Source organism: Kangiella japonica (assembly GCF_039523535.1).
GTDB lineage: Bacteria > Pseudomonadota > Gammaproteobacteria > Enterobacterales > Kangiellaceae > Kangiella > Kangiella japonica.
Genome location: NZ_BAAAFM010000003.1, coordinates 634,133 through 864,818, shown reverse-complemented (window position 1 = coordinate 864,818; position 230,686 = coordinate 634,133). Strand labels below are relative to the sequence as shown.

The 230,686-nt window shown below is 43.9% G+C and carries 216 protein-coding genes, 1 other RNA gene, 1 pseudogene and 2 riboswitches (2 of these 220 cut by a window edge); of the genes and pseudogenes, 115 read left to right on the top strand and 103 right to left on the bottom strand.

All coding sequences use genetic code 11. From position 1 onward, the window contains the following. The 18 genes from ABD128_RS07475 to mnmG all read right to left on the bottom strand — a co-directional run. Positions 1-853, bottom strand: partial view of a lysophospholipid acyltransferase family protein gene (locus tag ABD128_RS07475; protein WP_343988776.1) — the 5' portion only. The gene continues 74 nt to the left of window position 1, outside the view; the window shows 853 of its 927 coding nt (coding positions 1-853); its start codon is at positions 851-853; its stop codon lies off the left edge, out of view. Positions 854-982: 129 nt separating this feature from the next. Continuing rightward, positions 983-1,585 (bottom strand): thiol:disulfide interchange protein DsbA/DsbL, encoded by a 603-nt coding sequence (locus ABD128_RS07470; RefSeq protein ID WP_343988774.1) that lies wholly within the window; start codon positions 1,583-1,585, stop codon positions 983-985. Between the two features lie 26 nt (positions 1,586-1,611). Beyond that, positions 1,612-2,307: a thiol:disulfide interchange protein DsbA/DsbL gene (locus tag ABD128_RS07465; RefSeq protein WP_343988772.1), complete on the bottom strand. Its 696-nt coding sequence runs from the start codon at positions 2,305-2,307 to the stop codon at positions 1,612-1,614. 13 nt (positions 2,308-2,320) lie between these two features. Continuing rightward, a complete protein-coding gene (gene glmS, locus ABD128_RS07460; RefSeq protein WP_343988770.1) occupies positions 2,321-4,150 on the bottom strand; it encodes a glutamine--fructose-6-phosphate transaminase (isomerizing) in 1,830 nt (609 codons plus the stop codon). A gap of 5 nt (positions 4,151-4,155) precedes the next feature. Continuing rightward, positions 4,156-5,553 carry a bifunctional UDP-N-acetylglucosamine diphosphorylase/glucosamine-1-phosphate N-acetyltransferase GlmU gene (gene glmU, locus ABD128_RS07455; protein ID WP_343988768.1) on the bottom strand — a complete coding sequence of 466 codons (1,398 nt, stop codon included), beginning with the start codon at positions 5,551-5,553 and terminating at the stop codon, positions 4,156-4,158. 235 nt (positions 5,554-5,788) lie between these two features. Then, positions 5,789-6,214 carry a F0F1 ATP synthase subunit epsilon gene (locus tag ABD128_RS07450; protein ID WP_110200242.1) on the bottom strand — a complete coding sequence of 142 codons (426 nt, stop codon included), beginning with the start codon at positions 6,212-6,214 and terminating at the stop codon, positions 5,789-5,791. 49 nt (positions 6,215-6,263) lie between these two features. Next, positions 6,264-7,640 (bottom strand): F0F1 ATP synthase subunit beta, encoded by a 1,377-nt coding sequence (gene atpD / locus ABD128_RS07445; protein ID WP_110200240.1) that lies wholly within the window; start codon positions 7,638-7,640, stop codon positions 6,264-6,266. 77 nt (positions 7,641-7,717) lie between these two features. Next, positions 7,718-8,578 carry a F0F1 ATP synthase subunit gamma gene (gene atpG, locus ABD128_RS07440; RefSeq protein ID WP_343988764.1) on the bottom strand — a complete coding sequence of 287 codons (861 nt, stop codon included), beginning with the start codon at positions 8,576-8,578 and terminating at the stop codon, positions 7,718-7,720. 72 nt (positions 8,579-8,650) lie between these two features. After that, positions 8,651-10,198 carry a F0F1 ATP synthase subunit alpha gene (gene atpA / locus ABD128_RS07435; RefSeq protein WP_343988762.1) on the bottom strand — a complete coding sequence of 516 codons (1,548 nt, stop codon included), beginning with the start codon at positions 10,196-10,198 and terminating at the stop codon, positions 8,651-8,653. 12 nt (positions 10,199-10,210) lie between these two features. Beyond that, positions 10,211-10,747 (bottom strand): F0F1 ATP synthase subunit delta, encoded by a 537-nt coding sequence (locus tag ABD128_RS07430; RefSeq protein ID WP_343988760.1) that lies wholly within the window; start codon positions 10,745-10,747, stop codon positions 10,211-10,213. Between the two features lie 9 nt (positions 10,748-10,756). Next, a complete protein-coding gene (locus ABD128_RS07425) occupies positions 10,757-11,227 on the bottom strand; it encodes a F0F1 ATP synthase subunit B (protein ID WP_343988758.1) in 471 nt (156 codons plus the stop codon). Between the two features lie 62 nt (positions 11,228-11,289). Continuing rightward, complete coding sequence (gene atpE / locus ABD128_RS07420) at positions 11,290-11,559, bottom strand: F0F1 ATP synthase subunit C (protein ID WP_110200230.1); 270 nt, start codon at positions 11,557-11,559, stop codon at positions 11,290-11,292. Positions 11,560-11,676: 117 nt separating this feature from the next. Continuing rightward, positions 11,677-12,552 carry a F0F1 ATP synthase subunit A gene (gene atpB / locus ABD128_RS07415; RefSeq protein ID WP_343988755.1) on the bottom strand — a complete coding sequence of 292 codons (876 nt, stop codon included), beginning with the start codon at positions 12,550-12,552 and terminating at the stop codon, positions 11,677-11,679. A 69-nt stretch (positions 12,553-12,621) separates the two neighbouring features. Further along, complete coding sequence (locus tag ABD128_RS07410; protein WP_343988753.1) at positions 12,622-13,002, bottom strand: ATP synthase subunit I; 381 nt, start codon at positions 13,000-13,002, stop codon at positions 12,622-12,624. 140 nt (positions 13,003-13,142) lie between these two features. After that, positions 13,143-14,048: a ParB/RepB/Spo0J family partition protein gene (locus tag ABD128_RS07405; RefSeq protein ID WP_343988751.1), complete on the bottom strand. Its 906-nt coding sequence runs from the start codon at positions 14,046-14,048 to the stop codon at positions 13,143-13,145. Positions 14,049-14,077: 29 nt separating this feature from the next. Beyond that, entirely contained in the window at positions 14,078-14,848 is a 771-nt protein-coding gene (locus ABD128_RS07400) for a ParA family protein (protein ID WP_343988748.1), read from the bottom strand. A gap of 120 nt (positions 14,849-14,968) precedes the next feature. Beyond that, complete coding sequence (gene rsmG / locus ABD128_RS07395; protein ID WP_343988745.1) at positions 14,969-15,613, bottom strand: 16S rRNA (guanine(527)-N(7))-methyltransferase RsmG; 645 nt, start codon at positions 15,611-15,613, stop codon at positions 14,969-14,971. Positions 15,614-15,818: 205 nt separating this feature from the next. Continuing rightward, on the bottom strand, positions 15,819-17,729 hold the full coding sequence (mnmG, locus tag ABD128_RS07390; RefSeq protein WP_343988743.1) for a tRNA uridine-5-carboxymethylaminomethyl(34) synthesis enzyme MnmG: 1,911 nt from the start codon (positions 17,727-17,729) through the stop codon (positions 15,819-15,821). A 175-nt stretch (positions 17,730-17,904) separates the two neighbouring features. Between mnmG and ABD128_RS07385 the strand changes: the two genes are divergently transcribed. The 4 genes from ABD128_RS07385 (at position 17,905) to ABD128_RS07370 (ending at position 23,741) form a co-directional block, all read left to right on the top strand. After that, entirely contained in the window at positions 17,905-18,618 is a 714-nt protein-coding gene (locus ABD128_RS07385; RefSeq protein WP_343988740.1) for a CPBP family intramembrane glutamic endopeptidase, read from the top strand. A gap of 45 nt (positions 18,619-18,663) precedes the next feature. After that, complete coding sequence (locus ABD128_RS07380) at positions 18,664-19,968, top strand: hypothetical protein (protein WP_343988738.1); 1,305 nt, start codon at positions 18,664-18,666, stop codon at positions 19,966-19,968. 177 nt (positions 19,969-20,145) lie between these two features. Continuing rightward, positions 20,146-20,997, top strand: a complete 852-nt coding sequence (gene ypfJ, locus ABD128_RS07375) for a KPN_02809 family neutral zinc metallopeptidase (protein WP_343988736.1) — start codon at positions 20,146-20,148, stop codon at positions 20,995-20,997. A gap of 164 nt (positions 20,998-21,161) precedes the next feature. Continuing rightward, complete coding sequence (locus ABD128_RS07370; RefSeq protein WP_343988733.1) at positions 21,162-23,741, top strand: EAL domain-containing protein; 2,580 nt, start codon at positions 21,162-21,164, stop codon at positions 23,739-23,741. Positions 23,742-23,933: 192 nt separating this feature from the next. Here ABD128_RS07370 and ABD128_RS07365 read toward each other — a convergent pair whose 3' ends face one another. The 8 genes from ABD128_RS07365 to rpmH all read right to left on the bottom strand — a co-directional run bounded on the left by ABD128_RS07365 (position 23,934) and on the right by rpmH (position 30,116). Further along, on the bottom strand, positions 23,934-24,899 hold the full coding sequence (locus ABD128_RS07365) for a calcium/sodium antiporter (RefSeq protein WP_343988730.1): 966 nt from the start codon (positions 24,897-24,899) through the stop codon (positions 23,934-23,936). 83 nt (positions 24,900-24,982) lie between these two features. Further along, a complete protein-coding gene (locus tag ABD128_RS07360; protein ID WP_343988727.1) occupies positions 24,983-25,495 on the bottom strand; it encodes a demethoxyubiquinone hydroxylase family protein in 513 nt (170 codons plus the stop codon). Between the two features lie 217 nt (positions 25,496-25,712). Continuing rightward, the gene (locus tag ABD128_RS07355) at positions 25,713-25,991 is read right to left on the bottom strand and encodes a hypothetical protein (RefSeq protein WP_343988724.1); all 279 of its coding nucleotides are present in this window, start codon (positions 25,989-25,991) and stop codon (positions 25,713-25,715) included. 324 nt (positions 25,992-26,315) lie between these two features. Continuing rightward, complete coding sequence (gene mnmE, locus ABD128_RS07350) at positions 26,316-27,683, bottom strand: tRNA uridine-5-carboxymethylaminomethyl(34) synthesis GTPase MnmE (RefSeq protein ID WP_343988721.1); 1,368 nt, start codon at positions 27,681-27,683, stop codon at positions 26,316-26,318. 20 nt (positions 27,684-27,703) lie between these two features. Beyond that, positions 27,704-29,329, bottom strand: coding sequence for a membrane protein insertase YidC (gene yidC / locus ABD128_RS07345; RefSeq protein ID WP_343988718.1), 1,626 nt, complete (start codon positions 29,327-29,329; stop codon positions 27,704-27,706). Between the two features lie 3 nt (positions 29,330-29,332). Continuing rightward, positions 29,333-29,581, bottom strand: coding sequence for a membrane protein insertion efficiency factor YidD (yidD, locus tag ABD128_RS07340; RefSeq protein ID WP_343988715.1), 249 nt, complete (start codon positions 29,579-29,581; stop codon positions 29,333-29,335). Further along, positions 29,563-29,955, bottom strand: coding sequence for a ribonuclease P protein component (gene rnpA, locus ABD128_RS07335; RefSeq protein ID WP_343988712.1), 393 nt, complete (start codon positions 29,953-29,955; stop codon positions 29,563-29,565). The genes yidD and rnpA overlap by 19 nt, the downstream gene beginning before the upstream one ends. A 26-nt stretch (positions 29,956-29,981) precedes the next feature. Continuing rightward, positions 29,982-30,116, bottom strand: coding sequence for a 50S ribosomal protein L34 (gene rpmH / locus ABD128_RS07330; RefSeq protein ID WP_110200198.1), 135 nt, complete (start codon positions 30,114-30,116; stop codon positions 29,982-29,984). 900 nt (positions 30,117-31,016) lie between these two features. On the opposite strand from rpmH, the gene dnaA reads away from it, so the two are divergent. The 4 genes from dnaA to gyrB are packed head-to-tail and all read left to right on the top strand — an operon-like array spanning position 31,017 to position 37,209. Further along, positions 31,017-32,435: a chromosomal replication initiator protein DnaA gene (dnaA, locus tag ABD128_RS07325; protein ID WP_343988707.1), complete on the top strand. Its 1,419-nt coding sequence runs from the start codon at positions 31,017-31,019 to the stop codon at positions 32,433-32,435. A 35-nt stretch (positions 32,436-32,470) separates the two neighbouring features. Further along, a complete protein-coding gene (gene dnaN, locus ABD128_RS07320; protein WP_343988704.1) occupies positions 32,471-33,574 on the top strand; it encodes a DNA polymerase III subunit beta in 1,104 nt (367 codons plus the stop codon). 60 nt (positions 33,575-33,634) lie between these two features. Then, positions 33,635-34,762 carry a DNA replication/repair protein RecF gene (gene recF / locus ABD128_RS07315; protein ID WP_343988702.1) on the top strand — a complete coding sequence of 376 codons (1,128 nt, stop codon included), beginning with the start codon at positions 33,635-33,637 and terminating at the stop codon, positions 34,760-34,762. A 20-nt stretch (positions 34,763-34,782) separates the two neighbouring features. Beyond that, a complete protein-coding gene (gene gyrB, locus ABD128_RS07310) occupies positions 34,783-37,209 on the top strand; it encodes a DNA topoisomerase (ATP-hydrolyzing) subunit B (RefSeq protein WP_343988699.1) in 2,427 nt (808 codons plus the stop codon). A 63-nt stretch (positions 37,210-37,272) separates the two neighbouring features. Here the strand turns inward: gyrB and ABD128_RS07305 are convergent, their stop codons facing one another. Then, positions 37,273-38,151, bottom strand: a complete 879-nt coding sequence (locus tag ABD128_RS07305) for a PPK2 family polyphosphate kinase (protein WP_343988696.1) — start codon at positions 38,149-38,151, stop codon at positions 37,273-37,275. Positions 38,152-38,265: 114 nt separating this feature from the next. On the opposite strand from ABD128_RS07305, the gene ABD128_RS07300 reads away from it, so the two are divergent. Then, a complete protein-coding gene (locus ABD128_RS07300; protein ID WP_110200186.1) occupies positions 38,266-38,469 on the top strand; it encodes a dodecin family protein in 204 nt (67 codons plus the stop codon). A gap of 73 nt (positions 38,470-38,542) precedes the next feature. On the opposite strand, the gene ABD128_RS07295 is transcribed toward ABD128_RS07300, so the two are convergent. Further along, positions 38,543-40,042 (bottom strand): helicase HerA-like domain-containing protein, encoded by a 1,500-nt coding sequence (locus ABD128_RS07295; RefSeq protein ID WP_343988690.1) that lies wholly within the window; start codon positions 40,040-40,042, stop codon positions 38,543-38,545. Between the two features lie 303 nt (positions 40,043-40,345). Between ABD128_RS07295 and ABD128_RS07290 the strand changes: the two genes are divergently transcribed. Then, positions 40,346-40,903, top strand: a complete 558-nt coding sequence (locus ABD128_RS07290) for a hypothetical protein (RefSeq protein ID WP_343988687.1) — start codon at positions 40,346-40,348, stop codon at positions 40,901-40,903. 72 nt (positions 40,904-40,975) lie between these two features. Here the strand turns inward: ABD128_RS07290 and ubiK are convergent, their stop codons facing one another. Genes ubiK through pepQ form a run of 4 tightly spaced genes read right to left on the bottom strand, consistent with a single transcriptional unit; the run spans position 40,976 to position 43,566 of the window. Beyond that, positions 40,976-41,215, bottom strand: a complete 240-nt coding sequence (ubiK, locus tag ABD128_RS07285; RefSeq protein ID WP_343988684.1) for a ubiquinone biosynthesis accessory factor UbiK — start codon at positions 41,213-41,215, stop codon at positions 40,976-40,978. Between the two features lie 21 nt (positions 41,216-41,236). Next, entirely contained in the window at positions 41,237-41,599 is a 363-nt protein-coding gene (locus ABD128_RS07280; RefSeq protein ID WP_343988681.1) for a SirB2 family protein, read from the bottom strand. Beyond that, a complete protein-coding gene (locus ABD128_RS07275; protein WP_343988678.1) occupies positions 41,586-42,233 on the bottom strand; it encodes a YigZ family protein in 648 nt (215 codons plus the stop codon). Before ABD128_RS07275 ends, ABD128_RS07280 begins: the two co-directional genes overlap by 14 nt. Positions 42,234-42,243: 10 nt before the next feature. Next, on the bottom strand, positions 42,244-43,566 hold the full coding sequence (pepQ, locus tag ABD128_RS07270; RefSeq protein WP_343988675.1) for a Xaa-Pro dipeptidase: 1,323 nt from the start codon (positions 43,564-43,566) through the stop codon (positions 42,244-42,246). A gap of 299 nt (positions 43,567-43,865) precedes the next feature. Between pepQ and fadB the strand changes: the two genes are divergently transcribed. Then, complete coding sequence (fadB, locus tag ABD128_RS07265; RefSeq protein WP_343988672.1) at positions 43,866-46,031, top strand: fatty acid oxidation complex subunit alpha FadB; 2,166 nt, start codon at positions 43,866-43,868, stop codon at positions 46,029-46,031. A 21-nt stretch (positions 46,032-46,052) separates the two neighbouring features. Beyond that, a complete protein-coding gene (gene fadA / locus ABD128_RS07260) occupies positions 46,053-47,219 on the top strand; it encodes an acetyl-CoA C-acyltransferase FadA (RefSeq protein ID WP_343988669.1) in 1,167 nt (388 codons plus the stop codon). A 335-nt stretch (positions 47,220-47,554) separates the two neighbouring features. On the opposite strand, the gene rep is transcribed toward fadA, so the two are convergent. Both rep and ABD128_RS07250 read right to left on the bottom strand, forming a co-directional pair. Further along, complete coding sequence (rep, locus tag ABD128_RS07255) at positions 47,555-49,579, bottom strand: DNA helicase Rep (protein WP_343988666.1); 2,025 nt, start codon at positions 49,577-49,579, stop codon at positions 47,555-47,557. A gap of 69 nt (positions 49,580-49,648) precedes the next feature. Beyond that, positions 49,649-50,527: an MBL fold metallo-hydrolase gene (locus ABD128_RS07250; RefSeq protein WP_343988663.1), complete on the bottom strand. Its 879-nt coding sequence runs from the start codon at positions 50,525-50,527 to the stop codon at positions 49,649-49,651. A 72-nt stretch (positions 50,528-50,599) separates the two neighbouring features. Here ABD128_RS07250 and ABD128_RS07245 point away from each other — a divergent pair, with 72 nt between their 5' ends. Beyond that, complete coding sequence (locus tag ABD128_RS07245) at positions 50,600-51,019, top strand: YeeE/YedE family protein (RefSeq protein WP_343988660.1); 420 nt, start codon at positions 50,600-50,602, stop codon at positions 51,017-51,019. Then, on the top strand, positions 51,016-51,429 hold the full coding sequence (locus ABD128_RS07240) for a DUF6691 family protein (RefSeq protein ID WP_343988657.1): 414 nt from the start codon (positions 51,016-51,018) through the stop codon (positions 51,427-51,429). Before ABD128_RS07245 ends, ABD128_RS07240 begins: the two co-directional genes overlap by 4 nt. A gap of 94 nt (positions 51,430-51,523) precedes the next feature. On the opposite strand, the gene ABD128_RS07235 is transcribed toward ABD128_RS07240, so the two are convergent. The 6 genes from ABD128_RS07235 to ABD128_RS07210 all read right to left on the bottom strand — a co-directional run bounded on the left by ABD128_RS07235 (position 51,524) and on the right by ABD128_RS07210 (position 55,518). Next, on the bottom strand, positions 51,524-51,904 hold the full coding sequence (locus ABD128_RS07235; protein WP_343988655.1) for a rhodanese-like domain-containing protein: 381 nt from the start codon (positions 51,902-51,904) through the stop codon (positions 51,524-51,526). After that, the gene (locus tag ABD128_RS07230) at positions 51,901-52,221 is read right to left on the bottom strand and encodes an ArsR/SmtB family transcription factor (protein WP_425545677.1); all 321 of its coding nucleotides are present in this window, start codon (positions 52,219-52,221) and stop codon (positions 51,901-51,903) included. The genes ABD128_RS07235 and ABD128_RS07230 overlap by 4 nt, the downstream gene beginning before the upstream one ends. A gap of 59 nt (positions 52,222-52,280) precedes the next feature. Beyond that, a complete protein-coding gene (locus ABD128_RS07225; RefSeq protein ID WP_343988652.1) occupies positions 52,281-53,744 on the bottom strand; it encodes an aminotransferase class V-fold PLP-dependent enzyme in 1,464 nt (487 codons plus the stop codon). 105 nt (positions 53,745-53,849) lie between these two features. Then, a complete protein-coding gene (locus tag ABD128_RS07220) occupies positions 53,850-54,308 on the bottom strand; it encodes a CC0125/CC1285 family lipoprotein (protein ID WP_343988649.1) in 459 nt (152 codons plus the stop codon). 8 nt (positions 54,309-54,316) lie between these two features. After that, positions 54,317-55,033 carry an anti-sigma factor family protein gene (locus tag ABD128_RS07215; protein WP_343988646.1) on the bottom strand — a complete coding sequence of 239 codons (717 nt, stop codon included), beginning with the start codon at positions 55,031-55,033 and terminating at the stop codon, positions 54,317-54,319. Continuing rightward, entirely contained in the window at positions 55,030-55,518 is a 489-nt protein-coding gene (locus ABD128_RS07210) for an RNA polymerase sigma factor (protein WP_343988644.1), read from the bottom strand. The genes ABD128_RS07215 and ABD128_RS07210 overlap by 4 nt, the downstream gene beginning before the upstream one ends. A gap of 155 nt (positions 55,519-55,673) precedes the next feature. Here ABD128_RS07210 and ABD128_RS07205 point away from each other — a divergent pair, with 155 nt between their 5' ends. After that, positions 55,674-57,029: a S8 family serine peptidase gene (locus ABD128_RS07205; protein WP_343988642.1), complete on the top strand. Its 1,356-nt coding sequence runs from the start codon at positions 55,674-55,676 to the stop codon at positions 57,027-57,029. 62 nt (positions 57,030-57,091) lie between these two features. Here ABD128_RS07205 and ABD128_RS07200 read toward each other — a convergent pair whose 3' ends face one another. The 4 genes from ABD128_RS07200 to ABD128_RS07185 all read right to left on the bottom strand — a co-directional run bounded on the left by ABD128_RS07200 (position 57,092) and on the right by ABD128_RS07185 (position 60,661). After that, entirely contained in the window at positions 57,092-57,988 is an 897-nt protein-coding gene (locus tag ABD128_RS07200; protein ID WP_343988639.1) for a hypothetical protein, read from the bottom strand. A 52-nt stretch (positions 57,989-58,040) separates the two neighbouring features. Continuing rightward, positions 58,041-58,868 (bottom strand): hypothetical protein, encoded by an 828-nt coding sequence (locus tag ABD128_RS07195; RefSeq protein WP_343988636.1) that lies wholly within the window; start codon positions 58,866-58,868, stop codon positions 58,041-58,043. Positions 58,869-58,966: 98 nt separating this feature from the next. Beyond that, positions 58,967-60,487 carry a YifB family Mg chelatase-like AAA ATPase gene (locus ABD128_RS07190; protein WP_343988633.1) on the bottom strand — a complete coding sequence of 507 codons (1,521 nt, stop codon included), beginning with the start codon at positions 60,485-60,487 and terminating at the stop codon, positions 58,967-58,969. A 39-nt stretch (positions 60,488-60,526) separates the two neighbouring features. After that, complete coding sequence (locus ABD128_RS07185) at positions 60,527-60,661, bottom strand: hypothetical protein (RefSeq protein ID WP_343988630.1); 135 nt, start codon at positions 60,659-60,661, stop codon at positions 60,527-60,529. A 278-nt stretch (positions 60,662-60,939) separates the two neighbouring features. On the opposite strand from ABD128_RS07185, the gene ABD128_RS07180 reads away from it, so the two are divergent. The 5 genes from ABD128_RS07180 to ABD128_RS07160 all read left to right on the top strand — a co-directional run bounded on the left by ABD128_RS07180 (position 60,940) and on the right by ABD128_RS07160 (position 65,836). Next, positions 60,940-61,395 carry a hypothetical protein gene (locus ABD128_RS07180; RefSeq protein WP_343988627.1) on the top strand — a complete coding sequence of 152 codons (456 nt, stop codon included), beginning with the start codon at positions 60,940-60,942 and terminating at the stop codon, positions 61,393-61,395. Positions 61,396-61,594: 199 nt separating this feature from the next. Beyond that, positions 61,595-61,724, top strand: a riboswitch (TPP riboswitch). A gap of 182 nt (positions 61,725-61,906) precedes the next feature. After that, positions 61,907-64,099 carry a TonB-dependent receptor gene (locus ABD128_RS07175; RefSeq protein ID WP_343988624.1) on the top strand — a complete coding sequence of 731 codons (2,193 nt, stop codon included), beginning with the start codon at positions 61,907-61,909 and terminating at the stop codon, positions 64,097-64,099. A 15-nt stretch (positions 64,100-64,114) separates the two neighbouring features. Next, positions 64,115-64,369, top strand: coding sequence for a hypothetical protein (locus tag ABD128_RS07170; protein ID WP_343988621.1), 255 nt, complete (start codon positions 64,115-64,117; stop codon positions 64,367-64,369). Between the two features lie 17 nt (positions 64,370-64,386). Next, positions 64,387-64,998, top strand: coding sequence for a nicotinamide riboside transporter PnuC (pnuC, locus tag ABD128_RS07165; RefSeq protein WP_343988618.1), 612 nt, complete (start codon positions 64,387-64,389; stop codon positions 64,996-64,998). Further along, the gene (locus ABD128_RS07160; protein ID WP_343988615.1) at positions 64,976-65,836 is read left to right on the top strand and encodes a phosphotransferase; all 861 of its coding nucleotides are present in this window, start codon (positions 64,976-64,978) and stop codon (positions 65,834-65,836) included. Before pnuC ends, ABD128_RS07160 begins: the two co-directional genes overlap by 23 nt. A gap of 409 nt (positions 65,837-66,245) precedes the next feature. Here ABD128_RS07160 and ABD128_RS07155 read toward each other — a convergent pair whose 3' ends face one another. Continuing rightward, positions 66,246-67,424, bottom strand: coding sequence for an MFS transporter (locus tag ABD128_RS07155; RefSeq protein WP_343988612.1), 1,179 nt, complete (start codon positions 67,422-67,424; stop codon positions 66,246-66,248). Between the two features lie 282 nt (positions 67,425-67,706). On the opposite strand from ABD128_RS07155, the gene ABD128_RS07150 reads away from it, so the two are divergent. The 22 genes from ABD128_RS07150 to glpE all read left to right on the top strand — a co-directional run bounded on the left by ABD128_RS07150 (position 67,707) and on the right by glpE (position 88,546). Further along, positions 67,707-69,311, top strand: coding sequence for a GMC family oxidoreductase (locus tag ABD128_RS07150; RefSeq protein ID WP_343988609.1), 1,605 nt, complete (start codon positions 67,707-67,709; stop codon positions 69,309-69,311). A 72-nt stretch (positions 69,312-69,383) separates the two neighbouring features. After that, complete coding sequence (locus ABD128_RS07145; protein ID WP_343988607.1) at positions 69,384-69,764, top strand: MliC family protein; 381 nt, start codon at positions 69,384-69,386, stop codon at positions 69,762-69,764. A 111-nt stretch (positions 69,765-69,875) separates the two neighbouring features. Then, complete coding sequence (locus ABD128_RS07140) at positions 69,876-70,916, top strand: cysteine synthase A (RefSeq protein WP_343988604.1); 1,041 nt, start codon at positions 69,876-69,878, stop codon at positions 70,914-70,916. A 30-nt stretch (positions 70,917-70,946) separates the two neighbouring features. Further along, positions 70,947-71,300 (top strand): DUF488 domain-containing protein, encoded by a 354-nt coding sequence (locus ABD128_RS07135; RefSeq protein WP_343989381.1) that lies wholly within the window; start codon positions 70,947-70,949, stop codon positions 71,298-71,300. A gap of 353 nt (positions 71,301-71,653) precedes the next feature. Beyond that, entirely contained in the window at positions 71,654-72,046 is a 393-nt protein-coding gene (locus ABD128_RS07130; RefSeq protein WP_343988601.1) for a DUF6632 domain-containing protein, read from the top strand. Positions 72,047-72,207: 161 nt separating this feature from the next. Then, on the top strand, positions 72,208-73,593 hold the full coding sequence (mgtE, locus tag ABD128_RS07125) for a magnesium transporter (RefSeq protein WP_343988598.1): 1,386 nt from the start codon (positions 72,208-72,210) through the stop codon (positions 73,591-73,593). 111 nt (positions 73,594-73,704) lie between these two features. Then, positions 73,705-74,805, top strand: coding sequence for a hemolysin family protein (locus ABD128_RS07120; protein ID WP_343988595.1), 1,101 nt, complete (start codon positions 73,705-73,707; stop codon positions 74,803-74,805). A gap of 480 nt (positions 74,806-75,285) precedes the next feature. Further along, a complete protein-coding gene (locus ABD128_RS07115; protein ID WP_343988593.1) occupies positions 75,286-75,792 on the top strand; it encodes a DUF4870 domain-containing protein in 507 nt (168 codons plus the stop codon). A gap of 95 nt (positions 75,793-75,887) precedes the next feature. Beyond that, positions 75,888-76,478 carry a hypothetical protein gene (locus ABD128_RS07110; protein WP_343988590.1) on the top strand — a complete coding sequence of 197 codons (591 nt, stop codon included), beginning with the start codon at positions 75,888-75,890 and terminating at the stop codon, positions 76,476-76,478. Between the two features lie 31 nt (positions 76,479-76,509). Continuing rightward, positions 76,510-76,663, top strand: a riboswitch (TPP riboswitch). Positions 76,664-76,748: 85 nt separating this feature from the next. Further along, on the top strand, positions 76,749-78,599 hold the full coding sequence (gene thiC / locus ABD128_RS07105; protein ID WP_343988587.1) for a phosphomethylpyrimidine synthase ThiC: 1,851 nt from the start codon (positions 76,749-76,751) through the stop codon (positions 78,597-78,599). A 6-nt stretch (positions 78,600-78,605) separates the two neighbouring features. Then, entirely contained in the window at positions 78,606-79,685 is a 1,080-nt protein-coding gene (locus ABD128_RS07100; RefSeq protein ID WP_343988584.1) for an FAD-dependent oxidoreductase, read from the top strand. After that, positions 79,675-79,872, top strand: coding sequence for a sulfur carrier protein ThiS (gene thiS / locus ABD128_RS07095; RefSeq protein WP_343988579.1), 198 nt, complete (start codon positions 79,675-79,677; stop codon positions 79,870-79,872). The genes ABD128_RS07100 and thiS overlap by 11 nt, the downstream gene beginning before the upstream one ends. A gap of 63 nt (positions 79,873-79,935) precedes the next feature. Then, positions 79,936-80,718: a thiazole synthase gene (locus ABD128_RS07090; protein ID WP_343988576.1), complete on the top strand. Its 783-nt coding sequence runs from the start codon at positions 79,936-79,938 to the stop codon at positions 80,716-80,718. Beyond that, the gene (thiE, locus tag ABD128_RS07085) at positions 80,718-82,235 is read left to right on the top strand and encodes a thiamine phosphate synthase (RefSeq protein WP_343988573.1); all 1,518 of its coding nucleotides are present in this window, start codon (positions 80,718-80,720) and stop codon (positions 82,233-82,235) included. The genes ABD128_RS07090 and thiE overlap by 1 nt, the downstream gene beginning before the upstream one ends. Then, complete coding sequence (locus ABD128_RS07080; protein ID WP_343988570.1) at positions 82,232-82,573, top strand: rhodanese-like domain-containing protein; 342 nt, start codon at positions 82,232-82,234, stop codon at positions 82,571-82,573. The genes thiE and ABD128_RS07080 overlap by 4 nt, the downstream gene beginning before the upstream one ends. Before the next feature lie 91 nt (positions 82,574-82,664). Beyond that, positions 82,665-83,156 (top strand): PH domain-containing protein, encoded by a 492-nt coding sequence (locus ABD128_RS07075; protein WP_343988567.1) that lies wholly within the window; start codon positions 82,665-82,667, stop codon positions 83,154-83,156. Further along, positions 83,134-84,672, top strand: a complete 1,539-nt coding sequence (locus ABD128_RS07070; RefSeq protein ID WP_343988564.1) for a PH domain-containing protein — start codon at positions 83,134-83,136, stop codon at positions 84,670-84,672. The genes ABD128_RS07075 and ABD128_RS07070 overlap by 23 nt, the downstream gene beginning before the upstream one ends. A gap of 143 nt (positions 84,673-84,815) precedes the next feature. After that, on the top strand, positions 84,816-86,012 hold the full coding sequence (locus tag ABD128_RS07065; RefSeq protein WP_343988561.1) for a glycine C-acetyltransferase: 1,197 nt from the start codon (positions 84,816-84,818) through the stop codon (positions 86,010-86,012). Positions 86,013-86,085: 73 nt separating this feature from the next. Next, on the top strand, positions 86,086-87,111 hold the full coding sequence (gene tdh, locus ABD128_RS07060; protein ID WP_343988558.1) for an L-threonine 3-dehydrogenase: 1,026 nt from the start codon (positions 86,086-86,088) through the stop codon (positions 87,109-87,111). An 11-nt stretch (positions 87,112-87,122) separates the two neighbouring features. After that, the gene (locus tag ABD128_RS07055; RefSeq protein ID WP_343988555.1) at positions 87,123-87,587 is read left to right on the top strand and encodes a GNAT family N-acetyltransferase; all 465 of its coding nucleotides are present in this window, start codon (positions 87,123-87,125) and stop codon (positions 87,585-87,587) included. A gap of 3 nt (positions 87,588-87,590) precedes the next feature. Further along, positions 87,591-88,208: a rhomboid family intramembrane serine protease gene (locus ABD128_RS07050; protein WP_343988552.1), complete on the top strand. Its 618-nt coding sequence runs from the start codon at positions 87,591-87,593 to the stop codon at positions 88,206-88,208. A gap of 26 nt (positions 88,209-88,234) precedes the next feature. Then, complete coding sequence (gene glpE / locus ABD128_RS07045; protein ID WP_343988549.1) at positions 88,235-88,546, top strand: thiosulfate sulfurtransferase GlpE; 312 nt, start codon at positions 88,235-88,237, stop codon at positions 88,544-88,546. Here glpE and ABD128_RS07040 read toward each other — a convergent pair. Beyond that, positions 88,543-88,776, bottom strand: a complete 234-nt coding sequence (locus tag ABD128_RS07040) for a putative signal transducing protein (protein ID WP_343988546.1) — start codon at positions 88,774-88,776, stop codon at positions 88,543-88,545. The genes glpE and ABD128_RS07040 overlap by 4 nt on opposite strands. A gap of 162 nt (positions 88,777-88,938) precedes the next feature. Here ABD128_RS07040 and ABD128_RS07035 point away from each other — a divergent pair, with 162 nt between their 5' ends. Both ABD128_RS07035 and ubiA read left to right on the top strand, forming a co-directional pair. Beyond that, positions 88,939-89,493, top strand: a complete 555-nt coding sequence (locus ABD128_RS07035; RefSeq protein WP_343988543.1) for a chorismate--pyruvate lyase family protein — start codon at positions 88,939-88,941, stop codon at positions 89,491-89,493. Positions 89,494-89,546: 53 nt separating this feature from the next. After that, the gene (gene ubiA, locus ABD128_RS07030; RefSeq protein ID WP_343988539.1) at positions 89,547-90,419 is read left to right on the top strand and encodes a 4-hydroxybenzoate octaprenyltransferase; all 873 of its coding nucleotides are present in this window, start codon (positions 89,547-89,549) and stop codon (positions 90,417-90,419) included. Here the strand turns inward: ubiA and plsB are convergent. From plsB to ABD128_RS07015, 3 genes are read right to left on the bottom strand one after another with little or no spacing between them, the layout of a single operon-like run. Continuing rightward, entirely contained in the window at positions 90,381-92,900 is a 2,520-nt protein-coding gene (gene plsB, locus ABD128_RS07025; protein WP_343988536.1) for a glycerol-3-phosphate 1-O-acyltransferase PlsB, read from the bottom strand. The genes ubiA and plsB overlap by 39 nt on opposite strands. 16 nt (positions 92,901-92,916) lie before the next feature. Then, positions 92,917-94,143, bottom strand: coding sequence for a pyridoxal-dependent decarboxylase, exosortase A system-associated (locus ABD128_RS07020; RefSeq protein WP_343988533.1), 1,227 nt, complete (start codon positions 94,141-94,143; stop codon positions 92,917-92,919). Between the two features lie 34 nt (positions 94,144-94,177). Next, positions 94,178-95,758 (bottom strand): acyl-CoA ligase (AMP-forming), exosortase A system-associated, encoded by a 1,581-nt coding sequence (locus ABD128_RS07015; protein ID WP_343988530.1) that lies wholly within the window; start codon positions 95,756-95,758, stop codon positions 94,178-94,180. Between the two features lie 135 nt (positions 95,759-95,893). Here ABD128_RS07015 and ABD128_RS07010 point away from each other — a divergent pair, with 135 nt between their 5' ends. Next, a complete protein-coding gene (locus ABD128_RS07010; protein WP_343988527.1) occupies positions 95,894-97,027 on the top strand; it encodes a VanZ family protein in 1,134 nt (377 codons plus the stop codon). A 26-nt stretch (positions 97,028-97,053) separates the two neighbouring features. On the opposite strand, the gene ABD128_RS07005 is transcribed toward ABD128_RS07010, so the two are convergent. After that, complete coding sequence (locus tag ABD128_RS07005) at positions 97,054-97,578, bottom strand: hemerythrin domain-containing protein (protein ID WP_343988524.1); 525 nt, start codon at positions 97,576-97,578, stop codon at positions 97,054-97,056. 359 nt (positions 97,579-97,937) lie between these two features. Here ABD128_RS07005 and ABD128_RS07000 point away from each other — a divergent pair, with 359 nt between their 5' ends. The 4 genes from ABD128_RS07000 (at position 97,938) to ABD128_RS06985 (ending at position 101,059) form a co-directional block, all read left to right on the top strand. Continuing rightward, positions 97,938-98,678, top strand: coding sequence for a DUF3050 domain-containing protein (locus tag ABD128_RS07000; RefSeq protein ID WP_343988521.1), 741 nt, complete (start codon positions 97,938-97,940; stop codon positions 98,676-98,678). Positions 98,679-98,811: 133 nt separating this feature from the next. Further along, a complete protein-coding gene (gene rpe / locus ABD128_RS06995) occupies positions 98,812-99,489 on the top strand; it encodes a ribulose-phosphate 3-epimerase (protein WP_110200075.1) in 678 nt (225 codons plus the stop codon). Between the two features lie 2 nt (positions 99,490-99,491). Then, positions 99,492-100,181 carry a phosphoglycolate phosphatase gene (gph, locus tag ABD128_RS06990; RefSeq protein ID WP_343988517.1) on the top strand — a complete coding sequence of 230 codons (690 nt, stop codon included), beginning with the start codon at positions 99,492-99,494 and terminating at the stop codon, positions 100,179-100,181. Between the two features lie 296 nt (positions 100,182-100,477). Then, entirely contained in the window at positions 100,478-101,059 is a 582-nt protein-coding gene (locus ABD128_RS06985) for an anthranilate synthase component II (RefSeq protein WP_343989379.1), read from the top strand. Positions 101,060-101,108: 49 nt separating this feature from the next. On the opposite strand, the gene crp is transcribed toward ABD128_RS06985, so the two are convergent. Further along, positions 101,109-101,744, bottom strand: a complete 636-nt coding sequence (gene crp / locus ABD128_RS06980; protein ID WP_110200069.1) for a cAMP-activated global transcriptional regulator CRP — start codon at positions 101,742-101,744, stop codon at positions 101,109-101,111. Between the two features lie 128 nt (positions 101,745-101,872). On the opposite strand from crp, the gene ABD128_RS06975 reads away from it, so the two are divergent. Together ABD128_RS06975 and ABD128_RS06970 are read left to right on the top strand one after the other, a co-directional pair. Further along, positions 101,873-102,271 carry an OsmC family protein gene (locus ABD128_RS06975; protein ID WP_343988513.1) on the top strand — a complete coding sequence of 133 codons (399 nt, stop codon included), beginning with the start codon at positions 101,873-101,875 and terminating at the stop codon, positions 102,269-102,271. A 9-nt stretch (positions 102,272-102,280) separates the two neighbouring features. After that, on the top strand, positions 102,281-102,685 hold the full coding sequence (locus ABD128_RS06970; RefSeq protein WP_343988510.1) for a VOC family protein: 405 nt from the start codon (positions 102,281-102,283) through the stop codon (positions 102,683-102,685). A gap of 331 nt (positions 102,686-103,016) precedes the next feature. Here ABD128_RS06970 and ABD128_RS06965 read toward each other — a convergent pair whose 3' ends face one another. The 3 genes from ABD128_RS06965 to ABD128_RS06955 all read right to left on the bottom strand — a co-directional run bounded on the left by ABD128_RS06965 (position 103,017) and on the right by ABD128_RS06955 (position 105,958). Then, complete coding sequence (locus tag ABD128_RS06965; RefSeq protein WP_343988507.1) at positions 103,017-103,403, bottom strand: hypothetical protein; 387 nt, start codon at positions 103,401-103,403, stop codon at positions 103,017-103,019. A 381-nt stretch (positions 103,404-103,784) separates the two neighbouring features. Continuing rightward, the gene (gene aroE / locus ABD128_RS06960; protein WP_343988505.1) at positions 103,785-104,573 is read right to left on the bottom strand and encodes a shikimate dehydrogenase; all 789 of its coding nucleotides are present in this window, start codon (positions 104,571-104,573) and stop codon (positions 103,785-103,787) included. A gap of 26 nt (positions 104,574-104,599) precedes the next feature. Next, complete coding sequence (locus ABD128_RS06955) at positions 104,600-105,958, bottom strand: Na+/H+ antiporter NhaC family protein (RefSeq protein WP_343988502.1); 1,359 nt, start codon at positions 105,956-105,958, stop codon at positions 104,600-104,602. Between the two features lie 93 nt (positions 105,959-106,051). Here ABD128_RS06955 and ABD128_RS06950 point away from each other — a divergent pair, with 93 nt between their 5' ends. The 3 genes from ABD128_RS06950 (at position 106,052) to ABD128_RS06940 (ending at position 107,304) form a co-directional block, all read left to right on the top strand. Beyond that, positions 106,052-106,249, top strand: coding sequence for a YheV family putative zinc ribbon protein (locus ABD128_RS06950; RefSeq protein ID WP_343988499.1), 198 nt, complete (start codon positions 106,052-106,054; stop codon positions 106,247-106,249). Positions 106,250-106,332: 83 nt separating this feature from the next. Beyond that, a complete protein-coding gene (locus ABD128_RS06945) occupies positions 106,333-106,590 on the top strand; it encodes a hypothetical protein (RefSeq protein ID WP_343988496.1) in 258 nt (85 codons plus the stop codon). Further along, positions 106,591-107,304: a multidrug resistance efflux transporter family protein gene (locus ABD128_RS06940; protein WP_343988493.1), complete on the top strand. Its 714-nt coding sequence runs from the start codon at positions 106,591-106,593 to the stop codon at positions 107,302-107,304. A gap of 111 nt (positions 107,305-107,415) precedes the next feature. Here ABD128_RS06940 and ABD128_RS06935 read toward each other — a convergent pair whose 3' ends face one another. The 6 genes from ABD128_RS06935 to ABD128_RS06910 form a co-directional block, all read right to left on the bottom strand. Next, a complete protein-coding gene (locus ABD128_RS06935; protein WP_343988490.1) occupies positions 107,416-108,639 on the bottom strand; it encodes a heme biosynthesis protein HemY in 1,224 nt (407 codons plus the stop codon). Further along, entirely contained in the window at positions 108,636-109,973 is a 1,338-nt protein-coding gene (locus ABD128_RS06930; RefSeq protein WP_343988487.1) for a uroporphyrinogen-III C-methyltransferase, read from the bottom strand. The genes ABD128_RS06935 and ABD128_RS06930 overlap by 4 nt, the downstream gene beginning before the upstream one ends. A 64-nt stretch (positions 109,974-110,037) precedes the next feature. Continuing rightward, entirely contained in the window at positions 110,038-110,778 is a 741-nt protein-coding gene (locus ABD128_RS06925; RefSeq protein WP_343988484.1) for a uroporphyrinogen-III synthase, read from the bottom strand. A gap of 17 nt (positions 110,779-110,795) precedes the next feature. Further along, positions 110,796-111,725 (bottom strand): hydroxymethylbilane synthase, encoded by a 930-nt coding sequence (gene hemC / locus ABD128_RS06920; RefSeq protein ID WP_343988481.1) that lies wholly within the window; start codon positions 111,723-111,725, stop codon positions 110,796-110,798. Between the two features lie 94 nt (positions 111,726-111,819). Next, entirely contained in the window at positions 111,820-112,515 is a 696-nt protein-coding gene (locus ABD128_RS06915) for a LytR/AlgR family response regulator transcription factor (protein ID WP_343988478.1), read from the bottom strand. 56 nt (positions 112,516-112,571) lie between these two features. Continuing rightward, on the bottom strand, positions 112,572-113,609 hold the full coding sequence (locus ABD128_RS06910) for a sensor histidine kinase (RefSeq protein ID WP_343988475.1): 1,038 nt from the start codon (positions 113,607-113,609) through the stop codon (positions 112,572-112,574). Positions 113,610-113,803: 194 nt separating this feature from the next. Between ABD128_RS06910 and ABD128_RS06905 the strand changes: the two genes are divergently transcribed. Then, a complete protein-coding gene (locus ABD128_RS06905; protein ID WP_343988472.1) occupies positions 113,804-115,468 on the top strand; it encodes a putative bifunctional diguanylate cyclase/phosphodiesterase in 1,665 nt (554 codons plus the stop codon). A 92-nt stretch (positions 115,469-115,560) separates the two neighbouring features. On the opposite strand, the gene ABD128_RS06900 is transcribed toward ABD128_RS06905, so the two are convergent. Together ABD128_RS06900 and cyaY are read right to left on the bottom strand one after the other, a co-directional pair. Beyond that, positions 115,561-116,250 (bottom strand): alpha/beta hydrolase, encoded by a 690-nt coding sequence (locus ABD128_RS06900; protein WP_343988469.1) that lies wholly within the window; start codon positions 116,248-116,250, stop codon positions 115,561-115,563. 38 nt (positions 116,251-116,288) lie between these two features. Further along, the gene (gene cyaY / locus ABD128_RS06895; RefSeq protein WP_343988466.1) at positions 116,289-116,624 is read right to left on the bottom strand and encodes an iron donor protein CyaY; all 336 of its coding nucleotides are present in this window, start codon (positions 116,622-116,624) and stop codon (positions 116,289-116,291) included. A gap of 125 nt (positions 116,625-116,749) precedes the next feature. Here cyaY and lptM point away from each other — a divergent pair, with 125 nt between their 5' ends. The 5 genes from lptM to ABD128_RS06870 are packed head-to-tail and all read left to right on the top strand — an operon-like array spanning position 116,750 to position 120,076. After that, entirely contained in the window at positions 116,750-116,920 is a 171-nt protein-coding gene (gene lptM, locus ABD128_RS06890) for an LPS translocon maturation chaperone LptM (protein ID WP_343988463.1), read from the top strand. Next, positions 116,917-117,747, top strand: a complete 831-nt coding sequence (gene dapF, locus ABD128_RS06885) for a diaminopimelate epimerase (protein WP_343988460.1) — start codon at positions 116,917-116,919, stop codon at positions 117,745-117,747. Before lptM ends, dapF begins: the two co-directional genes overlap by 4 nt. Before the next feature lie 38 nt (positions 117,748-117,785). Next, on the top strand, positions 117,786-118,448 hold the full coding sequence (locus ABD128_RS06880; RefSeq protein WP_343988457.1) for a DUF484 family protein: 663 nt from the start codon (positions 117,786-117,788) through the stop codon (positions 118,446-118,448). Between the two features lie 13 nt (positions 118,449-118,461). Further along, positions 118,462-119,388, top strand: coding sequence for a tyrosine recombinase XerC (xerC, locus tag ABD128_RS06875; protein WP_343988454.1), 927 nt, complete (start codon positions 118,462-118,464; stop codon positions 119,386-119,388). Between the two features lie 7 nt (positions 119,389-119,395). Next, complete coding sequence (locus ABD128_RS06870) at positions 119,396-120,076, top strand: HAD-IA family hydrolase (protein WP_343988451.1); 681 nt, start codon at positions 119,396-119,398, stop codon at positions 120,074-120,076. Positions 120,077-120,089: 13 nt separating this feature from the next. Here the strand turns inward: ABD128_RS06870 and ABD128_RS06865 are convergent, their stop codons facing one another. Continuing rightward, positions 120,090-121,046, bottom strand: a complete 957-nt coding sequence (locus tag ABD128_RS06865) for a D-2-hydroxyacid dehydrogenase (protein ID WP_343988448.1) — start codon at positions 121,044-121,046, stop codon at positions 120,090-120,092. Between the two features lie 70 nt (positions 121,047-121,116). Further along, positions 121,117-121,905, bottom strand: coding sequence for a 2-keto-4-pentenoate hydratase (locus ABD128_RS06860; protein WP_343988445.1), 789 nt, complete (start codon positions 121,903-121,905; stop codon positions 121,117-121,119). Between the two features lie 40 nt (positions 121,906-121,945). Here ABD128_RS06860 and uvrD point away from each other — a divergent pair, with 40 nt between their 5' ends. From uvrD to ABD128_RS06840, 4 genes are all read left to right on the top strand, one after another. Continuing rightward, positions 121,946-124,120, top strand: a complete 2,175-nt coding sequence (gene uvrD, locus ABD128_RS06855; RefSeq protein WP_343988442.1) for a DNA helicase II — start codon at positions 121,946-121,948, stop codon at positions 124,118-124,120. Between the two features lie 248 nt (positions 124,121-124,368). Next, a complete protein-coding gene (locus ABD128_RS06850; protein ID WP_343988439.1) occupies positions 124,369-126,660 on the top strand; it encodes a S8 family serine peptidase in 2,292 nt (763 codons plus the stop codon). A 283-nt stretch (positions 126,661-126,943) separates the two neighbouring features. Next, complete coding sequence (locus ABD128_RS06845) at positions 126,944-128,575, top strand: S8 family serine peptidase (protein WP_343988436.1); 1,632 nt, start codon at positions 126,944-126,946, stop codon at positions 128,573-128,575. 269 nt (positions 128,576-128,844) lie between these two features. After that, positions 128,845-129,978 (top strand): S8 family serine peptidase, encoded by a 1,134-nt coding sequence (locus ABD128_RS06840; protein WP_343988433.1) that lies wholly within the window; start codon positions 128,845-128,847, stop codon positions 129,976-129,978. 131 nt (positions 129,979-130,109) lie between these two features. On the opposite strand, the gene ABD128_RS06835 is transcribed toward ABD128_RS06840, so the two are convergent. Then, the gene (locus ABD128_RS06835; protein ID WP_343988430.1) at positions 130,110-130,829 is read right to left on the bottom strand and encodes a 2OG-Fe(II) oxygenase; all 720 of its coding nucleotides are present in this window, start codon (positions 130,827-130,829) and stop codon (positions 130,110-130,112) included. Positions 130,830-130,996: 167 nt separating this feature from the next. On the opposite strand from ABD128_RS06835, the gene ABD128_RS06830 reads away from it, so the two are divergent. Then, on the top strand, positions 130,997-132,100 hold the full coding sequence (locus tag ABD128_RS06830) for a TRAP transporter substrate-binding protein (protein WP_343988427.1): 1,104 nt from the start codon (positions 130,997-130,999) through the stop codon (positions 132,098-132,100). Between the two features lie 944 nt (positions 132,101-133,044). Here ABD128_RS06830 and murI read toward each other — a convergent pair. From murI to ABD128_RS06815, 3 genes are read right to left on the bottom strand one after another with little or no spacing between them, the layout of a single operon-like run. Beyond that, positions 133,045-133,830, bottom strand: a complete 786-nt coding sequence (murI, locus tag ABD128_RS06825; RefSeq protein WP_343988424.1) for a glutamate racemase — start codon at positions 133,828-133,830, stop codon at positions 133,045-133,047. 14 nt (positions 133,831-133,844) lie between these two features. Then, complete coding sequence (locus tag ABD128_RS06820; protein ID WP_343988421.1) at positions 133,845-135,215, bottom strand: TRAP transporter large permease; 1,371 nt, start codon at positions 135,213-135,215, stop codon at positions 133,845-133,847. Continuing rightward, positions 135,208-135,774, bottom strand: a complete 567-nt coding sequence (locus tag ABD128_RS06815) for a TRAP transporter small permease subunit (protein ID WP_343988418.1) — start codon at positions 135,772-135,774, stop codon at positions 135,208-135,210. Before ABD128_RS06815 ends, ABD128_RS06820 begins: the two co-directional genes overlap by 8 nt. Positions 135,775-136,230: 456 nt before the next feature. Between ABD128_RS06815 and ABD128_RS06810 the strand changes: the two genes are divergently transcribed. The 4 genes from ABD128_RS06810 to polA all read left to right on the top strand — a co-directional run bounded on the left by ABD128_RS06810 (position 136,231) and on the right by polA (position 144,191). After that, on the top strand, positions 136,231-137,934 hold the full coding sequence (locus ABD128_RS06810; RefSeq protein WP_343988416.1) for a serine hydrolase domain-containing protein: 1,704 nt from the start codon (positions 136,231-136,233) through the stop codon (positions 137,932-137,934). A gap of 282 nt (positions 137,935-138,216) precedes the next feature. Further along, positions 138,217-138,789, top strand: a complete 573-nt coding sequence (locus tag ABD128_RS06805) for a hypothetical protein (protein WP_343988414.1) — start codon at positions 138,217-138,219, stop codon at positions 138,787-138,789. Between the two features lie 37 nt (positions 138,790-138,826). Beyond that, positions 138,827-141,289 carry a GlyGly-CTERM sorting domain-containing protein gene (locus ABD128_RS06800; protein WP_343988411.1) on the top strand — a complete coding sequence of 821 codons (2,463 nt, stop codon included), beginning with the start codon at positions 138,827-138,829 and terminating at the stop codon, positions 141,287-141,289. Positions 141,290-141,464: 175 nt separating this feature from the next. Continuing rightward, on the top strand, positions 141,465-144,191 hold the full coding sequence (polA, locus tag ABD128_RS06795) for a DNA polymerase I (RefSeq protein ID WP_343988409.1): 2,727 nt from the start codon (positions 141,465-141,467) through the stop codon (positions 144,189-144,191). Between the two features lie 438 nt (positions 144,192-144,629). Here polA and ABD128_RS06790 read toward each other — a convergent pair whose 3' ends face one another. Then, entirely contained in the window at positions 144,630-145,502 is an 873-nt protein-coding gene (locus tag ABD128_RS06790) for a tetratricopeptide repeat protein (RefSeq protein ID WP_343988407.1), read from the bottom strand. Next, entirely contained in the window at positions 145,495-146,124 is a 630-nt protein-coding gene (gene yihA, locus ABD128_RS06785; RefSeq protein ID WP_343988404.1) for a ribosome biogenesis GTP-binding protein YihA/YsxC, read from the bottom strand. The genes ABD128_RS06790 and yihA overlap by 8 nt, the downstream gene beginning before the upstream one ends. A 132-nt stretch (positions 146,125-146,256) precedes the next feature. Between yihA and ABD128_RS06780 the strand changes: the two genes are divergently transcribed. After that, on the top strand, positions 146,257-146,874 hold the full coding sequence (locus tag ABD128_RS06780) for a c-type cytochrome (RefSeq protein ID WP_343988401.1): 618 nt from the start codon (positions 146,257-146,259) through the stop codon (positions 146,872-146,874). 123 nt (positions 146,875-146,997) lie between these two features. Further along, positions 146,998-147,588 (top strand): DsbA family protein, encoded by a 591-nt coding sequence (locus ABD128_RS06775; protein WP_343988398.1) that lies wholly within the window; start codon positions 146,998-147,000, stop codon positions 147,586-147,588. Here ABD128_RS06775 and ABD128_RS06770 read toward each other — a convergent pair. Continuing rightward, on the bottom strand, positions 147,583-148,311 hold the full coding sequence (locus tag ABD128_RS06770) for a DUF599 domain-containing protein (protein WP_343988395.1): 729 nt from the start codon (positions 148,309-148,311) through the stop codon (positions 147,583-147,585). The genes ABD128_RS06775 and ABD128_RS06770 overlap by 6 nt on opposite strands. Before the next feature lie 270 nt (positions 148,312-148,581). Here ABD128_RS06770 and ABD128_RS06765 point away from each other — a divergent pair, with 270 nt between their 5' ends. Beyond that, positions 148,582-150,675, top strand: a complete 2,094-nt coding sequence (locus ABD128_RS06765; RefSeq protein ID WP_343988392.1) for a thioredoxin domain-containing protein — start codon at positions 148,582-148,584, stop codon at positions 150,673-150,675. A gap of 8 nt (positions 150,676-150,683) precedes the next feature. Here ABD128_RS06765 and elbB read toward each other — a convergent pair whose 3' ends face one another. After that, positions 150,684-151,340: an isoprenoid biosynthesis glyoxalase ElbB gene (elbB, locus tag ABD128_RS06760; protein ID WP_343988389.1), complete on the bottom strand. Its 657-nt coding sequence runs from the start codon at positions 151,338-151,340 to the stop codon at positions 150,684-150,686. Positions 151,341-151,484: 144 nt separating this feature from the next. On the opposite strand from elbB, the gene ABD128_RS06755 reads away from it, so the two are divergent. The 6 genes from ABD128_RS06755 to ABD128_RS06730 all read left to right on the top strand — a co-directional run bounded on the left by ABD128_RS06755 (position 151,485) and on the right by ABD128_RS06730 (position 163,451). Further along, entirely contained in the window at positions 151,485-156,041 is a 4,557-nt protein-coding gene (locus ABD128_RS06755) for an EAL domain-containing protein (RefSeq protein ID WP_343988387.1), read from the top strand. Between the two features lie 162 nt (positions 156,042-156,203). Beyond that, on the top strand, positions 156,204-158,240 hold the full coding sequence (gene tkt / locus ABD128_RS06750; RefSeq protein ID WP_343988385.1) for a transketolase: 2,037 nt from the start codon (positions 156,204-156,206) through the stop codon (positions 158,238-158,240). Between the two features lie 102 nt (positions 158,241-158,342). Then, positions 158,343-159,344: a type I glyceraldehyde-3-phosphate dehydrogenase gene (gap, locus tag ABD128_RS06745; protein WP_343989377.1), complete on the top strand. Its 1,002-nt coding sequence runs from the start codon at positions 158,343-158,345 to the stop codon at positions 159,342-159,344. 255 nt (positions 159,345-159,599) lie between these two features. After that, complete coding sequence (locus tag ABD128_RS06740; RefSeq protein WP_343988383.1) at positions 159,600-160,775, top strand: phosphoglycerate kinase; 1,176 nt, start codon at positions 159,600-159,602, stop codon at positions 160,773-160,775. Positions 160,776-160,855: 80 nt separating this feature from the next. Continuing rightward, positions 160,856-161,920: a class II fructose-bisphosphate aldolase gene (gene fba, locus ABD128_RS06735; protein WP_343988380.1), complete on the top strand. Its 1,065-nt coding sequence runs from the start codon at positions 160,856-160,858 to the stop codon at positions 161,918-161,920. Between the two features lie 220 nt (positions 161,921-162,140). Then, entirely contained in the window at positions 162,141-163,451 is a 1,311-nt protein-coding gene (locus tag ABD128_RS06730) for a response regulator (RefSeq protein WP_343988376.1), read from the top strand. 49 nt (positions 163,452-163,500) lie between these two features. Here the strand turns inward: ABD128_RS06730 and serA are convergent, their stop codons facing one another. After that, positions 163,501-164,733 carry a phosphoglycerate dehydrogenase gene (serA, locus tag ABD128_RS06725; RefSeq protein WP_343988373.1) on the bottom strand — a complete coding sequence of 411 codons (1,233 nt, stop codon included), beginning with the start codon at positions 164,731-164,733 and terminating at the stop codon, positions 163,501-163,503. A 215-nt stretch (positions 164,734-164,948) separates the two neighbouring features. Between serA and ABD128_RS06720 the strand changes: the two genes are divergently transcribed. The 3 genes from ABD128_RS06720 to prsR all read left to right on the top strand — a co-directional run bounded on the left by ABD128_RS06720 (position 164,949) and on the right by prsR (position 168,665). After that, positions 164,949-165,212 carry an acyl carrier protein gene (locus ABD128_RS06720; RefSeq protein ID WP_110199936.1) on the top strand — a complete coding sequence of 88 codons (264 nt, stop codon included), beginning with the start codon at positions 164,949-164,951 and terminating at the stop codon, positions 165,210-165,212. Between the two features lie 107 nt (positions 165,213-165,319). Further along, positions 165,320-167,326 carry an XrtA/PEP-CTERM system histidine kinase PrsK gene (gene prsK / locus ABD128_RS06715; RefSeq protein WP_343988370.1) on the top strand — a complete coding sequence of 669 codons (2,007 nt, stop codon included), beginning with the start codon at positions 165,320-165,322 and terminating at the stop codon, positions 167,324-167,326. Continuing rightward, positions 167,313-168,665: a PEP-CTERM-box response regulator transcription factor gene (gene prsR, locus ABD128_RS06710; protein WP_343988367.1), complete on the top strand. Its 1,353-nt coding sequence runs from the start codon at positions 167,313-167,315 to the stop codon at positions 168,663-168,665. Before prsK ends, prsR begins: the two co-directional genes overlap by 14 nt. A 338-nt stretch (positions 168,666-169,003) precedes the next feature. Here the strand turns inward: prsR and rpiA are convergent, their stop codons facing one another. The 6 genes from rpiA to zapB form a co-directional block, all read right to left on the bottom strand. Further along, positions 169,004-169,663 (bottom strand): ribose-5-phosphate isomerase RpiA, encoded by a 660-nt coding sequence (rpiA, locus tag ABD128_RS06705; RefSeq protein WP_343988364.1) that lies wholly within the window; start codon positions 169,661-169,663, stop codon positions 169,004-169,006. Beyond that, positions 169,660-170,130, bottom strand: coding sequence for an EVE domain-containing protein (locus ABD128_RS06700; protein ID WP_343988361.1), 471 nt, complete (start codon positions 170,128-170,130; stop codon positions 169,660-169,662). Before ABD128_RS06700 ends, rpiA begins: the two co-directional genes overlap by 4 nt. Positions 170,131-170,223: 93 nt before the next feature. Continuing rightward, the gene (locus ABD128_RS06695; protein WP_343988358.1) at positions 170,224-170,820 is read right to left on the bottom strand and encodes a 5-formyltetrahydrofolate cyclo-ligase; all 597 of its coding nucleotides are present in this window, start codon (positions 170,818-170,820) and stop codon (positions 170,224-170,226) included. Continuing rightward, positions 170,820-171,000, bottom strand: a non-coding RNA gene (gene ssrS / locus ABD128_RS06690) — 6S RNA. Before ssrS ends, ABD128_RS06695 begins: the two co-directional genes overlap by 1 nt. Positions 171,001-171,014: 14 nt before the next feature. Next, positions 171,015-171,344: a cell division protein ZapA gene (locus tag ABD128_RS06685; protein ID WP_343988355.1), complete on the bottom strand. Its 330-nt coding sequence runs from the start codon at positions 171,342-171,344 to the stop codon at positions 171,015-171,017. 108 nt (positions 171,345-171,452) lie between these two features. After that, positions 171,453-171,650 (bottom strand): cell division protein ZapB, encoded by a 198-nt coding sequence (gene zapB / locus ABD128_RS06680; protein WP_343988352.1) that lies wholly within the window; start codon positions 171,648-171,650, stop codon positions 171,453-171,455. A gap of 185 nt (positions 171,651-171,835) precedes the next feature. Between zapB and ABD128_RS06675 the strand changes: the two genes are divergently transcribed. The 14 genes from ABD128_RS06675 to ABD128_RS06610 all read left to right on the top strand — a co-directional run bounded on the left by ABD128_RS06675 (position 171,836) and on the right by ABD128_RS06610 (position 188,516). Continuing rightward, positions 171,836-172,396: a UPF0149 family protein gene (locus tag ABD128_RS06675; protein ID WP_343988349.1), complete on the top strand. Its 561-nt coding sequence runs from the start codon at positions 171,836-171,838 to the stop codon at positions 172,394-172,396. A gap of 27 nt (positions 172,397-172,423) precedes the next feature. Further along, positions 172,424-173,749: a Xaa-Pro aminopeptidase gene (pepP, locus tag ABD128_RS06670; protein ID WP_343988346.1), complete on the top strand. Its 1,326-nt coding sequence runs from the start codon at positions 172,424-172,426 to the stop codon at positions 173,747-173,749. 5 nt (positions 173,750-173,754) lie between these two features. Next, the gene (gene ubiH, locus ABD128_RS06665) at positions 173,755-174,972 is read left to right on the top strand and encodes a 2-octaprenyl-6-methoxyphenyl hydroxylase (protein ID WP_343988343.1); all 1,218 of its coding nucleotides are present in this window, start codon (positions 173,755-173,757) and stop codon (positions 174,970-174,972) included. Next, positions 174,962-175,903 carry a hypothetical protein gene (locus tag ABD128_RS06660; protein ID WP_343988340.1) on the top strand — a complete coding sequence of 314 codons (942 nt, stop codon included), beginning with the start codon at positions 174,962-174,964 and terminating at the stop codon, positions 175,901-175,903. Before ubiH ends, ABD128_RS06660 begins: the two co-directional genes overlap by 11 nt. Continuing rightward, the gene (locus ABD128_RS06655) at positions 175,887-177,095 is read left to right on the top strand and encodes a UbiH/UbiF/VisC/COQ6 family ubiquinone biosynthesis hydroxylase (protein WP_343988337.1); all 1,209 of its coding nucleotides are present in this window, start codon (positions 175,887-175,889) and stop codon (positions 177,093-177,095) included. The genes ABD128_RS06660 and ABD128_RS06655 overlap by 17 nt, the downstream gene beginning before the upstream one ends. Before the next feature lie 112 nt (positions 177,096-177,207). Further along, positions 177,208-178,290: a Fe(3+) ABC transporter substrate-binding protein gene (locus ABD128_RS06650; RefSeq protein WP_343988334.1), complete on the top strand. Its 1,083-nt coding sequence runs from the start codon at positions 177,208-177,210 to the stop codon at positions 178,288-178,290. 12 nt (positions 178,291-178,302) lie between these two features. Continuing rightward, positions 178,303-179,955 carry an ABC transporter permease gene (locus tag ABD128_RS06645; protein WP_343988331.1) on the top strand — a complete coding sequence of 551 codons (1,653 nt, stop codon included), beginning with the start codon at positions 178,303-178,305 and terminating at the stop codon, positions 179,953-179,955. A 433-nt stretch (positions 179,956-180,388) separates the two neighbouring features. Next, positions 180,389-181,477 carry a glycine cleavage system aminomethyltransferase GcvT gene (gene gcvT / locus ABD128_RS06640; protein ID WP_343988327.1) on the top strand — a complete coding sequence of 363 codons (1,089 nt, stop codon included), beginning with the start codon at positions 180,389-180,391 and terminating at the stop codon, positions 181,475-181,477. Between the two features lie 192 nt (positions 181,478-181,669). Continuing rightward, a complete protein-coding gene (gcvH, locus tag ABD128_RS06635) occupies positions 181,670-182,059 on the top strand; it encodes a glycine cleavage system protein GcvH (protein ID WP_110199909.1) in 390 nt (129 codons plus the stop codon). A 191-nt stretch (positions 182,060-182,250) separates the two neighbouring features. After that, positions 182,251-185,115, top strand: a complete 2,865-nt coding sequence (gcvP, locus tag ABD128_RS06630; protein ID WP_343988323.1) for an aminomethyl-transferring glycine dehydrogenase — start codon at positions 182,251-182,253, stop codon at positions 185,113-185,115. 124 nt (positions 185,116-185,239) lie between these two features. After that, complete coding sequence (locus tag ABD128_RS06625) at positions 185,240-185,458, top strand: hypothetical protein (RefSeq protein WP_343988320.1); 219 nt, start codon at positions 185,240-185,242, stop codon at positions 185,456-185,458. 2 nt (positions 185,459-185,460) lie between these two features. Further along, complete coding sequence (locus tag ABD128_RS06620) at positions 185,461-186,258, top strand: SAM-dependent methyltransferase (protein ID WP_343988317.1); 798 nt, start codon at positions 185,461-185,463, stop codon at positions 186,256-186,258. 42 nt (positions 186,259-186,300) lie between these two features. Further along, entirely contained in the window at positions 186,301-187,233 is a 933-nt protein-coding gene (locus ABD128_RS06615) for a hypothetical protein (protein WP_343988314.1), read from the top strand. Positions 187,234-187,457: 224 nt separating this feature from the next. Continuing rightward, the gene (locus ABD128_RS06610; protein WP_343988311.1) at positions 187,458-188,516 is read left to right on the top strand and encodes a tetratricopeptide repeat protein; all 1,059 of its coding nucleotides are present in this window, start codon (positions 187,458-187,460) and stop codon (positions 188,514-188,516) included. On the opposite strand, the gene mutH is transcribed toward ABD128_RS06610, so the two are convergent. Beyond that, entirely contained in the window at positions 188,513-189,172 is a 660-nt protein-coding gene (gene mutH, locus ABD128_RS06605) for a DNA mismatch repair endonuclease MutH (protein ID WP_343988308.1), read from the bottom strand. The two genes, ABD128_RS06610 and mutH, sit on opposite strands and share 4 nt — an antisense overlap. A 70-nt stretch (positions 189,173-189,242) precedes the next feature. Between mutH and rppH the strand changes: the two are divergent. After that, positions 189,243-189,743: pseudogene (rppH, locus tag ABD128_RS06600) on the top strand (RNA pyrophosphohydrolase); the annotation flags it as partial. A 622-nt stretch (positions 189,744-190,365) separates the two neighbouring features. On the opposite strand, the gene ABD128_RS06595 reads toward rppH, so the two are convergent. Beyond that, positions 190,366-190,965 carry a DUF938 domain-containing protein gene (locus ABD128_RS06595; RefSeq protein WP_343988303.1) on the bottom strand — a complete coding sequence of 200 codons (600 nt, stop codon included), beginning with the start codon at positions 190,963-190,965 and terminating at the stop codon, positions 190,366-190,368. Between the two features lie 178 nt (positions 190,966-191,143). On the opposite strand from ABD128_RS06595, the gene ABD128_RS06590 reads away from it, so the two are divergent. The 7 genes from ABD128_RS06590 (at position 191,144) to ABD128_RS06560 (ending at position 196,213) form a co-directional block, all read left to right on the top strand. Beyond that, positions 191,144-191,950 (top strand): sulfite exporter TauE/SafE family protein, encoded by an 807-nt coding sequence (locus tag ABD128_RS06590; RefSeq protein WP_343988300.1) that lies wholly within the window; start codon positions 191,144-191,146, stop codon positions 191,948-191,950. A gap of 41 nt (positions 191,951-191,991) precedes the next feature. Next, entirely contained in the window at positions 191,992-192,774 is a 783-nt protein-coding gene (gene lgt / locus ABD128_RS06585; protein ID WP_343988297.1) for a prolipoprotein diacylglyceryl transferase, read from the top strand. 115 nt (positions 192,775-192,889) lie between these two features. Then, positions 192,890-193,684 (top strand): thymidylate synthase, encoded by a 795-nt coding sequence (gene thyA, locus ABD128_RS06580; protein ID WP_343988294.1) that lies wholly within the window; start codon positions 192,890-192,892, stop codon positions 193,682-193,684. A gap of 1 nt (position 193,685) precedes the next feature. Next, positions 193,686-194,219, top strand: a complete 534-nt coding sequence (gene folA / locus ABD128_RS06575) for a type 3 dihydrofolate reductase (protein ID WP_343988291.1) — start codon at positions 193,686-193,688, stop codon at positions 194,217-194,219. Positions 194,220-194,493: 274 nt separating this feature from the next. Continuing rightward, the gene (locus ABD128_RS06570; protein ID WP_343988289.1) at positions 194,494-195,258 is read left to right on the top strand and encodes a lysozyme inhibitor LprI family protein; all 765 of its coding nucleotides are present in this window, start codon (positions 194,494-194,496) and stop codon (positions 195,256-195,258) included. A gap of 90 nt (positions 195,259-195,348) precedes the next feature. Next, a complete protein-coding gene (locus tag ABD128_RS06565; RefSeq protein ID WP_343988286.1) occupies positions 195,349-195,774 on the top strand; it encodes a hotdog fold thioesterase in 426 nt (141 codons plus the stop codon). A gap of 52 nt (positions 195,775-195,826) precedes the next feature. Then, on the top strand, positions 195,827-196,213 hold the full coding sequence (locus ABD128_RS06560) for a hypothetical protein (RefSeq protein WP_343988283.1): 387 nt from the start codon (positions 195,827-195,829) through the stop codon (positions 196,211-196,213). 68 nt (positions 196,214-196,281) lie between these two features. Here the strand turns inward: ABD128_RS06560 and ABD128_RS06555 are convergent, their stop codons facing one another. From ABD128_RS06555 to ABD128_RS06525, 7 genes are all read right to left on the bottom strand, one after another. Beyond that, on the bottom strand, positions 196,282-196,683 hold the full coding sequence (locus ABD128_RS06555) for a YccF domain-containing protein (protein WP_343988280.1): 402 nt from the start codon (positions 196,681-196,683) through the stop codon (positions 196,282-196,284). Between the two features lie 137 nt (positions 196,684-196,820). Continuing rightward, complete coding sequence (locus tag ABD128_RS06550) at positions 196,821-197,330, bottom strand: GNAT family N-acetyltransferase (RefSeq protein WP_343988276.1); 510 nt, start codon at positions 197,328-197,330, stop codon at positions 196,821-196,823. Positions 197,331-197,397: 67 nt separating this feature from the next. Continuing rightward, on the bottom strand, positions 197,398-198,375 hold the full coding sequence (locus tag ABD128_RS06545) for a malate dehydrogenase (protein ID WP_343988273.1): 978 nt from the start codon (positions 198,373-198,375) through the stop codon (positions 197,398-197,400). 335 nt (positions 198,376-198,710) lie between these two features. Then, positions 198,711-200,813 carry an ATP-dependent DNA helicase RecG gene (gene recG / locus ABD128_RS06540; RefSeq protein ID WP_343988270.1) on the bottom strand — a complete coding sequence of 701 codons (2,103 nt, stop codon included), beginning with the start codon at positions 200,811-200,813 and terminating at the stop codon, positions 198,711-198,713. After that, positions 200,813-201,730, bottom strand: a complete 918-nt coding sequence (locus ABD128_RS06535; protein WP_343988267.1) for a hydrogen peroxide-inducible genes activator — start codon at positions 201,728-201,730, stop codon at positions 200,813-200,815. The genes recG and ABD128_RS06535 overlap by 1 nt, the downstream gene beginning before the upstream one ends. Before the next feature lie 55 nt (positions 201,731-201,785). Continuing rightward, positions 201,786-202,616, bottom strand: a complete 831-nt coding sequence (locus ABD128_RS06530; protein WP_343988264.1) for a methyltransferase domain-containing protein — start codon at positions 202,614-202,616, stop codon at positions 201,786-201,788. Further along, positions 202,616-203,848, bottom strand: coding sequence for a DUF418 domain-containing protein (locus ABD128_RS06525; RefSeq protein WP_343988261.1), 1,233 nt, complete (start codon positions 203,846-203,848; stop codon positions 202,616-202,618). The genes ABD128_RS06530 and ABD128_RS06525 overlap by 1 nt, the downstream gene beginning before the upstream one ends. 194 nt (positions 203,849-204,042) lie before the next feature. On the opposite strand from ABD128_RS06525, the gene ABD128_RS06520 reads away from it, so the two are divergent. After that, entirely contained in the window at positions 204,043-205,008 is a 966-nt protein-coding gene (locus ABD128_RS06520; RefSeq protein WP_343988258.1) for a GlxA family transcriptional regulator, read from the top strand. A 9-nt stretch (positions 205,009-205,017) separates the two neighbouring features. Then, positions 205,018-205,932, top strand: coding sequence for a hypothetical protein (locus ABD128_RS06515; protein WP_343988254.1), 915 nt, complete (start codon positions 205,018-205,020; stop codon positions 205,930-205,932). Between the two features lie 59 nt (positions 205,933-205,991). Here the strand turns inward: ABD128_RS06515 and trmH are convergent, their stop codons facing one another. The 5 genes from trmH to gmk all read right to left on the bottom strand — a co-directional run bounded on the left by trmH (position 205,992) and on the right by gmk (position 210,263). After that, a complete protein-coding gene (gene trmH / locus ABD128_RS06510) occupies positions 205,992-206,678 on the bottom strand; it encodes a tRNA (guanosine(18)-2'-O)-methyltransferase TrmH (RefSeq protein ID WP_343989375.1) in 687 nt (228 codons plus the stop codon). A gap of 18 nt (positions 206,679-206,696) precedes the next feature. Continuing rightward, positions 206,697-207,080, bottom strand: coding sequence for a RidA family protein (locus ABD128_RS06505; protein ID WP_343988251.1), 384 nt, complete (start codon positions 207,078-207,080; stop codon positions 206,697-206,699). Beyond that, complete coding sequence (spoT, locus tag ABD128_RS06500; RefSeq protein WP_343988248.1) at positions 207,061-209,217, bottom strand: bifunctional GTP diphosphokinase/guanosine-3',5'-bis pyrophosphate 3'-pyrophosphohydrolase; 2,157 nt, start codon at positions 209,215-209,217, stop codon at positions 207,061-207,063. Before spoT ends, ABD128_RS06505 begins: the two co-directional genes overlap by 20 nt. A 23-nt stretch (positions 209,218-209,240) precedes the next feature. Then, positions 209,241-209,489 (bottom strand): DNA-directed RNA polymerase subunit omega, encoded by a 249-nt coding sequence (gene rpoZ / locus ABD128_RS06495; protein ID WP_110199860.1) that lies wholly within the window; start codon positions 209,487-209,489, stop codon positions 209,241-209,243. A 120-nt stretch (positions 209,490-209,609) separates the two neighbouring features. Continuing rightward, a complete protein-coding gene (gene gmk, locus ABD128_RS06490; protein WP_343989373.1) occupies positions 209,610-210,263 on the bottom strand; it encodes a guanylate kinase in 654 nt (217 codons plus the stop codon). Between the two features lie 288 nt (positions 210,264-210,551). Between gmk and ABD128_RS06485 the strand changes: the two genes are divergently transcribed. Next, positions 210,552-213,713 (top strand): DUF3427 domain-containing protein, encoded by a 3,162-nt coding sequence (locus ABD128_RS06485; RefSeq protein ID WP_343988244.1) that lies wholly within the window; start codon positions 210,552-210,554, stop codon positions 213,711-213,713. Between the two features lie 13 nt (positions 213,714-213,726). Beyond that, on the top strand, positions 213,727-214,053 hold the full coding sequence (locus ABD128_RS06480) for a HigA family addiction module antitoxin (protein ID WP_343988241.1): 327 nt from the start codon (positions 213,727-213,729) through the stop codon (positions 214,051-214,053). An 88-nt stretch (positions 214,054-214,141) separates the two neighbouring features. Here the strand turns inward: ABD128_RS06480 and ABD128_RS06475 are convergent, their stop codons facing one another. The 3 genes from ABD128_RS06475 to apaG all read right to left on the bottom strand — a co-directional run bounded on the left by ABD128_RS06475 (position 214,142) and on the right by apaG (position 216,733). Then, entirely contained in the window at positions 214,142-215,008 is an 867-nt protein-coding gene (locus ABD128_RS06475; protein WP_110199846.1) for a YicC/YloC family endoribonuclease, read from the bottom strand. Positions 215,009-215,530: 522 nt separating this feature from the next. Next, positions 215,531-216,352: a symmetrical bis(5'-nucleosyl)-tetraphosphatase gene (locus ABD128_RS06470; RefSeq protein ID WP_343988238.1), complete on the bottom strand. Its 822-nt coding sequence runs from the start codon at positions 216,350-216,352 to the stop codon at positions 215,531-215,533. 3 nt (positions 216,353-216,355) lie between these two features. Next, positions 216,356-216,733 carry a Co2+/Mg2+ efflux protein ApaG gene (gene apaG / locus ABD128_RS06465; RefSeq protein ID WP_343988236.1) on the bottom strand — a complete coding sequence of 126 codons (378 nt, stop codon included), beginning with the start codon at positions 216,731-216,733 and terminating at the stop codon, positions 216,356-216,358. Between the two features lie 135 nt (positions 216,734-216,868). Between apaG and ABD128_RS06460 the strand changes: the two genes are divergently transcribed. The 3 genes from ABD128_RS06460 to ABD128_RS06450 are packed head-to-tail and all read left to right on the top strand — an operon-like array spanning position 216,869 to position 218,590. Next, a complete protein-coding gene (locus ABD128_RS06460) occupies positions 216,869-217,654 on the top strand; it encodes an SDR family oxidoreductase (RefSeq protein WP_343988234.1) in 786 nt (261 codons plus the stop codon). 18 nt (positions 217,655-217,672) lie between these two features. After that, positions 217,673-218,095: an MAPEG family protein gene (locus tag ABD128_RS06455; protein WP_343988232.1), complete on the top strand. Its 423-nt coding sequence runs from the start codon at positions 217,673-217,675 to the stop codon at positions 218,093-218,095. A 12-nt stretch (positions 218,096-218,107) separates the two neighbouring features. After that, entirely contained in the window at positions 218,108-218,590 is a 483-nt protein-coding gene (locus tag ABD128_RS06450) for an FKBP-type peptidyl-prolyl cis-trans isomerase (protein ID WP_343988230.1), read from the top strand. Positions 218,591-218,657: 67 nt separating this feature from the next. Here ABD128_RS06450 and ABD128_RS06445 read toward each other — a convergent pair whose 3' ends face one another. Further along, positions 218,658-219,338: an alpha/beta fold hydrolase gene (locus tag ABD128_RS06445; RefSeq protein ID WP_343988228.1), complete on the bottom strand. Its 681-nt coding sequence runs from the start codon at positions 219,336-219,338 to the stop codon at positions 218,658-218,660. Positions 219,339-219,446: 108 nt separating this feature from the next. After that, a complete protein-coding gene (rph, locus tag ABD128_RS06440; RefSeq protein ID WP_343988226.1) occupies positions 219,447-220,163 on the bottom strand; it encodes a ribonuclease PH in 717 nt (238 codons plus the stop codon). Positions 220,164-220,433: 270 nt separating this feature from the next. Between rph and ABD128_RS06435 the strand changes: the two genes are divergently transcribed. Together ABD128_RS06435 and ABD128_RS06430 are read left to right on the top strand one after the other, a co-directional pair. After that, a complete protein-coding gene (locus tag ABD128_RS06435; protein ID WP_343988224.1) occupies positions 220,434-221,411 on the top strand; it encodes a hypothetical protein in 978 nt (325 codons plus the stop codon). Further along, entirely contained in the window at positions 221,411-222,376 is a 966-nt protein-coding gene (locus ABD128_RS06430; RefSeq protein ID WP_343988221.1) for a hypothetical protein, read from the top strand. The genes ABD128_RS06435 and ABD128_RS06430 overlap by 1 nt, the downstream gene beginning before the upstream one ends. 7 nt (positions 222,377-222,383) lie before the next feature. On the opposite strand, the gene ABD128_RS06425 is transcribed toward ABD128_RS06430, so the two are convergent. Together ABD128_RS06425 and ABD128_RS06420 are read right to left on the bottom strand one after the other, a co-directional pair. Then, positions 222,384-223,223: a hypothetical protein gene (locus ABD128_RS06425; protein ID WP_343988218.1), complete on the bottom strand. Its 840-nt coding sequence runs from the start codon at positions 223,221-223,223 to the stop codon at positions 222,384-222,386. 19 nt (positions 223,224-223,242) lie between these two features. Beyond that, the gene (locus ABD128_RS06420; protein ID WP_343988215.1) at positions 223,243-225,039 is read right to left on the bottom strand and encodes a choice-of-anchor B family protein; all 1,797 of its coding nucleotides are present in this window, start codon (positions 225,037-225,039) and stop codon (positions 223,243-223,245) included. Between the two features lie 198 nt (positions 225,040-225,237). Here ABD128_RS06420 and ABD128_RS06415 point away from each other — a divergent pair, with 198 nt between their 5' ends. Continuing rightward, entirely contained in the window at positions 225,238-226,308 is a 1,071-nt protein-coding gene (locus ABD128_RS06415) for an alpha/beta fold hydrolase (RefSeq protein WP_343988212.1), read from the top strand. Between the two features lie 14 nt (positions 226,309-226,322). Here ABD128_RS06415 and ABD128_RS06410 read toward each other — a convergent pair whose 3' ends face one another. The 3 genes from ABD128_RS06410 to ABD128_RS06400 form a co-directional block, all read right to left on the bottom strand. After that, complete coding sequence (locus ABD128_RS06410; RefSeq protein ID WP_343988209.1) at positions 226,323-227,516, bottom strand: NAD(P)-dependent malic enzyme; 1,194 nt, start codon at positions 227,514-227,516, stop codon at positions 226,323-226,325. Positions 227,517-227,678: 162 nt separating this feature from the next. Further along, complete coding sequence (locus ABD128_RS06405; protein ID WP_343988206.1) at positions 227,679-228,257, bottom strand: HvfX family Cu-binding RiPP maturation protein; 579 nt, start codon at positions 228,255-228,257, stop codon at positions 227,679-227,681. A gap of 46 nt (positions 228,258-228,303) precedes the next feature. Next, positions 228,304-229,821 carry an FMN-binding glutamate synthase family protein gene (locus tag ABD128_RS06400; protein WP_343988204.1) on the bottom strand — a complete coding sequence of 506 codons (1,518 nt, stop codon included), beginning with the start codon at positions 229,819-229,821 and terminating at the stop codon, positions 228,304-228,306. Positions 229,822-229,980: 159 nt separating this feature from the next. On the opposite strand from ABD128_RS06400, the gene ABD128_RS06395 reads away from it, so the two are divergent. Then, on the top strand, positions 229,981-230,595 hold the full coding sequence (locus tag ABD128_RS06395; RefSeq protein ID WP_343988201.1) for an RNA polymerase sigma factor: 615 nt from the start codon (positions 229,981-229,983) through the stop codon (positions 230,593-230,595). After that, positions 230,589-230,686 carry the beginning of a zf-HC2 domain-containing protein gene (locus ABD128_RS06390; protein WP_343988199.1) on the top strand. Its footprint extends 139 nt past the window's final position, so the window shows 98 of its 237 coding nt (coding positions 1-98); the start codon lies at positions 230,589-230,591; the stop codon falls past the right edge of the window. The genes ABD128_RS06395 and ABD128_RS06390 overlap by 7 nt, the downstream gene beginning before the upstream one ends.

The following is a 230,686-nucleotide window of genomic DNA, read 5'->3' as shown; positions in this document are numbered from 1 at the left end:
AGCGTCTGATGGTTTGCTCTAAATGCTTGTTTACCTCAGTCGCATACTCAAATTCATCTATGTCCTGAACTATTTTTACCGGTTTTAAGTGAATGTCATACAGTCCTTCAGCATTCTTTATAGCTGCAACCTCAAATAGCTCGGCACCACTTTTTTGTTGTATTTTTTGCACCAACGTCATGGTTAATGCATTTTTCCCACAAAAAGGGACAAACACTCCAGCACCACGGCCCGGCTCCTGATCACTTAGTACAGCGGCAACTTCACCGGCTTTTAATATTTTAATTAAATGCATCACACCACGGCTATCACCTCGTACCATAGCCGTACTGTTTTGACAGCGCCCACCGCTAATTACTTCGTCCATCTCTTGCTGACGAGGCGGGCGATACATACAGTGGAACTTATAATTGCTACCCAAGTAATAGAGCGCTACCTCCCAGTTACCGATGTGCGAACCTGTAAACAACACACCTTTACCTTGGGCTAGGCATGCTTTAACGGCTTCATCACCAAAGACGTTATCGATATAACGCTCACCTTGACACTTACGCCAAATTTTAGAAGCCTCAAAAAAAAGACGTCCAGTGTGCTTTAAGCTTTTAATGGCTAAGACCTTTCGTTGCTTTAGTTCAAGCTCAGGTAAACAGATTTCGAGATTGGTTAGGGAAGTGCGGTAGCCTCTGGTTTTAAAGAGTTTTGAGCTTTGTGCGAAAAGCCAGGCAAACAGCCTACCGATAAAGTCAGGCAAATTGGCAAAGAGCTCGATGATTGCACATATGATCTTTACCTTTACAGGCTTCGACTCTACAACCTTGCCTTTGCTTTGTTTCTTATCAGTGGGACTTGTCATACTTCGGTACACAACTATTAAGTGAGATAATGTTAAATCTTTTTAGCGCTTATTATTTTTATTAAGCATAGTATACCCATAAAAAATGCCAGTGAACACTGGCATTTTTTAGATACGAAAGCACTTGTATTATTTGGTATTTTCTAGAGCAAAAGTACCCAGTAATTCATTCAAATTATTGTAACTGGTTACTTCGTACTTTTTATTGACGATAACCGTTGGCGTTTTAATAATTTTTAAATCACGTGCTAACTTTTTAGCATATTGAACCTTGCTGTTAACACCAAACGACGTATAAGCTTTTTCAAACTCTTCTTCACTAACTCCGGCTTTTTTAAAAATTGGAATCAATGAAGCTTTTGTCGATAGTATATTCTTTTCAGCATGCCATTCATGAAAAATTGCAGGGTGCACTTTATCACTGACGTCTAACGCTTCTGCTACATAAAAAGCATAAGTTAGGTGAGGCACTCGACTCATGTATAAAGGTACCTGTTCAAACTTTACACCTTCTGGTCGATCGTTCTTTTTCCATTTTTGAATCATTGGTTCGAATGAGTAACATGCACCACAGTGATACGAGAAAAACTCATGAACGATAGGCTTTGAAGTTGCCTCTGCGCCACTAAGAACTTTATAGTCTTGACCTTCTTTTACTGCCGCGCCAACTGATGTGGCGCCTAATGCCAAGACTGATGCTAGAGCTAGCATTAAAATATATTTTACCTTCATATACATCCTCTCTAAATGCTTCTAAATTAAGACTTCTTCGTATTTGTAATTGCAAAGCTACCCAACAACTGCTGAAGGTTGTCGTAAGAATTTACTTTGTACTTTTCGTTAATTATCAATAATGGAAAACTTGTAACTTGGAATTTCCCAATCAAGGCTTTTGCTTCTTCGACTTTCTTCTCAACGTCTTCCGAAGCGTATACTTCCTCAAACTTTTCTTTGCTTACACCAATGCTCTCAAATAAAGGAACTAATCCAGCTTTATCAATGATTCGGTTATTATTTTCATGCCACTCAGCAAACATACTTAAATGATACTCTTCCAGAACACCCAGTTCTTCAGCAGTATAAAAACCATAGGTTAGGTGAGGGACTTGAGGTAAAAACACTGGAATTTGCTTAAATTTTACTTCTTCAGCTTTATAATTACGCTTCCATTCAATCATTATAGGCTCAAGGTTATAGCAGTGAGGGCAGGTGTACGAGAAAAACTCATAAACCAACGGTTCTTCGCTCGCCTCTAAGTTCGCATACTCAATGTAATCAACACCTTCTTTAAGCTCAATCTTTACCGGCTCGTTTACTTTTGCTTCTTCTTTCTTTGTAACGACTGTTTCTTGTGTAGCTTGAGATTTAGTTTCTTTTGCACCGTCTTCGCTACACGCTGTTAACGCTAACAATGCAAATGCCACAAGACTGACTGTAATTGCTTTCAAATTCATTAAAAACTCCTGGTTACTCGACCGTTACTGATTTTGCTAGGTTTCTTGGCTGATCCACATCCGTTCCTTTAATCACAGCTACATAATAAGATAACAGTTGTAAAGGAATGGTATATACAATCGGTGCCGTTACGTTATAGCTACTATCCACAGGAAACACCGTTATACCGTCTGAACCCTGAATCTTAGCTGACTTATCTGCAAAAACAAATAAACTACCGCCTCTCGAGCGGACTTCCTCAATATTCGACTTTAGTTTTTCTAACAGGTTATCGTTTGGTGCGACAACCACTGTCGGCATATCTTTATCAATCAAGGCTAAAGGACCATGCTTTAACTCGCCCGCGGCATACGCTTCGGCGTGAATATAAGACACTTCTTTTAGCTTTAACGCCGCTTCCATAGCTATTGGATATTGCTGCCCACGACCAAGGAATAGGGTATGGTGCTTTTCTGCAAAAGCCTCTGATAACTTATCAATATCACCAGCTTGATCTAACGCTTTTTGGATCTCACTCGGCAAATGTTCCAACGCTTTTACGATATTGTGTTCAGTTTCTTTATCTAAGCCTTTAGCTTTACCGATTGATATTGTAAGTAACAACAATGATACTAGTTGGGCGGTAAACGCCTTGGTTGAAGCGACACCAATCTCAGTGCCAGCTCGAGTAAGCAATGTAAAGTCAGACTCACGAACCATCGACGAAGCAGGGGAGTTACATACCGTCAAGCTCGCTAAATAACCTTCGCCTTTTGCTTTACTTAATGCCGCTAATGTATCGGCTGTTTCACCAGACTGTGAAATGGTGATGAATAAGCTGTTCGGGATTGTGGCTGTTTTTCTATAGCGGTACTCACTCGCTATTTCTACTAAGCACGGAATATTGAGGTAATGCTCAACCCAGTATTTAGCTACTAAAGCTGCATTATAACTAGTACCGCAAGCTATGATCTGTAGTGCTTCGGTTTGCTCAAAGACTTTCGCTGCATTGTCACCAAGAGTTTCAATATACACTTGGTTATCCACAATACGACCTTCTAAAGTGTCCGCCACCACAGAAGGCTGCTCAAAAATTTCTTTAAGCATAAAGTGACGGAAGTTGCCTTTATCAACAGCATCGTGCTGAATATTTGATGTTTCAAACTCACGCTCTACTTGCTCACCATTACTGTTGAGTAGTGTTATGCCATCACGTCTAACTTCAGCTACTTCACCTTCTTCTAAATATAAGAAGTCACGAGTTACTGGTAGCAATGCTAATTGATCTGAGGCTACAAAGTATTCTCCAATACCCTTACCTATAACGAGCGGGCTGCCAGAGCGTGCCACAACCATTTTGTCAGGCTGGTGTGCGTCAATAGCGACGGTTCCATAAGCACCTTTAAGTTTTTTAGTGGTCGCTTGTAAAGCAGCCAATAAAGTATCGTGACTTTTTAGTTCTTCATGCAAGCAATGCGCGATCACTTCAGTATCCGTATCTGATTTAAATACGTAACCTTTCGACTTTAATTCTTCGCGCAACTCTTCATGGTTTTCAATAATACCGTTATGCACTAGTGCGATGTTGTCTTTCGACATATGTGGGTGAGCGTTTTTCTCGTTTGGCTCACCGTGGGTCGCCCAGCGCGTATGTGCGATACCAAGTCCGCCCACTATAGGGCTATTAGCTAACGCTTCTTTTAGCTCTGATACTTTTCCTGCACGACGGATACGCTCAACCTGTCCATCATGATAAATGGCGACACCAGCAGAGTCATAACCTCGGTACTCAAGTCGTTTTAATCCTTCAACTAAAATATCGCTAACGTCACGCTGCGCAATAGCACCAACAATTCCACACATTTTCTTTATTCCTCGTTCTTTTTGCTTTTATTCGTGTTTTTTACTGGCCTTTGCCAACCCGAAATACTTTTTTGGGCTACACGACTTATACATAATTCTTCAGCCGCAACATCTTTGGTTACGGTAGTACCGGCTCCAACTGTGGCATTTTTACCAATTGTCACAGGAGCTACAAGTTGACTGTCTGAACCAATAAAAGCACCATCTTCTATGGTGGTTATAAACTTGTTAGCGCCATCATAGTTACAGGTAATTACACCGGCTCCAACATTAACTCCTTCACCAATATTAGCGTCGCCAAGATAGGTTAGGTGACTGGCTTTGCTACCTTTGCCGAGCGTTGTTTTCTTGGTTTCAACAAAGTTGCCTATAAACGTTTCGTCTTCTAGCAGAGTGCCGGGTCTTATCCTAGCAAAAGGGCCTACTTGGCAACTCTTGCCGATAGTTGCGCCTTCTATCATGCTATTAGGCTTAACCTTGGAATTTTCACCAATCGTACAGTCGCTCAAAATGACGTTAGCGCCAATTGTCGCACCGCTTTCGATAGTGACATTACCTTCAATAATCACATTAACATCAATCAAGACATCGCTAGCACAGTTAAGTTCACCGCGAATGTCTAATCGAGCTGGGTCAATTAGGGTTACGCCTTGCTCTAATAGATCTTGCGCCTTGGCTTCTTGGTAGCGTCTTTCAAGTTGTGCTAACTGAACACGACTATTTACACCCTCTACTTCAATCGCTGATTCTGGATGGCATGCGACAACACCGCTCGCTTCTAATGCTGATTCTGCCGCCATAGCAATACAGTCTGTTAAGTAATACTCCCCTTGGGCGTTATTATTGTCTATGTTAGACAACCATTCTTTTAGCTGCCCACCCTTTGCACAAAGGATACCTGTATTCACTTCGTTAACTTTGAGCTGTTCATCGTTGGCATCTTTTTGTTCAACGATTGCTACCACGCTACCCTCATTGTCTCGGATTATGCGTCCATAGCCCATAGGATTATCAAGCTTTACAGTCAATAAACCTATACCATTTTCTGGTTGTCCCTGTGTTAGTGCTTTTAATGTCTCGGCCTTAATCAATGGCACATCACCATACAGTACTAATACTTGATCCTTGTCCTCGATCACTGGTAACGCTTGATCTACGGCGTGACCGGTACCTAGTTGCTGCGCTTGCTCCACAATGGTTACCGGTATATCTTTTAGTTGTTTTTCGACTTGATCGATACCATGACCAGCCACGACAACAATTTTGTGGGGTTGTAACTCTTGGGCTGTACTTATCACATGCTCCAACATAGAGCGACCAGCAATAGGGTGCAATACCTTAGGTAGGTTAGAGCGCATGCGAGTTCCTTTTCCCGCAGCTAAAATGACTACACTGAGTGCCATAATTATTCTAATTCGTGGAAGTTAAGCGCTTATTTTAACACTTAGTGTTTCTTTTTGCTTTCTTTGCCTATCAAATTTCCGATCACTTTGCTTTTTTTACATTTGAACTGGTTTTTTAGTTTTAAAAATAAACAGAGCTAGTTTTTAAGTATATCCTTTGCAACTTACATTTCTTATAGCTATTAAAAAAGGTGGCCTAAGCCACCTTTTTTAAATCACTCTGCATTAAAAAGAATTACTTACCGGCTTTCTTTTTAATGGCACGTAATGTGCGTAACTGAGCAACCGCTTCTGCTAATTCAGCAGCAGCTTTTGAGTACTCAATTTCAGAACTTTGATCAGCCAAAGCTTCACGCGCATCTTTTTCTGCTTCTAAAGCTTTCGCTTCGTCGACATCTTCCGCACGTACCGCTGTATCAGCTAAAACCGTTACCATGTGCGGTTGAACTTCTAACATTCCACCTGAAACGAAGAACAGTTCAACCTCTCCACCTGGCAAAGTCACTTTAACTGGGCCTGGGTTTAGGGACGTTAGCAGGGGAGCGTGGCCAGGTTCAATACCTAGCTCACCCAAATCACCTGTCGCAACTAAACGCTCAACAATTCCAGAGAAAATTGAGCTTTCTGCGCTAACGATATCCAAATGTACAGTCATTGCCATTGGGTCTCCCCCCTCTTAACAATTAGTCTTTACAATTAAGCAGGGCTGGTTAAAGGTTTTTCGCTTTCTCAACCGCTTCTTCGATCGAGCCAACCATGTAGAACGCTTGCTCAGGCAGGTGATCATACTCACCGTTAAGAATGCCTTTAAAGCCAGAAATAGTATCTTTCAAGGATACATATTTACCAGGAGCACCAGTAAATACTTCTGCTACGAAGAATGGCTGTGATAAGAAACGTTGGATTTTACGCGCACGAGATACAGTTTGCTTATCTTCTTCAGAAAGCTCATCCATACCAAGAATCGCGATAATATCTTTAAGCTCTTTATAACGCTGCAACACACCTTGAACGCCACGTGCTACGTCATAATGCTCGTTACCGATCACTAATGGATCAAGCTGACGTGACGTTGAGTCAAGTGGGTCAACCGCAGGGTAAATACCTAGCTCGGCAATTTGACGAGAAAGTACAACCGTTGCATCTAAGTGTGCGAACGTCGTTGCTGGGGATGGGTCAGTTAAGTCATCCGCAGGTACGTATACCGCCTGAATCGAAGTAATCGAACCAGTCTTTGTTGAAGTAATACGTTCCTGAAGAACACCCATTTCTTCAGCAAGAGTAGGCTGGTAACCTACCGCAGAAGGCATACGACCTAGAAGTGCCGATACCTCAGTACCTGCTAGTGTATAACGATAGATATTATCAACGAACAATAGTACGTCACGACCTTCATCACGGAATTTTTCCGCCATCGTCAAACCCGTCAACGCAACACGTAAACGGTTACCTGGTGGTTCATTCATCTGACCGTATACTAGCGATACTTTGTCGATTACGTTTGAGTCAGTCATTTCGTGGTAGAAGTCGTTACCCTCACGAGTACGCTCACCAACACCAGCGAATACTGAGAAACCTGAGTGCTCAATCGCGATGTTACGGATAAGTTCCATCATGTTTACGGTTTTACCTACACCAGCACCACCGAACAGACCAACTTTACCACCCTTCGCAAATGGGCAAACCAAGTCAATAACTTTAATACCTGTCTCAAGAAGTTCGTTAGCTGGCGCTAACTCTTCAATTGAAGGCGCTTTACGGTGAATAGACATACGCTCTTTTTCACCGATAGGGCCTTTTTCGTCGATTGGGTTACCAAGCACGTCCATGATACGGCCTAGGGTTTCAGTACCCACAGGAACCTGGATTGGCGCGCCAGTATTAGTTGTTTCAAGCCCACGACGTAAACCATCTGAAGCTCCCATCGCGATACAACGTACAACACCGTCACCTAACTGCTGCTGAACTTCTAAAGTTAAGCCAGTATCGGTTACTGTAAGTGCATCATAAACTTTAGGAACACTATCACGCGGGAACTCAACGTCGATAACCGCGCCGATAATTTCTACAATGTTACCTGTGCTCATATTGATTTCCTCAATCTTAAGCTTCTAAAAACTTATCTTTCTACTTTACGCAAACGGATTCGCGCAAAAGCAATGGATTAAACCGCAGCTGCACCAGCACTAATTTCAGCCAATTCTTGAGTAATGGCTGCCTGACGTGCTTTGTTGTAAACAAGCTCAAGGTCATCAATAAGATCACCTGCGTTATCCGAAGCAGCTTTCATCGCTACCATTCGTGCGGCTTGCTCACAGGCGATGTTTTCAACAACTGCCTGATAAACTTGTGACTCAATAAAGCGAACCATCAATTTGTCCAGTAGCGGCTTCGCTTCTGGCTCATATAGATAATCCCAATGGTGACGCAATTCATCATCTTGTCCTACTGGAAGAGGCAATAACTGCTCAACTTTAGGCTCTTGCGTCATCGAGTTCACAAACTCGTTAGTTACGATAAATAAACGATCGATGCGACCTTCATCGTAGGCTTTCAACATCACTTTTACTGCGCCAATTAGATCTTCAATTTCAGGTGTATCACCTAAACCTGAAGTCTTAGCAACTACTGAACCACCGACTCTTTTAAAGAAACCTGTAGCCTTGCTGCCGATTAGACACATATCAACTTCGATGTCCTGATCAGACCATTCTTTCATGCTGTTTAGGGCTTTTTTAAACAAGTTAATGTTTAAGCCACCACATAAACCGCGATCCGTTGATATTACGATATAACCCACACGTCTGACGTCACGTTCAGTAATGTATGCGTGGTGATACTCTGGAGTACCCTGTGCAATATGCTTAATTACTGTACGGATTTTATCAGCGTAAGGACGTGATGATGCCATACGATCTTGCGCTTTACGCATTTTACTTGCTGCAACCATTTCCATCGCAGAAGTAATTTTTTGCGTATTCTTAATCGATCCAATTTTTGTACGAATCTCTTTAGCGCCTGACATACTCTATTTCCAGTCTAAAATTAGTGTTTGGTAAGTAGCAAAGGGCGCATTGAGCACCCTTCATTACAATTCTCACCAAGTTTGCGTAGACTTAAACTTAGTAACAGCTTCTTCAAGCTTAGCTTTGACTTCGTCGTTGTAATCACATTTTTCATTGATTTCATTCAACAAGTCGCTTTGCTGGTTCTTGAAGTAGTCTAGCAATGCATCTTCAAAGTCACCGATTTTGTTGATTTCAACATCTTTTAAGTGACCTTCTTCAGCGGCGTATAACGATACAGCCATCTCAGCTACTGATAGCGGAGCATATTGCTTCTGCTTCATTAATTCAGTAACACGCTGACCGTGCTCTAGCTGTGCACGTGTCGCGTCATCAAGATCAGATGCGAACTGAGCGAAAGCCGCAAGTTCGCGATACTGAGCTAATGCTAGACGAACACCACCACCAAGCTTCTTAATAATCTTAGTCTGTGCCGCACCACCTACACGCGATACCGATAGACCCGCGTTTACCGCAGGACGGATACCAGCGTTGAACAAGTCAGTTTCAAGGAAAATCTGACCGTCAGTAATCGAAATTACGTTAGTTGGTACGAAAGCAGATACGTCACCCGCTTGAGTTTCGATGATTGGTAATGCAGTTAATGAACCTGTCTTACCTTTAACTTCACCATTTGTAATCTTCTCTACGTGATCCGCATTTACTCGTGCTGCACGCTCTAGTAAGCGCGAGTGCAAGTAGAATACGTCACCAGGATATGCTTCACGACCTGGAGGGCGACGAAGTAGCAATGAGATCTGACGATATGCCCAAGCTTGCTTAGTCAAATCATCATATACGATTAAGCTATCTTCACCGCGGTCACGGAAGTATTCACCCATCGAACAACCTGAGAAAGGAGCGATGAACTGCAATGCAGCTGCATCAGCGGCTGTTGCTGCTACCACGATTGTGTGGTCCATAGCGCCGTGCTCTTCAAGCTTGCGAACGATGTTGTTTACTGTTGATGCTTTTTGGCCAACCGCTACGTATACACAAGTAACGCCTGTGCCTTTTTGGTTGATAATAGCATCTACTGCAATTGCTGTTTTACCAGTCTGACGGTCACCAATAATCAACTCACGCTGACCACGACCAACTGGGATCATTGCATCGATAGATTTCATACCAGTTTGTACTGGCTGATCAACTGATTGACGCTCAATTACACCAGGTGCAATCTTCTCGATTGGAGAGAAGCCGTCATTTTCGATTGGACCTTTACCATCGATTGGGTTACCAAGGGCGTCAACAACACGACCTAATAAACCACGACCAACTGGAACTTCTAGAATACGACCCGTACATTTAGCAGTCATACCTTCAACGATGTCTGTGTAGTCACCTAGTACTACCGCACCGACTGAATCACGCTCTAGGTTCAAAGCCATACCATATTTGCCGCCAGGGAGTTCAATCATCTCTCCAGCCATGACTTCTTCTAGACCATGAATTCGTAAAATACCGTCAGATACACTAACGATTGTACCTTCATTACGAGCTTCGCTCACGACTTCAAAAGAATCGATGCGCTTTTTAATTAGCTCGCTAATTTCAGATGGATTCAGTTGCACACTCATGCTTCTTCCTCACTAAGCTCTTAGCGTTTCGGAAAGCTTGTTGAGCTTACCGCGTATTGATCCGTCAATAACCATGTCTCCGGCTCTGATAACCAGTCCACCAATCATTGAAGAATCTACTTGTGTTTCAATGTTAACCTTACGACCAAGTTTTGTCGTCAACTTGTCTGTTAGTCGTTGCAATTGATCGTCGCTTAACGCCATTGCTGATGTAACTTCTACATCAACAGTTTTTTCATAATTCGCTTTTAGTACGTCGAAACGTTGGCGAATAGCTGGCAATGCTTCTAAGCGATTATTTCTTGCAAGCAGTTTAATAAAGTTTTGAACTTTATCGACTAAGTGGCCTTCACCAACTTTTAACACTACATCACCTTTCTGTTCAGAAGAAAGGGCAGGGTTAGTAATTAATGCTGCAACTTTGTCATTGCTAACGGCTTGAGCGACAAAATCTAACATGCTTGCCCACTCAGATACAGTCTGAGCATCAAGAGCATATTCGAATGCTGCTTTTGCGTATGGTCTTGCAATAGTAGATAGCTCTGCCATAGTTAACCCTTATAAATCTTCGACTAGCTTATCGAACATATCATTGTTCGCTGCTTCATCGATGTTGCGCTCGATAACCTTCTCAGCACCAGCAACTGCAAGAGTTGCCACTTTTGAGCGAAGCTGTTCGCGCGCACGGTTAACTTCTTGCTCGATTTCCGCTTGTGCACCTGACTTAATTTTCTCAGCTTCGGCACGTGCATCATCTTTTGCAGAATCAACGATTTCAGTGTGACGCTTTTTCGCAGAATCTACTAACTCAGCAGATTGGCTCTTAGCTTCACGTAAAATCTCAGCTGCTTTTTCTTGAGCAAGCTCTAAATCTTTTTGACTTCTTTCAGAAGCCGCAAGACCTTCGGCAATTTTATTCTGACGTTCTTCGATTGCACCCGTAATAAACGGCCACACAAACTTCATGCAGAACCAGACGAAGGCTGCGAAGAAAATCATGTTGATAATTAGGGTCAAGTTTACATTCACTTTGATTCCCCCTCTCTAGTAGTTAGTCATGGTTTTGGTATAAATACCAGCGTGCAAACTTATTAACCTGCTACTAAAGTCTGCAATTGACCAACGTATGGGCTTGCGAATGTGAACCACATGCCGATACCGATACCGATCATGGTTACCGCATCCAAAAGACCAGCTACTAGGAACATTTTAGTTTGTAGCATAGGAGCTAATTCAGGTTGACGAGCTGAAGCTTCTAGGAATTTACCACCTAGTAGACCGAAGCCAATCGCAGTACCTAAAGCACCAAGACCTAATACTAACAACACACCTAATGCTGTGAACGCGAACAAAGTTTCCATTGTTTTCCTCCAATCGAGAAATGGTTAAATGTTAAAAACTAAAAATAAAAAACTAAACTTTAAAACTTAAAACTCTTTACTAATCGTTGTCTCAATAACTTTTTAATAGACCTTTGATTAGTGATCTTCGTGTGCCTGACTTAAGTAAACAATCGTCAGCATCATGAAGATAAATGCTTGTAGCGGAATTACTAGGATGTGGAAAATTGCCCAACCCATGTAACTTATAAAGCCACCAACAAAACCTCCAATCCCGGTCGACATCAAGATAGCGATCAAGATGAATAGCAGCTCGGCTGCATACAAGTTTCCGAATAAACGTAGGCCTAGAGAAATCGGTTTCGCGATAAGACCAATAGTTTCCATCAACAAGTTAACTGGGATTAGTAATACCTGCACAAATTTGTTCTTACTGGAGAACGGGTGCAAGGTTAGCTCACCGACAAAACCACCAATGCCTTTAATTTTAATGCTATAGAAAAGGATTAGTAAGAATACGCCTATTGATAAGCTAAAGGTGATATTGATATCAGCCGTCGGCAAGAATTTTAAGTATGATGTATGAGCCTCGTTGCCTAATACATGAACGTTAGTCTGCTCTGCGACCCAAGGCAGAAGGTCTACCGGGATCCAATCCATCATATTCATCAGGATAACCCACATAAAGATGGTTAACGCTAATGGAGCTATTAATGGGTTCTTGCCGTGGAAGGTGTCTTTAACCGCTTTGTCGACAAATTCAACAATCATTTCAACGATTGACTGCCACTTGCCTGGGTTTTCTATTTTTGCATTTTTTGCCACACGCCAGAAGCTAAAGCAAAATAAGGCACCTAATATGAATGCAAAGAACAAGCTATCGACGTTGATTGCCCAAAAACCAGCGTCTTGACACTGGTTCCATACCCAACCGTCATCAGTTTTACACACCTGCAGGTTTTGCAAGTGGTGCTTGATATAACCAACGCTATCTAGATTTTCTGAAGATGCCATTGCTTCTTAAACCCTATACTTTTTAATCAAGTAAAACGCTTTACTTTGTACCTTATGTAAAGCGTCTCTTCAATCACTTTTAATAATTAACGGTGCAAACCACTGTGATAACACTATGATTGAGTAGCCAATCAAAAGTGGAGCGCCTTCCACCGGTAATACTATAAATGCAAATGCCATTAGCGCTGCAGCTAGCATTAATTTTAAGCTTTCACCCAAATTTAGTGCTTTTTTAATATCTAAAGCCGCTTGTGCGCCTGCTTTGCGAAATACGATTGTGGCAAAAATAAAGTTCACCACAACTACAATTAGACTTCCAACCCCTAGCGAAAGGCTGACCGTTCCTGAGATCATCAAGCCAATCAGGAACAAGATAAAACTGATGATTAGTTGCACGAGAACCATTTTATAGGCTTGCATACGGCCTTTCCGAGCTAATGATTGATTCATGCCATTTATACCAGTTTCACCACAATTCGGGCGGCAAGTATAAAGATTTACCCGCCTTTTATCAACAAAACGACTATCACAAAGTTGTTTTTTTTTTCGCCAATAGTCAGTAACTTAGAGCAATACCCATACCTTGTGTTTTACTCTGACTCAATACCCAAATGTTGTAATATGCCGTCTAACTCATCTAGGCTGTGATAATTTATCACCAAATTGCCTTTACCTTTCGCGCCGTGGTTGATGGCCACTGTAGCACCGATTTTATCTGCCAATTGTTGCTCAAGGCTCACGATATGGTGATCTTTCGCTTCTTTTTTAGGTTTCGGCTTGGGATCATTTATATTTCGTATGAGCTTTTCCGTCTCACGAACGGTTAACCCTTTCTGCACCACAGTTTTAGCAGTTTCTGCTTGTTTATCTCCCTCAAGAGCGAGCAGAGCTCTTGCATGGCCCATTTCGAGGTCACCACGCTCCAGTAGTGTCTTACAAGCGTCTGTTAGCTGCATTAAGCGAAGTAAGTTGGTCACCGTAGTACGACTTTTACCCACCGCGTCTGCGGTTTGCTGATGCGATAAGTTAAACTCTTCTTTCAGGCGGTGTAGGGCATTGGCCTCTTCCATAGCGTTTAAGTCTTCGCGCTGGATATTCTCAATCAGCGCCATCGCTATGGCAGCTTCATCAGGGACTTCTTTGATGATTACCGGTACTTGATGTAGTTCGGCACGTTGTGCCGCACGCCAGCGACGCTCACCTGCAATAATTTCGTACTTATCTTTAGAAATAGGGCGGACAACGATCGGTTGGATCATTCCTTGAGCACGGATTGAGTCTGTTAACTCCTCAAGACCTTCCTCGGTCATAACTCGACGTGGCTGATATTGACCCGGCTGAATGAACTCGACCGGCATTTCTTTTAAAACACCGTCTTGATTTAGAATTGATTCTGAGTCAGCGTTTGAACCTGCTTCTTTCGTTGCATTTTTTGATTTACTGGTGCTATTGCCCAGTAATGCATCCAATCCTTTGCCCAAACCACGTTTACTCATAAGATATCCTCTATACTTATATTCTTTGCTTATGCTGCGTTTCGGCGTTTAATAATTTCGCCCGCTAATGCTAGGTAGGCTTTGGAGCCACTGGAACTGCGATCGTAGAACAAGACTGGCACGCCATGACTTGGTGCTTCCGCTAAGCGAACATTTCTTGGAATGACGGTGCGATAGACTTTATCCGAGAAATGACTGAATAATTGCCTTGATACTTCTAATGACAGTCGATTACGCGGATCGTACATGGTGCGCAAAATGCCTTCGATCACTAAATCTTGGTTAACATGCTCTTGTACCTGTCGAATGGTATTTAACAGCGCTGATAACCCTTCTAATGCATAATACTCACACTGCATTGGAATAATCACAGAGTTCGATGCTACTAGCGAATTCAAGGTAAGCATGTTCAATGATGGCGGACAGTCGATTAAGATATAGTCGTACAGGTCGTCGACCAACTTTAAAGCCTGCTTGAGCCGTTTTTCTTTGTCACTAAATTCGAGTAAGTGAACTTCAGCAGCGGTTAAGTCACCGTTCGAAGGTAACACATCGTAGCCAGCCACATCCGAGCTCACAATATGACTTTTAATTTCTTCAGGCTCCATCAGAGAGTCGTAAGTAGACAGTTCTAACTCAGACTTTTCAACTCCCGAGCCCATGGTGGCGTTACCTTGAGGATCCATATCAATCATCAGCACACGTTGTTTTTCTTGAACCAACGAAGCTGCAAGATTCACACTGGTGGTCGTTTTGCCAACGCCGCCTTTCTGATTGGTAATGGCGATAATATAAGCCACAAGTCACCTCAAGTTGTTGTTATTTCAGGATCATAATAAGTGCTGGTAAATTTATTATTAATAACTTTTGATGTCCAGCGAGACTCGTCGATTGTGCTGGCTGTTTTTACAAAAGCTTTGTCACCCTGCTTTTTGTAGATAAATAAAATACCGTGTTGCGTCCAAATTGGGAACCTTTACTTGCTTGGAATCGACTAATTTTAGCGATTCGTCTAATTCCTCAATCTCATCCTGCGGATATAACCCCTTCATTGCCAGCCATTGCCCCTCTGGCGCGATAAGGTGCTGTGTCCAGTCCGTCATATCTTTTAAGGACGCAAAAGCACGCGAAAGTATGCAAGCATACCCTGATTCATGGTTGAAGTCTTGCACCCGTTTATTGACCACAGTGACATTCTCAAGGCCTAATTCATACACCACTTGCTTTAAAAAGCGTGTTTTTTTGCTATTCGTATCGAGCAGTGTAAATGACTTTTCTGGGTTTAGTATTGCCAATGGAATACCCGGCAAACCGCCGCCTGTCCCCACATCGAGACAGCTCTCAAACTCCGCAACCGCTGGCGATACCACAACAGAATCTAACAGATGAAGGTATAATCCTTCCTTCGGATCACGAATCGCGGTCAGGTTAAATGCTTTGTTCCACTTTAGCAGCGACGACAAATAGGTTAGCAATTGCTCACTTTGCTCGTCAGTTACCGTGATTCCAAGCTTTTCACACTCTTGGTTAAATTCTGGTTGAAGTTGTTTTAATTGAGGGTTCACACTTTTCTCTTTTTTAAATTTTTGCCGTCATTGCGAGGAAGTGTTAATGAGCAAAGCAATCTCAATAAAGTAAGCCCCACAGGAGCCTTCTAGAGGTTGCCGCGCTCCCCAAAGGCTTCCTTTGGACGCCTTGGCTAGCTCGCAATGACTATCTTTTTATTTACACTCCACCATTCGCCAAAATGGAATAGGGCTTGATTAGGCTTTACGCTGACTTTAAGTGCTTGCGCTTTTTCAAATACACCAGCAACAATGAAATGGCGGCTGGTGTTACGCCTGAAATACGGCTGGCTTGGCCAATGGTTTCAGGTTTTAAGTTTTGCAGTTTCTGCGCTACTTCGTTAGATAAGCCTTTGACCTGGGTGTAATCAATGTCGTTTGGTAATTCAGTATGCTCATTACGCAAGTTACGTTCGATCTCGTCTTTTTGACGCTCGATATAACCTGAGTACTTGGTTTGGATCTGAACTTGATCAGCGACTTTGACGTCCTCGACCTTTGGCCCTAGTTCCGGCTGTGACATCAATAAGTCATAACTAACGTCTGGGCGGCGCAGTAATTCTTGCGCTTTATATGCACGACCCAGCGGCTTTTCTAACACTTTATTAAGCTCTGTAGCCGCTTCGCTTTCAGGAGTGATGACCAGTTTCGAGATACGCTTTAATTCGCTATCAATCGCTTCACGTTTTTGGTTAAAAGCAATCCAGCGCGCTTCGTTGACCAGCCCAAGTTGGCGACCACGCTCGGTGAGACGTAAATCGGCATTGTCTTCGCGTAATATCAGTCGATATTCGGCGCGTGATGTAAACATTCGGTAAGGTTCTTGCGTACCACGAGTAATTAAGTCATCGATGAGTACGCCGATATAAGCTTCATCACGACGTGGCGACCAGCTGTCTTTGCCCTGAACTTGAAGTGCCGCGTTCATCCCAGCAATCAAACCTTGAGCGCCAGCTTCTTCATAGCCAGTGGTGCCGTTGATTTGTCCGGCAAAGTATAAGCCTTGAATAAACTTAGTTTCCAACGAGGCTTTCAAGTCACGCGGATCGAAGAAATCATACTCGATGGCATAGCCTGGGCGCGTAATATGCGCATTTTCGAAGCCTTTGATCGAGCGAACCAAATTCATTTGCACATCAAACGGTAAACTGGTGGAAATACCGTTAGGGTATAACTCATGGGTGTTAAGGCCTTCCGGCTCGACAAAGATCTGGTGACTGTTTTTATCGCTAAAGCGCATCACCTTGTCTTCAATCGATGGGCAATAGCGCGGGCCAATCCCTTCAATTTCGCCTGAGTACATTGGCGAGCGATCGAGTCCGCCACGAATAATATCATGGGTCTTCTCGCTAGTATGCGTTATCCAACAAGGCACTTGCTCCGGATGCTGCGACACATCGCCCATAAACGAGAAGGTCGGCACAGGGTTATCGCCTGGCTGTTGTTCTAGCTGTGAAAAATCGACAGATTTAGCGTCAATACGTGGCGGTGTGCCCGTTTTTAGACGATCGACGCGGAAGGGCAATTCACGCAAACGCTCGGCGAGCGCCACTGATGGCGGATCGCCAGCGCGACCACCTGAGTGGTTTTGTAGTCCGATATGAATCTTACCGCCTAAGAAAGTACCTACGGTTAAGACCACAGCATCGGCATAAAAGTCTAAGCCCATCTGCGTTTTTACGCCGATGACTTTTTGATCGGCAAGCCCAGCGCCTGTTTCATTGTCGACGATCAAGTCAACCACGGCATTTTGGAAAATATCCAAGTTTTCCTGATTTTCCAAGGTTTCACGAATCGCTGCTTTATAGAGCGCTCTATCCGCTTGGGCTCGAGTCGCTCGAACCGCTGGACCTTTACTGGCATTAAGCGTGCGAAATTGTATACCCGCGCGATCGATGGCCTGCGCCATTGCGCCGCCCAAGGCATCGATTTCTTTAACCAAATGACCTTTGCCGATACCACCAATCGCTGGGTTACAGGACATTTGCCCTAAAGTATCAATATTATGCGTCAATAATAGTGTCTTCACGCCCATACGCGCAGAGGCTAAAGCAGCTTCTGTTCCCGCGTGGCCGCCGCCAATAATAATGACTGAGTAGTTTTCTGGATAACGCATAAATCGAACTCTTACCTAAATTGTTTCAAATAACTAAAGGGGTATTGTAAACCCTCTAGGGATAGGGGGCGAGATCATACTCTTATTTGTATAACTTTTGAACAGCTTTTGACTATCTTTTCTCGTCTGTTAACCTTAAAATCAATGCTTTAAAGGAATTAAAGAATAATACCCAGTGATAAAAGATAAAAAACAGCCACACAATAGCAGTGTCCACGTTATTTACAGTTTATGGCTGGCACTTTCAACGTTATTGATTTTATCATTGACTACAAGTTTAGCGTTATTTCTCGTTGAAACCTTAAACTCTCAGTCGCTCAATGATAGCCCTGGGCAGCAGTCAGGCTTAACTTTGATAGCAGCCCTTATCATATCCATCCTATTTTCCTATGGTTTATTGTTTTTTTTAACCAAGGAATACCTTTATAAGGTTGTGCACCAACTGTTTTCCACCTCTATAAACTGGTTCTTGGTTTCTTTAGTTATCGGAATAGGTGTGGCCGTTGTAACTCTCCAGCTGAGTCAAATATACCCTCCTGAAATGGGTCGTAGCAGTACTTTCGACATTATCAAAAATGGTGGCTTTTATGCACAAGCCTTGCTGATAATTGGCACAGTGATACTGGCCCCATTTTTTGAAGAATACCTTTTCCGCGGCCTTATTTACGATTCTATGCACGCCAGGTTTGGTGTATATTTGGCAATATTCCTATCCGCAGTTGTATTTATGGCTTTCCACCTAATAGAATATTACAACTACTGGGTAGGTTTAGCCGCTATTTTTGTATTGGGGATCTGTTTAGCGGCAATCCGAGAACGCAGTGGTTCAATCCTCAACCCTATTATATGCCACGCCAGTTATAACCTCAGTATTCTGATGTTGGTATGATTTTTTAAAGCGAACGCTTGTTGACACTATAAGAAGGAGTGGCTGGTGAAATTTTTTACACGATTAGTGATCATTATCTTGATATTGGCAGGGATGGCCTACGGTTACATTTGGTATAAAAACAAACAGATGATCGACGATGCATTTTCGATGATAAAAATGCAAACCTCGGCGAGTTATGACTCCACCTACGTCAGCCTGGACGGTAAATCAGTCACTACAGGCATCGAAATCACCATGCCAGGCTCCGCCCAAAAGATTACCGTAAAAGAGTTTCGTTTTGGCACAGGTAGTTTGCTCGACTCCTTCAAGATGGTGCGCGGCATCGAAACGGGTCAATATTTCGGCACAGCCGATACTGTAAGCGCTGAATTGGTTCAATTACAGTTCCCATTAACGTCTAGCATGGATTCTTCGTCTGACTTTAAAACCGAACCTGATATCTTCACACAGATCACATTAGCCGGCTGCGATAATAAAGATAACCTTGAGGTGAGTGATTTGATGGACATGGGTTATAAGCAAGTGACCCTCGATTTTTCAACCGAATTCAGTTACGACAAGCATATCAACCAAGCAAATTGGAATATGTACTTAAATGCTGGTGACTTAGGTAGTTTTAACATCGACTTTCTGCTCGATCAGATCAATCCAAACGCCCTGGTACAAAACCCTAAACTAAAATCCATTACCATGGAAAGTTTAAATCCGGTTTTCACGGAGCGACTGTTTGAACACTGTGCAAAGCTCGAAGGTTTAGAGCTAGAGCAGTATTATTCGCGTCACATGGACTATCTGCGCCACGTGCTTTACAACAACAATTTACACTTTAGCGACGAGTTTTATAGTAGCTACCAAGAGTACATCCGTCAGCCACGCAGCATTCGACTTGATACCTACCCATCCGAATCGATTAACACTATGGATATGATGGGAATGTCGGCGCAACGCTTGGTTCATGCCTTAAGTTTAAGCATTTTCCTTAACGATAAACGCATTAACCAATTGTTTGGTAACCCACCTTCGCGTTCCGAGTTACCGCCGTTGGATACAGTGGTTGAAGTTGAAGACGATAATTTGACCCTTGTGCAAGGGTTGACCCTTCAACAAACCGATCCCAGAAATTTAGGTTCTTACATTGGTTACGATGCGCGTTTCAGTTACCGCGGCAAAGATTATAGAGGTCGCATTAATTCTGTAAGCGGCTCTACGGTTAGAGTTAATACTACTATTTCTTCGGGTAACTACCTCGAAATGCCATTTAGAATCAACGAAATTCAAAACTTGCAAGTGCGTCGTGAAGTCCAGTCTGAGGCTGTAAAGCGCGCCGAACTTGAGTCCAAAGAATAACGATTAGTTACCATCCAATAAAAGCCATAAAGGGTTCACGCTTCCTTTTATGGCTTTTTTAGTTTCTCTTTTATTGATTCCATTCATTGTAATATTGCTTCATAAGTTGCGCTAATTCTTGCCTTGTTTTCTACATTTCGTCTATTCTTAAGGCACCTGTTTAAAAAAGGAATTCGAATGAAGTGGAGAAATCGTAGACGCAGTAGCAACCTTGATGATCGTCGCGGGCAACGCATGAAGTCGGGTGCAAAACTGAGTATTGGCGGCATTATCATGGCGCTGATTGCTATATTTGTCTTTAAACAAGATCCAATGCAGGTTGTTTCTGGCGTGCTTGGGGGGCAATCATCGAGCTCGACACAGCAAACTAACTATCAAGCAACCGCTGAAGAACAAGAGATTTATGATTTCGTTAGCGTCGTGCTATCGGATACCGAAGATACATGGAGCGCCCTTTTTAAACAATCAAACTCCAATTATCCAGAGCCAATCTTAGTTATTTATCGCGATAGAACGCCTACCGCTTGTGGCACTGGTCAAGCTGCATCAGGGCCTTTTTATTGTCCCGCCGATAAAAAAATCTACCTCGACTTAAGTTTTTTGGGTGAGTTACAACGCATGGGAGCGAGCGGTGATTTCGCTGTAGCTTATGTTCTAGCGCATGAGGTTGGCCACCATATTCAAACCGTGACCGGTATTTCCAGTAAAGTTCGCCAAGCACAGCGCCAGACAAACAAAGTCGGGCAGAATGCGCTACAAGTAAAAATGGAGTTACAGGCAGACTGTCTAGCTGGTGTTTGGGCAAATCATACACAGAAGCGTACTCAATTTTTAGAGTCTGGTGATTTAGAAGAAGCGCTATCGGCTGCCGAAGCCGTCGGTGATGACACCATCATGAAACGAGCGGGTGTTCCACCACGCCGCGAAAACTTCACTCACGGCTCAGCTCAAGAGCGCATGGATTGGTTTAATCGTGGCGCTAATACTGGTAGTTTTTCGAGCTGCGATACTTTTCAAGGCTCTATCTAGTTACCACTTATAATAAGCTCTCTAAATACTGGCGCCATAGGATAGGCGATACTAACGACTCAAGGTAACCTTGCTAGCCAAGCAATTTAATATAAATTGTTGATAATAGCTTTATAAAAGCATAAGTTATAAGAAGCAACGGATTGGTAGCATGGAGTATTCATTTGACCAACAGACTGTCGTATTTAGAGGCGCAACAGGCCATACTCGAACAGATAGCCCAGCATCAGCCGTTGCCTGAAACTCTAAACACCATCGCTAAGTGGGTAGGGCGGATGATACCGGATGCGCTAATTTCCATCATGCGTTTTGATCCAGAGTCCGAAACCCTAAGTCTGGTTCCCAATGACTATTTCTCAACTAAATACGTCTCTTTGATGCAGGACCAACCGATTGGCCCGAATATTGGCACCTGTGGAAGTGCCGCTTTTCACAAGCAGCTGGTTATTACTGAAGATATTCACCAGGATTCGAATTGGGAGCCATTCCTTGAAGTCGCAGATCAAGAAAACCTCAGAGCCTGCTGGTCTTTACCTATCACTAGCGGAGATTCTGAGTTACTCGGTACCTTTGCGACTTACTATCGAACTCCAACCCGCCCCTCTGAAGAAGATATCTACAACATAGAATGCGCAGCAAACTTGGCAGCTCTAGCCTTACTGCGTCACCGTGATATCAGCACACATACAGTCCTTTCTGAATGGCACCGCGCTTTATTCGAAAATCACCCCGAAGCTGTATTTACATTTGACTTGGAGGGGATTTTTCAAAGCTGTAATCCAGCTGTCGAACGAATCAGTGGTTATCATCCAGATCAGCTAACAGGGATTCACTTTAATGATGTTGTAGCACCTGAGCACCAGCATGTAACTCAGTTTTATTTTGATAGAGCCTGTGCCGGTGAGTCTTACACCTATGAGGCCAGCGCCATACATGCTGAGGGTTATCACTATTATGTGGAAATTACTAATTTCCCTGTAATTATTGAAGATAAGATTGTCGGCGTATACGGCGTTTGCCGAGAAATTACTGAGCAAAAAAAGCAAAATGAAGAGCTTAAGCTACTTAAGCGAAGTATCGAATCAAGCCCTAGCGGCTTCCTTTTGGCTGATGCACAATCTCCTGATTTACCAGTGGTCTACGCCAATCCTGCATTTACAGCCATGACCGGCTACCAGCAGGATGAAATTATTGGTCATAATTGCCGTATTTTGCAAGGGCCTAACACCGATCCCGCTACTATAAAAAAAATCCGCGACGGCATCAAAGCACACACTGATGTGAATGTCGTCCTGCTTAATTATCGCAAGGATGGCCAACCATTTTGGAACCAGCTACGAATCAGCCCTGTTTTTGATAGCCAAGGAAGCTGCAGCCATTTTACCGGTAGCCTGCAAGATATTACTTGGCAAAAGGAACAAGAAGAAAAGATAAATCATCAGACAAAACACGACCTTCTTACCGATTTGCCGAACCAAGGTGTGTTCGTAGAGCAACTATTTGAACAGTTTGAGCATGCTGACAACGATAAGCTTGTTGTCGTGCTCAGCCTAAACCTTGATGGCTTCAAACCCATCAATGACGATCTCGGTCTTAAGGTTGGGGACGAGGTTTTAAAAACTATTGCCAAGCGCTTGAACTCTGTCGTTCCCGCTGAAGCTTTAATCGCACGTCTGGTCGGTGATGAGTTCGGTATTCTTTGGAGTACTTGCGAGAGTAAGTCGCAAATAATGCAGCTAGCTGATCGGATTCTTGAAAGCTTATCCCAGCCGATAACAGTGATGGACAATAATATTCAGCTCAGCACCAGTATTGGTATTGCTACGAATAAGGCTTCAATTGATGTCCCCTACGAGCTTATGCAGCACGCCGATGAGGCTCTTCAACAAGCAAAAAGCCAAGGACGCAACACCTGGCAATGGTATCAAGATATTTCAAAAAATACCTCCAAACTGCAAAGTGTGACTTTGCGCCATGATCTGCACCACGCTTTGAACGAAGATCAGCTAGAGCTTTATTACCAACCTCAAGTGGATGCCATTACTGGCCACATAACAAGTGTTGAAGCCCTAGTTCGTTGGGACCATCCGACACGAGGATTTGTATCGCCTATAGATTTTATTCCTTTGGCTGAGCAGACAGGTTTGATCGTCCCTCTCGGTCGCTGGGTGCTCAAGCAAGCCTGTCAAGAAATTGTCAGTTTCAACACAAACAGAGATCAAGCGATTCCAGTCGCAGTGAATATCTCTTCCCTACAGTTCCGTCGAGACGGCTTCTTAGAAGAAGTACAGCAAGCCCTTACCGAAACTGGTTTGCCACCACAGTTTCTCGAGCTTGAGATAACAGAAAGCGTATTACTCGATGGCTCTAGGCAGGTCATAGAACTATTGGAAGACTTAAAGAAAATGGGGGTACAAGTAGCTCTGGATGATTTTGGTACTGGCTACTCTAGCCTCAGTTACTTACGCGACCTACCAACCCACAAAGTTAAACTGGATCGTAGTTTTATTAAGGATATTGGTAACGACCACCGTATCGCAGCCATCGTTCAAGGGATTATCACCATGGCGCATCATATGGATATGTGCGTTGTAGCCGAAGGTATCGAAACACCTGCGCAGTTAAAAGACCTTAGCCGCTATCAATGTGATTTATTACAGGGCTTTTACTTTGCTCGCCCCATGCCTCTAGACACCTTACGCAGTTTACCCAAAACACTTCCGGAAACAAAAGAGTCCACCTAGCTTTTACTTCAGAAGCCGTAGGTGATGATACCATTATGAAAAGATCGGCGTACCCTACGCTGTAAAAACTTCACATATGACATGCCACAGATCAAGAGTTCATGTAATGATTTAATCGTATAGCCGATACAGGTAATGCCGCACTCTGCGGAAAATTTGTCTGACAGCAGCGCCATGTTAGGACTATTTACCTCAGTCACCGTACACCGAAAAGCTCAACCATACATACGCACAATAACAAATTAATAGTATCCCCCCTTCGGGTCTACTCAAACGCCGCCCTGTATAGAGGAATAAGAGAAGCAGTACTGACGTTGCAAGCATGACCCATTGATCAAATTGGATGATTCTTGAAGGTATGGGGAGAGGCTGAAGAAATGCCGATAACGCGAGTATACCGAGCAGGTTGAATATGTTGCTACCAAGAATATTGCCCACAGCCACATCAGAGTGACGCCGAATGGCAGCAATAACCGATATAGCCAGCTCAGGAAGGGAAGTACCTACTGCTACTAACGTTAAGCCAATTACCGCCTCAGGCACCCCGAAGTGATGTGCTATGCCAGTTCCACCGAGTAAAAAAACTTGTGAGCCACCTATTAAAAGCAACAAACCGAGAATCGAAAAAAAGGCTGCAGACATAGCCGACTTAGGAAGGGCAGTAATTTCTTCAGATTCTGATTTGTGCAATTCTGCCGAGGGGGCGGAGCGGAAGCTTTCACTCCAGTATGCCCATCCCAGATACGCAAGCAAGGCTCCAACTAATAGTACCGAGTCCAAGCGACCAAGCGCACCCCCTCCAGCAAGCACCAAGAACAATATGCTCGCAGCTACAACTGTGGCGGCATCTCTTTGCAAAGCCAAATGCCTTACTGTTAAAGGAGTAATTAATGCGCATAGACCGAGGATTAGTAAGATATTTCCAATATTACTCCCTACCACATTTCCAATTGCGATATCAGGTTGTCCATCAATAGCAGCATTCACTGAAACCACTAATTCAGGCGCTGATGTTCCAAAGCCCACTATCACCATTCCGCTCAACAATGGCGATATACCGAGGCGATGCGCGGAAGCAAGCGCGCCACGAATCAATGCTTCACCACCAAAAGTGAGCAAAGCTAATCCAATACAGAAATACATTATGTTGAGTGTCATTTAATTTCTCGGTTGTCAATACGGAGGCCTAACTCTTAAGTAAAGTGCACCGCCAGGCGTTACTTTGACTTTTTGTTAGGCAATCATAGCTTTGTAGACAACCAAATAGCAAAAGCCGTCGAAACACTAACCAATCCAAATATAGGCTTATTGAGGAAACTTGGCTTTTGACTACTAGCACCATGCCTTTGATGGCTCTCTTCATCAGTTTTTATACTTAAAACAGCTTCGTGAGCCTCTTTATCCACCGACTTAAGGAACTCCAATTGATGCTTTAAGTGATTTAACACTGTTGTTTCAATAGCGTTTGTGCACACCCAAATAGAATTTTTACCAAGCAACGCTGTAATGAAACCAAGCAGCATGCCTCCGAGGGCCCATAACCCAAGCGCGTAGCAATGCCTGATACCTCGTTTCTTTAGGAGTGCGTCAAATGTTTTAAAGTGTTCGGACTCATGCGCAAGCATTTCACTCAGAGTCGGAACAATTTCAGGGTATAAGATGCGAGAGACCGCTATTTGTGCTTTGTATATCTGAATAGCACCAGTTTCCCCGGCATGATCGACTCTCAATATTCTATGAACTTCCTCTTCCATCTCGATCTTCCGTAAGCCCTAACATTTTATTATACGAATCAGTCCGTAACACCTTATTGTTACTACTTTTTTTTTGCAAGTGTCGACTTTATGGTTATTTCCGGGAGATTAATGTACTCTGACCCCATTAATTACTGACCCCATTAATTATTTCCGGGAGATTAATGTACTCTGCCCCCGTTAATTTGAGTTAATTAGCGTCGGCTGGCTTTGCTTGTTATGTTTTAAATGCATAAAAATACACCGCAAATAGTAACGGCAAGTATAAGAGGCAGCTAAAAGCAGCAAAGATGCGCATTCTTCTTTTACCTAACACCTCAGTTGCATAAGCCAACTTAGCTGACCAGAAAATGGGTAATATTGACCATGCAACTGCAATTAATAACCAAACTTGCCAGAAAATTTGGGCGAAAAATAATTGCGTATTAATAAAACCGTATAAGCCTAGCAATCCAATAGCAATAAAGAGTGCAAAAGCCATTTCTTCAACTTTCATAAGTAGAGGGCTTTTATCTTTTCCAGTGGCATACTCAAAGAGCTTAAATGGAAGCGGTACTAATGTGAGAGCCACCAATAACCAGAAATATACTTGCCAAATCAACGTCTAACTCCTTTTAAAACATAACATTTTATTATACGAATTCGGTCATAACACTCTATTATCCTTGATGTTTTTTTACAAGTGTCACAAAAGTAGCTATTTTTAGGGTTAGCGGACTCCAAGACCGCTATATCTGGTATATTTCAGACAATGTCGGTACCTTTCCTTACTAGATTCCAGCGCTTTTTCTAAATAATAATATTTTGTATTGGTAAGCGCTTACTTTCCAATGCAGAAACTACTAAAAATTCGTCCAAGCAAATCGTCGGCGGTAAATTCACCGGTGATTTCTGATAGAGAGTTTTGTGCCTGACGCAATTCGTCGGCTAACAGTTCGCCCGCATTAAAATCGACCAGTTGGTCTTTTCCTTGATAACAATATGCTAGGGCACGTTCGATAGCGTCGAGGTGACGGCGGCGGGCGAGGAAGGCGCCTTCTGTGTCCTGTTGATAACCGACGATTTCCTTTAGCTCGGCTTTTAACTGCTCAATGCCCGTGCCGTCTTTAGCGCTAATCGCAATGGTTTTATAATCTGAGTCTAGGGTATGGTTATCGAGCTTCGATACATCGATTTTATTGGCGACGATTAATAGCTTGTCTTTAAACGGCTCGAAGCGCTCGAAGGCAGGATCGATGGCATGGGGTGTAAACTCTTGAGTTTCACTCGAGTCAGCGACTAAGATAATTTGATCCGCTTGCTCAATTTCTTTCCAAGCTCGCTCTATACCTATCTGCTCGACTTTGTCATCGGATTCGCGCAATCCAGCGGTATCAATGATATGGATTGGCAATCCATCGATATGTATGTGCTCTCTAAGAACGTCTCGCGTCGTTCCCGGAATATCGGTAACGATGGCGGAGTCTTTCCCTGCTAATGCATTAAGTAAGCTAGATTTGCCGGCATTCGGTTTACCCGCAATTACGACGGTCATGCCTTCGCGCAAAATCGATCCTTGCTGCGCTTGGCTTTGCAGTTTTGTAATATCTTCGATGATCTTATTTAGATCTGCCAGTACTTTGCCGTCTGATAAGAAATCGATCTCTTCTTCAGGGAAATCAATCGCTGCCTCAACATATATCCTAAGATGAATTAACTCTTCAACTAAACCGTGCACTTTTTGCGAGAACTCACCCTGAAGCGAACGAACCGCAGAGCGGGCGGCATGCTCCGAGGTCGATTCAATTAAGTCAGCGATAGCTTCGGCTTGTGCTAAATCGAGCTTGTCATTCAAAAAAGCGCGCTCTGAAAACTCACCTGGTCGCGCTAAGCGCACTCCAAGATTGAGTACTTCTTTCAACATTAAGTCTAAAATCACAGGGCCACCATGACCTTGTAGCTCTAGCACATCTTCTCCTGTAAAGGAGTTTGGAGCTTTAAATAGAATGGCGATTCCCTCATCAAGAACGTCACCGCTTCGATCAAGGAAGGGTAGGTAAGTGGCTTCTCGAACCTTGAGAGATTTTTGAGCTATTTTTTCTGCGACAGTCTCAGCTAGCTTGCCAGAAACTCGAATAATACCAACGCCTCCACGACCGGGAGGCGTTGCAATTGCAGCGATAGTGTCCTGTGTACTATTGGTTGACACTCAAGTTTCCTGTCTTAAAGCTATTTTCTAAGCGCTTTTTTCGGCTTGTCAGGCGCGTTTTCAACTTTCTTGGTGATGTACTGTTGTTGCGCCACCGAAATTAAGTTGTTGCATAACCAGTATAGGACCAGACCGGCTGGGAAGAACAGCATGAATACCGTAAATACGATCGGTAGGTAACTCATGATCTTCTGTTGCATTTGATCCATGGTTGGCGATTTTGGCTGTAAGCGTTGCATCAACCACATGCTACCGCCCATTAGGATTGGCAATACGAAATACGGATCCGCTACCGATAAATCCTGAATCCAACCAAAGAAGGGCGCGTGACGTAATTCCACAGCTTCGAACAACACATAATAAAGTGCGATAAAGATCGGGAACTGAAGCAACATCGGTAAACAACCACCAAATGGGTTAGCGCCTTCTTCTTTATACATTTTCATCATTTCTTGCTGCATGCGCTGCTTGTCATCGCCATAGCGCTCTTTTAAGCGCTGCATTTTTGGCTGAAGTTTACGCATATTCGCCATCGAGCGGTACTGCGCTGCTGATAGCGGGTACAACAATGTTTTAATAACGATGGTGACTAAGATAATGGCCAAGCCCCAGTTTCCTAAGAAACTGAAGAAGAACTGCATTAATTTGTATAGCGGTAGACCTATCCACCAAACCCAACTTAAATCGAGCGACTTATCAAGTCCAGGCGCAGCGGCTTCTAATTGCTCTAAATCTTTAGGGCCAACGTAGAGGTCAGCTAGGATAACTTTCTCTTCTCCAGCTAACACTGATATTGAAGGCTGAACAAATCGAATCGTTGTGTCTTTATTCGGCTTAACAGAGCTAGTGATAGTTACTTGCTCAGTCTGCTGTGGTATCCATGCCGATATAAAATAATGCTGTAAGAAGCCAACCCAGCCCCCTTGGCGTGAGGTTTTAATAGGTTCTTCTTCTAAATCTTCAAAATCAACTTTTTCATACTTTTTCTCTTCTGGAGAGTAAGCAACCCCCATGAAGGGCTTCATACCGAAAGATGATTTTTCTTCTAAACCGGTTGGCTTTTGATCGCGAGCAAGTTCCGCAACAAAATTATAAGTTCTATCGTTAGCCGATTGGTTATTAATACGGTATTCCATATTTACCAAGTATTGGCCACGAGTGAAACTGAAGATCTTTGTGAAGCTGACACCGTTATCGTTTGTCCACGTTAATGGAACCGATAACTGTTCTGCTCCATCCGCTAATACATATTTTTGCTGAGTGGTCTGATAGTTTGCACGAGGAAGCTGGTTATCCGGTGCCCCCTGACCTAATAAAGCACTTTTTGCTTGATACATCCGATTACGATAATCGAATAAAACGACTTTTTTATTATCTTCGTCTAATTCAACGTTATAATTTTTCAGCTCGGCATAGACTAAATCGCCACCCACTGGGTCTATCCGATAACTGATCAGATCCGTTTCGACGGTGATCAGCTGATCACTGGTCGCTGCATTGTTACCAGAAGATACAGATACATCGTTTTGTTCAACCGTAGCCTGCTGTTGTGCAGGTTGTGGGCCATAGTCTTTTTGCCATGCTTGATACAATAAGAATGTACAGACCGCTAGGCCCAGAATAAAAAATCCGCGCATTGATTCCATAATTTACTCTTTTACAGCTTTCGATTGTTTTACTGAATTATTATGAGGGACAGGATCGAGTCCGCCTTCACATCCCGGATGGCACCGGCCAAGTCTTTTTACCGTCAACCAAGTTCCACGAATGGCACCGTGTTGCTCTAATGCTTCAATGGCATAGTGTGAACATGTCGGCGCAAAGCGGCATTGATTCCCCATGACAGGGCTTAACACCAACTGATACAAGCGGACCAATTTTATGAGTAACCACTGCATTTCTTTTGAACTCGCGACCACAGCCGATTGAGGTGTTCGAATAATACCGTATTAGTCATATCACTACTACCGCGACGCGCTAATAAAACGATATCCACGGCAGGCAGGTCATGTTGAGCCAAACGAAAAGATTGACGGCATAATCGTTTTAGTCGATTACGTTTAACCGCAGACTTAACATTTTTTTTAGCAACAATTAATCCCAAACGAGATTGTTCGGACTGATTCGGTATAACTAATAATGTAAACGGAGGGCAAACCAATTTAATCGGTTTGTTATCAAAGACTTGCTTGTAGTCCTTTGCTGTGAGCAAACGACGACTTCTTGGAAAACCATAATTTTGGTTTACGCTCGAGACCGCCTTATTGCTCACATCAAGGAATTCAATTTCTAACGCTATTAGGCGCTTAGACGCTTACGGCCTTTTGCACGGCGGTTAGCTAAAATTTTACGGCCATTTTTAGTTGCCATACGAGCACGGAAACCGTGTGTACGCTTACGCTTAATGACGCTTGGTTGAAATGTTCTTTTCATCTGCTTAACCCATCAACAGTTAATTAATTCGTATAATAACTATTTATTACACGACTCTAAGGACAAGGACGCGGAATTTTATAGTAATTGCCCAGTGATTGCAATGCTCTAAGCCTTGTTTTTTAAAGGGTTGGAGCGTTTTTTTGTTCTTTCCTGATATTTAGTATTAAAAGTTCGAGAAGACCACTACATCTAGTATTTAACCCACAAAGAACAAACTGTTGTGTGGATAACTTTATATCACCTTGTGTTCTTGATATCTACTAAAAGTTTGATTTTTGCCTAAATAATTCATTTACAGTCAAAAGTTATACTTTTTCACACTTTTGTTGCTTGTCTTGGCTCTGTTATGGAAAGTTAGCCACTAATAATTATAAATAAGTATTTAAAGATCTTATTGTTATTATTAGTGGAGCTGTTTACTGTGTGTAACCCTATATTGTGTATTTTATTCAATGAGTTAGATTAAGTGTAACCGCGTTAACAAGTTGTTTCTAACAGGGTGTTGTAAAATTGGATAAGTTAACATTGGGGTGGTTTTTAGGGCTTATTCACAGTTTGGTTATCTTTTTATACCTTATTTAGACACAACTTATCCTTTTTGTGTGTTTTTAATCTTGATTTGTGCAAAAGCTCCCCACTTAATCTTTTTTGAGTTATTCAGTTTTTATGAGTTTATTTAACTATTTTTGTGGATATTTCTTTTGGATGGATCTACACTAGCCTCTGTTGTGAATAACTTACGTCTCCACCTCGTAAAAGTGATAAATGTTATTCCAGAAGTGATCATTAACACTTAACAGAAAATAATAGAGATAATTTAAAGTTACCTGTTAACTGACATTACTAACGATAAGTAAAAAACAACTAATAACAGGTATGGATTTGGGAATTACTACTATGTCTAGCAGCTTGTGGCGTGACTGCCTACAGCGACTACAATCGGAACTTTCAGTTACTGAATTTAATACCTGGATAAAACCCTTACAGGTACGTGAAACCGATAAAGAAATGGCTTTGTTTGCACCAAACCCATTTTTCGTGGACTGGATCCGTCAACAATATCTTGATCGCATCACAGAGTTTGTCTCATCCAAAGACAATAACCGTAATTTACACATATCACTGCACGTTGGTCATGCTGAAATTTCTTCACAGTCCGCATCAAACAATTCTACAGCGGAAAACTCAAATGTAGCCGTCGGCGCGCCTCAAGCCAATCGTGTTGCGCCGAGCCCAGTTAATAGAGGTTTCAGCCAGCCAGGATATAACGCACACTCAGGTTCTTCCGCATTTCCACAAAATAACTTGAACACTAAGTTTACTTTTAACAACTTTGTGGAAGGTAAATCTAACCAGCTGGCTCGTGCAGCTGCTGAACAGGTTGCAGAAAACCCAGGCGTCTCTTATAACCCTTTGTTGATTTATGGCGGGGTCGGTCTTGGTAAAACCCACTTAATGCACTCTGTGGGTAATTTAATTTTAAAAGATAAGCCTGATTCTAAAATCGTATATCTACATTCTGAACGCTTTATGGCCAACATGGTGAAAGCACTTCAAAACAATAGTATGGATGCCTTTAAAAATTATTATCGTTCAGTAGACGCGCTTTTGATTGATGATATTCAGTTTTTTGCCAATAAAGGTCGGACTCAAGAGGAGTTTTTCCATACCTTTAATAACCTTATTGAGAAGAATAAACAGGTTATTATTACTTGTGATCGCTACCCTAAGGAAATTGAGGGGCTTGAAGAGCGTTTAAAATCACGTTTTGGCTGGGGGTTAACTGTTGCCATCGAGCCACCAGATCTTGAAACCCGAGTTGCGATTTTAATGAGTAAGTCTAATCAGTCGAATGTAGAGTTGCCACATGAAGTTGCTTTCTTTATCGCTAAACGTATTCGCTCTAACGTACGTGAGCTTGAAGGTGCATTAAAGCGGGTGATTGCTAATGCGCAATTTACAGGGCGCTCTATCACCCTTGATTTTGTTAAAGATGCACTGAAAGATCTTATTGCGGCTCAGGATAAATTAATTTCTATCGATAATATCCAAAAAACTGTCGCTAGCTATTACAAGATCAAGGTTTCTGATCTATTATCTAAGAGACGCAGTCGTTCGATTACACGGCCGCGGCAAATGGCAATGTCCTTAGCTAAAAAGCTGACGAACCACAGTTTGCCAGAAATTGGGGATGCCTTTGGTGGTCGCGATCACACCACGGTGTTGCATGCCTGTCGAAAAATTGAAGAATTAAAAAACGAAAGTGTTGATATTGAAGAAGATTACTCTAATCTATTAAGAACTTTATCAACATAAAGTAATAATATTAGGAATTCAATAAGGGTACTTATATGCGATTTACCATGACTCGCGATCAGTTATTATCGCCACTACAACTGGTTAGTGGGGCGGTTGAAAAAAGACAAACCTTGCCAATACTATCCAATGTTTTAATGGTTGTTGATGATAGTAAGCTCTCACTAACTGCAACCGACCTTGAGATCGAGTTAAAAGCCCAAGTGGAGCTTGAAGGCGAATTTGAACCTGGTGAAATTACAGTACCCGCTCGTAAGCTACTCGATATTATTAAAAGTCTAGGCGATGGTGAAAACGTTAAGCTAGAGATGGGCGAAAATCGTCTTCGCGTTTCCACTCCAGGTAGTCGTTTTAATTTATCAACCATGCCCGCTAGTGAATTCCCAAGTTTAGAAGAAACCGCAAGCCTTGCGTCCCTCAATGTTTCTCAACATACGCTGAAAGAGCTCATTGAAAAGACGCAGTTCGCTATGGCTCAACAGGATGTCCGTTATTATCTCAATGGTATGTTATTTGAATTTGATGAAGACTCTTTAACATCGGTTGCAACCGATGGTCACCGCCTAGCACTTTCACGTGAGTCAGTTAAGCTTGAATTGAATGAAAGGGTCAATGCCATTATTCCGCGCAAAGGCGTGTCAGAGCTTGGGCGCTTACTCGATCATAGTGATGAGGAACTAACACTAAGCTTAGGTTCCAATCATATTAAGATTCACAATGGAGACTACTCATTTACGTCTAAATTAGTCGATGGTCGTTTCCCAGAATATGAAAAAGTTTTACCGCGCAACGGCGATAAGATCGTTATCGCTGATCGTGAAGTTTTAAAAGAGTCTTTATCTCGTGCATCTATTTTGTGTAATGAAAAGTTCCGTGGTGTTCGTTTCATGCTCTCTGATGGCCAAGTCCGTTTACACGCCAACAACCCTGAACAAGAAGAAGCTGAAGTTGAGTTTAGCGTTGACTACAATGGCTCAGACCTAGAAATAGGTTTTAATGTTAGCTATATGATTGACGTTATGAATACGATAAAAACGGAACAAGTAAAGCTAACTTTTATTGACGCTAACAGCAGCACCTTGATTGAAGAAGTTGATGGCGGTCAAAGCATGTATGTTGTCATGCCAATGAGGCTATAGTTATCACCAGGGAAGCTTTACCTTCGGTTTACGCCATTGGCATTGAGTCACACTTAACAAATGCGTGTTAACCAATTAACCATAACTCAGGTGAGAAATTTACAGAATCCATCTTTAAATTTCTCACCTCGTCTAAACATTTTCTTCGGCCCCAATGCTGCTGGAAAAAGCAGTATTTTAGAATCACTATATATATTGGGGAACGGTCGTTCTTTTCGCACGACTAAGCACAATAACGTTATCACAGAGAATAATCACGACTTTACGTTGTTCGCCAAAGTGGAATCATCTGATATTAATCATCAACTTGGTTTCAACCGCCAACGTAATGGTGACACTACCATCAAGCTAAACTCAGAGCCTGTTAACCGATTATCCACTTTGGCTAAACTGTGTCCAGTTCAGATCCTTTCTCCAGAACAGTATGATCTCTTAGTGAAAGGCCCCGGTGCTCGAAGAAAGCAATTAGATTGGGGAGTGTTCCACGTGGAACATTCTGTTCTTGAGGTTTGGCAGAAGACAAATAAAATCCTCCAACACCGCAATAAACTGTTAAAACAAAAGTCTGGATACTCCGACGTATCTGTTTGGGACAATCAATTAGTGAGTTTATCCGAACAAGTTACTCAACTTAGACAGGCTTATTGTGATAAAATAAACCCTTTGTTTTCACAGCTGTGCCAACAATTCCTTGGGCAGCTCGATATCAAAATTAATCTTTTTCCTGGGTGGACAGATAAACACTCAATTGGACTAAGCGCGATATACCGCGAGCAGTTTGAAAAAGATAAAAAACTAGGTTTTACTCAGTCGAGCATCCAAAAAGCTGACTTAAAGTTTTTGATAGACGGTACTAAGTCTGCCGGTGATTATCTGTCACGTGGTCAACAAAAACTATTAATTACTGCTTTTAAGCTAGCTCAACTGAAAGTCATGCAAGCCTATGGGCAGCAAGCCCCGGTATTTTTGCTTGATGATATTGGTGCTGAACTTGATGAAAGACATCAAAATCAGCTCCTTGATTTATTGGCTTCACAGCCAAATAATCAACAAATATTTATTACTTGTGTTCACCTTGAACCTCTAAAGCCCTTAATTAGTCATTGTGATGATTTGAAATTGTTCCACGTGGAACATGGAGTGGTTAAAGAGGTAGCAAAAGATGAGATAGAAGTATATGAGGCATGAACAATCTAAAAGGAAACCCTATGTCGGAAAATAACAATTACGATTCCTCCAGTATTAAAGTACTTAAAGGGCTTGATGCTGTACGCAAACGTCCTGGCATGTATATTGGTGATACCGATGATGGCACAGGTTTACATCATATGGTCTTTGAGGTCGTTGATAACTCTATTGATGAGGCTTTGGCTGGCCACTGTTCAGAGATTAATGTAACTATACACGATGATAACTCGGTTTCTGTAAGTGATGACGGTCGTGGTATTCCGACGGAAATCCATGAAGAGGAAGGGGTGTCGGCTGCTGAGGTTATCCTAACGGTACTTCATGCAGGAGGTAAATTCGATGATAACTCCTATAAAGTATCTGGTGGTTTGCACGGTGTAGGTGTTTCTGTTGTAAACGCTTTATCCGAGTTGCTAACCTTAACCATCCGTCGTGGCGGTAAGCGCTACGAGCAAACCTATAAGTTCGGTGTGCCTGTGGAGCCTTTAAAGGCAGTGGGAGATACCGAGAAAACGGGTACAGAATTACGGTTTAAACCAAGTGCAGAAACCTTTACTAATATTGAGTTTAAGTACGATATCTTAGCGAAAAGACTTAGAGAGCTTTCGTTTTTGAACTCAGGTGTTAGCATTAAGTTGAACGATGAGCGCAGTGGTAAAGCGGATCACTTTAAGTATGAAGGCGGGATTCAAGCCTTCGTTGAGTACTTGAACCAAAACAAAACACCTGTGCATGAAAACGTTTTCCACTTTACTTCAGAGCGCGAAGAAGACGGTATAACCGTCGAAGTAGCAATGCAATGGAATGATGGTTTCCAAGAAAGTATTTTCTGTTTTACAAACAATATCCCGCAACGCGATGGTGGTACTCACCTTGCCGGTTTCCGTTCTGCATTAACTAGGGGCCTAAACAGCTTCATGGATGCCGAAGGTTACAATAAGAAGGGCAAGGTAGGCACTACTGGTGATGACGCCAGAGAAGGGCTTACAGCCGTTGTATCGGTCAAAGTTCCAGACCCTAAATTCAGCTCGCAGACTAAAGACAAACTAGTTTCAAGCGAAGTTAAAACTGCCGTTGAACAAGCTATGGGCGAACATTTAAAAGACTTCCTGCTAGAAAACCCTAACGAGGCAAAAGCCGTCATCAATAAAATGATTGATGCAGCTAGAGCTCGTGAAGCTGCTCGTAAAGCTCGTGAAATGACACGACGTAAAGGCGCATTAGATATTGCCGGTTTACCGGGCAAACTAGCGGACTGCCAAGAAAAAGACCCTGCATTATCCGAACTCTACATTGTGGAGGGTGACTCGGCGGGTGGCTCTGCTAAACAAGGGCGTGATAGAAAGAATCAGGCGATATTACCGCTTAAGGGTAAAATTCTTAACGTAGAAAAAGCTCGTTTCGATAAGATGCTATCATCACAAGAAGTGGGTACTTTAATTACGGCTCTTGGTTGCGGTATTGGCCGTGAGGAATTCGACGCAGACAAAACACGTTATCACAGTATTATCATTATGACGGATGCTGATGTGGATGGTGCGCACATTCGTACACTGCTGTTAACCTTCTTCTACCGCCAGGTGCCTGAGTTGATTGAGCGTGGTTATATTTATATTGCGCAACCACCGTTGTACAAAGTTAAAAAGGGCAAGCAAGAAACTTACCTTAAAGATGATGATGCGTTAGAAGCATTCTTAACGGCGTTGGCCCTTAATAATACTCAGTTATTTACCAGTAAAGATGCGCCACCAATCACTGGCGAAAGACTGGAAACTTTGGTTAATGAATACCGTGAAGTAAAGAAAACCATTAATCGAGTAGCAAGACGCCTCCCTCGAGAAATGCTTGATAACATGATTTATCACAAGACCTTAACCGCTGAAGATTTAGAAAAAGAATCTGAAGTTAAAACTTGGATGGAAAACCTTGAAGAAAAACTCAATAAAGATCGTAAGAGTGGTTCACACCGATACGAATTTAAAATCCGTAAGGATAATGAGTTGAATATCTTCCTACCGCACTTAACTATGTACCATCACGGTGTTGAGAGTGAGTACTTACTTTCGAAGGAATTCTTTGTCTCAGAGGACTATAAGAAAATTAGTACGCTAGGCGAGCAGCTGGAAAGCTTAATCGAACCAGGCGCTTTCGTGAAGCGTGGCGAGAAGATTGAGGAAGTAGAAACATTCAGTGAAGTACTCGACTGGTTAATGATGGAAGCGCGCAGAGGTCAATCAATCCAGCGGTATAAAGGTCTTGGTGAGATGAACCCAGAGCAGTTATGGGAAACTACCATGGATCCTGAAACGCGTCGTATGTTGCAAGTAAAAATTGAGGATGCAGTAGCTGCCGATCAGTTATTTACAACATTAATGGGCGATCATGTTGAACCTAGACGCGAATTCATCGAAAGTAATGCACTAGCAGTGTCAAACTTGGATATTTAAGATTGATAACCTAGGTTTTTTGTCGTTATAGATTAAAGGGGCTGATAGCCCCTTTTTTTGTATTCATACAATCAGTTGATTTTTATAGGAGTCTAAATTTTGCTGAACCTCTATATCTAGAGAAGGGTAGCTCAAACTTAAGCTCTTAAGTGACTCAAGAATGATATCAGAGACGGCTGCCCGCATCGCAGGCTTGTTATCAGCTGGAATACAGTACCAAGGCGCCCATGACGTGGATGTGTTGTTAAGGCATCCTTCATAGGCGTCCATATATTGATCCCATAACTCACTCTCGCGCAAATCACCAGGAGAGAACTTCCAGTTTTTACCAGAAACTTCAATGCGTTTTTTAAATCGTTTATGTTGTTCCTCGCGTGAGACATTAAGAAAAAACTTACGGATAATAGTGCCGTTATTTGCAAGATGATGCTCATGTTCATTAATAGAACGGTAGCGGTTTAACCAGAAACTGGCGGAATTCTGAGAATATGCATTTATTTCAGGAAGCTGTTGGGCTGTAAGGTAGTGAGGATGTACTTTGACGACCAAGACTTCTTCATAATAGCTTCGATTAAAAACACCGATGCGACCTCGCTCAGGTAATTGTTTTACGGTTCGCCATAAAAAATCATGATCAAGCTCGCGCTTAGAAGGTTGTTTAAAGCTAGAAACCTGGAAACCGGCTGGATTAACACCGCGAAAAACGTGACGAATGGTACTGTCCTTACCAGCAGCGTCCATAGCTTGGAAAATTAACAATAAAGAATACTTATTATCAGCATAAAGCTTTTGCTGTTCTTTATAGAGTTTCTTGCGGTTACCCTTATATCGCTTTTTGTAATAAGAGGTCTTATGTAAATTATCAACAGTTGTAGGGCGTGTTGCTAAGCTAAAAGATTGATCAAAAGGGACAAGATAGGGGCTTTCTGTGACGTTTAGCATAATATTCCTTTAAAGATAATTTACAAAACTTATGTTTTAGTTCCTTGTTTATACAATAAATATAAGTAATATGAAAAGGGTTGTTCTGAAATTAAAACTTATAAAGGGGAATGTATGTCAATTGCAAAAGTAACGGAAATTATTGTTGAGTCTGAAAAAAGCTTTGAAGATGCAGTAGTCCAAGGGGTACGAAGAGCCAACAGAACTTTAGATCAGGTAAAAGCGGCTTGGGTCAAGGATCAACAAGCTGTGATTGAAAATGGCGAAGTTGTGGGATTCCGCGTGACCTTGAAAGTTACATTTATCCTAAAAGACTAAACTAAAGAAAAAAAGATTAAGGTGTTCCATGGGGACACCTTAATTATTTAATAACCTAAACTGCAATAAGCTTCTATTTACTGCCGGTTAATGAACCCAGAATTCCACGCAATAATTTCTTACCGAGATTTGAACCCAAAGTACGAGCGATGGTTTTTAGGAAGGTCTCACCAATTCCTTGGCGATTAGACTTTCTGGATGACTTCTTAGCGGCTTGTGTTTTAGCAGCCTTGGCTTTTTCTTCTTTTTCACGAAGCTTTTTCGCCTCCTTCATTTCTTTTTCTTGGCGCTCTAGAAGTTTTTTCTCTTTAGCTAATAGGATTTCATAGGCTGACTCACGATCGACCGCAGTGTCATAAACGCCATGCACAGGAGAGGCTTTAAAAATTGTATCTCGCTCTTTGGGCTTAAGCGGGCCAATACGTGACTCAGGTGGACAGATTAAGGTCTGCTCAACGATACCAGGACGGCCTTTTTCATCCAAAACAGACACTAAAGCTTCACCAACGCCAAGCTGAGTAATTAAAGATTCGGTATCAAGCTCTGGGTTAGGACGAAAGGTTTCAGCAGCTGTTTTGACAGCCTTGAAATCACGTGGCGTAAAAGCACGCAAAGCGTGTTGAATTCGGTTGCCAAGCTGTCCAAGTACATCATCCGGAATATCAGTAGGGTGTTGCGTAACAAAGAAAATACCAACACCTTTTGAGCGTATAAGGCGAACAACTTGCTCAATGCGTTGGAGCAAGGCCTTAGGCGCATGCTCAAACAATAAATGCGCCTCATCGAAGAAAAAGACCAGGCGGGGTTTATCTGGATCGCCAACTTCGTCAAGCTCTTCAAACAGTTCAGACAGCATCCACAATAAGAAGGTCGAATAAATGCGAGGATTGAGCATCAACTCTTTACTGTGGAGAATGTTAATCATGCCGCGACCACTGGTATCAGTACGCATCATGTCTTGAATATTAAGCGCAGGCTCACCGAAAAACTGATCACCTCCTGAATTCTCTAGAACCAACAAACGGCGGACAATAGCGGCGACACTTTGCGAAGAAACGTTGCCATACTCGCGCATAATCTCATTGCGATTATCACTTAGCCAATTAAGCATGGATCGCAAGTCTTTGATATCTAACAATAAAAGACCTTGTTCATCGGCTATATCAAAAGCAATATGTAGGACACCTTCTTGGGTATCATTAAGCTCTAAAAGGTTTGCTAAAAGAATCGGTCCCATCTCCGAAATAGTAGTACGAACAGGGTGACCATGTTTACCAAAAACATCCCAGAAGATAACGGGGTTGTTGTGAGGCTGGTAATCTTTAATGCCTATTTTCTCAATACGCTCAGTAATCTTGGGATGTGAGCCAGCGGCTATGGCAACGCCGGAAAGATCACCTTTAACATCGGCAGTAAAAACTGGAACCCCCATCTTAGAAAAGCCTTCCGCGAGAATTTGCAGGGTCACGGTTTTACCGGTACCGGTAGCACCGGCTACTAAACCATGACGATTAGCCATTTTAGGATCGAGCTGGATATGCTTTTGTTGTGGGTTGCCGCCGATTAGTAACATATTGGTTATTTTGTTGTGTTCCTTATCAACAGATTATACAAACCCTGTTAAAAGGCAAGGGACAGAAGCTCTAGTAGGGAGATAAAATTGTAAAAATAACGTATGACTGAGTTCGGTTGCGTTGTAAAGGAAAGAAGAGTTTACAAAAGGAAAGTTGAGATAGGATTTGTCACGTGAATTAAAAGTAGGACATCACCGAAACCATTAGGAGGCTTAAACTTTGAGGGAGTTAGTTGAACTTCTAGTAGAATCAATTATGATGACGGCTGGAACAGATAATTAAAAAATATATTTAGAGGCATTATGAAAAAAATACTACTAGTATTAGCAAGCTTACTCACCATAGGCATTTCAGGCTGTAAAGACGATGACAATAAGGCTAACCTTAAAGCAACATTCAGCCTAAAGGGTTACGAAATAGTAAACGGCCAAATCGAACTTGGAGAGGTTAAAAATACTTTTGTAGAACAAGAACCGATAGCTTTCGATATGGTTCTTACCAATGATGGGATACCGACAGCGCACATTGAATATGCTAGTTGTGGTTTTGATATTATTGAAATAGGTGATGATTCAGGGGATAGAGTTTTTAGCTCAGAAGTAACAACAACAGGTTGTAGCGGACAGTGGAATATAAAAATAGTTTACACCGGTGAATCCATAGGTACGCCAACGCTTTGGGATCAGGAGATTTATCAGGAAGATCCTAATACGGGCGAAATTATAGCAACCGGCGACTATTTAGCACCAGGTCAGTACACCGTTCAAGCTAGAGCGAAATACAAGTTAGACTCTGCGGAAGCTGATTGGAGCGAAATAAGCTTTAGTAACCAAAGCTTAACTATCGAAGCTGCTCAATAGAGCTTTTCAATGGAGCCGCTTAATAGATAAGTGAGGGCAGCTTGAGTCTTTGCGACAAACTCTGCCCTTTTACTACTTACCTTCCAGCTCGCTGAGCTTTTTTTCTAATTCTTCAATTTTTTGTCGAGTTCTGAGTAAAACCTGTGTTTGGGTATCAAATTCATCACGTGAAACAAGATCAAGTTTACCTAATTGTGTTTGTAGGACTTGTTTAAATTGTTTACCCATCTCATCTTTAGCAGACTTAACCCGATCGGGTACTGCGTCTGAAAGCTTTTTGGCGATGTCGTCTAACTTTTTTGGATCAATCATAAAATACCTGCTGGAGTCTAATTACCAAGGCAACATTTTTGTTCTGGCTACATAAAGTATGGTGGCAAAACTGATGATTGCAAGGGCAAAAGCCACACTGCGTAAGGCTTTGCCTTGGGCTTTAAAGGTAATAATTCCAAAGGCAATGTAAGCTACAATCATTAGAATCTTAAAGTTAAGCCATGGCATTGAAACCGCACCATACCAGGTAAGCCATAGAGTGATACCGGATGCTAATAAAAGAGTATCAATAATATGGGGGGTAATTTTAAGCCATTTTTTTTGCAGCGCTGGACTTTGTTTCAATAACAAAACACTGCGGAATAAAAAGCCAAGGATGGTAATTATGGCTAAGGTCATATGAATATGTTTAAGCGCTTGCATGGTCTACCTTAATTGTAAGTTGTTGTTTGTTTTGATAGGCCTCAACTGATGATACAAAAGAGTCCAGTTTGCCATCAGGGATATCGGCTATTATAACCACTTTATCGGTGAAGTGTTCATTAATGTTCTGGGCTTGGTGCTCTTCTAAAAGATAACGAACTTGGTTCTGTAGTTCGTAATTAGTAGAGATTTCGATAGGTGTAGTATAAATTTTGATGTGAGTGCTCACACACTCTAAAGAGCCTTTCACACCAGCGCTGTAAGCGCGAGCCAAGCCACCGGTTCCAAGCTTTGTGCCACCATAGTAGCGAGTAACCACTACCGTTACGTCACCTAGCCCAGAGTGCTGTAGAACGTTCAACATAGGCATTCCAGCAGTACCGCTTGGCTCTCCATCATCGGAGCAAGCGATTAGAGTTGTGCTGTCAGGATTGCCAACGATATAAGCCCAACAGTGGTGAGTAGCGTCGGGTTCTTGGGTATTCAGTAGCTTTATATAGGATTTGGCGTCTTCTACGCTAGGACTATAGATCAGTCGAGTAATGAAGCGGCTACCCTTAATCATTTCTTCGAAGGTACAAGGCTCGCTTACCGTATGATTAGGAACACGGTAAGCGGCCGTAGATTTACTCATGGCTAACTGTTTATTTCAAATAAGCACGAGTAAGGTTGCGATGACCTGTCTCAGTAACCGCGATATCGTCTTCGATACGAATGCCGCCATAAGGACGGAATTCTTCTATGCGATTCCAGTTAATGCTTGAGCTGTGCTCGCTGTCTTTAAGATCTGCTAACAGTGACTTAATGAAATACAAACCTGGCTCAATGGTTAAAATTTGATTTTGCTCAATCGGGCGCGTATTACGCAAGAACGGATGCTCTTGTGGCGGTGGCGCTGGATCGCCATCGGCGTTCGACTGGTGACCACCCACGTCGTGAACCTGTAGACCAATCTGATGACCTAGGCCATGTGGGAAGAAGGTGCGAGTGACTCCATTTTCCACCATAGACTCAGGACTCATGCTAGAAATCTTGAACTGATTCAATACCTTAGCAATCTCTAAATGGGTATCGATATGTAAGTCAACGTAGGATTGACCTGGCTTAACGCGATCGACGACACTTAAGTGCAGCTTTTCCATGGTGTCGATAAGTTCGGCAAACTCGTTGTTTTTATCGAAAGAGTATGTACGAGTAATATCTGCGTCGTAGCTGTTATAGCGCGCTCCTGCGTCAATCAGGAAAGTACGGTGCTCGCTTGGACGCTCGGCATCGTAATGCATATAGTGCAAAATCGAAGCATTTTCATTAAGTGCAACAATACTGTTATAAGGAAGTTGCGCTTCGTGATGACCGCTGGCTAATAAATAGGCTAAATGGATTTCAAGCTCAGAGCCTTTATTGTAGAACATATCGCGAGCAGCCATGTGACCCATAGCGGCGCGCTTGTTAGCTAAAGCAGAGCACTCGATTTCATAAGCGGTTTTAGTCGCACGGTGCCAGTTAATTTCGTTGATCAAGTTACCAGGGTTAATGGCGTCGAAGTCTTCGTCCATAAACGGATAAGTCATTTCACCAATAAAGGCGATAGAGCCGTTAGATGGCATAAAGGCACGAACTTCGTCCTTTTTACGCAGCATTTTGATGTCGAAATGTTCGACCCAGAAACCATCCGGATCACCGGCAACCTTGTGCCAAAAATCAACCGGCTGGTAGTAGCAAAGGGTGCGATCGCCTTTAGCTGAGATAAGTACCGTGCTGTCGTGAAGATCGTCGTGCGGTATAAAGCTGTTGAAATGAAAGTTCGACTTAAACGGGTACGACATGTCGTCAAGGAAAATGCCGTGTAATGAGCCCGCAGGAATTAAAAGATGGTCGAAGCCGTGGCGTTGCATCGCGTTCTGGTAACGCTTCGTAATAGTATCAATATGCTCAGAGTATAAAGGTTTCAGCTCTGCGTCAGTCATAAAATTACCATAATATTCAATAAACAATGGCAACCATTATTTCAGATAGGGGCTGGGTTCAGCAAGGAAAGAATCCTTTTGCAGCAAAAGGTAGGAATAAACACAAAGAAAGCATGAGAACTTTTGTTTGGGAACAAAGTTAGTTATTATTGGTCAGACCAGATAAGCCGTAGATATGTGGTTGAGACTAGAAGGTCGGTTGAAGTACACTGGGGAATGAACAAAAATCCCAATCTATACTTTAATCGGATCTGTCTGAAGTATAACTCCATCATCTGAAACCAACACGGAGAAACAGAATGATTTTCGAAGGTCAGTCGATTCAATGCAGACTGCGTGACAAAGGTGTCGCGGAAGTATGTTTTGATAATAAAAACGAGTCGGTAAACAAATTCGACCGTGCCACTTTAAACGAATGGCGACAAGTCAACGAGTTGTTGAAAGATCATAAAGAAGTCAAAGCCGTTATGGCGACCAGCGCCAAACCAGTATTTATCGTTGGTGCTGACATTACAGAATTTAATGAGTTATTTGCTTCTAGCCGAGAAGAGTTGCTGGGCTGGTTAGTTGAAGCGAATGAAGTCTTTAGTGGTTTTGAAGATTTGCCATATCCTACAGCTGTAGCGATTGATGGTATGGCGCTAGGTGGCGGCCTAGAAATGTGCTTAACCTGTGACTTCCGTGTCGCTAGTCCGAAAGCACAAGTAGGTTTGCCAGAATCAAAGCTGGGATTAGTTCCAGGGTTTGGTGGAAGCGTGCGACTTGCCAGAATTATTGGTGCGGATAATGCGTTTGAGTGGTTATCGACTGGTAAAGCCTATAAGCCTGAAAAAGCATTGGCTGTAGGTGTGTTAGACGCAGTGGTAGATTCTGAGCACTTAGTCGACAGCACAGAGCAAATGCTATTAGACGCGGTAGAAGGTAAGCTTGATTGGAAAGCGCGCCGCGCCGAAAAGAAAGCACCATTACAGCTGAATAAAACTGAAGCCACTATGTCGTTTATGACCTCAAAAGGCTATATAGCAAGCCAAGCAGGCCCTCATTACCCAGCACGGGTTCGTGGCGTGCAGTTAATCGAAGACAGCGCAACTATGGTGCTGGAAGATGCGATTAAAGCTGAGCATGAAGCGTTTGCGGATATGGCACAAACTGAACAAGCGTCGTCATTGATTCAGCTGTTCTTAAATGATCAGGTGTTAAAAAAGAAAGCAAAGATTGCAGCCAAAACAGCGAATGTTGACGTTAAGAACGCTACAGTTTTAGGCGCGGGCATTATGGGTGGCGGCATCGCTTACCAGTCAGCGTCGCGCGGTGTCCCTGCAATCATGAAAGATATTAATCCTGAAGCTCTAGAGCAGGGTATGGATGAAGCGATTAAGCTTTTTGGTAAAGGCTTAAAGTACGGCAAAATCTCAACCGAGAAAATGGCTAAAGGTATTGCCAGCATTAAACCAACCTTAAGCTACGATGAAATTAAGCACACCGATATCGTGGTAGAAGCGGTTGTTGAGAATCCGAAAGTGAAAGAGTCGGTACTAAAAGAAGTCGAAAGCTTAATGCCGGAAGACGCCATTATTTGCTCAAACACTTCAACCATCTCGATTGATCGTTTGGCTAAGTCGCTACAGCGTCCAGAAAAGTTCTGTGGCATGCACTTCTTTAACCCAGTGCACAAAATGCCGTTGGTAGAAATTATCCGTGGTGAAAAAACCTCTGATGAGACTATTGCCAGCGTTGTTGCTTATGCCAGCAAGATGGGCAAATCGCCTGTGGTTGTGAATGACTGCCCGGGCTTTTTCGTAAACCGCGTGTTATTCCCTTACTTCGGCGGTTTCACCAAACTGGTTCGTGATGGTGCAGACTTCCAGCAAGTCGATAAAGTCATGAGCAAGAAGTTTGGCTGGCCGATGGGGCCGGCGTATTTGCTTGATGTGGTGGGCATGGATACAGGCCGTCATGCCGCAGAAGTGATGGCGGAAGGCTTCCCAGATCGTATGAGCAAAGACGAGAAAGATGCTATCGATGTAATGTTTGAAAACGACCGATACGGTCAGAAAACAGGTAGTGGTTTTTACGTCTACGGTAAAGACAAGAAAGGGCGCACCACTAAAGAAGCCGATCCAAAGGCTTATGAGTTGCTTAAAGAAATTGCCACTGAAAGCAAAGACTTTAGTGATGACGAGATTATCGCACGCACTATGTTGCCAATGATTATCGAGACTATTCGCTGTTTAGAAGAAGGCATTATTGATAGTCCGGCGGAAGGCGATATGGCGCTAATTTATGGCCTAGGATTCCCGCCATTCCGTGGTGGCGTATTTAAGTACGTCGATAGCCAAGGAATTGACACCATCGTTGAGCTAGCTAAAAAATACCAACACCTAGGTAAGGCTTATGAACCGACAGCTGGCATGTTGGATATGGCTAAAGATGGCAAGAAATTTTATCAATCGGACTTATCTTAAGAGAGCCTCTGGGAGCTAACGATGAAAGAAGTAGTTATTGTAGACGCCATTCGTACCCCAATGGGTCGCTCGAAAGGCGGAATGTTTAGAAATACACGAGCAGAAGAATTATCGGCTCGATTAATGCAAGGTTTATTGGATCGTAATGACAAGTTAGATCCTGCTGACGTTGAAGACGTTATCTGGGGTTGTGTACAGCAAACACTAGAGCAGGGCTTCAACATTGCGCGTAACGCTATGTTAAAAACCGACTTACCGCATCATGTCGCTGGTCAAACGGTAAACCGCTTGTGCGGCTCTTCTATGGAAGCGTTACACACAGCAACACGCTCGATTATGGTCGGTGATGGTGATGTCTTTATTATAGGCGGCGTTGAGCACATGGGGCATGTGCCGATGAACCATGGTATCGACTTTGATCCAGAGTTGGCGAAATACACAGCTAAAGCCGCTGGCATGATGGGCTTAACTGCTGAAATGCTCGCCAATATGTATAAAGTATCACGCCAAGAGCAGGATGAGTTCGGTTACCGCTCGCACCAGCTAGCGCATAAAGCGACCGTTGAAGGTCGATTTGCTAAAGAAATATTCGCGATGGAAGGCCATGATGAAAAAGGTCAGTTGAAACTGTTTGATTATGACGAAGTGATTCGTCCTGAGTCGACAGTTGAAGACTTGGCTAAGTTGCGTCCTGTATTCGATCCAAGAAATGGTTCGGTGACAGCGGCCACATCATCCGCAATCTCAGACGGTGCTTCTGCGATGCTCGTGATGTCGAAAGAGAAAGCAGAAAGTTTAGGTCTAACACCTATCGCTAAAATTGTATCCATGGGGGTCGCCGGTTGTGATCCTTCGATCATGGGCTTCGGACCAGTTCCAGCGGTGAAAAAAGCATTAGCACGAGCAAACATGAAGATAGAAGATATCGACTTGTTCGAGCTGAATGAAGCATTTGCCGCACAGTCGATTGCCGTACTAGATGGTCTTGGTTTACGTGGTAACTTTGAAGATAAGGTTAACCTAAATGGTGGCGCAATTGCTTTAGGTCACCCGTTAGGTTGTTCAGGTTCACGTATATCAACAACCTTGTTGCGCTTAATGGAAGATAAGGATAAGGAGTTTGGTATCGCGACTATGTGTATCGGTCTAGGTCAAGGTATCGCAACCGTGTTCCAGAGACTGAATTAAGCCCTAGGCACAGTAAATAAAAAAGGCTTCTTCGGAAGTCTTTTTTATTGCTCCTCAGAAAAATTTTTGTGTAATTAGTTACTGTTTTCTACTGTGATTATCGTTATCTTCTTTAAAGGAAAAGATTGACCGACCTGTAACCCCAGCATACCCAATCAAAAAAACGAGTAGACAAGCAATACTAATAATAACCCACTCTAAAAATGACATTTACCACCTCCTGTGCAATGTGTCTAATAGCATTATTTGCAAAACCATAGAGTATTTGCAAGTTCTAGAATGTAAGAAAGTTAAAAAAGGTGAATGCTGTAATATTTATGGAACAGTATTTAGGCTTAATCGTTAAAAAGGGACTTTAGCATCGAGAAATTACTATCCGCGAGTTCTTCTTGCTCCGTTTCCGATAATGGTTCTCTTTTAATATCCCAGTCTAAATCCTCGGCCGGGATCTCTTCTAAGAAGCGGCTAGGCTCACAGTTAATAACCTCGCCAAATTTATTACGCTTTTTACACAGAGTGAAAACTAAAGTTTTTTGTGCGCGTGTGATACCAACGTAAGCGAGTCTTCGTTCTTCTTCAATATCATCATTTTCGATACTCGATTTATGCGGTAAAAACTCTTCCTCCATGCCCACTAAATAAACATGGTTAAATTCGAGACCCTTAGCCGCGTGCAAAGTCATTAATTGCACTTGATTCGAGTCCTCTTCTTCCTCTTCGTTTCTATCTAGCATGTCGCGAAGCATGAGATTAGCGACTGCGGCCGCGAATGGGTTATCTTCGTGTTCGTTTTCGTCCACGTACTTTTCAACCCAACCTAGGAGTTCTTGGATATTATTCCAGCGGAATTCTGCGGCTTTAGGTGTACTGGATGTTTCGTGTAGCCATGAGTGGTAACCAATTTTAGCAATTAGGTCGTGTATTACACCAAGACTATCGCCGCGCTTAACATTGTCAGCCGCGCGAGAAATAGTGTCGGTAAATCGGCGCACCGAATCTAACCCTTTGCCCGTTAAATATTGTTCAAGGCCCATCTCAAAACTCGCCGCATACAAACTGATATGACGTTTCTGCGCATAGGTGCCGAGCTGCTCTAAAGTCGTCGGCCCTATTGAGCGCCTTGGCGTGTTGGCAATCCGTAAAAAAGCATTATCGTCATCTTCGTTAGTCAGCAGACGAAGATAAGCCATAATGTCTTTAATTTCAGAGCGACCAAAAAAGGAGGTGCTGCCAGAAATTTTATAAGGAACTTTATTGGCGATTAAAGCCTTTTCAAATAACTTGGCTTGGTGATTTCCGCGGTAAAGAATAGCGAAGTCGGAATACTTGCCATTTTTTGTGCGGACTTTACGTGAAATAATTTCGGTTACTACTTTTAACGCTTCGTCATCTTCATTGGCACAAGTAACAACACGTAATGGATCGCCATAAGGTTTGTCTGACCAAAGCTTCTTTTCAAAAACGTGAGGGTTATTGTCGATGAGGACGTTTGCAGCTTTTAAAATTCGACCATAAGAACGGTAGTTTTGCTCAAGCTTGGTAACTTGAAGGTTTGGGAAGTCTTTGGCTAACTGATCAAGGTTTTCTGGTCGCGCACCGCGCCAAGAATATATCGACTGATCGTCATCACCAACCACAGTAAAGTTACCGAACTGTCCGACTAAATGCTTGATCAGCTCATATTGGCTGGTGTTGGTATCTTGATACTCATCGACGAGCAAATACTTAATTTTACTCTGCCACTTTTCGCGGATTTCAATATTATCGCGGAGTAGCAGAGTCGGAATAAGAATCAGATCGTCGAAATCAACCGCGTTATAAGCCTTCATGCTGCGCGCGTACTTTTCGTAAACCTTGGCGAATACCAAAAGCTCTTGTGTATTAGCTTCAGCGATTGCTTGCTCTGGAAGGATCAAATCATTCTTCCATTGCGAAATTTGGTTTTGCAGCTGTGATAATAACGCTTTATCACTTTCTGCTTCTTTAAAGCCTAAGTCTTTAAGGAGTGCTAGACTGTCTTGATCGTCGAAAATCGTAAAGTTAGACTTCATCTGCAAGGTTTTATATTCGCGACGAATAAAGTTAAGACCAAAGTTGTGGAAGGTCGAAACTGTTAAACCTTTGGTCGCGTTCTGACCTGCAATCTTGCCCACACGTTGCTTCATTTCGCGCGCGGCTTTATTGGTAAAAGTTACCGCGACAATATTGCGCGCAGGGATTTTTCGCTCTTTAATGAGGTAGACGATTTTGCGTGTAATTACACTTGTTTTACCACTGCCGGCACCGGCTAGCACTAAAAGTGGGCCCGATGTGTTAAGGAGTGCTTGTTGTTGACGTTGATTGAGCTGAGGTAAGGACAAGGCTACACAATTTGGTAATTGAAGTTGGCGGCAAGTTTAGCAACTCACCGCCAAAGGGCGCAACGAAAATCAGCTTTTCTTGATGGAAAGAGGCATTTTCAAATACTTACGACCATTCGTTTCATCGTCGGGGAATTGCCCTGCGCGAATATTGACCTGTAAGGATGGAAAAATAAGTCGTGGCACGCTCAGAGTGCTGTCACGCTCTGTTCGAATTTTGGTATACACCTCAGGATCGCCACCAGACTTTTTGAAGTGAACATTGTTCTTTTGCTCGGCTACTGTAGTACACGCCACGGCTTCGCGATCTTCAGGGTAATCGTGGCATAGCCATAGTTTATAATCGTCTGGGAAAGAAAGTAAAAACTCAAGGCTTTTGAAAAGCTTAGCCGCGCTACCACCTGGAAAATCACAGCGAGCAGTGCCTAGATCGGGGTGGAAGAAAGTGTCACCAATAAAGAGATTACCTTCGATTTCATAGCTCATACTATCGTTAGTGTGCCCAGGAGTAGGGTGTGCCTTAAAGTGTGATTCACCAAGAGGTAAGGTTTCGCCCTCACGCATTAATAGATCGAACTGGCTACCATCGGCTTTGACATCAAGATTTAGCTTGTCGACAAAGTGCTTTTGAACCTCACGAATGCCTTCGCCAATAACGATTTTGCCGCCAAGTTTTTCTTTAATATAAGGTGCTGCCGTTAAATGATCGGCGTGAGCATGGGTTTCTAAGACCCATTGGAACTGCAAGTTATTGTTTTTAACAAAATGCACCAGTTCATCCGCAGATTCATAGCTGGCTTCTCCTGAGGGTAGATCAAAATCCAACACTGGATCGACGATAGCCGTAATACTGGTCGCTTTGTCTGTCACAACATAGCTCCAAGTCCCTGTATCTTCATGATAGAAAGGGGTGATACTGATTTTGTCGTTATTTATGTCAGACATCATTCGATAAAGATTGAAAAAGTGATGTAAGAATAATATATTAGAAAACTCTAATAATCAAATTGTGGTGTAACTTTGGACATTCAGTGGCAAGCGTTGATTGGTGGCATGATGATTGGTGTCGCCTCAATAGTTTTCTTCATTAGTATGCGCAAGATCGCTGGTATCAGCGGTATGGTTAAACGTCTTATCACGTCGAGTAAAAGCTCTATCGGCGACTGGTGGCCGTTATTATTTTTAATTGGTTTAATGCTTGGAACATTAATATATAGCTATTTCTTTAATGTAGAGCCAGCGCTCAGACAAGGCTACCCTAAAGAATTATTGGTAGCGTCTGGCTTACTAGTCGGGCTTGGTACTTACATCGGAAACGGCTGTACCAGTGGTCATGGTGTGTGTGGTATCGGGCGATTATCAAAACGCTCGATTGTCGCTACTGTGACGTTTATGGCGACGGCAGTGATTACCGTCGCTGTAATGGGGGTGCTATCATGAAAAATACCGCCACTAGAAAAATGATCATCGCACTATTTTGTGGAACATTGTTTGGCTTTGGTTTAGCCATGTCGCAAATGATTAATCCCGATAAGGTACAAGGCTTTCTGGATATATTCGGTGAGTGGGACCCAACCCTAGCCTGGGTGATGGGCGGAGCTTTATTAGTGTCGATCCCAGGCTTTAGTTTATTGCTAACAAAAGAAGAACGCGCACAAATTAAGCAGGGTGTTATCGACTCGAAGTTACTCATCGGCAGTGCTCTTTTTGGGATAGGTTGGGGATTGAGTGGCTACTGCCCTGGTCCTGCTATTAGTGTATCGCCACTAATCATAGCCGAACTCATGTGGTTTTTAGTGCCATTAGTAACCGGTATGATTATTGCTAGATTAATGTTGCGAAAAGAATAGCTTATAAAAAGTAACTAAAATAAGAAGAGTCTAATAAAAAAGGTCACTGCAAAAAATGTAGCAGAGACCTTTTGGAAGTTGTACTAATTGAATGTTACTTAGTAACTTCGCCACCAGACTTGGTCCATTCCTGATAACCACCAGCAACAGAAGCGACTTGCTTAAAGCCTAAGTTTTGAAGCGTCAGCGCAGCGCAGGCCGAGCGACCGCCAGAGGCACAATAAACATAAATAGGTTTATTCTGAGCTTCTTCTTCCGACAAGTCTTTTAACTCGGGTAAGTCGAAAAGTTTAAATTCAAGAACGCCGCGCGGTAATGGCGTAGCGTTCGGGATCATACCCTGTTGATGCTCCTGAGGTTCGCGAACATCGAGAATAAGTGCATCGGCAAGTTCTGATTGCTTTAATTGCTCAACATTAACTTCATTAATTTGAGACTTTACTGATTTAAGGTATTCAGCAACACAAGGTTTCATGAGCATTCTTCCTTACAAAATAATGTGTGTAATAAATGTATGATTTGTGCGGCTTCGTTAGACGACAGTCGATAGTAAATTGTTTGTGAGTCGCGACGAGTCGTCACCAAGCCTTCCTTACGTAACAGCGCTAAATGCTGTGATAGTGCTGACTGGCTGAGCTTAGGTAGCATCTCGTTCAGCTGACCTACGGACAACTCTTGTTCATGCAAAATACATAAAATAAGCAGACGTTGCTCGTTAGAAATATTCTTTAAAAAACGAGCAGCTTGCGCAGAGTGTTTTTGCATCTGATCAGTAATGTTTATAATGTCCATCCTAATACCAGTCTTTTCTAATCTATTAAAATTGTGCCTTATGACACCAAGATGCGCAATTATAGCGCACTAAAGTCTGCTAAAGAGCGCAGGGGCTTTTGTTTATGTTTCGGGCGGAACTCACCAGAACTTTGATCAAAGTCGTAGTCCTTAGACCAAGCTTCGGCATTGGTAATAACTTGGTGAATAGACTCCACTAAAAAGCGAGCTTCTTCATCGGTGTTGGTCGGGTGTAACGAAATGCGTACCCAACCAGGTTTATCAGTCAAGTCACCTTGATCGATGCGGTTGGTGATTTCATGGCTTTGCAACTGATCAACACCAAGTAACAGGTGGCCATAAGTACCGGCACAAGAGCAACCACCACGACTTTGAATGCCGAAGCGATCGTTTAATAAACGCACTAACAAATTGTGGTGAATACCCAATACATAAAACGAAACGATGCAAAGTCGATCGTTTTGCTGATCTTCTAAAATCCGCACGTCAGGGTGTTGGCGTAAGCCCTCTAATAAAATTTTCACTAACTGCTCTTCACGCTGCTTAATTTTATCCACTTGCATCGCATCTTTAAGCTTAATCGCTAAAGCCGCCTTAATGGTTTGTAAAAAAGCAGGTGTGCCACCATCTTCACGCGCCTCAATATTGTCGAAGAAACGGTGCTCACCCCAAGGGTTGGTCCAAGAAACAGTACCGCCGCCGGGTTGATCAGGGACTTTACAGTTATAAAGCTTTTCATCAAAAATCAAAATACCGCTACTACCTGGACCACCTAAAAATTTGTGGGGCGACATAAAGATAGCATCGAGTCTTTGCGCAGGGTTTTCAGGATGCATATTAATATCAACATATGGCGCTGAAGCTGCGAAATCGACAAAACACAAACCATCGTATTCATGCATGATTTCCGCCATCTTATGATACGGCGTGGTAATGCCGGTAACGTTGCTACAAGCCGTAAAAGAGCCGATTTTGACTAGTCGGTCTTTGTACTGCTCTAGCAGTTCACGCATGTGACTCAAGTCAGGACGGCCATCTTGATCAGAGCGAATAATCTCTAAGGTAACCTCACACTCGTGCCAAGTGGTTTGATTGGAATGGTGTTCCATGTGCGTAACCAAAACCAACGGCTTTTCGTGTTCCGCGATATCCAAACGCTCGCGCCACTTCTCTGGAACGCGCAAGCCCAACATACGCTGAAATTTGTTGATAACGAGCGTCATACCAGAGCCGGCGGCGATTAACACGTCGCTCGGGTATGCATTCACATGCCTTTTTATGATTTTTTGCGCATCATGGTAAGCTTCGGTCATGGTCGTGCCAGTGAGCGTCGTTTCGGTATGAGTATTGGCCACATAAGGCCCTAACTCATTGATTATAAAGTCTTCAATGGGACGATAAAGACGGCCACTGGCGGTCCAATCCGCATACAAGATGTCACGGTTATGGCTCGACTCTGAATAGTCATGACCTTCACCAATAATGTGCTGTCTAAAACGCGAAAAGTGCTCTGTAAGACTCATAGGGGGTATTAGAAATTTATAATATTAATAGTTTCTAATATAACTTATTAGCAGGGCGCATAGCAAGCGAAACTGGTACTTGTTAGTTTTAGTTTTCGTTATGTTTTAGTAGGCACTGTAGCTTTTCTTAACTGCGGGCTGGATGCCTCGACCCATACGTATGACTACTATGACCTCAGTGGTGACTGGTTTATCCGAAGCAGTAAATTGTTGTTTGAAATGTGGGTTTGAATATGTGCTTTGATGGCATTCATTTTCGTTGCAAGTAATGCGTAGAACCTCGTTAGCTTCCAAGCTCTCTAACTGTTCAGTAATAACTTGTTCTTTTAGCACAATAAACCAGTCTAAATTCTGATTTGAAGTTAGGTATTTCGCATGCTTTAGCGCTTGCAGACGTGTGGTTTCTTTATTGGAACCAAGAGTCTTAAAGTGTACCCGGTACAAATTTTGGCCAATAGAGGCGTGATAGGGGCCAATACCTATGTTTTGTAGGGGGTTATACCTATATTGAGAGGCGCAAGCTGCCAATAGTAGGGTTAAAACCAAGATAAATAAGTGCTTCATCGCTAAACCTATTGATTCTTCCATTGACGATTGATGGCTTTTTGTTCTTGAGCCTGGTTCAGGAAACTACCCTTTATGGTTGAATCAATGAGTTGATTAATTTTTGGATCTACCGATGCGGTTTGGTAGTCTTCAGCCTGTGTTGGCTCAAATGGAATTCTAGAGTGTAGCTGCCAAGTGTCTTGCTGTCGGCATGCGATATTCATATGAGCTGAGGTGTTTGATTGCAGCGAAAATAATCGGCAATAATTCTCATCAGTATTAATAAAGCTGGTTTTTAAGTGCATTTTCCAGCCCTCGCCTAAACTAACAGACTGATCACTCAATCTAGTACTAAGTTCATGGTTAACCGAAGACCAGTCCAGAGCATTGCTCGAGTCTGTGTTGAAATAAGTGCCAACTGTAACACCAATAGCTAAAACGAACACCGCAGCAATAGCGACGTGTTCACGCAGAGTTTGAGCAACTTTGCGCATTGCTGGGAACTTAATGACATTTGATGCAGAAGGTTGCTCAGTTTCGAACAGTTGATGCACAGAGTCGGGCAAGGGTTTGTCATCAATCGCATGCAGTGTGGTGCGCACAGCGTGGTCAACAATACTTAGCTGAGCGATACGATCAACCAATGTTTCATCAGTAGCAATCTGATCGCGAATAGCATCCATTTCTTCTGCAGGAAGCTCGTTATCTATAAAAGCGCCCAATTTTTCGTCAGTTACTATCATGCGAGAATCCTCATATCGTGATCGTTAAACCAATCCACCATGGATTGTCGCGCTCGTGAAAGTCTACTCATTACAGTACCAATGGGGATATCCAACGTTTGCGAGACTTCTTTATAGCTAAGCCCCTCTGACACGACGAGCGTGAGGATGGAACGTTGATCTTCCGGTAGGTGATTCATGGCGCGTTGAACTTGCTCTAATGTGATATGGTCGGCAATCGTTTTGGTACCATCGATAACAGACTCCTGTAATTCAGGGTTTTCAGTAGCAGCTTGCCTTACTTTACGTGAACGGTATTCGTCGATCCACAAATTACGACACACACGGAATGCCCATTTCATCAGATCCGCATCATCAGGAACGCCCTTTTGCAAGATGCGCTCTAAAGTGTTTTGCAGTAAATCATCAGCATCGTGATCTGAGCCCGTTAGAGAAAAGGCAAAACGACGAATCACCGGGATGAGCTCTCGTAACTTTGTATTCATTTCGGAATCACTATTCATAAATGTATGACAATATTAGTACCCTATATCATGTTAACGATTCAAAACTAGCTTTTATTCCCAAAAAGTGGGAATTTTTATAATGTATCAAACGTCATTGTTATATAAAGTAAGAGAAGTTTCGATGAGGAATTTTCATGAAAAGACAACTAAGTGTGATTGTGCTTTTAACAGTGGCGAGTCTACAGGCACAGAGTGCGGCTTACATAACGGATCGGGCATTAAGAGATATCGCTAGTAAATTGCCGAATGTCCCAGTAGTCGATAAAAGGGTTAAAGACATTGAGCAAAGAATACCAGGAGTCCCAGCAGAAGCTATCCAGCAGATAAAACAAAACATAAAGCAACTGGATGATTCTGTAAAAAGCTCACTTGACCCCTTGGCGGAACTAAACGCTAGATTAGAAATTAACAGTTCTTTAGGAAAAGTACTATTGGTTGAAGAGGCCGTAGAAGACGGTTGGCGAGCAGTTGAAAGAGAGTGGATTGTGATTGCTAGCGAAAGTGATATTGCATTACTAGAAGATCTACATCTGCAGATATTAGACTATAAAAAGCTAAAAGACATAGGAATGTCTGTCGTCCGCTTTAAAACTCCAGAAGGTTACACCAAAGCTAACCTTGAGCAAAAGTTACCTAGCCGACTAAGCACGCAGCTAGGAAGAAATCATATTTATGAAGCAAGTGCTGAAGCTACCTCCAAGCAATCCACAGCAGTGGAAATCAGCGGAATTAGCAAGGTAGGAAAAAGCGCCTGCGCTGAGGTGATAAAAGTAGGAATGATTGATACTTCCATCAATGAGTCTCACACTGCTTTTTCCAGTGCGACTATTAGGCAAAGAGATTTTTTGGTGGAAGATTTTAAAACACCCAAAAACCACGGAACAGCGGTGGCGGGCTTGCTAGTCGGAAAAGGTGAGCTAACGCCCTTATTGCCTCAAGCAGAGCTCTATGCGGCCTCAGTGTTTTATACACGAAACAAATATTCTCAAGGCGCAACATTAATGCGTCTTTTAGAGGCTATCAATTGGTTAGTGGAAAAGCAGGTACCTGTTATAAACATGAGTCTAACTGGGCCACCAAATCCAATTTTAGAACAAGCGATAAATGGAGCCAGAAAAAAAAATAGAACAATCGTTGCGGCGGCTGGTAATGAAGGGCCGGCAGCTTCGCCGAGATATCCTGCTGCTTATAGTCAGGTCATTGCTGTTACCGCAGTTGATAACGAGAAAGTCGTCTACCGATGGGCAAACCAAGGAGATTATATCGACTTCGCGGCGCTTGGGGTTGCTATAAAAACTGCGAGAAGCGATAACAGTTTTGGTCCAGAAAGTGGAACATCTATGGCGTCGCCCATCGTTGCCGCACATCTTGCTTGCCAATTAAAAAAAACAATTAGCCAAGACTTGTCAATCGAACAGTTAAAGGAAAGGGCATTAGATTTAGGCGAGTCTGGTAAAGACCCTGTATTCGGCTATGGGTTAATAGAATAAGAGTAGAAAAAAAAGAGAAAGAAAAAAGCATCCTTGCTAAAAGGGGTATGGGTATTGCTTTTCTATAGCTCTAATCTGAACAAAAGGTTGACCTCGTTAGAGGTATAATCCGCTGGCTCAAAATTAGACTCAGATTCGTTTCTTTGTAGTTCTGTTGCCATGGCTACACTTTTAGTGAAGTAGTAATCCCAAGCTAACTTGTAGGTATGTCGCGAGTCATTACGTGCAATATTAATTTCGGGATAAATATCGTTATAGTCACGATTGAAGTAGCGCCACTGAGCTTGAATACGATGTTTATCATCATTACCAAACTTAGTTGAATAAGTAGCGCGATAACTATCGCCGTCATAACTGTACTGCGAAGCGTTAGCGGTCTCTTCATCAGAGGAGTACCCTAGTGAAAAGAAGCTTTTGGCCTGATTAAAAAAGAAATAGGTATCAATACCGAGCGACTCGTTGTTTGCATCACGCTCAGGATTCGTTTCAAAACTCTTGTCGGTATCGACCAGTTCAGCTCTGATAAAAACACTATCGTTAAACAGTTTCGATAGATAGAGACCATTACGGCTCATGTCTAAAAAAGACTTGCCATTAAGTTTAGCGTCAATTTCGTGCTGGTTAGCGCCAATAGTAAAAGCAGAAAAGTCATATGAGACATCGCCATAAAAGCGCTGAATATTTAGATCAAAATCATCGCTGTCTTGATAATCGGTATCGGAAACGTTGTAGCCTGCATCCACATTTAAATTGTCGAATAGAGTCCAGTTCGCATTAAGGTCTAGAGATAAGTAACGTGCAGTATCACCACTGCCGCTATATTGATCAATTTCTTCGACAACAAGCTCTGAGTTGTGACTTGCACCAGCTTCTAAAGTCATCGAGTAATCCGAACTATTTTTAGCAAAAACAGCTGTGCTGGTCGCGACTAGAGCTAGCGGTGTTAAAAAATATTTCATAACAACTCCTATTAAAAGCGTCAGGCCAGTTAACCTGGCCCGACATCATTAATTATCTGTCTAGTGGTAAACGGTTTTTAATAGTGTCAGTAATATTTTGATCTACGGCAGCTTTGACCGAGCCTTTAATATCACTACTAATAGCGGCATTAACGTCATCATCAACTGAGCCAGAAACACTAGTAGACACTTCTGCGTTGACGTCAGCGTTTGCATTAACGTCTGTGCTTGAAACGACATCCGTAGCAGTGCCTTGTGCCTCAGTTACCGTGCTAGAAGTTGCATCCAACGCAACATTGGCTGACTGCTCTGCGCTTTGAGAGACGTTATTTGCGGTCGTTGTAGAGGCTGATACACCACTTTCTATATTTCCACTCAATTCACCCTGTGCAGAGGTTGTGTCTTCTACCGGCTCTTGTTCAACCGAAGTCTCTTCAGAAGACTCAGCTTCAGCATCAACGCCTTGTTCAGCGTTTGCGTTACCCGTTGATGCATCGCTTAGTGCGCTTAGACTTAGTGAGCTGGTGGCACTTGCAGACGATTGATTTGCCGCTTGAGTCGCGACAGAAGAGGCAGAGTCAGAATGGCCTTCAGCAGAAGCGGCTGCGGAACCAGTAGCTTCTTGTGACTGCGATTGAGTGCTTTGTAAAGTTGATTGTGCTTTAACCTTGGCATCTGCCGTGGCTTGTGAGCTAGCAGTCGCTGCTTGTTCTGAGGTTTGCTCAGTGGATTCGATAGCGGCGTCTGTAGTAGACGATGTGTCAGCAGACACTGAAGCGCTTGCCTTAACATCAGCGTCAGCTTTAGTTTCAACAGAAATTGCTGCATGACTAGAAAGCGTAAGAGCTAAAAATAGAGCTGAATATTTAAAGTTTTTCATAATAATTTCCTCATAAATCATCAAAGTTCATTAAGGTGACGGATGAGGAAACCGTTTTATTCAAAAAAAATCAAAAAAATTCTGTTTAGAATAAAAAGCTATGGCAACTGAGCTATATAACGCTCCATTTTTCGGTAATTTAAGGTTTCGCTGATGTGTTTGGGTTCTATTAGCTCGGATTGCTCTAGATCGGCAATGGTGCGCGAGACTTTTAAAATTCGATGATATGAGCGAGCGGAAAGGTTGAGTTGGTTTAACGCTTTCGTTAATAAATCTTTGGAGCCTTTGCCTAGCGTACAAAACTGCTCGATATCGGCGGACTCTAATTGTCCGTTGAGTTTTCCTTGGCGCTTAAACTGTCGTTTTTGGCTGGATTCGACTGCTTGGCGTATTTCGGCGCTGGATATTTGTTTACGTTGGCGACCGTTGAGTAAGTCATCTTGCGAAATTAACGGAACTTCGACCTGCATATCGATGCGATCGAGCAGTGGCCCCGAAATCTTACTTAAATAACGACGTATATTGTCGGGCGTACAGCGGCAATGTTGTTTCTGATTACCGAAATGTCCACAAGGGCAAGGGTTAGTTGCGGCCAAAAGCAAGAAATCGGCGGGATATTCGGCCTGATGGGCGGCGCGGGAAATAGTCACGCGACCGGTTTCGAGTGGTTCGCGTAAATTATCCAACACCTGCCGAGAAAACTCGGTTAACTCATCTAAAAATAATACTCCTTTATGCGCCAAGCTAATTTCGCCAGGCTTTGGCTGACTACCGCCGCCAATTAAGGCAGGGGCCGAGCAGGAATGGTGTGGATCGCGGTATTTACGAGAGAAATAGGTGGTCGCGTCGAAACCAAGGTGGCTCACTGAGTAAATCGAGGCTGATTCTTTCGCTTCTTGTTCAGACATTGGGGTTAATATCGTCGGCATACGAGAGGCCAACATACTTTTACCAGTCCCAGGAGGGCCGATAAACATCAAGTGATGCTTGCCACTCGCAGCAATCGTCATGGCGCGTTTAGCCGATTCCTGCGCGATAACGTCAGACATATCGGTGCCAAAGCTGTAGTGGTTAAGTGAAGTATTAGAAACGCACTCGGGCAAAGGTTGGTTGTGAGCAAGGCTTTGGCAAACCTCTAACAAGTGCTCGGCGAATAAGGAATTATTGGAAGGAACCAACCCTGCTTCTTCTGCGTTATCCTTCGGTACAACCAAGGTTCGCTTAGCTTCAGTACAAGACAAAGCCACTGGCAAAGTCCCTTTAATGGGGCGTAACTCACCAGTAAGCGCTAATTCACCAATGAACTCATAAGCTGACAAGCGCTCAGCAGGGATCTGCTCCGAGGCCGCTAAAATCCCTAAAGCAATCGGCAAATCAAACCGACCGCCATCCTTAGGAAGATCCGCAGGCGCTAGATTGATCGTGATACGACGCGCAGGGAACTCGAAGTTAGAGTTAATAATCGCACTGCGCACACGATCCTTGCTTTCCTTAACCGCCGCCTCCGGTAAACCCACAATATTTAAACTCGGTAAACCATGAGACAGATGAACTTCAACCGTAACTAACGGAGCTTCGATCCCCATTCCAGCGCGGGAAAACACAACAGCAAGTGACATAAATATCCTTATAAATTATCGAGAGGGCTTTTTACCGCATTAGCCCCTTTGTTCATTGCTATGAAAACGAATGGAGCCCTTGCTCCAGTAGATGTAGGCTTTTTCGGTTTGGTAACTGTAATGGTTTAATCGAAGGTTTTCACGAATGCTTGTAATAAATCGAGATTTAGCCATAAACAATCCTTGTTAAATTAACTGAGATGGTAAGTGAATACTTACAAAGGGTAAATATCGATATTCTTAAAAGACGGTGAGTAATAGCTGAAAAAGCTACTGGTTATGTCTTAAATATACTGGATATAGCGGTTTGGGAGTCCGCTGATCCCAAAATACGACCAAAGGAAGTGCCTTGGCGCAACGAAATCGACACTTGTAAAAATACATTAAGGATAATAGGGTGTTACGAACGAATTCGTATAATAAAATGTTAACTGTATAAGCGAGTATTAGTAATGACAGATGCAACGTGGTCGGCGATAAGTGCTATTAGTGCAGCAGTTGCTGCCATTATCGCACTCATTACAATAGGTATTTCTTTATATAACGACTCTAAAAGAAGACAGCAAAACGAATTAAAAGAAAGTATGGCTTTATACGCTAGTCTTTTATTAGTCGATCGAACTATGGATTACGTTATTCGAAATCCCAGCAAAGATGCAATCTCTAAAGTCGAGGCATCTCTAGTCGATTTACTTAGTGTAATTGCGTCGAGTAATACTGTTGTTAGTATTGCGTCGAGTTTACCTACCGATGCTGAAAAATGTCTCAGCTGGATCGACGAACTCGACTTCAACAACTTCAACGACTTCAAAGAGTCAATTAAGCAAAAGCAATTTTCAGACTATGAACTTAAGTTTAGAAAAATAAAAAATGAGCTGGAAGATAAACTCAATATTACACACAGTTAACAAGCGGTTGGTGTCGCGACAGTTCACTCGCGACCTCGTTCACTGCCGCACAACCGAGCGTTAAGTGAAAAATAGCAAATTAATGGGGTCAGAGTACATTAATCCACGACGCACCCTACATATGAGTTACATACTAAGCTCCCGCAACATCCTACTATCTTTCTATTCGCTGTTTATTTTTAAGACGTGTATAATGCGGACCATTCCCGAGGGGCGGCTTTTGCCTGAGAATTGGCTCAATGCGTTTGTTGTTAATGACTGATTGAGCGCCAGACCCTTAGAACCTGATCTGGGTTATTCCGGCGTAGGGACAGGGAGTGCAGATGATTTGCTTTGCCGCTTATGGAATGACCTTTGGCTTGTTTGTTTTTAATTCGTTATAGGTCGATTGTTTTACAGGGATTGGTTGGCCTTATAAGCTCGTATCTTTGCCCTTTCTGCTGTTACTCCGCAGCCCGTAGTTAATAAATTGCATTATTGCTTAATACTTAATGTATTGTGGAGTTGTCTTTTGAAACACGCTGTTCGTTCTTTTAAACCCTTTGTTTTGACCAGTCTGTTTGTGGTGTCGCTTGGTGCGCTTGCTGAGGAACAGTTGGATGACGGGGTGGAAACTTTGGTGGTTACTGCCGAGCACCTGTCCGGAAGTCCTTTGACCTTACCGTCGAGTGTGACCGTCGTCGATAGCGAGACGGCTCGTAAGAACAATGCTCAACATCTTGATGATATTTTTAATCTGGCGCCGAATGTGAATTTCGCTACCGGCGCATCGCGTGGTCGTTTCATTCAGATCCGTGGCGTAGGCGAGCGTAGCGAGTTTGTTGAGCCGGTCAATTATTCGGTCGGCTTGATTGTTGATGGTATTGATATGACGGGGATTGCTGGCGGAGCCTTGATGCTGGATACACAGCAGGTTGAGATTCTTCGTGGACCACAGGGAACATTGTATGGCGCTAACGCTTTGGCCGGTTTGGTCAATATGGTGTCAGCTGCTCCGAAAGCTGATTTATTGAAGGTTTCCGCATCGTTTGAATCGTACAATGGGCGCAGCGCTTCTTTAATCAGCAGCGATAAATTGTCGGATGCCTGGGGCTATCGTTTTGCGGTGGGCCAGTATCGCAGTGATGGTTATACCGATAATATCTTCCTTGGGCGCGAGGATACGCAGAACTTTGATGAGTCGAGCATCAAAGGCCGTCTGGTTTATCAACCGGATGATAGCTTTTCATTGACTACTAATTTGATTCTTGTGGACGCGGACAATGGTTACGATGCCTTTAGTCTAGACAATACACGCCAGACCTATTCTGATGAACCGGGTCATGATCGGCAGGAAACCATTGGCGCTTCCTTAATCGCGGAATGGGCATGGGATTCCACCAAGCTGCAAAGCACCTTGTCTTTTGCGGATAGCGAATTGGACTATGCGTATGACGAAGACTGGAGCCATACCGGGATTTGTGAGGGTACGCCGTGCGATAGTGATGACTGGGGGTTTGATTGGTGGTATTCGTCGTTTGATCGTTTCTTAAGAGACAACCGCAACCTGAGTTTAGACGTGAAACTGATTGGTGGGCAGGGCGCTTTATCTGAGTCATCATCTGAAACCTTATCGAATCAATGGGTGGTCGGCGCTTATTTCCGTGACCAGTCGGTTGATCTGTTACGTCAATACACTTTTAACCCTGTGCATTTCACTAACCAATACGACACGCGAAATGCTGCGCTTTATGGCCAGCTGGATATTCCATTGAATGAAGCCTGGACTTTAGCAAGCGGTCTTCGCTATGAACGTCAGGCAGCTGATTACAGCGACAACCAGCCGTTTGTCGATGATCGTTCTGAGAATTTCTGGGGCGGTAAGGTTTCGCTTGAATATCAGGCCAATGAGCAGACCATGCTTTATGCCCTGCTGTCGCGCGGCTACAAAGCCGGGGGCTTTAATACTGCGCAAGAACTACCAGAGTCGCAGCGCGAGTATGACTCAGAATATATGCTTAATCATGAGTTGGGTGTTAAAGGAATGTGGCCAGATGCTGGGGTAACGTTGCAGGCGTCTGTGTTTTATCAAAACCGCGATGATATACAGTCCAAACAATCTTACGTCACTTCACAGGCCGATGGCCGGACTTTGCAAGAAGGCGGCGAGTGCCCCTGTAATTTCACCGATTACAACATTAATGCCGGCGGCGCCAACAGCTACGGTGCGGAAGTTGAATGGAACTGGAGTTCGTTGGATTGGGTTCACCTCTATGGTTCATTCGGTGTGCTTAAAACTGAGTTTGAAGACTTACAGAGCTTGACCCATGTTGAGGCCGACTTGACCGCTAATCCGCCGGTGGCTTTTGATTTGAGTGGGCGAGAGCTGGCGCATTCACCGCAGTTGCAGTGGATGGCTGGGGCAGATTTTTACTTGAGCGACTACTGGAGTCTGAATCTGCAGACCGAATTCAAAGACGAGTTTTATTTGTCGGATCGTCATCAGGTTAAAGCCGATGATTATCAGTTGTGGCACCTGGCGTTGATCTATGAGGATGCTGATTGGTTAGTTGAGGTGTATGGTCGTAATCTTACCGATGAAAAGATTGTGACGCGTGGTTTTGGTAGCTTCGGTAATGACCCACGTAATTTTTATGAAACTGAGCCTTATTTCCAATATGGCACACCAAGAATCGTTGGTGTTCGTGCGGCATACCAATTTTAATAAATAGAAGGAAGCATGATGAGAATTTCAGTCGAATTAAGTTTGTATCCGCTAGACGATAAGTTCCTGCCGATTATTCAGGACATTGTTGAGCGTATAACGGGCGATAAGCGCGTTGAAGCTATCGTTAATACCATGAGCACGCAGATTTTTGGTGACTCTGAATCGGTCATGGCGGTGGTCTATGAAACCGTTGAGTATTCGTTTAAGACCTATGGTAAGCAGGTGTTTGTCGCTAAGTTTTTAAACAGTGACCTTAAGCCGGAATAAAAGCAATAAGGAACAGAATGAGCAATTTCTTTGAAACATTTGGTCAGCAGATAGCGGCTACTTCCGTTTGGGAATGGTTGGCGGTTGCGTTGGCCGTTGCTTATCTTCTATTAGCGATTAAAGAAAACATCTGGTGTTGGGTAGCTGCTTTTTTTAGTACAGCGATTTACACCGTATTGTTCTTTGACGTTAATCTGTTCATGGAGTCGTTGCTTAATATTTATTATTTATTGATGGCGGTTTATGGCTTTTATCTATGGCGCTTTACAGGGCGTAAAGGCGATGACAAACCGATTAGTCGCTGGTCATTTAAAACGCACTTGTGGTGGATTATTGGGTTGTCAGTTATTGTAATTGTCAGCGGCTATCTACTCGATAAATACACCACACAAGACTTTGCATACATTGATTCGTTCACCACCTGGTTTGCGGTATTTACTACCTATTTATTGGCGCAGAAAGTTCTGGATAACTGGCTGTATTGGGTTGTGATAGATTTTGTCTCTGTGTTTTTGTATTGGGAAAAAGGCTTATTAATTACCGCCATTCTATTCGCGGTATATACCCTAATGGCAATTGTTGGTTGGCTGGGGTGGAAAAAACACTATGAACAGCAAACAACAGCCTGATTGGTGGCGCTATTCAGCAACAAGTTGGCAGCAGTTGCTTGAATTGCTGTCTGAATTGGAGCCCACTACAGTCGGCCAATGCGCCAATAAAGCTAGCTGGCAGTTGCTTGGAGTCGGTGATACCAATACTAACTTTAAATTGAGCCTTGCCCATCAGGACTACTTTGTCCAGTTGGTCGATCAGGCAAAACTCGAACAGCTTCCAAGTGGAGAGTATGCTTCACAGACTCGTTTGGTCAGCGAGAATCCGGCTTTATCAAAGTGGTTACCAAAATGTTTGTTAGACACGGAAGTGATGCGTGTCTCGACTTGGCTTGATGCCAAACCGACAATAAATCAAGACTTCAATAATCCTGATCTGGTTGGTGAGTTGATTCGTTTATTAAGCGAGCTTCATCATTCGGAATTATCGTTGCCAGAGCTTGATATAAAAAAGCATCTAGCAAAATATTATGAAATCGCACGAGCCAATAAAAACGCAGATCCCTTGCGTTTAGAAGCTCTCTATGAACAAGGACAAAAGTTGACTGGTTATTTTGTGGCATCCCATAGCTGCCACAATGATATTTCGCCAGGCAATTTGCTTTCGGGGCATCAAATATTTTTGGTGGACTGGGAGTATGCAGCTAAAAGCGATCCGCTATTTGAGCTGGCGGGAATTATTTTTAACTTCGATCTTTCCGACCAACAGGAAAAGGAGTTGGTTACAGAATACCGTAAACAGTCAGGAATAAAGGTCGATCTAGACAAGCTTGAAGCGATGAAAGACTTGTACCGCATAATCTCTGAGCTTTGGTATACGGAGAACGAGCAGAGCTGTAGAAATTTAGGAAAGTAAAAATCCACTCTGACCCCATTAATACCGTTAAAGTAACTGAGATAGTAAGTAAATACTTACAAAAGGCAAATATCGATATTCTATAAAAGCGGTGAAAGATAGCTGAAAAGCTACCGATATTATCTTGAATATACGGGATATAGCGGTCAACAGGTCCGCTGATCCTCAAAATAGCAATAAAATCGACACTTGCATAAAAATAGTAGCAATAATAGAGTGTTACGAACGAATTCGTATAATAAAATGTTAAGCATCCTATGAAAATGAGCCGCGAAAAAGAAATAATGGGGTCAGAGTAAATTAATCTGATTAACCTTTGACCTTTTAGTCAGAGTAATTAATATTTTTGAATTAAAGCCTCAAGTTGTCACTTGGGGCTTTTTTTATGGGATTGTTAGTGAGTAATCTCCTATTCAGTTCCCAATGTCTTTTTGGCGAAAAATGAAATTAATATGCCTGGAATCGATAAGGCGATGGCTAGGTAGGCTAAGCTCATTGGTGAGAAACTTGCGAGTAGCACGCCACCTATTGAAGATGCGATCATAATCGAAAGGTTGAAAACAGAAGACTGTACCGAAGTGGCGATGTCTTTGGCGTGTTTTACCTGTCGGCTGACTGCTGCTTGAAATAGAGTTACTAATGGTCCAAACGACAACCCCCATAAAAAGAAGGCGAAATGTCCTGCGCCAGGTAATGTGTTTAAGAATCGTAATATCAGCATGGAAAGAACTAATAATAAAAACATGCCGATGGTCAGGCTTCTTGGGTGTTTGTCGGTGAGCTTGATTGCTAGTAGCACTGAAATTAAAGAGCCAATACCAAAGAATAATAAGGCGCTTTCAATGCCACCGGATAAGTTAATGTCTTTCACCAAGCTGGTGATATAAACATACACCACGTAGTGTGCGACGACGCCAAGCAGAGTCAGTAGCATCACAATCAGCACCGCTGGTATTTTTAAGACAGCGAAAGGCGATGTGTTTTTGGTGAGCTTTTCGCCTGGCGCCGAAGGCAGCACAAAAAAGCTCAGTAGAGCAATAAAAGCAATAAAACACCCTAGGGCAACAAACTCAAACCTCCAGCCGAAGTCGTTACCGATAGCTGTCATGACTGGCATACCAATACTGATGCCGAGAGTAGAGCCGGCCATAATCACGGCTATGGCTTTTCCGTGATGTTCTTTAGCGACTAAGCGCATGCCGTAGGCTGCAATCATGGGCCACATGATGCCGGTACAGATACCGCCTATTACTCTTAGACTTACCATAATGCTGTAATTATCGACTAAGCCGGAAAGGATATTCGAAACGGCAAAACCGCTGAGTAACCCTAGCAGCAAATATTTGCGATTGTAGTGTATGGTTAATGCGATCAGTGGAATAGCAAAGATAGCTGAGGCGACGGCATAGTAGCCGACAAGGTTGCCAGCCCGAATTTCGCTAATATTTAAGTCAGCCATAATCAATGGCAAAACTCCTGAGGGGAGCAATTCTGATAATAAACCAACAAAAGTGACGGAAGACATTAATATCATGGCCAACCAAGGAAAGGCTTGCTGTGTTTGTGCGGAATTCTTTTGTGTGCTCATGATCTTTTCGCTCGTGATGGTTTTACCAATTTTTGTAAGGTTTTGCTCTAACCCGAGCATTGAAAGTTGTTCTGTGTGTGAGGGTATCATAAGCCGTAAAAATAGTCTGTGTAGTTGGCAAGCGTGTGTGTTATTAAGAATTAAACTAATAACCCACTGACATACTGTGTGATTTAAGAATATGCGTTGGTATAGGAATACAAACTTATAGTAAGGTAAGGCAATTAAAATGTTACGCGGAGTTAGGAATGGGGAAGAACAGGTTGGAAGGATGCGGATTTTATGATGTATGACTTTATTATTATCGGCGCTGGTTCGGCTGGGTGCGTTCTTGCCAATCGATTGAGCTCGAATCCGGAACATAAGGTTTGCTTGATTGAAGCGGGTGGAAGCGATCGCAAGTATGTGGTGCGTAAAACCAACCCGTTAAACATGCTGATGCTGATGAATAGCAAGCGTTATAACTGGGGTTACCACTGTGAGCCCGATTCGAATACAGGGAACCGTCCTTTTTTCTGGCCACGAGGTAAAGGACTCGGCGGCTGTAGCTCGATTAACGCGATGATTTATACGCGAGGTCATCGCTGGGATTTTGACCATTGGGCTGAGCTTGGCAATGAGGGCTGGGGTTATGAGGATGTGTTGCCTTGGTTTAAAAAGTCTGAACGCTGGTCGAGAGGATCGAACGATTACCATTCTGACAAAGGCACTATGGATGTGGTCGATACGAATTTTCGCTTCCCCATCAGCGAAGCATTTGTTGAAGCGTCTGGCCAAGCTGGGTACAAAATTAACGATGACTTTAATGGTGCCGAGCAAGAAGGTTGTGGTTTTTATCAGGTCACTCAAACACCCTTTGGACAAAGGGCCAATGCGGCTTATGCGTTTTTAGATGAGGTGCTCGAGCGACCCAACTTAACGGTGATGACCAATACTCATGTCACCAAAATTTTGTTTGAAGACAAAAAAGCGGTGGGCGTGGAAATTAGTCGAGAGGGCAAAGAGGGTAAACGTGAGCAATTAGTCGCCAACAAAGAGGTCATATTAAGTTCAGGGGTTATTAATAGCCCGCAAATTTTAAAGCTTTCTGGTGTTGGGCCTGCGGTAGAGTTAAAGGCTCACGATATACCATTGGTACATGACTTGCCTGGCGTTGGTGAAAACCTACAAGATCATCCAGATCTCATAGTGCGTTATTCGAGTAAAGCCGGTGGTTCCTTAACGCTACTACCAACTTGGGAAAGCATTAAGTTCTTTTGCAAAGTGCTGTTTAAGAAAAACTTCATTTCGACCCCCACCGATGTGGGCGGCTTTATAAAATCCAGTCCTGACCAGCCTATTCCTGATTTGCAGATTCAGTTTGCTTCAGTGCGCATGGAGCCACATGGGCGAGGATTGTTTACGCCACTTAAGAGCGGCTATGTGATGCACATTTGTCACTTACGTCCCGAAAGTCGTGGTAGCGTTAAGTTAGCCAGCAATGATCCTTTTGATGCGCCTAAGATCGAAGCCAATTATTTTGAAAAAGACAAAGAACTAAATGCTTTAGTCAACGGCATACGTCTGTGTCGAGACATTGCCAGTCAGCCTGCGTTGGCGGCTTTCAATGATGAAGAAGAACGCCCGGGTAAAGAGATACAAAGCGATGAACAATTAAAAGAGTGGATCAAACAGCACGTTGAGTCGGTTTACCACACCGCCGGCGGTTGCAAGATGGGGCGTGATGGCATGGCGGTGGTCGACTCGGATCTGAAAGTTCACGGCTTAACCGGCTTAAGAGTGATTGATGCGTCGATTATGCCAACCATTACCGGCAGTAATATACACGCGCCAACCGTCATGATCGCCGAAAAAGGTGCGGACAAAATCTTGAAAGAATGGGACTGAGGCCATAGGGTGTTGTTATAGATGACCGCACCAAGAGGGTGTTGGTTAACGAAAACGAAGTAGGAGAACCTCATGAAGAAATTAATTCAAATCGCCATGATTAGTATGCTTGTATTGGCCGCCTGTAACGACAACGCAGAGAATTCGAACGAAGAATCGCGCGATGACACACAGCAAATGGCGACACAAGTGACGCAATATGAATGCGACAGTGGTGAAGCCATTGATGTGAGTTATACTTCAAATGAAACAGCTAAGGTTACTTATCAAGGCCAAGATTACGCGATGAAGATTGCGGTTTCAGGCAGTGGTGCGAGTTACGTTGGCGGGAAGTACGAGTGGTGGGTAAAAGGCGATGGCCCGGATGCTGAAGGTACCCTGTTTGAGCATAATGATGATGACACTACGGGCGATATAGTTGAACGTTGCAATGGCGCCAAAGCTACCGTCTAGCCTTAGTTTGGTCAAGCAATAAACTAGCCCTTGTTTTATGGGGGTTAGGACCAATCTAAGGGGTATTGATTCACGGGCTTAATAGTCAGTAACCCAGATTAGGAACTAATAATGTCTAAGATTAAAAGTAATGTCACCGAGCTTATTGGAAATACCGACTTAGTAAAGCTTGAGTCAGTGTCCAAACTAACGGGGAGTAATATTTACGTTAAGTGTGAGTTCCAGAACCCTGGCGGTTCGGTTAAAGATCGGGCGGCGTTACAGATTGTCTTAGACGCCATAGAACGCGGCGACCTAAAGCCGGGAATGACGATTGTCGAGGGAACTGCAGGAAATACAGGGATTGGCTTAGCTTTGGTGGCGAAGGCGCTCGGTTTTAAAATGCTTACCGTAATGCCGAAAGGGCAAACCCCAGAAAAAGAACGCATGATTTCGCTGCATGGTGCCGAGTTAAAGCTGGTCGATCCGTGTCCTTTTGCTAATGAAAATCACTTTTATCATACCGCTCGTCGAATCGCCGAAGAAAATAGCGATTACTGGTGGGCGAATCAGTTTGAAAACTTGAGTAACTACAAAGCACATTTCGAGCAAACCGGGCCAGAGATCTGGCAACAAACGGCAGGCCAGGTTGATGCACTGGTGTCCGTATGTGGTACGGGCGGCACCATCGCTGGAAGCTCAGATTATCTGAAGCAACAAAATAGGGATATTGATGTTTGGCTAGTCGATCCGGAAGGTTCGGGCATCGTGAATTACTTGAAAAATAGAGAGTATAAGGCTGAGGGCGGTTCTTTTACAGAGGGTATCGGTATTATGCGTTTAGTCGAAAACTTTAAAAAGGCCAAAATTGATCATGCCGTTACGCTACCCGATCAAGATTTAGTGACGATTTCTCGATTTGTCCGCGACCTTGATGGTTTAGTGTTAGGAAGCAGTTCGGCGCTAAACGTTGCAGGTGCGGTTATGGCGGCGGTTCAGGGCCCTAAAGGTAGAAATATCGTGACCTTCGCTTGTGACTTAGGCGAGCGATCCTTCTCAAAACTTTACAACCAAGAATTCCTAAAAGAAAAAGGGGTGAGTGAGAATTTTGAGACCGCACAAGAGTTAGCACAAAGGTACGCGAAGATGTCTGATAAGGTGGTTAAGGTATAAAAAGCGGTTACCAGTCGTGTTTCAAGGGATATAACAATCGATATTATCATCCACAGAATTTATGACGAAAAGCAACCCAAGGGCCATCGCGTTCTGGTCGACAGACTATGGCCTCGTGGAATTTCGAAAGAGGATGCTGACTTAGACGACCATTGGAAAGACATAGCGCCGAGCGATGAGTTACGAAAATGGTTTAATCACGATTCTGAGAAATGGGCCGGTTTTAGGGCAAAGTACTTAAAGGAGCTCAGCAAGCATAAAGAGGGCATTAAAGAGCGTTTGCAAGAACTTGATAAGGATACGTTAGTTCTGCTCTATGCGGCAAAAGATAATGAATATAATAATGCTGTGCTGCTGAAAGAGTATATCAACGGATTAGGATAAAAATAGCGTAGGTAAAGTTACTTTTTTATCTAGAAAGTGTAGCTAAATTTCGCTAAATTCAAATAAATAACGTTAAAACGTATTAAATGTGCTAAAACCCAAGAATAATAAGTGTTTATCCTTTAAATAAAAAGTTTCACCCCCATTAAGTGAGTAATCTAGTCTTTTAAATGCCCCTTTGCAAAAAAGAGGGAAGTCGGCACGACCGAATTTTTTAAGTTCTTATGGCATAAAGGGAAAAGATAGAGAGTAAAGAGCCTTAACCCCTAAAGTAGCTTTTCGGGGTTAAGGGTGAAGCTAGTGAGTGATGCATTTTCACCTCAGGAAATAGTTAGTTATAGTGAGGATATGTCATGAATAGAGAGAAAAAGCTCAAGTATTTACGAGTTGCGCTTTGTGTTTTTGGTGTAGTTTTCATGGCGGGTATACCAGCGATGATGCAGATCTGGCCTTCTGGCTGGGGATTGTCGCCGGCTCAACCAGAATATGAACAAGTCTTAATGGGAATGTACATCACCTTAGGTGCATTTTTGTTATACGCTGCGAAGAACCCCATGAATCATAAGAGTCTAATTTGGTTTACTGTTGTATCGAGTTTAGTACACGGTGGAGTAACGCTGGTTCAGGCGATTATAGATGAGGCTGAGCACGCAAACATTTTTGGTGATATTCCGGCGTTCTTTGTGGTGGCATTCGTCTTATGGACGTTAATGCCAAAAAATCTAGAACCGAAAAAGAGTCATTAAAAAGAGCTAAGTTTATCAGCTAAGATTCTAGTCAGAATAAGAAGGAGAGTGATGTCACTCTCCTTTTTTATGTCTATCCTGCAACTAGCAATATCCATCGAATGATTTAAACTGTTTAAACCATCTGCCCCAATCTTGCTAAGCGAATAAAGGTTATAACAATGTCAAATCTAGAACCTAAAGCGGATATTCAAAAACTCATCAAGAAAAAACAGTTCGCAGCGATAAACCAAGAATTAGAGCAAGTAGAGCCGACGGAAGCGGCGACTATGATGGTGGCGCTTTCGGAAAGTGATCAACAAGCCGTATTTAAAGCAATTTCAAGCGACATCATTTCCAAAACATTTAAACACTTTCCACATCACATTCAGCTGAATCTTGTACGCAGCCTTGAAATCGATAAGAAAAAGATGGCTGAGGTTCTGAATAAACTGACGCCAGATGATCGTACTGCTTTCTTTATTGAGCTACCGGAAAGTACGCGTGAAGACTATCTATCGCTTTTGGCCCCGAAGGAGCTAGAAAGTGCCAAACAACTACTCAGTTTCCCCGAGGAAAGTGTGGGGCGACTGGCGACTACGGATTATGTGGCGATACGCAAGAGCTGGACGGTAGAGCAAGCGCTACGACATATTCGCCGCTTTGGACGCGATAGTGAAACGATTAATGTCATCTATATTGTTGATGAAAACTGGAAACTGTTAGACGACATACGCTTGCGAGAGCTGTTATTGGCCGAGCCTGAGCGGGATATCGAGTCATTAATGGACCATCGCTTTGTCGCGTTGGACGCCAGCGAAGACCAAGAAAATTCGATACGGATTTTCCGTGAATATGACCGCGCTGCGCTCCCTGTAATCGAAACGGATGGCACCCTAATTGGCATCATCACAAGTGACGATATTCTCGACGTGGTTGAAGAAGAAGCTACCGAGGATATTCAAAAGCTTGGTGGTGTGGAAGCGTTAGACGACTCTTATATTGAAACTCCTTTATCAACCTTAATTAAAAAACGCTCTCGTTGGTTGGCGGTATTATTTATAGGCGAAATGTTTACAGCTACCGCAATGGGTTACTTTGAGTCGGAAATCGCGAAAGCTGTGGTGTTAGCATTATTTGTGCCATTAGTGATTTCATCGGGCGGTAACTCTGGAAGCCAAGCGGCGACCTTGATAATCCGTTCTTTAGCGGTCAACGAAATCACTCTAAAAGACTGGTGGCGGGTGATGCGCCGTGAGGTGATCTCAGGACTAGTACTAGGTGGAATACTTGGTCTCATGGGGTTTTTACGCGTGGTAGTTTGGGCATCGGCTTTTGGCTTATACGGCGAACATTGGATGTTGCTTGGCGCCACTATTGGCATAGCATTAGTTGGTGTTGTTTTGTGGGGAACAATCGCTGGCTCCATGTTGCCTTTTATCATGAAACGACTAGGCGCCGATCCCGCGGTTTCCTCGGCCCCCTTTGTCGCGACATTGGTCGACGTCACCGGCTTAGTGATTTACTTTAGTGTTGCGTCAGTGGTTCTGGCTGGGACTTTATTATAACTTCGTTTCTAAAATATAGGTTGCGTTAAGGGCTGCCCAATAGATGCGTATAGGGCTCTGTGGTAACGTTATGGTTAACACGCCCCCTATTTGAACATTGCGAGGAATTTTGTGGAACAATGGGATCTCATACTGCTATTCGTTTATGTCTTCATAGCATTATTCTTTTCTTTTGTGTGCTCAATTGCTGAGGCAGTGTTATTAAGCATTACGCCTTCCTATATAGAGCGCCTGCAAGGCAGTCGACCTAGAAGCGCTAAATTGCTGAACAATTTGCGTTTGAAAAATATCGATCGGTCACTCGCTGCGATTTTGACCTTAAACACTATTGCGCATACCGTTGGCGCAATTGTTGCTGGGGCGAAAGCTGCGGTGGTGTTTGGCGAAACATGGATCGGCATCTTTTCAGCAATCATGACGCTTGCCATACTCTTTTTCTCAGAAATCATTCCTAAAACCATCGGAGCCGTTTATTGGGAAAAACTAGCGGTGGTTACGGCTGTGTTTGTCATGTGGTTGACCAAAATACTGTATCCTTTGATTTGGGTCTCGGAAAGACTAACGAAATTTATCTCGAAGGGTAAACAACAGCACATTTTTAGTCGCGAAGAGTTCTTGGCAATGGCGGGGCTGGGCAAAAAGACCGGCGACATCGATGAACATGAGTCCCGAATTATCGATAACTTGTTTCGTCTTGGCTCTTTAAAAGCTAAAGACATTATGACCCCGCGACGTGTGATTCATTACTTACAAGAAAACGACAGGATTAATGATGTTTTTGATCATGTGGTAAAAACCAAGTTCTCAAGAATCCCAATTTACAGCCAAGATATTGATGATATAACCGCTTTTGTACTGAAGGATGACGTTTTGATGGCACAAGCACAGGGTCAGGAAGATTGGCAGTTAAAGCAAATTCAGCGTGAAATGGTATGTGTGTTGGATGAAATGAAGCTGCCTAATTTATTAGAAACCTTGCTCGATCAGCGCCAACACATCGCTTTAGTGGTGGATGAATACGGCGATACGCGCGGTCTCGTAACCTTGGAAGATTTAGTTGAAACACTTCTTGGACTCGAAATCATGGATGAGGTGGATGAAGTTAGAGATATGCAAAAATTAGCTCGTGAGCAGTGGCTACACAGAGCTAAGAAGCGCGGCTTGATGGTTGACGAACTCGAAGAAAAGGTCGATCCCGAGCAAGAGCAATAAATTTTATTAAAAATCTCATGCAAGAGTGTTACTAATTGGTAACACTCTAGGTTGTTTTCGAGGTTAAAAGCGCAAACTAGGACCTGCTAACATCCTTAAAATATAAAAACATATAGCGCTTAACCTATTGTTTTTAATATACTTTTTTAAACGACTAACTAAGAATAAAGAATAAAGCTAATACAATCAAGAGCTTAGACCATTTCTTTAGTAATCTTTCCCTTAAAAATTATTTTTTGATTTAAAATCAATAACTTATAGATTTTTTGATTAACTGCTAGAAAAGTCGTAGCTCATAACTTTGCAAAAGTGAGCCGAAAAAATAGTGTAAATTCAATAGGTTATAAGCTACGTTGCGTAGGGAAGGAGCCTTTGAAATGGAAGCAGTGAATCATCGTCAAAAAGGATTTCTTTTGGTAACACTTTGAAATATCGAATATTGCTAATCTGTTTATGTCGATTGATTGAGGAGATTTAGTAATGACTAACGAACATGACAAAAACAATGGTAACTACGCTAACCATGAACCAGCAGCGTCACAAAACAGTGAACAGAATTCGGGTGAGCAAGAAAATGCGCAACGAACTCATGACGAGAATGTGGTTGATGGTGAAGCTGAAGTATTAAGCAGTAAGGTGGCCAGTCCTGAAGAAAAAAACTGGGCGATGATCAGTCATATTGCTTCATTTGCAGCTTTAATACCTTTGATCCCATTGATTGGTATGGTGTTAGGCCCGCTTTTCGTATGGTTGTTTAAGAAAGAAGAGATGCCATTGGTAGCGCAAAACGGTGTCGAAGCATTGAACTTTAATATCACCATGTTCATCGCTTACTGTGTGGCATTCGTGCTGTGCTTCATCCTAATAGGAATACCAATTCTATTTGGCTTAATCATCTTCCACTTTATCGTGACCATATTGGCGGCGATAAAGGCAAGCGAAGGCGGAGTGTATGAATACCCGTTCTCGATGAAGCTGGTTAAATAATTGTTTCAACAGCAAAACAAAGGCGGCTTAGGTCGCCTTTTTGCTATGATGAGCAGGCGATATAGATCTTTTACTGTAATTAAAGGTAAGTGAATTTGAAAAAATGGTTGCTAGTTGGTGCGGTCGGTATAGTCTTGTATGTCATCTTCTCGAGCAAGCAGGTAGAGCTTGGTGCCGGCGTTTATGCACCAGAAGAACCTAAGCAAGAGCTCATCAATGCGGCAACACCGTTCCAACATAAGGGCTTCAAAGTAAAGCCGCTTGCCGAATTTGATATCACAGCAAAAGTCATTCGGCGTGAAGACTACAGATACGATCAAGGTGCAGCCATTTCGCCGATGGACCTGGCGCTAGGCTGGGGGCGAATGTCTGAGGAAGCAGTTCTGAAGCACATTAATTTCAGTCAGTCGGGGCGTTGGTATCGTTATCGTTACCAGTCTGCGCCTATCCCACAAAAAGAAATAGAAACACACAGCGCCAATATGCACATGATTCCAGCCGAATCATGGATTCAGGATGATTTAGAGGGAATAAGCGCCGGACAAGTTGTGCGAATTAGAGGTAAATTAGTCGAAGTCTCGAAAGACGATGGTTGGAAGTGGCGCAGTTCATTGCGGCGCGATGACACAGGAGATGGGGCCTGTGAACTGGTTTATGTGGAAAATGTGGAAATCATACTAGATTAATGGAATTCGCTAACTATTAATCCTATAATGGCCTCACCTCTCGGGGTGCCGAAGCGATTTTATATTTTTAAAAGTTAGTAGCGCTAGGCTGAGACTTAATATAAGTCATTGATTAATGACGAAATTAAGAACCCGTATTACCTGATCCGATTAGTATCGGCGTAGGGAAGAGTTGATTCAAGGTTTAACGCTACTCCGCATAAATCCCTTGTCCTATCATCTTTATTGCGCCGGTCTTAATGTTTGGAACACCAGTCTTTGGAGACCGACATGGCGAAAAATGATCCTATTGAATTAAATCAACACACGATTACTCGTGATCCTTTACCTGCATCGAAGAAAATCTATGTTGAGGGTGAGATCCACAAAGATATTCGCGTGCCTATGCGCGAAATCCAGCTGACCAACAACGAAAAAGTAACAGTCTACGATACTTCTGGGCCTTACACAGATCCAACTGCAGAAGTAAATGTGCGTAAAGGTTTAAAGCAAACTCGACGTGATTGGGTTATCGGCCGTGACGACGTAGAGGAGTATGAAGGTCGTGAGGTAAAGCCTATCGACAACGGCTATACCGACGATGAAAAAGCATTTGCTACGCACAACCCAGACTTACAACGTAAACCGCTGCGTGCAAAAGCGGGCCAAAACGTGACTCAGCTTCACTATGCTCGAAAAGGCATTATCACGCCTGAGATGGAATATATCGCCATCCGTGAAAATCAGCGTCGCCAAGAATGGTTAGAAGCAGAAACCTCAGAGGAGCGCGAAAAGCGTTTAAAAGGAAACTCGTTTGGTGCCGCCACGCCAGATCTAATTACACCAGAATTTGTGCGTGATGAAGTCGCCAAAGGACGTGCCATTATTCCAGCAAACATTAACCACACAGAATTAGAGCCGATGATTATTGGCCGTAATTTCTTAGTTAAAATTAACGCAAACATTGGCAACTCGGCGGTAACTTCGAGTATCGAAGAAGAAGTTGAGAAGCTGGTTTGGGGCATTCGTTGGGGCGGCGATACGGTGATGGATTTATCAACCGGTAAAAACATTCACGCAACCCGCGACTATATTTTACGTAACTCGCCAGTGCCAATCGGCACGGTGCCTATTTACCAAGCGCTAGAAAAAGTGAATGGCGTGGCCGAAGATTTAACCTGGGAAGTGTTCCGCGATACCTTGATCGAGCAGGCTGAGCAGGGTGTCGATTACTTTACGATTCACGCTGGTGTTTTACTTCGCTACATACCGCTTACCGCAAATCGCGTAACGGGCATCGTTTCGCGTGGTGGCTCTATCATGGCGAAATGGTGTATTGCGCATCACAAAGAAAACTTCTTATACACACACTTCGAAGAAATCTGTGAAATCATGAAAACTTACGACGTCAGCTTCTCGCTTGGGGATGGCTTGCGTCCAGGTTCATTGGCAGACGCTAACGATGAAGCGCAATTCGGTGAGCTAGAAACGCTTGGTGAGTTGACTAAGATTGCCTGGAAGCACGACGTTCAGGTTATGATCGAAGGCCCTGGGCACGTGCCGATGCACATGATTAAAGAAAACATGGATAAGCAGTTAGAAGTGTGTGACGAAGCGCCTTTCTATACCTTAGGGCCTTTGACCACCGATATTGCACCGGGCTATGACCACATTACGTCAGGCATTGGTGCGGCAATGATTGGCTGGTACGGTTGTGCTATGTTGTGCTACGTGACACCAAAAGAGCACTTAGGCTTACCAAACCGCGATGACGTAAAGACCGGTATCATTACTTATAAACTAGCAGCCCATGCGGCGGACGTGGCGAAAGGTCACCCTGGTGCGCGTTACCGTGATGATGAATTATCAAAAGCACGTTTCGAATTCCGTTGGGAAGATCAGTTTAACTTAGGTCTTGATCCTGATACGGCGCGTGAATTCCACGATGAAACGCTGCCTAAAGACTCTGCCAAAGTTGCTCACTTCTGCTCGATGTGTGGCCCTAAATTCTGCTCGATGCGAATCAGCCAAGACGTGCGTGATTATGCTGCTGAGAAAGAGAAGATTGAAAAGGGTATGCTTGAAAAGTCGGAAGAGTTTAAGAAGCAGGGCGGCGAAATTTACGTTGAGCTAACGGACTAAACCTTGATGACAGTCGCAATTGTCGGTGCGGGGATCGCTGGACGCTTATTAGCATGGCGTCTGGCGAAACTTGGTTACCGCGTCGAGTTATTCGATAAGAATAAACGCGACGATGAGTGCGCTTGTTCTTTTGCGGCGGCTGGAATTTTGTCGCCCTTAGCAGAGCTAGAAATGGCTGAGCCGGATATTTATCAATATGGCAGCCGCTCCATGAAGCTTTATCAAGAGTGGCTTCCACAATTAACTCAAGACGTTTTTTTCAAAGTGACAGGCTCGCTGGTCACTGCTCATGGCAGCGATAAAATTGAACTTGATCATTTTTATCGGCAAGTCCAACGCAAAACTCGTGAGTTAAAAATCGTTGAAGCCGAACTGAAAAGCGAAACTATTGAGAAAGTATCGGTTGAAACCATCGAACCTGAGCTGGCTCACTTAGGGCAAGGTTTATATATACCGAGCGAAGGACAAATCGATCCTATCGAACTGTTAAAAGCCTTGGCCTTTGAGATTGATAATAGCGTTAACGTTAACTGGCATAATCAGGCAGAGGTGAGCAATGTAAGCGCTCACAAACTTAAGTGTGGTAGCGAAAGTTTAACTTTTGATTGGGTGTTCGATTGTCGGGGCTTAGGCGCGAAAGGTGACTTGCCACTTCGGGCTGTTCGTGGCGAACTCTTGTGGTTAGAAAGTAAAGACGTCAATATTAAACACCTCACGCGACTGATTCATCCGCGTTATAGGATTTATGTGGTGCCAAGACCCAATGATATTTACCTAGTAGGCGCAACAGAGATCCAAAGTGAAGACTTTAGCCCAGTGTCAGTGCGCTCTAGCTTAGAGTTGCTATCAGCCGCTTATAGCGTGCACCGTGGTTTTGGTGAAGCAAGAATTGTGAAAAGTGTCGTCAACTGTCGCCCGGCACTAACTGATAACTTGCCGCTGATAGATACTACATTCGGACTCACCCGAGTAAACGGCTTATACCGTCACGGTATTTTGATGTCGCCAGCAGTGATAGAAAAAGCGATTCGTGAGTTTAAGCACATATCTAATCATGATTTAGAAAAGGTTCAACATGCAAATTGAAGTGAATAGTGAGTTTTTGGATATCGAGCAGAAAATGACGCTTGCGGAATTTCTGAAGTGGTACAAGCAAAGTGGCAATTTTGCGGTCGCTGTGAATATGGAGTTTGTGCCGCGCTCTTTGTATGCAGAAACAGTGTTGAAAGCAAACGATAAACTAGAAATTGTAGAGCCAATGCAAGGCGGATAAGGCTGTGTCTATACCTTGTAATCAAGTCAACTAAAGAGCCAACAATCACTAAAGAGACAAAGAATGCTAAAGATCGGTGGTAAAGAAATTTCAAGTCGACTATTTTTAGGTACGGCTTTATATCCGTCGCCTCAGGTGATGTTAGATTCGATTCGAGAATCGGGCGCTGAAGTGGTGACCGTGTCAGTACGACGCGAGGGGCAAGGTGGCGAGAATTTCTGGAAACAAATCAATCAACTGGATTGTCAATGGTTACCCAATACCGCAGGTTGTCATTCAGCTAAAGAGGCAGTTACCACGGCCGAAATGGCGCGTGAATTGTTTCAAACCGACTGGGTTAAGCTCGAAGTGATTGGTGATGAGTATAATTTGCAGCCGGATCCATTTCAGTTAGTTGAGGCCACCAAAGAGTTGGTGAAAAGAGGCTTTAAAGTTTTTCCTTATTGCACCGATGATTTGGTGCTATGCCAACGTCTGTTGGACGCGGGCTGCGATATTCTAATGCCTTGGGGCGCACCGATCGGTACTGGTCGTGGCTTGAGCGATCCCTATGCATTGCAAACTTTGCGCCAAAGATTACCCGATGTACCTATGGTTATTGACGCTGGGATCGGCCTGCCGTCACACGCTGCACAGGCGATGGAGATGGGCTTTGATGCGGTACTTTTAAACACGGCGGTGGCGCAAGCCGTAGATCCGGTATTAATGGCGAAAGCATTCAAGAACAGCGTCGAAGCTGGTCGCCAAGGTTTTGAAGCAGGGGCCATGCCGGTGCGTGATATCGCAAAGCCAAGCACTCCAGTTCTCGGTACGCCTTTCTGGCAGCAAGACAAAGGCGGTCATTAATGTCGAGCAAAGAGCAGACCATAGGTATAAAACCGATTGTGTGGACTGTGGCGGGATCTGACACCGCTGGGCTCGCGGGGCAAGTAGCCGATATCCGAGCCATGGAAGCTTTAAATACGCACCCTTGTATGATCACTACCGCGGTTACGGCACAAAACAATCAGAGTGTCGTTGCGCTAAACGCATTAAGTTATGAGCAAATTAATTCTCAGTTTGAAGCGCTAAAAACTCAGTTACAGCCAGAAGCCATCAAAGTGGGTCTATTACCAACGGTTGACGCCTTAAATGCCTTGTGTGAATTCTTAGAGGATTATCAGGGTTTCTTGGTGCTAGATCCTGTGTTAATGAGTTCATCAGGAAAGTTGTTGGTGGAAGAGGCGGTTGTGGAGCGTTTTCCATCGCTCTTTACCAAAACAACGTTAATTACTCCGAACATTCCAGAATTAGCGGCCTTAACAGGCATTAATGTTTGCGATGAAGCTTCTATCAAAGCTGCTGCCGACAAGCTGCTTGAGCAAGGTGTAAACGCTGTGCTGGTTAAAGGTGGTCATCAAGAAACTATAGAGTTTGATGATGTTGGCAAAGGTTTTGTGCATGATTATTTTGTGAGCCAGTCGCAATTCTTTTGGCTACACCAAGAAAAGCAATCGACTGAAAACACCCGCGGTACTGGCTGTGTATTGGCGTCGGCGATTGCCGCAGCATTAGCACAAAAGTATTCGCTCGAAGACTCGGTAGTGCTTGGTAAGATGTTGTTAAATCAGGCGCTTAGGAACGGCTACAGTTTGACCACTGAGCAGGGTTTACAAAAAGGACCATTAAAGCCCCTCGCTTGGCCTCAGGAAGCTCGGGATGTACCACTGTTAACGTCCGATATGCAGAATCCCCAGGAATATCAATTTCCTGCTTGTGATGAGGATAAGCCCTTGGGTTTATATCCAGTGGTCGATCGCGCCGAATGGCTAGAGCGATTGTTACCGCTTGGCGTAACCACCATTCAGTTACGGGTGAAGGGTTTGGAAGGCGAGGCGCTAGAGCGGGAAATCCAGCAAGCAATCGCTATCGCTGATCGCTATAACGCTCGATTGTTTATTAATGATTATTGGCAACTTGCGATTAAGTATAAAGCCTATGGCGTGCATTTAGGGCAAGAAGATTTAGAGTCGGCGAATTTGTCCGCTATAGCTAAGGCGGGGTTGCGAATAGGGCTAAGTACTCACTGCTATTATGAAGTGGCAAGAGCTCATGCCATCAAGCCGAGTTATCTCGCTTGTGGCCCGGTGTATCATACCGATAGCAAGGATATGCCATGGATACCGCATGGCATCGACAATTTAATGAAGTGGAAAAAGCTACTTCCTGACTATCCTTGGGTGGCGATTGGTGGCATTAATTTGGAGCGCTTCCCACAGGTTGTAAAGACTGGTGTCTCAGGCATTGCAATGATTTCAGCAATCACGCAAGCTGATGACCCAGAAGCGATAACTAAGACCATGTTGGAGCTATTTAAAGAATGACCACTTTTACTTTTGAAGAATCAGAGCAAGTTCAATTTATAGAGCCGGAAGACCTCAAGCGCTGGTTAGAGCAAGAGGATGCACCTTTAGTGATTAATGTCACAGGTGAAGAAACGGCGCTACAAGAACACGGTGTCGAAACGAGTCGTCAAATTTCAGTGGCAATCACAGAGTTTGCCAGCTTGGTGAATGAGCTCGATCCCGATGAGCCGGTGGTCATAGTATGTCAGTTAGGGCAAAAGAGTTTTAATGCGGCGCAACGATTGATTGAGTCGGATTATAGCTGTGTTTTTAGTTTGCATGGCGGATTAGAGGCTTGGAAACGGGAAGCAGAATAGTAAACTTTTGGTTAGATACGAAATGTAACATCTTGCCGCTGGCCTGAAGTCAATCTCTGCTTATAATAAGAATGACAATAAGGAGAAAAGAATGTCACAACAATCACTTATCGATGCAATACCTGAAGAGGCGAAGCGTCTTCATCCCGACTCAGTAAAGGCTTCAAGAATTAGTCACAGCATTGCTAGCCTAGTGCTGCTAATTGCGGGAACTGTGGTTTCCTTTATTATCAGCAGCTGGCTGGTATGGTCAATTGTCGTCGGCGCGGTATTGCTTATTTTTGTTTTGGGGTTTATTTGGGCAAAAAAGTCCTATCGCTATACATGGTATTGGCTCACCGGTGAGGGATTATATATTCAGTGCGGAGTCTTCTGGCGCCGTAAAACGCTAGTACCACGAAACCGCATTCAGCATACCGATGTTGCCCAAGGACCTTTACAGCGAAAGTTTAGTCTAGCAAAGCTCGTGGTTTACACCGCTGGAACACGCGACGCGTCGGTGCCGCTAGACGGGTTAAGCTTTGATGTAGCAAACGAACTTCGAGAGCAACTACGACAAGATGGCGACGACGATGCAGTCTAAAGACGAACGCACACTCCATAAAACATCGCCAATATTTATCCTGCTGGACAATATTAAAAAGATATTATTCCCAGTATTAATTGCTTTAATTGGCCCAGGCGGTAGTTATTGGGAATACATTGCACTGGCGGTGGCGCTAATCGTCAGCCTCGGTGCCATAGTTCAGTATAAGTTTTATCGTTATTGGTTGGAGCCCACTCAGATTCGTGTGAAGGAAGGCATTATTTTTCGCAACGAGCGTCAGGTGCCTTATAACCGTATCCAAAATATCAACCTTTCACAAAACCCGTTACACAGAATTCTGGGTGTGGTCACGGTACAACTGGAATCTGCCTCAGGCGGCAAGCCGGAGGCTGTGATCAACGTTGTGGACATGCAGGCGGTTAAAGAATTAAAAGAGTTAATCCATGGAAAGGAAGAACTTGAAAATGCGGAACCATCCAACGAAGCCACAAGCGTAGAACACGATGAGACTAAGGGCGCAACGGGTAATCCCCCCATCCTAAAGTTGTCCTTTTCAGAAATCGTTCGCTATGGAGTGATAACCAATAAAGGTTTGGTGATCTTAGCAGTGGCTTTTGGTTTTTTATCACAGCTTACAGATGGTGTAATAAAGAACTTTATTGAAGATAAACTAGTGCTAATTGCTAACTGGATAAGCACGAGTTTCGATAGTGTTGTCGGTGACTTGGGCGCTTTGAGCATTGTTGTATATGCTCTGGTGCTGTGTATTTTGGGGATTTTAGGTCTATGGATTCTATCGATAACTTTCGCTTTATTTAAACTGCACGACTTTGAGCTAGTAAAAAATCGAGGCAAATTGCAAGCAACCATGGGCTTAATGACGCGAATGCAGGCGACTATTCCAATGAGTCGAGTCCAAACGCTAACTGTACGAAACTCCTTATTCCACCGTTGGTTTAAGCGCTTAACCATGAGCGTTGAAACCGCTGGTGGTGTTAACCACGAGCAGCAGGGGCTGACCATAAAAGAGATCGCGCCTTTGTTTAAAGCAGAGCAGCGGGCTGACATTCTGCAACAAATCCAGCCGGATGTCGCATGGCAAGACATTAAATGGCAGCCGATTGAGGCAGCGGCGGTTAAGCGCATCACAAAAAAATCGGTACTTGCGAGTGTCATCGTTTCTATACCGCTGTTTTGGTTGCACTGGGCCTGGATGCCTTTAGTCGCTGTCATGTTATCGATACTAGGCTATTGGTATGCCAAGGTATACTTGAAAAATACAGCATATTGCCTCGATCATGATGTGATTGGCTTTAAAAGTGGCGTTATTTTCAAGAAAGAGACCTTTGCTAGAATTGGTAAAGTTCAGACGGTACAAGTCAAAGAAAGTCCTTTCGACAGGCGCTACGGCATGGCTAAATTAGAGGTAGATACCGCGGGTGCAACGGTCGGTGCACACCATGTGGAAATCCCCTATATCATGCTTAAAGATGCCCAAGCGATTCAATGTAGGCTAGTCGAACGCGTGAGCCATAAGCAGTTTGTTTGGTAGCGGTTCGGGTTTGGTCATAAACAAGAGCTGGCGTATCAAAGCAGTGCGGATCAATGTTAGAATAAGCGCAATTTACACTAGTTCTCATCGGCTCATAGCGAGCGCCGGAGCTTATTAATTACGATTTTTAGTAAGGGTACCCCATGAATAAAGAATTCTTAAGTCACCTTCAAGCACAAATTGAAGACGTTAAAGCCGAAGGTTTGTACAAAAAAGAGCGCGTAATCGACTCTCAACAGGCGGCCGACATCAGCGTCACTACAGGCGAGAATGTTCTTAACTTTTGTGCCAATAACTACTTAGGCTTAGCTAACCACCCTGAATTGATTAAAGCCGGTAAAGATGCTCTTGATAAACAGGGTTACGGCATGGCGTCGGTACGCTTTATTTGTGGTACTCAAGACGTACATAAAGAGCTAGAGAACCGAATTAGCGACTTCCTAGGAATGGAAGATACTATTCTTTATTCATCATGCTTTGATGCTAATACCGGCCTATTCGAAACGATTCTATCTAAAGAAGACGCCATTATTTCTGACTCATTAAACCACGCGTCAATCATTGATGGGGTGCGTTTATGTAAAGCCATGCGTTATCGTTACAACAACAACGACATGGCAGATCTTGAAGAAAAATTGAAGCAAGCCGAAGCTGATGGCGCGCGCTATAAATTAATCGTAACTGACGGTGTTTTCTCAATGGACGGCATTATCGCCGATTTGGAAAGCGTGTGTGACTTAGCGGATAAGTACAACGCATTGGTCATGGTTGATGACTCTCACGCTGTTGGTTTTATCGGTGACAAAGGCCGCGGAACTCATGAACATTGTGGTGTTATGGATCGAGTCGATATTATCACCGGTACTTTAGGTAAGGCACTAGGCGGTGCATCAGGCGGTTATACTTCGGCGCGTAAAGAAATTGTTGAGTGGTTACGCCAGCGTTCACGTCCCTATCTATTCTCGAACACCTTAGCGCCAGTAATTGCATCGACCAGCTTGCACGTTTTGGATATGCTGGAAAATGGTGATGAGTTACGTCAAAAATTAAGAACCAATAGCGAATACTTCCGTAAAAAGATGACCGCGCTTGGTTTCGAGTTAGTTCCTGGAGAACACCCGATCATCCCAGTGATGTTAGGCGATGCTTCATTAGCTAGCAATTTTGCCGACAAGATGTTGCAAGAAGGTATCTATGTCATTGGCTTCTCGTTCCCTGTGGTACCTAAAGGTCAGGCTCGTATTCGCACACAAATGTCAGCAGCACATGATATCGAGCACATCGATCGTGCCATTGCCGCTTTTGAAAAAGTGGGCAAAGAGCTAGGCGTGATAAAATAATTCGGTTGTAATAGTTAAAGTATGAATATATAAGGCGGTCAAAAGAGACTGCCTTCAAACCCTAGAGAAACTTATGAAAACATTGAGTAAAGCAAAAGCGGAGAAAGGAATCTGGATGGTCGATCATCCAAAACCTGAGCTTGGGCACAATGATGTGTTAATCAAAATCAAGAAAACCGCGATCTGTGGCACCGATATGCACATTTATCATTGGGACGAATGGGCGCAAGAGACGATTCCTGTGCCGATGACTGTTGGTCATGAGTATGTTGGTATCATTGAAGAAGTGGGGCAAGAAGTTAAAGGCTTCCAAGTCGGTGATCGCGTTTCTGGTGAAGGTCATATCACTTGTGGCTTCTGTCGTAACTGCCGCGCTGGCCGTCGTCATCTATGCCGCAACACAGAAGGCGTTGGCGTAAACCGTCCTGGCGCATTTGGCGAATACCTCGTTATCCCAGCGGAAAATGCTTACAAAATTCCTGACGATATTTCAGACGATATCGCCTCTATCTTAGATCCGTTTGGTAATGCGGCACACACAGCGCTATCTTTTGATTTAGTGGGTGAGGACGTCCTGATTACGGGGGCGGGCCCAATTGGCATGATGGCGGCGGCTATCGCTAAGCACGTTGGAGCGCGCCATGTGGTAATTACGGATATGAACGATTACCGTTTAGACTTAGCCAAGAAGATGGGCGCTACGCGCACCGTCAATGTTGCCAACGAAAAGTTGGAAGATGTTATGGAAGAGTTGGGTATGAAGGAAGGCTTTGATGTCGGCCTGGAAATGTCCGGGGCTCCGCCTGCGTTTTCTTCTATGCTTAACACCATGAATCATGGTGGCAAAATTGCCATGCTTGGTATTCCATCGAGCGATATGGCGATTGACTGGAATCAGGTGATCTTTAAAGGCTTGGTGATTAAAGGTATCTATGGCCGCGAAATGTATGAAACCTGGTATAAAATGATTGCTATGGTTCAGTCTGGTTTGGATTTATCGCCTGTGATTACTCACCGCTTTGACATCGATAAGTTTGAAGAAGGCTTTGAGACTATGGCTAGTGGTCAATCGGGCAAAGTGGTACTAAGCTGGGACTAACTGGCTTGGAAATGAGGCACATAAATGTTCAACTGAAAAACTGGGCAGAGCTTGATAAAAGCGAGCTCTACCAGTTGTTGAAGCTTCGAGCAGAGGTTTTCGTGGTTGAACAAGAGTGTGCTTATCAAGACGTCGATGGACAAGATCCCGACGCCTTACACCTTTTAGCAGCTGATGAAAAACAATCACTCATTGCTTACGCAAGACTTTACGACACTCAAATAGAAGGTAAAGACTATATCGCTATTGGGCGAGTCTGTACCGCTGAAGCGTTTCGGGGCCAAGGTATTTCAAGGCAGCTCATGGAGCAAGCGATATCCTATATTGAATCGAATCAAAAGAAGCCAATAACCGTGAGTGCGCAAGCCTATCTGGAGCAGTTCTATCAATCACTCGGTTTTGCAACGGTTTCGGAACCATATCTGGAAGATGGAATCCCACACATTAGAATGATCAAAGATGAACTAGGGGCATAACGGATGCTTGAAGACTTTATGAAACGTGCCGGCTGGATGACTAAACTTTTGGTCGGGATCAGTGTTTTGGTATCGATTATCACGCTCTCAGGCACTAGCCGAGAAATAACCAGCCTATTTACCTTTAACTGGGAACTGATCCAGCAAGGCCAGTTGCACCGCTTGGTCACGCCAATCTTTCTACACTTTATGATAGGCTCCTTGCCGATCCATTTAATCTTTAACATGATGTGGTTGTGGGACTTAGGCGGTTCAATTGAAAAGGATCGCGGTCCTTGGTATTTGCTTACTTTAGTATTAATCATTGGCATTGCATCAAACATGGCGCAGTACTTTACAGAATATTGGATGGAGGGTTATGTCAGCTCAAGGTATATCTTTGGTGGTATGTCAGGTGTGGTTTATGGCTTATTAGGCTTTATCTTTATGCGCCGTAAATTTGATCCCTTCTATAGAGTGCCATTACATCCAGGCATTATGCAGTTCATGTTGATTTGGCTGGTGCTGGGCTTTGTCTTGAACTCAACCGGCATGGTTGGTATAGCCAACGCGGCTCACTTAATTGGGTTGGTAGCGGGGGGCGCTCTTGGTGTTATCACGGCAAAAACTAAAGCTTTTTAAACTTATTATTAAACTCGACGGTATTTATGAATTTTAAAAGAATCACCATAGAAGAAGTTAATCGCTTACAAGAAAGTCAGGCGACGAATGTGATCGATATTCGCGATCCACAGGGCTTTGCCGCGGGGCACATGCCAAACGCGATCAATATTAATAATCAAAATGCGGCTGACTATATTGAAAATACCGACAAAGAAACGCCGTTAATTGTGGTTTGTTATCACGGACACAGTAGTCAGCCTGCGGCGCAATACTTTGCAGCGCAAGGCTTTAAGGACGTATACAGTATGGATGGTGGCTTTGAAGTGTGGAAGCTAAATAATCCTGTAGAGGTTTAAGCCGAGAAGCTATCCAAGTTATCGTCTGTCAGTTCTTTATTGAGGATATGTTGGGCGCGCACTAAGTTTTCTTCTTCAACCAACAAAGGCACCTCACCAATAGCCGAACCATAAGTGCTGTGAAAACCGTCATGCAAGATAGTCGCCTCGATGCCATGGGTTTCGAGTAAGCCTTTTGCAATATGAGCCTGCATATTGTCCGCATAAGTTTCTACCCTTACTAATGCCATCAAAAAACTCCCACGCTATTAGGTCCATATCTATTATTAAGTCACTCATGATGCGGATTTTCAAGTAACCAGTCGCCATAGCCGATTGAATCATGTGAAACTAGGGTTTAAGCAGTGAATCCAGTACAATATCCGCAACTACAATGATTTTGGGCTAAGGTCATGGATTTTAAGGTTTGGCATAGAGCTACAGACGAGGTTGTTCGTGAGCTTCCATACCATATCGCTGAATGGGTCGCTGAGTTTGGATCTTTGACTCAGAAGCTAGGGCATTACGTAGAAAATGTCAGACTCGACTTGTTGAAAGAAGACAAAGTGCTTGCTAGCCCAAGTGAAAATCACATACTGAAAATTCAGCCCGAAGAGCAAGCACAGCTTAGAGAGGTGGTGCTTTATGGACCCGATGCACCCTGGATTTTTGCACGAACCTTGGTGCCAGTGTCAGAAGAAAAGCTGATATTAGATTTAGGCACGACTCCCTTAGGTAGTATTCTCTTTAGCTCAAAAGAGTTACGACGTGAGTCACTCGAAGTAAGGAGACTTGACTCAAACCACGCTATGTTCCAACAGGCAGAAAGCTACGGTTTAGTCCAAGACCAAAAGCAAAGCTTATGGGCTAGACGTTCCTATTGGCAAAGTGGTCAGCAGGCTAGTGACGGAAGCCAAAAAAAGTTACTATTACTAGAAGTTTTCTTGCCAGCCTCGCCACTTTATTAATAACGAACATGCAGCAACCATAAAGATCCTAATAACAAGAATTTAACGAAACCATGAAATTAATACTGAATAAAGATCATTGGCAGCACTACGCACAGTTAATGCGTTTGAATAAACCTATAGGTACCTATTTACTGTTATGGCCAACGCTCTGGGCCTTATGGATTGCAGCAGAAGGAGTGCCGAACTGGTGGATATTGGTAGTTTTTTGTTTCGGAGTGTTTTTGATGCGTTCGGCAGGCTGTGTAATAAACGATTTTGCCGATCGAGATTTTGATGCTCACGTGAAACGGACTAAGCAAAGACCCTTGGCGCAAGACAAAGTGAGTAGTAAAGAAGCGATAACGTTATTTTTAATCTTGGTGTTGATGGCTCTAGCTCTAGTGCTAACGCTTAACTGGCTAACGATTGGTCTGAGCGTCATAGCAGTATTGTTAGCTGCAATGTACCCCTTTATGAAGCGCTATACCTATTACCCGCAAGCGGTACTTGGGGCGGCATTCTCGTGGGGCATTCCAATGGCGTTTGCAGCAGTTACGGGCGAAGTGCCAAACCTTGTGTGGTTGTTATATATCTCGACTTTGCTGTGGGTGCTGGCCTATGACACACTTTATGGCATGGTCGATCGGGAAGATGATATTCGTCTGGGTTTAAAATCGACGGCGATTCTTTTTGGTGAGATGGATTTGGTGGTGATCAGTGTCATCCAGGGAATGTTTTTATTCGGAATGTTATTAGTCGGGCAACAACTGGAACTTTCGATCTATTACTATTGCGGTTGGATTGTAGCGTTAGCATTAATTAGCAGACAAATGTGGCGTTGTCGCAAACGAGAAGAAAGCGAATGCTTCAACGCCTTTTTGAATAACAATTACATCGGAATGGTCTTATTCCTCGGGCTTGTCTTCCACTACTGGTTGGGCTAATTGCTTGCTCTGCTGCAAGCTTCGAGATGCTTGCTGTAAACCCTGTTGCACAGGGACGCTTAATAGACTCATCACCGTGTTGTAGAGTAACAAACAGGCATCCGTTGGGCGCATACCAGTCCCTTCAGTGTGGCAAACCCACTCTTCGTCTTTCAGTATTTTCACCAAGTTTCTAAACAGATTTTTGTCAAAAAACTCAGGTGCGTTAATGCCGTTAAGCGCAGCAATGCGCTGTGCTAATCGCTGACTTTCTTGCTCTAATTCCGCGCGGCGTATGGTTTCGCCTTCATGCAAGCTGTGTAATAAAGTGAGGCTAATGGCGTAGCGTTGTAATGCCGGTTGTACGGCTTGTGCTAACGTCATAAGACGCGCCCAATTCGGATCCGTATCATCCGCTGCACTGAGAGTGTTATCACTTTCTTTTAATAAACCAAGGGTAACAAAGCTGTCAATAATGGTATTTACTTGAGGCCCAATTTCATCTTGTGTCCAGCGAACGTAAAGCTCTTGGTGCAAGAAAGGATAAATCAGCTGAACCAAGTCAACCACTTGCGTGCGAGTGACTTCGTGATGGCGCTGGAAAATAGCCGCGATTAAAGAAGGCAAAACGTAGACGTGGAGAATATTGTTGCTGTAATAAGTCGAAAGAACAGCTTCGTCGCCTTCAATAAAAACTACAGCTCCAGTTGGATCGGTGAACTCTTGCACTACACCCAGTTTAAGCGCCGTTTCGATTAGTTCTAGGCCACTGTTTTCCGGCAAATTAATATGCTCGCTATAAGGAGCTGACTTAGCCAGCGTCACTAACATATCGAGATGTGAAATCAATTCGCGCTTGTCCATCGCTTGGCGCGGTGTGGCTAATAACGTCAGGCTAACCAAACAAATGCTGTTGATACTGGCCGCTGCGTTAATGCGACGGTTAATTTCATCGCCCAAGGCAGTTACTGTGTTGGATAGCCAGTCTGGACGTTCGTCTTGATCAATCGAGGATTGGCGCCAGTCAATATTGCGTTGCTCTAGGAAGTCGTGCAACTTGAGCGGTTCGCCAAAATTTAAATAGACCTTGCCATAAAAGCGTTTTAAGGCTTTACGAACGCCTAGCAACTGACCAAAGGACTCTTTCTGTTTGGACTTGCCGCGCAGCTCACCAACATAACTTTTGCCTTCGAACATACGCTCATAACCAATATAAACTGGCACAAAAAGGATCGGCTTTTTTAGCCCGCGTAATAAACCCTGTATGGTCATGGCAAGCATGCCGGTTTTCGGCGTTAATAAGCGCCCTGTACGACTACGACCACCTTCTTGGAAGTACTCAACAGGCGTTCCTTTGTTGAACAAACGGTACAAATACTCGTTAAAAACAGCGGCGTAAAGGCGGTTGCCGCGAAAACTGCGACGCAGGAAAAAAGCTCCGCCACGGCGTAAAATAGAGCCTGCAGGCCAGAAATTTAGGTTAATGCCAGCGGCAATATGCGGAGGAGCTAAGCCTTCATGATAAAGCTGATAAGACAACAACAAATAGTCAGCATGGCTCCGATGGCAGGGTACATAAATTATCTCATGATCTTTAGCCATCTGGCGCACTTGCTTAAGATTATTGACTTCAATGCCCGCATAAATCTTGTACCAGACGCGAGTTAGAATACCGGAAAGAAAACGAATCATGCGCGGACTAAAGTTAGCGGCAATTTCTTTCACGTACTTGCCGGCTTCTTTTTTAAGCTCTTGCTCGGTACGCTTGCCCTTGGCCGCTTCGCGTTTTATCACTTGTTGCACTGGATCTGAGGCGACAATTCCGGCAATCAGCTCACGGCGGTTCTGAGTTCGTGGTCCAACAGTGGCAACCCAGGCGCGATTAAAGTGCACACGTAAAATTCGGCTGAGCTTATGAGCGTTACGCTTAGCATCAAGCTCTAAATTGAGTTCTTCAGAGGTTAGTTCTATTGGCTGTCCATACTGAATTAGGCACTTTCGGCCTGAGAGTAAAATGATAAGAAACTTACCGAAACGGCCAGATTCTTCGATGCTTGAAATAAAGTAGCGGAAGAAAGAGCGTTCTTTGCCAGGATTTCGCCCCCAATAGATTGAAACTGGGACTAATTTAAAAGGCGTATTGGGGTTGGCTTTTTGCGCCTCGAGCAGTTTAACGAGGCTTTCCTTGTGCAATTCATTGACCCTATTGCGACGGAAAATACTAGGGCGCTTATTAAGAAATAAGCAGCTACCTTTAGCGGGCACCGACAAGCTGTAATCATTAGCCTTGCCGAGCGGTAAATCGAGTTGCTCACCTTGACGTCGTAATAACTCTATTGAGGTCATCGACTGAGTACGCAGAACATAAATAATATGATCTTGACGGGATAAGTTAAATTCAGACGCCGGATCCGAAGGAGCGCGTTTTTCCCTGACCAATAACTTCAGCGGGAAGCGTAATATGGCTAAAGAAATGCTTTTTAGACTCGATGAAAAAGACATACGTTAAAGTAACCTATTATAGTAATAATTCTGTGGGGTGAGGGTGGCTTAAAAAATCGCGCGGGCTGGCGCTAAAACCATAAGCACCAGATTGGTATACCGCGATAATATCGCCAACTTCAGCTTTCGGTAAGTTCATATTGCTCCCCAAAATATCGAGTGGGGTGCACAAAGGGCCGACTACGTCGACCGTTTCAAACTCTGTGGCGTCCATTTTAGTGGCGACCGCCAGCGGATAGTTTTTACGAATGACTTGCCCAAAATTACCAGAAGCAGCTAGATGATGATGTAGACCACCATTAGTAATTAAGAATCGTTTGCCACGAGAAATTTTTATGTCAGTGACTTCACATAAGTAAACACCGGCACTACCGACCAAGTAGCGACCAAGCTCTAGAATGATTTCACAGCCTTTTAAGTTATCGCTGTATTCTTGGCGAAGGTTTTTCAGGTTTTCGGCAATCGGTTCGAGCTCAAGTGGCGTATCGCCAGGGAAGTAAGGAATACCAAAGCCACCACCAATATTGATATGAGTCAGCTCGATGGCGTATTGCTCCATTAAACGCGCGACTAGAGCGAAAATATTGTTATGGGCGCTGATTATGGATTCGGGGCGTAGGTTTTGTGAGCCTGTGAAAATATGCAGTCCGCGAAGCTCAAGATTAGGGTGTTGTAGAAGTTCTAATAAGTCGCTGAATTGTTCAACGTCAATACCAAATTGCTGCGCGCCGCCACCCATCTTCATGCCTGACGACTTTAGCTCAAAGTCAGGATTTAAACGCAAGGCAATCGAAGCTTTGCTGTCAAGTTGTTCGCTAAGCTCTTTGATACGCTCGAGCTCAGTTTTCGACTCCACATTAATGGTGATACCGCTAGCCAGCGCCATAGTTAATTCCTTGATGGACTTTCCAGGGCCAGCAAAACTGATGTTATGCGCGTCGGTTGAGGTTGAAAGTGCTAAGCCCAGCTCCATTCCGGAGGCGACGTCTAAGCCATCAACTAAATCAGAAAGGTAGCATAGCAGTGGCGCATAAGGATTCGCCTTCATCGCGTAATGCAGGCTAATATCTGGGAAATAATGACGTAAACGTTCCACATTCGCTTTGATTACGGCCTTATCATAGACGTAGCATGGCGTTTGACCGGTGATTTGCACCACTTGGCTCACTGTCTTGCCTGCGATCATTAGCTCGCCTTTGTCGCTGGAAAACTGATCCATCGGTGCGTGTGTTTTAGTTGTCATAAATTACCTTTGTACCTTTTGCCCAGTTAGGGGGTTAGGCCTCTGCTAAATGCAGAAATGTCTTTTTTAGCGCCGGTCGATCGATTTTACCGTTAGCATTGCGCGGTAACTGCTCGACAAACTCGATAAATTTTGGCTGCATATAGTTTGGTAGCTGCTGTTGGCAAAAGCGCTTGATTGCTTTTGTGCTGTCTTCGTCGGGATGCACGTCTTGCGCCAACTTAATCACGAGCAACACAGCCTGCCCCAATTGTTGATGGGGTATGCCTATCGCGGCGACCTCGTCCACTAGCTCAAAATGATACAAAGTATCTTCAAGTTCTGCTGGACTGATTCGATAACCTGAGCATTTTATCATATCGTCTTTACGACCGATAAAATAAAGAAAGCCATCTTCGTCACGACTAACCGTATCGCCCGACCACACAGCGATTTCAGGTAACAACTGATCACCAGAAGGTAACGACTTAAAGCGTTCGGCAGTTTTTTCAGGGGCATTCCAGTAACCAAGGGTGACATGAACCCCTCGGTGAACCAGCTCTCCAGGCTCATTAGCGGCACATTCAGTGCCATCTTCTCGCAGTACTAATATTTGTGCGTTAGGAATGGCTTTGCCCATGGAGTTTGGGCGTTTATCGATCTCATCTGGCTCTAAATAAGTGGAGCGGAAAGCTTCGGTTAGGCCATACATCAAATAAGGTGCAGTATTTGGTAGCGCTTCTCTGAGTTGAGTTAACGTGGCTTCCGGCATGGCGCCCCCGCTATTGGTAATATAGCGAAGGGAATTTTGTGCCGACTGTGGCCACTCTAGTGACGCCAGTTGTACCCACAATGGCGGTACGGCGGCGAGTCCTGTGACTTGATGTTTCTCCACTTGGCGAATGACATCTCTTGGCAACAGGTATTCCATCAAAATCACTTTAGCACCGACTAAAAGCCCAGTGGTGACCTGACTCAAACCATAATCAAAACTTAAAGGCAGGACGGCCAATAAAATATCATCAGCGGTATTATGCAGATACTGGCTGACGCTTTGCGCTCCAGCGATAAGGTTTTGATGCGAAAGGCAGACGCCTTTGGGCTGGCCGGTAGAGCCCGACGTATAGAGAATTGCAGCCAAGTCTAGGGAAATGGCCTGACGGCGACGCGGATGCTCTGGGCTTGGTAATTCTGACCAAAAGCGAGTCGAGACAGTTTCCGGCTTACTGAACTTTGTCGAGTCATCGACTATTAAAAGGTGACTTAGATCCTCGCATTCATCAAAAATGCCCTGTAATATCTTGCTCCGCTGCGAGCTGGTCACGAGTAGTTCGATATTACAGTTTTGTGCGATATAGCTGACTTGTGCGGGTTTTAATAACGGATTAATCGGCACAAAAACCAAGCCTGCGCGACTGGCGGCGAAAAAGCTGATTACGGCTTCGACTTGCTTAGGTAAATAAACCCCGATACGCGTCATGGGCGCTAGACCAAGCTCGATGAAGTAATCGGCTAAACGATCGATAGCTTGATCCAGTTGTTGGTAGGTCAACTGTTGTTTGTTATCGTCGAGCGCAACTTTGTGGGCAAAATGCTGACTGCTTGTAGAAACAATATCATCAAACTGGCAAAGCATCTGTTTTCCGTTATTATGAATTGGATGAGCTAAAACACATTTTAGCGGTTTACAGCAACCGCGTCAGCTAAACCCATTAAAAATTAACCAAGCCATTAAGAAGCGGTATAAGGCAGTATAAGGGAAGGACAATTAATGAGATTGATTTGGTACATAGTTATAGTTTTTATAGCTTACGGCTCTTTGTACCCGTTTAATTTCGATTTGTCGCGCCCACTCCCCGAGGATTTAGGAGCTTGGCTCTTAAACTGGCAGCAACGAACCATTCGTTCGGATGTAATTGCGAATATCTTATTATTCATCCCTTATGGCTTTTTTGGTGCATTAATCGTCCAGCAAAAACAGCGAAAAGCTATCCTGTGGTCGATATTGCTGATGCTCGGTGGGGGCATTCTTTTTGCGGTCTGTCTACAATTTATTCAGTTTTACCTGCCATCACGGGTTTCCCATGCCGCCGATGCCTTGTTAAATGCCATTGGGATACTGATCGGTACTTCCTTAGCCGCTTATTCCAATAGCCAGCGTATTCAACGAATGATTCCGGCGCGTATGCGGGTCGCAATATCTCCTGCTTTTTTAGTCTTGTTTTTATGGATAGGTTGGCAGTTTTTCCCTTACATTCCTGTTTTCGAGAGCAAGCAGTTCGGGCAGAGTATCGACACTATCGTTAAAAGCACTTGGTCGCTCAACGTTTGGGTACAGAACGTAATATTCTGGTTAATTTTCTATCATTTAGTAAAGCGGGTATTAGGAAAAGAGTATCGCTTAGGCTTTATTGTGTTTTTATCGGTATTTGTCTTGATCATCAAACTCGCAATGTATCGTTCGCAAATGGGTTGGAGCGAGATCAGCGCGATACCCTTGGCAATTGTTATTCACCAAAGTGTGTCACGACGTTGGATGGTGCCGATGATTGCTGTAGCAACTATTGGCTTATTGTTATGGAAAGGGCTTTACCCCTTAAAGTTCAAGGGTACCATGAACAATTTTCAGTGGTTACCGTTTGATGATTTCTTGACCGGTTCAACCTGGTACAACTTGAGCCAACTTATCGAGGAATCGTTGTTATTAGCATCGGTCGGGTATTTCTGTGCTCGTTGGTGGTCAAATTACCGACTAGCTTCGGGGTTATTAGTGTGTTTATCGGTCATTATCACAGTGTTGCAACTGTTCTTGGTGGGGAAGTATCCGGATATTACGTTATTCGTAATGGCGGTGGTGATCGGTATTTTGTTGGTGCGGTTACAGGCGATCCAAAGAGCGCGCTGAAATCCCTTTCAGAATAAAAACCCAGACTAGGGTGTGTATAAGGTATAAAGCTCGTTTTCCTCAAGCGATACGCGGTGGGTTAAAACTTCGCCAACCTGCTGGTACTCTTGTGGAAAATGCTCCTGCAACACGGACATTTTGATTGGCTTTGAATAACGTTTACAGAATTTAATCACCGCTTGAGCGATATCATTCATTTCATTGCGAAAGTCTTTTACCAACTGCATCGAGGATGCGTCATCCGTCAGGTTCTGCTCTAGGTAAACATAAAATTTCACATTTTCTTTTAATAAATGCGCCTGAAAGTCACGCTTAAACTGAGTGACTAACTCTGCCAACTTATGTGGATTGTTGGCCTGATATCCCAGTTCCCACATTTGTCCAAAAAGCGTCACCAGATGACTATGGTCATTTTTCAAATTATCAACTAAAGCCGGATCAAACTGAATGCCTTTTTTGGTGGGAGCAGCGTTTGATTGTCTCGGTGGTGGTGGCGCAGTTTTCTGTTGAGCTTGTGGCCTTTTTGTAAAAAAGTCTTTTATAAACCCCATTGCTATCTCCTAAGCTAAATAAAAAATCGTTACTTTTTTGTTGTAGTAACAACTTAGTAGACACTAAAAAAAAGACATTTTCAATAATTATAAGTCATTAATATATATGGAAATAATGCGAATTCGCATTATGCGCAGATGCATTGAATTCAATTCATATTTGCAGGAAAAGCATTTTCTAATGATTAAATGATAACCAAGTCATAAAAAAATAAAAAAAAGCCCTATAAAACGTGGATTTTTTATAAGGGCTGTGATTAGTAAATAGAGAGCATACTAAAAAATGCCAACAATAATTATAAAGTCAAATCTGCATTGGCCGGTTTGGAGATGCAAAATACCCACTGTGAGGAAAGACCATGTTGAAGACAAAATTAACACAATTAAACCAAGAATTATCGAGCCATGAGGCCTACCAAGCGTTGAATAGTGTGACTAGTGTTCGCACTTTTATGGAATACCATATTTACGCCGTTTGGGATTTCATGAGCCTACTTAAATCTTTGCAGCAACGCTTAACCTGCGTTGATGTGCCTTGGATCGAGTCGAAGCAAGATCCTGAAGTAGTGCGCTTTATTAACGAAATCGTTATTGGCGAAGAAAGTGATCTAGACCCAGAAGGGAACGCGGTCAGCCATTACTCGCTGTATTTAAAAGCGATGGACGAGGTTGGCGCCGATACTAGCCGCATTAAGCAATTTATCGAAACCCAAGATCTGAGTTTGATCCCTGATGGTGCGCGCCAGTTCGTGGAATATAATCTCGAGATCGCCAAAAACGGCAGTGACGTTGAAGTTGCTTCAGCGTTTTTGTATGGCCGTGAAAAGTTGATCCCAGATATGTTCACGGCGATTAAAGATGTGATGTCGGCGGAGCAAGTTGATTGCCCAACGTTAATTTATTACCTAGAGCGACACATTGAGTTAGATGGTGATGAGCATGGGCCGTTAGCCGAAAAGTGCCTGCAAGCTCTTTGTGGCGATGATGCTGCTAAGTGGCAAAGCGCTGAAGACATCGCGGTAGAGAGTTTAAAACTACGATCACGTCTATGGGATGCTGTGCTCGAAGCGATTAATGAAAAGCGCGAAAAAGCAGCATAAGAGCTAAAGCTCGTGTCATTCCGACAAATAAGGAGTAAAAGTTAGTAAAAAGCAGGGAAGCTTTAGTTTCGATATTAGAAGTCGTGATAAAGATTCTGTAGAATGGGCAAAAACCTTACCGATAGACCTATTTATGCAAAATATTGTTATCGCGCCTTCTATTCTTTCCGCTGACTTTGCACGACTTGGTGAAGAAGTCGAAAATGTCTTAAAAGCGGGGTCCGACTGGGTCCACTTTGACGTGATGGACAACCATTATGTTCCTAACCTCACGATTGGCCCTATGGTTTGCAAAGCATTGCGCGACTATGGTATAGAAGCGCCGATCGATGTGCATCTTATGGTTGAGCCAGTGGACAGCATCATTCCAGATTTTGCTAAAGCGGGCGCTACTTACATCAGTTTCCACCCAGAAGCCTCGAAGCACGTCGACCGTACTATCGGTTTGATTAAGGAGCACGGTTGTAAAGCGGGTGTTGTGCTGAACCCTGCGACCCCTGTGAGCATTCTTGAGTACATTATTGATAAAGTCGATTTAGTCTTGTTGATGTCGGTTAATCCTGGCTTTGGTGGTCAAAGCTTTATTCCTTCGACTTTGCGTAAATGTCAGCAAGTACGCCAACTAATCGATGAGTCGGGGCGCGATATCCGCTTGGAAATTGATGGTGGCGTGAAAATTGATAATATCGAAGAAATTGCAGCCTGTGGCGTCGATACATTTGTCGCCGGCTCTGCAATTTTTAATACCGATGATTATCAAGCCACTGTTAGCCAGATGAAAGCGAATGCCGAGAAAGGCGCATCACGATAAGGATGACCAAACTTACTTTTCCCGACTTGGTCATTTTTGACCTCGACGGGACCCTCGTTGATAGTGCTGGCGACATTCAGGTTGCGGCTAATAATACCTTTGAAGAGCTCGATTTGCCTGAGCAACCATTGAATCAGATTAAACGCTGGATTGGTGGTGGCGCTCAAGTCTTTGTTGAGCAGGCTCTAGAGTATTTCGGCAAACCCGAGTGGTTTGAGCAAACCTATCGCCTTTTCATGCAGTTTTACCGCGCCCTTCCGGCGGATAGGACCGTGATGTTTGATGGCGTACAAACATTGCTCGATCAGTTAAAGCAGTCGGGCGTCAAAATGGCGGTGGTGAGTAATAAGCCCCATGAACTTATCGGGCCCATAATTAAACATCTAAAACTCGATGGCTATTTCGAGATAGTTCTCGGTGGTGATAGTTTACCTGAGAAAAAACCAAGCCCAGAGCCATTGCTTCATGTCTGCCGAGAGCTTAAGGTCGAGCCCAACAACTGCTGGATGGTGGGCGATTCGTCGAAGGACGCAGAGGCCGCCGTTCACGCCAAGATGCCTTTTGTTGGTGTGACTTATGGTTATGCGTTGAATCCTAGCGATATTCGGCCCCAAGGCGTGAAGCACACTGTTGTCGACAATTTAGAACAACTAACCCCTTTGATTTCGGTTGAGAGAGATTCCTATGCGTAAGGTTTCTCTTGTTGAGGTGATATATGCGTAAAGTATGGTGGATTTTAGCGACATTAATGATAGTCGCGACACTTGGCCACTACATGAGCGATCTAAGTGCGATTGAGCAGTGTGTGAGCGCTGGCGACAGTTATCATTACGATAAGCACCTCTGCTCAAAACAAAGTATCTACGATGGTGACACTGGTTTTATGAATAACCACTGGCCATTAATGACGATGCTAGTCTTGAGTATCGCCTTTCTGATTGCTTCCTTGATTATTAAAGAGCCACCAGCGAGCCGCAAAAAGTTGTTAATGGTCGATAATTACGATTCCTTTACCTACAACTTAGTGCAGTATTTTGGCCAGCTTGGGCTAGAAGTCATCGTGAAACGTAACGATGAACTGACGGTTGAAGAGGTGAATGAGATGGAGCCAGACTTTATCGTTATCTCGCCAGGGCCTTGTACGCCAAATGAATCAGGCGTGAGCATAGATATTCTCAAAGAATTAGCAGAAGAATACCCAATCCTTGGCGTTTGTCTGGGCCACCAAGCGATGGCGCAAGTGTTTGGCGGTAATGTGATAAAGGCCAAGCAAGTCATGCACGGCAAAACCTCAGAGATTTACCATAACGACACAGGCGTCTTTAACGGCTTACCGAATCCATTTCAGGCGACCCGTTACCATTCGCTAGTCGTCGATACGCCGAGTCTGCCTAAAGAGTTTGAAATAACGGCATGGACCGAAGACGAAGAAGGTGAGTTGGAATACATTATGGGCATCAAGCACAAAATCTTGAAGCTTGAAGGCGTACAGTTTCACCCTGAATCGATCTTAAGCGAGAAGGGCCACCAACTGCTGAAGAACTTTATTGAATCAGGTAAACAGGCATAAAAAAGCCCTGCGATTGCAGGGCTAACAATAGTTGTATCTCGGCGCGCTATTAGCGAGCGCCAAAGATGACCATAGTTTTTCCTTTAACATGGATATGGTCTTGCTCTTCTAGAGCTTTTAATACTCGACCCACCATTTCTCGTGAACAGCCAACTATACGACTTAATTCTTGGCGAGTAACTTTAATTTGCATGCCATCAGGGTGTGTCATCGCATCAGGCTCTTTAGCTAATTCAAGAAGAGCGTGAGCAACACGGCCTGTGACGTCGAGGAAGGCTAAATCACCAACCTTGCGGCTGGTTTTTTGGAGACGACTCGCTAATTGAGTGGCCAGCTTGAATAAAACGTCAGGATTATCCTTAGTTAGCTGGCGGAACTTTTCATAGCTGATTTCCGCAACTTCGCACTCGGTTTTAGTTCTTACCCATGCCGTGCGATCGTGATCATCAGTGAATAAACCCATCTCACCGAAGAAATCGCCAGGGTTTAAGTAAGCAAGTACTAACTCACGACCTTCGTCGTCTTCGATTAATACTGTTACCGAGCCTTCAAGTAAAAAATACAAAGTGTTAGAAGAGTCACCCGCGTAGATAAGGGTGCTTTTGGTTGGGAAACGGCGTCTCTGACAGTGATTTAGGAACCACTGAATGGTCTCGTCTTGAGCCAGATGATAAGGTAACGCCATGTGATATTTCCTATTTTGTTGTAATCATTCAGAATATAGCATGAAATCTTAGTGCCGTACCCCTTTAAAATCAAATTCGATATGGCACTATATAGCCTCTAAAAGCTTTAACTAGGTCACAAATCATTATGAAAGTAACAATTGACTGGGTCAACGACCTTAATTTTATTGGGAAAAACAGCAAAAGACAAAAAGTTATGTTTGGCGCTGAAGGCGATTATGCCTCGCCAATGGAGAATTTACTGATGTCAGTGGGCGCTTGCGCCTCGGTGGATGTGGTGATGATCCTTAAAAAAGCTCGCCAAGACATTACTGGCTGTCACTGTGAGATAGACTCTGACAGAGCCGACGAGCCACCGCGCCGTTTTATAGGCTTGAGAATGAAGTTTGTCGTTCGCGGTAAAGGTCTATCGGAAAAACAGGTTAAAAAAGCGGTCGATTTGTCGGTTGAGAAATACTGCTCAGTAATGCACTCGCTCGATCCGAATATGCCTGTCGAAACCAGCTATCAAATAGTGCCAGTGTAAGGAACTCCCATGAAAAGGCCCGCAAAACACTTAGGAATGCGCCACCTAGCGCTGTTTGTCGAGGATTTAGCCGCAGCAGAGCACTTCTATATCGAATTGCTTGGAATGGACGTCGAATGGCGCCCAGACGACGCTAACGTCTATTTAACCTCGCAAGGCCATGACAACCTAGCTCTGCACAGCAAACATCCCGATTTAGACACCTCAGGCGGCCAAAAGCTCGATCATTTGGGCTTTATTATGAACACCGCCGAAGAAGTGGACCAGTGGTATGAGTTTTTTAAAGAAAACGGCGTCCAAATGCTGACCGAGCCACGCAGACACCGCGACGGCGCGACTAGCTTTTATTGCCTGGATCCGGATGGGAACCGGGTGCAGATGATTCATCATCCACCAATCGTATCTAGCATCTGAACGTCGGCAATGCTTTGTTGAAATGTCTTGGCGTCAAAGTTGAGCCCTTGACTGTTGATATCAATAGTCATTGAACGGAGTGAGTAGGTTTTACCCTTTTCTTTGCTTGTCCAAAGAAAAGGGAGAAAAGAAAAGACACCCCCGATCGCTAGGCCCTGCGGGCTTCCCTCGCTCAAGCAAGTTACTCACGCGCCGTCAAACTCGACGTCCTGTCTCGTTTTGACTAAATTGGGCTATCCTGCCCAATTTACGCTATAACTTGCTTTTACTCGGCTAACTTTAGGGGCAATTTAATAGTGCCTGTAAATTCGTGTCCTCCATTTATATAAGGCTAGAGCCTTTTTAATAAGCAAAGTCCGAATTGGGCTAACATCTTTTGACATTGGTGAATATACATCTTTGAAAGTGACTCTGGTGATAGGTAGGCATACTGATCCTTTACACCATCTATGTGCTTAATAGCATTTTTAGGATAGTTGAATCTTTTTATAGCAACTTTGGGTTTGGAAAAGAAGCTTGAGTCTGAATCATAGAAATCTTTAACCATTTGCTTTAATTTTTGAGTTGAACTTTCAAAGCCATTAATCTCACAAAGTCCTGATAGTAGTTCAGATGCAGCTGCTGATAAGTGCACGCAAGAAAGATATCGTGTCTTGTAATGAAGGTCGATGGCATCTTCTAACATATCCATTGCTATTTCACCTTTATGTACCTTCATTTCATATGGCCCTTTTAAGCTGGTAGTTGATGTAGTTAATGAGAATATATCAGTTAATGGGAGTGCTACCTACCCTTTATATTGAGCTGAGGATAAAGCAAGTTATAGCAATCAAAATCGTGGAGGATTTTGATAGTGAAAAACAGGCCATGGAGGGACTGTCTTTCACGGTGCGTTAAGTAACTTGGTTTGTTCGAAGGAAATCATTCGCAGAATGATCTCAATATAGGGGTGGACTTCTTTTGGTTACTTTTCTTGTCCACGCAAGAAAAGTAACTCGCTGAGAAGCGAAATTAATAGTCTGATTAGAACTCAGAAGGGAATACTGAGAGACATATTCTAAATGTTAAGAGATTGCTTCGCTCTGCTCGCAATGACGTGTTAGAGCTGAACTAACGACGTATCCGGATACTTCCCCGTCCAAAGCCCAAATGATTCGGCGCCTTGTTCAATCAGCATACCTAAACCATGGAATTGATTATTGGTGTGTGCTTTGGCAGCTTCTAAAAACTGACCTGCTTTATCGCCGTAGTTGAGGTTGTAGGCGACGGAGTTATCAGCAAAAGTGATTTGGCTTAGAAACTTCTCGGCGTTAAAACTAACGGAGTTGACGATGAGGTCAACCGCGATTGATACTGAATAAAGCTTGATGGTGCCAAGATGTACCAGGTCTTTGGCTAGCTGTTCGGCTTTGCTTAGAGTGCGATTTATAAGGTAAACCTCAAAGCCGTCGAGTAATAGCGACTGAGCGATACAGCGGGCGACGCCACCTGCGCCAAGCAGAACTGCGCGTTTGTTTTGAAAGTCGATGTTGTGTTCTTTTTGCTTGGCGTATAGGTCTCGCAGGAAGCCCATGCCATCAGTGCTGTCGCCAAGAATACCTTCTGGCGTGTAAACCAGCGTATTAACACTATTAGAGTCTTTAGCGCGATCGGTAATAAGGTCAGCGTACTCTAAAGCATCTAGTTTAAAAGGAGCGGTTATATTGAGCCCTTTGCCACCGCTTTGAAAGAAGTCGTTAAGCACGCGGTTAAAACCTTTGGTGCTTGGGCAATATTTTGAATACACAATGTCTAAGCCAGTCTGTTCCGCAAACTGTTGATGCAGCTGTGGCGACATGCTGTGTGATATGGGGTTTCCGACAACCCCGTAGCGAAGTGGTTTGTTCATAACTCGATTGTTCTATTGCACCTTTCTTATTGAGAGAGGCCAAAAATAATATATAAAACGATACTGATACCGCCTGCGGTCATAGCATAAGGTAACTGGGTTTTTACGTGATCGAGTAGGTCACAGCCCGCCGCCAATGACGAAATCACGGTGGTGTCAGAAATTGGTGAGGCGTGGTCGCCAAATACAGCGCCACCTAACACTGCGCCTAACACTAGACTTGGTGAAATTCCCAAGGCCAAAGCTAGTGGAATAGCGATAGGGATTAAAATACCAAAAGTGCCCCAAGAGGTCCCTGTGGTAAAAGAAATAAAACCCGCCAAGACGAATATCAGGGCTGGGATTAACCATAACGGAATAAAGTCACCGACCGCTTGCGCCACAAACTCACCTGTTTTTAGCTCGCCCATGACCGAGGAGAGAGCGAAGGCTAACAGCACTAGTGTGACCAATGGCAAAAGATTACCTAAGCCTTTGAAGCTTTCGGTCATTAACTCTTTGGTCGGCTTTTTCGCGTCATAACGCAGTAAACCAAGCGCTAAAAGCGTCGATAAGATCACTGACCAAAGCACCGACTCGGAGCCTGAGCCTTGGCGAATATCACCGTCACCGGTAATAACCATAAAGACCAGAATGCTCACAACCATTAAAATAAGAGGTGCCAGCATGTAACGCTTTTTAGTCGCTTTAGGTAGGTCTTGTTCGGCTTGTTGCTGATGGGTGATTTTGTTTTCCATGGTTTTCAGTGGGCCATGTACTTTAGTGCTGAGCACCGTATAAAAAACAATCAACAGAGTTACGATAGCGTAAAAATTCAGAGCAATACTGCCGACCATGACTGCCGTCGGATCGCTAACTGCTGTTTTTTCAACGTGGCCTAAAATAGCCGCGCCCCAACCATTTAGCAGGATTAATACACTAATCGGCGCGCAGGTTGAGTCGATAATGTAGGCTAAACGAAGGCGGCTCATCTTGAGCTTATCGAATAGAGCTTGCGACGAGAGGCCGGCGGTTAAAACGCTCATGTTGGTGTCAATAAATATGGAGCTGCCTAAAATTGTGGGTAGCAGACCAGCTTTGCGCTGATTATCGACCAGGCTTCTATGAGTTAGCCAATCGACAAAAGCAGTAACACCACCAGAAATTTTGATAAGTTGGATTAGTGCGCCGATTAACAGGCTGAACATTAAGATTCGAGTGTTATAGCCGCTGGAAAAAACGTTAATAATACGATCGACGCTATCAGTAAACGCATAGATTGGGTTGCCGCCGACAAGAATGAGGGACGCAGTGAATATTGCCAACAATAGGGCGATGGTGACTTCGCGCTTCCAGATGGCAAATATAATGGCCACGATGGGCGGTAAGATGCTTAACCAACTCATAGGTTTTAAGGTTTTATGTTAGACTGTTAAGCCTAAGTCATTCTTTGTTGTAAGGTCGAAAAAGCACCTTATAGCAATCGGTCAGTAAATTCAATGAAGCAAAAAGTTACCGCTAAACGATTTGTCGCTGGGGCTAAGTGCCCTAAGTGCCAGCAAATGGATACAACCGTTTGTTATTACGAAGATGAAATCTTTGTGCGTGAGTGTATCGAGTGCGATTTTAATGAAAAAATTAGCAATGATAACGAGCCCGCATCCGCTCCAAAAATGATAAAAATAAAAGAATTATAGTTCCGAAATTTAACGATAAATCTTCTATCCATACCCAGTAATTTGCTCGATAATAGCGGCCACGAAAGCTTTGAGTTCTAGACATGTTAAAACTGATAGGTTTGGGGATACTCTCTGGGTTGTTCTTTAGTGCAACCTTTGTACTTAATGAGGCGATGAGTGCCGCCGGCGGTCATTGGCTATGGTCTGCCAGTCTTCGTTATGGCTTTGTCATAATCTTCTTAACCCTGTTTCTCTTAATGCGAAAAGGTGTTTCCTACTTAAAAGAGTTAACGAGGTTGTTACTGGAGTACAAAAGCTTTTGGGTAATAACCGGTACTATCGGTTTCGGCTTTTTCTAATTGTTTCTATGTTACAGCGCTGATCACACGCCGGGTTGGATTATTTCCGCTACCTGGCAGTTTACGCTGGTGGCGAGCTCAATTATCTTTGGTTTACTAGGAAAAAGCTTCCATCCACTGGTTTGGGTCTTCGCCATCGTTATTGTCGCTGGCGTGGTATTGGTGAATTTAAGCCACCTACATACCATGACTTCGGATCAATTGATTTATGGTGCTGTTCCAGTGCTGATTGCCGCATTCTGCTACCCACTGGGTAATCAAATACTGTGGGAAGCGAAGTATGGCACCCACAAGCGCATTCCTCATATAAAAAGCCCGCTATTAAATGATGTCTTTGCCAAAATATGGTTGCTCTCGGTGGGGACTATACCATTGTGGTTAATTCTGGTAGCAGTAGTACAACCCGAGCCACCATCTGTGGGGCAATTGACTAGTACGGCTATTGTGGCGTTATGTTCGGGAGTGATTGCCACGGGACTATTCATTCTGGCTAGAAACAAAGCCTCCAATACCACAGAAATCGCGGCGGTGGACGCGACGCAAGCATCCGATGTATTGTTTGCGATCATTGGTGGTTATTTATTGCTGGGCTCTGAGTTGCCGAATCTGGTGTCTACAATTGGGATCATCGTCATTGTGATTGGCCTAGGCCTGTTCCTGAAATACCAAAAGTTAGAACCGAAGCCGAAAATCCCTACCGATAAAGTCGTTTAAATTATGAAGATAGTTATTTAGGCTGAGAGCGACATAGGAACCGAGCCATAAAAAAGAGCGGTGAAAAACCGCCCCTAATGATTACAGATTAAGTTTCATTGCTATTTTTTGCTATTCTTCGCTGAAGTCCGCAATAACTTGATGTTTCTTTTGCGGACTCACTTCATTCGCCAGTCCTGTATAAAATACTTCTTGCGCCTGAATCGGGTGGCCCAGTTCTTTATAAGCTTGCCCCAAGTAGTAGTATGCTTCTGCCGATGGTTGTTGCTCAATACTTTGCTCAAGGTATTTCTTGGCTTTTCCCCAGAGCTGCGCGCGCAAAGAGAGCTTGCCAAGCGTTGTCAGCAGTACGGCATTATTTGGTTTTTGCTTTAACCAGGTTTCGGCGGTGGCTAATGTGCGCGAAGGCTCTTGGCTTTCGATCATGCCGTACAGCTCTGCCAATCGTTCTTGCCACTGCTGTTTCATTGAGTCTTTGATGTGCAGTTCTAGCTGATCGTATTGGTGTTGCTCGGCAAGGATTTCAGCATAAGCCAACTGGGCTTCAGGACGTTTGCAAACGTTCTTTGAAAGCTTTAACCATTGTTCATTAACAGCCGTTAAGCCGTCACGCTGAGCAATTAAGGTCAATAATTTGGCCCAAGCAATAACCTCAATGTCGGCAACGTGCTCTGCGCTATAAACACGGTTTTTGTGAAGCTTTGGTAGTAACTCAATAATGCGTTCCCAATCACCAAGTTTGGTATAGAGCTGATGTAAAAGCTTGAGCACATAAGGGTGGTGTGGAGAAAGCTCACGCAGATGATTGAGTGTGGCTAACGCTTGCTCGTATTGGCGGTGACGAATTTTAAGTTGAGCCTGAGTTAAGCCAATGGCAATGTGCGCGTCAGGCTGGGCCTTAGCCGCTTCCTGCAAATACTGATCGCGACTTTTATGATCGTCTTGCTCTTGTGCCGCTCGTGCCGCTGCAAGGTAGTTAATTAGCTTAGTATCACGAAACTTTGCGCCTTTCACTAACAAGTTTTCGGCAGTTTTCCAATGACCCTCGGCAAGTGCGATCATGCCATCAATAGTCTGCTGGCGCGCTTTGCGCAAGTTTCTATCGCCAAACCAGCCTACCGTGAGGTTGCTGGTTTTTAGTAAGTAGCGAATAAGAATCCACAATAGCCACAGTCCAACGAGTGACAAAAGGACTATAGCAATGGCGAAATTATTCTTAAACTCGATAGCAGTTTGGTCTAGCAGTATATAAGTGGAGCCTGGGACATTGCTAATTAAAGGGCCCAAGATCAAGCCGCCGAAGAGCGCGATTAAGATGATCCATTTTAGCTTCATGCTGATGGCTCCTCTGCTGTCTCGTCTGGTTCATTGTCTGGTTGAGTGTCAGGAGCCACGCCCTCTTGCGCTTCTTTGGTAGTAGACGGTGACTCTAACCAAGCGTCTACTTTACTTTGTGAAATCTCACGAATTAAAGTGTAAGACTGTAAGGACTGCGGTAAATCTAACTCGACACTACCGTTGAGTAACTCCGAAACTTGTTCGAGAAAAGCTTGTGTTGCAGCAGGCTTTTGCTTGAAGTATTGCTCGACCCATTGTTTGACGTTGGTCAAGTTAGACTCAAACAGCGCTTGGTTATTTTGAAGTGCGGCCAACTGTGCTGTTTGTAGGTTGAGCAAGATGTTTTCGCGTAATAAACGATCTTTTTGTGGACTGATAAACGGCTGAGTCGATTCATCGAACTGGTGAACCGTGTAGTATTTACTGGCCGCTTTAGACATCGAGTTTTTAAAATGTTGCCAGCTCGAAAGATCGGTTTCTGGCTGAACTTCCTCAACGGAATTCTCTTTGTTTTCAAGTTGGACACTGGCTAATTCAAGCTGAGCTAGGCTGTCCTTCAGAGTTTCAATAGCAATAGCAATGCCTTCGACATCTAAGTTTCCGCTACTACGGACAGCGTTAATGTCTTGGCTAATGGCTTGGCGAAGTTGGGTTAGAGAGCCATCATCAAGGCTGGCTAACTGATTATCGGCTGCTTGTAATAAAGCAATAATTGAAGCTGCATCGTCGGTGAAGCTTAGCTTATAAGACGCTTCACGAATAAGATACTCGGCTTCGTTAAATAACCAGTCTTGTTGCTTTTCCGAACTAAAGGTTTGGAACTTGCGCTGCGTTGTTCTTAGTTGATCTTGCAGTTGCTCGACGTAGCGTTGGTTATCTTCAAGACGAGACATTAGCTTATCGAGCTTTTGGTTCTGCTCAGACAGTTGTGCGTTGAAGCGCGACTGTTGCTGCGAAACATTTTGTTCAATGTTTTCGATTCGATCAGCTTTATCAAGACTTGCCTGATAATTTTGCCATTTTTGCCAGCCAAAAAAGATGGCGTAGCCAATAGCTGCCAAAAGGATGATTAAGATAAACCATTTAATCGGCTTGGTAGCAGATTGGCTTTGAGTCTTATTAGGTTTTGATGAGCTAGGCTCTGACGAGTGAGCACCTGACTGACTAGAATCGGCCTGCTCTGAGTGTGGGTTATCATCGAAAGCTGAGTCGGCAGCGCTTTGCTCGACATCTAAATCAGTCTGGCTGCTACTCACTTTATCATAACTCTTGTCAGTAGAGTCCTCTTGGCGAGGATCGTTTGGTTCGCTAGTATTATCCTTGTTGCTCATCGGTTCTTTCTCTAGTTTTGAATTCGGATGCTTAACCAACTATACATTAATCAACAATGTGTTGTTAAGTAACGTTATTTCGCCATAACAGGCAACTTTTTACCAACTCATGGTTTGAAGCGTCCTTAGCAGTATAACAAGTGGTAAAGCCTATTTGCTGTGCTAAGTCGCTGATTCTCTGACTGCCTGCAATAATAGTGCAAGCCCCTCTCTTCTCTGACGCAACGTGAGAAGCCACGAGCTCTAGTAGCTGACCACTGGTTATGACGATAGCAGTGCGATTTGATAGTGTAAGTAAAGGTTGCTCGGTCGGTTGGCGCTGATAAACCGGCAGGATGTTAAGCTGGCCGTTGCTAAAATAATTTTGCAGAAGTTTACGTCCTTGGCCGCCTCGTATGAGTAACGTCGGCTTTTCTTTGAGTTGGTATTTCTCAAGCAAATGAATCATACCTTCGCTGTTGGGTGTCGGTGGTATTAAACCATTGATGCCAAGCTGCGCCAGTGAATCTGCGGTGGCGTCGCCTACCGTAATAATGGCTTTGTTTTGTGCGAGTTCTAAGATGTTTGCTATTTGCTCGGCACTAAAACCATCGAAGCAAAAGTTGACTGCTTGGCGGCTGACGAAAATCCAGGTGTGGTGTTGCTGAAGAAGAGCCAGCCGCTGGTCGGTGTTAAAGGACAGATCAGGCAAAAAGTGGATAAGTGGGCAGTGGTCGCTGCTGATGCTGTGTTGTGAAAGAAGCTCGCACAACTGCTCACCATAAGGCGAAGGGCGAGTAACAATAACCTTTAGCTCAGTATTCACAAGATTGATTCTATTAACTATGACTCTGTGCCAAGAGCTAGAATCATCTCTTTGGCGCCCTGGGACAATAGCGAATCGGCAACTTTTTTGCCAATGGTTTCAGCCGTTTCCGCTGGACCTTCGGCTGATGCTTCAATCATCTGGTTGTCAATACCGCCGACTAAGGCGCGTAGCGATAAAGTGCCGTCTGTAATGGTGGAGTAAGCTGCGATTGGAACTGAGCAGCTAGCTTGAAGTGTTTGCGTAATAATACGCTCGGCTTTTACACGATAAGCGGTTTCTTCGTCTTGAAGCGGTGCCAATAAGGCATCAAGCTCTGGGCTGTCAGTACGAGCTTCGATACCCACCGCACCTTGCCCTGGTGCAGGAAGAATTTGCTCTGGCACAAAGCGACTGGCAATGCGATCACCAAGCTTTAGGCGTATCAACCCGGCAGAAGCTAAGATGATGGCGTCATACTGCCCCATGTCGAGTTTAGAAAGACGCGTGCCAACGTTACCGCGAAGGTCAGTAATGTGCAAGTCAGGGCGCAAAGCGAGAATCTGCATTTTGCGGCGTAGGCTCGATGTCCCTACAGTGGCGCCAACCGGTAGCTCATCTAGGTTGTGATAGTTATTCGATACAAAAGCATCGCTAGGATCTTCGCGCTCGCAGATAACTTTAAGCTCAAGGCCTTGTGGGAACTTGTACGGCACGTCCTTCATCGAGTGCACTGCGATATCAGCCCTGTCTTCTAGCATCGCTTGCTCAAGCTCTTTGACAAAAAGGCCTTTGCCACCAATTTTGCTTAAGGGCGTCCCTAAAATTCTGTCGCCTTTAGTCGTCATTGGTACTAACTCGACGGTTAAATCCGGGTGAATACTTTTGAGACGTTGCTGGATGTATTCTGCCTGCCATAGGGCTAAAGGGCTTTGACGTGTGGCGATACGAATGATTGAAATACTCATAGATGGATGTTTGTCGCTAAGGACGCTATAAAACCTGCTGAAATTTGCTGCAAGTTTATCATAAATAACCGCAGGTTAGCCTAATTTAAGCACTTTAGTCGTTGGATGACTGCAAAAATTGACGAGCATCTGCCTGGTGACGTCGACTAATGATCGGTTTACACTTGCAGTTTCGTAGTAATGCAAAGCAACATCTGTCGTCTTGCTCAATGCCGTAGAAGTGTTGCCGGTTAACTAGAGTCGAGCGATGGATGCGTAAAAAAAGGTGCGCGAAGCGATTTTCCAGTTCTTTGAGGCTTTCGCTCGCCAATAAAGTCTGCTCCGCTAAATGAATCTCCACGTACTTCTGATCGGACTGTAAGAATAAAATATCTTTGAGCAAGATCTTCTTCACTGAGTCTCGCTCTCGGATAGTAATGTGTTCTTGTTCATGCTCAGCTGGGATTAATTTGGAAAGCGCCTTATGTAAACGTTCTTTACGAATTGGTTTCAGTAAGTAGTCAGTGGCATTAACATCAAAAGCATCAAGCGCGTACTGATCATAGGCGGTGGTGAAGATGATTTTTAGCTGTGGGAATTGTTGGCTTAAGATTTTGGCTAGCTCAACGCCATTCATCACCGGCATTGAAATATCGAGGAATATGAGCTGTGGTTTATGCTGCTGAATAAGCTCAAGAGCCTCTTGCCCATTAGCAGCCTCAGCCGCAATATTTATTTTGCTGTAATGGTTTAATAGCCGCCTTATGCGATCGCGAGCAGGCTGTTCGTCGTCTACAATAATGGTTTTCATGATACCGTTTTATATCCCCGAAACTTTTAATATCAGTATTTGGAATACCGATATCCCTAAAACTGCTTTGGAATTTTCAAAATGCAGTAGAACTTATCCTGAGCCTGATGATACGTAAGCTGGGCTTTATTTCCATAGAGTACATCAAGTCTTTGGCGAATATTCTTAAGCGCCATGGAGTTACCATTATGATGCTCGGCATCTACCGGTGGGAGTGGGTTGGTTATTTCAATTTGTATGTGTTTTTGATAACTGACGCCTTTAATACTGATGGTGCCACCTTGTGGGTGTTTTTGAACCCCATGATAGACTGCGTTTTCTAGCAGTGGCTGAATGAGCAGCGGTGGAACTAGTAAATTCTTCGGCACATGATCAACTTGCCACTCGATGGCTAACTTATCGCCTAGGCGCTGCGATTCCAGGCCTAAATATTGATTACACAACTCCTGTTCTTCGGAAAAAGGAATCAGTACGTCGGAGCGCTTCATGCTGGCTCGAAAAATATCAGCCATGTCCAAAATCATTTGCTCAGTTTTATCAGGATCAACGGCGGCCAAATTGGCCAGTGTATTTAAACTGTTGAATAAGAAGTGGGGGCGGATCCGCGACTGTAATGCTTGAACACGGGCTTCGGCTTCGGAGCGGATTCGACGTAGACTTTCTTCGCGCAAATACAAATAGCGGAATAAAACCCCGCTGACGATGAATGCAATGACAAGGTTGCGCAACAAAAACCATAAAGAAGGTTCCTGGCTGAGATAGTAGCTGATGAGTAAGCTAAAGGCTAAAGTGATGATTAAGATAAGGCTAATAGCCAGTGCCGAAAAGCGTTTTAAAGACAGCTTAAGTAAATACCGATCGGGCATATAGCGGCGCATTAAACATAAAGTACCAAGACTGGTTAACGAAACCCATAACACAAACAGCGAGTACAAACTTAAGTTGTACCAAAAGCTTGTGTGCCACTCTGGGCTGACGAGACTCAATAGTAGTGCTAGTAAAATACTCGCAATGACAGTGAGGTAAACCGTCGACGCCTGACAAAAGTCTGGAATAGAGTGGCGGCTGTTTTCTTGTGAATAATTATTCTTCATCTTGCTAATAGTGTCTGAAAAGAATTTAAAAATCTAGATAAACATAATAAGTGTTTGAAATTAAATTAAAAATTTAAGGCATAAGGTTTACTTTAAAAACAATAGCTTGTAATGACTCCTTGATGCTTTTAGTATGGATATTGTGACAGTCTAATCTAGCTGAAGGTGACTGCACGTATGGAATTGGAGGTTTTATGGAGACCTCAATAGTCTTCGACTGGTTAGAGCGACATAAAAAAATAATACGACGCTCGTTGATCCCCGCATTGCTAGCCATGGTAGCGCTAGTGTGTTTGCTCGTCTATATGACGGGTGGGATTAAATATGCTTATTCCCAACTCATGTATATCCCCATTCTTGTTGCTGGTACTTTCTTTGGTTTGAAAGGCGGATTACTTATGGGCTTAATCGCAGGATTAGCGTTAGGTCCTTTGATGCCAATAAACGTTACTACAGGAGAAATGCAACCTACTATAAGTTGGCTATATCGAGCTGGGTTTTTTGTCTTGATAGGTGGTGGCTGCGGCTATATAAGCAGTAGTGTCGCGCGTTACCTTTCACATTTTAAGTGGCTATCTCAGCATAACCCTGAAACAGGTTTACCCAACCGAAACGCACTATTTGGAGCCATAAAAAACTTAAAAGAAAGCAATCGAATGTCTAGCTCGACAACTCTGGCAATTATTGCCATAGATAATACTTTAGAATTAAAGTCGGCATTTGGATTTAATGTCATTGAGCATGCGACCAAACAAGTTGCAAGACGGTTAGCTTTAAATGGTGGGGATGATATTTTTCATACTGACTCCGCCGAGGTCGCCATCATCCTCAATAACGGCGAAGAGCAAAATCAAAAGTTCTTAAATAATTTAGGAGTGCTGCTTAAGGAAGCCGTTATCTACAACGAAATTTCAGTCCATATCGAAACAAGGGTTGGCTATGTTTGCTTCGGTGATGGCGAACAATCTCCGGGGGTATATTTGCATCAAGCAGAAGCTGCGTTAGCGCTAGTCCAAGAATTGGCACAAGATATCAAAGCCTATAACCCAGAAGTGGTGGGGCGAACAGAAAGAAGTATTTCAATTCTTGGTCAGCTACAAAAAGGTTTGGAAAAAGGGCAGGTGTCCTTACATTACCAACCAAAAATTGACTTGGTAACTGGCGAGATTTGTAGTGTAGAGGCACTCTTAAGGTGGGACCATCCTGAAAAAGGGATGATAGCTCCCGGCTCATTTATTCCGCGTGCTGAGCAAAGCACTCTAATTCAGGGGATTACAGAGTTTGCTCTAGAGGAAGCGATTAATCAGCATATACAGTGGAGAAACCAAGGGATATTGATTCCGGTGGCAGTCAATATTTCCACGAGAAACTTGTTATATCCTAAGTTTACCGAGCGCGTGATAGCCATGTTAGAGAAGTTTGGAATTGGTGGTGAGTGGATAGAGCTGGAGTTGACTGAAGGCTCATTAGTTATGGATATGGAAGAAACCATAGAACAGCTAACAAAGTTAGCAAACGCGAACTTTTCAATTTCAATTGATGACTTTGGAACTGGTTATTCATCCCTACAATACTTGCATCGTTTGCCGGCATCTTTGATAAAAATAGATCAATCTTTTATTAAACGATTACCCGATGATAAAGGGGCTGCCTATATTGTAGACGCTGCTGTAACCTTAGCTAAAAAGATGGAAATAAAAACAATAGCTGAAGGAGTGGAAAGCGCATCAGTGTTTGAGTACTTACAAAACACAGGGTGCGACATGGCTCAGGGTTACTATATCTCTCCTGCAATTCCCCCGGAGCAGTTCACGCGTTGGTATCTAAGCCGTAATGGAATTTACGCCTCGATGGCGTGATAGAAGCGTCAAATTCTTAATAGCGGCAGAGGTGACTAGAAATACAATTGTTAGCGAGTGCAAAAGCACTCACTATCTGTCCCGATTGGTACTTATAGCTGGTTTTTAAAGTAGCTACCCAAAGCTTGAATTTCTTCTAAACACACGGCGTGCGCCATTGGGTAGTCCTGCCAGCTGACTTTAAAGCCGTTGTCTTGTAATGTTTTAGCGCTGAATTGCCCTCGTTGCATGGGTACAACAGGATCTTGTGAGCCGTGAGCCATGAAAATAGGGGTGTCTAAGTTAGCTGATGACTTTTCGCTAGCAAGCTCTTCTGGCATCGTCAGGTAAGTAGAAAGAGCGACGATTCCAGCTAATTTATGTTGAGTACGGGTGGCTAAGTGCAATGCGATCGCGCCACCTTGTGAGAAACCCGCTAAAATGATTTTGTTACTAGGAATGCCTGATTCAATTTCAACATCAATAAATTTTTCAATAAGTGCGGCTGACTGACGCACTCCTTCTTTATCTTCGCGGTTGGCTAAGTCTGTATCGCGAATGTCGTACCAAGCGCGCATCTCGTAGCCAGCATTAATGGTAACAGGCATTACCGGAGCATGCGGAAAGATGAATTTTACGCCTAATTCGGCAGGCAATTTTAATTCAGGCACAATCGGCTCAAAGTCATGGCCATCGGCGCCAAGGCCATGTAACCAGATAACGGTCGCTTTGTGCTCTGAACTGGGGTTGACGGTAACACACGGTAAAAGCTCTGATTGTGTTTGTGAGATAGTTTCGCTCATGGAGGTTCCTAGTAATGATTTATTCGGTCGACAGTAGATTAAAAATTAAGCGAAAGGTCTACGGCTTCACCTGATTGTTGCGAGAGGACACGACTAAGTAATGGCTCTAGCGCTTCTTGATCTTTATCGGTTTGCCACTGCCCATCAACCCAATCTAAGTGGTAACCGCCATCTTTGGCTGCTAACCAGAGCTGCTTCAGAGGGGTTTGACGATTAATAATGACTTTACTACCGTTTTCGAGAGTTATGGTCAAAATGCCACCGCTGGTTTCGTAATCAATATCCAGCTGGTCAAGCTCATCCAAAGCTTCTTCAATGGCGATAATTGTTTGGTCCATTTTGTCGTTAAATTCAGATTCTGTTAGCGTAGCCATTTTTGGGGTACCATTTTGCTTCAATAGTGGACGGATATTGTGCCAGATGTACCGTTGAATGCAATCGTGCTTGCAGTCAAAACCAAGCTATTGCAAGATAAGACTTATTTTCCAAGAAAATGTTAATGATGACAATGAAACGTATAAGGCAGCTAGGCCTAACGGCTATGGCCTTGGTGTTTTTAGCTGCTTGCGGTCAAAAAGGACCTTTATACTTGCCAGAGAGCGAGCCAGAAAAAAAACAAGAAAAACAAGGCGATAGTAAAGAAAAGGCTAATGAAGAGGTGAGCTCATGATAATCCCTTTTACTAAAATGCAGGGGATTGGCAATGACTTCATGGTAGTGGACGCGATTTCTCAGCCTGTGTACTTGAATCAAGCGCAAATCAGCCAGTTAGCACACCGGAATTTCGGTGTTGGATTTGATCAGCTATTATTGATCGAAGCGCCCCAGCACCCAGAGGCCGACTTTCATTTCAGAATTTTTAATGCTGATGGAAGCGAGGCCGGACACTGTGGTAACGGCGCAAGAGCAGTCGCTAAGTATGTGAGGCAAAAAGGTCTAACCTGGAAGCGTCAATTGCGACTATCGACTAATACCGCGACCATGAGCACCGTGTTTGAAGATAATGGCTTAGTCACCATTAATATGGGTAAGCCACGATTAGAGCCTGAGAAAGTACCTCTTAGGTTTGCCGAGCAAGCTGATACCTACATGATTGATGCCGAGGGAATTCGCTATAAAGTCGGTGCCGTTTCGATGGGTAACCCCCACTGTGTATTACAGGTGGATGATATCGATACAGCTCCAGTGCAAAAGGTTGGGCCAATATTGAGCCAGCACAGCTATTTTCCAGCACAAGCAAACGTTGGCTTTATGCAGGTAATCGGCTCTAACGAAATTAAGTTAAGGGTTTTTGAGCGTGGTGTCGGTGAAACTTTAGCTTGTGGAACGGGGGCTTGTGCTGCCGTGGTCGCTGGGCGTTTACAAAATCTTCTGGATGAAAAGGTGAAGGTCAGCCTACCAGGGGGAAATTTATGGATACGCTGGGCAGGCAAGGATCGAAATGTGTATATGACTGGTTCGGCTAAGGTAGTGTTTGAAGGGCAAATTGATATTTAAAATTGCAAATTAAATCAATCAAACGATGAGAAATGACAATGAGTAGAGCCGCTGAAGATTTAGTAAGGGTTGAGGGGAAAATTGCTTCATACTTGGAGAAAAATCCTGAGTTCTTTGAGCGCCATCCGCAATTATTAGAAGAGTTAAAAATCAATCATAAAGTGTATGGTTCGGTTTCGTTGGTTGAGCGACAAATTTTAAATTTGCGCGATAGAACTGCAACGTTGCAACAACGCTTAAATGAAATGATTGTTAATGCGCAAGACAATAGTGAGTTATTAGTAAAGTGCTCTGAGTTGGCCGTAAAAATGGTCGAGCTTGAGACTAAGCAACAAATTGTAGATTACTTAAAGGAGCAATTAGTAAAGCACTTTGATATTAGCGATTGTCAGATTTGGTTATGTAACGATAAGGACGGTTTAGAGGGTGTAAATATTTCGGATGTGGACACCTTAAGAAAATTAACCGATATTCAGTTCATTCAAAATGATCCAATATGTGGTCGTGTTACAGAAAGCATCTCACAGTTATTCAAAGTTGAGGAAAACTTACAGTCGTATGCTTTGATTCCTTTAGGCGACGGTGCGGAAGTCGGTATCATCGCTCTTGGTAGTGAAGATGTGGGTTTATTTACAGCAGATATGGGAACCTTATTTTTACGTTTTATCGGTGATATTTTCCACGCCTGCTTAGTGAAATGATATAGGCAAAGATATGCAAAAAACGGTTGAGCAGTATTGCGATAGATTGCTTCATCAAAAGCAATACTCAGAGCATACCGTTACTAATTATAAACGCCAAATAGTTGATTTCCTGGATTACACACAAGACCGAATTACAAGCTGGCCACAAGTGACCAGCCAAGATATACGACTCTGGATGGCACACCATCATCGTACTGGTGCTTCGCCTTCAACCATTTCACTAAAACTATCTTCTCTAAGAGGATTTTTAGACTATTTAGTCGCGCAAAAAATTTTAAAAACTAACCCCGCGATTGGCCTTAGAGGGCCCAAAAAACCAAAACGACTTCCGAAGAATATCGATGTCGACAGCCTCAATCATTTTATCGACAACTTGCCTGAAGAAGAGCCTATAGAGATTCGTGATAAAGCAATGATCGAGTTACTATATTCTGCGGGTATAAGGTTGTCTGAGCTTTCTTCCATGGATTTAAACTCTATCAACTTTAGTGATCAAAGTTTGCGTGTATTAGGTAAGGGGAGAAAAGTTCGCGAAGTGCCTTATGGTAATGCTGCTGAAAAGCTGCTGAAAAAGTGGATCAAAAATAGAGTGGCGTTTGTAAAAGACACAAGCGAGCAAGCATTATTTCTAAGTAGTCGAGGGCAACGCCTTGGCAACCGATCGATTCAGCAGCGATTAAACTATTGGGGCAAGCGTCAAGGTTTAACTGATGTGTTGCATCCACATAAGCTGCGTCACTCATGCGCCACTCATGTATTAGAATCATCGAGCGATTTACGCGCAGTACAAGAATTATTAGGTCATGCTAGTATTGCAACGACACAAATCTACACTCACCTAGACTTTCAGCACCTTGCAAAAACCTATGATGCCGCGCATCCTAGAGCGCGCAAGAATCGTACTGATAAAAGTAAACCACCAAAGAAAAAAGATTAGCCAAAACATGCCACAAACCATTGATAAAAGAATTGCAGCCGTAGAGTGGGATAAAGTAAAAGCCATTAGTTTTGACCTCGATGATACCTTGTGGGATAACGCAGGGGTTATCGAAAAGTGCGAACAAGAGCTTTACCAGTTTCTTTGTCGTAAGCACCCGCCATTTAAAGAGCATTATACGATCGAGAGTATGCACCGAGTGTCTGAACAATTCATTGCGCAGGACATTCCGCACTTTGATAACATGACAACATTACGCAAGGCTGTGATCGAGCATATGCTGATAGAAACAGCAGGAGACGTAAATTTAGTGAACCAAGCCTTCGCTGTTTTTTATTACTGGCGCAACCAAATAAAAATTCCACAAGTGACTTACCAGTTACTCGATGTACTCAAACAAAAGTACAGCCTATTTGCCGTCAGTAATGGAAATTCAAACTTATATTGGCTAGGTCTAATGGACTATTTCGAAAAGCACTTTATCGCGGGAGTTGATGGTCGTGCTAAACCATCCGCTGAAATGCTACATAAAGTCTGTGCACTAAAAAATATTGAACCGCAGGAATTACTCCATGTGGGCGATAATCATGATACTGACATTCAAAGCAGTATCAACGCCGATTGCCAGCATTTGCATATCGACGTCAATGATATAGAGCAGTTAAAGAATCATGTAACTGCTCTATAGCGTTGGCTTGAGTTTAGTTTTCTAGCACAAGACCTTTCATATTATCAGCCATGCCTTGAATCAGTCGCTGCTTGGCTTCGTGGCTTGCCCAGGCGATATGGGGTGTGATTGCAAGATTAGGCACATCTGGCGCAAGTAATGGGTTGTTTGGGCTTGGTGGTTCAACCGACAGTACATCAAGTCCTGCGCCGGCAATCACTTTCTCTTTTAAAGCTGTGGCTAAGTCTTGCTCGTTAATCACAGGGCCGCGAGCGGTGTTAATAACATAAGCGGTAGACTTCATTTTGTTGAAAAATTCTTTGTTTAATAAGTCTTTGGTTTCTTCTGTTAGTGGGCAATGCAACGAAACAAAGTCTGCCTGCGGAAGGGCTTCGTCCATGGTGATTTGGTTGTCGCGCAGAGGGCGGCCAGGGATATTCGCCACGATTACATTCATACCAAAGGCTTTCGCCAATTGTTCGACTTTTTTGCCGATATTACCATAGCCTATTAACGCTAAGGTTTTCCCTTCAAGCTCCATGATCGGGAAGTCAGTAAGCGTGAACATACGGCTTTTCTGCCAAGCGCCTTGCGCCGTGAGCTGATAATGTTCACAAGCGCGAGTAGCAAAATTCAACATAAATTGCATGGTCAACTGGGCCACGGCGAAGGTCGAATAATCGGCAACGTTAAAGCATTGAATGCCAAGCTCTTTGGCGGCATCCAAATCAATATTGTTCATGCCAGTTGCGGCAAGTTGTATCGCTTTGAGCTGTGGCAGTTGTTTCAAAGTATCTGCATCAAGCACGACTTTATTGGTGATGATAACGTCAGCATCTTTACTGCGTTCGATAACCTCTTCTGGCGTGGTAAGGCTATATGCATCAAATTGTTCAAAGCAATTGGCTAAAGGTGTGAGATCGGCCAAGGGTTGGTTTGATTTACCTTGCCAGTTACCCAGCGTGTCGGCGTCGAGAAATACTGCGCGCATGATTGCTCCTGAATTGATTGAGTCGCTTAGAGTGGCGAATAAATAATCGATTAAAACAGCGAATTAAAACTTAGCGGATTGAAAAAGAAACCAAGTACTTTTCATAAGATTTCATTTGATCGGTACCGAAATAAGCCTCGTACTGACCTTTTTCCGCGGGCAACATTGTGCCAAGGGCTCCAGTAATCAGCAAGTGATCCTGGTCGATGGTATAACCCACCTCTAACAGTTTATTAATCATCCACACTAAAGTTTCTTTTTGGCTACCCATAGCGTCAGTCGCTTGCCCTTGGTTTATGGTCACGCCATTTTTAGTTAATGTTGCCTTAATCTGATCAATCTGCTCTGAATCATAGGGCATGGTATTGCCCATAATAAACTGGTTAGAAGCTACATTGCTGGTAATTAATGTCAGTGCTGTTATTTGGTCGTTCCGAGTGAATCGGAAGTGAGGCAGTTCGACCACAGGGACCACTGCACGAATGTATTGCGGTAACTCTTCTTTAGTAATAGGTTTCGTTATAGCCTTATTAAGGAGAAACCCTAGTTCAACCTCCATTCGCAAGTCGTGATAGTTGCCTAAAAGATAAGCACCACGATTACGGCTAAAACCACTGGCGAATAAAGCACCGACAAGTGGCTCGTCGACATTAAAAGCATCTTGGGCAGCTTCGCTCGTTAAGCCTGCTTTAAAACCTATGATTGGGTCCTTGATGGCATGCTGTAAAACGCTAAGTCGTTGTAATGAATAAGCATCTTCCACCAGTTTCTCGCGGTCAACATCGAGCACTAAGCCCATACAACCGGATAAAAGCAGGAAAACCGAGAATAGGGGTAATAATACGTTCGTATTTTTCATACAATAGGCCATCAATTTATTTTGGGTAAGCATAGCCTATATGGATGCCTCTAGCATAATCGAATCGTTAAACGATGCACAAACTGAAGCAGTAACAGCACCAAACAAGGCGTTACTGGTGTTGGCCGGCGCTGGCTCGGGCAAAACTCGTGTCTTGGTTCACCGCATTGCCTGGCTCGTTAAAGTCGAGCAGCTCTCTGCACACTCGATATTGGCGGTGACTTTTACCAATAAAGCCGCTAAAGAAATGCTGGGGCGTGTCGAGGATATGTTGGCGATGCCGGCGAGAGGTATGTGGATTGGTACTTTTCACAGTATTGCCCATCGACTGTTGCGTGCTCACTATCGTGATGCCGGCTTACCCGAAGGGTTCCAGATCTTAGATTCACAGGATCAGCTAAGAGTCATCAAGCGAGTGATGAAAGAGCTCAATCTTGACGATAACGAATGGCCGCCGAAACAAGCGCAGTGGTTTATTAACGGCAAAAAAGACGACGGATTGCGTCCTGGTAATATTCAGCATCATGGTGATTTCTTCGTCAGCACCATGGTCAAAGTGTATTACGCTTATGAAGAGGCCTGTAAAACCGCAGGCTTAGTGGATTTCAATGAACTGTTGCTACGTGCTTATGAGCTGTGGGCGAATAATCCGCATTTGTTAGAGCATTATCGTGATCGCTTTAAGCATATTCTGGTCGACGAGTTCCAAGACACCAACGCCATACAATACGCTTGGATCCGTCTTTTGTGTCATGACGACAATCGCATCACGATTGTTGGCGATGATGATCAATCGATTTATGGTTGGCGTGGCGCAAAAATCGAGAATATTCAACAGTTTGAGAATGATTTTCCTGACTGCAAAATTTCGCGTTTGGAGCAGAACTACCGCTCAACCAGCACTATCTTGAAAGCAGCTAACGCCGTCATTGCCTTTAATAGCGAACGAATGGGCAAGAACCTGTGGACAGAAGGTAACGAAGGCGAGCCGATCACAGTCTACTCGGCCTTTAACGAGCAGGAAGAAGCACGCTTTATTGCCGCAAGAATCGAGGACTGGGTGCAGCAGGGCAATAGTTATAACGATATCGCCATCCTTTATCGAAGCAACGCACAGTCGCGGATTCTCGAAGATGCGATGCTTAATCGTAATATTCCTTATCGTATTTATGGTGGCTTGCGCTTCTTCGAACGCGCGGAAATTAAGGATACATTGGCCTATTTACGCCTCATGACCAATCGTGACGATGATGCCTCGTTTGAGCGGGTGGTCAATACGCCGGCACGTGGTCTTGGTGAAAAGTCGGTCGATCTCATTCGTGCGCAAGCTCGTGCTGATGAAACCTCATTATGGCAAGCGGCTAGTAAAATGGTGGTGGAGCAGTTATTACCACCGCGTGCGCGAACTGCCATGGCGGGCTTTTTGCACCTGATCAACGAACTTGATTCGAGCACCCAGGAGCTCGATTTGTGGGAGCAGACCGAGGTAGTGATCGAGCATTCTGGCTTGATGGACAAGATTAATAAAGAAAAAGGCGAGAAAGCACAGGCGCGTAAGGAAAACTTACAAGAGCTAGTGAACGCAACTCGTGAGTTTGATCCTGATGAAGTTATTCCTGAAGAAACGCCAGACATGACGCCACTAACAGCGTTTATTGCCCACGCCTCTTTGGAAGCGGGCGATACCCAAGCTGACGAGTATCAAGAAGCGATTCAGATGATGACCTTGCACTCGGCCAAGGGTTTAGAGTTCCCGCTAGTATTTATTGCGGGCATGGAGGAAAAGTTATTTCCGCATCAAATGTCGCTCGATGAACCGGGTGGCCTCGAAGAAGAGCGCCGTTTGGCTTATGTCGGAATCACGCGAGCGATGAAACAGCTTTATCTCACTTATGCAGAAAAACGTCGTATGTGGGGGCGTGAAACTTACCCGTCGGTGTCGCGATTTATTAATGAAATTCCTGCGGAGTTGATGACCGAAGTTCGTCTCAACACGCAAGTGCAGCGTCCTGTTTTCCAAAAACAATCGCCGATAAAGCGCAAAGGCCCCGAAGGTTTTTATCTTGGGCAACTGGTACAGCATCCTAAATTTGGAAAGGGGATTATTATAAATTATGAGGGTGACGGCCCACAGGCATCGGTTCAGGTGAACTTTGAAAAAGAAGGCCTAAAAAAACTAATGTTAGCGTATGCTAAATTAGAACCTACTACATAAATAATTGATTTTAATAGAGATAATCTGAAATATATTTGCTGTGTAACAATTCGTAGCCGAAATGTAAAATGTAAAAACTTATCCTTGATCTGTTAATTGATTAGCTGTTTTAATCCAGTGAAGCCTTGTTCACTAGGGAAGCGACATTGCACTTCCTAGTGGACAGGGCTTTTTTGTTTTTGGCAAATCCCACAAACACTAAAAAATAAGCAAACTCAATAAACATTCAAACTTACGGGGGTAAGTAGATGCAATTTAAATTGAAGATGGCTTGCACGGCCACACTATTGGCCTTAGGCGTTTCAGCGCATGCAGCGGGTAATATAGGCAAAACAACCATTACAGCGCCAACCGCAGATAAAGATAAGCAACGCGTTATTGTGAAGTTCAAACCGGGGCACGGTAAACAAGCAAAGGCGATGGCGATGAAAGCCGGCGGTGAGCTCAAAGTTAACTTGAAGCAACATAATGCGTTTGCGATCGAGGTTTCGACTCAAGCTTTAGAAGCATTACAAAATAACCCAAACGTCGAGTACGTTGAGCCTGATCATAAGCGTAAGCTGTATTCCACCAACCTAGACCTGACAGAAATAGAGCCATGGGGTATTTCACGAGTTCAAGCGGATGTTGTTTCTGATAGCAACGCTGGTAACCGTACAGTATGTATTATCGATTCAGGTTATGACATTAATAACTCAGACCTTGCGAGTAACAACCACTCAGGAACCAACGATTCGGGAACGGGTAACTGGTACGAGCCAGGCGGTTCTCACGGAACGCACGTTGCAGGAACAATTGCTGGGGTAGCAAACGGTTCTGGCGTGGTTGGTGTGATGCCAAACGCTAACGTAAATATTCATGTGATTAAAGTCTTTAACGAAGCTGGTTGGGGCTACTCTTCATCACTAGTTGCAGCGGTCGACGAGTGTGCCAATAACGGCGCAAACGTCGTCAACATGAGTTTAGGCGGCAGCGGTTCTTCAACCACTGAGCGCAACGCCTTCCAAAGTCACTTAGACAATGGTGTCTTAAGCATTGCGGCGGCAGGTAACGACGGCAATTCAAGCCACTCATACCCAGCATCTTATGATGCGGTCATGTCAGTTGGCGCTGTAGACTCAGGCAACAAGCACGCAAACTTCTCACAATATACGAGCCAAGTAGAAATCGCAGCGCCAGGCGAAGCAATTCTTTCAAGCGTGGGCATTGGTGATGGCTATTTAGGTCAGCTTGAAGTCGGTGGTGTTGATTATTTTGATAACGGCGTAGTGCCACAAAACTTTTACAACAGTAGCTTGAGTTTTGACAATGCTGCTAATGTTGGTTCAGCTTCTGGCACCTTAGGCGTTTGTACAACCACAGGCACTTCCTATAGTTGTCCAAGCATGACTGGTAAGGTGTGTTTAGTCGAACGTGGCGAAAATCAGGCGGATGATAAAAGCACGACTGAAAACAATTACCCTGAATACCGTGCGGTAAATGCATGTATGGATGCCGGCGCATCAGGAGTTGTGGTATACAGTAATGCAGCACGCCCTGGTTTACAGCACCCTTTCTTGATCGATTTTGATTCAAAGATTGGTAATACACCGGTAGTTTCAGTGGATCGCACAACGGGTTTAGAGTTAGCAAACAAAGCAGGCCAAAGTGTAACCATGTCGAAAGATAGTGGCCAAGACTGGGAATACTACAACGGTACCTCGATGGCGACACCGCACGTTGCGGGCGTAGCAGCCTTAGCATGGAGTCATCATCCATCATGTACGGCGGCAGAAGTTCGCCAGGCATTGAAAGATGCAGCTATCGACTTAGATGTCGCAGGTCGTGATGATCGCACGGGTTATGGATTAGTCCAAACACAAGCGACTATCGATGAGTTAAACACTGTATGTGGCGGCGGTAACCCACCTCCACCAAGTGGCAACGAACTGGCTAAAGGCGTTAGCGAAACAGGTATTAGCGGTGCTCAAGGTTCAGAAGTCTTCTACACTTTTGAAGTTCCAGCAGGCGCATCGGATCTAACTTTTGACATGGCCGGTGGTTCTGGCGATGCCGATATGTATGTGCGCTTTGGATCTCAACCAACAACATCAACCTATGATTGCCGCCCGTATAAAAGTGGTAATACAGAAAGCTGTTCTTTCTCGGCACCACAAGCAGGTACTTATCATGTCATGATTCGTGGTTACAGTTCTTACTCGAACACCAGTTTAGTCGCTGACTATACTGAAAGTGGCGGTATCAATGACACCCTTAATGAGACTAACCTTTCAGGCGCTCAGTCAAGCACGCAATACTTCACACTAGAAGTTCCAGCTGGAAGAAGCACGGTAGATATCTCGATTTCAGGTGGCTCTGGTGATGCTGACCTGTATGTTCGTTATGGTAGCCAACCCACAACGAGCACTTACGATTGCCGACCTTACCGCAATGGTAACAACGAAAGCTGTAGCTTAACGGCACAAGCTGGGACTTACCATATTATGTTAAGAGGCTATCAGTCCTACTCAGGTGTAACTTTAACCGGTAGCTCAAACTAAACTCGGTTATCTGAAAATTAAAGGTCGCTTCGGCGGCCTTTTTTATGGAAAACAAGGGCTTAAAGAACAGACCTAATCTAAGATAAATATCTTTTGTATCGTTATGTATCAGTAGTTAAACAAAGTAAAAGATTAGATTAATTGTTAGTTGACACATCTTTACATAAGCTGTTTTAATCAAATCACAAGCTTCATCGACTATGGATAGTTAACACATTACCCATAGTGATGGAGTTTTTTTGTTGCTTAAAAAAAAGCAAATATCAAAATGAAGAGGGGTAGTATGAACTTAAAAATGAAATTGGCTTGTGCGGCAACCATGTTGGCATTAGGCACAGCAGCACATGCAGAGCGAGTTATTGTTTCTTATAACGATAATGGGCAAGGGCTAAAAAAAGGTCACAAAGTATTAGCACAGGGCAATAATTGGTTTGCAGTAGATTTAGATGAGAAGGGGAAGAGTGCCATTCGTGGTAAGCGTGGATTCAAAAAAATGGAAAAAGATTTGAAGCGCTACCCAATGGCCATTTATAACGACGATGCGGGCGACCCATCAGCACAACAATTGACACCGTATGCGGTGTATCAGTCACAAGCAGATCAGCTAACGCTTGGCCCTGGCCAAAAAGTGTGTGTGATCGACTCGGGTATCGCAGGTGGACAAGGCGAGACAGGCGGTAAAAACAACGATTTCGACTGGTCAGTAATCACTGGTGATAGTGACTCAGGAACAGGCGATTGGTTCACAGACGGTGGTCCACACGGAACTCACGTAGCAGGTACAGTTGGTGCTGTGGATAATGGTATCGGTGTTGTCGGCATGGCGCCAGGCGTTCCAATGCACATCATTAAAGTATTCAATGCTGCAGGTTGGGGTTATTCATCAGACCTAGCACAAGCAGCGGATCTATGTTCGCAAGCTGGCGCAAACATTATCACTATGTCGCTAGGTGGCGGTGGAGCTAACAGCGTTGAAGAGTCAGCGTTCGACACCTTTACAGCTAACGGTGGTTTAGTCTTAGCTGCGGCGGGTAACGATGGTAACAGTGTTCGCTCATACCCTGCAGGCTATAAGTCAGTAATGATGATTGGTGCCAATGACGGCAACAACAACATTGCTGATTTCTCGCAGTTCCCATCAAACACTGTGACATCAGGTCGCGGAAAGCGCGCGACTACAGAAACGCATGACGGTTATGGTGTAGAAGTGACGGCGGGTGGTGTTAATACATTATCGACTTACCCATCAGGTGGCGCGACAATTGCAAGCCTCACCGTCGATGGAACCGGCGTTGCAGCTTCTGCAACTGACAACACTGGTACCGTTTCAGGTGCGACATATTTTATGGGTACGGCTGAAGCAACAGATGCAGGTGCTAACGGAAAGGTATGCCTCATTGACCGCGGTAACATCTCGTTCGCGGATAAAATCAACAATTGTGGTAATTCTGGCGGTATTGGAGCCGTTGTTATCAACAATGTTGCTGGCGAAGGTGTCGTTAACATGGACATCACAGGCGTAACTACCAACATTCCAGCAGTTGGCACAGCTTATGAAGATCGCGCAACAATCCTTGGAGCTGCTAATGCAGACATCAACTCAGGTAGCAGTGACTATGGTTACATGAGCGGTACTTCAATGGCGACTCCAGCAGCAGCAGGTGTTGCGGCATTAGTCTGGTCAAATCACCCGAGTTGTTCTGGTACTGAAGTTCGAATCGCAATGAAAGCGACAGCGGAAGATCAAGGTGCCACGGGTCGTGATGACTACTTTGGTTACGGTATTGTTAAAGCCAAAGCTGCTAGCGATTATTTAACGGCTAACGGATGTACTGGAGCTGTTGACGGTGGCGGAGATGGCGGTGGTGATCCAGAGCCTGAGCCATGTAAAGGTGGTCCTAAAAAGTGCGGTTAATTAACTAGTTGATTAGCAGAAAAAGCAGGGATTATCCCTGCTTTTTTTTGTGCTGAAAAAAAACAATATATGCATTTATGCATTAGAATATATAATTGGTAAAACCAGTATAAAATTTGAGCAATAAAGCTTGAGCTTAGTATTTGATCTTGCTATAAAGTATCTTGCATTTGTATCAGTTTGTACTATGCATAATAAAACATAATGTGAAAAGCATTATGATAAATAGTTAAAAAATTAAATCTAAAACCAAATGGGGTAATTTTCTAATGAAAAAAACGATAATAGCTAGTGCTGTTGGCATGGCAATTGTATCGACACAATCTCTGGCAGTTGAGCCGACCAACCCGTCAAGTGATGAGCTGAATGTACAAAACCGTTGTATCATCACTTTGCATGACAGTGTCAATGCATCAGAAGTTAAAGGGCTTGCTAAGGGTATGGCTCAGCGCGCTAACGCTTCTGTGCGTCATGTTTACAAAAACTCCATAAAAGGATTTACAGTTAATGCTCCGTGTCACGCGGCTGAAAAAGCATTCGGTGGCGATATGAACATTAAGCGCATGTCACCGGATGGTGTTGTTCGTGTTAGTTTTAAAGGAAAACCTGGTGGCGGCGGTGGCGGTGGTAGCCAAACAACGCCGTGGAGCGTCACTCGTGTTGGTGGAGCACAAGATGGTTCTGGTTATACCGCTTGGGTTTTGGACACAGGGATTGATACTGACCACGGTGATTTAAATGTAGACACTAGTCGCGGTTTTACAGCCTTTACCAAAGGCAAAGATGCTAACACTGACGATGGTAATGGGCACGGTACACACGTTGCAGGAACCATTGCCGCCATTGATAATTCGCAGGATGTTGTTGGTGTAGCCGCTGGCGCTACAGTAGTCCCAGTTAAAGTTCTTGATTCACGTGGCTCAGGTTCATACTCAGGCGTAATCGCTGGGGTTGATCACGTAGCAGCAAACGCCTCACCAGGTGACTGTGCTAATATGAGCTTAGGCGGCCCTATAAGCCAAGAGTTGGATGATGCTGTCGAAGCGGCCGCACAAAGCTCAGGTGCCTATTTCGTTTTAGCGGCGGGTAACGATGGCGATCATGCTAACAACCACTCGCCAGCGCGAGCTAACGGTAACCGAGTTTTCACCATTTCCGCTACTGACTCAAATGATAATTTAGCATCATGGTCGAACTATGGTAATCCGCCAGTTGATTATGCTGCTCCAGGCGTAAGTATTCTATCCTTAAGAAATGGCGGCGGTACAACAACAATGTCTGGTACCTCGATGGCATCACCAGCAGCTTGTGCTGTGATTATGTTGAAGAATGGTAATCCAGCGACAGACGGTACAGCTGGTAATGATCCGGACGGCAATCCTGATCCGATTATTCACCTATAATCGTAGAAAAAACTAAAAGGTCGCTTCGGCGACCTTTTTTATGCAGTAAGAAAAACGAGAAGGTAAGTCTAAAATCCTACATGCACTACAACAAAAGCCCCTGAATCAGGGGCTTTTGTTGAGCTAGATGGTTACTGCTGAGGTTGCTCTGGCTGTCCGTATAGTTGAGCCGCACGTTGATACTGTACCCAGCTGGTAAAAATATACTTATCGTTAGAAACAGGTTTCAGACCACGGTGCGTGTGAGTAAACGCAGCAGGCGCGATAACCAATGAACCTTGCTTCGGCTTACTTTTAACCTGTTGATAGAAAAATTCAGTTTCGCCACCTTCTTCTACGTCATTGAGGTAAAACATCCACAATAAAGTACGATGTAGTGAATCCTGATTCGGATCCTTAGGGTGCGGATAGTGCTCTGAGTGCCAGTGGAAATAACCACCTTCACCTTTGTTATACTTCTGCATATTGACTGGGCCAAGACGGTACACGGCTTGAATAAACTGAGCCAAGCTTTGGTCGTCCATCTTCTCAACGTCAACATAACTTAACTGTTCCATTTCCCCATCTTGGTTTTGGAACATCAAGGAGACGGCGCCCGCCAGCAAGAAAGGATATTGGCGAACATAATGGATCATACCGCGCAAAACCGCGTGTTGAATGTACTGAATTTCTTCTTGCCATTCGTCCGGATATTGAGTCACGGTAATGTCGATACTGTTCTTTTTAATTTTATCAACACCGTGGCCGGTTTCACCGAGACGCTGGTGAGGACTTTGTTCAAACTTTTCTATACATTTATTACAAAAGTCAGGATCGAGCGCTTGTTCATATATATTAATAAAACTCGACATTAATACCCCCTAGTCGATCTTTTTATAATCAAAGTTGCCATAGCCTATTATACTGGGTAAATTGTTGCCAGTCTTTTTAACAGGGTTTGTGCTGAGTAAAACAGGTGTTTGCTCGACCATTATAAAAACAGCATAAACAAAGCAAGATTAATCAATGGGTTATCTGAATGAAAAGAAGAAAATTTATCGGTGCACTAGGAGCTGGGGCCGCCGTAGCGGGTTTGTCCGCGTGCACGGGGGGAGATAAAAAAGAGGCCAAAGCGCCAGTCAAAAAGTGGGACGGCAAGGTTATAAAGTGGACCATGATCACCACATGGCCGAAAAATTTTGCCGGTTTAGGCGAGGGCGCGGAATATCTGGCGAAACTGATTAATGAGCTTAGCGGTGGCCGCATGGAAGTCAAAGTCTATGGCTCAGGAGAGCTGGTTCCTGCCTTGCAAGTGTTTGAATCTGTGGCCAGTGGTGCAGCCCAAATTGGCCACGGTGCTTCCTATTATTGGAAGGGTAAATTACCCATGACACCATTTTTCGCGGCAGTGCCTTTTGGCCTCAATGCCCAAGAAATGAATGGATGGTTGTTGCATGGCGGAGGCCTGGAGTTATGGCGTGAACTGTACGAGCCATTAGGACTGATTCCAGAACCGTGTGGTAATACGGGTGTGCAGATGGCGGGTTGGTTTAATAAAGAAATTAACTCGTTAGATGATCTAAAAGGTATGAAAATGCGCATTCCGGGTCTTGGTGGTGAGGTTTGGCGCCGTGCAGGTGGCATTCCAGTTTTGATGCCAGGTAGCGAGGTTTTTACCTCATTAGAAACGGGCGCTATCGATGCTGCTGAATGGGTTGGGCCTTATAACGACTTAGCATTTGGCCTTTTTAAAGCAGCAAAGTATTACTATTATCCAGGCTGGCACGAACCCGGCACCACACTAGAAGCTTTGATTAATAAGAAAGCGTATGAAGCGCTACCGAAGGATTTACAACAGATTGTAACCACCGCTTGTCGCACGGCAAATGCTGACTTGTTAGCTGATTTTACGGCGAAAAATAACGAAGCCTTGCAGACCCTAATCAACAAGCATGGCGTCGAACTTCGTGAGTTACCGAAAGAAGTTCTGAAAGAGCTAGAAACAATATCAGAAGGGATGCTTCAAGAGCAGGCCGAAACTGAGCTCGATCAACGAATCCTTAAGTCATTCGTAGAGTTCAAGGAGCAGGCCAAAGAGTGGCACCGCGTTTCTGAGTTAAGTTATTACCAATCACGGCGCTAAATAAAAAAAGAGTTAGGACTGTTTTACCAGCCCTAACTCTTCCTGGAGGGGAAACCTATAGGAGAATATCCGAGAGCACCAAAAGGCGCTCAAATAAAAGTTAACTAAGAGTTAGCACCTTCAAGCTGATTTAAAATCTCACGTCCTTTCTTTAAGCTTCTAGCGCCTTGTCGATAGCGACGTTGATTATTTAAGGTGTCCGCCATTTTGATATAGGCATTGCCTAATTGTGACTGAGTTCTGTTAATAGCTCAAAGTCCGCAGGCAGAGATTTGGCTAAAGGTTTCATCTCTTCACCGATAGCATCAAGCGAATTAACCGATTCTGCCGCTGCGATTTGTTCATTAAAGTCATCGAAGGTGCTGCTATTAAAAAGAGTTTGTTTTAAGCTCGGATCGATTCAGGGCTGCTGCCACGACGGCTTTGCTGGATTGAAAGAAAACTCTATCGGCTGTGACTGGATGTTTAGATAACTAGGTCCTTCGGCATTGATGGAACTGGGTTGATCTTTAATTGGCTCAAGTTGTCCCAATGCATATCCATGTCGTGCAGCTTCTGCGCTTAAATTGATACTGACCTGATCGTAATAGTCCATTTGATCAAGATGCTCTTGGATTAACCTTGTGTATTCAATGGATTTAAGTGTGAAATTATGATTCTACAGATGAGCGCGGATTTGGCGGTGAAGGTCGACTTCGTCGCTAGCGTTACAGGCAACTTGAATGGTGTAATTTTTGATAATGCCTTCGGGATCTAATTGAGCCACGAGGCAACGGCTTATCCATGTATGTTGTTGCAAAACATCCCTCAATTATTCAACCACTTAACCGAGGTATTTTAACCAGACTTAGTAGTGCTGTTAATCTAAGAGATATTATCTTTACTAGAATGTGAACAGTATCGCATATCCCAAAGATATCTGATATGATTTTAATGTTTTGATGCTATGCCGAGCTAACGATAACCTTTTTGCTTAGTAATTTTGTAAACACTGGTGTTGCGTTCTTGGGGTTGTCGCTAGAGAAAAAATAGTCTTGCTCATGTGGTAGATTATTAAATAACGCATTGACAGCGAGTACTCGTGTTAACTGTAATGATACCGCATCCGCTGTATCGAGCAGCTTTAGCGGGGCTGTGCCTGCGATTTTTTTGATGGTTTTCGCTAAGAAGGGATAGTGCGTGCAGCCTAATACTAATGTATCGACTTTGAACTCGAGAAGTGGCTCTAAATATTGTTTAACTAACTTTGTGGTTTCTGGGCCATCAAGATCCCCTTTTTCAATTTGTTCGACAAAGCCATGGCAAGCGATTTGGTGAATCGATTTATCGCGAGCAAATTGTGCTACCAGTCTTTGATAGCGACTGCTGTTCAGTGTGTTTTCGGTAGCGAAGACACCAATATGTCCTGTCCTCGTAACGGAGACTGCAGGTTTTATCGCAGGTTCGAGCGCAATGATGGGCAGGTCATACTCGGCACGAAGCCAGTCCGCCATCATAGCGGTGGCTGTGTTACAGGCGATAACCATTGCTTTGGCCTTATGCTTCACGAAGAAGTTAGCGATGTGCTGACAGCGCTCGTGTAATTTTTGCTTAGAAAGGTTGCCATAGGGAGCGTAGGCCGAGTCTGCAAAATAAATAATAGTTTCATTAGGCAGGTGTTTGCGAATGGCTTGGTAAACCGATAAACCACCTACGCCAGAATCGAAAATACCTATTGGGTTTGTGCTCATACAAAAATCCTATGTTAGCCTACTGCCGATGGCAGCCAGGTTGAGAGCTGGGGCCAGAATGCGATTAGGGCTAGAACAATAACTTGTATTCCAATAAATGGAATGACGCCGCGGTAAATTTGTGCGGTCTGTATCTCTTTTGGTGCCACGCCGCGTAAATAAAATAGGGCAAAGCCAAAAGGTGGTGTTAAAAAAGAAGTTTGTAAGTTAATCGCTATAAGCACGCCTAGCCAGATGGGATCTGCGCCCATCAGCAGCAATACTGGGCCAATAATAGGCACTATGACGAAGGTGATTTCGATAAAGTCGAGAATAAAGCCTAGCAAGAACATTACGACCATCACAATTAACAGCGCGGTAAATAGGCCGCCTGGTAGATCGGTAAAGAAATGACGAATCATCTCGTCGCCACCGTACATACGGAAAACTAACGAAAATATAGAAGCGCCGATAAGAATCAGGAAAACCATACTGGTGGTTTTAACTGTGGACTGCATAACGTCGATAAGGCGCGCTAGTGTGAACTGTTTGCGTAAAATAGCGAGTACAATGGCACCAAAAGCACCGATTGCGGCGGCTTCTGTCGGTGTGGCGATGCCATAAAGAATGGAGCCTAAGACCGCGACAATTAGAATCAGTGGTAGCGATAAGCTTTTTAGCGCCAACCAAATTGCGTGTTTTAGATCTTTATCATCAATCTCCATGGCTGGTGCATCGTTAGGGCGACGCCAAGCAACAAAGGCGATATAAAGCATATAACCGACTACCAATAACATCCCAGGAATGACAGCGCCCATAAAGAGATCGCCAATGGAAGCCACTTGCTCAGTTTCTAAGCCTTGGCCTTTGGCTTCGGTCATGGCGTTGGCTAGAACATCGCCTAATAATACCAACACAATTGATGGTGGAATGATCTGCCCTAAAGTGCCGGATGCACAGATGACGCCGGTAGATAATTCTGGCTTATAACCACGCTTTAGCATGGCGGGAAGGGACAACAAGCCCATTGTAACGACGGTCGCACCAACGATACCGGTGCTAGCGGCCAGAAGCATGCCAACGATTGTAACGGCGAAGCCCATTCCTCCTCTAAGTTTTCCAAACAAGGTCGCCATGGACTCTAGGAGATCTTCGGCAATCTTAGTACGCTCAAGCATTAAGCCCATAAAAATAAACAGTGGCACAGCAATGAGCGTCGTGCGATCCATAATTTTAAACAGACGGCCGGCCATAAAGTTGAGCTGGACAGGTTCGATAACTCCGCTTAAAGCACCAACGCTGACGAAAATTAAAGAGGTTCCGGCGAGTGAAAAGGCAACGGGGTAGCCCCATAGCAAAACGCCACAGACGGCAAGGAAGAGAAATAACGGCATCAACTCAAGCATGGTGTGTCTCCGCTAATTCTTCGGTTCGCAAAAGTTCCGGTGTGTCGAGCCAACCAAGCAAGAATGCACTGCACTTTAAAGTATCAGAAACCCCTTGGATGATTAGTGCAACAGGCATCGCCAGTAGCAGCGACTTAAGAAGATACATCAAAGGAATGCCACCGGGTTGGTTCGATCCTTCGCCAAGCGCCCAGCTGAAGAGCACATAATCTTTGCAGTAAATAAAGATAAATAGACAGACCGGAAGCAGTAAAAAGAAGAAACCAAGGATATTTACAATGGCTTTCTTTTTGGGTGAAAAGTGTTGGTAGAAAACGTCGACGCGAACATGGTCATTATGCTTTAAGGCGAAAGCGGCACCCAACATAAAGACGCAGGCATGCATATAGTTTACCGATTCTTGAAGAGCTATCGCGCTTAAATCGAACCAGTTACGAAGAATAAGCACTAAAGTAACGGTTAAGACCATAAAAAGGGTCAGCCAAGATATAATCTTACCAGTCCATTCGGTAACTGAGTCTAAAAAAGTCTGAAGTTTTAACGTGGTTGCTTTAAGCATTTATCGTTCTTTTGTTGTGTAATAACAAAGCTTTTAATTCAACTTATCCACAGCAAAGTTATAACGCTTAAGCGCTATATTCTAAAGTGTAGCTTTTAGTTGGTCTTTTAAGCTATTGTTATAAAAGGATTTTATACTGAGTTTTTGCTCCCCAAAGCAAAAGGCGTCTATTTCATCGGGCTTATACCATTTTAACCAAAACTTCTTCACAAAGTTATCCACAGAACCTAGTTGCCTGTGGAAAAAGTAAACAGGCGCCAATAAATTAAGACACCTAGAAAGATACTGGAATTTAAGTTGAAGATCCATTTTTATGACGCAGACAGTTTGCCTCGCGACAGATCTCGTTACAAATCACAATATTAGAATATTAGGATTTTTGCCAGGCACTGTATATGATAAATCCTTGATAGGAAATCGGACTCTTGAATAAAACCACTGAGCATGAGGTTAGGCATGAAAAACTATAGAACAGGAATCTTGGGTGCCGCACGAATAGCGCTGCTGTGTACTTTGGTCACCTCAGGTGTGGCTGCAATCGCAGGGGCTACAACGAAAGCTGTTAGTACAAAAAGTATAGAAATTGTGGAGAATGCGGATGTAGCTAAGCAACGTATGGCGACAGCTTTAGATCCTTACTTCGGAGCGTTGGCGGAGCACGACAGGCTTTTGGGAAGCATCGCCCTATATCAAGATGGCAAGGAAATTTATCATCGAGCATTAGTACCGAGCGACGACAATGTGGGTATCTCAAGAGATCAGCTCAAGTATAAAGTAGGCTCAATCACAAAAACCTTTACCGCAACTCTGGTTTTACAATTAGTAGAAGAGGGCAAACTAAGTTTAGAGACAAAGTTAGCAACCTTTTACCCCAATGTAGCCAATGCCGACAAAGTCACCATCGGACATATGCTGAATCACCACTCAGGGATTCATAACTATACCGATGAGCCTGACTTCATGACTTATTATCAGACGCATCAAGAAAAAGCGGTTTTGGTCGAAAAAATCGAAAGTTTTGCTGCAGACTTTGAGCCAGGAGAAAAAGCTGCTTACAGTAATAGTAACTACTTACTACTAGGCTATATTCTAGAGCACTTAACCGATAAGTCTTATGCCGAATTACTGGCGGAACGTATTTACAAGCCATTAGGCATGACAAATACCTTGCTTGGCAAAAGTATCAATCCGGACAATGCTGAAGTTTATTCTTATCAAATACAAGATAAAAAGTGGCAGCAGGTGCCAGAATGGGATATGTCGGTGGCATATTCGGCTGGGGCGATTGTTTCGACGACTCGTGACTTAGATATATTTATTCGCGGCTTGTTTGAGGGAAAGCTACTTAATAAATCCAGCCTAGACACAATGTTAGAGCTAGAGAATGGTTTTGGCCAAGGCATTTTCGGCACAAAATATAAGCATGGCGAGAAAGAACTTCAGGGATATTGGCATAATGGTGGCATCGAAGCCTTTGTTTCTCATTTGGCCTATTATCCAGAGGTCGATATTAGCGTGGTAGTGCTGACGAATGGCCTAAACTACGATATTCGCAAAGTTTATGAAGCATTGTTGGATGCCTATTTCGGAAATGAAATTCCAGTTCCGGAGTTTAGCAAGGTAGTTGATTTAGCACCTGAGCTATTAGAACCACTTCAAGGGCATTATAAGAGCGAGACGCACCCGCTAGACATTACCATCACTTTAGTCGATAAGCAGTTGTATGCGCAGGCGACTGGCCAAGGTGGCTTCCCTTTATCAGCGTTGGATGAAAATAATTTTGAGTTTGTACAAGCAGGTATTGAGATTCGCTTCGATCGCGACAGTGACATGTTCGAAATCAAACAAGGCGGCCGAGCCGATGTCTTTATTAAAGTGACAAACGTTGAAAAAGAAAAGTCGATTAATGTGCCTGAAAAGACCTTAAAGCAATACGTTGGCACCTACCAAGCGGATAACTTTCCCCTAGATATCGAAATTATGATCAAAAACGGTCAGTTATACGCGCAAGCTACCGGCCAATCAGCTTTTCCATTAACGCCAATATCGCATAACAAGTTTAAATTTACGCTAGCCGATATTGTTATTGAGTTTGATGTCGAGAAAAGACACCTGACAATCACTCAACGAGGGCAACCCACCATTATGGGAAAGAAATAACGAGGAAAAATGGAGTTTATGCAATCGACTGGCCTCAGCGAGTTACCTGATTAGTCTAGTTTATTCGAGACTAGATTGTTTACATTAGATCAGAGAGTAAAAATTTTTTTAGTCGATTAGGCTAAGAATGAATCAACATAATACTTTTGTGGCGATGAGTAAATTGTAGTCAGCTTCATGCCCCTGTGCTAAATTGATAAAAATAATTAATGCAACAACAGTCAATTTCTAAAGGGGAACACTATGAATAGTAAGGTAAGACAGCTTTTATTTATCACATTTATGTCCGTGGGTACCGTCGCCACGGCTGATGAAGTCATTCTAGACGATCTCATTGTGGATGGATCAGCGTGTGTTGGGACGCCCTGCATGAACGATGAGGTTTTCGATTTTGATACGTTGAAAATCAAATCCGACACGCCACAAATACGCTTTCAAGATACCAGTACGTCCGCTTCATTTCCCACGCAAGACTGGCTAATGGGGGTTATGACCGGTTTTAACATGACCAGTATTTTCTACATTCGAGACGAGACCAGTAGCGAAACCGTCGTGCAAGTGGAAAGTGGGGCTAATGGTGGGGTGGCTTTGGGAGCTGGGGCAGAACTGGTTACAGGAGCTGTTTCCGTGGGTAGTGCTGGAAATGAAAAGCGAGTTACTTATGTGGCAGACGCGGTAAATGGAACAGATGCTGTAACCCTAAGCCAATTTAATGATTTTGAAGCAAACGCGGCCGCGGCTGCTGCAACGGATATTGCTGCAGTAAATGCTGAAATAACGGATTTGCAAGCCGAGATGGCGCTATTAAACCAACGATTGGATGAAGTCATTACTCGTTTGAATGCTTTGCCGTAATGCAGGGACTAAACTCTAAACAAATTAGGTGAAGCAAATGATGAAAAAAATATTATTAGTAATACTGGGGTGGGGGTTATCGCAAATAGTGTCTGCTGATTTCGAGATCAATGATGATCTGATTTTGAGTGGGCTAAGTGATGGTACTGCACCAGCATACGATTGCACAGCTGGGGTTTTGTTGCCAATAAATTTATCGCCAACCCCTGAGAACTCGGGCTATTTTGACACTTCGGGAATAGCGACTCTTGCTGCAGGCGAGAATGTCATTGGGGTGACACCAAAGGGACCTATTGTAAACGATCCTGTAACAGGGGAGCCATCTCGGGAGTATGACTGCCAAAGCCCAGTTGCAAATATGTGCGTTGGGTTTGATTGTGTAAATAATGAAAACTTCGAGCAGGATACTCTAAAGTTAAAAGAGAACAATGTAAGGATAAGGCTTCATAATACAGCGTTCGGAAATGCATTTGGACAAAGTTGGAATCTCGAAGCAAATTCTACTAGAAATGGTGGGGCCCCTTATTTTAGCTTTCAAACTAAGTCTGTTGATAAGAACTATGCACGCCTAGTTCAGGCTCTAGATGGAGATGTGCCTGAATATGACTGTTCGATTCCCGGAACCATTAATGAACCACCACCTCCAGTAGGAACACTGAATATCGGTGATGCTTATATTGTGCCAGTGTTGGAAGATGCTGCAACAGATTGTGACTTAAGTGAACCCTATCCCTATGTCTGTACCTGGACGTGCGATCCGTCAATAGATTATCAGGTAGAAAATGCGTTGGTACTTGGCGTTACGGATACTAGTGCCTTGCTAACTGGCGCTGTGTCGCTAGGTAGTGGCAGTGAGGTTGAAGCCGCAACAGTCACGGTTGGTAAAGCCGCATTGTTACGTAGAGTGGTTAATCTTGCCGAAGCTATAAATGGCTCGGATATAATAAATTTAAACAAACTAAACGATTACTCCGTCGTTGCAGATGAAGCTATTGTTCTAGCCGACTTGCGACAGCAAGTAGAGGATATGCATCGTGAAATCGACAGTATCAATACAGCTATAGATTTTATCATTAATCCAGATGATGACGACGATGGATTCACAGATGAAGATGAAAAGATATGTGGTAGTGACTCTCTAGACCCTGCATCAATTCCGTTGGATACCGATGCTGATGGGCTTTGTGACAACGGAGTTGATGATGATGATGATAATGATGGAATAAGTGACAATGATGAGATAGCTCAAGGAACGGATCCAACTAAGTCAGACTCAGATGACGATGGCATTGATGATAACCAGGATGACTTTCCGTTAGACCCAAACGAAACCATTGATTCTGACGATGATGGCGTTGGCAATAATGCTGATATGGATGATGATAACGACGGTATCAGTGATGAGGATGAGATCGCACAAGGCACAAATCCCACAAATGCGGATACAGATGGCGATGGCATTAATGATAATCAGGATGATTTACCATTAGATGTGAATGAAACTACTGACACGGACAATGATGGCGTTGGTAATAATGCTGATATGGATGATGATAATGATGGAATAAGTGATGAAGATGAGATCGCACAAGGCACCGATCCTATAAATGTGGATACAGATGGTGACGGCATTAATGATAATCAGGATGACTTTCCATTAGACCCAAACGAAACCATTGACTCTGACGGTGATGGCGCTGGTAATAATGCTGATATGGATGATGATAATGATGGAGTAAGTGATGAGGATGAGATCACACAAGGCACCAATCCCACAAATGCGGATACAGATGGCGACGGTATTAATGATAATCAGGATGGCTTTCCGTTAGATCCAAATGAAACCATTGATTCTGACGGTGATGGCGTTGGTAATAATGCTGACATGGATGATGATAATGATGGAATAAGTGATGAGGATGAGAACGCACAAGGAACCGATCCCACAAATGCGGATACAGATGGCGATGGCATTGATGATAATCAGGATGATTTTCCGTTAGATCCAAATGAAACCATTGATTCTGACGGTGATGGCGTTGGTAATAATGCTGACATGGATGATGATAATGATGGAATAAGTGATGAGGATGAGAACGCACAAGGAACCGATCCAACAAATGGGGATACAGATGGTGATGGTGTTAATGATGGTCAGGATGATCTTCCACTCGATTCTACAGAAAGCGAAGATACTGATGGTGATGGGGTAGGTAATGAAGCAGATACCGATGATGACAATGATGGCATCAATGATTCAGAAGAAGGTTCCTATGACGCTGATGGCGATGGGCTTTCTAATGATGTCGACACAGACTCGGATAATGACGGCAGGAGCGACAAAGAAGAGTGCCCTAATGGTTCACCGTGCCCTGACTCTGATGGTGACGGTACCCCTGACTTCTTAGACGCTGTGGATAATAGCGGTGGTGGTAGCTGGAACTGGTGGGGAGTTCTGATACTATCGTTTTTCGCAGTTGCGCGTCGAACTAAGGTTTAGCGGGAACTGAGGATAAGTTAGGCGCTAAGCTAAACTCCTATAATCAAGGTTGTATTTTTATTAGCCCAGTTAACGCTGGGCTTTTTTTATGTATGGAGGCTGGTATTCGTTTCCATATAGGATTGTTAGGCAACATACGTTACACTTAAAGCAATCTTCAAAACCTTATATTCCAATGTCTGAAAAACAAACACCTTTTATATTAGTTGACGGCTCTTCCTATCTATTCCGTGCTTATCATGTACCGCAGTTGCAGCGGATGACGAACTCTGAGGGCATGATGACAGGAGCGGTATTCGGCGTGATCAATATGCTGAAGAGCTTAATTAATGAGTATCAGCCAACACATATGGCGGTAGTGTTTGATGCCAAAGGCAAGACTTTCCGTAACGATTTATACCCAGAGTACAAAGCCAATCGTCCGCCGATGCCGGAAGACTTACGTCAACAGATTGAGCCGATCCATAAGATTGTTGAGGCTATGGGATTGCCATTGTTAGTTGTGGATGGTGTCGAAGCTGATGATGTAATTGGCACTTTGGCAAAACAGGCCTGCGAAGAAGGTCGCGAAACTTTAATTTCGACCGGTGATAAGGATATGGCGCAGTTAGTCAGTGACAATGTGACCTTGATCAACACCATGGATAAAAACAACCCAATTACCGATTACGAGCGGGTGATTGAGAAGTTTGGTGTTAAGCCTGATCAGATCATAGATTTCTTGGCATTGGTTGGCGACAAAGTGGATAACATCCCTGGGGTTAATAAATGCGGGCCAAAGACAGCGGTGAAGTGGCTCAATGAATACGGCTCAATGCAGGGCGTGATTGAAAACGCCGATAAGATTGGTGGCAAGATTGGTGAAAATTTACGAGAGGCGCTCGATCAACTGCCGCTATCCTACGAGCTAGCAACTATTAAGCTGGATTGTGACTTAGACTTCTTGCCAAAAGAATTAACGCTTAAAGAACCAGACCTTGCAGAGTTAAAAGAACTGTATGGGAAGATGGAGTTTCGACGCTGGTTAACTGAAGTCCTAAAAGAAGGTGGGGAAGAGTTAGAAGGCGATGAAGATAGCGGTGAAACCCCTATTGATCGCAGTAAATACGAAACCATTTTAGAACAATCTGAGTTGGATAAGTGGTTGAAAAAGCTTAAAAAGGCAGAGCTTTTTGCCTTCGACACTGAAACCACCAGCTTGAATTACATGGAAGCTGAATTGGTTGGGATGTCGTTTGCGCTAGCTAGTGGTGAAGCGGCTTACTTGCCAGTAGCACACAGCTACATGGGCGTGCCTAAGCAGTTAGACCGAGACGACGTTTTAAGGCAGATGAAGACGTTGCTTGAAAGCGACGAGATTAAAAAAGTCGGACAAAATCTAAAGTACGACATGAGCGTGTTAGCACGTTATGGCATTACGCTTGGCGGAATCGAGTTTGATACCATGCTGGAGTCTTACTGCTTAAACTCGGTAGCAAGCCGCCATGATATGGACACCTTATCCTTAAAGCACCTCAATCATCCGACGATTAAGTTTGAGGAGATCGCCGGTAAGGGCAAGAACCAACTAACCTTTGATCAAATAGAACTAGAGAAAGCCTCGCCGTATGCCGCCGAAGACGCGGATATCACCATGAAGCTTCACCAAAAGCTGTGGGGCGAACTGCAAAAAGAAGAAGGGCCGGCGCAAGTCTTCCAGCATATTGAAATGCCATTAGTGAAAGTATTATCGAAAGTTGAGCGAAACGGTGTGTTAGTGGATGGGCCACTTTTGCTGGAAAAAAGCCGTGTCTTTGAGCAGCGCCTGAAGGAGATTGAAGCAAAGGCTTATGAATTAGCGGGTAAAGAGTTTAACCTCGGCTCGCCAAAGCAACTACAGGCAATTTTGTTTGAAGAATTAGAGCTGCCCATCATTAAGAAAACGCCAAAAGGGCAGCCTTCGACCGCAGAAGAAGTATTACAAGAATTAGCGCTTGATTATCCATTGCCAAAGCTAATTTTAGAAAACCGTAGTTTAAGTAAGTTGAAATCAACTTATACCGACAAATTGCCGAAGATGATCAACCCAGAAACAAAACGACTGCATACCTCCTATCATCAGGCGATCGCAGCTACAGGTCGCTTATCATCTACTGAGCCTAACCTTCAGAATATCCCTATTAAATCTGCAGAAGGTCGTAGTATTCGAACAGCTTTTATAGCGTCGGAAGGTTGTAAAATTCTAGCAGCGGACTACTCACAAATTGAATTGCGCATTATGGCGCACTTGTCACAGGACAAAGGCTTGCTTAAAGCTTTTGAAGAAGGCCTGGATGTACACTCAGCAACAGCGGCTGAAGTCTTTGGTGTTGAGCTTGATGAGGTTACCGATAACCAGCGTCGCAACGCAAAGGCCATTAACTTCGGCTTAATCTATGGTATGTCAGCGTTTGGACTTGCCAAACAAATTGAGGCCGATAGAAACACTGCCCAAGATTACATCAACACCTACTTTGCGCGTTATCCAGGGGTTGAGGCTTATATGGATAATACTCGTGAAAAAGCAGCGGAAAAGGGCTATGTCGAAACGCTATATGGCCGTCGTCTGTACTTACCTGAGATTCACTCAAAGAACGGTATGCGCCGAAAAGCTGCTGAAAGAACAGCGATTAATGCCCCGATGCAAGGAAGTGCAGCAGACATTATCAAGCTCGCGATGCTGGAAGTGGATAAATGGCTACAGGATCAGCCGGGCATCACAATGATCATGCAGGTTCATGATGAATTGGTGTTTGAGGTTGAAGAGCAGTATTTAGAGCTGGCTCAAAAGAAAATCCCTGAGCTGATGGAAAGTGTCGCCGAATTGTCTGTGCCATTAATCGCAGAAGTTGGGGTCGGAGATAACTGGGATGAAGCGCACTAGTTCAGAAAATCATAATCAATAAACTTGCGCTATTTATCACCTAAAGTGTGATATAGCGCAGGTTTTTGTCGCTAACACCGCTTAACTTCACACTTTCTTTCGATCTTTACACAACCTTACAAAACTCTTGAAACAAACCACCGTAAAGGGAGTCTATTTAACTGAGCACAATGAAGTGCTCCCCGCGACTCCCTCCTTACAGCGGGACTTGCGATTTGGCCTCCCCAAGCCGAATTGCACATTTGGGGTGGTTCTATGTTCCCTCAGACCACCCCTTTTTTTATGCCTGTTTGAAACTAGTACTAAACTTTTTATTAGGGTCTTTGTTAAGTAAGAAGTGACAGAAGAGCCTTTAGAGTTAGACCTCAAAGCCAAAAAAAAAACCAGCGTTTTGCTGGTATTTTTTGTTTGGGCTCTTAGATTTAATAAAGTAGGTAGTTAAGCCTTTGGAGTTAAAGCCCGAAACTCTTCTAAATCTTTAAGATCTTCGAAAGCATCTTCGCGTTCTAATTCATCAACAAGCTTTGGTGCTTTCTCAATGGCAATTTTAATGTCGTTGATAGCTTCTTGGGTGGCGCCATTGGCAGCATTAGCACAAGCGCGTTGCCAGTAGGCTAGGCCATAATCTTCATCTTGTTCGATGGCGCGATTTGCTAAACTGAAGGCCCATTCGTAGTCACCAAGCTCATAAGCGGCGTCAGCTTTATAGATTAATGCTTCAATATCCGTTGGGTTGATGGCCAGTATTTCATCATAAAACTTTATTTTCTGGTGAAGATTGTTTTCAAGGCCGGCTCGCATCCAGATAGAGTGAAGCTCGTTAGATCTCGATATATCCTCCTGAGCATCGATAATTTCTTGAGATCGTTTGCGTAATTTTCCTTCCAATTCACCCAGTCTGTCTTCGTATTCCTGAGTAAGCTCATTAATTTTTGTTTCAACAACTTCGTTCAGTTTACTTTTGACATCACGCATGGAACGCCAGCCCATTAAGACTAAGATGGAGGCAGCGGTGGTGATGATAATGAAAATGTTATTTAGCGTATCAGAGGTGTAACGAATAGCACGATCGGAGGCGTCGAGACGAGCGTTGGCAACCTTCTTCTCTATATCAGCCACAATTTGTTGCTGATCCTGCCTTACAGATCGTAATTCATCTAGAATGTAGCGCTCGATTAAAGGCTGGTAGTTGCTGGTTTTTTGTTTAGTCTTGTCTTCTGTTTCGCCAGCGCCACTATCCGCAGCAACTACAGCTAAGCTAAAAAAACTGCAAAAAAGCCAAAAAACTGTGTGAAGCAATTGCTTACCCATGAACCTCTTCCTCATCACCAGGTGTAATCTCTGGATTAGAGTACCATGCATCCATCTTGGCTAAAAGCTGGTCAAGCCCTTGTTTTTTAAGTGAAGAGAATGCTTGGACAGTGGCTTCAGGGTGCAATTCTTTCAATTGCTTCTTACACTGGGCTAGTGCTTTGGCTTTTGCGCCTTGTTTCAATTTGTCTGACTTACTGAGTAAACAGTGGACGGGTAAGCCGACGTCATACGCCCAGCTTAGCATTTGCTGGTCCGTTTCTTTTAAGAAATGACGCATGTCCATCAACAATACTAGGCCACGCAAACACTCGCGTTCTTGAAGGTAGCGGGAGAGTTCTTGTTGCCACATTTGTTTAGTACTTTCGGAAACTTTGGCGTAACCGTAACCTGGTAAGTCAATCAGGCGCGCATTCTCATCCAAGGTAAAAACATTGATGAGCTGAGTGCGGCCCGGCGTTTTACTGGTACGAGCAAGACTCTTTTGTTGGGTTAATGTGTTCAAGGCGCTAGATTTGCCAGCATTTGAACGGCCTGCAAAGGCAACTTCAATCCCCTCATCAGGCGGGAGCTGGTCGATTTTAGCTGCGCCAAGCAGGTATTTGGCTTTTTGATAGTGCATAAATATGGATTTTTTGCCTTAGGGTATTGGCATTTTAACGGTTAGTTCCCTATAATTCACCGAGCTTTTCGATTTTATTTTATTGGCGGTGACGGCATCGCATATAGATTTTATATTTTAGTAGGTAACCTAATGAGAAAGTTAGCTATTTTTGCTTTATTTTTTGTAGCGTGGAGTACCCCAAGTTTTGCCGGCGACGTGGCAAAGGGTGCTGAACTGGCCAATACCTGTGCAGCATGTCACGGGAAAGATGGTAATAGTGGCAACCCAATGTGGCCAAAATTAGCCGGACAGAGTGAGAAGTACTTAGAGAAGCAAATTAAAGACTTCCAAGCGGGTGCCAAAGATCAAAGCCAAGGTCGTTATGACGCATCAATGGCTCCAATGGTTAGCAACTTAAGCGATGAAGATGTTGCTGACCTTTCTGCGTACTTTGCATCACAAGAAACGCAAATGGGTGCGGTAAAGAAAGAATTCCTAGAATTAGGCAAAAAAATCTACTTCCAAGGTGATGCCGAGCGTAAAGTACCTGCATGTAGTGCTTGTCACGGCGCTACTGGTAGCGGCTTAAATACAGCGGGTTATCCTGCGTTATCAGGCCAGCACCCAGACTATACGATTAAGCAATTAAAAGCATTCTCTCACGGTGAGCGTAATAACGACGCCAATGGCATTATGCGTGATATCGCAATTCGTATGTCGGATCAGCAAATTGAAGCTGTTGCTCACTTTTTATTAGGTTTACATTAATCGGCGAGCGTTAATCACTTGCATCAAGCATTAGGTTCAAGGTAAAAAGACGACTTAGGTCGTCTTTTTTATTACCTTTTATAAACGTATATACTGATCGAAAAGGTCACAGGATAATATTGTATGTCTAAACTAGGTTTAATTATTGCGTCACTCAGCTTGCTAGTGATGAGTCATGGCGTTTTCGCCGAGTTCAAGGAAGGCCAAGATTACTGGAAAATTAAAGGTGTCGATGACATTGCAGTAGCGGCTGGTGATAATCTCTATTTTACTTGGCTTGGTTGTGATTCATGCCGAAAAATTGAGGGTGAACTGAGTGCAGAGCTTGAGGGCTTTGAAGTTGTTCCTCTAATTGCGCGCCAAAATTGGCGACCTGCGGCTAAAGCCTTTTATGCGATCCAAATACTTGGTGGTGATGCAGAAGCTTGGCAGAAACTGAAGCAGCAGGTTGAGGATAAAACTCTAGACCCAACCGACCAAAAAGCCCTATTTGCGGCGATAATCGAACTCGGATTTGATAAAGAGGACGTTATCGATTTGTTGGAAGATCGTGTGTTATATCAACGGATTAACCAAGCGGAAGCGCTAGCCAATAACTACGACATCAAGTATGTGCCAACAGTTGTGGTCAAGGGGCAATACGCAACAGATGCGCGCAGCACCATGACCGTTAAGAAATTCTCAGAAGTTATCAGTTACCTCAAGTCGCTATAAACCGTAGTCGTCTATTTTCTTCTCGTTACTGTGGTGGCTCGCATTATAAAGAGCCGCCAAGGTTGCAGAGCGGAACTCACGACGATAGAGCACCCAAACAACTAAAGCTGAGGCCAACATAAATACGAATGGGTTAAAAAACCAACCTAAGGTCGCCAAAGCAAAGCTATAGGCGCGGAGGCCGTAGTTAAAAGAGTGCGATGCACGTCCCATCAACCAATTCGTATGTTTAATGAAAATATCACGATCTTTTTGCGAGTCACTCGGATCGGGGGCTGAGCCAAAAAGTACAATAACAAAGTTGTATTGGCGCATCGACCAGGTGAATTTGAAGAATGCGTAAGCGAAAGTGATGACTAAGATTATGATCTTAAGTTCCCACGAAGCCCGTGAATCCACTTCAATCCAAGGCAAAGCTTCAACTAATGGGATCACCTGCTCAGTAGAGCCTAAAACGGTCAATAGACCCGCGATGATAAATATGGTGGTTGAGGCGAAGAAGGTAACGTTGCGTGACAAGATACCGATGCTACTGATGTCCGCCATGCGCATTTCGCGCTTTATCATACGCTGTAACCATTCAATGCGATTAGCCTGCAATTGATTGGCAATCGTTGAACAGTTCTTTTGCTTGTAACGCGAAAAATAGGTATAGCCAATCCAGCAGGCAATAAACCAGCCTAAAGCAATCCAATGGATTAGTGGTAAAAAAGAGAGCGTCATAGTGTTAAATTCTAGTTGTGTCGGTTGCAATCAATAGAAAAAATGCCATGCTTGTATAAACAAGCAGGACGGTGACCCAGAGGCTAACTTGGCATGTGTGAATCATAGCTGAAAAGGTTAGGCTCTGATCCATTTCATTAGTATTAACGGTTGAGATCACACAGGCATCGAAAGACTTGAAATCACTGTATACTGTGGGTTCAGCTTTGGCAAGATTCAAGCGTAATATCAATGTATTTATCGCCACAAAAATAGTTAATAGGTAGTCACATGGTCGAAAAGGATATGCGTAACAAATTAGCACAGGCGAGCAGTCCTTATTTATTGCAGCACAAGGACAACCCTGTTCATTGGCAAGAGTGGAGTGGTGAGGTCTTGGCTTTAGCCAAAGAGCTGGATAAGCCAATATTGTTGTCTGTGGGCTATTCTTCATGCCACTGGTGCCACGTTATGGCGCATGAATCGTTTGAAGACGAGGGTGTGGCTAAAGTAATGAATGAACATTTCATAAACATCAAGCTGGATCGCGAAGAACGCCCAGATTTGGATAAAACCTACCAACTGGCGCACCAACTACTCAACCGTCAAGCGGGTGGTTGGCCATTAACCACTATTTTAGATCCGAAAACATTGGTACCGTTTTTTAGTGGCACCTATTTCCCTAAGAAACCAAAGTTTGGTCTACCAGCGTTTACTGAGCTTTTGCAAAACATTAGCCGTATCTTTAAACAGAAACGTGACGAAATCACTGAGCAAAACGAGCGCTTAACCCAAGCCTTACAGACAATCGCGACTGGTACTAGAAATGCATCAGAGATCAGCACTGAAAGCTTAGTACCAGATTTTGCAAACAGTGTATTGAAACATCACGATAAGCGATATGGCGGAATGGAAGGGGCGCCAAAATTCCCGCAACCAGCTATTTGGGCCTCCAGTTTAGCGCTATCAACCAGCCAATCACTAACCAATGAGCTCGCGGATCATCTAAGACAAGCGGTGCTTGATACTGCCAAGGGATTCTGTAACTACGGGTTATTTGATCATCTAGCAGGTGGGTTTTTCCGCTACTGTGTCGATGAGCGTTGGGATATACCGCACTTCGAAAAGATGCTGTATGACAATGGGCAGTTGCTCAGCTTGGTGGCGGCGACAGGTCACTATTTTGCCGATGGGCAACTGATGCATTCGGTGGATCTCACGATTCAGTGGCTAAAAGAGCAAATGTTAGCGCCTGAAGGAGGCTTTTATTCAGCGTTAGACGCCGATAGCGAGGATGAGTCGGGTAAGAGTGTTGAAGGCGCTTATTACAGTTGGCAGCCAAAACAGTTTACATTTTTGGAAGAGCCCGAAGAAACGTTTGCTAAACACTATTACGGCCTGAACAAGAAAGCCAACTTTGAAGGACAGTGGCATCTTGTCGCGAGAGAGGATTGGCGGCAGGTGGCAAAAAAATTAAAGGTCCATGAAAAACAAGCACCCATACTGTTAGAGTCGGCGCGACAACAGTTGAAAATGGTTCGCGAAAAAAGGCCGCTACCATTTCGCGACGACAAGTTACTGACCAGCTGGAATGCATTAACGTTACAAGGCTTGCTCGAAGCAAAGCGAGCTGGCAGTAAAACTGCTAGCGATGAGTTAATTAATGGCTGTAAAAACTTTATACGTCAACAGGTCTGGAAAGAGCAACAACTTTACGCTTGCTATAAAAATGGTACAGCCTATCAAGAGGCGTTTCTCGACGATTACGGCTATTTGGCTAAAGGAATATTGCTTGCCCTGTCGGACAGATTTACTCAGGTCGATTGGAGCTGGCTAAAGCAAATATGTGAGACGTTATGGAACGAGTTCGCTGATAAAGCTGAAGGTGGCTTTTACTTTACTTCAAACCACCATCAAGAAGTCATAACACGCCATAAAAATTGGAGTGACGACGCCATGCCAAGCAGCTCGATTCAAGCGTTAGAATCGCTTTGGGTTGTGGCGGAGCTGACTGGAAATACCGAATGGCTCGAGTTTGTGGAAAAAAGTCTGCTTAAAGCAAGAGCAGAAGCAGCCAGTGCGCCTGTGCAGTATGCGTCGGCGGTACGTTTGCTCGAAGTCTGGCAACAAGGAATTGAGTTGTGGGTGATTCGAGGGGAAGGCTATGAGCTTCCGCAATGGAAAGAGTATTTGACCACAGGCTTGAACCCAAGTCGTTGGGTTTTTGCGATCGAGCATGGCGCTAATGACACGGTTATAGAAACGAAGTTCCCCGCAAAGCCAGACGATGAGCAGACTTTGCGGGCTTATTGTTGCCGCCAACACCAGTGTTTTCCGCCGATTAGCGACCTGGAAAAACTAAAAAGTTTTTTACAAGAAAACTAGGCAGCAGCTTATTTCAGCATGCTTGCTATTTTATCGACTAGCTTATTAATGCCTTTAGCAGCCTCGGAAACACTCGAAGCAAGCATATAAGCCGGAGTCGTCACCAGTTTATTGGCTTCATCAACTACGATGTCTTCCACCGGACAGGCTTGGTGAACGCCGCCCATCGCCTCGATGGCTTTAGCGGTATCTTCGTCAGTACCGATGGTAAGCTGTGTGCCTTGGCCATAGATATGCGGCAACATTGCTGGCGCGATACACATGAAGCCGACCGGTTTTTTATCTTTAGCAAAAGCTTTGATAAAGCTGACCAAGTCTGAATTGACCGTGCAATCGCTCCCTTTAACTGCAAAGTCGGAAAGGTTTTTGGCCGCGCCAAAACCGCCTGGTAAAATAGCGGCATCAAAGTGGTCGGCATTAGCGTCGGCTAAATCCTTAATGTCGCCACGGGCAATACGTGCGGATTCAACCAAGACATTGCGTGTTTCGCCTTCAGCTACTTCACCTGTCAAATGGTTGATTACGTGCATTTGCTCGATATTTGGTGCAAAGCACTGGTACTCAAGGCCGTGACTTTCAAGGGCTAAAAGAGTTAGCACACTTTCATGGATTTCAGCGCCATCAAAAACACCAGAACCAGATAAAACGACTGCAACTTTTTTCATAAGTAACTCGATGTTATAAGTGATAACTTTGATGATAATATATAAAGCAAGACAAATTAAGGCTCCAAGTTTTGATTTTTAAAGCTTTTTAGTTGAAACTAAGCACTAGAATAAACGGTAGTTGACTACCTATTAAGGATTTGAATGCCCATAAAATCTGCTAGCTTTTTGTCGATAATACTATGCTACCTGCTAGTCATGAGTACTGTTGGTGCTCAATCGCGGGCGCAAGTTTCAGAAACAGGATTACTACAAGGGCAGCTGTCACAAAGCACCGTCACATCGATTGTTGAAGATAAGTTTGGGTTTTTATGGGTTGGGACTCAGGATGGGCTGAACCGCTTTGATGGCTATAGCGTAAAAATTTACAACAAACAAAACAGTCAGTTACCGAGCACACGGATCAAAGATCTGAAAATTGATCAAAAAGGAGATTTGTGGATTGCGACTGAGAATGGGCTGGCGCTGTTCCAACAAGATACCGGCACTATAATCAATTTTTATCATAACGCTCAAGAACCTTTTTCTATTGCAGATAATTATGTGTCGAGTCTTGCTACTGATAATAATGGCGGGGTCTGGGTGGGGACTTACAGTGGCCCTTCTTACTATGATCCCGGCATTAATGGTTTTCGAACCATTCCGATCATGCAAAGTCGGAGAATTCCTGCTGCTCTCAATGAAGTGTCAGATATGCTGGTCGATAGCGAGCAACGCGTTTGGTTAATGACCACTCGTGGTGATTTAGCTATATACAATCAGGGATTGGGTTATTTTGAAGTTATCGATAATTCTACAAAAGAGCCATTGGGCAGTGTGCAATCTATCGTTGAATCTCCAAATGGAACTTTGTGGATACTTTCCTCAACCCTAGGCTTATTTGAATACGACCATAGTAATCAAAGCTTAAAGAAAATAGAGCTAGCTAAACTAGGGCTCAAGGCGGATGAGGCAAGTTTAAATAGTATCTATTTTGACTCGGAAGATAGGCTGTGGGTCGGTACAGAGAATAAAGGGCTTTATGCTTTAAAAGATGGCCGTATTATCGATCACCATATACATGGTGAGCCTGGATCTGTTGGTAATAATCGAATTAATAGCCTTTACCAAGACAGTAGCAATATTTTGTGGATTGGATCTTCTGCTTACCTTAATAAAATCAACCCTCATGCCATTAAGTTTCATCACTTTAATAGTAGAGATAATGAACCTGGAAAACTCAGTTCCGAGGTGGTCTATTCAGTCTTAGCAACCAGTTATGACCATTTAATCGTGGGTGGTGCTACTGGCGGTTTTACTGTTCTAAAACGCACCAATGAAGGGGCAAACCCCATCGATGTCGCTTTGCCTGAAAGGTTGAAGGGTAAAAGTATCAATAAATTGATAAGCATGGGTGCTGGTCAAAGTTACTTGATTTCTAGTCAGTCCGTTTGGGTATTTGATGAATTAACCTATAGTTTCAAATTGGTGTACGAAAGTAGCGATCCTCAGGACTATTTTTTAACTGCATACCATGATGGCCATTATTTGTGGTTAGGGACGAAAAAAGGGTTGTGGCGACTGAGTAGCGATAATTCGGTGCGAAAATACCGTTTGATAGATGTGGACTATCATCGAGACAATCGAATCAATACTTTGCTTGAAGATCGAAATAATGACGATTATTTGTGGATTGGTTCGGATAGTGGGGTTTATCGTTTCAGCAAAAAAAACGAAGCATTTGTCTCGTTAGAAAACCTCTTTAGCGATTTACCTATCGAGGCTCAAGACGTGGTCTTCAGCCTAGCCCAAGATCAAAACTCAAGGTTGTGGATTGGAACTTTTGGAAACGGTCTGGTGGTGGTTGATTTAATTACTCAAAAACATACCCTGTTGAATAGTCAGGTAAGTAACTTACATGAAACCGTCTATTCATTAATCATGGATGACTCAGGGGTGGTATGGGCAGGCAGTGGGAACGGCTTATACCGTATTGAGCCTAATGACTTTCGCATGAGTCAGTTTATTAGAACAGAAGATCAGCCGATCATTGAGTTCAATACCGGCGCTACCGGCAAAGACCGCTTTGGCAACTTATTGCTAGGAGGGATGAATGGGTTGATTCTTTTTGATCCAAATGATTACACTAGGGATGAAAAGCCACCATTGCCAGTAATCACAGATATCCTTGTTAACAATAACTCTATAGAAGCCGATGTAGATAAGCGTAAAAGATTAAGTAACCCCCCTCATATTGCAGAAAAAGTCACTATCTATCCAGAAGACACCGCTGTAAGTTTTGATTTCTCGGCTTTTAATTACATTGACCCTTGGAGCAATCGATTCCGTTATAAATTGGATGGATATGATGAGGGTTGGATTGAAACTGATGCACAAAGCCGTCGTGTTACCTATACCAATCTAAAACCTGGCGAATACCACTTTAAAGTGTATGCGGCTAATAAAGATGGTGTCTGGAGTGAGGAGCCCGCTGGAATTGAGGTCGAAGTTAAAACATTAGCTTTACTATCACCGTTGGCTTATACCTTTTATGGATTCTTACTAGGTTTAATCATTCTCGCCTTCTCCTACCTAGTTTGGGCCCGCTTAAGAGAGCGGCAGTCAGCAGCACAGCAATTGGCCGAGAGTGAAGAGCGCTTAAAATTATCGTTATGGGGAAGTGGTGATGAGTTATGGGATTGGCAGGTTAAGACGGGGGCATTGCATTTATCGAATGAATGGCCTTATGACTTCCCCAGAGACGGCATTCGAAGTGGTTATTCTGAGGCTAACTCTAACATTCACCCCAATGATTTACCCTATGTAAAACAGGCGCTTAACGCGCATTTGGAAGGTAAGTCGCTGCATTTTGAAAGTACTTATCGAATTAGTAATGAACGGGGTGGTTGGATTTGGGTTCTGGACCGCGGCAAAGTTGTTGTGCGCGATGAAAATAAAAAGCCACTCCGAATGGCTGGGACTTTAAAAAACATCAGTGATCTTAAAGATACTGAGCAGCAGTTAAGCATGGTTGTGAAGTCATTCGATAATATTTCGGATGCGGTTTGGATTCTTGATGAGGAATACAATTACATTGTAGTTAATAAAGCCTATACCAAAATTACTGGCTTTGAACCGGAAGAGGTTATCGGTCGTAAGATTCGAGAATCCTCGGTAGTTAATACCTCTGAAAATTTCATTGATGAGTTAAAAGAGGCTTTGGGAGCTGAAGATAGATGGAGCGGTGAGCTAGAGGCGACACGTAAAGACGGACAGGTTTACCCGATTGAAATTAATATTGATGTGGTTCGAGATAATGATGGCAACATTATAAACTATGTTGGAGTCTTCTCAGACATCACATTCCGTAAAAAGGCGGAAAAAGAGTTACGCCGTTTGGCGACGGTGGATCAGTTAACTGGCCTACGAAATCGAAACAGCTTTAAGCAGCGCTTTGAGGAGTTGTTGGCGTTATCGAAGGAGTCGGATCAGCATGCTCTATTATTTATAGATTTGGATAACTTTAAGCGGATCAACGATTCGTTAGGTCACGGGGTGGGCGATGAACTGCTGACTCGTGTTGCTGCAGCGCTGTTAGAAATAACGGAAAAAAACCATGGGATTGTGGCCCGATTAGGCGGCGATGAGTTCACTGTGGTGTTGGCAGATGTTGATACTTGGAGTCAGCCAGCACAGTATGCACAAGCGATCTTGGACTATTTTGCTAAACCCTTACCGTTACCAAGCGCGGAAGTATTAGTGTCGCCAAGCATTGGTATCGTGATGTATCCAGAGAATGGGGAAAGTGCGGAAGAGCTGCTAAAAAATGCTGACATGGCTATGTATTACGCCAAAAAGAAGGGTAAAAACACTTATCAATTCTATACTCGCCAGATGAATGAACAGGCACAACTAAAAATAAACTTGGAAAACGAGTTGCGTCAAGCAATTGATAAAGATGAGTTTGTTGTTTTTTATCAACCAAAGGTCAGCTTAGAAACTGGCCGAGTTACCAGTATGGAAGCCCTAGTTCGGTGGCGGAATCCGAATCGAGGCCTGGTCATGCCGGGGGAGTTTATACCTTTGGCCGAAGAAGCGGGCTATATTATTGCTATTAGTCAGAAAGTGATAGAAAAGTCCTGCCTGCAGTTACGGGATTGGAAGAATCGAGGTATTTATGATGGCAAGATAGCCGTCAACCTATCGGCAGTTCAGTTTTATCATGAAAACTTATGGGAAACGGTAAAAACTGCCTTGCACATTGCTAAGATCGAGGCAACTGATTTGGAGTTTGAAATCACCGAAGGCATGGTGATGCAAGATTTAGCGCATTCGATACAACAAATGAAGACTTTAAAGGAGATGGGGAGTAGCTTAGCGCTAGATGACTTTGGGGTGGGTTACTCATCGTTGGGTAATCTCAAAGACTTCCCAATCGACACATTGAAGATCGATCGTGCCTTTATTTGGGATCTGGAGGATTCTGAGCGAGACAAAAAGCTGGTTGCCTCTATCGTTACATTAGCTCATAACTTAGGCATCAAGGTCGTGGCTGAAGGTGTTGAAACACCGTATCAAGTAGAGGCATTGAAAGCCATGAACTGTGAAGAGATACAGGGTTATATCTTCAGTAAACCAGTGCCGCCTTGGGAAATGGAAGCAATGTTAAAGGATCCAAACTATACGTTAGATGCCATTATTGAAGATATGGGAGAAGAGTAAGTGGTTAGAATGGCCTAAAAAACCACTTTCTGGAGTAAACGTTGTCAAAAATCCGTTAATTTGGATAAAAAACGCCCAATTCATTTGATTGGCTGAGCACGGTTTGAGACAATAAGCGCCCTAAAAATTGCTGGCCTTACTCATATCTATTTAGGAGATTCGATGCCCACTTCTGGTAATGACACGCCGAGTCGTTTTCAATTAGCAAACGCCATCCGCGCCCTTAGTATGGATGCTGTTCAAAAAGCCAAGTCGGGTCACCCTGGCGCCCCAATGGGGATGGCTGATATCGCTCAAGTTCTTTGGAGTGATTTCTTAAACCACAATCCAAGTAACCCTGACTGGGTCAACCGCGACCGCTTCGTGATGTCGAACGGCCATGGTTCAATGTTGGTTTACTCGCTACTACACCTCACAGGTTACGATGTAAGCATCGATGACATTAAGAGTTTCAGACAATTACATTCGAAAACGCCAGGTCACCCTGAGTATGGCTATACACCAGGCGTTGAAACTACGACAGGCCCATTAGGCCAAGGCATCGCTAACGCAGTCGGTTTTGCAATAGCAGAAAAAACGTTGGCAGCCCAATTTAACCGTCCAGGTCACGATATTGTCGATCACTTTACCTATGTATTCATGGGTGATGGCTGCATGATGGAAGGTATTTCTCATGAAGTATGTTCGCTAGCAGGTACTTTGGGTCTTGGGAAGCTAGTCGCTTTCTGGGATGACAACGGTATTTCAATTGATGGTGAAGTTGATGGTTGGTTCTCTGATGATACGCCGAAGCGCTTCGAATCTTATGGCTGGCAGGTTATTTCAGATGTTGATGGACATGATCCAGAAGCGGTGAAAAAAGCGATTGAAGAAGCTAAAGCGGACAGCGAGCGTCCGACCTTAATTTGTTGTCGTACCGTAATTGGTTTCGGTTCGCCAAATAAACAAGGCAAAGAGTCATGCCACGGGGCACCGTTGGGTGATGACGAAATCGAATTAGCACGTAAAGAATTAAACTGGCCTCACGGCGCTTTCGAAATTCCTCAAGATATTGCACAAGCATGGGATAAGCGTGAAGCAGGACAAAAGCTGGAAAGCGACTGGGATCAAAAGTTCATCGCTTACCACGAAGCACACCCGGAGCTAGCTGACGAACTAAAACGTCGATTGGATAAGCGCTTACCGGACAACTTTGCAGAAGAAGCTGATAAATATATCAAGCAGTTGCAAGAAGAAGGCCCAACGGTAGCCAGCCGGAAAGCGTCGCAAATGGCCTTAAACGCCTACGCACCATTGTTACCAGAGTTGTTAGGTGGCTCAGCGGATTTAGCAGGCTCTAACCTTACTATCAATGACCAATCAAAGGGCATCACAGCGAAAGACGCTAGCGGAAACTACCTGTATTACGGTGTGCGTGAGTTCGGTATGTGCGCCATCATGAACGGTATGGCATTGCACGGTGGCTTATTACCGTACGGCGGTACTTTCTTAATCTTCATGGAGTATGCGCGTAATGCGGTTCGCATGGCTGCTCTTATGAAGCAACAAGCCATTTATGTCTTTACTCACGATTCGATTGGTCTTGGTGAAGATGGTCCAACGCACCAGCCAATCGAACAGTTGGCTAATATGCGAACTACACCAAACTGCTCGGTATGGCGTCCGTGTGATGCGGTCGAAACTGCGGTTGCTTGGAAAGCGGCTATCGAACGTCGCGACGGACCTACGGCTCTTAGCTTGAGTCGCCAGGGTTTACCACACCAAGAGCGTACCGCTGAGCAACTAGCAAATGTTGCTAAAGGAGCGTATGTCTTAAAAGACAGTAAAGAAAGCCCAGAATTAATATTGATCGCAACCGGTTCAGAAGTTGGTTTGGCGGTAGAAGTAGCCGACAAGCTTAGCGCTAAAGGCAAGCAGGTTCGTGTGGTTTCGATGCCATCGACCGACACTTTCGACGCACAAGACGCAGCTTATAAAGAAAGCGTATTACCAGCAGATGTACCGGCTCGTATCGCTATCGAAGCGGCAATTGCTGACTATTGGTACAAATACGTTGGCCTAGAAGGTCAAATCGTAGGCATGACAAGCTTTGGTGAGTCAGCGCCGGCAGGAGATTTATTTGAGCATTTCGGTTTTACAGTTGAGAACGTTGTTGCTGTAGCTGAAGACATGTTAGACGAAGGTGGCTTATTGGATTAATCGTCTTGAGTCGGGAAGCACCCACGGGCTTATTGCTGTGGAGCTGACCTGCTTAGAATGATGAACAATAAAGCCAAAGAATCGAAAATTTTGGAGAAGAAAATGACAGTTAAAGTAGCAATTAATGGTTATGGCCGTATCGGTCGCACAGCGTTACGCGCAATTTATGAGCACGGCTACCGTGACCGTATCGAAGTTGTTGCCATCAACTCTTCGCACCCAGCTGAAACCACTAAACACTTAACTAAGTACGACACGACTCATGGTCGTTTCAATGCGGACGTTTCAACGGACGGCGATCACTTAATCGTTAATGGCGATAAAATTAAGTTATACGCTGAGCGTAATCCTGAACTTATCCCTTGGGGCGACCAAGACGTAGACGTCGTTTTCGAATGTACTGGCGTATTTAAAGACCAAGCCGGCGCATCTAAGCACTTCAAAGGTGGCGCTAAAAAAGTATTGATCTCAGCTCCAGGCGCGGCAGATGTTGACGCGACAGTAGTATTTGGCGTGAACGACGACATCTTAAAGCCAGAGCACCGCGTTGTATCGAATGCTTCGTGCACCACAAACTGCTTGGCGCCATTAGCGAAAGTCCTAAACGACACCGTAGGTATTAAGTCTGGTCTAGTAAACACTATCCACGCCTACACCAACGACCAAAAGCTAATCGATAACCAGCACTCAGACTTGCGTCGTGCGCGTGCCGCAGCTCAAAGCATTATCCCAACAAAAACAGGCGCAGCTAAAGCGGTTGGTTTAGTACTACCAGAACTTAACGGCAAGATGGACGGTTTCGCCATGCGCGTACCAACGATCAACGTTTCTTGCGTAGATTTAACATTTACAGCAGGGCGCGATACAACAGCTGAAGAAATTAACGAGATCGTTAAGAAAGCAGCAGATGGCCACGTACTGGATTACAATGATGAGCCACTAGTATCAATCGACTTTAACCACAGCCCAGCATCTTCTACTTTTGATGCAGGCCTAACTCGAGTGATGGACGGAAACTTGGTTAAAGTTGTTACTTGGTATGATAACGAGTGGGGTTTCTCGAACAGAATGCTTGATGTCGCTATCAAGATGATGAGTGTTTAAGGCTAGTTACTCGTAATACTTCGTTACGGCTGATTTTCTCGATGCTCACGTACTAATGTACGCTACGCATTCTAAAATCAGCCAAGCCTCGTCTTCCAAGTAACTATCTCTTAAACACTGAGAGACTATTAATTGTAAGGTGCGTCGTGACGTACCGGATAATAAAAAAGAAAGACTTTTTTCGGAAAGTCTTTTTGTACTTTAAAGATACGTTTAAATAAACGTTAAAAGATTAAAGAATATAGGTTCTAAAACATGAATGTTTTGAGAATGTCCGATTTAGATCTAAAAGGTAAGCGCGTTCTTATTCGTGAAGATCTAAACGTACCTGTGAAAGATGGCAAAATCACCAGTGACGTGCGCATCCAAGCGTCTTTACCGACCATTAAATTAGCCCTAGAAAAAGGCGCTAAAGTAATGGTGATGTCACACCGTGGTCGACCAACCGAGGGTGTTTTGACCGAAAAAGACTCGATGGCGTTGATAGCTGATTATTTAAACGAATTGTTAGATGTGCCAGTGCGTTTAGTCAGCGAATACCTCGATGGTGTTGAGGTTGAGCAGGGTGAAGTAGTGGTCTTCGAAAACGTTCGCTGTAACGTTGGCGAAAAAACTAACGATGAGCGTCTATCGAAAATGTACGCTGATTTATGCGATGTTTTTGTGAATGACGCTTTCGGTACAGCACACAGAGCGCAAGCTTCGACTCATGGCGTTGCCAAATTTGCACCAGTTGCATGCGCCGGACCTTTATTGGCTGGCGAACTCGAAGCATTAGGTAAAGCGCTAGATAACCCAGCACGCCCAATGGTGGCAATTGTTGGTGGATCAAAAGTCTCTACCAAGCTAACGGTTTTAGAATCTCTATCAACCGTAGTCGATCAGCTGATTGTCGGTGGGGGTATCGCCAATACCTTTATCGCCGCGACCGATAAACCGGTGGGAAAATCGTTGTGTGAAAACGATTTAATCCCTGAAGCTAAGCGACTGATTGAGCAAGCTAAAGCAAAAGGCGGTGAAATTCCGGTGCCAGTCGATGTGGTAACGGGTAAAGAGTTTGCGGAAGATGCTGCTGCTGAAACCAAATCGGTCGATGATGTTGCCGACGATGATATGATATTCGACATAGGCCCTAGATCAGCACAGCATTTAGCAGAAGTGTTAAAAGAGGCGAAAACTATCGTATGGAACGGCCCAGTAGGGGTGTTCGAGTTCGATCAGTTTGGTGCTGGTACAGAAGCTATTTCAAAAGCAATCGCAGAGAGCGATGCTTTTTCAATTGCAGGTGGTGGCGATACTTTAGCGGCGGTTGATAAATACGGCATTAAAGACAAGGTTTCATATATTTCGACAGGTGGCGGAGCCTTCCTTGAGTTTTTAGAAGGTAAAGAGCTACCTGCTGTCGCGATTCTTGAAGAAAGAGCTAAGTAAGACTCTTTAACAAGAAGCGACTAATAGTAAGACACAGCATTTAAATATTAAACAGACAAACAGTTTAAGAGGATAGCAAGATGGCACTAATTACAATGCGCCAACTACTGGACCACGCTGCAGAGCATGGCTACGGTATTCCGGCATTTAACGTCAATAACCTTGAGCAGATGCGTGCAGTGATGCAGGCGGCAAATGAAACAGACAGCCCTGTTATCGTTCAAGCATCAGCTGGCGCGCGTAAGTACGCCGGTTCAAACTTCTTGCGCCACTTAATTTTAGCGGCCATCGAAGAATTCCCACACATTCCTGTTTGTATGCACCAAGATCATGGATCATCACCAGCAGTATGTCAGCAGTCGATTCAACTTGGCTTCTCATCAGTAATGATGGATGGCTCGCTTGAAGAAGATATGAAAACACCGGCAAGCTACGAGTACAACGCTCGTGTAACTAAGCTAACGGTTGATATGGCACACGCTTGTGGTGTATCGGTTGAGGGTGAATTAGGTTGCTTAGGCTCGCTTGAAACAGGCATGGCAGGCGAAGAAGACGGCTCTGGCGCAGAAGGCGTTTTAAGTATGGATCAATTATTAACTGACCCAGAAGAAGCAGCTCAGTTTGTAAAAGACACAGGTGTGGACGCGCTAGCCATCGCTATCGGTACCTCACACGGTGCTTACAAATTTACACGTCCACCAACAGGCGATGTGTTATCGATTAAGCGCATTAAAGAAATCCACGAGCGTATTCCAGATACACACTTAGTAATGCATGGTTCGTCGTCAGTTCCACAAGATTGGCTAAAAGTGATCAACGAATACGGCGGTGACTTGGGCGAAACTTACGGTGTGCCGGTTGAAGAGATTCAAGAAGGTATTAAGCATGGCGTGCGTAAAGTGAATATCGATACGGACTTACGCTTGGCTGCGACTGGTGCAGTTCGTAAATTCTTAAAGCATAACCCTAAAGAATTCGACCCACGCAAATACAACAAAGTAGCACAAGACGCGATGCAGGCTATCTGTAAAGCACGTTACGAATCATTCGGCACAGCTGGCAACGCTTCTAAGATTACTCCAATTAACATGGAGCAAATGGCAGCGGATTACAAAGCGGGCAAACTAGACCCTCGCGTGAAATAATTGCTTCTGTTACTATTAAAGCCAGCTAATTGCTGGCTTTTTTATGGCTACTACATTAATAAACCTAAAAAAACATAAATAAAATAACGATAACCGCACTTTTTACGTGACCCACACCATATACTGTAGAAATATCTAAGAACAGAATTTAAACAACTGGTATCTTACTTCGCGCTAGAGAAGGAGCCGTATCTTAGGAACAGTATCTATGGGGGTAGGTATGACTAAAAGAGCGTTAATCGTGGATGATTCCAGGACTGCCTATATGGTCCTGGCCAAAATCCTGTCTAATTATAATATTGAAGGTATTCATGCCAAGTCTGGTGATGCGGCTTTAGAATACTTAGCACGTCATTCCGTGGACGTTATCTTTATGGATCAAGCCATGCCCGGTAAGGACGGTTTCGAGACCATTAAAGAAATCAAGGAAGACTCGCGATCAAAAGATATTCCGATAATGATGTTTACCGCTAGAAGCGGCGAAGATTATTATCGCGAAGTGAAAGAAATTGGTGCCGAGGGGGTTTTACCTAAAGAACTATCGGCTGAAGAAGTCGAAGATGCGCTGATTAAGCTAAACCTGTGGGGTGCAATCTCAGGCCAAGCGACGGCTGAAGAAGTTCGTGAGGACATATTACAACCAACATCTGATGAAAAACTCAGAGTTTGGCTAGAGTCATTCCTTGAAAACGAGTTCTCGCCTCAGTTATCGAACAAAGTCCGTAAAGCCACCGATGATCTGCGCCGCGACACCATTCACTATGGCAAGCGGATGCTGGATGAAATCGCGAAAAGTGATAAGCAACAGCAAGTTTTGCAGGAAGTGAAAGGCCAGACGGATTATCTGAAACAGCTTTTTAAAACTTCCTTTAAACAGTACCGCCTAATAAGTAGTATTTTTATCGTACTATTAGTGGTGCTAACCTCTGGTATTGTCTGGTTACTGTATAAAACCTCGGTACTGACATCTGAACAGCAAGGTTTATATCAGAAAATAGTTGTTCTTACTGCTGAAAGTAGTGAAGGCGAGAGGCGTTTAAGCGATAAGATAGCAAAGCAATCAGAAAACATGGCAAAACTGCTTACAGAGCAAACTAATAATGTTAGTGCAGCAGTAAATGAAAACGAAGGCATCTATAGTGAACAAGGAATGGTGGGTAAATTAATCGGCGTTGAAAGTGAAGGAAGTCGATTAACCGCGAAAAGCGCTTATGGTTATCTTTTCACCGTCACCCCCCAAGGGCGATTGGCACGGAGTAACCTTAAACGTTATTACATGGAGCCCGGATGTAATGGAGCCACTTATGCAAATGCGCTTGCAGGGTTGGTGCTAAAACTCGAGGGTAATACCTTGGCTTACACGGAGTTACAGGGTTACGCCTTGGTACAGCAGCCTGTCAGTTGGTTAGACACTCATGACCAATGCCATGAATACAGCGAAAATGAAGAAGTGGTTTTGAGACAGTTATTGGTGAATGATGAGCGGATAACAGGTGTCACTGATACGGTTTATTACCAGCTGAACCAATAAAAAAAGCCGCCAAATTCAGAGCTGGCGGCTTAGATTTAAAGGAGTCCTACTAATAAAGTATGCGTGCTCGAATAGTCCCTTCGATATCCCGCATCTTCTCTAGCGCAGTTTTGCTAGAGCCTTCTTCAATATCAGTTACAACGTAACCAAGCTCGCCTTGGGTCTGTAAGTATTGCCCTGAGATATTGACGTTGTTATCAGACAAGATTTGGTTGATTTGCATCAAAACACCTGGTCTATTGTGATGAATATGCAAAATACGATGGCGCTTATCGTGCTCAGGGAGCGAAACTTGTGGGAAATTCACCGCCGACATGGTTGAACCATTATTGCTGTATTTAATCAGTTTGTCGGCAACTTCAATGGCAATGTTTTCTTGGGCTTCTTGAGTGCTTCCACCAATATGCGGCGTTAAAATCACGTTATCAAAAGCGCGCAATGGCGACTGGAATTCTTCATTATTGGATTTAGGCTCAGTTGGGAAAACGTCGATCGCTGCGCCCGCTAGATGTTTGCTTTCTAGTGCACTAGCTAGCGCCTCAATATCCACCACAGTGCCTCGTGAAGCATTAATTAAAATACTATTAGGCTTCATTTGGGCGATTTGAGTTTGCCCCATCAAACCTTTTGTTTGTGCAGTTTCAGGAACGTGTAAGCTGACTACATCCGAGTCCGCAAGCAATTCATTAAGTTCAGTAACTTGCTCAGCATTACCAAGGGTAAGCTTATTCTCGATATCATAAAAACGTACTTTCATGCCAATGCCTTCAGCCAGAATGCCGAGCTGGGTGCCGATATGTCCGTATCCAATAATACCTAGGGTTTTTCCTCGAGCTTCGTTAGACAAAGTGGCGGTTTTTAACCACTCGCCACGATGGGCAGCGGCATTTTTCGCTGGAATACCGCGCAACAGCATAATCATTTCGCCCAAAACAAGTTCGGCGACGCTGCGAGTATTGGAATAGGGGGCATTGAAAACAGGGATACCTCGATTTTGCGCAGCTACCAGATCAACTTGGTTAGTACCGATACAGAAACAACCCACCCCAACTAATTTCTTGGCCGCGACAAGAACTTTTTCACTCAGTTGAGTTCGTGAACGAATACCGATAAAGTGGTAATCATTAATGGCTTCAAGGAGTTCGGATTCGGATAAAGCCGTTTTATGGTAAGTCACATTCTCATATCCATCCTGGCGAAAGATATCTTCGGCCACGGGATGAACCCCTTCGAGCAGTAATACTTTCAAATCTTGTTTGTTAAATGACGTATGGGCTGACATAACAGGTCTCTGAGGTGTCTCTAGTTTAGTATTGATAGGTCTGATGAGTTCATTTAATCAAAAGACAAAAACGATAGAAAGTGTTTATTTATTTTATTAAGTTAGAGCGACAAAAAAGGTGTGTGCGTGGGTTGTTTTTGCTACAATTTGCCGCCATTGAGGCCGTAAAGGCTATGTTTGTGGTGCGAAACGCCTTTACTTGAGGAGAATGCCTGATGGCATACGAAGTAAATATCAATAAAATGATCGAGTTATTAAGCGATACACTATCGCTATCGGAAGGAGAGCTCTCGGCCGATACTCAGCTTATTGGTAACCTACCAGAATTCGATTCAATGGCGATTGTGTCGATCTTAATGCAAATTGAAGAAGATTTTGGGATTGAGATTCCGGATGATGAGTTGTCTGGAGAAGTCTTTGAATCCGTTGAATCATTAACAGAGTTTGTTGAGATTCACCAAGCAGCAACCGCTATCTAGTCTAGAACACCTCAAAATAAACTAATTACTTGATTTTTAAGGCCTAAGAGTGGATCTTTAGGCCCATTTCTTTTATAACAAAGACTCATTCTAACAAGCAAAATGCCATGGCAGGTTTTATTGCCAGTATTATTCTGGCCGTATATCTCTTAATTCTTACGCTAATTCGCTGGCGACGTATTGCCTTATTCTGGCCTTTATTGGTGATAGCCTTCTCGCTGGCATTCTGGAGTGTTTCTAAACTCTTTGAAGAACAACTGCAGCTTCCTTTTTGGATGCTTGAGTGGGTTCGACTCTTCGGTTTCTTTGCAACCCTGGCACTCTTTATGTGGAAGTTCGCCAGACTTCACATTTGGGTCAATGTCGGTGTGTGTGCTGTTCTTGGCGTATGGTTAGCGTATCAAGCGTATGGTCCTGAGGAGTTTGGAAGCTTAATCAACCCAGGTTTTGCAGGTCTAGTCTTACTCCTTCTGCTACACCTAGTAGAGCTCGCGGGCAATCAGTTCTCAGAAACCTATCGTAAAGAGATAGCGACATTGGCAGGTTCAATAGGCTTCATTTTAGTGTGGGATCTCTTCTGTATGTTGCTTTTCATGCTGGATGAAACGCGCAGCCCTGAAGTTCTAGATATTGCTCGCTCCATAGTCACAGCTCTGGCGATAAGCTTTGCCATTGTTCATCTACAAGGTATAGAGCACAGCCGCTTTCAATTAAACGAATCGTTACCGCGTTACCGACCGGAAAGTGGTTTGAATATATTTGCCATATACTGCTGGATAGCCGTGGTGGGATATATTTTAGTGGCTATGGTCACTAAAAATACGGAACTAGCATTAGCTTTTTTATTAACGGCAGGCGTAGGGTTTGTTTTATTAGCCTACAAAAAGCGCTTTTTTGGCCAACTCAAAATACTCTACCGAAAATTGTTTTCAGCCTACAAGTACGACTATCGCGAAAGCTGGATTCGCTTTAACCGAGCACTTGATGAAGCCAACGTGACGGGCAATTATTACCAATTATCGATAAAAGCCATTGCTAACATTATCGACAGTCCGGCAGGAAAGTTATGGAGCTTACGCAACGACAGTTTTGCTTATGTCGATCACTGGGAATTACCGCTATCAAAGGATATGAGCTATCAATTGCCTGAGACTTTAAGCCAATTCATAGATAATACCAACTGGGTTATTGATGTGCAGGAATACCAGAAAAACCCTGACATGTATCGTGACCTAGACATGGATTTAAGTGATCCTTTGTTTGAGAATCACCGCATATTTATACCTTTACGGCGAAACGACGAGTTGATTGGAATCGTGGGTTTAGCGGCGAGTTTCAGTAAACCAATTTTGAACTGGGAAGACCATGATTTGTTGAAAGCCGCGGGCTTACAAATGGCGAGTTATTTAGCGATGTTTGAAGCGACTACTCAAATATACGAACAACAGCATTTTGATGCATTTAACCGTTTGTCAGCATTCGTAGTGCACGATATAAAAAACGTGACGGCACAACTTGAATTAATCACTCACAATGCGGAGCGATATAGAGACAATCCTGAGTTTGTCGATGATGCCTTTGAGACGGTTACCAGCGCTACCAAGCGTTTAAACAAGATGCTTAATCAGTTGAAGCGGGGGCGTTCAACTTCAGATTTCAAAAAAGTCTGCGACATAAAAGAGGTTGTTGAAAGCTTTAAGAAAGGTGCAGAAAGACTAAACTGGACAGGCAAAGTTCCCGCGGTAAAAGTCATAGCTGAAAAAGATGCATTAATTAATGTGATCCAGCATTTGCATCAAAATGGGCTTGAAGCTAGCGATAAGGACAGTTTGGTGACACACCGAGTTGAATTAAAAAACAATCAAGTGCATTGGCATATCTATGATAAAGGAACTGGCATGGACAGTGACTTCATGCGCAAGCAATTATTCAAGCCATTCGCCACGACAAAAGGCAATGCAGGGATAGGGATTGGAGTCTATCAATGCCGTTATTTGCTACAGAGCTTCGGTGGTGATTTAATAATCCATAGCGAACTGAATCAGGGCACGCATTGTATTGCGATTTTAGCTTCTCCTGATGGAGAGAAGGAAGGACATAATGGCACAAAGTAAACCAGAACTCTTAGTCATAGAAGATGATGAAGGATTGCAGAAGCAACTAAAGTGGTCGCTCGATGAGTACCACGTGGTGCTTGCTGATGGCAAAGATTCTTCGCTAGCAGAACTTCGTCGCTTTCAACCTAAGGTCGTAACGCTTGACTTGGGGTTACCACCGGATCCAGCGAACGCCAGCGCAGGCCTGGAATTGCTTAGTGAAATACTAAAGCTTTCGCCTTCATCTAAGGTAATTGTTGTTACAGGTAACGATGAACGTGAGGTAGCGATGAAGGCTATAGAGTTGGGGGCTTATGATTATTACCAAAAGCCGATTCAGCCTGATGAATTGAAACTTATCATCAACCGTGCATTCGAGCTTGCAAATTTAGAAGAAGAAAGTCGAATTCATAGGCGCAATGAAAATATGCGTTTTCATGGGATCGTGGCTACATCACCTAAAATGCTGGCGGCTTGTCAGAAAATAGAAAAAGTCGCACCAACGGAACTCAATGTTATGCTGGAAGGCGATAGCGGAACCGGCAAAGAAGTATTAGGGCGTGCGGTGCATCTCCTGAGTAAGCGAAACGAACACTCATTTGTTTACCTAAACTGTGCGGCCATCCCAGAAAACCTATTAGAAACAGAGCTGTTTGGTTACGAAGCTCCTGGTTTTTCTGAAGATGGAGCCAGTAGCCAAGGTAAAATTGAAGAAGCCAATGGCGGAACACTTTATCTTGACGAAGTTGAGATGATGCCAATGTCCCTACAAACAAAATTAATGCGTGCTTTGAATGATGGGGGAATTGAACGAGTCGGTAGTCGTGATACCTTGGCGATTAATCTTAGACTCATTTGTTCGGCTAATGGGGATTTGGAACAATACGTTAACGAAGGAAAGTTTCGAGAAGATTTGTTTTATAAGCTGAATGAAATCAATATTCAAATTCCACCATTGTCAGAGCGCGATGGAGACGTGGTGCTGATAGCGCGAACTATGCTGACTAAATTTAATGAACAGTTTGGGCGAAATATCCGTAGTTTTACAAAAGACGCCGTACAAGCGATGGAAGCTTATGCTTGGCCAGGCAATGTACGAGAGCTTGAAAATAAAATCAAAAGTGCAGTTGTGATGTCCGAAGGCACGCAAATTTCAGCGGAAGATTTACAAATAGAAGAAGCTCAACTGCGTGAAATGCCTCTAAACCTACGCCAAGTTAGAGAAGCCGCTGAAACACGTGCTATTCAACGAGCAATCGTGCTAGCGGATGGAAATATTTCACAGGCCGCTAAGTTACTAGGCCTGACTCGACCAACCTTATATAGCTTGATGGATAAATACAGCATTCATAGTTAAATGAAATGAGAAAAGTTAAACAGATTTATAAGATAACCTATCCTACCGGTAAGATTTACATTGGGAAAGACAGTATTGGAAGTTATCGGTACTTTGGAACCCCCAATATGCAGGTAATAAATAATGACTTCGGGGGGTTGCCTGATGAAGTAAAGAGGGATTATACGGTAAGAAAGCAAAATTCTGTGGGAATCGAGCGAATGTTCTGAAAGAGAGCTCGCTGAGAAAGAGGTTTACTATATTAATAAGTATGAATCCAACGATCCTCAAGTTGGATATAATAGGTGGCCAAAGTGGAAAGAGTAAAGCACTCTAACCACTTATTGTATGAATTCTAATCAGCGGGTCAAAGTCTCAACCGAGTCTTGTTTACCGAGTAATAATACGTCCGCAGCTCGCTCAGCAAAAAGGCCGTTGGTCACGACGCCAACGATATTATTCAACAATCTTTCCAATTTAATCGGCTCGTTGATCTCGAAGTTATGAACGTCAAGAATTACGTTGCCGTTATCTGTAGTAAAGCCGGTGCGGTAGACAGGATCACCGCCAAGCTTTACAACCTCGCGCGCAACATAACTACGCGCCATTGGTATCACTTCAATTGGGATTGGGAATGCGCCAAGACGACGAACCAGTTTTGATTCGTCCGCGATACAAACAAATTTTTCAGCAACAGCTGCGATAATTTTTTCGCGGGTTAAAGCACCGCCACCACCTTTGACTAGCTCGAGTAGATGATTCGATTCATCAGCACCATCCACATATACAGGGATGCGATCTACGTCATTAAGCTCGAAAACTTCGATACCATGGGCTTTTAGACGTTCGGTTGAGGCTTCTGAGCTCGAGACTGCACCTTGGATCTTATGTTTGATGGTAGCCAGCTCATCAATAAAGTAATTGACCGTTGAGCCTGTACCAACGCCAACAATACTGCCTTCTTCAACATACTCAACAGCCGCTTTACCGACCAATGCTTTTAATTCGTCTTGGGTCATGCTTTATCGTCCTCAATGCTAAGAATAAAGTCCCATTCATCTTTTGCTACCGGCATAATCGATAAACGGTTACCTTTTTGCACCAAGCGCATGTCAGACAATTCAGGGTAGTTTTTGAGTTCATCCAATGGAATCTCACGTTTTAAGTCGCGAACGTGTTTAACATCCACCATGTACCAACGTGGTTTATCGGGATTACTTTTAGGGTCGTAGTATTTTTCATCAGGATCAAAGGCAGTATGGTCAACATAACCTTCCTTTGTAACTTCCATGATGCCGACAATGGCTGGTGGTTTGCAATTAGAATGATAGAAGAAGACTTGATCACCGACTTTCATTTCATCACGCATCATATTGCGTGCTTGATAATTTCGCACGCCATCCCAGTGATCGGTTTTATTTGGTAGCGCTTTTAAGTGTTCGATGCCAAATACATCTGGCTCAGACTTCATTAACCAATAGGCCATAATTTAACTGTGTTGGGTTGTCGATGGTGCAAGTATATACTTATGGCAAAACAAAGTGTAGGGCTGGTCCAAGCTGAACGATTCAGCAGCTGGTTAGTCGGTAAAACAGAGGAAATGATTGGGAGTAACAACGGCATTCATTCGTAAATCCCACTCTTCAGTAGGGATTGCTGGAACCTTCTGGAAGTTGTAGGCCAGACCGACAAGCTCTGGTCGTTCTTCTTTGCTGAAATTGGCAAAGAAAGTGTCGTAATAGCCGCCACCCATCCCTAAACGGTTACCATTGCCATCGAACGCGACTAATGGCATAAAAACCAGAGAAAGCTTCGACGGTGCAACCGCTTCCTTGGCATCACCAACGGGCTCATAAATGCCAAAGCTTCCTTTTTGTACTGAACCTTGCCCAGTATAGGGAAGAAAGTCCATTGCACGCTCTTTCTCAGTGTTTACTTTGGGGATGTAACACTTTTTTCCCAGAGATAATGCATATTCGATGATTGGCATACAGCTGACTTCGCCGCCGATGGGCAAGTAAAAAGCAATATGTTCATGATTTTCTATAAGTTTTGCCTGAGAAATATGACCGAGGATCGCGATCGCAGCACGCTGCATAAAAGGAGAGGTTAGGTTTTGACGCTCATGCTTTATTCTAGTTCTAATGTACGTTTTTTGTAGTATGAGGTTATTCATAAAAACCCAGACTGCCGTTGTAGGTAATAGCCCTGAAACCCGGAGTTTCAAGGGGGGACGCCATGTGTAAGATCAGGCTTTCCGGTCTAAGCGGACTTGCACAACACCTACATTAAGGAATCCCTATATAACAATTATCGGCTCGAGGACGGTCACTACTGACGAACAGCCCAGGCAAAGCCAGTATAACAAAATCAAGGGTTATCCGTCAGCCCTATTTGCTCGCTTTGTTTGAGCGCATCATCAATTTTTTCGTTCAGTAGTTCTATGCGTTGCTCAAATTCAGCACTCGTATGAGAATTTGTGCTCGGTTTATTTAATAGTTCATAGCTAAGGTTTAAGGCAGCCATCACTGCTATACGCTCTAAGCCTAGGACTTTACCTGCGGAGCGAATTTCGCGCATTCTTTTATCAAGGAAGTTCGCTGCCTGCAATAATGTTTGATGCTCATCCTCAGGACTCGCAACTTGAAATTCTTTCCCCAATATAGTGATATTCACTGGAGTTACATTTGATTTAGCCATGTTATTAGCCGTTCTCTACTATCAATTCTCCTATGATAGAAGTATCACAGGATCCCGCCGTCAAAGTTGATTTATCTTGCTGTTGATAACTATTGTGCGCTAGTGCGTTTAGATTGATTTCAAGCGTGAGATCATGACGTCGATTTGCTTACGAGCCGATTCATTACGACTGTGTAATCGATCTTTTTCGCTTCTAAGTTCATTGATCTGCTGGCGTAGTTGCTTATTTTCATTATCAATCGTATGAAAACGCGCCAATAAGGCGTCAATTTTCTGTTCTAATTGTTCAAATTGACTATCGTTCATAGCAAGTTACCTAATTTTGTTAAAGTATACTATAAGGTTCTGTATGGGGCTGGTCAATCAATAATCAATGGCAACGATAACCGGTTGGCTACTTCTTCGCTAACTTTCGCACAGAAACTGGGTTTTAGGGCGAACAAACGTTACACTAATGCCAAAATTGAACGAATTTACAGTAAATAGCTATTATGAATTACACCCAAGTAAACGAGTTGTGCCAGGATTTTTTCCCAGACTTAACGCCGTCCCAATTAGCTGGAATGATTCACGGTTTGTTAGGGCACGGTTTTGTGGTGGAAACTGAGCGTTGGAAACAGCACATGAGCGAGTTTTTAGCATCAGGAGAACCATTACCGGAGCCAGCCCTCGAAGGGTTAGAGCAGCTGATCGCTTTTAGCCAGAAAGATTATCAGGCGGACTCTTTCTCCATCGATTTAATCCGTCCGGAAGACGACTATCCGTTAGAGCAGCGTGCCTCAGCCATTGGCGACTGGTGTCAGGGCTACTTAACAGGTTATGGTTTAGTGAAAACGAATAACGCCAAGGAGCTTGAAGGCGAAGCTAAAGAAGCGCTTCAGGACATTAGCGAAATCGCAAGAATAGACTTTGAGGGCGTCGACTCCGAGGATAACGAAATGGAAAAGGCTTTTATGACCGTATGTGAGCATATCAAAATGTCAGGGTTGATACTGTTTCAAGCGAATCAGCCCGAAGCTACCGTAAAACCGGAACAAAAACAGGTTCATTAATTACAGGTTAAATAAAAATAAGTCTTTATGAAAGCCATTAACTTTGCCGCTCGACGTAAAAAATTAATGCAGTGGATGGGACCAAACTCCATCGCCATATTGCCTGCTGCTGAAGAAAAGGTGCGCAGTCATGACGTGAATTATCCGTTCCGTCAGGACAATAACTTCTGGTACCTAACCGGTTTTAATGAGCCGGATGCAGTAATGGTGCTGATTCCGGGGCGCAAGCAGGCAGAGTTTATTCTGTTTAATCGAGAAAAAGATAAAACCCAAGAGCGCTGGCATGGCCGTAGATTGGGCCAAGAAGGCGCTATTAATGAGTTAGGTGCTGATGATGCCTTTCCGATTGATGATATTGATGACATTTTGCCAGGGCTGATGGAAGGCCGTGAACGAATTTATTTTGCGTTAGGTGCTAACTCTGAGTTTGACCACAAGGTTATGGAGTGGCGCAGCGAGTTAATGACGTCGCCAGCCAAGCGAGCCGCGTCGCCGGGTGAGTTGATTGATATTGGGCATCATTTACACGATATGAGACTGGTTAAATCATCGTCGGAAATTCAACGTCTGCGTCACGCCGCTAAAGCTTCGGCTAAAGCTCATAAAGAATTGATGCAGGCTTGTGCGCCGGGTAAAACCGAACGTGAGATGGAGGCGGTGTTGCACTACCATTTCGCCAAAGGTGGCTGCCGCTATCCGGCATACCCTTCGATCATCGCTTCTGGCGATAATGCGAATATCCTGCACTACATCGAAAATGCCGACGAAATGCAGGATGGTGAGTTATTACTGATTGATGCGGGCGGTGAGTTTGAGCACTATGCTGCCGATATTAGTCGCACCATTCCTGTTAGTGGCAAATACAACGAAGCACAAGCGGCGCTATATGATGTGGTACTTGAGGCACAGTTGGCGGCGATAGAAATGGTCAAACCTGGTAATCATTGGGATCATATCCACAACAAAGCGGTAGAAGTGTTGACCCAAGGGCTGGTCGACTTAAAGATCTTAAAAGGTGAGCCTGAGGACTTAATTAAGCGCGGGGTTTACCGTGAGTTTTATATGCATAAAACAGGGCATTGGCTTGGCTTGGATGTGCATGACGTCGGTGATTATCACTTGCACGGAGCGCCACGTGTGTTGGAGCCAGGCATGGTGTTGACGGTTGAGCCAGCGCTTTATATCCCTGAAGATATGACGCGTGTAAATGGTCATAGCATCGCGAAAAAATGGCGTGGTATTGGTATTCGTATCGAAGACGATGTGCTAGTGACAAGCAAAGGTTACGATATTTTGTCGAAAGATGTCCCTAAAACACGTCATGACATAGAGGCGCTAATGGCGAAAGCTTAATTCAAATGGCTAGCATAAACGATTCTTACCCAGTGGCGATTGTTGGCGGTGGCATGGCCGGCGCCAGCTTAGCCTTGGCGCTTGCTAAGCGCGGAGTAGCTTGCGTGGTGTTTGAGGCGTTTGCCTTAAGCGAGCAGTCACAACCGAGTTTCGACGACAGAACTGTGGCGTTATCGAAAGCATCTCTTAATATCCTAGCAAACCTCGACCTTTTAGAAGATTTGGCTCGCGTTAGCGAAGCGATTAAAACGATACATGTTTCTGAGCAGGGGCATATTGGCTTCGCTCGATTGAGTGCTGAAGAGAACGCGGTTAAGCAGTTAGGCGCGGTGGTTGAAAATTGGCAGTTAGGTAAGGTGTTACATCAAGCCTTTGCAAAACAAGCCGAGCTTATAGATTATGTGGTGCCGGCCAAGGTGCTGGAGCTGGAGCAGAGTCAAGATAGTGCCGAGCTTACGGTCGAGGCTCATGGGAAGATTGTGAAAGTTAATGCTCAGTTGGTAGTTTTAGCTGACGGTGCGCGTTCACCACTGCGAAAAAAGCTACACATAGATAGTGAAAAGCGCGACTTTGAGGCTTCTGCGGTGGTATGCAATCTCAGCACCCAATTACCTCACCGCAATCAAGCATTTGAGCGTTTTACTAATGATGGGCCATTAGCCTTACTCCCACTTAGTCGTCAGCGAATGGCGCTCGTCTGGTCAAAGCCTCGGCATCAAGCCGAGCAATATGTAACGATGCCAGAGGACCAGTTTGCTAAAGACCTCGAAGAAGCCTTTGGCGCACGTCTTGGGCGTATTACGAAAGTGGGTAAAAGACAGAGTTTCCCGCTGGTGCAAAGCAGAGCGGAAACCTTGGTTCGAGGGCGCTGTGTGTTAGTCGGTAATGCTGCACAATCATTACACCCGATCGCTGGCCAGGGCTTTAATTTGGGCTTACGCGATATTTCCGTCTTGTCTGAACTGCTGGCTGGTGCTGAGGATTATGGCGATTTTCATGTACTTAACCAGTATCAAGAGTTAAGGCAATCTGATCGCGAACAAACTTTGTGTGTGACGGAAAGTCTCGCACGATTGTTCAGCAACGATTGGGCGCCTCTGTCATTAACTCGAAACCTATTATTAAAGACTATGGATATTGTGCCAAGCGCGAAATCTATATTTGCCCAACAGGCGATGGGATTTGGTTTTAAAAACAGTGAGTTAGCGGCTAATGACGAATAAAATCATTATCGGCTTGGCGCTTTGTGTTGTGGGACTATTCTACCTAGCGGTTAGCCTGTGGTCCGAAAACGATACGCTGGCAGAGCAGTCGCCTGAAATCATCAGTCAGCAGAAGGTGAGTTTAGCTCAAAAGGATAAAGAAACCGCCACTAGCGAACTATCAGTGACTTCGACTGTTAAAGAAAAAGAGGCAGAGCAAAAAGAAAACGTCGTCCAAGAAGACGTCGCCGAGACTAAAGAAGTGTGTCAGCTTGCGAATCAATATAACGACTGGTATCACTTGGGTAATAGTTATGAGTCCACTGCATTTATAGCTGAGGTCAAGGCTTGGGCCGGTACTCGTGGCTATTTTGAGACAGAATATTCACGCGGTAGTTTGGACGTAAAGAAGCGCTCGGATTACGATTATTACGCGCTAGAAGATTTAGAAGAAATGGCTGAAGCGGGCGATTCTATGGCGAATGTACGCTTGGCCTATCGTTTGTATTTAAAAGGCGACAAGAAAAGTTTACAGAAAGCCCAACCTTACTGTAATCGTGCTATCGCAGACGGTTATACGGCATTAATCATGTGTAAAACTGCAAATTTAGTGTACGACATCAGCGAGCTTGATCAGCAGGATAAGACTGAGCTGAACCGTAAAAATAAAGAGCGACTCGAACTTGAATTTCTCGCCTGGCAAGGCGTCGCCGAGCGATTAGGCGATGAATTGGGCGCGGAATTGGCTGTGAGTATTATGCCGGAACAAGAGTTTGAGTTCGACACGGCGAGTGTGCAGCAGAAAACCACTGAGCTGGTGGACAATATCCAAAGCTATCGTAAACACTTAGGAATTGAAGACATTCAACAGCCGCCGATGCCAAAGCTTCTGGCGTATCTTTTAAAGAATCCAGAAAACATCCAGGAAGACATCAATGCCTGCTTCGAATAAAAACCAATCCAATGTGGATTATGACGTCATCATTGTTGGTGGTGGTATGGTCGGATTATCCTTGGCGGGCTTGCTCCTAGAGCAGAATAATAAGGTTGCCGTGATTGATCCGAAAGCGGTCGAAAGCGATTGGCCAGAAGATTCCATCGGGCAAAGAGTGAGCGCTATTACCCGTGCCAGTGAAAGGCTTTTTAAGCAAATCAGGGCCTGGGAGTTTATTGGCGAACATGAAAAAGCCCCTTACCAGCGGATGTTTGTGTGGGATGGTGAGTCGAGTCGAGGGAAGATAGAGTTTGATGCAAGCTTAGTCGCAGAGAAAAACATTGGGCATATTGTAGAAAACCGTGTTTTGCGACGCGCCCTTTTCCAGTCCATTGAACGCGATAGACAGTTGGACTGGCTATGCCCAGAGCGATGCTTAAGCGTGGATTATCAGCAAGATTATGCCAAGCTAGAACTCGAATCTGGACGACAAATTACGGCACGTTTATTAGTCGCTGCCGATGGCGCCTTTTCATGGCTACGCAAAACGAGCGGTGTCGGACAAGAGCAAAAACCTTATGGGCATAAAGCTATTGTTTGTGCAGTTAAAACACAAAATTCTCACCAGCACACGGCTTGGCAGCGCTTCGACCATCATGGCCCATTAGCCTTTTTGCCATTAGCTGACGAGCATTACTGCTCTATCGTTTGGTCGGTGGATGAAGCTTATGCCGATCAGCTTTTAGCGTTAGGACATGAAGCATTTGCGGAACGTCTTAGTCAAACCTTTGAATCGACGCTTGGGGTAGTCAGCTTAGCCAGTAAACCTGTGGCCTTCCCGCTGATAGAGCGCACCGCAGAAAACATGGTTGCCCATCGGTTGGCGTTGATTGGCGATGCCGCTCACACCATTCATCCACTAGCGGGGCAGGGCGTTAATCTAGGCTTTAGTGACGCTATCGAGCTTTCAAAAGTGATTGATCAATCTTTGCAAAAAGGGGCAGATATCGGGCTGAAACATCGACTCAGACCTTTTGAACGGGCAAGAAAATCAGAAGCAAGAGCCATGCAGTTAGCAATGCAAGGGTTTAAGCGTTTGTTCGAGCAAGAAGTTCCTCTGATTCAAATGGCGCGTAGTCATGGTTTGGCATTGAGCGATAAGCACCCGTTGTTAAAGCAAAAGCTCATCCGAAAAGCGATGGGCTTGTAGCGAACCTACTAAAATAAACCCAATTGTCATAAAACTCTGCTTGAAATTACAAATGGTAATAATTATCATTCATGCATTGCACATCTATAGGTCAATCCTAGGATAATTAAAAATGAAAACGATCAATTCATGGTTAGTCGCTTCAGCGGTAGCCTTAGCCTTAAGCGCGTGTGGTGATTCAGAGCAATCTGCGAACAAAGAGCAGGCGGCAACACAGGCAGAAAAGCAAGCGACAACAGCGGCAAAAAAAGAAACAACACAACAAGAAATCGTTGTTTACTCTTCGCGTAAAGAGCATTTAATCAAGCCTTTCTTCGAGCAGTTCACCAAAGAAACGGGTATTCCGGTAGCCTATATTACGGATGCGGCCGCGCCGTTAATCAGCCGTCTCAAAGCCGAAGGCGAGCGTACTCCAGCGGATATTTTGATGACGGTTGACGCTGGAAACTTATGGCAAGCCACTGAACAAGATGTTTTACAGCCGGTTAACTCTGACGTTTTAGAGCAAAATATCCCTGATAGTTTACAAGATCCGAACAACCAATGGTTTGGCCTAACGGTACGAGCGCGTACCATTGTTTACAGCAAAGATCGCGTGAAGCCAGAAAAGCTCAGCACTTATGAAGCTTTAGGTGATGAGCAGTGGAAAGGGCGCTTATGCTTAAGAACCTCTAAAAAAGTATATAACCAATCGTTAGTGGCGATGTTGGTAGCACGCTATGGCGAAGAAAAGGCACAGCAAATCGTCGAAGGTTGGGTCGCTAATTTAGCAACAGATCCTTTCTCGAACGATACTAAAGTGATGAATGCTATTGAAGCGGGTGCTTGTGATGTTGGTATCGTAAACACTTACTACTTCGGCCGTTTAGAAAAAGAAAATCCTGAGATCCCATTAGCATTATTTTGGCCAAACCAAGAAACGACAGGCGTGCACGTTAACATCTCAGGAGCAGGTATAACCAAACATTCTTCTAATGTCGAAAATGCGACAAAGCTGATAGAATGGCTTTCAAGTGCTGAAGCACAGCAAATGTATGCTGGACATAATATGGAATATCCGGCGAATCCAAATATTAAGCCTGTCCCAGAAGTAGAAGCTTGGGGAAGTTTTCAAGCCGATGATATGAACTTATCAAAAGCTGGTGAGCTTCAACCACAAGCAGTTAAAGTCATGGACCGAGCGGGCTATAAGTAAAAGATAGCGATATTGCAACCCACTGACTTAACAACATCATCTCGTGTAAAAGACGCCAGCGGAAACCGCTGGCGTCAGCGTTTCAGTAGTTGGCTCCCAGCCATGCTGCTCTTCCTTGTTTTTGTCATATGCATTTTACCGCTAATTCCACTAGTCGCCTCTTGGACTAATGTTGAAGGGGAGCTGTGGGCTCATCTATGGCAGACCGAACTACCTGAGCTCTTCACAAATACCATTGTCTTGATACTTTTGGTCGGTAGCGGCAGTTTTTTGCTAGGTGTTGGCTTAGCCTGGCTGATTGTTATGTATGATTTCCCAGGAAGGAACATTTTGCAGTGGGGCTTGATGCTACCACTAGCCATACCGCCCTATATTCTCGCCTTTGTTTTGCTCGGCTTTACAGACTTCGGTGGGCCTTTGCAAAAGTTGTTGTTCTCGATGGGCTTGGGGATAAGTTGGCTACCTGATATGCGCAATCCTTTTGGCGTGGCGCTAGTGTTTACGCTAACACTCTACCCGTATGTCTACTTATTAATGCGTAGCGCACTACAGCGCAAAGGACGCTCGAGTTACGAAAGTGCGAGAACCTTAGGTTATAGTAAAATTACCGCTTTTTGGCGTTTAGTGTTGCCTTTGTCTCGACCTGCTTGGGTCGCAGGATTGGCGCTCGTCTTGATGGAAACCTTGGCCGATTTCGGTGCGGTTAGTATTTTCAATTTTAATACGTTTACCACTGCGGTCTATAAATCTTGGTATGGTTTCTATAGCCACAACACAGCGGCACAGTTAGCCTGTCTGCTGCTGCTTTTTGTCAGCCTTGCGGTGATGGCCGAAAAGTGGGGCCGAGGTAAGGGCCGTTACGAGCAGTCGGGCGCTGCATTAAAGCAATATCGTCAAGAATTGAAAGGGATCTGGGGGCTGCTCGCGCAAGTCGGAGCTTGGTCTGTCTTCGCGTTAGGCTTTGTCTTGCCAGTGATCCAGCTCTTAGTTTGGGCTATCAGTAGCTTCGAGCAACACACCGAAGGGACTATTGAACTACTTTTAAACACAGTCACCTTGGCGGTATTAGCAGCATTGCTCACACTAGTGGTAGCCGGAATTATGGTGTGGTCGCAAAGGCAAAAACAGACAAAAGCTCGCGGCATTATGTCAGAGTTCTCGCAGTTAGGTTATGCCATTCCGGGCACTGTTCTGGCGGTCGGTATTATGATGGTGCTGAATGTGATCGATAGCTGGATAGCCGATATTCTGAACGAACAAAGCCAATGGCTAGCGACGGGTTTGTTCGCGCTAATGCTCGCTTATGTCATTCGCTTCTTAAGAATTGGCTTCGGACCTTTATCAAGTTCTATGGGGCAGATTAAGCCCAGTGTCGTTGAAACCGCCGGAATCTTAGGAGCTGGAAAGCGCGAGCGACTCTTCCGAGTATATATCCCACTACTTCGTCCCGGTGTATTAACGGCCTTACTTTTGGTCTTCGTCGAAGTGATGAAAGAATTACCTGCGACTTTGATCTTAAGAACTTACGGCTGGGACACCTTGGCTATTCGAATCTATGAGCTAAGCTCAGAAGGACAGTGGGAAACCACCGCCTTGCCAGCCATTATGCTCGTTGCCGTCGGCATTATCCCCGTCTTCTTGCTGATTAAGAAGAGCGAGATTTAGTTGTAGACTTTCTTCTGGCAAGCTTCCTGCCAACATAAGTGCCAATAAAAGCGAATACAAGTAAGAAGCTTATGCTTAAAGCGGGAATCCCCAATAGATAGGCAAGTGCGGAAGAAGTGATGATTGCAAATAAGATAAGCAACTCTTTTCCTAAATATATTAATGAATTAGGCATGATTATTATCCACTAGAGATTCTAAACAGCTTGGTGACACTGTGTCGACCAGCTGCTTATTCCATAAACTAGATACAGAAAGTATATGGATGAGCTTTTGAGGTTTCAACACCGCAGGTGTAACAGCTTTTTAATAGAACACTCGCCATACTGTAAATTGACTGGTCAGACTCGCCTGAACTGACTTCTTTTGTCTCTAGAACCCTGTATAATCGGGCACCATTATTTTTGTTGAATTGTTTAAGGAACGCTATCGTTATGGGCAGTAAAACACCTTTATACCAAGCACACGTTGATGCTGAAGCTCGCATTGTTGATTTTGGTGGCTGGGATATGCCGCTGAATTATGGTTCGCAGATTGATGAGCACACTGCGGTGCGTGAAGCATCGGGTATGTTCGATGTGTCGCACATGACCATTGTGGAGATTAAAGGTAGCGATGCGAAGCCGTACTTACAGTACGTTCTAGCGAATGATGTGGCGAAGCTAACCGAGTCTGGCAAAGCACTTTATACTGCCATGTTAAACGAAGATGGCGGCGTTATTGACGATCTTATCGCATATTACCTAACTGATGCACACTATCGTTTGATCGTAAACGCATCGACGCGTGAAAAAGACTTGGCTTGGCTAGAAAATGTTGCACAGCAATTTGATGTGTCTGTTGAAGAGCGAATCGATCTAGCCATTATAGCCGTTCAAGGCCCCCAAGCCGTTGAAAAGACCTTGTCGGTGATTAGTGACGAGCACCAAGAGTTAGTATCAAACCTTAAGCCATTTACGGCAACCTATGCTGGCGATTTATTTGTCGCGCGCACTGGTTATACCGGTGAAGATGGTTATGAAATCCTTATCCCAGATAACCAAGCGATTGAGCTTTGGAATCAATTACTTGCAACAGGCGTGAAGCCGTGTGGTCTAGCGGCACGTGATACTTTACGTTTAGAAGCAGGCATGAACCTTTATGGCAACGACATGGATGAAAGCGTAACGCCATTAGAGTCTAACATGGGGTGGACTGTTGCTTGGGAGCCTGAAGGTCGTGATTTTGTTGGCCGCAAGGCTTTAGAAGCACAAAAAGAAGCCGGTATTCCGCACAAGTTGATCGGCTTAGTGTTAGACGGCAAAGGCATCATGCGCGAAGGCCAAGAAGTTCTGGTTAATGACGAAGTGGTTGGCGTAGTGACGTCGGGCACTATGTCGCCAACAACTAGTAAGAGTATTGCTATCGCTCGCGTTCAGCGAAGCCTTGATGCAGAGGAAGTTTTAGTACAGGTTCGCAAGAAGCAGATTCCGGCGAAAGTGGTAAAGCCAAGCTTTGTACGAAAAGGTAAGTCATTGATTTAACAGTGGCTAAATAGTGATCAGCCATTGATTGACGATTGCTAGTTGTGCCTAGGTTTAGAGTACGCTGGCGCTAGTCTGCCAGGCCCAAGCTTACAGTTGGTATGAAAGGCTTGGGCAGGGCCAAAGTTTCATATACAATACGACTAATTTTTGGTGCCCCGCAAAGCGACGGGGGTTAGAGAGGAAGAGACGATGAGCCAAATTCCAGCAGAATTAAAATATGTTTCAAGTCACGAGTGGATCCGCCATGAGGGTGACGGTGTAGTAACGGTAGGTATTACTGAGCACGCACAAGAGTTGCTTGGCGACGTGGTATTTGTAGAAGTTCCAGAAGTGGACTCTGAAGTAGAAGCAGAAGACGAAATCGCAGTTGTTGAGTCTGTAAAAGCCGCTTCGGATATATATGCACCGCTAGCGGGTACTATCACAGAGATTAACGAAGAGCTTGAAGATTCACCTGAGTTGTTAAACAGCGACCCTTATGGTGATGGCTGGATGTTCAAAATGCAATTAGCCGACGTATCAGAGCTAGACTCATTATTGTCAGCAGACGATTACGCGGAAGAGATTGCCGACGAATAAGATTTACCTAAATCTTGAACTGAACTAGTCGCATAGAATTTATTTCAAGATTTAACGGTGGGTTAGCAAAAAAGCTTCCCACCCCCGTCGCTAACTGACGGGATATTTAAGGGCCTCGAGATGTTCGGGGCTTTTTCGATTCAATCGTTTATGCCATTCGGTATAAGTCACATTAGCAGGTCGTGAAACGTATGACTGATAAAACTAGTTTGCAAGATTTACAGCAGTCGGATGACTTTATCCGCCGCCACCTAGGCCCTCGTGAAAATGAGATCCAAGAAATGCTTGGAGAGTTGGGGTTATCATCGCTGGACGAGTTAGTCGAGAAAGCGGTACCTCATAAGATTCAGGTTAAAGAGCCGATTAATGTTGAAGCGTCTCGTTCAGAGAAAGACACGCTAGACTATTTACAGTCGCTTGCAGATGAAAACATTATCGCTAAGTCATACATCGGAATGGGTTATTACGATACCGTAACGCCGACTGTAATCTTACGTAACGTGCTTGAAAACCCTGCTTGGTATACGGCTTATACGCCTTATCAACCGGAAATTGCACAGGGTCGCTTGGAAGCTATTTTGAATTTCCAACAAATGACCATGGACTTAACCGGTATGGAACTCGCCAGTGCATCGCTATTAGACGAAGCAACCGCAGCGGCAGAAGCGATGGGATTAGCCAAGCGTTCCTCAAAAAACAAAAAATCGAATACGTTCTTTGTTGATGAGAAAACTTTCCCACAAACGATTGACGTGGTTAAAACACGTGCCGAGCACTATGGTTGGGACTTAATTATTGGCCCAGTCTCAGAAGCTGCAGAGCATGATGTATTCGGTGCCTTATTATCTTACACCGATGTGCATGGTGATGTGATTGACCTAGAGCCAATCATCAAGCAATTGCACTACAAAAAAGCTATCGCTTGTGTCGCCTCTGACATTATGAGCTTAGTGATGTTGAAATCACCTGGCGAAATGGATGCGGACGTTGTATTCGGCTCGGCCCAACGTTTCGGCGTTCCGATGGGCTTCGGTGGTCCACACGCAGCTTTCTTTGGTACGCGCGAATCATTCAAGCGCTCGCTACCTGGTCGTATTATCGGTGTCTCTAAAGATACTAGAGATAACAATGCATTACGTATGGCGATGCAGACGCGTGAACAGCATATCCGCCGTGAAAAGGCGACCTCGAATATCTGTACGGCGCAGGTTCTTTTAGCCAACATTGCCAGCTTCTATGCGGTTTACCATGGTAAGAAAGGCTTAACCACAATTGCTAACCGCATTAACCGTTATGCGTCGATCGTGGCTTCTGCGGTCGTAAACGCAGGCTTAGAAGTGGTTAATGATCATTGGTTCGATACCGTCACTTTCCGTGCCTCAGACATCGAAGCGATTCAAGATCGCGCCAAAGAAGCGCTAGTGAACTTGCGTTACGATGGTGACTTGATCAGCTTCACCATCGATGAAGCGAAAAACCAAGCCGATATCGAGCAGTTGATTGAAGTGATTACGGGTACGGAAGCAGATATTTTCGCGCTGGATGACGAAGCGAAGAGTTCAATTCCTCAGCAGCTAGTCCGTGAGTCAGACTTCTTAACGCACCCAACCTTTAACGACTATTATTCTGAAACGGATATGTTGCGTTATATCAAGCGTTTGGAAAGCAAAGACTTCTCATTAGTTCATGGCATGATCCCGCTTGGCTCTTGTACCATGAAGCTAAACGCGACGTCAGAAATGCTGCCGATTACTTGGCCAAAGTTTGCAAACATTCACCCGTTTGCACCAGAAGATCAAACTTACGGCTACCTCAAGATGATCAAAGAGTTGGAAGCTGATTTAGTAGAAATCACTGGCTACGACTTTGTTTCGATGCAACCAAACTCAGGCGCTCAAGGCGAGTACGCGGGCTTGATTGCTATTAAGAAATACCACGAAAGCCAAGGCGAAGGTCACCGAAATATCTGTCTAATCCCAAGCTCGGCACACGGTACCAACCCAGCATCTGCACAGATGGCTGGCATGAAAGTCGTGATCGTTAAGTGTGATGATAATGGTAACGTTGATGTTGAAGACTTAAGAGCCAAAGCTGTTGAGATGAAAGACAACTTAGCCGCGCTAATGGTGACTTACCCATCAACTCACGGCGTCTACGAAGAAGAAATTAAAGATATCTGTGACATTATTCATGAAAACGGCGGTCAGGTTTACATGGACGGCGCTAACATGAACGCACAGGTTGGCATTTCGCGTCCAGGCGATATTGGCTCAGACGTGTCGCACTTGAACCTACACAAAACCTTCGCCATTCCACACGGTGGTGGTGGTCCTGGTATGGGCCCAATCGGTGTAAAGTCACACCTAGCGCCGTTTGTATCAGGCCACTCAGTACGCAAGATCCATAGTGTGGAAGCGCGTGATAACGCTGTTTCAGCGGCACCATACGGTAGTGGTTTGATTCTTCCAATCTCTTGGGCTTACATTAAAATGTTAGGTCAGGTAGGTGTGCGCAAGTCTACCGAAGTGGCTTTATTGAACGCTAACTACCTGAAAAATAAGTTAGCTGAACATTACCCTGTGTTGTATGTAGGGCGTAACGATAAAGTGGCTCATGAGTGTATTATCGACTTGCGTGAGATCAAAAATGAAACCGGTATTAGCGAAGTAGATTTTGCTAAGCGTCTAATGGATTACGGCTTCCACGCACCAACCATGAGCTTCCCAGTTGCGGGCACTTTCATGATTGAACCGACGGAAAGTGAGTCGAAGTACGAGTTAGACCGTTTTATTGACGCGATGGTTCGTATTCGTAAGGAAGTTGAGAAAGTCGCGAGTGGCGAATGGGATAAAGACAATAACCCACTGACAAACGCCCCACATACTCAAGCAGACTTACGTGACTGGGATAAGCCTTACTCGATTGCTGAAGCGGTATTCCCGTCCGAAGCAACAAAGCTAAGCAAGTTCTGGCCAACCACAAACCGTATTGATGACGTGTTTGGTGATCGTAACCTTATGTGTAGCTGCCCGGCGACGGAAACCTATGCAGAATAAGGCTCTCAGAGCGTTAGAGAGTTAATCATAAAAAGCCAGCGGTAGCTGGCTTTTTATTTATACTTTCGTTTATATAACCAGGGCGATTAAAAAAATATAATTTAGGGAAATATAGGGAATAAATATGTCTAAAAAGAAGTTTGAGGAATTTGTCATAAAGTTATCTGAAGATCCAAAGCTAAACCAATCCTATATCGAAAACCCAGAAGCCGTTATGAAGGATTTTGGTTTGGAGCAGAGTGAGATTAAAGCTGTGATGCAGGGTGATGCAAAAGAAGTAGATAAGCTTCTTGGGACTAAAGCTATTTGTATTAAAACAATCATTTTGATGAAAGATAAATAAATATGAGTCAGGGAAGCTTTTCAGCAGTTAGTATGGGAATATTATTGGCAGGACACGTAACTGTTAGAGCCAAAAGGGCTATAGAAAATGCAGATATTGTCTACTGCCTAGCGCCCAGTCCTGTTTCGGAAAAATGGCTTTCAACTTTGAATAAAAACTGCGTGAGCCTTCAGCCACATTATGGAGAAGGTAAGCACAGGATGGAAAGCTATGAAGGTATGGTTGCACAGATGCTATCATCTGTAGAGAAAGGACTTGATGTTTGTGGTGCCTTTTATGGACATGCAGGTGTGTTCTCCTGGGTGCCCCATGAGACCATCCGTAAAGCGAGAAAAGCAGGATTCTATGCAGAAATGGAGCCAGGAATATCGGCTGAGGCCTGTCTATACTCAGATCTTGGGATAGATCCTGGTGATTATGGAATCCAGAGTTATGAAGCATCTCAGTTTTTATTTTTTGATCATCCCCCAAATCCTGCTAGTTACTTGTTATTGTGGCAAGTGGCATTAGCTGGAGAGTCGACTGCAAGAACCTTCCACTCAGATGCAGCAAAAATTGATATGTTGGTCAATTATTTGAGAAAATGGTATCCTGAAAACCACGAGGTGATTCTGTATGAAGCTGCTTTCCTGCCTGTAGAGAAAGTCAGGAAAGAAAAGATTACACTAGGAGAGCTGGCAAGAAGTAAACTAGAGTTACATACAACATTGGTAATACCTCCCGCAAAAAAGCTTTGCTTCAATCATGAGATTATGGATTTGATGGGCTTAGACGAAGAGTCTTTTTTGAGACGAGACTAGCTAGATATTTTGCTTTTCATAAAGATAGGTGTAAGGGATTTTATGTCTAAAATACTAATTACAATGCTATTCTTACTATTTTTCAATGTGGCGTACACTAAGGAAGCTAAGTCGTATATTGAAGATCTTAACGCAATAGAAGCTAACCTTTTAAGTGATCTATCTGTTTCTAGGCTTGAATTAAGCAAACTATCCAAATATAAAAATCAATTTTCTGAAAGAGAGAAATATTTTTATGATGTATTAGACGCTCATTTGTTACTCTTAGGCAGTGATTTAAGCGCAAGTGAAAAGATTTTAGAACAACTTTCCAGCCAAACATCATCAAAAAGTTTAGAAGCAATGAGATATGTTCTTCTTGCTTCTATTCATCATCAGCGAGGGGATAGTGTGAAGGCCTTCCTTGCTACAGACAAATCACTAGATTTGCTGAATGCAATTGAGAGACCTATTTATAAAGCTAAAGTTCTTATTAATGCAGTTAGTTTTTATAAAGATTCTGACTTACTCGAGTTCGCGATAGAACATGGAAGACGTGCTGTCTATTTCGCAAATAAAACTAAAAATAGCTATATTATATGTGCTACATCCTATGAGTTAGGCGCCATAGAACTTATAGCTAAAAAATATATGATGGCTGAGAATAGGTTGCACAGTGCTAGACATCACTGTGAAAAAGAAGGCTCTACGCTTTCCATACATGCTGTAGACTACTCAAGGCTAGAACTTATGCTTGAGACTGGAAAACTAAAAGAAGCTAGAAATTTAGCGGAGGTTATATATCCAAAGATTAAAGACTTCGGGTGGAGTGTATTAACTTCTGCTATTCAGACTTTGTTTGCTCGTTTGTTATTTAAGGAAGGTAGCTATGAAGAAGCTGAAAAACTTGCTTTAGAGGCTTATAAGTTGGCAAACAAAATAAACGAAAAAAAGGCTAGAACAAGCTGCTGCTTTGTTGGCAGAAGTCTATACTGAGCTGAAGGATAATGATAAAGCTGTGGAATATTATAAGGAGTATATGGAGTTAAATGCTCAAAATAGAGTAAAAGTAAGGCAAAGAAAGCTGGCCTTTGATATAGCACGACAAGAACGTCGCTAGAATTTTGAGTTTAGCAAGCTGGCTCAAACTAAGTTATATTTTTAAACGGAGGTAAAAAAGTAATACAAAGTCTGGTTAAAAAGAAATTTGGAGCAGCATAATGCTTAAGAAATTAGTTTGCGCTATTTGCCTAATAATCAGCGCTTTTGGAGTTTGCGCCGATAAGGGCGAGTATTACGATACCCTCGTGCATATTGAAAGAAATATGCTTAATGGAAATGATTACGTACAAAAGCGATTAGAGGAGTTACAAAAGCACCAAGCAAAGTTCACACCAATAGAAAAAGACTTCTATCAACTTCTTAGCGCCCACCACGACTATCTTTTATCAAATCTATACGCCTGCAAAGAGAAAGCAAAAGTTTTAATAAAAGAAACAAACAGCATCGATATTAAAGCAAAAGCTAATATTTTATTGGCAACGGCGGAGCATGTGTTAGGCAATCATGTAGAGAGCTTTATAGCGCTTGATAAGGCGGTTACGGCAGTACCTGACTTAACAAGACAAAGGTACAAAGCCAGTATATTGCAGGCCGCGGTTGGCATATATCAACAGGCTGAGTTATTTGAGTTTGCACTGGAGTTAGCCCGAAACCTACAAGTTGAAGCGAGGAAGTTAAAGCATGGTGAGTACCTTTGTCTTGCTAACTATGAGCTAGCAATGATAGAACGGAAAACAGGTCAAACGAAAATGGCTAAGCAACGGCTGATGCTAGCTATAGAGTATTGCAAGAATAACGATAGTAAAATCTTCGAGTACAATTCAATTATTGCTCTTAATGAAATAACAGCTGAATTAGGTGAGTTCGAGAAAAGCAACCAAGAGCTTAAGAAAATTATCCAGCCAGTAAATGCAATCGGTTGGAAAAATTTGATTTCACAGTTGAATATAGCCATAGCAAGAAATTATTTAGGAATGGAGGACTATAAGGAAGCTGAAAAATATGCGTTGGTATCACATAACTTAGCAAACGAAGTTGGGGATAAACGAAGGTTAGAAATGGCCGCTGAAATCTTAGCTAAAGCGTACTCTGGGATGGGGCAAAAAGAAGAAGCAATTAACTACTTTAATCAGTTCATGGAATTAAACACTCAAAATAGAATAAGAGTAAGGCAAAGAAAATTAGCTTACGATGTCGCGCGTCAAAATCGTAATTAGCCAAACTGCTGCTGTAAGCATCGCTTGGTAAACTGCGGTCGTAAATAAAACCCTCTGGGCAGGGTTTTGATAGTGGCTCCATCAGGCCCTATAGCATCAGTAAGTGCTTTAGAGTTTGCGGCTTTTGGTCTAACTTGTAATATATCACCAAGCCTAGCATCTAGCTGTTCAATTCTACCGAGGGAAACCTGAACTAGCACATCTTCGAAGTCTTGCTTTAAAGCTTGCTCTTCTTCAGAGGTAGGTTGCCAAAGGAAGGGCATCGCTACTTGCCTGTCTTCAATCGGAATCTCACGACTCGCAACAATTGGGATCCATAAAACATGCATCAGCTTATGACGCACCACAGAATTTTCCCAGCGCAAACCCTGAATATTCATTAAAGGCACAACACTAACATAGGTTGATTCTAACGGACGTCCCTGCTCATCGATCGGCAGAGTCTTGAGCTCCACACCAAGCTCAGGAAAATCTGGCTGAGCTAAAGAACCTGAGGTCGCTCCTAAAATCATCTCTAGAAATTGCCCAACCCAGCCTTTTTTGTGAAGTAATTGTTGCGGAACTTGCTCCTTATAACGTGCACAAAGCTCGCCTAAGGTGAAGCCGGCGAAGCTCTGAGCATAGTCCAGTAAGGCTTGTGGGGTTTCGTGCTGCATAATTTGTTATTGTCGAAAGCTACGGTATGTGGAACAATGATACCAAAGTTTTATGATATTGGATGTATAGATGATCGACGCAGACGGCTTTAGGGCCAACGTCGGCATCATCATTTGTAATAAACAAGGCCAGTTACTCTGGACGCGCCGTTTTGGACAGACATCGTGGCAGTTCCCGCAAGGGGGCGTGCACCCGGGCGAAAGTGCAGAGCAGACAATGTACCGAGAACTATACGAAGAAGTCGGCCTTGAAAAAGATGATGTCCGTATTCTAGGCAGTACGCAGCATTGGTACAAGTACCGATTGCCGCAACGATTAATTCGCCAGAACTCCCAACCACTGTGTGTTGGCCAAAAGCAAAAGTGGTTCTTGTTACAACTGGTGAGTGACGAAAGTAAAATTGATTTCGCAGCGACTGACCATCCTGAGTTCGATGGTTTTATTTGGGTAAACTACTGGTACCCAGTAAGAAACGTCGTTAACTTTAAACGAGATGTTTATCGTTCGGCTTTATCAGAGCTCATGGGGTCGATGTTCCGGTTTCAGATGCAGGGCAAATCCAGTCATCGCCCTGAAAAGAAACAGAAGAAGCATAACCCTACACGTCATGCTAAGCAGAGCAAATCTGAGCAGCACACGAGTAACGATTCAAATGGCAATCAACAGCGCCAAGGTAATCGTCGCCGCAGGCCGCGCCATCCCTACCGTTCTAATAATCCAAATAAAGAGTCAGAGAGCAGCTAATCAGCTGCTCTTTTTTTTGCTTGGTTATTTTTATAGGCGAGGTTAGCAGCATGGAAACTCGGTAAGCTACAGAAAATGCATAGCAGAAGACTTAAGTATATTGCTGTAGTGTTGGGCACAAAGAATAAGGCGTTTATAGTAATAGTAGCACCAATAAAATAAGCCGAGAATAGCCATATATACGAGCCAGAATTAGCTACATTAAGCATAATTACACTAAGCGGTAATATATAGAAACAAGCAAGGACTAGCCCAAAACACAATATTAGAATGACCCCCTCTAGTACTGAGGAGCTAGAACCACCACAAGCAAAAAGACTAAAGCTTGTTAGCAAGAGCAATAAGAAAACACTGAATTTAATAAACATAAATACCTCCTTTTAAAGTTGGTATTAGAGCGAACAAAAAGGAGGTATTAATGTTTTAAATCTGACAAATTATGAAAGTATTAGAAGGAAGAGTTCTTTTGATAGGCTAATATCATGTTGTTCGCGGGCATCTCGTGACGCTCAACCAGCTGGAATCCATTGTATCTAGCAGCGCTGTTCATATCTTCATAATCACGAATACCGCTTTCTCGATTCTGCTCTTTAAGGAACTTATCGAAGTGCTCGTTAGATTCCGAGGTAAAGTTACCGTTTACGTTAAACGGGCCATATATCAACAGATAGCCACCAGGCTTAACGACTCGGTTTGCGCCAGAAAATAAGTCTTTAACACGATCCCACGACATGATGTGGCAGGTGTTGGCGGTGAAAATCGCATCGACCTGACTCACTGGCCAGATACGCTGGCCAACGTTTAAGGTGCGAGGCTTGCGAATATTAGGCAGTTCGCTAGCTTCAAGCCAAGCGATTATGGAACCATGATTTTCACGCAAGTCAGAGGTATGCCATGTGAGGTGTGGCATGGCTCCAGCAAACCAAACAGCATGCTGCCCTGTACCAGAACCGACTTCAAGAACTTCTTCCGCGTGTGTCAAATAAGGTTTAATAACATCTAAGATGGGACCCTGATTACGTTCACAGGCTTCGCTAAATCGGCGCATAATAATCTGAATTGCTGAGTATTAGAAACCATCATAGCCCAGCAAGAAAAAATCATAAAGAGTTCAAACTCATAGGCTATTAAGAACGGCCAATTTTGGAGCTGATAGAAAAAATATGACCGATATTTTACCTGATTTATGCCATAATCTTCCTACATCCTAAAATACAGTTTAAACTTTGGATTCATTAATTTATTGGCTTATAGCCTTTGTTGCCTTAGGACTTTTTAACGGCGTGCTCGCTGGTTTGTTGGGCATTGGCGGGGGCATGGTCATAGTGCCTGCTATGATATGGCTAGCGCCTCAACTCGGCGTGCCACAAGAGCACATTATGCATGTCGCGCTTGGTACCTCGATGGCGACGATTTGTTTTATTGCCATATCCTCAGCGCGTTCACACTACCGTCGTGGTTCGGTCAGCACATCATTGCTGAAAGTATTAATTCCAGGCATAGCCATAGGTGCTTTACTCGGCACTATTATCGCGAAATACATGGAAACCGAATGGCTCGCGTGGGTATTCAGTATTTTTGCCATACTCATCGGTATGAAGCTGTTATCAGGCGCTAACCCGCAGGCCAAAGGTGAGAAGGTGGTCGGTCATCAGCGTTTACCTGCAGGCATTACCATGGGCGCTATTTCGTCGCTGGTGGGAGTCGGCGGCGGAAGCCTCGTAGTTCCCTATTTGTTGTATCACAAAGAGAAGCTGGTGGTGGCCATTGGTACGGCGGCTGCTTGCGGACTTCCATTGGCACTGACCGCTACAGTCGGGTATATTGTCACAGGTTGGGGCACGACCTCCTTACCAGCAAACCATGTTGGTTTTGTCTATTGGCCAGCGATGGTTGCGATAGCCATTGGCTCGATGCTCACAGCTCCCGTGGGCGCATATTTAGCGCACAAATTACCGACCAAAGTGATTAAGCGGATTTTTGGTGTTTTGCTGATCATAGTTGCAATAAAGATTATCATTGAACACATATAACCCATTAACAATAAAGACAAATAATAGTTAAAGAGACTTGTATGGATTTTCCAAGAATTGACCCAGTAATGTTTGAAATCGGCCCTGTCGCTTTGCATTGGTATGGCTTTATGTACTTGCTGGGCTTTTTAGCGGCCTGGGGCCTAGGAACTTATCGAGCGAAACAGCCAAATTCCGGCTGGACGCCTGAGCAAGTGTCCGACTTCTTGTTTTATGGCTTTATCGGCGTCATTGTTGGTGGTCGACTGGGCTATGTGTTCTTCTATGGACTGGAATTCTGGGCTAAAGATGCACTCTATATCTTTAAGATTTGGGAAGGTGGCATGTCGTTCCATGGTGGACTGCTTGGTGTTCTCGCTGCTGGTTGGTATTTCTCGCGTAAAAACAAAAAAGCCTTCTTTGATGTGGCCGATTTTATGGTGCCACTCGTGCCACTGGGCTTGATGTTTGGCCGAATTGGCAACTTTATTAATGGTGAGCTATGGGGGCGCGAAGCATCTGCAGACTACTTCTTAGCGATACGCTTTCCGCAAGATCCGGCTGGACTATTGCGTCACCCGTCTCAGCTTTACCAGGCAATCTTTGAAGGTTTAATTCTATTCTTAATAGTCTGGTTCTACTCGGCAAAACCACGACCAAGAAAAGCAGTTTTCTCAGTATTTTTAATTGGTTACGGAGTGTTCCGCTTCGGCGTTGAGTTCTTCCGTGAACCAGATGCCCACTTGGGTAAAGTGATATCCTGGCTAACAATGGGGCAGGTTCTTTGCATCCCGATGATTGCGATTGGTGTGTATCTGTTGGTTAAAGCCTACAAGAAACCTTAAAACAGCGTAGTGCATACAGGACTGGGAACATTTAAGGGCTGTCATCCTGAACTGGATTCAGGAACTCATGGGTTGTAGACTGACACTGTGAAAAATTAATGATAAAGCGGATCTTATGAAACAATACTTAGACATGATGAGCCATGTACTTGAAAATGGCGAAGATAAAGGCGACAGAACAGGAACAGGTACTCGTAGCGTGTTTGGCTACCAGATGCGATTTGACCTACAAGAAGGCTTTCCGCTTGTAACAACCAAGAAGCTACATCTGCGCTCGATTATTTATGAACTATTATGGTTCTTAAATGGCGATACCAATATCAAGTATCTCAAGGATAACGGCGTTTCAATATGGGACGACTGGGCTGACGAGAATGGTGATCTTGGTCCTGTCTATGGCGAACAATGGCGTTCTTGGAAAAAACCAGACGGCACGACTATCGACCAAATTAGCAATGTCCTAGAACAGATCAAGAACAATCCAGACAGCCGACGCCTCATGGTGGTCGCCTATAACCCTGGCGTTGCCGATGAAATGGCGCTACCGCCGTGCCACTCGTTATTCCAGTTTTACGTTGCAAACGGTAAGTTATCGTGCCAGCTGTATCAGCGCAGTGCGGATATCTTCCTAGGCGTTCCTTTCAATATCGCCTCTTATGCACTACTGACCCACATGATGGCTGAGCAGGCAGGCCTAGACGTCGGTGAATTTATATGGACTGGCGGCGATACGCATTTATATAGCAATCATTTTGAGCAGGCTAAAGAGCAGTTATCCCGTGAGCCTTTACCTTTACCAAAGCTCAACATAAAACGTAAGCCTGACTCATTGTTTGACTATGACTTCGAAGACTTTGAGATCGTTGGCTACGAGAGTCATCCACACATTAAAGCACCAGTGGCGGTGTAATATGGCGAAGTCTCTTGATGAAAAGAAGAAGCCAATAATTAGCTTAATCGTCGCCATGGCGAACGATCGAGTCATTGGTAAAGACAACAAAATGCCATGGCACCTCCCGGCTGATTTAAAGCACTTTAAAGCTATGACTTTAGGCAAGCCAGTCATCATGGGGCGCAAAACCCATGAGTCGATTGGCATGGTATTGCCTGGCCGTAAAAATATTATCATCAGCCGTAACCCCAACTATCGTTCTGACTTCCACAATGAGCACTGCGAGGTCGTGACCAGTCTCGATGCTGCTCTTGAAATAGCGCAGAGCGAAAAAGAAATCATGATCATCGGTGGCGCAAATATTTATGGCCAAATGATCGACCAAGCCGATAAGCTTTACCTCACCTTTATTGACCTCGACGTAGACGGCGACGCGCGCTTCCCCGACTGGACGCATCATCAGTGGAAAGAAGTCTCGCGCGAAAAGCACCAGCCAGATGAGAAAAACAAATTTCATTACCAGTTTGTTGAGTTAAATCGAGTAAACGAGTAACCATTATTAGCTGATGCTTTCAAACTTCAACATCCAATAGCTAGTGGGATAGTAATATACCTATATCAGTTTCATTTTACGTTCAGGAATAGAATTTTATAGTTTAAACAACATGCTTATTACAGAACTTAATTTAAGTGCCTGTAAGCAAGTAGATGTAATATGAAGACAAGAACCTATCAATTAAAGAAATTAAATGGTACAGATTTGCTCCCAAAAAAAGGCTGAGCTAGTAATCGTTCATTACCAACTGCAACTTTCCTAAGGAATCAAAGTGAGACTTATAATAATTATTTGCATGCTATTCACGGCTACAACAGCTAAACCTGCTAGTTATGATTGTTCGCTTGCACAAACAGATGTTGAAAAAATGATTTGTGATAATCCTGATATTTCGAAGGCGGATGAGTCGCTAGCGGCTGTCTATAAAGATATTAAAGAACACCCAAAGTTTAACCACCAATTATATTCAGAGCAACGTGCTTGGCTAAGAGAAAGAAACAGCTGTCAGACTGAAGCCTGTATTATGGATAAATATATGACACGGGTTGCAGAGTTAAACGATTGGCTTCAAAAAGAGAAAGATAAAGCAAAAGAACTTGCAAGTTGCACCGACCGTCCAGAGTGTTGGCCTGAAGGAAGCGCAATGCATACAGGGCTGACTATTGTGCATGAGTTAGAGGAACTTACGAGTACCATGAATTCAATGCACGAGCAGTTATTAACGTTGATATCTAACTCATCAAGCTATACTTCAACAAGACGCATCGCCTTAGCATTAAAGACTCAGCAAACCTCTTGGGAAAAATATAGAGGTGACGAGTGTACATTAATTGGAGCGCTTACTGGCGCGGGAGGAAGCTGGCCTTCAACCTATGCGAACGAGTGTGAGTTAGAGCTGACACAGGACCGGTCACAGCGAATAGAAAAGGCTTTAGAGTGTGTTAAAAAAATCCCAGAAGATACGCGCGCGTTTGAGCTCGCTGGCTGCATAACGGATTTAACTCCATTAGTAAAAAGAGAACCGGTTTCAATATAGCAGGGTTGAGTCTTTGGATCCTCCCTTGCATAATGCCCCTAATTCAGCTCTGTTTGAGAGCTTTGGAAAATTGATCTATCGGAGTGTGTAGTGAGTATTTGGTTTAAAAAGCCTGATTTAGAAGAAATAAATAGTTGGAGCAAGGGAACGCTTTTAGAGCACATAGGGATTGAAGTCACAGAAGTCGGTGATGACTATCTAGAGGGCACCATGCCTGCAGATCACCGAACGTTCCAGCCTTATGGCTTAGTCCACGGCGGTGCCAATATTGTTTTGGCTGAAACGCTAGGTTCGATTGGCGGTATGCTAACCATTGATCCCGATAAGTATATTTGCGTTGGGCAAGAAGTTAACGGCAATCATCTCAGAGGTGTTCGATCAGGTGTTGTTCGAGGGCGTGCCGAGCAGGTTCATGCAGGCAGTAAATCGCAGGTTTGGGAAATTAAGTTGTACGATTCGAATAATAAACTTAGCTGTATTTCGCGCTTAACATTGGCTGTAGTAAAGAAAAGATAATAGAGCCAATAATACAAGAAAGAAAAACATGGATTAAGATTAAGGAAGTAAAATGTTTGGATTAGGCAACTATCTATATTTAGTGGTAACACAAGGAAAGTTGAAGGCGACAGAACTCAAGAGCGGGAGAACGGTTGAGAAGAGTTTAAAGCCAGCTGCGCATCCTCGAACCCCAGTTGGAAACTTTGAAGAGTTGGAAAGAATATTCACTGAGGTTATTAGTGAGTTGGGAGGCAGGAGGCTATTCAGACCTGCACCAGTTGCCTTTCTGCACCTTCTTGACGAAGTAGAAGGGGGTTATACTCAAATAGAATTACGGGTTTTTAAAGAAGCTATTCTAGGGGGTGGTGCGAGAAAGATATTTATACCAGAGTCTCGTACCTTGCTGACTAAGGATGAGCTATTAAATAAATCATTTATAGAAAAGGATGATTCTTAACTCTTAATTGTTAGCCAGTTTCGGTGCTGAGCATAAAAAGATACCCAGCACCGAAATAATCTTGATTGTTAGAACAATCTCTCGCCATTTCTGAGCCCGTAGATTTCTCTACCAAATGGCCACAATGCAATCTTAACCATTTTAAAGTGCTGTATACCGAAGGGTATACCGATAATGGTAATACACAGCACCACGCCCCAGAACAGATGGTTAATCATGATCCAGATCCCGCCAAAGATTAGCCATATAATATTTAAGATGACATTGATTAAATCCTGCGAAGCGGGGCGCTCGGCCATGCGCGTATCTTGTCCGAATGGAAATAGGGAAAAAATAGCAAGCTTAAAGCACTGTACGCCCCATGGAATCCCGATAATGGTGAAGCACAAAGCGATACCACCCGCAATATAGCCCATCGAAACGAAAAAGCCGCCAAAGATAAGCCAAAGAATATTTAGTAGTAGTGACATCGAGTTTCCTTAATTAGGTAGTTACTAAAAGTTTCGTACTTATTATTTAATACCAGAAATATGTGTTTGAGTAGTAACAAGTCGCAACAAACAGTGCGCAAGTGTTAGTAAATGTGTCTGTATAAAACCAATCTGGATTAGCTTAATAGGTTGATTTCATAGAGATTAACTTGCTCTCCACGACCTTCTAAGTCGTCAAACTTTGAAAAGTCGAAACCGAGTTTTAAGAGCAGATTTATCGAGTTTGCGTTTTTTGGGCTGGTGATGGCGAGTAACCTTTCATAGCTAAAGTCACTAGCATGCTTGATTATGGCTTGACTTGATTCAAAAGCATAACCTTTGCGCCAATGCTTTTGATCAATACCAAAGCCGATGTCAGGTGCATCAAGAAAATCGCGCTGTAATAACCCATTAACGCCAACAGGTTGGCCGGTAGAAATTTCTTCAAGTAGATACAGCCAAAAACCGAATTGTTCATAACGCTGTCGAGTGCTCTTGATAAATTCTTGTGCGCTACCTAGGTCGTGAACGCCACGATCGCCTATATTCTTTAGAAAAGCTGGTTGGTTATAAAGATCTAACAGGAAAGAAGCATCTTTGTCTTCTATATAACGAATGGTTAAACGCTCGGTTTGGGTAATAATCATGGGAAAGTATTAAACAAAAAAGCCAGCATACCTTACGATACGCTGGCTTTTAATAAAAAGAAAGTGCTTACAGTAAGTCTGCTACTGTATCGCGTTCTTCTTTAAGTTCAGCTTCTGATTCAACCATTTTACCTTTGATGAAATCAGATACTTCTAGGTCTTGAACGATTTCGTAGTCGCCGTCTTTGCAAACTACTGGGTAAGAGTAGATAAGACCTTTTTCGACGCCATAGCTGCCGTCTGAAGGAACTGCCATAGAAACCCAATCGTCAGACTCAGAACCTAGGACCCAATCACGCATGTGATCAAGAATCGCGTTAGCTGCTGATGCTGCTGAAGACGCACCACGAGCTGCGATTACTGCTGCGCCACGCTTAGCAACTGTTGGGATGAACTCTTCTTTAGCCCAAGTAGCATCAACCATGTCGGCAGCATTTGAGCCGTTGATTTGCGTGAAAGTGATGTCTGGAACCTGAGTCACTGAGTGGTTACCCCAGATTGTCATTTTCTTAACAGCTGCAATATCAGTACCAGACTTTTCAGCAAGCTGATAGATTGCGCGGTTGTGGTCAAGACGTGTTAGAGCCGTGATGTTACGCTGGTTAATGCTTGGTGCGTTCGCAGCCAAGATATAAGCGTTAGTGTTTGCTGGGTTACCAACAACACAGATGCGGATGTTCTTATCAGCAACTTCATCAATCACTTTACCTAGTGAACTGAAGATTTTGCCGTTATCAGCGATAAGGTCTTTACGCTCCATGCCTGGGCCACGTGGCTTAGCGCCAACCATCAAGCCAATCTTAGAATCTTTGAAAGCAACTGCTGGATCGTCAGTTACAACCACGTCTTTTACTAATGGGAATGCGCAGTCGTTTAGCTCCATAGCTACCGCTTCGCAGACTTTTAGTGCTGGAGTGATTTCTAATAGGTTTAAAATAACTGGTTGATCTTTGCCTAGCATTTCACCGCTGGCAATGCGGAAAAGTAAAGAATAACAAATTTGACCGGCTGCTCCGGTTACCGTAACGCGAACAGGCTCTTTCATTCCTGAATCCTCATCGTTAATGGATGTCTTAATTAAGGCGCAACTTTAACATAAAAGTGCTGTAAATCCCATAACTAGAGGGTTTGATGATGGGCTTGTAAGTGATTTTTATGGGGTTACCATGAATAATTGTAATGAGTGTCAGAGCTTTTAAATTGGCAGCTATGAGTATTTCGGATTGCTCGTAAAAAGTGGGCGGCTTTAAAAGCAATTAAAGCGAGATCTTGAATAAAATTCAGGATGACATAGCAATAAGATTACCACGGTCGCGCTACTCCCTCGTAATGTAGGCATTGAGAGGTGACAAACGGTTGAGATTGTAAGTGCGACTATCACTAAACGTCAGCAAACTCTTGTCGTGAGCCAAGCCAGCGTTGGCTAATCTTTTGAGCGACTTTTGGCGATTCATGCGCTAACTGTTTGGCGACTTGTTGAAGTTCTTCCACGAGCTCAGCATCGCGCACTAAATCTGCAAAACGCAGGCCAACGTCACCGGTTTGGCGTGTTCCGAGTAATTCACCCGGACCACGTAATTTAAGATCTTCTTCTGCAATCACAAAGCCATCATTAGTGTCACGCATGACTTGAATTCGAGCTTTTGCATTATTGGATAACGGTTGCTGATAAAGTAATACACAGTGGCTTTCGACGGAGCCACGACCAACACGCCCACGCAGTTGGTGAAGTTGTGATAAACCTAGGCGTTCTGGATTCTCGATGATCATCAAGCTGGCGTTCGGCACGTCCACACCAACTTCTATAACGGTGGTGGCGACCAAAATATCAAGCTCATTTTGCTTGAACTTATCCATCACCATCTGCTTTTGCTCGCTTTTTAGGCGTCCGTGGACTAAACCAACTTTTAAATTAGGCAATTGCTCTGAAAGTTGATTAGCCGTAGTTTCAGCGGCTTGGCATTGAACCTCTTCCGATTCATCAATCAGCGTGCAGACCCAATAAACTTGGCGGTTTTCTTGCTGACAAGCTGTCGCAATTCGTTGGATAACTTGTTCGCGCCTTTGATCGGATAGCGCAACCGTCTGTACGGGTGTTCGCCCTGGTGGTAACTCGTCGATTGTCGACACATCCATATCGGCGTAGACCGTCATCGATAGCGTGCGCGGAATAGGCGTGGCGGTCATCATAAGTTGGTGCAACTGATAGCCGTTCGGTGCTTTTTGCTTAAGGGCTAATCGCTGGTTTACACCAAAACGGTGCTGTTCATCGATGATTGCAAAACCTAAATTCTTGTACTGAACTTCCTTCTGGAACAGGGCATGAGTTCCTATCACAAGCTGGCTTTTTCCCTCAGCGATTTCAGCTAAAGCCGCTTTTTTGTCTTTTGCCGGAAGTTTGCTGACTAAAAAAGTGGTACTAATACCCAACTCACCCATCCATCCGGAAAAAGATAAGTAATGTTGTTCGGCTAGGATTTCAGTTGGAGCCATGATTGCGACTTGGTATCCAGCTTCGATGGATTGCAGCGCAGCCATTGCGGCAACTAAGGTTTTACCAGCGCCAACGTCGCCTTGTAATAATCGAAGCATCGGCTTGTCGGAACTTAAATCTTTAATGATTTCAGCGCTGACTCGAGTTTGTGCTGCCGTAGGGGTAAAGGGAAGTTGTTCTAATAATTTCCGCTGTAACTCACCTGCGCCCTGCATGGCAAAAGCCAGCTGTTGCTGCTGTTTATTGCGTTGCAGGATCATACTCAGTTGGTGCGCGATCAGCTCTTCGCAAATTAAACGCTTAGCCGAAGGCGAATTAAACTTGTGTAGTGCCTCAGGCTTGGCGTCTTTAGGTGGCGTATGAATCCATGCTAAGGCGCTATTAATATCAGGAAGCTTAAATTGTTGTTGAACCGCTTGAGGAAGTAAGTTATCAATCGGGTGTTTTTTCAGTAGCTCAACCGCTTGTCGCGTTAATTGTCGCAGGCTGTTTTGATGGAGGCCATCAGTTGTCGGATAAACCGGTGTTAAGCTGTCTAATAAGGGTGCGGCGTTATTGGAATCTACTGGAGTTAATTCAGGGTGAACCATTGAGCATTGATAACCAAAACGTCGAACTTCGCCAAAAGCATAGAACTCAGCGCCTTTTTCTAAGCGTTGCTGCTGGCTTTTATTAAAGTAGAAAAAGCGAAAGTCGATACTGGACGTTTGATCGCTAGCTCGGCAGACCAAAGAACGGCGCTTGCCAAATTTGACCTGACTCATCTCAACCTGAACTTTAATCAGTGCTCGATCGCCATCCTGTAAACTGGCTATAGTTTTAATTTGGGTGCGATCTTCGTAGCGATTAGGCAGATGAAGCAATAAATCGAGAACATTATGGACATGAATACGTTCAAGTTTCTCGGCAAGTTTTGGGCCAACACCTTTTAAGCTGGTGCAGTCCAGTTTGGCGAGATTAATGTCGGAAGCGAGTTTAGAGATAGCCATTATTCAATTAGCCGAGTTCCTGGAACCTCAATATTGTTTAACCCCTGTTTTATAAGTTCCAGCGCTTTTTTACGAGGGAAGCTTCTGCGGTAAGCTAGCGCTACTTGGCGGCTTGGTTTAGGCTGATCAAACTCGCGCGTGACTAAGCCCAATTTTTCATTATGAAAGTCGGCGGCCGATTTAGGAATGACACTAATACCTAAACCACTCGCGACCATCTGTCTGATCGTTTCGATCGAGCTACCAGTAATCCAGTCTTTTTGGGGGTTAAGGCTGTTATCGCGACATTGTGGACAAGACTCTAAAACTTGATCGCGGAAGCAGTGGCCCGCACCGAGCATAATCATTACTTCGTCGGCGATATCTGAAATAGCTAAAGTTTCACGCTTTACCCACGGATGCTTTTCAGGGAGTAGGGCGATGAATTCTTCTTGATAAAGAGGAACCACTTCAACTTCTGGCTCGACGAATGGTAAAGCTACGATGATTGCATCCACTTCACCATTACGCAGCTTCGTTCTTAAGTTGTGAGTATAGTCTTCATCTATATGAAGTGGCATTTTGGGTGCTAATTCGCGCAACTGGGGTATCAGTGAAGGCAATAAGTAGGGGCCAATGGTAAAAATGGCACCAATTTTAAGTGGGCCATCTAGCTGATCGGAATTAACCTTGGCGATTTGCTTAAGCTGGCTGACCTGTTCAAGAATACGCTGCGCCTGCTCGACCACCAACTCGCCTTGTGGCGTGGTGCGGACGTCAGATTTACTGCGTTCAAAGATCGCAATACCAAGCTGTTGCTCTAATTTTTTTACGCCAACGCTGAGTGTCGGTTGGCTGACAAAACATGCTTCAGCCGCACGTCCAAAGTGACGTTCGCGCGCTACAGCAACAATATATTTAAACTCTGTTAGTGTCATAATTGATAGCCTCTGCCTATTATGATCGTGGTCTAAGCGCGACAAGTCAACCGCTTTAGAACGAGACTTTCTGCGCCACAAATAAAGACAAAGGACGTCCATCATCGAGTGTGTGGACTTGATCGAGTAGGATTGACCAATTCGCGAATCGTTCCGCTAATTCATTGTTTTTGAGCAAAAAGTTCGGATTTTTAGGGCTACCAAAATCAGCCGCACCCTCTAGGAAGGTATGAATAGCTACTTTGCTGTGTACTGGCAGGTATTCTTTATAGACATCAAGCAACGGTCGGTAGAGAAAGCGGCTCTGCATGATTAACGCAGGCTGTTGTTGAGTGATAAACTCTATGGTGTCTTCCAGCTGATTTTTGCAGTCCATTAACAGGGTGCTAACCGAAACGTTCCAATGCTCGGCTGAGGTTTTCAGGCGGTCTAGCGCCTTGGCTTGGTTATCAATGGCAATAACGCGAAAACCAAGCTGGGCTAACAAAATACTATCGCGCCCAGAACCACAGCCTATATCGAGAGCGAGCGGTTTCTCTAGATCAGAATCAATTGTGCACTTCAGTAAATCTGCATGATGCTCCAAGAGAGGGTTGCCGCGCCAAGAACGATTGCTACCAACGCCTGTGTTGAGTTCCAACTTAGCCAATTCCTCATGAGTCGTTACTTTAACAACTTCATATCGGTGTTGGTTAAGCAGTTGAATCGCAGTCTCAGCTTGCTCTTTTAACACACAAAGGTGCAGCGGAATGTTCTTAGGCGGAAGTTCGTGCCATAAGTCCGGCCCGTCTAAAAGATTAAAATGCACGGCCCCCGGAAGGTGTCCGCTTAAATAATGATTATGCGGGCGAACGTCGAGAATCAGAGGACTATCAATATCTTGCATTAAACTTTCCTAAAAGGTTGTTTACGGCCGTAACTGAGACTACGCCACAACCATTCGAGGGGACCAAAGTGGAAACGCGCTAACCACCAAGGAGACCATAGTAGTTGTGCGATAAAAATAACAGCGACGATGATCATTAACTGATAGCGATCGAGTTGACCAAACAAGCCTAAACCGTGGCTATAAAAAATGAGCGTGCAAATAATACTTTGTGTAATGTAATTGGTAAATGCCATGCGACCAACTGCCTCAAGACGCTTTCTAAATGCAGCGAATTTGTTTGACTTGAACCATAAGCAAAATACCGCGATATAACCCAGTGCCACAAAAACCGCACCAATACTATTGAGTGACATAAAGGACAGCATAGAAGCGTTCAGATCGAATTTTGACTCTAGTAGCGAGTAAGTATCATAAGCGGTGATTCCAAAGCCGATGATAAAGCCGATCAGCATCAGCTTGATATAAAAAGAGCGGCTGCGCTCGGCCGTTAAAATGCCTAGCTGATATAGACCCATACCGAGTAACATCGAGCCGCCGATTCTGAAGAGGCCGAAGAATAACGCCATCATCGGAAGGTTAGCCAGGAAGAACTCAGTACGATGAGCAAGCTGTGAAGTATAATCGGTCGTATACACCGCGGTTTCTTGCGCGATATATTCAGGCGAAGGAGTGAACATATTTATCATATCGGACATATCTTCTGCTGGTGCGTCGCCAGCAAAAAGAGCGAGCAAACTCATTAGCCCTATCATGATAGTCACAAAGATTGAGCCAACGATTAGTTTGGTTTTAGCATCCGTGTTGCGAGCGAAAAAATAAACCCAAAGCCCAGCAATGGCGTAAGTAACCAGAATATCGCCGTACCAAATAAATATGGCATGAATAGAACCGAAAACGAGTAACCAGAACATTCGCCTATAGTGCAAGCCAGCGCTAGGCATGTCATTAGCTTTAGCGCGTTGCGCCATCAACATGATTCCAGCACCAAACAACATCGAGAAAAGCGTATAAAACTTTTGGTCGGCGAAAATATGTGTCACAAGCCAAGTGAATAGATCGATATCGGAGGGTGAGCCTAATGCCGTTGGATTGACATAATAGGCGTATATATTGGCGAAAGCATAGATATTCATAATCAGAATACCCGCCACCGCAATACCACGAATCAGATCGAGTGCGTGATATCGAGCTGCTACCTCGGTTGGTGAGAGGGGGGTAGTGGCAGTCATGACAAGTCCTTGTTATATATTTTTTTGGCAGTATAGCTTCAATGAACTAATTTTTCAGCCGTAAGTTATTAACCACCTTAGTATATTTTTTGATAAATGTTTTTACTGAATTGGCAGAAATGGTAGTGCAGGTGTCATTTATGCCACTGTTATTTATAATATAATTTATTGGAAGTCTAAGAAATGAGCTTGAGATGAAAGAAAAAAAGATCGCCTTTCTGGTATACGAGGGTATGGAGTTACTCGATATGGCTGGTTCACAGACGGCTTTCTATGAAGGCAATCAATTTGTGAATGGTAGCTATCGCTTAATAGTTGTGGGGATTAACAATGAGATTGTAGTTAGCGAATCGGGTACACAAATTAAGCCTTGCTGCAGTTTGGACTCGCTAGGTGAGTGCCATACACTTGTTATTCCTGGAGGGAAAGGAGCTAGGCTGAATTCATTGTCTCAGAAAGAATTGCAAAGACTTAGGGAGTTAATCGAAAAAAGTGAAAGGGTTGTTAGTATTTGTACAGGGGCTTTCCTGCTAGCAAAAGCAGGTCTGCCTGAAAAGACAAAAATTGCTACTCATTGGGCTTTTGCTAAGGACTTAAAGAGTGAATTCCCAGAGTTACTAGTGGATGAAAGCAGCTTATTCATTCAAGACGATAAATACTGGTCCTCTGCAGGTGTGACTTCATGCATCGATCTGACGCTAAAACTTATTGAATTAGACCTCGGGAAATTGGCAGCAATGCACGTGGCTAAATATATGGTGGTGTATTTAAGAAGAGCGGGCTCGCAGCAACAATACTCTGATCTATTGAGTTTGCAAAGCCCCAAAGATAAACGTCTATTGACAGTGTTGGAATGGCTTAAAGATAACCTCGAAAAAAGGATAACGGTAGATATGATTGCTGATCGAGCAAACATGAGTGAGCGTCAGTTATATAGAGTATTTATAAATGAGGTAGGGTTTCCTCCCGCGCATTACCTTGAAGAGTTGCGTATGGAAGTTGCAAGCACCTTGTTGGTTAGCTCAGAACAGAACATCAAAGCAATTGCTTTATCAGTAGGCTATAGATCTCACGATGGCTTTAAAAGAGCATTCCAAAGAAGGTATTCCATATCGCCACTGAAATATAGACAAGTATTTTCTTCAAGCGAAGTAGGTTAAGAGAGTTATATGAACTTATTAAAGATAATATTGATTTATTCAATTGCAATTATGATACCTGTATATGGGAAAGATGTATCAATACCAACAGGAAGTGGTAGTTTTGAAATTCAAGGTGGAAAAGAGCATCCAGAGAAGACAATAAAGGTTTATTATCATAAACCGACATCATTTAGCGTAGAAACTAAAGTGGTATTTGTCGTACCTGGCGGAGGAAGGAATGGTTGGAGTTATCGTGATGCATGGCAAAAAGCATCTGAAAAGTATGATGTTTTAGTATTATCTCCGAGTTATTCGGAAAAAAGTTACCCAAACTTTTGGAGCTATAATTTAGCAGGGATGATAAAAAATGTAGTCATAAACAAAGAACGTACAGCTATCGTATCCCTTGATGTAGTTGAGGAAGCTGATAAATGGATATACCCAGACTTTGATAGAATATTCGATAAGGTAGTTAAGGACTTATCTATGAGTGCCAAAACTTATGATATGTTTGGTCACTCTGCGGGAGGACAAATTCTGCACCGGCTTACTCTTTTTTATCCTGAGAATAAAGCAAATAGAATTCTTGCAAGCAACTCTGGCTGGTATACAGTTCCCGATTACACTGAGCAATTTCCATATGGTTTAAAGGGTGCACCTATAGGTACTGAAAAAATTGGATTAAGTTTTAAAAATAACCTAACGGTCTTTCTCGGGGAGCTGGACAACCATGAGGAGACAAGAGGTCACTTAGTTCGGAACTCAGTGATAGATAAACAAGGAATTGGTCGGCTATCTAGGGGGAAGTACTTTTTTGGAAAATCTAAACTGTTGGCTAAGAACAAGAAGCAGATATTTAATTGGTCTATGCATATTGTGCCTAATGTTGGACACAATTACCGTGCGATGAGCCAAGCCGCTGCTGAGTTTTTGTATGAGTAACTTAGAAGAGGAAATAATTTAACTGGCAAGAGAATAGCAAAAGACTTGCCAGTTTTAGGTTAAATCTTTTTTCGTAACTCGTCCCATTCTGGGTCGTCAATATTGCCGCGGTCATCGAGTTGCGGGTAGCGGATATTGTGCTTATCGCAGTATTTTTTAATGGTGGGGTGGAGCGCATTAAAAAGAATATAGTCGATTTCTTCTTGAGGCACTTTAAGTTCGCCATACATATTGGCTTCTGCGCGTTGGCGCTGTGCTTCATACATAATCAAAGCTCCGGCGACGGAAACATTGAGCGATTGCACCATTCCAACCATTGGAATAATGACGTGCTCATCAGCCAGTTCTGCGGCTTCTTCAGACACGCCAACAAGCTCCGAGCCGAGCAAGACGCAAGTGGGCTTGGTGTAATCAATGCTTCGGAAGTCCACGGCTTTATCAGAAAAGTGCGCGGCTAACACCTGCATACCTTGAGATTTAACTTCGGCGATACCGGTTTTTAAATCAGGGTGTTTGTGCGTAGTAACCCAACGCTTACTGCCGCTTGAAGTATGGTGACCACTAAAGCGAACGCCTTCTGGAAATACGGCGTGGGCATGACCAATACCAACTGCGTCTGCGGTGCGAACAATGGCGGCCAGATTGTGCGGTTTATGCACTTCATCCATGAAAACCGTCAGATCAGGCTGACGGTTGGAAAGAAGCTCAATGATTTTGTCGTAACGGGTTTTCCCATCAGCAGTCATACTCGGGTGCTGCAACGGTTAGTCCTCAAGAGTCATGATAGCGTCCATTTCGATTTGGGCGCCTTTAGGTAGTTCTTTAACACCAATAGCGGCGCGCGCTGGGTATGGCTCAGTAAAATATTGCGCCATAATCTCGTTTACCGTCGCGAAGTGGCCTAAATCGAGCATGAAGATATTGAGCTTTGAGATTTCATTCAGCGAACCCCCAGCAGCCTGACAAACGGCAGACAGGTTTTTGAAAACCTGATGCACCTGTTCGTCAAAGTTTTCAACCAATTCCATAGTTTCAGGAATTAGAGGAATCTGCCCTGACAAGTAAACCACGTTGCCAGTTTTAACGGCCTGTGAATAAGTACCGATAGCCGCTGGTGCTTTATCGGTATTAATGACTGTTTTCGACACGTTTATGCCCTTTAGGTTGTATATCTGGGTAGCGATACACTTTATTAACAAAAGGTATCACTCGTAATTTTTTAATAATAGAAGCTAGATGAACGCGGTTTTTAACACCAACACGGAAGGTTAGAATATTAACGTCACCATCGAGTTCGTTAATATCGATGTTGATAATGTTGCCTTCTTGATTGGCGATAATGTTGGTCACCTGAGCCAGTACTCCGCGCTGGTTAAAGACGTGCAATCGAAGCTCGGTGGTAAAGTCACCTTCTAAATCGTCTGACCATTCCACGGGAACATAGTGATCATTTTGCTTGTGCGCGCGCTGAATATTCGGGCAGTTATCGCGGTGGATATTGAAGCCACGACCAGGGCTAACGTAAGCCATGATTGGATCGCCTGGAATAGGTTGGCAACAACGGGCGTATTTAATCACCAAACCTTCGGTGCCTTTAATCGCAAGCGGTGAACGCTCTTCGTCTGAATCGACTTCTTTAGCCGTATCTTTGGATTTATTTTGATCACTCGTGAGGCGGTGCGCCACTAATGCGCTCGCTATTTTGCCAAGACCGATACCGGCTAAGAGATCATCAAAGCTTGGATAACGAGTGACCTCAGTAATGTGTTGGCGCTTCGCTTCGTCAATTTCTTCGATCGAGAATTTCAGCGACTGCTCAAGCAGACGACGGCCAAGATGAACCGCTTCATCGTGGCGCATATTTTTCACGAAATTACGAATATTAGTTCGAGCTTTACCAGTAACCGCATAGCTTAACCAAGCGGGATTAGGGCGAGAACCTGGTGCCGTAATAATTTCGACCGTGCGGCCATTAACTAAAGGTGTGCTCAGCGGTGAAAACTGCTTATCAATCTTACAGGCGATACAGGTGTTACCGACGTCGGTATGAATTGCATAGGCAAAGTCGACCGGAGTGGCGCCTTTTGGTAGCTCAATAATTTTGCCCTTAGGCGTGAAGAGATAAACTTCGTCTGGATAAAGATCAATCTTCACGTTTTCAATAAACTCGATGGAATCGCCAACGTTTTGTTGAAGCTCAACCAAGCTTTGTAACCATTCGCGCGCCTTAGTTTCGGCGTGATGCGTAGAGTTACCGGTTTTGTATAACCAATGTGCCGCAACACCATTCTCCGCCATCTGATCCATAAGGTTTGTACGGATCTGAACCTCTAGGTGCAAGCCAGATTTACTACGCAACACCGTATGTAACGATTGATAACCGTTAGCTTTAGGAATGGCGATGTAATCTTTGAAGCGACCTGGGATGGGTTTGAATAAATTGTGGATTTGGCCAAGAGAGCGGTAACAAGAATCTTCTGAATCGGTAATCACGCGGAAAGCATAAATATCCATAACTTCTGCGAAGGTGCCGACTTTGTCGCGCATTTTCTTATAAATGCTGTATAAACTTTTTTCGCGGCCAATAACTTGGCACTTCAAGCCGGTATCTTTTAAGCGTTCGCGAAGTTGTTTGGTAACTTTCTCGACGACTTCTTTACGGTGACCACGAACCTTCTTTACCGACTCTTTGAGAATTCGGTAGCGCATCGGATACATGTTAGCGAAGCCTAAAAGCTCCAACTGTTCCTTGATGCGGTGAATACCCAAACGATTAGCAATGGGTGCATAGATTTCGAGGGTTTCGCGGGCAATTCTGCGACGTTTGTCGGGGCGTAGTGCTCCAAGCGTCTGCATATTGTGTAAGCGGTCGGCCAGCTTAATGAGGATAACGCGGATATCTTGCGTCATGGCCATCATCATCTTGCGGAAGTTTTCGGCTTGCGCCTGCTCTTTCGACTGGAAGTCGATTAGCGTTAGCTTACTCACACCCTCGACCAGATCGGCCACAGTCTCACCAAACTGCTCGGTTAAATCTTGCTTAGTCACGTCACAATCTTCAATCACATCATGCATCAAAGCTGCCATGATGGTCTGATGATCAAGATGTAGTTCCGCTAGAATGTTAGCGGCGGCGACTGGGTGGGTAATATAAGGATCGCCGCTGGAGCGCATCTGTCCATCGTGTGCGCACTCAGCGACTTGATAAGCACGTTCCGTATCTGAGACTTGTTTAGGTTCTAGATAGGTTTCAAGAACGTCTTTAAGATCAGCAAAATAGGACATGCGTATCAGGATATTCTAGCCAATTAGAATAATACTGGGCGAGATTCCTGCTCTTGCTCAGCAGCGCGTTCGTCGGCTGCTACCGTTTCGGCTGTTGTTAAGCCTTCTTCGATTTCACGCAATGCAACAACAGTCGGCTTATCATTATCCCACTCAACTTTAGGGTCGTGTGTGCCATTAGCCAACTGGCGAGCGCGCTTTGCTGCCAACATAATTAAATCAAAACGGTTACCAACAACTTCTACCGCGTCTTGTACTGTTACTCGTGCCATAACTTACCTCAACAACCTTGCGGAAAACCCGCGCTAATAATCTCTTATAACACTATTCAATGACCTACAGAATAGTGTAACCAAAAATAGGCGCTAAACAATAGCCTAGCGCAATAAAACCTACTGATTTAGCAGATCAGCGAGCAAAGCCTGCTGTCGAACGAGCTGACTTTCCTTGCGTAAGCGTCGCGCTGTAAAAATAGCCGACAGATCTTTGCACGCTAAATCAAAATCATCATTAATAACGATATAGTCGTATTCATCGAAATGCTCAATCTCACGATGAGCCGCAGCCATTCTCGACTGAATCACTTCCTCGCTATCTTGCCCACGCCCCGTTAAACGGCTAAGTAACTCGTCTTGCGATGGCGGGAGAATAAAAATACTGCGGCATTCAGGCATCAACTCGCGGACCTGACGCGCGCCTTGCCAGTCGATTTCTAGAACAACATCATGCCCCAGCTCTAGCTGGCTCTCGAGCCACACGCGACTGGTACCATAATAATTGCCAAAAACCTCGGCGTGCTCTAAAAAGCTTTCTTCCTTAAGCATCTGTTGAAAGGCTTCAACAGTGACAAAATGATAATCTTTCCCATTCACCTCACCCGGGCGTTGTTGGCGCGTCGTGTGTGAAATCGACAGCTTCAACTCCGGCATCTGACCTAAAACCGCTTTCAATAAGCTCGTTTTACCCGCACCCGAAGGTGCCGAAACCACATATAAAGTGCCTTTAGCCGTGCTTTGAGAACTGTTTTGAGTAGTCGTTGCCGTCATAATCTCGAAAATCAATTGAGTCAAAAGTCCCCTAAAGCCTTCAAATATGGGCTAAATTGCTCGGAAAACCAAAGGGAAGATTGCATAGAGCGCAAAGTCGGTAATGATAACATAAGTTAAACGACTAACGGTATAGATAATAACCAAAATCCCCATTAGGATAGAACTTCTTTCGATTGGGGGGCGATAAAAGAAAATATCAGCGCTTTAGTCGTGTCGTTAAGAGGGAACTGTTCCAAATAACAAGGGATAGCTCAAAGTAGAAAACAATTATAGCGAAGAGGATAAATGGTTACTTCAGGACTGTATGAAAAGCTTGTAACTGAAATGTTAAGCACAAAGCTTGATGCCGATAGGTTTTATATTGGAGAGAGAAAAGTTGAAGCTGCAGAAGCTTCTGTATGGCTGTCCCGGTCACTCTCAAAGGTTATCGGTATCGCTATTGACTCCATTCCAAATAGTCCAGACCGAGTGCAACAGCAAGTTGAGTTAGCAAACAGCTTTATAAAGTGGATAAGTGAGAATATCCAAAATGTTGATTTAGAAGATAATCTCATCGCAGCAGAAGGCAAGATACTAGAAGGTGTGCTAGAGCGAGTTAACCCTGTCGCGCCCGATTTGGCTATGTACTTAAAAGAAGTGATGCCTCAGACCGGGCTTTCGCAAAGCGAGTTATTTTGTGGCAGTAATGCCGGCTTATCGCTTGAGTCGGAGATAAAGCGTGAAATAAGGTCAGCTGACGAAATTTACTGGTTAGTATCTTTTATAAAATGGGCCGGAATAAGGATCTTCAAAAAAGAACTGGAAGAATTTGCACGAAGCGGTAAATCGTTAAAGATCATAACAACTTCATATATGGGCGCTACAGATGCTAGAGCTGTTGAGTATTTAGCGGGCTTGCCGAATGTTGAGGTCAAACTTAGCTACAACACTGATCGAGAAAGGTTGCATGCTAAGTCATACTTATTTCTAAGGAACATAGGGTTTCATACGGGTTATATTGGCTCATCAAACTTATCACGCTCTGCTTTGACCAACGGTTTAGAGTGGAATTTAAAAATAACGTCGCAGGAAATCCCGCATATCATTGATAAATCTATTCATACCTTCGAGACGTATTGGGAATCGCCTGAATTCGAATGTTTCGATAATGGCGATACTGATAAAGAAAAACTTAGAACGGCATTATCAAAAGCTAGCGGAAACCAAGACATATCAAGCAATCAATTTTTCTTTGATATAAAACCTTATCACCACCAGCAAGCGATCCTCGACAAGGTTGAGTACGAAAGAAGCTATAATAAGCGATATAAAAATCTGATAGTTGCGGCTACGGGTACTGGCAAAACCATTATCTCGGCTTTGGATTTTAAGAGGTTTTATGCTGAGAACCCTGAGTGTAATTTTCTATTTATTGCTCATAGGGTAGAAATACTAAAACAAGCAAGGACTGCTTATCGAGGAGTTCTAAGGAACTCGGAGTTTGGAGAATTATACGGCGATGGAAATATGCCAAACAACTATAAGCACTTATTTGCATCGATACAGACAATCAATAGAAACCTCGATGAGCTAAACCTCAGTGGTGACTACTATGATTATATAGTGATTGATGAAGTCCATCACATTTCAGCGAACAGTTATAGGAAACTGTTAGAGTACTTTACGCCTAAAATCCTATTAGGTTTGACTGCAACTCCTGAGAGGCATGATGGAGCAAATATTCTTAACGATTTTTGTGGGGTGATCGCTGCTGAAATTCGACTACCAGAAGCAATTAATCAAAGGCACTTATGTCCTTTTCAGTACTTTGCCATTGATGATGAAACAGACTTAAGGAAAATAGCTTGGAGCAATGGAAAGTATGATGTTGGGCAATTAACCCACCTATATACGCACAATGACCAACGAGTTAATAAGATACTTCTTTCAATGGATGAAATTATTACAGATACCAAAAAGATTAAAGCACTAGGATTTTGTGTGAGTCAGGAACATGCTGAATATATGGCGAAAAAGTTTAATTTAGCTGGGATTGCATCAGCATATCTCACAGCTAACAATTCAGAGCAAAGAACTGAGTTACAGCAAAGTTTGAGACTGGGGGATATCCAAGTATTGTTTGTTGTAGATATCTTCAATGAAGGTGTCGACATTCCTGAGCTCGATACATTGCTATTTTTAAGGCCAACAGAGAGCTTGACAATTTTTTTACAACAGTTAGGGCGTGGCCTAAGGCTAACTCCAGAGAAAGAGTGCTGTACTATTTTAGATTTTGTGGGTAACTCAAGACCAGAGTATGACTACACGCAGAAGTTTAGAGCTGTAGTCGGCAAAACAGATCAATCAATAAAGAAAGAGATTGAAGGTGACTTTCCTAACTTGCCTCTAGGTTGTGCTATTGATTTGCAAAGACGCGCTAAAGAAATAATTTTAACAAATATACGTAATGCAATTGTTAATAGCACGCGACTAATAGAGCTGATCAAAAATTATAGCCATAACGCGACGGCTGAACTAAATTTAGCAAACTTCTTATCATTTTATGAAAATGTAAGCTTAGAGAATGTTTATAAAGTGCAGAACCGGGGGCTTGGAGGATGGAACTACTTACTTGAAGCATCTGGTCACTCTAAAACTGAAGCACTTGAGGATGTTCGGAAAGCTTATTACAGGGCTATTTCTAACCGCTTACTGGGGTGTGAGTCTAGATCTTACTTTGAGTTTATAACGGAGCTTATAGATAAAGATTTTAATATACAGTTACTAGATTTAACCGAAGAAAAGAAAAGTTTTGCGTTGATGTGTCATTATGACTTCTGGGGTAAACCAGGTGAAGAGCTAGGCTTTAACACATTAGAAGATAGTTTAAAGGCTCTTAATGTAGAACTCCTGAAAAATGAGTTGCAAGACGTTATAGAGATTTTGCTTAACCGGTTAGACAAAAAAGAAGTTATCAATGAGGCTTACCCTGTGATTGGGTTGCACTCTAGGCACCCAAAGGACCATATAATGGTGGCTTACGGAAAATCAACATGGGGTCAGCAAACGTTGCACCGAGAAGGTGTTTTAAATCTTGCTGAGCAAAATACAGAGTTATTATTCGTAACATTAAACAAATCTGAAGAACAATTCACGCCAACCACCATGTACCATGACTATGCTATTAGTGATGAGTTGTTTCATTGGCAGTCTCAAAATAGTGCTAGGCCGGATACAGGGAAGGGTTTGAGTTACGTACAACAGCGTGAAAGCGGACAAATAGTTATATTATTTGTAAGAGAAAAATCAAAAGATGAGAATGGAAGAACAAAGGGTTTTATCAACTTAGGAGAGGGTGACTTTGTAAAGTATGAAAATAGTCAGCCAATGGATATAACCTGGAAATTGAAAAATAAACTTCCAGCTTATTTATGGCAAGATGCTGCCAAGTTAGCGGTAGGATCTTAAGGAGTTAAGTATCATGAGGAATACAAAGCGTCGCCCTATCACTGTTGGTCAAATCTTACTGAGTGAGTATTTAGAACCAGCTGGTATCGGGCAAAAAGAGTTAGCAGAAGCTATGGGCGTGCATCGGAATAGTTTGAGTCGGATCGTTAATGATAAAGGGGTTCTGACCGCGCCGATGGCGATAAAGCTAGCTACTGCTTTAGGAAACACGCCAGAGTTTTGGTTAAATATTCAACATGCTGTGGAACTGTGGGATGTTCGCCACAAGGCTTACGCAAAAGAAGCTCAAGGTGTTAAAAAACTGGATGTAACGACTAGGAATGAAGCCACGGTAAGTTAGCAGTTACTTTAACAAAGCTTAAAAGATAAAAGCCTCGAAATGTTTCGGCACTTCGGGGCTTTTTTTGTTGGTGCTGTAATTTTAAGTCTTATTCGATGTTTTGCACTTGTTCGCGCATTTGCTCGATGAGGACTTTGATTTCGACAGAGCTGTTGGTGATGTCTGCGTTAATCGATTTTGAGCCTAAGGTGTTGGCTTCGCGATTGAATTCCTGCATGAGGAAGTCAAGTCGACGGCCGACTGGGCCTTTGTCTTTGATCAGGCGTAGGCATTCGGTTACATGAGTATTGAGGCGGTCGATTTCTTCGGCGACGTCAACTTTTTGTGCGAGGAAGACCATTTCTTGCTCTAGGCGCTCTTGGTCGAGTTCGACCTTGGCTTCTTCGAAACGGTTTATAATACGCTCACGTTGCCACTTTATAACGTCTGGCATCTGCTGTTGCACTTTGGCGACTTCTTCTGAAATGCCCTTTAGGCGTTGCTCGATAGTGGCAGCTAAGGCTTCGCCTTCACGTTGACGCACTTCAATCAGTTGGTCTACGGCCTGAGAAAAGGCTTGTTTCACGTCCTTTTCCATGGTGTTAGTGTCTGTTTCTTCTTGCTGTAAAAGCCCTGGCCAGCGCATTAGTTGCACTAAGTCTGCGGATTGGTTGTCTTGCGCTAAGACTTGTAATTCTTCGTGGGCGGTAAGCAGTTGCTGCGCCATTTCTTGGTCAAGCTTCATGCGACCAGCGTGCTTCGGATTCATCTCGATGCGTAAGGTGCAGTCGAGCTTTCCGCGGTTTAGGCGCTTACGAAGAACGTTTCTCAGTTCGAATTCTAGGTGGCGGAATGACTCTGGCATTCTGAAATTAGGCTCTAGGAAACGCTGGTTAACGGATTTGATTTCCCAGGTTACGTTACCCCACTCGGCAGCGAACTGCTGGCGGGCGAAGGCGGTCATGCTTTTTAACATACGAGTATAAACTCCGATTCGAACAATGGCTCAATACGATGGTGTATTAGAGCTATACAACTTATAGGGCTAATACGAAAATCGATACAGAAAGCCTGTAATTGTAACGATATTTGGCGAAGTTGGCGATAGTTTAATCAGGACGGGGGTAATGTTGGGCATTGCGATCTGTTATAGAGATCGCCACGGTCGCAGGCTCCCTCGCGATGACGGGGAAAGGGGTGGTGCTAAATATCATCACGATGACGTAAAAGGTACGTCTTTGCGAGAACTGGAAGCAATGCCTGTGGTGTGGAACAAAGCGATCTCACATCTATTGCTCGTCTTTGCGAGTGGAACGAAGCAATCTCGCTTTTAGTGTTGATGGTATAAGGTGTTGCGTTTTGTGATAGAGATCGTCACGTTCGCAGGCTCCCTCGCGATGACGGGGTATAGCAGAGTGTGGCGGTCGAAAGCTCCCTCGCGATGATGAGTGGGGATAAGGTGTTAGTCGCAGGCTTCCTCGTTATGACGAGGGTAACCTTACGCCCATTTTTTGATGGCGGGAACTGAGAAGCGCTTCTGGTCTTCTAAACGTAAGGCGGTGAGCTTATTTCCCCAGACGCAACCTGTGTCGATGGCGTAGATGTTTTTTTCTTTAGCTTTGCCTTGAAGGGCTGCCCAGTGGCCAAAGACGACGCGAGTTTCACTTTGGATTTCGCTAATCTCATACCAAGGGTATAGGTTTTTATCTTGCTTTCCTGGCGGCGACTTACTTTTAAAATCGAGAGAGCCATCGGCGTGACAAAAACGCATTCGAGTTAGGGCGTTAGTGATAAATCGTAGACGTTCGATACCTTTTAATGACTTCTGCCAACGATTTGGCTTGTTTCCATACATGTGCTTGAAAAAGTCTATGGCTGACTTTTTATCAGTAAGAGCTTCCTCTAAGTCATAGGCGCAGGCAAGGGTTTGCTTAAGGCTCCAGCCTGGGGGGACGCCAGCATGGGTCATCAGAAAGTTGAGTGATTTGTCGTAAACCGCCATGGGTTGCTGTCTTAGCCAATCCATCAACTCTTCACAGTTTTCAGCTTCTAAAATACGTTTTAGGTCGTCTTTTTTATTGAGCTTACTTTTTGTGTAATAAACGGCTAATAGATGCAGGTCATGATTACCCAGGACAATTTCGAACAGATCTTGATGCTCATAAATATAATTTAGAACTTCTAAGGACTTGGGGCCTCGGCTGATCAAGTCACCAGCGAGCCAAACTCGGTCGCTGGCAGGATTAAACTGTATTTTGTCTAACAGCTGGCGAAATTCATCGTAACAGCCTTGAATATCGCCAATTGCGTAGGTCGCCATGGTTTAGTGCAAAACCCCAGGCGCAGCTAGGCTAAAGACGGGAATTGGTGTTTTAAATTCGGTACCGTTTTGGCCAATCATTTTGTAGTCGCCTTCCATTGTTCCGATCGGGGTCGAAATAACGGCGCCGCTGGAGTATTGGAAGCTTTTACCAGGCTCGATAAAGGGTTGCTCGCCAATAACACCCTGACCTTGAACTTCGGTAACTTCGCCATTGGCATCAGTAATGACCCAGTGTCTGGAGTCTAGTTTTGCACCTAATTCACCGGTGTTTTCGATGGTGATGGTGTAGCCAAAAACAAAGCGCTCATTGTCAGGCTCAGACTGCTCTTCGATGTATTGTGTGTTGACTGTTATTTGAAATTGGTACTCTTGTGACATTGTTTAAGGATTAACCTAGGTTGTCAGTGCTTTGTTACCATTCTCTAATGTAACTGTGTTAGGCGCAAGCCTGTGGTAGTATTTAGATTATTTTTATCGTAGTAAGTTTTTATCGTAGCAAGAGTAAGGATAGATATGGCATCAAAAAAATCACAAAAAACGGTGATGGTCACTGGCGCAAGTTCAGGCTTCGGCTTAGAAACGGCACGACGTTTTGCGGAGAAAGGTCATAAAGTTATTGTGGCGGCGCGTCGTAAAGAGCGTCTTGAGCAACTGAAAGCCGAATTAGAGCAGGAATTTGGCCAATGCTGTGTGTATGTATTGCCAATGGATGTTACCTCGGAAGAGCAGATAGACTCGATGATCAATAGTCTGCCGGAAGGCTTTTCTGAAATTGATATATTGGTTAACAATGCGGGATTAGCGTTAGGCCTAGAGCCAGCACATAAAGCAAATCTTGACGACTGGCACCGCATGGTTGATACCAATATCAAGGGTTTGTACTTAATGACGCGCAAGTTGTTACCGGGGATGGTGGAGCGTAAATTAGGGCACATTATTAACATCGGCTCTATTGCGGGTAACTATGCGTATCCCGGCGGTAATGCCTATGGCGCTACAAAAGCCTTTGTTAAACAGTTTACGCGAAACCTTCGAGCGGATTTATTAGGCACTCAGGTTCGCGTGACCAATATTGAGCCGGGTTTAGCTGAGACTGAGTTTTCACTAGTTCGTTTTGGTGGTGATAAAGACAAAGCTGATGATGTCTATAAGGGCACTGAGCCATTAACAGCTGAGGATATTGCCGAAGCGGTAATATGGGCGGCGGAGCAACCGCAACACGTGAATATTAATTCGATTGAGCTGATGCCAACGTCACAAGCATGGGCGTCATTAGCAATAGATAAAGTACAAGGTTAATCCCTAGGAGTGTTCAACATGGCTTTCCAACCAATTTTACTGCCCGTTTTTGTGATGGTGATTTTAACCTTCTCAGTAGCCGTGATTATGGCGCGACGTCGCTTTCGGTACTACCGTGAACAACGGCTGCACCCACAGAAAACAGCATCGCGTCAAGGTATGACTAAGCTGATGGAAGACAATCGTGCCGCTGATCATTTTATGAACCTGTTTGAAATGCCTGTGTTATTTTATTTGGCGGTAGTGATCGCCATCCTGACCAATAGCGCCAGCGTGTGGTTGCTTGGTTTATCTTGGCTATATGTCGCGTGTCGTGTGGTGCATGCGTATATTCATTGCGGTTACAATAATGTGTTTCATCGCTTCAAGGCCTTTATTTTGGGCTACTTTACCCTGGCGGCGATTTGGATTGTGTTAATTTTAGACATTGTTTTATTTTAGGCGAGTTATAGCATGAAGATTGAGAAAAATAGTGTGGTTGAGCTGGATTATCAACTGATGGATACTGACGGTAAGGTTTGGGAAAGCTCGAAAGAGGGCGGCCCTTGGGTGTATTTGCATGGTCACGGCGAAGTTATGCCTGGGCTCGAAGGCGAGTTAACCGGTAAAGCCATCGGGCAAAAGATCCGAGTGGAGCTGGGGCCTGAAGAAGCTTACGGTCCTTATGAAGAGGACTTGAGAACTGAAGTGCCAAAAGAGGCATTTGGTGAAGTAGAGAATCTAACGGAAGGTATGCGCTTAGCCGCCGAAGGTAGTGACGGGGTGCATGCCGTTATCGTGCGTGAAATTCGTGACGATATCGTGGTTATCGATGCGAATCATCCGCTGGCGGGGAAAGCGGTCAAAGTTGAGGTTAAAGTGTTATCGGTACGCAAAGGTACTGATGAAGAAATTGCCCACGGCCACGTGCATCAAGATGGCAATTGCGGACATTAATCAGGGATAATGTATGCGTATGACTTGAGAGCTTATAGTTAGATAGAGTTCGACATACGCATTAAACCTAACTCCTAAATTCAGTAACAATCCTAGTAACCAATTCAGCAGATTCTTTTGGTTTGGTATATAGCAAAAAGTGGCTGCCTTCCATCGGATATTTTCGAGCGCCAGGGTAAACTTTAGCGATGCTATCTTTTGCCCGTTGGTTGAGCACCTTATCGTTGCTGGCTTCTACATAAGCGACGGGTACTGGTGGCTGCGGTGGGAAGTTACCAATAGTTTTTAGCACTTCTGTTCTTTCTTTTAAGATATGCTCTGGAATATTCTCGATCACCGTTTTGACAAATTCTACCTGCTCTGGCGTCGCATCATTATTCAAGTATGTACTCGCCAATTGCTGCTCTGCAAATGGCAACTTTAAGACCGTTTTAGCAGACATAAACTTAGACAGCTCAAGAAGCATCTTGTTGGGTGGTGCTAACAAGCTAACGAAGAAGATAATGCCTTGGAGTTGAATCTCTGGCATAGCGTTGAGATAGGGCGCTATCGAACCTGCGTAAGATTCGACAAGGAGAACAAAAGGCTCCTTGGGAAGCTCTGGTGCGATATGGTGCGCGAGGGTTTCGTGATCTTGTGGGCAATCCTCGGGCAGTGGAATAAATAAGGTTTCAATCTCGAGGTGTGCTATAAAGTCGATGAAAAAAGCATCGTTGCCGTTAAGGCCTGGGATCATCACTAGTTTCATCAAAAGCTCCTTTTGTTTATAACCCTTATTTAAGACTATTATTTATAGGGGATGATAAGTCGCGCTACCACTTGCTGAGATACAATTGGCAGCGCTAGTTTATACCGATTAGCTAGCGATAGCCTTTTTCTGGATATCGAAAATCTCGCGAATACCTTGCTTGCCAAGCTCTAGCATTTGCATCAATTCGTCACCGCTAAAGGTCGCGCCTTCAGCCGTTCCTTGAATTTCAATGAAACCGCCGTGCTCGTCCATAACCAAGTTCATGTCTGTTTCGGCGCTAGAATCTTCTGGGTAGTCTAAGTCCAAAACTGGCGAACCTTCGTAAATACCCACTGAAACAGAGCCAATCATGTGCTTAAGCGGGTTGGTTTTGACTTTTCCTTGCTGGCGCATGGTAAACAGAGCGTCATGTAAAGCTACACAAGCACCGCTGATCGAGGCGGTTCGAGTTCCACCGTCCGCTTGAATAACGTCGCAGTCGAGGTAAATCGTATGCTCGCCGAGTTGCTTTAAGTCCACAGCCGCACGCAAAGAGCGACCGATTAGTCGTTGGATTTCAAGGGTACGACCGCCTTGCTTGCCACGCGATGCTTCACGATCCATACGGCTATGAGTCGAACGTGGCAGCATGCCATACTCGGCCGTTAGCCAGCCCTGACCTTTGCCTTTTAGAAAGCGTGGAACGCTATCGACGACGCTGGCAGTACATAATACTTTAGTCTCACCAAACTCAATCAACACAGAGCCTTCGGCGTGTTTGGTGTAATTGCGTGTGATGGTGACGGGTCTTAATTGGTTACTACTTCTACCGCTAGGGCGCATAAAGACTCCTCTTTATGAAAATACTGGAATAATTGCTAAAAGATTATACGGAAACTCGTGGGGTATTCCTATGCTTAAACCTTATCTAAGCTAAGGTTATTACGATGAGTAACTACTAGTAGCTTCAAAAGCTTGTATAAACTATTGTTTTGAAATACATCTCAAATAATGGGTGCGTTTATTGACTTTGTGGATTAACATAATAGGGTTAATTATCCATAACAAGTATTAGTCGGAAGAACACCAGAAAAAGACATAAGGACACGGTCTATGACAGCACTTATTAATCCTACCGTTAAAAAGAGTTACCAACCGTTCACTAGTCCAGCCTTTAAAGGGCTGAAGTGCTTGGGAGGATCAAGCGTTCTCATATCAAAAGATGCTCAACAAGTTATAGATAGGCTATCGCCATCAGGTAAAGCCAGTGTTAACAACCAGATGAGTTGTATCACTAAGAGCAACGTAGGCTCTGTAGGAAGCCACAAGCTTTATATTGAGTTGACTGACGGTCTCTTGGAATTAAAGGTAATTAAGCAAAAGAAGCTTAATCAACTACAGATAGAGTCTGCCAGAGAACTTAAAGGTCTCCGTAAGCCGTGGACGGGGAGTCGTATTAGTCTGACTCAACAGTGGTCGATAGCTAATAATGGCTATACTTATGACGAGCTTTATTACTCCAATCCCGTCTACAGTTATCCCGAAGAAGCACTTGACCGCTTTCTATTAAGAGTAGCGCCAGAGTTTCACCGGATGACTGATAAAGGTGGCGTTACGATTGGAGCTGATGTCCATGCAGGTGCTGAATACGTCTCGGCGATTTACGTTACTAAAGGTCCAGTAAACCAATACGCTTTGATTATTGAAACTCAAGGCCTGCCTTTGTTGAGCGTGGCCACTCGTCCAGCACCGCAAGGCTTTGCTACCAAGTATAATATGGTCAATGGCGCTAGAGCGAAAGAAACGATTCATACTCATGGAGAAAAGCGTTGGCGCAAAAAGGTGCGAAAAGATACCGAGCTGTTTATCAAGGTGTTTGCTAATGACCAAAGGCATGAAAGTGAACTTATGGCAAGGTATCATGCGCCTTTTGAGCGTAGTACCAGCCGTATTCCGCTCACAGCGAAAGGCGACTCTAACAACTTCTCTTCTGAAGATTTAAAAGCCTACGGGTGGTTAGTGACAGAAGACCGTACCTTGTTATTCCAAAAAGCCGATAAGAATACCGTAACTACAAAAGGACGTTTCTAATGCATTTAAGAGTTGTTTTAGTCTTGGCTGTGCTCTCTTTGTTGAGTTCTTGTGCTACGAATCCTAATGATAAGCGACTAACCGTAGAGGAAGCTGACCAATTAAAACACGCTTACCTATGTATTACCTTAGATGATTATGCTTATTTGCCGTGGGAGAAGATCCCACATTGCGTCAGCGATAAGGTTAACCAACAACAGGCTGATGCACTGGCAGCATGGATATGGCTCAAAGGTACACACAGCGACTTTGAGGGGCAGATATCGGCAATCAAAGCATTAAAGCCTTACCTGCGTAAAGGGGACTACTATTTCTATTTACGTAATGTTTATGGCCAGGCTCGTGATGCGGATGATCCCGAGAACTTTGATAAGTGGGTCAAGCTGATGGAGGAGGCTAACAAAAAAATCACGGAGCACGCTGGAGGTACCAGTGGCTATTGGTCTCGCCCTTCATATTCCAAGGAGAGGAAGAAACGTTTATTGATTGATGCTGCTAAACGAGGGGATTATATCGCCCAAGGCGCAATCGGTGAGTATTATCTGAAAGGAACGAACGGCTTTGAGCAGGATATTGAGAAGGGTATCATGTGGATGGAGCAAGCAGGAAACCGTGATGCCAGTAACTTTAGCCCATACAATATAAAAAGACGTGGTATTGGTCAGTATTTCTCAGAGAAAGACTTACGGTACTGGAAGGTCATGCACCAAATCCAAGCAAAAGTGGAACCTAATGAGCGGCTCAAGGACGAAGATGACTTCGATTATGACACCGCCCAAAGATTACTCTCAGAGGTTGAGGACTGGAAACATTTTTGCCGTAAGTTCTCTAACAAACGCTGGTTGTGGCCGGGAGATGAATTACCGGTTGAGAAGTACAACATACTAAGAACTATCATCGTTCAATGTGTTACCGCTAATCCACCTGCTGAAGAGAAGTATATTAACGATATCGAAGAGTATTAGTAATTGATCACTGATGGATCTCTTTGTTGCTTATAAGGTGCCTGCCTAGCTTAAGAAATAGCCATATAAACAGCAGGGGAAACAAAATGTTTTGCACAATAAACACGGTGATTAACTGAATCACGCTCTGGCTCGCTTGCTCGGCTGCTTCTTGGTAGGAAGCAATTTGCTTTTTGAGGTTTAGTTGGTCGGCGGCGTCGCTGAACCAGCGTTTCGTTTTTTCGAGCCCAGAAAGTTCTTCGTCGCCAGTCACATCGTCTGGGGTATTTTGTCGAATTGTGGCTTCGGTTTGTTGCAAACCTTGGCTCGCTTCTTTGTAGTTATTAGCGAGAAAACCTTGATACAGCGCTTCCGAGCCTAGCGCCATTATCGGTGTGGCGAAACGCACCAAAACAAGAAACAGTGCCACTTTAAGAATTAAAGGATTAGCTTGACGTTGTTTGAAATGCTTAAACAGTAGATAACCTGCAGCAAAAGCCCAAAAAGCGATAATAAGGTAATTAAAATAATCCCAAGCGCCAATCGATAACATTAGCTTCTGGATACCTAGTGCGCTGGCCGTGACCAGCATCACCAAAGAAAAACGCTCAATCAGATCATTGATCGGATCGAGTATTTCACCTGGCGACAGCGTTAGACCGATACCGGCAGGTTGCATCGCAATTTCAGCTTCTTGTGCCATAGATATCAGACCGTTGAGTCCACGAGCAATGGCGAAGGCTATAAGGCTGCGCTCCAACGCTTGATCTGTATATTGCTCGCCATAGTGGTCAACGGCTTTGCTACCAGCGAGCAAGCCTGAGATTAATAGGCCGAGAATAATCAGCCAAAGATTAATGGTTTTCATAAGATTCTTAATGTTGGTTTTAGCGTTTTCGTCGTGCGCCCAGCATAGCGATTAGGGCCAGCACAATAAAGATATTCAATGGACCACCGCCACCAGAGCCACTTGTTGGTGGGGTAATTGGTGTTTCTGGTTCGGTTGCCGTTGGGCCTTCATCACCAATTTGGCTGTTATCCTTGAGCACAAAAAGACCATTAGAAATGTCGCTTACGAGGATGTTGCCGCTGGGTAAGTAAGGGTAAGCGCCCCAAGCGCCATCGAACTGTGGGTCGTTAGCTTCTGGAATAGGGTAAGTATCGAAAAAGCCAATTTCCTTAGGCGTCGCAGGATTCGCAACATCAAGAATCGTCAGCCCACGCTTATAGTTCGACATATAATATTTGTCGCCTAGAGTGAAGCCATTGTGATCAATCGCGCGTGTTTGTCCTTCGAATTGGCCAACAACCTGCGGCGAGGTTAAGTCGCTAATATCCATCACATACAAGCGAGTATTCACGTCTAAGTTACGCTCATCAAGTTCGTCCTGTACGAAAATAAAGTTCTTGTCTTTGGAGTACCAGCCAGAGTGTGTGTAGCTCGCGCCGTTGTAAGGCGTGCTACTGATTTTTGTAGGCGCAGACTTGTCGGTAGTGTCCCAAATATCGACGGTATTTTCATTGAAGTCGATAAATAACTCACAAGGGTTATGGCCGTTCGCACATTGCTCTGTTCGATTGTCATCGATGATAAGGTTGGTCGCGTCATGGACATAACCTGTGGAATCCGGCGTGGTGACGAGTGCGGGATTTTCAGGATCCACTAAGTCAAAAACACGGTAAGAGCCGTTGCCTAAATTTGAACCAGCGATATACAGATAAGCGTCGTGCCCATCAAGCGCAGTGCCGTTGGTATAGTCGATGTTGCCTAAATAAATATTATGCGCCGTTTTGAAGACATCTATGGTGTTGACTAGCTGGATGTTATTCGGTGCATCGCTTAAGTCGATGACTTGGAGGCCGCCCTGGCCTTCGGTGGTGACGTAGGCGTAAGCCTTATAGCGGTCACTAGTTTGGTCGAAATACTGGTAAACTTTCACGTCGCGCCAAGTGCTATCAACGCCAGAAACAGTGCCCACTTCGGCTGGGTTGGTTGCATCGGTAACGTCAATAAGAGTTGTGCCATTAACCAAACCCATGACGGCATATTCGCGGTTGTTATTGAGATCGACGTAACCCCAAATATCGCTAGCGCTAGAAGGCGTAGTGCTCAAAGAGGCGAGAGAAAACTGTGAGATTAAATCCACTTGATAACAAGGAAACTCATCCGCGCTACCATTTTGGCAGGAGATTTGCTTTTTATTGGTTTGGTTAACCTTTTGATAGCGGTCGAGCATATCGAGGTATTCAGGCTTTACGCGAAACTCCTGATTGCCCTTACTGTCTTGCAGTAGGCGAAAGCCTTTTTTCTGTAACTTGTCACGATATTCAGCGGGCAGTCCGACGATGGTTGTGACGTTCTTTTCAGGGTTTTGTTGATGGTAACCATTTTCTTGTGAGAAGCCACCTTTGACCGCGACCATGTCATTCAACAAATAGAAGATATCCATCTCTTGAGCAAAATATTGACCCGAAGCGACATAAATCTTGTCGCCTTTGCTCGACTGATTGACCGCATAACTGATCGAGGCACAAGGCTTTTTAGCTTGCGAACAATTGCCTTGGTCGACACCGTCTTCGGCGACATATCGAATTGGATGCGCACCACTGTGTGCGAATACAGGTTCAGCAATAAAAGCCAAAGGCGCTGTAACTAACAGGGCAATATGGATCAGTTTGTTCATGGGGGCTTGCTCCAGAATGTGTCTAATTTCTAGCCTATACCAAGAAAATGTCTATTTCTATGAAAAATGTCTGTTAAAGATTAGGAAAAGTGATTATTTTGAAATAAAGAAAGGCCTATGGACGGAGGCTCTTGGAATGGTGCTCTGTGGAAGGTGCTCAGGTAAAGAGAGCTTAGCAAAAAAACATGAGGAAAAAACATGAAGCAATTAGGTGTCTGGGGATTGTTGCTGTTAATGTCAGTATCTAGTGCTGGCGCGCTGGCCGGTGTGGAGAAGCCGGCGATACCGTTACAGAGTCACTTAACTTCGGTGAATGGTCATCAACTTCATTACCATCAAAAAGGGCAAGCTGAGCAGAAGCCTCTACTAATTTTATTATCTGGGCCAACCGATAATTGGCACAGTGATAGTGCTTGGTGGATCTTGGCGCAAAACTATTTTTCAAAAACCAGTCTCGGACAAAACAGCCTTGCCAAAAACTATCAGTCCATCGCCATCGATCGTGCTGGACAAGCATGGTCAGAACACATTGAAGCGCCGTCTTATCGCCAGTTCGCTGATGATCTGGAGGTCTTACTATTATCAAAAGACGTTATCGACTCACAGCGTGAATTAGTTTTTGTGGCATTCGCCAGCTCGAATTTGTCCTTAAAGCTGTTGCTCGACAGTCCCCAGCTAAAGTCACGCACAAGAGGCGTGGTGTTAATCGACCCTGACGTACTCACGCCCCACTCGATAAAGCACTACACCAGCGAAACCGAGGTCTATAAAAAAGGTTGGCAGGGCTTAAAAGACTATATTGAGTCTGGTAAATATGATCTGCGAATTAAGGAAAAACTTAAAGCAGAGCGTGAGCATTTAATGACGCTTATTCCAAAAAAGCTCGAAGCTTTTATGGACTGGGATTATTACGATGCGGTTGAGGCGATTCGGAACACGCGGGATTATCAAATCCACAAGTTTTTAGAGGCTAGCGTTTATAAAGAGGATTTAGAAGCAGCAGTTAAACATCCGCTAGACTCAGAGTTACCCTTGGTTGTACTGGATACGGATTTTGAGAGTGCTTATTTAACGACTATCGAGGATGAAGCGGTTAGAGCATCGATTGCAAAGTGGCGCGAAGAAGGTATTGAGTGGTACTTTGAGTTAGCCAAGGCAAGCGATTGTGGGGCATATTGGCCGGTGGATACAGAGGAGCACTTATTGATGATGACGCAGCCAGAATTGATTGAGCAGGCCATCGAAAAAGTGTTGGCCTGCTCAAAGTAGACAATAAGAAAGCGTTAAAGAGGGCGTTGTACGTTTTCTTTAATCGCTTGCTCTTTAACCGCTTCAGCCACTTTTTGTGCGACGTTACGGTTTAGAGGATCGGGAAGAACGTGATCTGGTGATAACTTATTAACCGCACCTGCTAAAGCATGCGCTGCGGCAATCTTCATGCCCTCAGTAATTCTTGTTGCACGAGCTTCTAACGCACCGCGGAAAATTCCAGGGAAAGCCAACACGTTGTTGACCTGGTTCGGGAAGTCGCTACGGCCAGTACCCACTACTGAAGCCCCTGCTGCTTTCGCTTCGTCAGGCATAATTTCAGGAATTGGGTTAGCCATGGCTAAGATGATCGGATCCTTGTTCATGAGCTTAATATCGTCGCCTGTCAGCAAGTTACCTTTTGATACGCCAATAAATACATCTGCATCGCGCAGTGCGTCGATTAAGTTGCCGTTACGATTATGACGGTTTGTATAAGCTAGAATCTTTTCTTTTTCGTGATTAAGGTTATCGCGGTCTGAGGAAATTATGCCCTTAGAGTCACACACAAGAACATCTTCCACCGGAATACAGGCCGATTCTTCATGACCTACGCAACGCAGTAATTTTGCGATAGCAGTACCCGCCGCACCAGCGCCATTAATGACAACTTTTAATGTCTGAATATCTTTACCAGTAACCTTGCAAGCGTTAATTAACGCCGCTAACAGTACAATCGCTGTGCCGTGTTGATCGTCGTGGAATACTGGAATACCTATGTCTTGTAACGCTTCTTCAATCTCAAAACATTTTGGCGCCGCGATATCTTCGAGGTTAATACCGCCAAAGGTCGGGGCGATAGTTTTGACCGTGGTTACAATTTCTTCAACGGAAGCTGCATCAATTACTAGTGGCACTCCATCAATGTCGGCGAACTCTTTAAATAGAATAGCTTTACCTTCCATCACAGGAAGAGCAGCTTCTGGGCCGATATCGCCAAGGCCTAAAACGGCTGAACCATCGGAAACGATAGCAACCGAGTTACCTTTCATTGTGTACAGGTAGCTGGAGTTTTTGTCTTTTGCGATGTGATTAGAAACGGCTGCAACGCCAGGAGTGTAGGCTACGGAGAGGTCATCGCGGTTTTGTAAAGGGACTTTACTCTTGATTGCCCATTTGCCGCGTAAGTATTTGTGAATATCTAAGGATTTTTTGAAAAACTCGCTCATGATTATGTTTTCTCGCTCATGATTGTAGGTGTGAGAATTGATGCGTTCTAATGATACGCCTATTGTACGCCATTTGTGGTCGGATTAGCACCGTCAAACAAGGGTATTTAAGGAAAAGCCGTTGGTTAACGGCTTTTTTGGAGTGTTTTAAACGTTAGTCGATTATTGCGGTTTGGCGAAAACCTTGCGGAGCCAGTAGTCGACCGAGAAGTAACGACCGCCGCCGGTAAAGAATAACGAGGCTAACATGGCAAAATAAGTTGCAGCGAACTCTATTCCGTTTTGAAGGATTGCAAAGCTACCCTTCTCTGTTAGCCAGCTGTAATTGCCATGTTCTTGTAAAATACTACGGCCCATTTTTAAGCGCTCTGCAACTTCAGGGTCGGACGACTGAGCGATGGCATACCAGCCGTTATCCCAGTGTACTGCAAGCGCTGCAACCAACATGGTGATGATCAGTGGAATCGCCGCCCAACGGGTGGCAAAGCCAATCAGGATAAAAATACCGCCCACCATTTCAGCGCTAGCGGCTAAGAACGTCATCACATCAGGTAGTGGCATGCCAAGGCTCGCAAACCAGTCTGAGGTACTGGAGAAGTTTGCGAACTTTCGTGCCCCAGCTTCGTATAGCGGAAAGAATAGGATCAGTCGGAAAAGAAGTGGCGGTATCCCGTCTAGGTGCTTCACGTAGTGACACACACAAGCCTGAAACTGATGGTATTTTTGAACTAGATTACTCATGATAAATCCTCTTGTTATGGTATTCCGCTATTTTTTAAATGACTCCTTAGAGTTTTTTAGTCGGAATACTGCTTTCTTGATAAGGGTGAATCTTATCTAAAGGAGTCGATAGACCGGTTTCTGTTACAACTCTTACGTGATGACGCTTTAATCCGCGCGGCTCTGTCACACCACAAGAGTGCGCAATAACGCCGACAGCTTTGACTAAGTTTTTATGATAGTGGTAAACGCGTTCAGCTTTATCAGGCACCACTAAACCTTTTTGTAAATCAGGATCATGGGTGGTGACGCCTGTAGGACACGTGTTCTTGTTGCATTGAAGGGCTTGGATGCAGCCTAAGGCAAACATAAAGCCGCGAGCGGATAAGGCGAAGTCTGCACCCATAGCTAAAGCCCAAGCAACGCCTGATGGATTGATCATCTTACCTGAGCAAATAACTTTTACACGATCGCGCAGTCCCTGTTTTTGTAGGACGCTCAAGACTAAAGGCAAGCTTTCCTTAATCGTAAGACCGACATAATCAAACAACGGCTGTGGTGCAGCGCCAGAGCCACCATCGGCACTATCGATAGTAATAAAGTCGGGCGCGAACTTAATACCGCGTTTATGGATTTCTTCACACAGGTCAAACAAAAACTCATGGGTGCCAATAACCGTTTTAAAACCAACCGGTTTACCTGTTAAGTCACGAATATGATTGATCATATCGAGCAGGTCGCTGACATCATCAATTTCAGGATGTCCATTAGGACTAATGGAGTCTTCGCCGTCAGGGATGTGGCGAATCTTAGCAATCTCTTCGGTCACTTTTCTGCCAGGCAGAATACCGCCTTTTCCAGGTTTTGCACCTTGCGCTAACTTTAATTCGATCATCTTGACCTGATCGTGAGAGCACACCTTAATCAGCTTTTCATCCGACAAAGTACCGTCATCGTTACGTACGCCGTATTTTGCGGTACCAATTTGAAACACGACATCACCGCCACCAGAAAGATGGTGAGGCGATAAGCCTCCTTCGCCAGTATTGATCCAACAACCCGCTTTGGCAGCCCCTTTGGCTAGCGCTTGAACCGCAACTTTAGATAAAGCACCGTAGCTCATGCCTGAAATATTAAAAAAGCTTGGGGCTAAATAGGGTTTTGGGCAATAAGGGCCAATTAAAAGAGCTTCAGATTCGACCGCGTTCTCTTCCAGAGTGGGGAACTGATCGTTAAGGAACATCACGGTGCCAGTAGGCGTTAAGTTGCGAGTAGAGCCGAAAGCTAGGGTTCGGCTGACGTTTTTGGCGGCACGATAGGCCCAGCTTCTTTCCGCTCGATTAAACGGCATTTCTTCGCGATCGAGGGTAAAGAAATATTGACGGAAAAACTCACCAAGATGCTCAAACCAGTAACGAAAACGTCCTATCACCGGGAAATTTCGGCGAACGGCATGCTTCTTCTGAGTTTTATCAATAATGTAGGTGATGACTATGGCAATGAGTAAAAGCGTTAGCCCTAAAACGAAAATAAGCCCAATCCAATTAAGCACGGTTTTAGCAAATGCCATAAAGCCAAATTCCATCAAGTATTCCTCAGGTTATCATTGGTAAGGAGTTTATATCTTACGCTATAGCCATGTTTTGTAGTATAAATCAGTGATTTATAAGCCTAGTTAGTCTAAGGTTAATAGAGACCTTACTAGCAAGTCAAAAATACCTGCTTATTGGAAACCGAGGAGCCGATGGAAACACGACCATTACCGCCAGAAAAAGAGCTGGTGGAGCGTTTAAAGAATAACGATATCGCGCTATTCGAACAGGTAGTTAAAGAGTACCACTCGTCAATGTATGCGGTAGCTTACGCTATTGCAGGTTCGTCGATAGCAGACGAAGTGGTGCAAGAAGCATGGATTTCAGCAATTAACGCAATCAATAAATTTGAAGGACGATCCGCACTAAAATCTTGGTTAATTCGAATTACAGCAAATGAAGCGAAAAGTCGCCTACGCAAAGAGTCTCGCTCAGTGTCATTAGAGGCTGTCAACGAAAACTGGGCAACCGATACTCGTTTTACCCAGCAAGGGCGCTGGGCTGATGGAAACCCAGAGTGGGATATATCCTCACCTGATGAGCTGTTGTCTGCGGGCGAATTAAAGGATTGCCTCAAGAAACACATGGACAAACTCCCCGATAAACAACAACAGCTATTAAATTTACGCGATATAGGCGGACTTGATATGGAGGCGATATGTAACATCTTGGAGATCACAGCATCTAATGCCCGAGTACTGTTACACCGTGGGCGCGATAAAATGCAGCGAGTTATTGCAAAATTTCAGAGGACTGGAGAATGTTGAGTTGTAAGCATATTGTCGATCTTGGTACTGACTACCTGGATCAAGAGTTAAATTTTTGGAAAAAAGCTGAGATGAAAATGCACTTAATGAT

Bases quoted from the DNA above. Each gene is read 5' to 3' on its own strand.
- ABD128_RS07470 (WP_343988774.1), bottom strand. From the start codon at position 1,585: ATGAAGGTAAAATATATTTTAATGCTAGCTCTAGCATCAGTCTTGGCA.
- ABD128_RS07465 (WP_343988772.1), bottom strand. From the start codon at position 2,307: ATGAATTTGAAAGCAATTACAGTCAGTCTTGTGGCATTTGCATTGTTA.
- glmS (WP_343988770.1), bottom strand. From the start codon at position 4,150: ATGTGTGGAATTGTTGGTGCTATTGCGCAGCGTGACGTTAGCGATATT.
- glmU (WP_343988768.1), bottom strand. From the start codon at position 5,553: ATGGCACTCAGTGTAGTCATTTTAGCTGCGGGAAAAGGAACTCGCATG.
- ABD128_RS07450 (WP_110200242.1), bottom strand. From the start codon at position 6,214: ATGGCAATGACTGTACATTTGGATATCGTTAGCGCAGAAAGCTCAATT.
- atpD (WP_110200240.1), bottom strand. From the start codon at position 7,640: ATGAGCACAGGTAACATTGTAGAAATTATCGGCGCGGTTATCGACGTT.
- atpG (WP_343988764.1), bottom strand. From the start codon at position 8,578: ATGTCAGGCGCTAAAGAGATTCGTACAAAAATTGGATCGATTAAGAAT.
- atpA (WP_343988762.1), bottom strand. From the start codon at position 10,198: ATGAGTGTGCAACTGAATCCATCTGAAATTAGCGAGCTAATTAAAAAG.
- ABD128_RS07430 (WP_343988760.1), bottom strand. From the start codon at position 10,747: ATGGCAGAGCTATCTACTATTGCAAGACCATACGCAAAAGCAGCATTC.
- atpE (WP_110200230.1), bottom strand. From the start codon at position 11,559: ATGGAAACTTTGTTCGCGTTCACAGCATTAGGTGTGTTGTTAGTATTA.
- atpB (WP_343988755.1), bottom strand. From the start codon at position 12,552: ATGGCATCTTCAGAAAATCTAGATAGCGTTGGTTATATCAAGCACCAC.
- ABD128_RS07410 (WP_343988753.1), bottom strand. From the start codon at position 13,002: ATGAATCAATCATTAGCTCGGAAAGGCCGTATGCAAGCCTATAAAATG.
- ABD128_RS07405 (WP_343988751.1), bottom strand. From the start codon at position 14,048: ATGAGTAAACGTGGTTTGGGCAAAGGATTGGATGCATTACTGGGCAAT.
- mnmG (WP_343988743.1), bottom strand. From the start codon at position 17,729: ATGCGTTATCCAGAAAACTACTCAGTCATTATTATTGGCGGCGGCCAC.
- ypfJ (WP_343988736.1), top strand. From the start codon at position 20,146: ATGAAGTGGAGAAATCGTAGACGCAGTAGCAACCTTGATGATCGTCGC.
- ABD128_RS07365 (WP_343988730.1), bottom strand. From the start codon at position 24,899: ATGACACTCAACATAATGTATTTCTGTATTGGATTAGCTTTGCTCACT.
- ABD128_RS07360 (WP_343988727.1), bottom strand. From the start codon at position 25,495: ATGGAAGAGGAAGTTCATAGAATATTGAGAGTCGATCATGCCGGGGAA.
- ABD128_RS07355 (WP_343988724.1), bottom strand. From the start codon at position 25,991: ATGAAAGTTGAAGAAATGGCTTTTGCACTCTTTATTGCTATTGGATTG.
- yidC (WP_343988718.1), bottom strand. From the start codon at position 29,329: ATGGAATCAATGCGCGGATTTTTTATTCTGGGCCTAGCGGTCTGTACA.
- yidD (WP_343988715.1), bottom strand. From the start codon at position 29,581: ATGCAGTGGTTACTCATAAAATTGGTCCGCTTGTATCAGTTGGTGTTA.
- rpmH (WP_110200198.1), bottom strand. From the start codon at position 30,116: ATGAAAAGAACATTTCAACCAAGCGTCATTAAGCGTAAGCGTACACAC.
- dnaA (WP_343988707.1), top strand. From the start codon at position 31,017: ATGTCTAGCAGCTTGTGGCGTGACTGCCTACAGCGACTACAATCGGAA.
- dnaN (WP_343988704.1), top strand. From the start codon at position 32,471: ATGCGATTTACCATGACTCGCGATCAGTTATTATCGCCACTACAACTG.
- recF (WP_343988702.1), top strand. From the start codon at position 33,635: ATGCGTGTTAACCAATTAACCATAACTCAGGTGAGAAATTTACAGAAT.
- gyrB (WP_343988699.1), top strand. From the start codon at position 34,783: ATGTCGGAAAATAACAATTACGATTCCTCCAGTATTAAAGTACTTAAA.
- ABD128_RS07305 (WP_343988696.1), bottom strand. From the start codon at position 38,151: ATGCTAAACGTCACAGAAAGCCCCTATCTTGTCCCTTTTGATCAATCT.
- ABD128_RS07300 (WP_110200186.1), top strand. From the start codon at position 38,266: ATGTCAATTGCAAAAGTAACGGAAATTATTGTTGAGTCTGAAAAAAGC.
- ABD128_RS07295 (WP_343988690.1), bottom strand. From the start codon at position 40,042: ATGTTACTAATCGGCGGCAACCCACAACAAAAGCATATCCAGCTCGAT.
- ABD128_RS07290 (WP_343988687.1), top strand. From the start codon at position 40,346: ATGAAAAAAATACTACTAGTATTAGCAAGCTTACTCACCATAGGCATT.
- ubiK (WP_343988684.1), bottom strand. From the start codon at position 41,215: ATGATTGATCCAAAAAAGTTAGACGACATCGCCAAAAAGCTTTCAGAC.
- ABD128_RS07280 (WP_343988681.1), bottom strand. From the start codon at position 41,599: ATGCAAGCGCTTAAACATATTCATATGACCTTAGCCATAATTACCATC.
- ABD128_RS07275 (WP_343988678.1), bottom strand. From the start codon at position 42,233: ATGAGTAAATCTACGGCCGCTTACCGTGTTCCTAATCATACGGTAAGC.
- pepQ (WP_343988675.1), bottom strand. From the start codon at position 43,566: ATGACTGACGCAGAGCTGAAACCTTTATACTCTGAGCATATTGATACT.
- fadB (WP_343988672.1), top strand. From the start codon at position 43,866: ATGATTTTCGAAGGTCAGTCGATTCAATGCAGACTGCGTGACAAAGGT.
- fadA (WP_343988669.1), top strand. From the start codon at position 46,053: ATGAAAGAAGTAGTTATTGTAGACGCCATTCGTACCCCAATGGGTCGC.
- ABD128_RS07250 (WP_343988663.1), bottom strand. From the start codon at position 50,527: ATGATGTCTGACATAAATAACGACAAAATCAGTATCACCCCTTTCTAT.
- ABD128_RS07240 (WP_343988657.1), top strand. From the start codon at position 51,016: ATGAAAAATACCGCCACTAGAAAAATGATCATCGCACTATTTTGTGGA.
- ABD128_RS07235 (WP_343988655.1), bottom strand. From the start codon at position 51,904: ATGAAACCTTGTGTTGCTGAATACCTTAAATCAGTAAAGTCTCAAATT.
- ABD128_RS07230 (WP_425545677.1), bottom strand. From the start codon at position 52,221: ATGGACATTATAAACATTACTGATCAGATGCAAAAACACTCTGCGCAA.
- ABD128_RS07225 (WP_343988652.1), bottom strand. From the start codon at position 53,744: ATGAGTCTTACAGAGCACTTTTCGCGTTTTAGACAGCACATTATTGGT.
- ABD128_RS07220 (WP_343988649.1), bottom strand. From the start codon at position 54,308: ATGAAGCACTTATTTATCTTGGTTTTAACCCTACTATTGGCAGCTTGC.
- ABD128_RS07215 (WP_343988646.1), bottom strand. From the start codon at position 55,033: ATGATAGTAACTGACGAAAAATTGGGCGCTTTTATAGATAACGAGCTT.
- ABD128_RS07210 (WP_343988644.1), bottom strand. From the start codon at position 55,518: ATGAATACAAAGTTACGAGAGCTCATCCCGGTGATTCGTCGTTTTGCC.
- ABD128_RS07205 (WP_343988642.1), top strand. From the start codon at position 55,674: ATGAAAAGACAACTAAGTGTGATTGTGCTTTTAACAGTGGCGAGTCTA.
- ABD128_RS07200 (WP_343988639.1), bottom strand. From the start codon at position 57,988: ATGAAATATTTTTTAACACCGCTAGCTCTAGTCGCGACCAGCACAGCT.
- ABD128_RS07195 (WP_343988636.1), bottom strand. From the start codon at position 58,868: ATGAAAAACTTTAAATATTCAGCTCTATTTTTAGCTCTTACGCTTTCT.
- ABD128_RS07190 (WP_343988633.1), bottom strand. From the start codon at position 60,487: ATGTCACTTGCTGTTGTGTTTTCCCGCGCTGGAATGGGGATCGAAGCT.
- ABD128_RS07185 (WP_343988630.1), bottom strand. From the start codon at position 60,661: ATGGCTAAATCTCGATTTATTACAAGCATTCGTGAAAACCTTCGATTA.
- ABD128_RS07180 (WP_343988627.1), top strand. From the start codon at position 60,940: ATGACAGATGCAACGTGGTCGGCGATAAGTGCTATTAGTGCAGCAGTT.
- ABD128_RS07170 (WP_343988621.1), top strand. From the start codon at position 64,115: ATGATGAGAATTTCAGTCGAATTAAGTTTGTATCCGCTAGACGATAAG.
- pnuC (WP_343988618.1), top strand. From the start codon at position 64,387: ATGAGCAATTTCTTTGAAACATTTGGTCAGCAGATAGCGGCTACTTCC.
- ABD128_RS07160 (WP_343988615.1), top strand. From the start codon at position 64,976: ATGAACAGCAAACAACAGCCTGATTGGTGGCGCTATTCAGCAACAAGT.
- ABD128_RS07155 (WP_343988612.1), bottom strand. From the start codon at position 67,424: ATGAGCACACAAAAGAATTCCGCACAAACACAGCAAGCCTTTCCTTGG.
- ABD128_RS07150 (WP_343988609.1), top strand. From the start codon at position 67,707: ATGATGTATGACTTTATTATTATCGGCGCTGGTTCGGCTGGGTGCGTT.
- ABD128_RS07145 (WP_343988607.1), top strand. From the start codon at position 69,384: ATGAAGAAATTAATTCAAATCGCCATGATTAGTATGCTTGTATTGGCC.
- ABD128_RS07140 (WP_343988604.1), top strand. From the start codon at position 69,876: ATGTCTAAGATTAAAAGTAATGTCACCGAGCTTATTGGAAATACCGAC.
- ABD128_RS07130 (WP_343988601.1), top strand. From the start codon at position 71,654: ATGAATAGAGAGAAAAAGCTCAAGTATTTACGAGTTGCGCTTTGTGTT.
- mgtE (WP_343988598.1), top strand. From the start codon at position 72,208: ATGTCAAATCTAGAACCTAAAGCGGATATTCAAAAACTCATCAAGAAA.
- ABD128_RS07115 (WP_343988593.1), top strand. From the start codon at position 75,286: ATGACTAACGAACATGACAAAAACAATGGTAACTACGCTAACCATGAA.
- thiC (WP_343988587.1), top strand. From the start codon at position 76,749: ATGGCGAAAAATGATCCTATTGAATTAAATCAACACACGATTACTCGT.
- ABD128_RS07100 (WP_343988584.1), top strand. From the start codon at position 78,606: ATGACAGTCGCAATTGTCGGTGCGGGGATCGCTGGACGCTTATTAGCA.
- thiS (WP_343988579.1), top strand. From the start codon at position 79,675: ATGCAAATTGAAGTGAATAGTGAGTTTTTGGATATCGAGCAGAAAATG.
- ABD128_RS07090 (WP_343988576.1), top strand. From the start codon at position 79,936: ATGCTAAAGATCGGTGGTAAAGAAATTTCAAGTCGACTATTTTTAGGT.
- thiE (WP_343988573.1), top strand. From the start codon at position 80,718: ATGTCGAGCAAAGAGCAGACCATAGGTATAAAACCGATTGTGTGGACT.
- ABD128_RS07080 (WP_343988570.1), top strand. From the start codon at position 82,232: ATGACCACTTTTACTTTTGAAGAATCAGAGCAAGTTCAATTTATAGAG.
- ABD128_RS07075 (WP_343988567.1), top strand. From the start codon at position 82,665: ATGTCACAACAATCACTTATCGATGCAATACCTGAAGAGGCGAAGCGT.
- ABD128_RS07070 (WP_343988564.1), top strand. From the start codon at position 83,134: ATGGCGACGACGATGCAGTCTAAAGACGAACGCACACTCCATAAAACA.
- ABD128_RS07065 (WP_343988561.1), top strand. From the start codon at position 84,816: ATGAATAAAGAATTCTTAAGTCACCTTCAAGCACAAATTGAAGACGTT.
- tdh (WP_343988558.1), top strand. From the start codon at position 86,086: ATGAAAACATTGAGTAAAGCAAAAGCGGAGAAAGGAATCTGGATGGTC.
- ABD128_RS07055 (WP_343988555.1), top strand. From the start codon at position 87,123: ATGAGGCACATAAATGTTCAACTGAAAAACTGGGCAGAGCTTGATAAA.
- ABD128_RS07050 (WP_343988552.1), top strand. From the start codon at position 87,591: ATGCTTGAAGACTTTATGAAACGTGCCGGCTGGATGACTAAACTTTTG.
- glpE (WP_343988549.1), top strand. From the start codon at position 88,235: ATGAATTTTAAAAGAATCACCATAGAAGAAGTTAATCGCTTACAAGAA.
- ABD128_RS07040 (WP_343988546.1), bottom strand. From the start codon at position 88,776: ATGGCATTAGTAAGGGTAGAAACTTATGCGGACAATATGCAGGCTCAT.
- ABD128_RS07035 (WP_343988543.1), top strand. From the start codon at position 88,939: ATGGATTTTAAGGTTTGGCATAGAGCTACAGACGAGGTTGTTCGTGAG.
- ubiA (WP_343988539.1), top strand. From the start codon at position 89,547: ATGAAATTAATACTGAATAAAGATCATTGGCAGCACTACGCACAGTTA.
- plsB (WP_343988536.1), bottom strand. From the start codon at position 92,900: ATGTCTTTTTCATCGAGTCTAAAAAGCATTTCTTTAGCCATATTACGC.
- ABD128_RS07020 (WP_343988533.1), bottom strand. From the start codon at position 94,143: ATGACAACTAAAACACACGCACCGATGGATCAGTTTTCCAGCGACAAA.
- ABD128_RS07015 (WP_343988530.1), bottom strand. From the start codon at position 95,758: ATGCTTTGCCAGTTTGATGATATTGTTTCTACAAGCAGTCAGCATTTT.
- ABD128_RS07010 (WP_343988527.1), top strand. From the start codon at position 95,894: ATGAGATTGATTTGGTACATAGTTATAGTTTTTATAGCTTACGGCTCT.
- ABD128_RS07005 (WP_343988524.1), bottom strand. From the start codon at position 97,578: ATGGGGTTTATAAAAGACTTTTTTACAAAAAGGCCACAAGCTCAACAG.
- ABD128_RS07000 (WP_343988521.1), top strand. From the start codon at position 97,938: ATGTTGAAGACAAAATTAACACAATTAAACCAAGAATTATCGAGCCAT.
- rpe (WP_110200075.1), top strand. From the start codon at position 98,812: ATGCAAAATATTGTTATCGCGCCTTCTATTCTTTCCGCTGACTTTGCA.
- gph (WP_343988517.1), top strand. From the start codon at position 99,492: ATGACCAAACTTACTTTTCCCGACTTGGTCATTTTTGACCTCGACGGG.
- ABD128_RS06985 (WP_343989379.1), top strand. From the start codon at position 100,478: ATGGTCGATAATTACGATTCCTTTACCTACAACTTAGTGCAGTATTTT.
- crp (WP_110200069.1), bottom strand. From the start codon at position 101,744: ATGGCGTTACCTTATCATCTGGCTCAAGACGAGACCATTCAGTGGTTC.
- ABD128_RS06975 (WP_343988513.1), top strand. From the start codon at position 101,873: ATGAAAGTAACAATTGACTGGGTCAACGACCTTAATTTTATTGGGAAA.
- ABD128_RS06970 (WP_343988510.1), top strand. From the start codon at position 102,281: ATGAAAAGGCCCGCAAAACACTTAGGAATGCGCCACCTAGCGCTGTTT.
- ABD128_RS06965 (WP_343988507.1), bottom strand. From the start codon at position 103,403: ATGAAGGTACATAAAGGTGAAATAGCAATGGATATGTTAGAAGATGCC.
- aroE (WP_343988505.1), bottom strand. From the start codon at position 104,573: ATGAACAAACCACTTCGCTACGGGGTTGTCGGAAACCCCATATCACAC.
- ABD128_RS06955 (WP_343988502.1), bottom strand. From the start codon at position 105,958: ATGAGTTGGTTAAGCATCTTACCGCCCATCGTGGCCATTATATTTGCC.
- ABD128_RS06950 (WP_343988499.1), top strand. From the start codon at position 106,052: ATGAAGCAAAAAGTTACCGCTAAACGATTTGTCGCTGGGGCTAAGTGC.
- ABD128_RS06945 (WP_343988496.1), top strand. From the start codon at position 106,333: ATGTTAAAACTGATAGGTTTGGGGATACTCTCTGGGTTGTTCTTTAGT.
- ABD128_RS06935 (WP_343988490.1), bottom strand. From the start codon at position 108,639: ATGAAGCTAAAATGGATCATCTTAATCGCGCTCTTCGGCGGCTTGATC.
- ABD128_RS06930 (WP_343988487.1), bottom strand. From the start codon at position 109,973: ATGAGCAACAAGGATAATACTAGCGAACCAAACGATCCTCGCCAAGAG.
- hemC (WP_343988481.1), bottom strand. From the start codon at position 111,725: ATGAGTATTTCAATCATTCGTATCGCCACACGTCAAAGCCCTTTAGCC.
- ABD128_RS06915 (WP_343988478.1), bottom strand. From the start codon at position 112,515: ATGAAAACCATTATTGTAGACGACGAACAGCCTGCTCGCGATCGCATA.
- ABD128_RS06910 (WP_343988475.1), bottom strand. From the start codon at position 113,609: ATGAAGAATAATTATTCACAAGAAAACAGCCGCCACTCTATTCCAGAC.
- ABD128_RS06905 (WP_343988472.1), top strand. From the start codon at position 113,804: ATGGAGACCTCAATAGTCTTCGACTGGTTAGAGCGACATAAAAAAATA.
- ABD128_RS06900 (WP_343988469.1), bottom strand. From the start codon at position 116,250: ATGAGCGAAACTATCTCACAAACACAATCAGAGCTTTTACCGTGTGTT.
- cyaY (WP_343988466.1), bottom strand. From the start codon at position 116,624: ATGGCTACGCTAACAGAATCTGAATTTAACGACAAAATGGACCAAACA.
- lptM (WP_343988463.1), top strand. From the start codon at position 116,750: ATGATGACAATGAAACGTATAAGGCAGCTAGGCCTAACGGCTATGGCC.
- dapF (WP_343988460.1), top strand. From the start codon at position 116,917: ATGATAATCCCTTTTACTAAAATGCAGGGGATTGGCAATGACTTCATG.
- ABD128_RS06880 (WP_343988457.1), top strand. From the start codon at position 117,786: ATGAGTAGAGCCGCTGAAGATTTAGTAAGGGTTGAGGGGAAAATTGCT.
- xerC (WP_343988454.1), top strand. From the start codon at position 118,462: ATGCAAAAAACGGTTGAGCAGTATTGCGATAGATTGCTTCATCAAAAG.
- ABD128_RS06870 (WP_343988451.1), top strand. From the start codon at position 119,396: ATGCCACAAACCATTGATAAAAGAATTGCAGCCGTAGAGTGGGATAAA.
- ABD128_RS06865 (WP_343988448.1), bottom strand. From the start codon at position 121,046: ATGCGCGCAGTATTTCTCGACGCCGACACGCTGGGTAACTGGCAAGGT.
- ABD128_RS06860 (WP_343988445.1), bottom strand. From the start codon at position 121,905: ATGAAAAATACGAACGTATTATTACCCCTATTCTCGGTTTTCCTGCTT.
- uvrD (WP_343988442.1), top strand. From the start codon at position 121,946: ATGGATGCCTCTAGCATAATCGAATCGTTAAACGATGCACAAACTGAA.
- ABD128_RS06850 (WP_343988439.1), top strand. From the start codon at position 124,369: ATGCAATTTAAATTGAAGATGGCTTGCACGGCCACACTATTGGCCTTA.
- ABD128_RS06845 (WP_343988436.1), top strand. From the start codon at position 126,944: ATGAACTTAAAAATGAAATTGGCTTGTGCGGCAACCATGTTGGCATTA.
- ABD128_RS06840 (WP_343988433.1), top strand. From the start codon at position 128,845: ATGAAAAAAACGATAATAGCTAGTGCTGTTGGCATGGCAATTGTATCG.
- ABD128_RS06835 (WP_343988430.1), bottom strand. From the start codon at position 130,829: ATGTCGAGTTTTATTAATATATATGAACAAGCGCTCGATCCTGACTTT.
- ABD128_RS06830 (WP_343988427.1), top strand. From the start codon at position 130,997: ATGAAAAGAAGAAAATTTATCGGTGCACTAGGAGCTGGGGCCGCCGTA.
- murI (WP_343988424.1), bottom strand. From the start codon at position 133,830: ATGAGCACAAACCCAATAGGTATTTTCGATTCTGGCGTAGGTGGTTTA.
- ABD128_RS06820 (WP_343988421.1), bottom strand. From the start codon at position 135,215: ATGCTTGAGTTGATGCCGTTATTTCTCTTCCTTGCCGTCTGTGGCGTT.
- ABD128_RS06815 (WP_343988418.1), bottom strand. From the start codon at position 135,774: ATGCTTAAAGCAACCACGTTAAAACTTCAGACTTTTTTAGACTCAGTT.
- ABD128_RS06810 (WP_343988416.1), top strand. From the start codon at position 136,231: ATGAAAAACTATAGAACAGGAATCTTGGGTGCCGCACGAATAGCGCTG.
- ABD128_RS06805 (WP_343988414.1), top strand. From the start codon at position 138,217: ATGTCCGTGGGTACCGTCGCCACGGCTGATGAAGTCATTCTAGACGAT.
- ABD128_RS06800 (WP_343988411.1), top strand. From the start codon at position 138,827: ATGATGAAAAAAATATTATTAGTAATACTGGGGTGGGGGTTATCGCAA.
- polA (WP_343988409.1), top strand. From the start codon at position 141,465: ATGTCTGAAAAACAAACACCTTTTATATTAGTTGACGGCTCTTCCTAT.
- ABD128_RS06790 (WP_343988407.1), bottom strand. From the start codon at position 145,502: ATGGGTAAGCAATTGCTTCACACAGTTTTTTGGCTTTTTTGCAGTTTT.
- yihA (WP_343988404.1), bottom strand. From the start codon at position 146,124: ATGCACTATCAAAAAGCCAAATACCTGCTTGGCGCAGCTAAAATCGAC.
- ABD128_RS06780 (WP_343988401.1), top strand. From the start codon at position 146,257: ATGAGAAAGTTAGCTATTTTTGCTTTATTTTTTGTAGCGTGGAGTACC.
- ABD128_RS06775 (WP_343988398.1), top strand. From the start codon at position 146,998: ATGTCTAAACTAGGTTTAATTATTGCGTCACTCAGCTTGCTAGTGATG.
- ABD128_RS06770 (WP_343988395.1), bottom strand. From the start codon at position 148,311: ATGACGCTCTCTTTTTTACCACTAATCCATTGGATTGCTTTAGGCTGG.
- ABD128_RS06765 (WP_343988392.1), top strand. From the start codon at position 148,582: ATGGTCGAAAAGGATATGCGTAACAAATTAGCACAGGCGAGCAGTCCT.
- elbB (WP_343988389.1), bottom strand. From the start codon at position 151,340: ATGAAAAAAGTTGCAGTCGTTTTATCTGGTTCTGGTGTTTTTGATGGC.
- ABD128_RS06755 (WP_343988387.1), top strand. From the start codon at position 151,485: ATGCCCATAAAATCTGCTAGCTTTTTGTCGATAATACTATGCTACCTG.
- tkt (WP_343988385.1), top strand. From the start codon at position 156,204: ATGCCCACTTCTGGTAATGACACGCCGAGTCGTTTTCAATTAGCAAAC.
- gap (WP_343989377.1), top strand. From the start codon at position 158,343: ATGACAGTTAAAGTAGCAATTAATGGTTATGGCCGTATCGGTCGCACA.
- ABD128_RS06740 (WP_343988383.1), top strand. From the start codon at position 159,600: ATGAATGTTTTGAGAATGTCCGATTTAGATCTAAAAGGTAAGCGCGTT.
- fba (WP_343988380.1), top strand. From the start codon at position 160,856: ATGGCACTAATTACAATGCGCCAACTACTGGACCACGCTGCAGAGCAT.
- ABD128_RS06730 (WP_343988376.1), top strand. From the start codon at position 162,141: ATGACTAAAAGAGCGTTAATCGTGGATGATTCCAGGACTGCCTATATG.
- serA (WP_343988373.1), bottom strand. From the start codon at position 164,733: ATGTCAGCCCATACGTCATTTAACAAACAAGATTTGAAAGTATTACTG.
- ABD128_RS06720 (WP_110199936.1), top strand. From the start codon at position 164,949: ATGGCATACGAAGTAAATATCAATAAAATGATCGAGTTATTAAGCGAT.
- prsK (WP_343988370.1), top strand. From the start codon at position 165,320: ATGGCAGGTTTTATTGCCAGTATTATTCTGGCCGTATATCTCTTAATT.
- prsR (WP_343988367.1), top strand. From the start codon at position 167,313: ATGGCACAAAGTAAACCAGAACTCTTAGTCATAGAAGATGATGAAGGA.
- rpiA (WP_343988364.1), bottom strand. From the start codon at position 169,663: ATGACCCAAGACGAATTAAAAGCATTGGTCGGTAAAGCGGCTGTTGAG.
- ABD128_RS06700 (WP_343988361.1), bottom strand. From the start codon at position 170,130: ATGGCCTATTGGTTAATGAAGTCTGAGCCAGATGTATTTGGCATCGAA.
- ABD128_RS06695 (WP_343988358.1), bottom strand. From the start codon at position 170,820: ATGAATAACCTCATACTACAAAAAACGTACATTAGAACTAGAATAAAG.
- ABD128_RS06685 (WP_343988355.1), bottom strand. From the start codon at position 171,344: ATGGCTAAATCAAATGTAACTCCAGTGAATATCACTATATTGGGGAAA.
- zapB (WP_343988352.1), bottom strand. From the start codon at position 171,650: ATGAACGATAGTCAATTTGAACAATTAGAACAGAAAATTGACGCCTTA.
- ABD128_RS06675 (WP_343988349.1), top strand. From the start codon at position 171,836: ATGAATTACACCCAAGTAAACGAGTTGTGCCAGGATTTTTTCCCAGAC.
- pepP (WP_343988346.1), top strand. From the start codon at position 172,424: ATGAAAGCCATTAACTTTGCCGCTCGACGTAAAAAATTAATGCAGTGG.
- ubiH (WP_343988343.1), top strand. From the start codon at position 173,755: ATGGCTAGCATAAACGATTCTTACCCAGTGGCGATTGTTGGCGGTGGC.
- ABD128_RS06660 (WP_343988340.1), top strand. From the start codon at position 174,962: ATGACGAATAAAATCATTATCGGCTTGGCGCTTTGTGTTGTGGGACTA.
- ABD128_RS06655 (WP_343988337.1), top strand. From the start codon at position 175,887: ATGCCTGCTTCGAATAAAAACCAATCCAATGTGGATTATGACGTCATC.
- ABD128_RS06650 (WP_343988334.1), top strand. From the start codon at position 177,208: ATGAAAACGATCAATTCATGGTTAGTCGCTTCAGCGGTAGCCTTAGCC.
- gcvT (WP_343988327.1), top strand. From the start codon at position 180,389: ATGGGCAGTAAAACACCTTTATACCAAGCACACGTTGATGCTGAAGCT.
- gcvH (WP_110199909.1), top strand. From the start codon at position 181,670: ATGAGCCAAATTCCAGCAGAATTAAAATATGTTTCAAGTCACGAGTGG.
- gcvP (WP_343988323.1), top strand. From the start codon at position 182,251: ATGACTGATAAAACTAGTTTGCAAGATTTACAGCAGTCGGATGACTTT.
- ABD128_RS06625 (WP_343988320.1), top strand. From the start codon at position 185,240: ATGTCTAAAAAGAAGTTTGAGGAATTTGTCATAAAGTTATCTGAAGAT.
- ABD128_RS06620 (WP_343988317.1), top strand. From the start codon at position 185,461: ATGAGTCAGGGAAGCTTTTCAGCAGTTAGTATGGGAATATTATTGGCA.
- ABD128_RS06615 (WP_343988314.1), top strand. From the start codon at position 186,301: ATGTCTAAAATACTAATTACAATGCTATTCTTACTATTTTTCAATGTG.
- ABD128_RS06610 (WP_343988311.1), top strand. From the start codon at position 187,458: ATGCTTAAGAAATTAGTTTGCGCTATTTGCCTAATAATCAGCGCTTTT.
- mutH (WP_343988308.1), bottom strand. From the start codon at position 189,172: ATGCAGCACGAAACCCCACAAGCCTTACTGGACTATGCTCAGAGCTTC.
- ABD128_RS06595 (WP_343988303.1), bottom strand. From the start codon at position 190,965: ATGCGCCGATTTAGCGAAGCCTGTGAACGTAATCAGGGTCCCATCTTA.
- lgt (WP_343988297.1), top strand. From the start codon at position 191,992: ATGGATTTTCCAAGAATTGACCCAGTAATGTTTGAAATCGGCCCTGTC.
- thyA (WP_343988294.1), top strand. From the start codon at position 192,890: ATGAAACAATACTTAGACATGATGAGCCATGTACTTGAAAATGGCGAA.
- folA (WP_343988291.1), top strand. From the start codon at position 193,686: ATGGCGAAGTCTCTTGATGAAAAGAAGAAGCCAATAATTAGCTTAATC.
- ABD128_RS06560 (WP_343988283.1), top strand. From the start codon at position 195,827: ATGTTTGGATTAGGCAACTATCTATATTTAGTGGTAACACAAGGAAAG.
- ABD128_RS06555 (WP_343988280.1), bottom strand. From the start codon at position 196,683: ATGTCACTACTACTAAATATTCTTTGGCTTATCTTTGGCGGCTTTTTC.
- ABD128_RS06550 (WP_343988276.1), bottom strand. From the start codon at position 197,330: ATGATTATTACCCAAACCGAGCGTTTAACCATTCGTTATATAGAAGAC.
- ABD128_RS06545 (WP_343988273.1), bottom strand. From the start codon at position 198,375: ATGAAAGAGCCTGTTCGCGTTACGGTAACCGGAGCAGCCGGTCAAATT.
- recG (WP_343988270.1), bottom strand. From the start codon at position 200,813: ATGGCTATCTCTAAACTCGCTTCCGACATTAATCTCGCCAAACTGGAC.
- ABD128_RS06535 (WP_343988267.1), bottom strand. From the start codon at position 201,730: ATGACACTAACAGAGTTTAAATATATTGTTGCTGTAGCGCGCGAACGT.
- ABD128_RS06530 (WP_343988264.1), bottom strand. From the start codon at position 202,616: ATGCAAGATATTGATAGTCCTCTGATTCTCGACGTTCGCCCGCATAAT.
- ABD128_RS06525 (WP_343988261.1), bottom strand. From the start codon at position 203,848: ATGACTGCCACTACCCCCCTCTCACCAACCGAGGTAGCAGCTCGATAT.
- ABD128_RS06520 (WP_343988258.1), top strand. From the start codon at position 204,043: ATGAAAGAAAAAAAGATCGCCTTTCTGGTATACGAGGGTATGGAGTTA.
- ABD128_RS06515 (WP_343988254.1), top strand. From the start codon at position 205,018: ATGAACTTATTAAAGATAATATTGATTTATTCAATTGCAATTATGATA.
- trmH (WP_343989375.1), bottom strand. From the start codon at position 206,678: ATGACTGCTGATGGGAAAACCCGTTACGACAAAATCATTGAGCTTCTT.
- spoT (WP_343988248.1), bottom strand. From the start codon at position 209,217: ATGTCCTATTTTGCTGATCTTAAAGACGTTCTTGAAACCTATCTAGAA.
- rpoZ (WP_110199860.1), bottom strand. From the start codon at position 209,489: ATGGCACGAGTAACAGTACAAGACGCGGTAGAAGTTGTTGGTAACCGT.
- gmk (WP_343989373.1), bottom strand. From the start codon at position 210,263: ATGACGGCAACGACTACTCAAAACAGTTCTCAAAGCACGGCTAAAGGC.
- ABD128_RS06485 (WP_343988244.1), top strand. From the start codon at position 210,552: ATGGTTACTTCAGGACTGTATGAAAAGCTTGTAACTGAAATGTTAAGC.
- ABD128_RS06480 (WP_343988241.1), top strand. From the start codon at position 213,727: ATGAGGAATACAAAGCGTCGCCCTATCACTGTTGGTCAAATCTTACTG.
- ABD128_RS06475 (WP_110199846.1), bottom strand. From the start codon at position 215,008: ATGTTAAAAAGCATGACCGCCTTCGCCCGCCAGCAGTTCGCTGCCGAG.
- ABD128_RS06470 (WP_343988238.1), bottom strand. From the start codon at position 216,352: ATGGCGACCTACGCAATTGGCGATATTCAAGGCTGTTACGATGAATTT.
- apaG (WP_343988236.1), bottom strand. From the start codon at position 216,733: ATGTCACAAGAGTACCAATTTCAAATAACAGTCAACACACAATACATC.
- ABD128_RS06460 (WP_343988234.1), top strand. From the start codon at position 216,869: ATGGCATCAAAAAAATCACAAAAAACGGTGATGGTCACTGGCGCAAGT.
- ABD128_RS06455 (WP_343988232.1), top strand. From the start codon at position 217,673: ATGGCTTTCCAACCAATTTTACTGCCCGTTTTTGTGATGGTGATTTTA.
- ABD128_RS06450 (WP_343988230.1), top strand. From the start codon at position 218,108: ATGAAGATTGAGAAAAATAGTGTGGTTGAGCTGGATTATCAACTGATG.
- ABD128_RS06445 (WP_343988228.1), bottom strand. From the start codon at position 219,338: ATGAAACTAGTGATGATCCCAGGCCTTAACGGCAACGATGCTTTTTTC.
- rph (WP_343988226.1), bottom strand. From the start codon at position 220,163: ATGCGCCCTAGCGGTAGAAGTAGTAACCAATTAAGACCCGTCACCATC.
- ABD128_RS06435 (WP_343988224.1), top strand. From the start codon at position 220,434: ATGACAGCACTTATTAATCCTACCGTTAAAAAGAGTTACCAACCGTTC.
- ABD128_RS06430 (WP_343988221.1), top strand. From the start codon at position 221,411: ATGCATTTAAGAGTTGTTTTAGTCTTGGCTGTGCTCTCTTTGTTGAGT.
- ABD128_RS06425 (WP_343988218.1), bottom strand. From the start codon at position 223,223: ATGAAAACCATTAATCTTTGGCTGATTATTCTCGGCCTATTAATCTCA.
- ABD128_RS06420 (WP_343988215.1), bottom strand. From the start codon at position 225,039: ATGAACAAACTGATCCATATTGCCCTGTTAGTTACAGCGCCTTTGGCT.
- ABD128_RS06415 (WP_343988212.1), top strand. From the start codon at position 225,238: ATGAAGCAATTAGGTGTCTGGGGATTGTTGCTGTTAATGTCAGTATCT.
- ABD128_RS06410 (WP_343988209.1), bottom strand. From the start codon at position 227,516: ATGAGCGAGTTTTTCAAAAAATCCTTAGATATTCACAAATACTTACGC.
- ABD128_RS06405 (WP_343988206.1), bottom strand. From the start codon at position 228,257: ATGAGTAATCTAGTTCAAAAATACCATCAGTTTCAGGCTTGTGTGTGT.
- ABD128_RS06400 (WP_343988204.1), bottom strand. From the start codon at position 229,821: ATGGAATTTGGCTTTATGGCATTTGCTAAAACCGTGCTTAATTGGATT.
- ABD128_RS06395 (WP_343988201.1), top strand. From the start codon at position 229,981: ATGGAAACACGACCATTACCGCCAGAAAAAGAGCTGGTGGAGCGTTTA.